Here is a 230,686-nt window from a genome sequence, read left to right as displayed (position 1 = left end):
TCATAACTAAATCTATATCAGGATTGTTTCGACATTTTTCTATAGCTTCAAAACCTGTATCCACTTTTATGATTTCTTTGCTAAAGGGTTTTAAAGCAATCGTTATAAGTAGTTTTGAAATAGCATCGTCTTCGACTATTAATACTTTTAGGTCTGTAATATTGTTTTTTTCTTTTATAACAGCATCTTCATTTTTGAAGTGATTTATTTTTTTGGGTATAAATTCAGTGTCATAAGGAATAGTAAAATAAAAAGTGCTTCCCTTTCCTTCCTCACTTTCGACCCAAATAGTTCCACCAATCATTTCAATATATGCTTTTGAAATGGCTAAGCCTAAACCTGAACCTTCATGACTTCGTGTCGTTGATTCATTTACTTGCCTAAATCTTTCAAAAATTATATTTTGTTGAGTAATAGAAATACCTAATCCAGTGTCTTTTATAAAGAACTCAAGTTTATTTTCCTTTTTCACACAACCAAATTCTATGGAACCTTCATTTGTAAATTTTATAGCATTTTTAATGAGATTGGTGAGAACAGCGTAGAGTTTTTCACGATCTGTTATGACATAGCATTCCTCTGAAGATAATTTCTTTGTAACTAATAGTTGAATTCCCTTTTTTTTGGTTTCAGGCTTGAAGAAGGTATTCAAGTAATCAATTTGTTCATTTACATTAGTTTCTGATAAGGACACTTCGATTTGTCCTGACTCTACTTTTGAGATATTTATGATATCATTTATAATATTGAGCATTCGTTTTCCGCTTTTCTCAATGATAGTAATGTATTCTTGTTGTTCTTTTCCAGTTAGTTTGGGTTCTTTCAATAATTCAGTAAAACCTAAAATTCCATTCATAGGAGTTCTGATTTCATGGCTCATATTGGCAAGGAAAGCCAGTTTTAAACGGTCGCTTTCTTCAGCTTGATTTTTAGCTTTTAATAATTCCTGCTCTGTGTTCTTGCGAGCAGTTATGTCTTCCTTTATTGCGATATAGTGAGTTGATTCACCTTGTGCATTTACAATTGGAGAAATGGAGACAGATTCCCAATATAATTCCCCGTTTTTTTTCATGTTAAGAAATTCGCCGTGCCATTCTTTTCCGTCCACAAGAGTTTGCCATAATTCTTTGTATTCTTCTTGAGTAGTGTGTCCTGATTTTAAAATACGGGTATTTTTGCCTAGGACTTCCTCAAAGGTATAACCAGAAGTTTCGGTAAATTTTGGATTAGTATATTCTATTTCCCCGTTTGTATTGGTTATGACAATTGTTACTGGACTTTGCTCTACAGCTTGTGAAAGTTGACGAATTTTTTCCTGAGTTTGTTTGCGTTCTGTAATATCGTGAATAATCACTTGCACCGCAGCTTTATGTTCGAAAATGGTAGGAATTGCCTTTAATTCAACATCAATAGGATTGCCTTTCAAGTCTATTAATTTTTCTTCGACAAGTACTGAGCCATACTTATGTTCAATTACCTCATTCATTCTTTGAATAACACTTTTTTTTCTATCGGGATGAATAAAATTAAGGACAGGTTTTCCTATGATATCAGACCTTTTTTTTGCTTTCAAAATACGCAAGCCTTCATCATTGATATAAATAATTTTTTCATCGGAATATAGAACAATTCCATTAGGGGAACCTTCTACTAATCCGCGGTATTTTTCCTCACTTTCTAGTAATGCTTGGTTTGTTTCTTTTTGTTCTGTTATATCAAACATCACCCCTCGCAACCAACTTGGTTTACCGTTTTCGGCGACTACTGTTACAATGTCTTTTAACCAGACGTAATTTCCTGCTTTTGCTCTAAAACGATACTTGAAATCATGTCCATTTTTTAGTTTTGTGTGCGAATTATAAATTTTTATAATTTCCTCTCTGTCATCAGGATGAAGATGATCCTCCCAAAATCCTTTTTTATACCAATCCTCAACAGGATATCCCAATAAACGTTCTGCTTCTTGACTCACATAATTGAAAACTAAACTAGTAGCATCAGCTTCCCATACAATTCCTCCTGTTGAGTTTACAAGGTCCTGAAACTTTTCAGAAGCTAACTTCAATTTTTCTTCTACTTCTTTCCGTTTTGTTATGTCATAAATTGAACAAACCAGAAATTTATTTCCTAATTCATTTATATAACGCAACTTCTTAGTAATGATCGTGTGTTTGAAGCCTTTCACTGTAAGTTCTTCTTCTCTAATATCAGGAACTCCAGTTTCAAGTACTGTTCTGTCTATTTGAAGAAAATGTTCTCTTTCGTTTTTAGGAACCTTTTCGACAAGAGTTTTGCCAATTACATTTTTTTCATCAAGACCAAATAATTCAAAAAAGGCGGTATTGGCATATATAATATTATAATTATTATCCTTGAGGAATATTGGGTTTCCAACCAATTCAAAAATAGTTTTAATGCGTTCTTTTTCATCTCTCAATTTTTCTTCCCCTAATTTACGTTCCGTAATATTGCGGGCAAGTAGAATAAAATGTTTGTCTTTTTTAACCTTACCTTTTATTGGAGAAACCGATAGCTCAAACCATAATTTCCCTTTTGGTAAATCGAAAGAATATTGAAGTCCGGTGGACCATCCTTTTTTATTAGCTTCTTCTATTGCTTTAAAACAAATCTTTGCTACATCGGCTGGTAATACATCTTGAAAAAAATTTCCCATAAAAACAGAGGGAGGAACGGCTAATAAATCATCATGATGGGATTGATAATGGTAAATTCTTCCGTCTAAACCTACTTCAAATAATAAGTCAGGAACGGCATCAAGTATCGCCATTAGATTTTCTTGTGCATTACTTATATTTTCTTCGGTTAGTTTGCGGTCAGTAATATCTCTAGTAATATTCATTACCGCAGGTTCTTCCAAATAATTAATAATCATTGATTTAACCTCAACATTTCGATAATTTCCATGCTTGTTTTTGATAATGGTTTCAAAATCAACATTTCCATTATTTTGTAAAGTTTGAAGTAGTTCCATTCTTTTTTTGTCAGACATTTTTTCAATTTCTTTTACACTAATCGATAAAAGTTCTTTTTGAGAAAAACCAAAAAGCGATGATGCAGCGGTATTAGTTATTAAAAATTTACCTGGTTTGTTATTGTTATCTAATCTAAATATTGCAATACTATCTCTGTTTGAATCAAAAAGGGTACGGTACTTTTCTTCGTTTAATTTAGTTTTTTCTTCTGATTCTTTGAGCTGACTTATGTCATGCATTGTTATAAAACAGTGCATTTCATCATCACTAATAATTCCGGAAACATGAACATAAGTAGGGTTATTGGAAGCATTATTCAAGATTACCTCACAATTTTGTTTTGTTTTACTATCAAATAATTGTTCGAGAAATAAATTAAATTTTGGTCTTGTTTCATCGGATATAAAAGCATTAAACTGTCTTTTCAATAAAAGCGAACGTTCCTTACCTAATAGTTCAGCAGTTTTAAAATTCAGTTCTATAATTTTGCCTTCTTTTGATAGAGTGAAATAGCCTGAAGGAGCAAAATCGTATAGATTAGTGTATTTTTCAGCTTCAGCTTCAGCTTTGTTTTTTGCAAAAAGAAGTTCCTCGTTTTGCATTTCGAGTTCTACTTGATGAACATCAAGCTCGTGAATGAGTTTAAGTATCTCAACATCAGAAAGTGAATTTACCGCTGTTTCAGTTTTATTATTTATAATTTCTTCGGCTTTTTGACGTAGAATCGAGGCTGGAGTTGATTTGGCAATATTTTTCATAATACGCTTTTTTTTGAAATAGAATTATCTCTAATTGTAAACCAACGGTTTTAATTAGGATTCTTTTTGTTTTTGAAGAATTTCTTCTGCCAATTTTTTCTCTGTGATATCACGAATAAAGCACTGAATTACTTTGTGATTGTCTACTTTATATTGATTGCTAATAAACTCTACATAAATCTTTTTCCCACTATAGGATTCAAGAGGCAAATTATCGTAACGTATGATTCTTTTTTTTTGCAATTCTGAAAATTTAACTTTGTTAGCAATAATATCTTTAAGAAATCCAATTTCCCAAATTGCCTTTTCAAGAAATTGTTCTTTTGAATAACCCAAAAGTTCAATTAAAAACGGATTTACATCGGTAATTTTTCCAGAATCAGCATCCAATATAAGAATACCGTCTTTTGCTGATTCAAAAAGATGGCGGTAATGTGTTTCTTTGTTTAACCGTAAAGATGTATTGGCTTGCATTAATTCTAATTCTAGCTTTTTAAATTTTGTAATGTTATTAAATGTAAGCACTAATCCGTCTATATGATCATCAATAGTACGATAAGGCATAATTCGGATGTTAAACCATCTTTTGTCAGTAGTTTCGTTTTCAGTTTCTATCGAGGTGAGGTTTTTGATTACTAATTTAGCATTACTTCCTATTTCTGGATATTTTAGTTCAGAAACCAAATCGGTAAATGGTCTTCCAATATCGGAATTTCGTATTTTGAAAATATCGGTAATTGGATCAGTAAATCTACGTATGTTAAGTTCTTTGTCAAGGAAAAGTGTGCCTATTTCAGTGCTGTTAAGTAAATTTTTCATATCGTTGTTGGACCTTGAAAATTCAATAACTTTATTTTGAAGTTCACTGTTTACCGTTTGCAATTCTTCATTGAGACTTTGCATTTCTTCTTTGGATGTGGTAAGTTCTTCATTAGTTGATTGCAATTCCTCATTGGTAGATTGAAGTTCTTCATTTGTAGATTTCAAATCTTCTTGTGAAGTTTGCATTTCTTCCCTAAGAATTTGCAAATCCTCATAACATTGATTGAGTTCTAAATCTTTCTGTTTTGAAGTTAAACTTTGAATGGTTGTTTTTAAATTGAAGACTTTAGATTCATCTAATTCTGGAAGATCATTAAAAACTATTAAAATCATATCTCGAATCGTTTCGGGCTTTTCGATACGCTGAATAGTAACGTTTACAAAACTGATTTTTCCATTTTCTATTTTAACATTTTCAAGTTTCACTGCATCATACGTTTGCAATGCTTTTTGAAAGGCAGCTGGAAATACTATTCGTAATCCTTCACGAAGCATGGCATAAATATTCCAATTTGCTTTTCCTGCTACTGGTTCCAGATATTTCCCTGTACGGCCAGTGATGTAAATTATGTCACCTTTATCGTTGACCAAAACACTTGCAGGAGTAAATTGCTGTAGCAAAATTTGATCAGTAAGAGATTGTATATTTTCAACAGCTTTTAGAGGCAACTTCATTATGGGTTTGGTTTTATTAGTAATTGAAAAAGAACTGGGAAAATCTAGAAGCCTAGTTTCCCTGGGTGATAATGTACGTTTGAATATTTTTAATTTGGCGTCAAGTACTTCGAAACCTTCATTTCCATTTCCTAGAGTTTCAGCAGAGCCAAGGATCATAATTCCACTTGGTTTAAGACTATAGTTAAAAAGTGCCATCAATTTATTTTGCAATTCAGGTTCCATATAAATCAGCATATTGCGACAAATTAGGATATCAAGTTTTGTAAAAGGTGGATCTTTAATCACATTTTGTGGTGCAAAAACGACCATTTCACGGATGGTGGCATTGATTCGATACCCGTCATTGTCTCCAACAAAATATTTGGATATGCGTTGTGGTGATACATCATTTACAATGTTTGGTGAGAAAATACCTTTTCGGGCTTTTTCAATGGCTTCATTGTCAAGATCAGTTGCAAATATTTGTAAACTTATGTTTCGATTGTTTTTAATTTTTGACAATGATTCTTTAAAAATAATAGCTAAAGTGTACGCTTCTTCACCAGTTGAACAACCCGTAATCCAAGCTCTTAAAATAGAGCCACTTGCCAATTTTTCAAGCATTTCGGGAAGAACTTGCTCACCAAATTTTCTCCAAACTTCAGGATCACGGAAAAAGTTGGTAACCCCAATGAGTAATTCTTCAAAAAGTATTTCGGCTTCTTTAGGGTTTTCCTGCATGAATCGTACATAATTTTGAATCTTGACAATCTTATGGACTTCTTTACGTCTTTCGATGCGGCGAAATAAAGTGTTTTTTTTATACATCGAAAAATCATGACCTGTTTGTTCACGAAGTAAAATAATAATTTTATCGATGCTACTTTTGTTTTTCAGGTCTAATTCTAAATCCTTAGATGTATTATGCTTGATTGAAAATTTTAGATATTCTATTAATTTAATAGGTAATTCTTCAACTGGCGCAATGATATCAGGGTTTATCGCTTCGACAGCACTTCTTGGCATGCCATTGAATTTTGCTGTAGATGGTTCTTGAACAAGCACAATTCCATTTTTTTCTTTTATGTTTTTGATTCCTAAACTGCCATCGGAACCCATTCCCGAAAGAATAATTCCAATACTTTTTTCTTGACGGTCATTGGCCATCGAACGGAAGAAAATATCAATTGGCAGACGTATTCCATGGGTTTCTATTGCAGCAAATAAATATAATGTGTCATTTAGAATTGACATACTCTTATTTGGCGGAATGATATAGATACAGTTTGGTTTTACTTTTAAATTATCAGTAACTTGAAACACTTTCATCGATGTCATTCGCTGTAGGAGTTCAGGCATCATCCCTACGTGTTTTGGGTCAAGATGTTGAATTATAATGAATGCCATATCGTTATTTTCAGGCAAATTTGAAAAAAACAATTCCAATGTCTCCAGTCCACCAGCAGAACATCCAATTGCTACAATAGGAAAATCATTACCGTTAAAGTTTTCAGTATTTTGGTTTTCGGAAGGCTTTAAAACAGAACTTTGTTCCATTTTATTTTTATCTGTTTTCATCTTAAAATAATACGCTACTCTTAAATTCAGAGTGTATAATTTACAATTTGAATTTGTTGTTAAAAAAAAGGAATATCCTACTCAAAATTAATTAAAAAACCTCGGATTATTAAAGTTATTAGTGATTAAATATTGTTTTTTATCAAAGAGGTCTGAGTATACTATTCGTTTTTATAAACCATTTTTGAAAAGTGAATCTAAATTTTATTTTTGGATTAAAATCCGACTACTTTTTCGTATTTTTCTATTCCTATTTTTAACATAATCTTTATGCATATTTTGAAATAATCGTACTATAATTCGAAATTTTTCTAGAGCCTTATAAGAATTAATTATAATTTAAATATAATGGAACGTTTTATGATAAAATTATCCTGAAGTAGAATTTATGATACTATTTTTATTATATTTTCTCGGTTGGTTTTGTTAAAATAGTATCTTCTAATCCATCTCCAAGAACTACGGATAATGTTTTTAAATTTTTGGTTCGATCAGCAATTAATTTAATGATGCTTATAAAAGGAATAAATAAAATCATTCCGACAGCGCCCCATAAAATACCACCGATAATTATTACTAAAATGATAACAAGTGTGTTTATTTTTAATCGACCACCTACAGCAAATGGGAATATAATATAAGCTTCGAGTAATTGAACAGTTGAAAAAACGAATATAACACCTATTGGATACCAAATAGAATTAAAAGTTATCCAGGAAATTGTAATTGGTAATAGGGCTGAAATTATAATTCCGATGTAAGGAATAAATGTGAATATGGAAGCAATAAACCCAAATAAAATAGGATGAGGAATACCTATAATTGCAAGACCAATACTATTTAAAATACCCACTACTAGATAAACAATCAGCATTCCCTTTATAAAATTATAATAAGCATGAATAGTTTCGACCAAGATTTCGTGTATGATTTTCTTTTTTTCTGAAGAGAAAATACGATATAAAACATTCACAAGTAATTTTCGGTAATATAGTATTAGTATCGAATATACAGGAATTATGATAAGATAAAAAACGGATTCGGATAAAGAATAGAATGTGGTTTGTAGAAATGAGAAAGCCTGAGAACCAGAATTATCAACTATGTTTTTAACAAAATTCAATTGTTTTTCTGTGCTAAAATTAAATTTTTCGACAATAAAAAAGCTCAATTGATTTATCGTTTCTACTATTTTTATTTTGAATAATCCCCATTCATTTGAAAACTCGATTAATTGAGTTAGAAGTAAAAAAAATAGGGCTCCAAAAAAAAGTATAAGACAAAAAATGGGTAGGAATATGGCAATAATTTTATTCACTCCTTTTTGCTCTAACCATTTGCAAATAGGGTAAAGAATAAAACTTATAAGCATAGAAAAACTTAGAGGTATAAATAGTGTTTTTCCAAAATATAATAAAAGAGAAACTAAAACTGTAAATTGAAGAATTTCAAGAACAGAAAATTTTTTATTTGATTGGGATGATTTATTTGTTTTTGGAACTTGTAACATGATATTTCAAAATTTGTAATTATATATTAAATCTTTTATGTTTTTTATAATATAATTAAAGCCAATTTTCAATACTTATTCCTACTTTTTCACGATAGGATTGTATTAATTAATCTGTATTATGACTCATTTTATTTTCGAAATATTTTAGAATTAAATCACTTAAAAAAGCTATGTTTATCGGTTTTGGTATGTAATCTGTACATCCAGCTTCAATTGCTTTGTCTCTATCGCTTTGCATCCCATTAGCTGTTTGCGCAATTATTATAATATTTTTATTGAACTCTCTTATCTTTTTCGTGGCTTCATAACCGCCCATTTCAGGCATATTGATATCCATCATTACGAGATCGATATCTGGATTATTACGGCAAGCTTCTACGGCCTCAAAACCAGTGCTTACTTTCAATATTTCTTTGCTAAAAGGTTTGACAGCAATTGTAATTAGTAATTTTGATATAGAATCGTCTTCAACAATCAAAACCTTTAGATTTTTAATATTCAATGCAATTTTTTTAGGTATATCAATTCTTTTAGTAATTGTTTTGTGCTTTTGTGCTGAATAAGAGACAAAAGGGATTGTGAAATAAAATGAACTTCCTTTGTTTTCTTCGCTTTCTAACCATATTTTTCCACCAAGTTTTTTTACGTAAGCTTTTGAAATAGCTAATCCTAAACCAGAACCCTCATGAGAACGACTTGTAGTATCATTAGCTTGCCTAAATCTTTCGAATATTATTTTTTGCTGTGATTTTGAAATGCCTAATCCTGTGTCTTTTACGAAAAACTCTAAGTTATTCTCCTTTTTAAAACATCCAAATTCAATTGTGCCTGAATTTGTGAATTTAAGTGCATTTTTGACGAGATTAGTTAATATGGCATAAATTTTTTCAAGATCTGTTTTAATTATAGCCTCATTTAGGGGTAATAATTTTGAGGCAATTAGAGTAATTCCTTTTAAAGTCGCTTCTGGTTTGAAAAAGGTTTGGATGTATAGCATTTGCTCATTTATGTTCGTTTCAGACAGGGATAGTTCAACTTGTCCTGATTCGATTTTTGAGATGTTTATTATATCATTGATGATATTGAGCATACGAACACCACTTTTCTCAATTATTCCAATGTATTCCTGTTGAACCTCTCTATCTAATTGTGTTTCTTTTAAAAGTTCTGTGAATCCCAAAATTCCATTCATTGGAGTTCGAATTTCATGACTCATATTTGCTAGAAAAGCTAATTTTAATCGGTCACTTTCTTCCGCTTTTTCTTTGGCTTTTATTAATTGCTTTTCAACTCGCTTGCGTTCGGTTATGTCTTCTTTTATAGCTATATAATGGGTTATTTTTCCAAATGAATTTATAATTGGTGAAATTGAAGCTGATTCCCAATATAATGTTCCATCTTTTTTCCTGTTGTGAAATTCCCCGAACCATTCATTTCCAGATGAAATGGTTTGCCATAATTGTTTGTATTCATCAGATGAAGTATGATTGGTTTTTATAATTGTAAGATTTTTTCCAAGAATTTCTTCGACTGTATATCCCGTAGTTTCGTAAAATTTTGGATTTGCATATTCAACTTCTCCACTTGTATTTGTAATGATAATTGTAACAGGGCTTTGTTCGACAGCTTGAGAGAGTTGTTTTATTTTTTCTTGTGTATATTTTCGTTCCGATATATCTGAGATAATTCCGACTGTGTTGATGATTTTATTATGCTCATCTTTTATTACTGAAACAGATTCTTCTCCCCAAAAAACGGATTTATCTTTCGTTATATATCTTTTTTCTATTTGATACCTTTCAATTTCCGCATTATAAACCTTATTTCCCCATAATTTTGTTTTCTCAATATCATTTGGATGTGTTATATTTAAATTTGTCAACTTTTTCATTTCTTCGGGTGTATACCCCAGCATTTCTAACCACTTATGATTAAATTCCAAAAAATTTCCTTTAATGTCTGTCAAAACAATTCCTGAATTAGCTAGATTGAAGATGCTTTTTATTTTTTCTTCGCTTTTTCTTAATGAATCTTCGGCTTTTTTTCGTTTTGTAATATCTCTTGCAGTGGCTATCAATACTTCCTTTCCAAAATACTTGCATTTGTCAAAAACAACTTCTGTTGGAAAAATTACCCCGTTTTTGCGTACTGCCCAAAACTCAAATTGTTCTGGATTTCCTGTTTTACATACAGATTTCATTTTCGATTGAATAGCACTTTGATCGTTTAAACTTTGAGCAGCAAAATTTAAAAGAGATTTTCCTATAAGTTCTTTTCTGGAATACTGGTACATTTTTTCGGTTCCTTTATTTACATTTATAAATGTTCCAGATTTGTCTACTATATATATCGCTTCCGAAATAGAATCGAAAATAACTTGGAGATTTTCTTCATTTTCTTTTAAAATATTTTCAGCCATTTTACGATCTGTAATATCTCTGGCAAGTAATATAAAATGTTTATCATCATTATTACTATCATTTATTGGAGACACTGAAAGTTCAAACCATTTTTTGCCGTTGGGCAAATCCAGTGCGTACTGTTTTCCCGTTGACCACCCTTTAACGTTAGTTTCCTGAATGGCTTCCATACAAATTTTAGAGACATCTGCAGGCAATACATCTTGAAATAATTGATCTATAAAAACAGCTGCTGGTACAGCTAATAAATCTGTTCGATGAGAATGATAATGATAGATTCTACCATCAATACCTACTTCAAACAGCAGATCTGGAATGGCATCAAGAATTGTAGAAACGTTATTATAAGCTTTACTAATATTTTGTTCCAACTGCTTGCGATCTGTAATATCTCGAGTGATATTCATAAATGCAGGTTCGTTTTCATAATTGATTAGAAAAGTTTCAACTTCAACGGTTCTAATTTTATCTTTTTTGTTTTTGATAGTAGTTGTAAAAATGATTCTGCCTTTAGTTTGTAAATTAGCAATCATTGATTTACTTTTTTTGTCAGTCAATTCTACTATGTCTCTTATGCTCAATGATAAAAGTTCTTTTTTTGTATATCCAAAAAGGGTTGTAGTTGCAGGATTTGCTTCAATAAAATTGCTAGGGATACTATCAGCATTTATTCTAAAAATTGTAATACTATCTCGGTTTAAATCGAAAAGTGTTTTGCAATTGATGTTGTTAATTTGTGATGAGTCTAATAATAAAACAGAGGGATTTGGTTTCATAAGTAGATATTTATTTTTTTACAGTCAAACCCATTTGCCAAAAGGCAGTTGCAATTACTTCTACTGTTCGTAAGTTTGAGTCGCAAAGTTTATTGTTTTTTATTTCATCGTTTATTATTTGTGTTTCGTATTAGATGATTTTAAATTGCGACCAATTTATGCTTATGCTAACTTAAAAAATATGTTTAAGAGACGTTAATTCTAGATGTCTTCTTCTTTAAATTGAATATCAAAACGAAACTAACGATCAGATATAGGCAAACTTAATAGCATAGAATTTTGTAATTTCATGTTAAATATATTAAAGACGAATTGAATTTGAATTGTAATTATGATTTATACTATTCAGTTATCTCCTTTTTGTAATAAATTCTTATTTTTCCCGAGCGAAATTAAGTAGAGATTTTTGAGCTTGCTTCTGAATTTTTTTTTGAAAAAAACCAGTCCAACCCAAAAGAAAGCCTTTGAATCCTATCGCTTGTTTAGACCATTTCCAGATATCAAAATCGTCATTTTGTTTGATTATTAGTCCATCTTGAAAATGAAATAGTGTCGAAATAGAATTGACAACCTTTCTGTTAGTTTTACTAAAATGATAGGTTGCAATCCAAGAAGCAGCACCTAAATAGTTATCAGCTTTTATATCAAAATAGTCGATTTTTAGTTCCCCCTTGTTTTTGACTATTAGCATTTTCCACATTTGGCAAACATTATTTCCTTTTAATAAACCAAAAATAGGATCACGAAATTTAATATTAGGATGATAACATTCACACATTTGATTGGCATCAGCATTTGCTAAAGCAGTGTAGAATTTAATAATAGTCTTTTCGTTTGCTGTCATTTAAAAAAAAAATTGGAAGTAAAAATAATGATTATTTCGTCAAAATATGTTTTTATTAACTTTATTTATAAAGATTAGTTGATTATTTTAGACTATTGTTTAATTTTCAACAATAAATTAGGATTTGGGCAATTTTCTAAATAATAATCCAAAGTTTTTTTACTGCAAACACCTGGATAATCACTATGGTAAGTGCTAATGTCTTTTATTATTTGAAAATGAAGATGTGGAGAATAACCACCATTTATAGAAGAATCACCTAAAGTACCTATCTTTTGTCCTTTTTTAAAACCAGTTCCAATTTCAATGTTTTCTATACTTTCCATCGAAAGATGTCCATATAGTGTATAAAACACATGGTTTTCGACGCAATGTTCAACTATAATAGTTGGACCATAATTTCCCAAACCGATATTGTTATTAAAACCATAAACTTTTCCATCCAAAGCTGCTAAAACTGGAGTGCCTGCTTTGACCCATAAATCAAGTCCAATATGAATATTCCGCTCATCGCTTTCTTCGTTATTAAAAAGATTCGCCCGTTTGTATAAATTACGTTCCTCAGTGTAACCGCCAAAAGCAACTTTTGCATTTTTTTTATGAAGATGAGCATTAATATAGGATTCAAAATCGTCGGCATTTTTAATGTCTATTGTTGCTAATTCATAACTTGAAACCGATAGATCAATTGGAGTGTAATCTGAATAACAAATGGAACTATCAATTACTATTGATTCTTCAAGTTGTAATAAATAATTTTCTATTGTATTCATAGTTATTTGTTTTATTCGATAGTCATCGATTTTAGCTTGGTTCTGTATATTTCTAATGTAGTGGCTTTAGAAATGAAACCATAATATTTACCATTTTTAAGTACAGGCAAAAAGGTTACTCTCGTTTTTTCAAATTTAGACATTACTTTTTCCATACTATCAGCAGGATAAATAACATCAATTGATGGAGTCATAATTTCTTTAACTAAAGTGTGTTTTACCCTATAATTATTAAATATAATTTCTCTAATATTATTGAAATGAACGATACCAAGTAAATTCAATTCTTTGTCTACAACTGCAAAAATAACTTGATTAGAATGAGAAATTAAATCGACCAATTTTTCTAAAGTATCATTTGGAGAAAGGGTTAAAAAATCAGTTTGAATGATGGAATTGGTGTCTATTGTTGTAAGGATATTGGCGTCTTTGTTACTTGTAAAAGCGAGTCCTTTTTTTGCCAGATGTTTCACATCCAACGAATGTTTTTCAAATCGTTTTGAAATGGCAAAACTTATAGACGTTACAATCATTAAGGGAATCATTAAGTCATACCCTCCTGTAATTTCGGCAATAAGGAAAATTGCAGTTAATGGAGCATGAAATAATCCGCTTAGAATACCAGCCATTCCTACCATCGTAAAATTGCTGATAGGTAAATGTGTAAGTCCGGTTAAATTTAAAAATTTGGCAAAGAAATAACCTACATAAGAACCTAAAAATAGGGAAGGAGCAAAGTTCCCTCCATTACCACCACTTCCCAAGGTAATTCCTGATGCAAAAACCTTAAGCATCATTGTACAGCCAATGAAGGCCAATAATACCCATTGATTGTCTCTATATTGGCTAAATAAAGTATTTTCTAACAGTTGTCCTGGATCACTTTCTGATAATGTTTTGATACTTTCATATCCTTCACCAAAAAGGGAAGGGAAAATAAAGATTATTACAGCTAAAATTGAAGCTCCATACAATGCTTTTTTATAAGGATTCATTCTAAGATGAGCAAAATAATGTTCTACTCTTTGAAAATTTCTAGCATAATAAATAGATATAAACCCAGTTATAATACCCAAAATAATATAGAATGGTATAAAATGAAAATCAAAATTTTGTTGTCTTTTAAATGACAATAAAATAGATTCGTCCAATGTAATTAAAGAAACTAAAGTACCAGCCGCTGCCGAAATCATAATTGGAGTAAATGCCGAAATACTTACATCGACCAATAAAACTTCTATTGCAAATAATACACCTGCGATTGGAGCATTAAAAGCTGCAGCAATACCTGCGGCAACTCCACAACCTATTAAGAGGGTTCTGTCTTTATAACTCAGTTTATACCTTTGTGCATAATTAGAACCAAAAGCAGCTCCGGTAACGACAATAGGACTCTCTAGTCCTGCTGATCCTCCCAATCCTACGGTTAAGGAACTGGTAAGAATTTGAGCATACATTTGTTTTGGAGGGATTATACTTGCTTTTTTCGCAACGGTATATAAAATTTGTGAAGTTCCCTTTTCAATGCTTCCACCTAAAAGCCTTTTGACAACAAAAACGGTTAGCAAAAGACCAAATATTGGTAATATACTATTGATGAAACTTAATTTTAGAATTCCGTTGATATAGGTTGCAAAAGAGAAAACTTTGTGTGCAAATATTTTTAATATTATTGCAGCAAAACCGGAAGTTATACCAATTAAAACACTAGATAAAAAAATAAATTGTTTGGGTGTAAGAATGGATTGAGACCAAGCAATTATATTTTCTAATTTATAAAAATATTTTTTGAACATTTAATTTTATTATGAAAGCGCTAAATTACCATTATTTTTGTTTTTAGCCTATATTTTTTAAAGCTTCTTTTGTACTTAATGGTGTTAAATTAGCATTAATTACAAAGTTTCTTACGGCTGCAGGATTTGTTTTTCCATACTCTCGTAATGCCCAACCAATTGCTTTTTGAATGAAAAATTCGTTTGAATCTTTATGTCTTTCACATACTAATGTAAGGATTTTGAAATTAGTTTTTTGTTTATATCCTAATTGAAAAATGATAGCGCTTCGGTTGAGCCACATATTATCTGAATTTGAAAAGCGTTCAATTACATTTATAGTTTCTAATGGGAATTCTACTAAATATTCTCCTAAAAAGTATTTTGCAATAGTGTCTACGCTATCCCACCAAGAATTCGTAATTAGTATTTTTTCAATAAGCTGAATATCCTCTTTTTTATAATTTCCCTTGAGTTGTTTTATCAAGATTTCAATGGAACAATAATGTAATTCTCGCTTGGATTTCTCATAAAGGTCCAAAGCAATTGCTCTAGGGTTTTTAGTAACTTCTTCTTGGTTTTCTTTCCAAATGGCTTTGAAAATAGTTCTTCTTTCTTCCGTTTTTAAACCAAAAAAAGAAAACTGATTCCTCAAATATTTGACCATAGGTGCAGCATTTTCTGGATTGCTTTTTTCTTGAAAAGCTTTTTCTAATGATCGGATGAAGGGCATAAATTGGTATTTATAAGGTTTTTAATTTCTGAATGGAGTGCGTTTTTAACTCTTTAAAAAAAGTAGTAAATTCATTTTCAAATTCGGAATAGTATAATTTCAATTCTGCAACAGCAAATCGCATATTCGATTCCTGTTTCATTCGTGACTTCATTCGAGCATCCATTTGAGTCAAAATTTCCTCAATACCTTCGATGGTTTGGTAGCTTAACAGCCAATTCTGGGCTATCATATAAGGCATGAATTTTTGAGTTCTTGGAGTTAGTGATTCGTAATTATCTTTTAATGATTGATAAAAGCGATTCGAATAGTCTTCTAATTTTTCGTCTGAATAGCTGCTCCAATTTTTAGCCAAAAAATGGTCGTAAAGTATATCTACGATTATACCTGAAAAATGATGATAATTGGTGTGTAATCTTTTGGTACTTTCCCTGAATATTGGATGCGCATCGGTAAAAGTATCTATTGAACGATGTAAAATAATTCCTTTTTGAATGTCTAAAGGAAATGTATCAAAATGCTTCCCATGAATTCCATCCGCCATAAAATTGCCGATTTTAATCAAATCATTCTCTCCAGAAAGTAATATGTGTGCTAGATAATTCATTAGTATAAAAGTTGGAAAGTGATGGTTTGGCGGGTTTGTTTTTGTAAATTTAGGAAATACTTTGAATAATGGTATTAAGCAATTGTATAAGTTTATTTATCTTTGCTTTCGAAATAAACTTACCCTTCTAAACTTATAAACTTTCTAAAATTAAAATAATGACATTAATAAAATCTATATCAGGAATTCGTGGAACCATTGGCGGAAAAGTAGGGGATAACCTAACTCCAGTTGATGCCGTTAAATTTGCTTCGGCATATGGAACATGGCTTAAAAACAACAATGGTAATGACAACAAGATTTTAAAGGTTGTTGTGGGTCGTGATGCTAGAATTTCGGGGCCAATGATTCATAATTTAGTGGTAAATACTTTGATAGGATTAGGAATCGATGTTGTTGATTTGGGACTTTCAACTACGCCAACTGTTGAAGTAGCAGTTCCATTGGAAAGTGCTGATGGAGGAATTATACTTACAGCATCCCATAATCCAAAACAATGGAATGCATTGAAATTATTGAATGAAAAAGGAGAATTCTTGAATGGTATCGAAGGGGAAAAAATCCTTCAAATCGCTGAAGCCGAAGCTTTCGATTTTTCGGATGTGGATTCTTTAGGCGAAATCATAGAAAATGATGCTTATATGGATATTCATATTGATGAGGTTTTAAATTTGCCTTTGGTAGATATCGAAGCTGTAAAAGCAGCAAAATTTAAAGTGGTTGTTGATGGTGTGAATTCTTCGGGAGGAATTATTATTCCAAAATTATTGGAATTGATGGGTGTTGAAGTAGTGAAATTATACTGTGAACCAAACGGTCATTTTCCTCATAATCCAGAACCATTGAAAGAACATTTGACCGATATTTCGGAATTAGTTGTTAAGGAAAAAGCTGATTTAGGAATTGTAGTTGATCCAGATGTTGATCGTCTGGCATTCGTCTGTGAAGATGGCGAAATGTTTGGCGAAGAATATACTTTAGTAGCTTGTGCTGATTATGTATTGAGTAAAACACCAGGAAATACAGTTTCGAATATGTCGTCTTCTCGTGCATTACGCGATGTAACAAATCAACATAAAGGTAGTTACGAAGCCAGTGCAGTTGGTGAGGTGAACGTAGTGGAATTAATGAAAAAAAATAATGCTATCATAGGTGGAGAAGGAAATGGTGGAATTATCTATCCTGAATTGCATTATGGTCGCGATAGTTTGGTTGGAGTAGCCTTGTTTTTGACCCATTTAGCCAACAAAAAAATGAGTGTGTCCGCTTTGAGAGCTTCCTATCCGGAATATTACATGAGTAAAAACAAAATTGAATTGACGCCGCAAATTGATGTTGACGCGATTCTTGTTGCCATGACGGAGAAGTACAAAAACGAGGATATTACAACGATTGACGGTGTGAAAATTGACTTTTCTGAGGATTGGGTTCACCTTCGAAAATCGAATACTGAACCAATTATCCGAATTTATACCGAGGCAGCTTCACAAGAAAAGGCAGATGCTTTGGCTTTGAGAATTATTGATGAAATTAAAACAGTTGCAGGAATTTAAAACTTACTTTTTTAAGTATAAAATCCTTTCAAATAATATTTTTGAAAGGGTTTCATTTTTTAATAGCTGACTGCTTGGTTATTAAAAATAGCCGGACTTTCCAACTTGAGAAGTTTAGTGAATATTTAGAACCTCGGGTTTATCTTAACACATCAAATACGTTAGAACTTAACATTATACTTAATACCCAAATCAGTTGTAATTGATGTTTAGTTGTTTTTTATTTACTTAACTCTGTTGCCATTTTATAGGCTAATGCAGAGTCGGTAAACGGAGTTAGTGAATCTAATAAAACAGCATAAGTTCCCTTTTCTCTTAGTTCGTTAGCAATTTTTTTAATTAGGGTTAAAGTCGCTTTCATTACACTTGAACCTAGGCTTAAACGGGAGACGCCCATGTCCTGAAGTTCACGAACAGACGGAGGTAACCCTTTACCAATTCCAGGGTTTGAAAGAATATTGATTGGTGCATTAATTTCCTTCACCAGTGTTGAAATGGTTTCTTTTTCCCATACAGGCTGAATAAATATGCAGTCTGCACCAGCTTCCCGATATTTATTGCCACGCTTAATTGATTCAGCTAATTTTTCTCGTGATGACGCTAATGAAGTATAAAAAGAATCAGTCCTTGCATTAATTACTAGATGAAAGCCCATTGAATCGGATAATGCACGAATAGCTGATATTCTTTCACAAAATTCCATCTCATCAATTAATACTGGATTTAGATCAATACTGTCTTCAATGTTTATTCCAACAATTCCTGTCGCAATTATCTTCTTGACTGAATCAATTATTTCATTTAAATTATTTCCATATCCGGCTTCTATGTCCACAGTTACCGGAACTTGTACTCCATTTACGATCCCTGTTATGGCATTAATCATTTCTGATAATTGTATTATTTGGCAGTCGGGATAACCCAAGGATGCAGCAATTCCCATGCTTGTTGTAGCAATTGCTTTGTAGCCACAGGCTTCTATTAATTTCGAACTACCGATGTCCCACGAGTTTAATAGTACTAAAATTTCATTGTCTTGATGAAATTTCAAGAACATTTCAGCTTTTTGTATTTGAATATTTGGAACCATAATCTTGTTTTATATTATGATAGCTAACTTCGTATGAAATTGCTTAAAGAACTGAAGTATTTTCAGTAAGAATTATTGAAGAAATAAAAGTAAAACTGGAAATTAAACGGTTTCATTTTAAGCAAAAATCTTTCAGAAATTATTTTAGAAAATGGTATAATTTATTGATTGATTTTTCATTGACTTTCCGTTTTATTTGTCCGCTTACTGTAAAAATTAGGGCAGTCAATTAATTAAACTGCCCTGACATTTATTTATAAATTTTCTAAATCACAGAATTAAAGCACGCCAGTTCTAATGCCGTTATATTCAAAATGTAGAGGTAAAATTACTGGTTTTGCTGGAATTATACCATTTTGTGCCAAAATAGGCATTAATGTATTTCCAAATTTATTGAATTTATCTTCACTTTCCCATACATCAATTATCTTCATTCCCTTTTCAGAAATAGCCGCTGCATGATGTTCTAAACCAGATGGATTTCCATGACCTTTAACACGAATGTCTTGCCATATCTTGTCAAATTGTTTGGCTGTCATTTCAGGAAAGTCAAATTGTACCATTACTTTTTTCAAGTGTTCCATTTTTTTTGTTTTTTTACTTCTACTCATTTGGCTTTTCGATAACGCCCCGTTTTTAAAGTGGTTTCTGGTCTCCACATTTTAAAAACTTCTTTAACTATTTTTATTAAATAACTGCTGGAATTGTTTTATTAATTGCCACTCATACCATTTATAGGTCGTAAAGGACATTCAAAATAAGTGGATGTTGACATAAAATCATTCAAATCTAAATCTTCTACTGCACAGGCATTTCGGTATTTATCTGGATCAACATCTGGCTTAAGGGAATTCACGTGCCATCTTCCACCATTAAAATCTCTATCACCAGGTTTACTTTCCGATATTGCCCCAATCCCATCTTTAAAATTGGCACCATTATACAGTTCATCAAAATTGCCAGCTGTAGGTTTAAAGCTCGTATTGGTTCCAATGGTCGCATAAACATTGCAATCAGCCCAAATTGCTGGGGTTTTTATTTTTTTTAATGAATTTAGATGATAAGTATCATTACTTGCTGTAATCATCGGATCAGATATATAAGAACAACTTATTATAATCGTACTTAATAGTAAAGGCGAAATAATATAATTTAAACTTTTCATAATCGTAAAATTTTAAAGTTAAACTGTGATTTATTTTATCACCTTAAAGTTAAATAAATTTTTTTAACAAAAAAACGTAAAATACTGATTAACAAGCATTTTTAAGAAAAAATTATCATATTTAGCAAGTTAATTACTGCGATTTCAAACTTAAGCAGCTATGTAAATGATGTATTTTGCCGCTAAAGAATTAAGTACGAATCGAAAGTGGTGACAGGAATTTTAAAAGGCAAGTTTTATTATATAGTAGGTAAAAACATTAAAAATTCAATCTAAAACTCATATTTGGTGTTAAACCGAGTGATTTATTATCTACTTGAATGGCATCATTGGAGTCATTTGGATTGACTTTATAATATCGATTGATTTCATTATCATGATTGGTAGCATTTATTACACCAGCTGTAAATGTAGCTTTAATAGAGGGTGACAACATGAAATTATAATTTAGTGAAGCGTCTAAGCGCATGAAATCATCAAGATTTTCTTTGTTTGGAGTGTCATAATTCACCATTGTATTATTTCCTTTTTGAATCGTTTCTTTGCCTTCGACCGGTTTTGTGTACGGCTGACCATTTCTCCAAATACCACCTACAGCTATTTTAATGTTTTTAAAGATAGTATAATAAAAACCTAAAGATACAGAATGTCTAATGTCAACATTATTGGGAAAGGTTGTGGGGGTAAAAGAATCAAATTCATATTCATTTGTACTGAATGTATAACTTAACCAAACACTATATTTTTGAGCCGTTTTATTGGCTAAAAACTCCAAACCTTTAGCGGTATAACTTCCATTAGCCGAAGTATATTGAAAGCTGTTATAAAAACCCTGATTAGAAGTTGTAATTCCATCAACGATTTTATAAAAACCAGTTGCCTCAATGGTTAGTTTTTTTTCATTGAATTCGACACCAAAAGAACCTTGTTTGCTTGTCGCAATTGGGATATCTTTATCGGTGACTGCAACCCAGCGTCTTTTTTCAACTCCTAAAAAATCATCTTCAAAATCAACTATTTGAGTAGTGGATTGATTTTTGAATTCGCCTTCTAATTTTAAAGCAAATTGATTGGATATTTTTTGCCTAATGTTTATTCTAGGTTCAAAAATGAATTTATCGAATTTTTGAAAATAATTCAAACGTATTCCCGCTCTTAAATAGGTGTTTTTTTTATTGTATTCAACCTCTGAAAATAAGGCGTGATTCAATAAAACGTCCTTTTTAGTACTAGAATACCTTGGATTGCTAACTATAGTTTGGTTTAACATCCCAGTTTCATTGTATTGATAACCAAGCAAGTAATTTAAATTGTCATTTGCTTTGTAATTAGAATTTAATTTCACACCTGTTTCTAGCACTTCGTTGGCTTCCGTTAAAAGCTGGTCTGTTTCGACTCTGTAATCACTAGCATCTATATTGTATTTGCATAAATAAGCGATAAGATGCGTGCTTAATTTTGGAGTCCATTGTCCTTTCCAGTTTCCACCATATCCCATGTTTTTTTGAGATAAATTACTCACTTTGGATTCCGTTTCATTTGAATTTAAAATATGGTGTTCCGAATAATCCAAAGCGTTATTGATGCCAATAATATTAGCTCTAATTTGATGTTTTTCATTGACATCATAAAGCAATTTTGCTGTAAAATCATAAAAATAAAAATCGGAAGAAGTCTCCTTTTGATCACTTTTTGCATTGATTTCGGTATCTTGAAAGCTGCGTTGAAAATATTTGGTGTACGTTGGAGATTGATACAAATCAGTAATCGAACGACGTCCTGAAACATGAAACTCTAATTTTTTTGTTATTGGGATTTCTAAAAAAGCATCCGTACTTATTAAATTAATTCCTGCTCCACCAGAAAAAACATTGGTAACTACATCTTTGGTTTGCATGTTAATTGTACTTGAAACACCATCACTAAATTCTGCACTTGTTCCGTTTTTACTAACAATTACTTTGCTCGTAAGATTGGGGTTATAAGCAGATATTAATCCAAAGAAATGGCCGGAATGATACATTTTGATATTATCCCAAAGCACTAAATTTTGATCGTTAGTTCCGCCCCTAACATTAATATTTGCAATGCTTTCATTACTACTTTCAACACCTGGTAAAGTTTGTATCGATTGTAAAATGTCGGGTTCTATTAGGCCAGGAAGTATGCCAAATCTTTTTGTGTTTAAAACTGTACTTCCATCTAAATATTTTTGCAATCCAGGCGTAAGATATACATTTATCATGACCTGATTCAATTCCTCATTTTTTGTAGAAAGTACTATTTCTTTGCAATTTTTTTGTGTTGAAAATAACGCATTGGCTTCTAATTGTTTGGATTCAAAACCTATAAATGATAGTGTTATTATTGAGTTTAATGGAATATCGGCCAAAGTAAACTTGCCGTTTATATCTGTAATGGTGCTTTTTCCAATATCATTTACTAGTACAGAAGCACCAATTAAAGGCAACTTTTTATCATCAGATAAAACAACTCCACAAACCGCTATTGTTTTGTTAATCACCGAAACAGTAACATAACGATTGTCTAAGGCTTTAAAATTTAAAAGGGTTTTTGAATTGAGGTACGCTATTGTTTGTTGTAATGTAAATGTAGCTTTGGGTTTTTCAATTGTAATATCCGCAACATCTTCTACGGCGTACGAAAATTTTACATTAAATTGTTTTTCAATGGTAAAAATTACTTCAGTTAACGATACTTTTTTAGTTGTATTTTGTCCAAAACAAATACATTCAAAACAAAGTAGCAGAAAAAGGATTCCTTTATTTAACTTCATAGTTGTATAATATCACTGTTTTGCCTTGAATCCTGTAACTTAATTGAAGTGGAATTGTAACTGCTTGAAGCGCTATATCCTTATTTGTATTTGTAAAACTTCCCGTAAATAGTTTGGATGTGTCTACACCATCATCTTTAATATTTAAATCATATTGACGTTCTAGTTCGGCAATAACCTGATCTAGCGGAATCCTATTAAAACTGGATTCTTGTTCGATCCACGAAGGTCTTTTGGAATTGAAATCGTCCACATTTTCGATAGTTCCATTGATAACTCGAAACGTTTTTCCAGGAGGTAATTTAATGGTTTTGTTGCTGTAAGTTACACTTACTAAACCTTCATAACAATGAACTTCAAAATAGTTTTTACGTTCTTTTACGTTAAATTGTGTTCCCAATACTTTTACAATTCCAGAATTGGTGTTTACACTAAACGTTTTGCCTTTCTGTACTTTAAAATAAGCTTCTCCATCTAAAGTTAAATCTCTTTTATCGTCCCATTTTCTTTCGTTGAAGGATAATTTTGAAGTCGCATTTAATATTACTTCTGAATGATCCGGAAGTAGGACTGTTTTTGTTTGCGCTATTTGAGTTTCAAAAGAAGTAGAGGTATTGAAATATATAAAATAAGCTGAGGTTAACAAAACTACAAAAACAGCAGCCATTCTATAGAATGCTTTTACGTTCAAAGTTCTTACTTTTGATTTATTTTTAGATTGATTTTTGGTCTTAAATGCTTCAAAAGTAGCTTGGGCATCTACTTTTGGAGCTTCCAATTGTGATGCGTAATGAGCAATCTTTTCAAGTGTTTTCGAATCTTCGGATTGTTTTAAATCCTCAATTTCTTCGCTTGAAAGCTCGCCATTTAGCCATTTTAATATTTCTTTTTCATTTTTCATTTTATATCTCTATGTTAATAAGACAACTAACTTTTACATTACCCTATTGATAAATTATAAGTTTTCGATCTGGGCTTTTAGTATTTTGAGCGCATCAGACATTCTTTTTTCTACTGTTTTTTGAGAAACATTGAGTAATTCTGCAATTTCTCTGTATTTTTTGCCATCTATTCGATTTAATAAAAACACTTCTCGTTGTACTTCACTTAAAGAAGCAATAACATTTGTGAGTTTTTGTTTGAATTCTTCTTCTTCTAATAAATAGTCAGGACTTTGATTATTGGTATCTAAATTGGGAGACTCTTTTGCATATCGCAACACCACTTTTTGATGTTTTATAGTATTTAGAAATATATTATTGATAGTAGTAAACAAATAGGTTTTTACTTTAGTAAAGTCAATTTTGGAACAGTTCTCCCATATTTTAGTAAATGCATCTTGTACCAAATCTAGTGCAGCATCACTATCACCACATTTGTAATACGCAAAATTAGTTGCTGATTGGACCTGTTTTAGGTAAAAGTTCCTAAAGTGATTTTCGTCGCAAAGTGTATTGTTTTCGTCGCTCATTTAGAATTAATTCGTTTTTTATAAGTTGTAAAAGTAAATTATTTTTGCAAAAAGAACTTAGAATAATAGTATTTGCATTATTTAAAAAATAATTTATTTTTTAATGATCTGGCATTTAATTAATTAAGAAATGAATGGTAAAATTTAAAATATTTTTTTCAAAATGCTATAGGGAAAAAATAAAGCGAGTTGTCTTACTAACAGAAAGGCGTTAAAAACACCGCTAGTAAATATAAAAAAAACATTAAATTTGAAAATCATGAAAAAATTAAAAACGATTACCGGAATTGCATTGATGACTATCTTAGGATTTACATCATGCCAAAGTGAAATTGATAACGTTGAAGGAAATAATCCAAATACCAATTCTGCAAACTCAACAACTACTACTAATCTAAAACGTACTGCGATGTACGATGGTTCATCTGATGATTTTATAGACGGAGCTTCTTGTTCTTCTATTATATTACCAGCTTCCGCTAAAGTAAATGGAGTTCAAGTTTCTCTTTTTTCTCAAATAGATTACCAACAAGTTATTTCTATTTTAGCACTATCTAATAATGATCAAGATACAGTTGTATTACAATTTCCTTTAAGAGTTAAATTAAGTAATTATACTGAGGTTACTGTAAATAGCCAAGCGGAGTATAATGCGATTTTAAATGCATGTACAACTGCTCAAAGTAATAGTCAAAGCGCTATTTCTACATTAGATATTAGCTTCCCAATAACAATATTAACGTATAATGAGAGTTTAGTACAAACAGGAACTGTTGTAATAACATCCAAACAACAATTGTATACGTATATGTCTAATGTAGCTAGTACAGAGTATTATTCTGTGAAGTATCCAATTTCAACTACTATTACAGGAGAATCTAAATCAACAGTTACTAGCGATGCTGAATTGCAATCCACTATTAATGCCTCTCTAGCGGTAAAAGCTAAAATAGAAGCAGCAGCAGAAAACTCGAAAAAATTAGAAACGATTTTAGTTAACGGAAAGTTTAAAGTAGACTCTTATATAAGCGCTGGGGTGAATACAGCAACAAATTACAAAGATTATACAGTAAATTTTGCAAATAATTTATCAGTAACGGCCACAAATATTTTGAGTACAACTGTAAATGGTACTTATAAAGTAAGCTCGGAAGTAGATGTTTTATTAAAACTAAATTTTTCTGGAAATGCAACATTTGTTTTATTAAATAACACCTGGAAAGTAAGCAGTTTTAGCGCAACAACAATATCATTGCAAAGCACTACTAATGCAGCAGTTACATTAGTATTAAAACAAATTTAAATTAAAACTCAATTTAAATTATTTTAAGAACAGTTGCTTTATTGAAGTAGCTGTTCTTTTAAAAAATAAAATTATAATAAAAATAAAAAAAATGAAAAAAGTAATTGTAGTGCTAATAATGGGATTGGTCTTATTTGTATCCTGTTCAAAAGAAGATGCCGTTGATAGTATAAATCCTGTTACTAATAAACAAGTAACTGGAAGTTCATCTAATGATTTATTATCGGAAAAAAAGTTTACCAGCATGATTATAGAAGTCGTTTATGTTCAAGGTTTTGAACCATCGGCAACTGCAATTACTAATTTTGTTTCTTTTCTAAATGCAAGAACGAATAAACCAAATGGAATAACTATTGTAAAAAGAGCCATTCCATCAACTGGGAAAGCAACTTTTACCAACACAGAAATTGCAGCAATTGAAGACGCAAACAGAACCAAATTTAACACTTCAAATCAAATTGCAGTTTGGTTATTTTTTACTGATGGAAAATCATCGAGTGACACCAGTACTTCGGTTGTCTTGGGTACCGCTTATAGAAATACTTCGATGGTTATTTATGAGCAAACGGTTCATGGTTTGAGTGATAGTCCGTTTAAACCAAATAGGAGCGTATTAGAAACTACGATTATTAGCCATGAGTTTGGACATATTTTAGGACTTACCAATTTAGGTGCAGCATTACAAAGTAGTCATGAAGACACTACTCATCCTAAACATTGCAATGTAGAAAGTTGTTTAATGTATTGGTCATCCGAAACTGGCCATGGAATAGGTAATATGGTTTCTGGTGGTTCAGCTCCAAGTCTAGATGCGCAATGTCTTGCTGATCTTCGTGCTAATGGCGGGAAATAATTTATTTAAAAAAAGAAATATGAAAAAAATAAAACTAACAATAGGTTTGCTATTGGGTATAGTATTTGCTATAAATGCTCAAATAACTACGAAACATAAATCGAATGCAGGTATTAAAGGGGGATATAATCTCGCTTCCGTAAGTTTTGATGGTGACGGAGAAACTGAACAGCGTCATAGCTTTCACATTGGGGTTTATGGGGAAGAATTTTTAAATGACAACTTTGCAATTCAACCGGAATTAATGTATTCTCAACAAGGGTATGTAATTACGAATAGTAGTGGAACTGTTACCCAAAAGTTGAATTACATCAATTTACCTTTAATGCTTAAAGCATACCCAACTAAAAATTTGTTTCTTGAAGCAGGTCCGCAAATAGGATTGGCTATTACACATAAAGAAGAATACAAAGGATTGTTTAATAGTTCACAAGAATACAATCCTAATAATTTTGATTGGGGATTAAACTTTGGAGGTGGACTTAAAACAGATTCTGGAATTAGTTTTGGGGTGCGTTATCATCATGGTTTGGGCGATTTATATGATAATAGCAAAGCATACAATAGAGTTTGGCAGTTTTCTATTGGTATTGATTTATAAAATAAAAAACATACAATTTATAAACGTTTCTAATTCAGAAGCGTTTTTTTTTGTCTCAACTTTTGAGTTTGATTATTATTAAAAGTAATCAACTGGAATTTGTTAAAAAAAGAACAATTTAGTATTGTTGTTTTTTTAACCATTAAGATCATTAAGAAAATTAAGGTTTAAAGTAATTCTTAATGAACCTTAATTTTCTTAATTGTTTAATAAAAAATAGTGCTCACAACATATTCTCTTTTCTTTAACCATTTAGAAAATTAAGGTGTAAAGTAGTATTTAAGGAGTTCTAATTTTCTTAATTGTTGAGATAAAATTAATACTCACAACTTATGTTCTCTTCTTTAACCATTAAGATCATTAATAAAAATTAGTGCTCGCAACATTTCTGAAGAATTTTTAAATCTGATTTAATTAATTTTTATTGATATTTTAATTACTAGTCCTGCAAGGTTTTTTTTTTGACCTGTAGGTTTCAAGTAGATTAAAAAACACCTATTTATTTAATAAAGTTCATTGTTATTAGCAGGATAACTACCAAGATTCCCACGAGTCCAGTTACAAAAAAGTAATCGGCAATAGTTTCAAATTTGTATTCGCGTTCTACGCTTTTGGTTCTGATAGAAATAAACGAAAAAATACAGGAACAAGTGAGTAAAACGGCTATAACCGAAGTAAATCCATCAATTACATGTGACTCTATTTTGTTCGAAATATGTAATGAGGTGATTACGAAAAGACAAAACCCCAAAAGATTAGCCGAGGTAGTTAATATATGCGGTGAAGTATTGTTTGCCATTGGACAAATGTAAAATTTATGCAGTTAATTTTTAGAAAGTAATTCTTGTATTTATTTTAAAAAAAAACTTTTGTTTACTGTTAATTCGGCTTTAATAAAAAACGAATTGATTTATAAATAGCACCAATATTTGAGAAAAAATAGGTAGTGCAGTGGTTTAATTGGTGTTTTTAGTAAACTGACCACTGACAACTGACCACTATCTCCTGTGTTTCCATCGATTATGAGTCCATAAATAATATTCTGGAGCTTCATAAATTTGTTCTTCGACTAATTTTAGGAATTTATCTGTAATTTCATAGTTAGGAACTTCTTTGGCGTTTTCGGATAACACTTCAAAAGTACCCTCATAATACCCTCTTTTTATTTTTTTAACTTTCAAAAAAACAACATTCATATTGTATTTTTTGGATAACATTTCTGCACCAGTATGAACAGGAACTTCTATTCCCATAAATTTTTGCCAATGAAATGCTGAAGAAATTCTTGGAGATTGATCACTTGCAAATCCGTAAATAGATAATTTTTTGTTTTTATTATTTTTAAGAATTAACGGAATAGTTTCTTTAGTTGTGATAAGTTTGGCTTTGAATTTTGATCGAATAGAACGGACTAATTTATCAAAATAAGGGTTTTTTAATTGTTTATAGATAGCATACCCTTTGAAATTAACATAAGCATTCATAGAAATAGACCATTCATAGCTTCCATAATGCGCTATCATAAGAGCAATGCTTTTTTCTTGAGCTTCTAATTTTTTATATATTTCTATATTGGTAAAAACAAATCGTTGATTGATTTCTTTTGTTGAAATGGACAATGTTTTAATCATTTCGAGAAACATGTCGCACAAATGATGGAAGGATTTTTTTTCGATTAGTAATCTTTCATCATCAGAAAGATGTGGAAGAGCTAAAGCTAGGTTTTCACGAACGGTCGTTTTGCGATAACCAATTATATAGTAGACTATTAAGTAGGTGAAATCAGAAAAAAAATATAATAATCGAAAAGGCAGCATCGAAATGCACCATAAAAAGGGGTAAGCTATAAGGTATACTAAAAACCGCATTAATTAAATATTTCAACAAATATAATTTAAATATTTATTTCAGGTGTTAGTTTAACCCAGATTCCGTAGTAGATTTCTAATGCGGAATTTGGGTTTAAGGTTGCAATTCTGTTTTAAATGCCATTATTATTAATTAGATTTACACTTCTATAAAAAAAAACACAGAACTATTTATGAGTATTATATTAATTGTAATTGTTGTTGCTACAGTATTATTCAGTTTCAAAGGATTTAATGATGTCTCTTTTTTCAGGAAATACGAATTTCATATTGGAAGTATTCGAGCTGGGGAACAAATTCGTATGTTTTCCTCTGGTTTTTTGCATGCTGATATGGGGCATTTGTTTTTTAATATGTTTACTCTCTATATGTTTGCGCCTGTTGTGGTAAATTATTTTGGAGATTTCTCCTTCTTATTTATTTATATGGTAAGTCTTGTTACAGGGAGTTTATTGACTTTGTTGATGCATAAAAATGATTATAGTTACAGGGCCATTGGAGCATCAGGTGCAGTAATCGGGATTTTGTATTCGGCTATTTTGATAGAACCAAGTATGAACTTGTATTTGTTTTTTATACCAATTCCTATACCAGCCTATTTATTCGGTATTGGCTATTTGTTGTATTCAATTTATGGAATGAAAGCTAAGAATGACAATATAGGTCACACGGCTCATTTTGGAGGAGCAATTGGCGGTTATGTGATTACTTTACTTAAAGAACCATCAATGTTTGCAAACAATACTTATATGGTAGTGCTTTTAGCCATTCCAATTTTGATACTTTTCGCATTGGCGAAAGCTGGAAAACTTTAATTGGCATACCATTTGAGTAGTCATTATGAAATAAACTAAATTAATAAATATGAAAAAAGTACTATTTATGCTTACCGTGATGTTCATGACTATGAGTTATTCACAAGAAATAAAGCAAGTTCCAATGATTACGGTATCTGGTGAAGGAAAAATAAAAGTGGCTCCTGATCAGGTCCTCATTGCAATTTCATTGGAAACGAAGGGTTCAAAAGCGGATGATGTAAAAAGGGAAAATGATAAAAAGATAGATGCTGTTTTAAAATTCATCAAAAAAGCATCCATTGCAAAAGAAGATTTTCAAACACAGCGAATTTCTTTAAATCCCAACTATGATTTTGCAAAAAAGAAATATAATTATATAGCGACACAATCCATTCAAATTTTATTGAAAGATTTGTCGAAATATGATGAACTAATGGAAGGATTAATTAGCGAAGGAATTAACAAAATTGATAATGTTGAATTCAAATCATCCAAAATGGTGCAATTGCAATCCGAAGCAAGAAAACTGGCAATAAAAGACGCCAAGTCAAAAGCAGACGATTTTGTATCGGTATTGAATCAAAAGGTAGGGAAAGCGATACTTATATCGGATAATTCACAATCGTATAATCCGCGACCTGTTCTGTATGCTATGAAATCAATGGCAATGGATGAGTCTGCACCAAGAGAAACTTTGGCAGCTGGCGAAATTGAAATTACGGCAAATGTAAGTGTGAGTTTTATTTTGGAATAGAAGTCGAATTGGCTATAACTAAAAAGTCCTGAAATTTTCAGGACTTTTTTTTGTGAGTATTTTTAAGGAGCCATTCGCTGAAAACTTACGTAAAATAAAAAACACATTTTTAATGAAGCAAGCTTCTTAAAAATGTGTCATTTCATTTTGTGGGGAGAGTAGGATTCGAACCTAATCGGCTGAACCCTTACTTATGCTGCATTTCTATAAATTTATAAACTAATGTGCCACGATGTTGCCATAAGAACTGAATGAATTCTTTTCATAGATTAATCATCTTGTTATCAGTAAATTGACTTGATCTTAATGAACGTAATAATTCCTGTTTAGTGAACAGTCAAATATAGCTAAATTTAGAATAAAATTGTAGTAGTTTAATGAAATTATTTTTGATCTTTTGATTCTTAGCAAGAATATTATTCAATCTTGTGAGGGTATACTTTAACGCAGTAGTAAAGATAATCTTCAAATATTTAAGCACTTTTCGAAATCTAAAGGGGCTATTCAATTACGCAAATATTATTTAAAAAGAAGGTAGCAAATTTATACTCGATTGCAGTTTATAATATCAAGATGATCTTGATATACTTACCTTGATTCCATTACGGTCTCGCGATCACTTGCTAATGCAAGAAATAGGGGTGTTGAATTATTATAAAAAAGGATGATTCTTCAATTATCCAATCCAGTGGAGTGACTGCGGCTTTAATCGAACACCTTATTGCTATTTTAACATTGTTAGGTAGTTGTGTTTTTAGTAGTGTAACTTGTAGATATACATATATTTGTATTTTTTATTTGGTAGATTTTTTTAATTTTAAGTGTTTTTTAGAAGGTTAAATTTCGGCGTAGATTCTTTAATTTTCATTCAAAATCATTTATTGGATAAAACATTAAATGCAATAAAAAAAAATTTAAGAGGTGAGAGGGAATACAGTTGAACACTGAATTGTTTTTTTAAAATTTAGTTTAAGATTATGAGTTCCTGCTAAAGTCAAGTGATTCAATACTGGCTTTATTTTTAATAGTTTCAAAATCATTTAGTTTTTTTAAGTGTCTGTTTACTGATATTTTTCCAAAGTGACGCTGTAAGTGTATCGCGATTTCAGAATTAGACATATAAATAAAGCCATGATTAAAAGGTTACTTAATTTTATTTTAAGAAGTTCTTTTCAAGATCTACCTTTTTTGACTTATTCATTCCTTTGCCGTCTTGATTGTGCAAAGGAATAAATAGTCTACATGAATGTTACTACTGGGTTTCATTTTTAAGATTGTAGTATTTAATCGTTGTTGATGTTCCAGATTCTTAGTATCACTTTTATTTAGTACCACTCACTAGTAAGAAATTGATTTTTGTTGGATTATACCTTATTAATTTGTTTTTTTAGCAATTGTGCATTAACGGCGACAATAACAGTACTTAAGCTCATAAAAACAGCGCCAACCGCAGGACCTAAAACGAATCCAGACGAATACAATACGCCTGCTGCAAGAGGAATGGTTACTACATTATAAGCTGTAGCCCATAGTAGATTTTGAATCATCTTACGGTAGGTTGCTTTACCAAACAAAATTAAATTAGCGATATCTTGTGGGTTACTGTTCACCAAGATAATATCAGCAGTTTCAGCGGCTACATCCGTACCAGAACCTACTGCAATCCCCACATTAGCTTGTGCTAGGGCAGGGGCATCATTGACGCCATCACCTGTCATAGCGACAAACTCTTTCTTGCTTTGTAAATCTTTTACGATCTCTACTTTTTGATGGGGCAAAACTTCAGAAAAATAGCCATCTAAGCCTAGTTTATCACTTACGGATTTAGCAGTGATCTCATTATCTCCTGTAGCCATAAATACTTTAATGTTGTTCTTTTTAAATGTTTTGATGGCTTCAAAGGATTCTGGGCGGATTTCATCTGCTAGAGCGATATAACCAGCCAGTTTTCCATCAATTAATACAAACACCACCGTTTCTGCGGCATCGCTGTAGGCGTCTTCTGGAATCGTTATTTTTTCGTCTTTTAAATAACCTGGACTTACCACTTTTACTCGTTTTCCGTCCACATCTGCTTCCACGCCTTTACCGGTAATAGCATTGAAATTTTCAGGTTTTGGTATCGTTACCTTATTTTCTTTTACTTTTTTAATAATTCCAACGGCTATAGGATGTTCTGAACTTTGTTCTAAAGCACTTGCAAGTCGTAACACTTCATCTGAAGTGTATTTTTCATCAACGGATTCAATACGGGTAACTCCAAAATCTCCCTTGGTCAATGTTCCGGTTTTATCAAATAGGAGTAAGGTTATTTTTCTCGATTCTTCGAATGCCGTCCTGTTGCGAATCAACAAACCATTCTGAGCAGAAACTGCCGTTGAAATAGCCACTACCAAGGGAATGGCTAAGCCTAAAGCATGCGGACAAGCGATAACCATTACGGTAACCATTCTCTCCAAGGCAAAAACAAAGGGAAAACCCAAAATAAGCCATACTGCTAAAGTTGCAAAACCAATAGATAGCGCTATATACGTAAGCCATTTTGCCGCTCTGTCTGAAAGATTTTGCATTTTAGATTTGGTTTTCTGCGCCTCTTCCACCATCTTAATAACCTTACTCAAATAACTGTCCTTTCCCGTATGTACAACTGTCACTTTCAACGAACCATTTCCATTGATGGAACCTCCAATTACCTTGTCATTTAGTTCCTTTTTCACTGGTTTTGACTCGCCCGTAAGCATGGATTCATTTAAATAACTAGATCCCTCTAGAATAACGCCATCTGCCGGTATTTTTTCACCAGGTTTTATTAAAATAACATCGCCTTTCAGTAAATTTTCTAATTTTATATCAACTATTTTATCGCCTTCAACGCGATGCGCATCAGCAGGCATCATACTTACTAATAATTGTAAAGCTTTGGAAGCTCCTAGTACACTTTTCATTTCGATCCAATGCCCCAAGAGCATTATGGCTATTAATGTAGCCAGTTCCCAAAAGAAGTCTACTCCTTTTAAACCAAAAACTGTTGCAGAACTATAAAAATAGGCGACACTTATGGCCATTGCTATCAAGGTCATCATTCCCGGAGCTCCTTTTTTTACTTCTCCTACAAAGCCTTTTAGAAAAGGCCATCCCCCATAAAAATAAACGATGGTTGAAAGAGCAAATAGGATATAAGGATTTCCTGGGAGTAAGTAATGATAACCAAGTAAGTCTTGTATCATTGGAGAAATAATCAAGATCGGGATCGTTAGTACGATTACTAACCAGAAGCGTTTTTTAAAATCGGCTATCATCATTTTATGGTGATCGTGCCCTTCCATTCCCATGGGGATACTACTATGATCCATTTTTGAGTGATCCATCTTAGCATGTTCCTCCTTGGTCATATCCATCTTTGAATGATCCATTTCTTTATTCTCGTGCTCTACGTGATTTTCCATATTTCGGTTTTTTTGTGCTATTTTTATTTGAATATTTAAGGTATAATTTTTTTAAAGGTTGACTTATTAGTAGAACTAGCTTATCGTTATCGTACCTGAATGAGTTTTAAATTATTTATTTAATATTTCATCTTCAGTTTTTGTATCATTTTTTCATTCAAGTTTTCACTGTATACTCCATAGGCATCGACTAATAAACCCTTAATTCCATTTTTAGACGAAATTGCATATAAAATACTGTTGTCGTCTGTACTACTCATTCCTTCAAACCGATAAAATTCATCTACCTCAAAATCTTCTGGATGAATTTCAATGGAAATTGAAGCACATTTAATACAATCCTGATGTAAATTGAAATCGTAGGTATAACCGTTACTTATTAAATCATTAATTGCCTCTGAAAGTGTGTCGTAATTTTTCATTTTTTTATTTATATAGCATTGTGAAGTAACTACCATCATTTTCGATAAACTTTTGATAGGTGAGTAAACCGTTTGAATTTAACTTTTCAGTTAATGAATAATTTAATTGTTTTATTCTTATACCAAAAGCATATGCTTTGATACTTATTTTTGATTTTATACTTAAACTTCGATTATTAATTTCTTTTTTTCTGTCATAGATTTTTATGGTGCTTTTTGAACCAAAAAAATTCATTAAACCCGAATCAAAACTTATGTCTAAATCAACATTCTCTAGCTTTTCGATATTGTACAATTCTTTAAAATTTATTGATTTTGTACTGATTTCGGTTTCTTTTGATTTTGGGTCTGCAAAAGGAAAAACAAATAAGACAATACTAAACTTTTCTGGTTCGCATTTATATGTTGTAGTGTATTTTTCTTTTAGTATTTTATTTTTATCATATAAAGTGGTTGTTACTTTTATTTCATAATAATCCTTTTTTTTAGTGATTTTTCCAGCTTCAAAAAGTTGCTTATTTAGCAAATCACCTTTATCATTATAGTTCTCTCTTACGATAGTTCTACCTTCTATTTGTTCTAAAAACATGTTGTTTTGAGATTTTGCACTTGTGCAAATAAACAATATGAAAAGACATAAATAGGATAGAATGGATTTGGTATTACAATTATATTTGTTTTTTATATTTGACATTTTTCTATACATTATCTAAAATATATTTAACTCTTTCTAAAGGAGGCAAAACAGGCACAAAAACAATTGGAAAACCTAAATCTTTATAAACATCAATTATTAATTGGTGAATAATTTTTTGATCCTCTTTATTTTCTGTTCTGGCATAGTCTTTTGTAAAAGGGAGTCTATCTAAAATAAAAATTTTTTTATAAGAGGTTTCTTTTATTGCCTTTATTAATTTTTCATCATAATCTAATTTCAAAAATTGATAATAGGCTAAAGCATCTGGAATGGCTCTGTCCAAAAAAACAATATCTTTCGCTTTAATTGAAGCTTCTTGTTCGATTTGCATGTCTAGAACTCCTAATTGAAATTTTCTTTTGTTATTTCTAATTTCTTCAACTGAATGTCCTTCATTTCGCATCGTATCGATGTAATGTCGTGCATGTTCTATTGTAGTAATATATCCTTGTTTTTGAAGCAAATCAATTACCGTTGTTTTACCAGTACTAGGGCCGCCAGTGACAACATACCAATTTTTCTGCGTTGAACGATTCATCATATTTACCTCTATTTTATAATTTAACTTCTTCAACACTATATAGCTGAGGTATTTCAGCATCCCAACCATAGGTTTCTTTTATTCCTTTCTGTAGTGCTTCCGCACCTTCTTTCTCCCCATGAACAATAAAAATACGTTCGGGCTTGTTTTTTATTTTACTCATCCAGTCCATAAGTTCTGTATGGTCTGCGTGTGCTGATAGTCCTTCGATTTCAGCTACTTGCATTTTGAAAGGTACCCATTTTCCGTACACTTTTAATTCTTTTTCGCCTTCTAATAATTTTCTTCCACGAGTTCCTTCGGCTTGATACCCTACAAAAAGTAAGGTGTTATCAGGATTTTGAGCTTGCGTCTCCAAATAGTTTAGCATTCTTCCACCTGTGAGCATTCCACTACCTGCGATTACGATTTTTGGTTTATTATCTGTTCGTAATTCCATAGTTTCTCGATAACTGCTTACTACTGTAAAATGAGAACACATTTCATCGCATTCGTTATCTTCTAACTTATGCCAATCTTTTGTGCGATGAAATAGTTCCAATACGTTAGCACCCATAGGACTGTCCATTATCATTTGTACTTTAGGAATTTTATTTTCTTTAAGCAATTTCCAAAGAATAAACATCATCAATTGCGCACGTTCTACAGAAAAACTGGGTACAAATAGACTACCACCTCTTTTTATGGTTTCATTGACCAGTTTTTCAATTTGTGGAATGGCTTCTAGTTCCTCTTGATGAAAACGACCTCCATAAGTAGATTCTATGAAAAGTACATCCGCTTTTTTTGGTTTCAAAGGAGAATACAGCAGTAAATCATTTGTTCTTCCTATATCTCCTGAAAAGACAAAACGTTTTCCGTGCACATCCAGTTCTATAAATGTAGCTCCTAAAATATGCCCATTATATTGAAATCTAGCCCTGATACCATCAAACAATGGAATCCATTGTGATTGTGGAACGCTCTTAAAATGAGGAATTGTTTTTTCCACATCCTTTAAATCGTATAATGGTTCTGCTGGACTATGTTTTGAATAACCTTCTTTATTAGCACGTTCGGCTTCCTGTTCTTGGATTTTAGCACTATCATTAAGTATGATTTTCGCAATATCCAAGGTAGGATTAGTACCATAAATGGGGCCGTTGAAGCCTTGCTTAACCAATCTTGGTAAATACCCTGTATGATCCATGTGACCATGCGTTAGTAGTACTATATCAATATCTGACACGTTGACTGGTGGATATTCCCAATTTTTAAGACGCAGTTCTTTAAGTCCTTGAAAAAGACCACAATCGATTAATATTTTTTTGTCTCCTGTGTCCACTAAATATTTAGAGCCAGTTACCGTTCCTGCAGCTCCTAAAAAGTGAATTTTAATACTTTTATTTTCCATGATTTCTTAGTTTTTAATGTTCGTTACATAATTGCAGAGAGTCATCCAGAATCTTCTTTTGCCGTATTTTATCAATTCCTATTTCTTCCAGTAGATATGAGTTTTCATAAATCTCTTTACACAACACAATGTTTTTATCCAATAATTTTCTTTTTTCCGCTTTTGTCAACGTCGTTAAAGCGGTTAGCGGATGTAGTCCTGATTTGTCTATTCGTTCTTTAAGTCCATTTCCCTTCGGGTAATCCCAACTTGCCAGACCTAAACCTACACAAGTTCCATATTGAATCGCATCAGTTGTGAATCTAGTGTTTGTATAAACCCATCCTTTGTGAAGTTTTGTATTGTGACCTGGTTGTTTTTTCCATTGTTTTTCAACATCCAAAAATCTTGATTGAATGTAAAGAGGAATTTTAACATTGCAAAATCGTCCTTGATCACTGTGGTATTTACATTCTATCATATAATGGTCATTATCCTTTTGCGCTATGACATCTATTTCGTGTTGCACACAATTACCCTCTACAATTACTCCAACTTTTGTTTCATATCCTTCGTGCAATAGTAGTTTTCCTATTAGTTTTTCAAAAGGAAAGCCAGACGGTCCCAATTCCATTAATGCTTTTTTGAGTTTATACCTCGATGCACTTACAGGTGACTTGCCTTTAAGCATTTTAAAAGCCATCTTATAGATTTGCTTGGTAGTGATGCCTTCATATAGCGATGCATTAACTTGCTGGACGATTTGCTTAATAAGTTCTTCATTTGCTTGTGAGCGTTTTAAGGACTTGATCAGTTTTTCAACATCAAATGGGACGATGTCTCCTGAGTGTTTAACTATGTTGATGGTGTTCTTCATTTTTTTAAGTTTTTTACATATTTCTAGTTTTTTAATAACTATAAATATTCCTTTCAATCCTTCTTTTTTAAGTTTTAAAAGACTTACCACAGTATTAGTCTTTCTTAACTATAAACTATGCTACTGTTACCTTATTATCCAGATAAACACTTTGTACTGTATGTAACAAATCAACACCTTCTTTAAAAGGTCGTTGAAATGCTTTTCGACCTAAAATCAAGCCTGAACCACCGGCTCTTTTATTGATTACGGCAGTTGTTACTGCTTCCATCAAATCGGAATCACCCTCGGAACCACCACCTGAATTGATTAATCCAATTTTTCCCATATAGCAATTAGCTACTTGCAGCCTACATAGATCAATGGGGTGTTTAGTAGTCAATGTTTCATACATTTCATCATCATATTTACTAAAACCAATTTCTTTAAATCCGAAATTATTAGTTGGCAACTTTTGTTTGATAATATCTGCCTCAATGGTTACACCTAAATGATTCGCTTGTCCTGTTAAGTCTGCAGAAGCATGATAATCAACATTGCCTTTTTTGAACGAATCATTTCTTAGATAACACCATAAAATAGTGACCATACCTAAATTGTGTGCTTCTTCAAATGCTTCGGCAATTTCTTTGAGTTGTCTGTTACTTTCGGCAGATCCAAAATAAATGGTTGCACCTACAGCTATAGCTCCCATATCCCAAGCAGCTTTTACCCTACCAAATAGTGTTTGGTCATATTTTGTGGGGTAAGTAAGCAGTTCGTTGTGGTTGATTTTGACTATGAATGGTATTTTATGAGCATATTTTCTTGCGTTCAATCCCAAAACCCCAAAAGTGGAAGCTACTGCATTACAGCCTCCTTCTATCGCCAATTTTATAATGTTTTCAGGGTCAAAATAGTCTGGGTTTTTATAAAATGAAAAGGCAGCACTATGCTCAACACCCTGGTCGACAGGAAGGATACTTAAATATCCAGTACCGCCCAGATTTCCGTGGTTGTATAGTTGGGATAAACTCCGAAGTACTTGTGGATTTCTGTTACTATTTGCAAATACTTTATCGAGACTATTTTTACTTGGGGTTTGCATTTGGTCTTTTGTGATCTTTTCACAAACGTAATCCAAATAATAATCTGCTTTATCGCCTAAGATTTCTGATATGTTTTTTCCTGCTTTCATTTTAAAAAGATTTAATGAATTCCTAAACTTTCATTTGTTTTAGCAATGGATTTATCCGCATCCATTTCAATTCCTGTAAGTGCTCTAATGGCATCGATAGTTTCAGGTATGACAATAGCTTGGTTGTCCACCACATAGGCATAGAATAATTCATCGCCCACAACTTTCAGCATATCTTCCCATAGTGCCACTTCATACATATCGCCCCACGGACGTCCCATGTCTAGAAACATTTCCTTAATGGTATTGTTTGAAACTAAACCTTGGTCGTAATGAATTAGTTTGATGCGGCTTGACGTTTTAAAAGCATTCAGCACTTCTTCTTTTGTGGTCTTCTTTTTTAATTTTACATTCCAATAATGCATGTGGCTCAAGGTTTCGGGTACTTTTACTGCAGAAGTAATAACGTTTAAATCAGGGTCAACACTTTGGGCGTCGGGACCTTGGTGGCTCGGTATATCTCTTTCTGGTACCATAGTGTTCATAATACCACCTAAATGACTTTCCCATGGGTCTGTAGCTCTTCTTAAAAGTGTTCCTCTAGCATATTCTAATAATCCAGCATTTTTTAAGGCAGTCAATGTTCTTAAAATAGAAGTGGTGTTGCAAGAAACTACTCTTGTAGCGTTTAAATTTATTGCTGATTTGTAATTGTTTTCGGCACTAAAGGAATGACCAGTAGTTTCGTGTTTTTCACCACCTTGAACTATAAATTTAATACCTATTTCTTTATACATTTTTATATTTTGAGCAGCTATATTTTTCGGGGTACAATCCACTACTAAATCTACCTTCTTTAAAAGTTCTTGCATACTTCCTTTTAATGGAATATTTGCAATTTTCATTTCTTTTTCGGCTTCGGGTGTTGCTGCATAGATATTGTACTCTTTTCTAACAGCGTTTTGAATGCGCCAATCGCTGATAACATCACAGACTCCTACTAGTTTCAAATCGTCTTGTTTATTAATAGCATCAGCCACTCTTTTTCCGATTACTCCGTAGCCTATAACTGCAATATTTTTCATATAATTTTATTTTTAAATTAATTATGTTTTATTAGTTTCCATTCCCATTGGCATGTTCCCATCATCATCTGTGTGTGAAATCATAAAAAAACGTTCTGAGATAAGTATTAATATAATTCCGATTGCAGCGACTATAATTACTAAAGGATCGTTAATGTATTTTACATAAAGGAAAGCTGAAAGAACCACTGCGTCCATAATAATTGCTATTAAGGGTATAATTGGATGGAAATCTACTTCCTTTTTAAGGTGACGAAAAAGGCCCCAATGAATAGCAATATCCATAATAAGATAAAAAATAACTCCAATAGAAGCGATTCTTGTCAAATCGAACAACATAGTCAGTAAAATAGCAAGGGAAACCGTGAATAGGAGTGCGGGGTTTTTGAAGTTACCTATTTTATTTAAGGATGGTACCTGTTTCATATTACTCAACATCTCCAATAGGCGAGAGGCCGAAAATACACTAGCTATTACACCTGAAAAAGTGGCAACGATTGCGATTGCTATGGTAATCCAAGAACCCCATTCCCCGAATATTGGTTTTGCAGCGGCTGCTAATGCATAATCTTTAGCTTTAATTATTTCCGGTATGCTCAATCCTCCTGCAACAGCAAGAGCAAGTGCTACATAAATCAAAGTACAGATAACAATAGAAGAAACAATAGAGCGGCCTAGATTTTTATGGGGGTCTTTAATATCTCCCCCTTGATTTGTAATAGTAGTGAACCCTTTAAAAGCTAGTATTGCCAATGCCAATGCAGCAACAAAGCCAACTCCCTGTGGCAGAGCCTCGGTGTTCTTTGGGATATAATTTCCAGTAATATTTGCAAATCCAGAAACTAATAGACCAGCAATTGCGAGCAATGCAATACCAAGCACTTTTATGACTGCAGTAAAGGTTGCTGTTGTTCCAATGACTTTATTACCTAAAATATTCACGATATATACCGTAACCAAAAGTAGAATGCCAAGAATAGTAGCATAACCAGCAAAACGTTCTGGAAATAATCGAAGTGTATAAGCTGCGAAAGTACCTGCTACCAAACTCTGAGAAACCACCATTGAAACATACATCAGTAAAGAAAACACACCTGTTGTAGTTCCTGGTCCATAGGATTTATTTAAAAATTTAACTACACCACCTGAGGAAGGAAAAGCATTTGAAAACTTTACATAAGAATAGGCACTGAAACCCACGACAACGGCACCTGCTATAAAAACAATTGGAAATAAATCTCCCACCAACTCTGCCATTTGCCCCATAAGGACAAATATTCCCGCACCTATCATTGCACCCGTGCCAAGAGATATTGAACCTACTAGCGAAAGCTTATTGTTTTGGACTGTGGTGTTTTTCATATATAAACTATTTCTTTTTGTGATTTACTATCATGCTTAATGACTTATTAAAAGCTTTAGTAATGTTATAAATCAAACTAATCACGTAGGTGTTAAATTAATTTCCTGATTTTTTATATTAATCTGTGCATTATAGATAACGGCAACGGAAGCACCTATAAGCCAACCTAAAATAAATGTTTGAATAATACCAAAGAATGCTTCTAAAAGCGGTACATCCATTCTTATAATACTGGAAGTATCCAAACCGTGTAAAAGGTTGTTGAAAAACTTGACGCTTCCTTCTTTTCCTACAGTTATCATGACAAGCATACAGCCCAAATAAAGTAGTGTTCCCGTTAATCCGGTTGCAAACCCCATTTTTTTAACATTTAATCGAAACATAATTTTAAGGCTTTTAATTAATTGTTAGCGTCTAAAATCTTTTTTGATTCTTGAAATTCTTCTTTAGATAGTTCACCATTTGCAAAACGCCTTTTCAAAATGTCTAGTGGGCTTTCCTTCTTCGATTTTTGATAGGGTATATCCGCTGGAACAAAGAAAATCCAGACTAAAAAAAACATCCATATAATCCACCATATCAGGTGCATTCCTCCGTAATGTGCGCTATAATCATGCATAATTTTTAGTTTTAAATTAATTTTCAATATTGAATAATATTCTTCTTGTAAGCGTTTTATTTATTATTCATCAGCATTCCATTTTCATTCATTTTCATTCCCTTCTCGTTCATCATTTTCATTGAGGACTGCATACAATCATTGCTCATCATACCATTTTGTTGCATCATTTGCATCATCGAGCCCATCATTTTACCATCCTTCATCATTTCTGACATCATTTGTGTCATCATGGTACTATCTTTCATCATCATTTGCATTCCTTGACCTTGCATCATAGAACCCATCATTTTTTGATTTCCCTGCATCATTTGCATGCCTTGATTGCTACTTTGCATTTTGTCCATGAATTCCGTCATATAATCGTTATTGCCATAAATTTCATTGTAAACTTCATTTCTTGCTTGTGAATTTTCGAGCATGGATTTCGAATCAGTTTTTGGATTACAACTGCTTAATGTTAATAATCCAATAATTAAAATTGCTATTGTTTTCATATTATTTAATTTATTTGTTACTACTTTATTCATCTGTTTCTATTTAAAGTTTTTTGATGATTTTTTCTAACTTAACTGTAATTTCTTCTGCCACTTTATTCAATTTTTCATTTTCCACAGCCTTCATTGATGCCATAGGATTTACCGCGGCTACTTCAATAACTCCAACTTCGATTTCCTGAACTATGACATTGCAGGGTAGCATAACCCCAATTTTATCTTCTGCTTGCAAAGCTTGATATGCATAGGGTGGATTACAAGCTCCAAGTATCTTATACTTTTTAAAGTTTACATCCAGCTTTTCCTTTAAGGTTGCTGTCACATCAATTTCTGTGAGTATTCCAAAACCTTCCTCTTTCAATCCTATAGTAACTTTGTCGATAACCTCTTCAAAAGTCCCCTTGATTGTTTTGTTAAAATAATAGCTCATAAATTTTATTTTTTGAATTTGACATCCGTTTTTTATACCTATTCCTCATTGGACAATTCGCTCTTCGTGAATCGGTTGACTAGAATATCCACAGGATTTTCCATCTTTATGGTATTTTATTTATTTTGTCCTTTGTTTTTAAAAAAGACTAATACAAGTACAACAGGTATTAGTATCCACAGCCACATCATCATATTTTTTTAATTTTAGAAATTATTTTTTATTTAGTTTAATGTTGTAATCTTATACACCTTGACTATATCGAGAAGCAATTGCAACGGATCAAGTAGTTTTTAATTATGTATCGATTACAACATCAACTATCCGTTTTCTATTTATGTTTAATAAGGTTTTAAACCCTATCCACAACAACATCCACCCTTGTTTTTTTGAGTTGATGAAGGTTCTTCTTCACCAATGCTGTAATTACCCGCTTTTGATAAAGCAGCATTTAGTTGATTTAAAGTAACTGAATCCGCTTTTTCAACAATTGCTTCTGGTGGATTCATACTTACCTGCACCGAGCTGACCCCTGTTACTTCTTGCAAAGCTTTTTCTACTGTTTGCTTGCAACTTCCGCAAGACATGCCGTTGATTTTGTATGTTTGTTTCATGATTTTAAATATTTTTATTACTATTGGTGTATGAATTTTGAAATAAAGTATTCCTTAATGGAATTATTTATGGTCGGAATGCTTTTTATCTTTCATGTCCTTGTCTTGTATCTTTTCCATCATCATTTTCATCATATCTGGATTCTTCTGCATCTTTTCCATCATCATTTCCATCATTGCTGGGTTTTCCATCATTTCCCCTTGCATGTCTTTGTTTTCATGCATTTTATGCATCAACATCATTCTTCCTTCTGAACTTTCCATCATTTTATCTAGCATCTTCGTCTGCATTTTTTCTTTCATTTCAGAATTTTCCTCCATCATTTTCGCCATATGTGTTTTCATCTTTTGTTTCATTTCTGGATCTTTCTCCATCATTTTTTTCATGTTTCCAGATTCCATCATTTGCATATGACTATGCATCATTATCTTATTTGCTTCTTCATCTTTATTTGCTAGATCAATAAATTCTTTGAATTGGTTTGGGTTTGAAATTATTTCCTGATATACAGCAGATCGGTTGCCTTGAATACCCATAGTTTCAGAGGCATTAAATGTTGATTTACAGCTAATCATTGAGCCTAGTGTGATGATAATCAGTAGTGTTTTTACAATTTTTTTCATTTTTTCATTTTTTTTTAATATTATTAAATCCTTTCCACTTCATTTTTTTATTTTTTAAATTAATGTCTCAATTTATTTCTGTTATATTATAGCCAGAGAGACTATCGAGTTGCTTTTGTAAATCGGTAACTGAAAGGGGTTCTGTCGTTGTAATTATTGAAGCTCCTTTTGGTTCCATGGAAATCCCATCATTGTCGATTTTTTGTTTGCTTCCAAGGTTCTTTTTACACTTGTGATGCATCCACCACGGCTAATTCCGTTTATTTGAAATTTTTGTAACCTTGATTATAGTTTTTAGATTCTATGCTATGGTATGCAATAAATATTTTCTTATAACTTTTATTCCTTTTAGAATGATTTTTTTGTTATAATGAAAATTTAATTTGCTAATAGTATTGATTAATACTTCTTCTCTGTTTTAATTCAAATTTACGATGAATATCAGGTAACTAAGATGATATTTATCAGGTTTCAAAAATTTGTAGTCAAAAAAATGAGTATTAAAATTGATTGCATCCCAACCATTAGTTACGTATTGTACGCGACCCAAATACTTTTACATAGCTACTTTGTATAATTCGCAATTGGTTCCTTTTATTGGTTTGTCTCCTTTCAAGTAAGAAAAAAAAAGAATAAGACCAATATAAACTGTTTGTCTTACTTTTAATTAATTCTTAATATTTTGTTGTTACCAGTATAATTAAGACAACTGTGTTTTACATTTTGATAAAATTTTGCTATTGATTTCAATAACTGATATGGAATAACCTTTATACACAATACGACACGTTAAAAAAGTAGCCATATATTCTTTTGAAATATTCATAATTTAGCACTTATATGGTTACTACAAACATTTTTGTTACTATGTAAAATTATAAATTTAACAATTGTTTAATTAGTATAATTTTGTGTTATTTTAGTATAATTTACAGATTATCAGATGTATTATACTTTTGATATTTTTATTTTTTTAAAACTAGTAGTAGTTAACCCTGTTACTTTTTTAAACTGCTTACTTAAATGAGCAACGCTACTATAATTTAGTTGATAGGCAATTTCACTCAAGGAATGTTCATTGTATATTAATAATTCTTTGGCTCGTTCTATTTTTTTGAGTAATAAAATAATGCTCAATAGTCATTTCGTTTGCTTCAGTAAGAAGATTGCTTAAATAATGGTAATTCTGGTTTAGTTGATCGCTGATATGGTTAGATAAATTTATTTTCAACACTACTTCAGAATAATGTACCAAATCTATAATTATGATTTTTATTTTTTCAATGGTTTGACTTTTTCTATCATCTATAATTGCTAATCCTAAAGAGTTTAGATTAATATTTAGTTGTTCTCTTACACTGTATATGCAATCTTCTCGAATTGTACTTTCGCCAATTTCAACAGATACAGGAGTAAGTCCAAGTTTTTCAAGCTCGGACTTCACCATTACCTTGCCGCGATTACAAAACATGTTTTTATTATTTTAAATTGCTCATATAAATATCGTGTTGATTCTACTTTATTGTGTTACATAATTCTGGTTAAGCTTTGTATAATTAATCGGGGACATTGACAATAGGTGATTTTGGAGTCAAAAGAATAGAATCTACAGAAGAAAAACACACCAATGAAGAAGTACTAAGACTTGCGAGTGCCCTAGAGTAAAGCTTTGAACACCCAATTGCTGTTCGAGTTATTAAAAAGGTTAAAGAAGGTAATGGTATTACTCCAAAGCCTGAAAATTTTAAAATCATTACAGGAAAAGGAGTAAAGACTGATGTGGAAGACAAAAAAATAAAAGTGGTTAGTCTGGGCTATTTGAGGGATGAAAATATAACTATTTCCCAGGGCGGCTATAGTGACGCCGCTGAAACGGTAGTTTTTGTACTAATTGACGGGCAATTGGCATGATATATTGCTCTTGCGGAGGAAATTCGACCAAAATCTTATGAAGCTATAAAAGTCTTCAAAAAGAATAATATCAAAGTAGTAATTGCTACGGGAGATAATGAGAAAACAACTAAAGCAGTAAGCGATAAATTGGGATTGGACGGTTACTATTCAGAAGTACTCCCACATCAAAAAGTTGAAATTGTAAAAGAACCTCAATCTAAAAAAAAATTGTAGACATGACAGGTGATAGTGTAAATGACGCTACTGCATTGGCACAAGCAAATGTTGGGATTGCTGTTGGTTCCCGTGCTGATGTGGTAGCCGAAACGGCAGATGTTATTTTGGTAAATAGTAACCCTCAGGATATTGCCAATTTTATTTGGAAAAGCGACTTATAGGAAAATGTTTCAAAATTTGGTATGGGCTGCTGGCTATAATTTGGTTGCCAATCCACTAGCATCGGTTCAGGTAAGCGGTCTGTAAGATGGTTTTGGTCTTGAATAGGACCTGTTTTCCCAAGGGAACACAAGGAGCTTTGGAATGGAACGGCACTTTAGTTTGTTGTACCATCGAATTGCCCTGGTTGCAAAACCAAAGGCGAATTTCTTGTATTCCCGAAGGAGAATATGTTTTACAGAAGCGGCTTAGTCCAAAATTCAAATGGCATTTGCATTTACAAAATGTTCCAGGTCGAGATTTTATATTAATCCATCCTGCTAATGATGCTAAAAAAGAACTGGTGGGCTGTATCGCTCCCGTAACCAATCATACCAGAATAGGGAAGGGCAGTGGCTCTCGAATAGCGTTGGAGAAGTTGAAAGCTCTTGTTTATAAAGCTTTGGCAAACAACGAAGGAGTGAAAATAAAGATCCAATCTAATCCTTCGACTCCGCTCAGGATGACCAGGCTTAAATAAAAGCAGATAAATTATGAATGTAGTAGAAAGAACAAAATCGCCCACTCCGAAATTTTTCAGGATGTTGCGAAGTATTGGTTTGGCCTTATTGGCGTTAAGTGGGAGCGTGATTGCGGCACCAGTAGTTTTACCAACCGTTGTTGTAAGTGTTGCAGGTTATTTAGCCGTTGCGGGAGGTGTGCTTTCTGCGGTGAGTCAAATGACAGTTGATGATGATGCGAAAGCGGAAGAGGATCTCTTAAATCGAATGCGAAAATACAATGAAAATTTACCTAGAGATGGAATCAAATAACAGTCTACAAATTGGAACCGCATCTGGAACTTTATTGAGTGTAGTCCCCAACATCGTTTCTGAAGACATTGTAAAAACAGTTATCTTAGCGGTCGTGGGAGCGATTATTAGTTTTATCGTTTCGCTCATTTTAAAAGGATTAACAAAATTTAGAAAGAAATAGTTTAGGTTTGGATTGGTAACCTTTTCCTGAATTTGTTTGAAAGCCTGGTCGCGAGATCAGGCTTTTTTTTATGCATGATTTGTGTTTCTTTTTTAACTACTTAAATATTTTTTTATTTTAATGATTTTAAAACCTGTACCAAAATTCACATAATCCCCCACTTTTTTATTTAATATTTGCTGGGCAAAATCTTTATTTTCAGTCAATGGTGTAACCTCTTCTCCATCTATATTTTGACTTTCTATTCCGATAGAATACCATTTTAAGATCCCACCTTTATTTTCTAATTGGACGATACTATATTTAGAGACTTTTTCGATGTCAATACTCCTTAAGTTTTTTAACTCAACTTCAGAGAGTGTCATATTTGACTCCGAATGAAAATAATCTAATTTATAAATATTATTGTTTTTTGAAATTGTGAGACCGTGTTCTACTTTTAAATGACTTATGTGTCCGTCAACTCCACTTGGTTCTCTACCACTTCTTTTTATTAATTCATCTCTAGTCGCTCCTTTTAATAATTCGTGGTCAATAATACCACAATCTTTTGTGTGCCCAAGCCAACTTTCACCATTAAATAAAGGTTTCTTTTTTTGAAGTAGAAGAGTATTTGTTTGCTTTATGTCTACTTTTTTATCTCGATTAACGGTCATAATATTTATCTGTATTATATTTTAAATTTATTTTTAATTTCTTTAATAAATAAGTTTCTATTTCTCCCAATATTAATATTTGTTAAATAGAAATTCCCACTGCCAATTAGCCAAAATATTTTATCAACTACAAAAGCGCTCACATTATTATCGATAGCTATTTTATCTATAACCTTTAAGGTCTGATAATCCTGTTTTAATATTGATTTTTCATTAGGATCGATCAAATCCAGTTGTTTAAATATTTCTTTTAGATGTATATCGGGCTTTCCATAATTTAAGAAACCGATTTCTTTCAAGAAATCGCAGGCCAAAGGAAAACCAATTCCTGAAATTTCAATACTAATCAACATAGGTAGTGCTGGTTTTGATTTTTCATCATTAGCAAAAAAATTAGCCCAATTATAAAATGCCTCAGCGTTTTTAAATTCGTTTAGAAAATATGCAGAATCAATAACTGACTGACAAAATTGAGGCCAAATACTTCTTGGGGTTCTTCTTATTTGTCCTTTTGGATTTAGTTCTGAAATTATATTATTTAATAACTTTTCAGAGTCATTTTTCTTGAAATTATCAGTGACATGTTTAGGGTTGAACCCAAAAAGGATATTCTCTAATTTTTCTACACCTCCAATTGACCCACCAATAACTTTGGTACTCATTTGTTTGTTTTGTGCAGTTTCGCAAAGTCTTTGAAAAATAGCATTAATATTTTCAGGTTTATTATATTCAGGTTGGAAATGTTTTTGAAGTAGATTTTCTGTAACTCCTTCTTTATCTAAAAGGAAATAATAGGCAAAATTATAAAGTTCTTTATTTGTCATTTAGTTTTTCAGTCTTATATAATCCTTTTATATGTTCAAGATAACAAAATCCAACTTGAATTTTCGTGAAATTAAATCATTTCAATTAAACCAGTATTATTGGCATTAGTCGAGATTATTAATTTCAAATGTACTTATAAAACTTATCTAATGTTTTTATTTTTTACAATAGTTACTTAAAATTACACTTCGCAATTCATTAATAAGAATAATGTCCTTATGGAATTGTTCTTCTTTTTGTTCCAATAACTTCAACGCCTGGATTTGTTTTTTATGCAGCTCGTGTTCTTGTAGCATTTCGTTAACTTTTGACATAAAATGCTTTTTAAAATCAGCAATTCTTAAAAATGGAATTACGGATCCCAATAATGACTGGTGCCAGAATTTTGCTTTCCATAAACTATAAGCTAACCAATACACTGTTCCGGCATCTTCATCGTTTTGAAATAGGATTACAAAGCTATTGGTAAATGGTTCTTTTTGAGGCTTGCCACTGTTCATTCCTTTGTTCAGAATAAAGATTTGGTTTGCTCTGTAAACAGCATTTTTTTGGTGTGTTTTGATGATAAAATTTGGCATAGCGCTTTGGTGTTAAAGATTCGACCTTAATTTTTTTCGCTGATTATATTTTCTTTTGGATGCGAAGAATGATCATTTCGGAAAAGAAAAAAGAGAAAAAAAGAAAGCCGTTATTACAGCAGAAATGACGAACGAAAATGGAGGGAAGAATGACCGACTGGAAGTGAGGAATGAATGCTATTCTTGCTGGATTTTTTTCTTTTTCTTTTCAGAAAAATGCACTATCGTACTTGTTGAAATTTCTTAGGGGTGTTGTTGTATAAACGGCAATTAAACACCCCCAAGCACCGCAAGGAGCAAGAAAAGTGGTGCCCGTTTTCAGGGCAAGGAACTTTTTTTTGCGGATGAGGAGCGCCGTGGCGGGGTTGCGGAAATCGAACAGCCACCATAGACGCGAGAGTTGAGCGAAGGTACGAAGCGAAACGTAGCGGCTATGAGCGTGAAACGGTGGGTAAAAAATAGAAGGCAACCGCCTTTTCGGCGGTGTACCTTGATTTAGGGCAAAGCGACCGAGCCAACTGATAATTGATAGTGGATAATTGATAATTGGAAATGGATGCTTCTAAGATAACGTAAGCGAGGTAAGCGGAGCCAAGCCCGATGGCTGTGCGAAGGAGCAACCGCTGAAAAAACGGAGGGCTGCAGACACAATATGGCTGGAATGCAGTGAAACGTAGCCTGCGGAGTGTAACGAAATGAAGCGGTATTGTGGATGCATAAGCCCGACCGAACGCAGGAAGTGACCGGGTGAAGATGAGGAACGAAACAGCGCAAAAAATATAGCTGCTTATTTTCAAGCTGCTGTATTTTTTTGTGCTGTGAAGTGTCTGAGGAACGGAGGGAAAACTAACTATTAAATCGAAGGGATAAATTGCTTATTTACCAAAATTACTATTATGAAAATGCAAGGTTGACCGACTGGAGCAGCCGAACGGAACAAAGGGAACGACCGCAGAGAGACCGCTTAATTGCTCGTGATGTTTATATTTTGTTTTTTTCTGAATATTTGTAAGTAATGAATTGCAGATTGTATAATTTGTTGAATATATAATATAAAATTCTATTGTTTTTCAATTAAATGATTTCCTAATATCCCTATTAACACCGGTTGTTTTGTGATTTCCACATCTATTTTTTCAATCATTTATTAGCCTCCTTATCATTTCTAAAAATTATAATATCTTCAGTAGTTGGCATACGTATATAAAGTTTTTTTTGATATTCATATAGCCATTCTAAAAAGTTACTATATTCATCTATTTTATTTGAATCAATACTATCTTTAAGTCCTGCTACAAAAATTATAAAATTATCCATCCCTTTTTTTACATATTCATCTAAACTTAAATCTGAGTCAGTCCATTGATTTCTTCCATCAATTAATGAATTCGCTTTGGCAATGATTTTTTCTCTTTCTCTTATGTCTTCAAAAATATTTGCAATAAATTTATGATCAATATTTCTTGCATAGCCCTCTATTGTTGAATTACTGAGGTATAAAAATTGAAATTGATTCTTAATATATCCTTTTGCTACTGTTTTTATATCTTCAAAAAACAATCCAAAATAGAAATAAGGATAATGTATTTCATAAAAGAAATTTAAGAAATTAAGAACTTTATTATAATCATCTTTGTTGTTTTCAATTTGACTAGGAATAATTTTTAACATTATTTTTAATAGTTCACTTTTATTTAAAAATTTAAAAGCATCTATTTTTCTTGAATTTATATGGCTACCAATATTATTTTGTCTATGTAATGATACATCGCTAGGAACTTTTGAATAATGCATACTCAATTCATGCATAAACTGTCCAAATGAATCTTCAAAATTTGTAAATATTGTATCTAATATTTTTTTGTATTCTTCCTCAAAAAGTGTTTCTCCTAAATAAATAAAATCAAGTATTTCAACCTCATCTACAGATCCTATTAACTCTTTTTTTATTAATTTAATTACTTGGCTATATTCATTAATGCTTTTAATATTCTCATGCTTTAACACAAATTTTTTAATATCATTTTTTATTAAATATTCATTTTCATTACCTAATACTCTATCATTAATCAAATTTTCAATTGTAAGATTCTCAAGCGCATTAGTTAATTCTGTGTATGAAAATGATTCATTAAAAACATTATTTCCAAAATAAATTGGGAAATATCTTTTTTGATTAATATTTTTAAAATTGCTATCTATCCCTGTTGGAGGAAACAAACTTTTAATAATAGAATAGATAATAATTTTATCCTGATTTTCGACTTCTGAATTAATTATGAGTTTATCTAAATTTTGTTGTTCAAACTTTAAAGTATCTTGATTACCAAGCCAATAACCAATTCTTTTTGAAGTGAAATTTTTATAAATCCACTTATACCTAAAAAACAATAGTTTTAATAAAAGATATTCATCTAATTCAATATCCTCAAACTTTTTTAATGTTTTGATATTTATAAATAACTCGTTAAAAAACTTTTTAACATCTCTTCTTGATTCAAAGAAAAATGAAGGAATCAGTTGGATTTGTTCTAATTTATCAAAATCAGTTATATTTATTGTATCCTTATTTTGTTCATTCTTATGTGAATTTAAAAATAGTTCTAAATTAATATTACCTAATTCATCATTATTATAAAAAATTCTATTTATAGATTTAGTCAATAAATTTTTATCTTTATCACTATATCCTGAAGACTTCATTATTAATTCAATCAAATAAATAACAAACCCTCTTTGATTCTGTACAGTTAAGCTAATTTCTAAATTAAATATTTTATCTAAATAATGATTGTCGATTTGAGACTGCTTAACCACATATTCTCTATCAAAACCACAAATAAAAACTACATTTTTGAAATCTGCAATATTTCTTAAAATCCTTAGAGTTTCTAGAATTTCGTTCTTATTTAGTCTATCAATATCATCTACAAAGACAATTATTTTTCTATCAACTTTTTCAATAATTTCGTTTATATCATCATAAAACCTCTTTATTGTATTGTCATTAGCATTGAAAACAGATTCGGTAATTGATTTTAAAAAATTAATATATTTATTATCAACTAAAGCCATCATTTGTTTTAAATAATTATCAATAACACTTTCAGAATCTCCAGAATACTTGGATAATTCTGTTTTAAGTTGATTAAAGAAATTATTGATTATTGATTTTTCATCTTGGTGTTGCCAAGCATTAAACCAAAATGTAATAGGTTGAGATTCCTTACTAGGTTCGTTTCTTAGCTTATATTCAACTCGTTTTAAAAAACTTGTTTTACCTAAACCCCAAATTGAATTTACTCCAATAATAAATGAGTTTATTGGCATTAAGTTCTTAACAGCAATAACAACCTCATCGATAACCATCTCGTTATCATTTAAGTTTGTTTCTTCAAACGGAATGTCTTCTAAGAGAAATGAAGGATTAACTATTTCAGGTTTTGTCTTTAAATCATCAAACCATTTAATTAAAATATCATATAGTTTATAATTTGAATAAAATATATTTCTTACTAATAGTATTGAAGACAGAAAAGACATTAATAAAATTATATCTGAATAATATATACTCCACTTCACATTGTAAAAAGAAAACCACAATTGATCATTTTCATTATTTCGAAGAAATAGATATATCGTACAAATTAAAAAAATCAGATAATTATGTTTTTTAGAAATCCTATAATTTTTTATAATAAACCATAAGAACCTAATTACTATTATTAAAATAAGTAATGTGAAAATAAAATAAAAATTATCACTTTTTACTTCTTTATCGGTAATAAAACTATTATTTGATATAAATGATGATATTTTACTTTGAAAAAGAAGAGTAATGATTGAGAAAATTATCCAAGAAGATATGATTGATAAATTGACTTTTATTAGCTCGAATAATATTACGATTTTATTATCTTTAAGACTCATTTACATTATTTTATATATTAATTTTTCAGCGAAAATTCTATAATTGGTATCAAGTACATTTAAAACATTTTCAAACTCTAAACCTTCAATTTGCTCTTTTTTCAAAATTTTATTTAGTACTTCCAACACATCGAAATGAACTAAATCATCATCAAATTCATCCTTAATGTCAACCCATAAATCTTTACTCTCTAAAACTCTACTTTTAAGGAAATTTGTCGCTTTTTCTTCATACTTTTTTAAAATATTTGAACCCAAATCATCAAAAATAGATTCACTACTTTTAATATTAATGATTTGATTTTTAATTTCTTTGTAAGAAACAATATCTCCTAAAACTCTTTCATAGTCTGCTATTTTTGGTAGTTTAATATTCCAAAACTCTAATTCAAGAAAATCTATTATATCATCATTAATTTGATATGTTGGATTAAACCAAAATTCACAATCTTCAATTTCCTTATCTAAATTATAAATCATTAATTCAATAGCACCTTTATTGATTGGTTTTCCATTAAAAAATGGTATGTAAATAGCTTTATCAATATTACTTTCAACATAAACACTTTTAACACTGGTAGGGCTTACATTTATAGTTTTTTGCAAAAACTCTCTCGCTACTATAACCGAGTAGATAAAATCCTCATTACATATCTCACACGTTAAAATTAATGAGTTATTAATTTTACTATCTAGGTAAATATTAAATTGAAAACCTGATTCTTTGGAAATTAATTTTCGTTCTTTATAAAGTCTCTTGTTAATATCATTCTTAACAATAACAAAATTTTGATTTGTTTGATTAATGATTTTTGTGTTTAAATTTCCTTTTTTAAAATTAAATTGATGCCAACAATTAAATAGGATTTCAAGGTTTTTATTTTCTTTTAAATGAATTTGGTCAAGTTTACTTTCATCACAATATTTAGAAAATAGATGCATAAATTCTCTATGATATAAATTACAATTTTTAAGAGCACTTTTTATATTCATAAATGCAGGATTTAGATTGTATTTATCATCATTTTCTGCAAATAATCTTGACTTTTGGACATTAATCACATTACTTGCTACAGTATTAAAAAATCCATTTATTGAATTAATGAAACTATTCGAGTAACCTTTTAATTTTGAATATTTCTCAAGTGAAGTAATATTTTCAGTAACTAAATTATTTTTTGAGTTTGCATCCAACTTATTCGATTTACCTTCATCTGATACATATCCCCATTTATCGGAAATGTTTTTTGGAAAAGGAATGGACTTAATTTCTTGAACTTGAAGTTTTAATTGGTCTAAATCCTCAATAAATTTTACAATATTTTTGTTTTTAAAGTATTCCTCAAATTTTTGAATTAAATTGAAAAGTATCACAATATATTTTTCTCTTTTCTGAACTACTAAATCAACATATTCATTCCAGTTCTCAGGCTTGAATTGATAATTGTACAAATTGCCAATCAATGCATTATTTGTCACTAGAAAAGGAGTTGGTATATTTGATATTGGTATTTCTTTTAATGTTGGGTCATAAGGCATTTCAATTCCAAAAAAATTAAATCCAATACCTTTTGTAGAATAAACTTCTTTATTTGGAAAAGCAAATCGAAGTAAGTCAATTATTTCCATAGATAAACTATTTAGATAATCTCCTTCTTTAATTACTTTTTCATCATATTCAATTGGGTCAAAGAAAAATTTACATTCAATTTTTTTAGTTTCACTAAAAAATAAAATATTGTACTCTTTTCTGATTCGTTCAATAAACTTATTCTTTATTTCAATAACATATAAGCTGTTGTAATTATTCAATTGAAGTCCAAACAATAAAATAGAAAAATCTTTCAATGATAATGGAGTGTTAAGTATTCTTGAGAGTTCTTCTTCGTCAATTATTGTAATAATGTTTAATTTTAATTCGGAAATCCAAAAATTAACTTCTCCTAATGACTTTGTATCATTTAACTTTAAAATGTTTGATTTAATAAATTCAGTGTCTTTGAAACAATCTTTTACATATTCATAAATAATCCTCTTATCTGTAAATTCTTTATGAATTTCCTTAATATGCACCGTTTTTTCTGGGGAGTATAAATTTTCTAAAATTCCAAATATTCCATTCTCTCTTTCATTATTAGCAAAATCAAAAGGAACTAAATATGACCATAAGTCTTTAAATTCTGAATATAATTTAGAAATTGGTTTTATATTTTTAACGAAAATGAAATCATAAACTCCTTTCCATATTAAGGCATTAAAAACTCCGGAATAAGCTGTCCAAGTATTAAATTTAATGCTTTTGAGAGTTTCAATACAAGCCAAAACATTATAACCTTTATGTAAGCTTTCTAATAAATAAATTTGTAAATCTTCCTCATTTATTAAGTTAATTGAATTTGTTATATAATCAAATATATCAATATAGTTTTCGTCACTAAACAGAATCTCACATATAATTTTTGATCTTATTGGATGCAATCCGGTTATATATTCTTTGTCTTCTGAATATTGTAACAGGTATTCTTTTTGAAAATAATCAATGTATAGTTTTGGGGTGTTTATTTTTAGTTTACCAACTAATTTTTTATAACTAATTTTAGAATTAAAAATATCTGCTAAACAAACATATCGTAATATTTCAAGCTCTTCCGTTTTATTAATGGATACTTTTTCTTGTATTCTTCTAATCTGATCCTTTAATCTACTTTCTAAAGAATCTCCTTGATTTATTAAATAAACATATTCCAACAAAAGCCCTCCATTGTTAAACTTAATCCAGGATTCTTCAAAGTCAATAAATTTTAAATCTTCTTTAAATTTTGAGAGACTATCATAAATAACTTTTGCTTCAGCTTTGTCAAAACTTAAATCGATATCATTAAACTTAAATTCAAATCCTAAAGTTGTCTTGTTCCAATCCTCTTGCCTTATTGTTATCAAAAACCTTAAATTCTTTCTGCCATACAGTTCTTTTAAAATTTCATTCCAATAAATATCTTGCGGTTTAATATCTATATATAATAAAATTGGAAAATCTAATCCTCTTGAGAGTGTATCCAAACTATTAATAGTTTGATAAACCTCATTTATATCTTGCGATACTTTTAATTCATACGAAGTGCTATTCGGTGTAAAATCATTAATATATCGGTATGCTAATGTGCTTTTTCCTTGACCTGATGCTCCGTGAACGAAAACAATATTATCAGTTTTATAAGCTTCATTTATTGCTTCTAATTTTTCTTTTCTGTAAACATCTAAATTTGCTAAAATATGTTCAAACTTTGCCGATACTCCATAATAAAATCCCTCTTTATAAATCTCCGGATCATCATTAAGAATTGATCTTGTTGTAAATGGAATAATTGTATTTCCATAACTATTGTTGAATGATAATTGGTCGTTAACGAATTTACCAATACTTTCTAATTTAGTAATTAATCCTTTTGAAAAGATACTTTGTTGTTTTTCTCCAGCAATAAATAACCAGTAAATTAAAAGCTCTAAAGCTATTTTTGAATCGGAAAAAAGACTGAACTTTTTAAGTCTTTCAATTATTTTTCTTTCTAATTCACTCTCATCAACAATTTCAAAAGTAAAATTTTGAATTATTTTATCAATGTCATCTTTTTTTAAACCGCTTTTAGTTAACTTTTTTTGTAGTTTTTCTTTATCAGTTAACTCATCACTAATTTCATTAAACGAAACTAACTTAATAATTGTGTTAGGAGAATGATTTAAAACATTTGATGCTCTTTGGAAAAAAGAAGTTTTTTTAGAAATTAAATCTGAAAATACTAAAGGATTAGATTTGTTCTTAATTTGAATTATTTCAACATAAGAATTATTTGCATCAAGAATATCTAAATCTTCAAACTTTCCTTCAGGTTGGAATATATAGCCATTGTTATAGTCGGAAAGGATTTTGTGTAAAGAATATAAAAATTGCGTACGATAACCTTTTAATGCAAAAATTGCTCCCATAAATGGATATTTAAAATTATTAGATATTTAAAAAATACGCTCAAACAATTGCAAAAGATTTTCTCTGACTACTTCATATTCGGGTAATTTATCAGGTTGAATTTGATGACCTAAACTGTTCTTCCAAGCTCCTTTTAAAGCTTTATCACTTTTTGGATTGATTAATTGATCTACACCAGTGAACTCAATATTTTTGAAATTCATTTTCTTGTAAAAAGCCTCAACAATAACTGTCCAGTTTAAATCAGGGAAATTATTCGATAAGTACCAAATGTCATAATAGTCACGTGGAGCCGTATAAGAACGCTGGATTAAGGCTCTGATTTTTTCGGATAAAACTTCTTCGATTTTATAGCAAGGTATTGAGTTTTCTAATGCTAGTTTGTCAGAATAGGGATGGCTAACTACTTGTTCTGTAACTTCAAAAATCATTTCTTCATAGAGAATTATTTCGATTTTAATTTTTGTCTGCCAGCGGTCTGGAGTTGTAGGCATTATATTTTTGGGATGGTCGGCACCCCAAAATTTAATGATGGCTTCGTAACCTGTTAATCGGTCTTTAAATTGTAATGGTTTTAATGAAACAATATGTGTTTTTACTCCAGTATTGTCTTCAATATGTTTTGTGATAAATTTTAAATGATCTGGAGTAAGTTTAAATTCTTGGAATTTTGATGTGAAATCCAAATCTTCTGAAAATCTATATTCTTCAAACCAACACTTCTTCAAACAAGTCCCACCTTTGAAGATTAATGTTTGCTTTAATTCCGGTTCGTTGAATATTGCTGCTATAAAGTGACCCAACATCCAATCTTTATCAATTACTGATTTAGATACGCCTAGTTGTTCGGAAATGGTTGCTATTTCTTTTTGTAGAATCATTAATATTGTTTGTTACAGATGTCTAAAATTTCTTCGCTGCTTATGTTTAATCTCAACCGCCATTTGTTTATAAACTCGCCTTCTTCTATTCCAAATGGATCAAAGAGATTGTATTTTTCGTTGACCTCTTTTAATGCGAAGTTTATAAATGATTTCATCCCTTTTTTATTTAGTAATTCAGCCAAATATCCCATTCGTTTCGTAATAGCAATGTTTTTAATGGCTTTACAATACGCAATCATTTTCTCATTGTTGAGGTTTGCTTGATTGAATGCCCTGATCAATTCGGCATAACCACCGGAATATTGAGGTAAATCAAAACAGTCAATGATGGTTTTTTCAACATCGGTCATTTGGTAGCTATGGTTTCCAAAGCCTAATTTTTCTACTCCAGTAATTTTTGATTTTGAAATTTGAATAAATTTATATGAAACTCCAAAAACGCTTTTGTCCGATTTCCTTTTTGTAGTTTGAATAAAAATAGAATTTGGAAATTGTTCTGTAAGTCCGTGTTTGTTTAATGCGGACCAATATGCGATTGCAGAATCTACGGTTAATTTGCAGCCAATTACGTTTTCATCTCTAAAGTTGTATCTGCAATATTTGCCTCGTTCTATGCGTGAGAGTAGTTTTTTATGTACTAGATTTTCTAGTATCTCGTTTATGTTTTCAAATTCGCTTGATGCAATAGATTTAATCTCCTCTAAAGTAAAGATGTCTAACTCATTATCATCAAGCATTAGCATAAAATCTATTTGATTTTGTGTTGTGTTTTCTGAAATATAGGTGCTTTTGGCCATTACTAATCGTTTAAGGATAAACCCTAAAAAATGGGGTTTATCTTGTGGTTAAAGGTAATCAAAAGTAATGCTAATTTTTGTATAAATAATGTTGTTGTGGGAATGTCTTTAATTCTTATTTAAATACTTCTTCATAAGCCATCCAGTTTCAATTAAATTATCTTTAGGATTGGTATAACTTACTAAAACCCATTTATGATTTACCTGTAAAATTATTACATCAAAACCTTTTGGGAGAGAGGTTATGAGGATGGTTTTAGTTTTTGGTTTCAACATTACATTTGAAACTCGGTTTGTAGTTCTGCATTCTTTCACTTTTTTGAATTTTAATTCAATTGCTTTTTGGATTCTTCTTTCAGAATTTATTATATCGTTTTTTGTAGCCGGTTCTGATTTTGGTTTTAGAAAATCACTATACTGGTGTAATGCTATTATAGCTAATATAATTTCAAAAAAGCGCCATATATATTTCCCGTACTTCTTATTTTCATTGTAAAAAATAGATATCCTTTCAATTAATTGCTCGAACCTTATACTTTCTTCTTCAGTAAATGCAATATCTGAAGTAAAGCCATTGGTCATTTCAATTACTTGTTCATTTATGTCTTCAAATTCTTCTAATAAATGCCAGTTATTGTTTTGAGAAGCTAATGCAGCAATTTGTCCAGATATCCCACTCATAGCAAATTGAAAGCTATTAATTTGAGCTAAGTATGGTTTTTGACTTTCTAGCAGGGTTGCTGAGAGATCTCTTAAATTTCCGAATAAACTTTCCTGCATTTGACTAATTCCTTTTATAACATCCAATGTTGGCTGCGGAATTTGGAATAATTTAGCATGCATAGCCAATGTTTTTGAAAGTGTATCGAGTCCAGCAATGTTTTTGGGAATAAGGTTTTGTTGTTGTGAAATAGCACTAAAAACAGCATTATTCATTGTCATAGCACTCAATTGATTTTGCCATATCTGATTTGACTGGAACATTTGAGATATCGAATTACCTATACCTATTTGACTATTAATTTTTTGAGTAAAATCTGTACTTTTTATTAAAGCATCTAACGAGTTCATCATAATTTATACTTTTGTAATAAGTTAATTTTTAGTATGATTTTCTTCCTCGTTTAGTGGAAAAAAATACATTTGAAACCAACCATTTAATCTTTTTATACTAATTTGACCAAAATTTTTTAATTCCCAAGTTCTACCTGTCCAATCTTCTTCGATGTTAATTTCGCCTAACTCAAAATAGGATTTTCCATTAATATCTATACCTAATTTATCTACAAATAATTTTAACATTCCTTCAATTTCTTTATGGCTAATTATATACCTCTTTGAAGGACTTTCTTTTCCTAAAACAAATAAAGCATCATTTACCTCAGGATTTGGTATTAGTATTTTATTGAAAAAATTAAAAAAATATTGATTTGTAAAATTTACCCAACCGAAACTTTCTCCGTTTTCATATCTCTGTTCTTGAAAGTTTTCAACTCTTTTCATTTCGTCATTTATACTGCTAAAGTGATCATCAAAACTATTTGCATTTAGAAATGAGTTGTAGTATGTAATAAATTCATTAGGTTTTAATACAATAGTATAAATTCCTAATTTTTGAAAAACAGCTTTTGTTTTATGATAATTTTTATCATCATTAGTGATGTAAAACTCACATCTTGATGCAAATGCGGAATGAGAAGCATCTTCAGTTGTATTATTAAATGTGTTTTTCTCTTTGGCAGTAACTTTTACTTTGTCAGCTTTAAAGCCGTGCATATCTAGTTTGACATATTCATTTGTTATATCATCAAACCATTCTGGGGCATTTTTGCCTTTTTCAAAATATTTATCAGGTTCAAAATTTTCTATTCCTGTTTTCTTGTATGCATTATCAATTACATCAAAAGGGTTCTTATTTTCGTTAAAGTGTCCGCTATTTACTCCAATTTGTTGCACCATATTTCTCAAATCTTTGTAGTCTTCTGTTTCATTCAAATTGTGAAACATTTTACCAAAACTCCTAAAGAAACCATTCATTGTTTTGTCTTCTTTTAGTCCTGGGAACATTTTGTCTAACATTGCAGCACTTTCGGGATTTTCGAAAGCTTCTTTAAAAGCATTATCTAATGGTATTGAAGAAATTAGGTTTTTTAAAGAAGTAACTATTCCGTTCAAAGCATCATCTCCTTCAATTGAATTAAATAGATTATCAATACTAAAATCTTCGAAAAGGGGTGCTTCTCTAATTCTATCATCAAGTAATTCTCCGGGTTCATAATCGCTTAAAACGACTTCTTTTGAGTTGTTTACCAAACACAAATTATCTGTCAAATGTGTTATGTAATCTAAATCCTCTCTAATTATTTTTTGTTCCTGTTCGCTATGGTTTTTAATGCTGGAGAATATATCTCCAATATGAGAGGTTGAGTATAATAATAAGAATTTATCCTTGTTTAATATTATATCATTTAATTCTTGGAAATGATTGTTTTTCATTCCTGACATAACATTCCAATCTAAATAGACTTTAATCATAGTTAACTATTTTCTATTATCCCATTTTACTCACTCTTTATAATTGTTTTCTGGTGTTCGTGAATAAAAATCGATATTATTTTGTTTTAAAATCACGACTGTTCTACGATTTTTATTTCGTCCTCACTCAAACCATATAACTCATACACCATTTTATCAATGGCTTTTTCGGTAGTTTCTATTTGGGATTTTAGGGTTTGTGCTTTGGTTTTGTTTTCTTCAAAAAGATCCAGCCATTCGAACTCGTTTTTTTTCGTGAGGGGAGTTTGTCCAGCTGTTTTAATGGCTTTGTTAAGTTCTGTAATAAATTCAGCAAAGGTTAATTGGTGCCAGTTTTGGAGTTTTTTTGAGAGTTTGTCCAAGGAAAACCTTGAAGAAAAGTATTTTTGAAATTTAGATTCTAACTGTTGTAAAGTGAAAATATAACCAATCATTAAATCAGCCTGATTTTCAAAGTCAATTTCGTTTTTAAAATCAGGAATCGGGATTTGTTCAAAATATTGTGGTTTCACTTCAATATAGCCACCACTACGAACGACGCAGATAGACAATAGAAATTTCCATACCACTTTAGAGTTTAAAATACACAAAAGCATTTTGCTAGAATTTGGCAAAAATACTGCTGGAGCATTTATATATACGCCTTGTGAATCCAAAGCAAATTTGTTTGAATTTTGAAGGTTCGGAAATATAATTTTTGGTTTTTCAAATAAATCGTAATACGCACAATTTCTCAATTCCCACCAAAAATCTCCTTTGTCGAATCGTTTTTTTGCCAAGTTTTCAAAAGGTAAAAGATGATTCATAATTTCAGGGAAATCTTTCTTTAAAATCACCAATGCTTCTTGTTCAGAAATATCTTTTTCATAAGCTGATTTTGTCCATTTACTTTTAAATAGAATTAATTGTTGTTCTGCAGCTGGAACTACCCATTTTTTTATTTCTTTCCCTTCGTAAATAGGTTTTATATGATCTGCAATTTTTTTGTCATTTACTATGAAGGCTTCATTCAGTGCAGTTTTAACACCATAATAACACTTCCCGAATTTATCTCTTATATTAGGAAAACTTGATATTTTCTTTAACAACACAGCTTCGTTAACTGATGAAAAAGACCAAGTATCTTTTGAAAGTGTATGTTGATCTACAATTACATTTTTGTGAAATTCAATATCAATTATTTTTGACTGGCTTGACTTTGGAATTTTTATATATTCAAATTTATTAGTCTTTGATAAAGTATTTTTATTTAGAGTTATTATTACAGGATAAGTAGTTGCTCCTTCAAATATTTGTACTTCTGTAAAATCAATATATTTTTCAAAAGAAATATTTTGTTGAAGATAATTTCTTAAAACACTTCCTGCATTCGTTTTATCAAAAGTATTAGAGATGAATCCCATACTTCCCTTTTTATTTATGATGGAAACACCCAATTCATAGAAATAAGCAAACAAATCACTTGCAGGATGAAACACACTAAAGTTTTTACTAAAATAATCTCTATAATCTCCTAAAAGTTCTGCTCTAACATAAGGCGGATTCCCAATAATCACATCAAAACCTTCTTTAGCAAACACTTCCGGAAATTGTTCCTTCCAGTTGAAAGCTTTGTCACCCGCAACGGCTTTGCTTTCGATAAGGGAATTGCCGCATTTGATGTTGTTGTTCAGGCTGGTGAGTTTTCGTTTGGGTTGGGCAGTACGCAACCACAAAGAGAGTTTTGCAATTTCTATGCTTTCTTCGTTGAGATCGACCCCATAAATATTGTGTTCCAGGATTTGGTTTTCGATATCGGGAAAGACAAAAAAACCTCCAAAAAGTTGTTTGTTAAGTTCGTCTAGGTAAGCATGTTCCTTGATCAAGAAATCTAAGGCTTGGTTCAGGAAAGCTCCTGAACCACAAGCTGGGTCACAAATGGTGAGTTGTAACAACCATTCGCGGTAATCCTTGAGTTGCTGGTCCAGTTTTATAATGGTGGTGGCTTGGCGGTTCTTGCGGCCTTTGGCATATTCCTCGTCAATGATTCCTAGTTCCTGTTTTTTCTCGGTACAGAGTTTTCCTATGGTGTTGTCGACTATGTATTTGGTAATGTATTTTGGGGTATAGAAAACACCGTCTTTCTTGCGTTTGGTTTTTTGTTTGTCGAAATCAGTTCCTTCAATTTCGGCATTGACACTTTCGATTTCATTCAAGGAATGTTCGAAAATGTGCCCTAAAATATTCACATCTACCTGACTTTCGAAATCATAAGTAGAAAGTTTTAAGGTATGACGGTAGAGTAGGTCATTGTCTATGATAATTGCATCGAGAATCGCATCGGGTTGAAAAAGTCCGCCATTGTAGGCAAAGATTTCTTCTTTCTTGTCGGTGCCTTTTCGACCCGTATCGAGATAGCCAAAGTATTGTTTGTAGCGGTCGTAAAGCGGGACTTCTACATCCAAATCAGCCAAGGCTTTCCATTCTTTTAAAACGGTATTGATGGAATTTGGAGCCAGCAGTCCACGGTCTTCGGCAAAGAGAATAAACAGAAAACGGTCAATCAGTTTTTGTGATTTTTGGAAAAGAATCAGTTTAGTAGTCTTTTCGGGTAAATCATTAAGTAAGATGTTAGATCGGTTTTGCTTGACTAAATCCCGGTACAATTCGCGTTTGAACACCGAATAATCGCCATAGAATTTTTTGGTAATGTTTTCTTCTTCCACCACCGAAGCTTCTTTTATGCTGAGTGGTTTGTTGGCCAAGATATTTTCTTTGGCCAGACAGAGGTAGAAGATTTCAAATTCGGCGTGGGTTAGCGTAAATAAGTTGAATTCCTCATAATCTACCGCATTGTTGATGTAGAACCTCAACTTTTCGAAATTGGAGGTAATGACATAGATACAGCCCGTTTGGTTGGCTTTGTAATCAAAGGCTTGTTGACGGATGCTTTCGAGGTCTTTGGTATTGGTTCCCTTAAGTTCAATAACTCCTAGGGCGTTTCCGTCTTTGAGGATGGCACCATCGACTTTTTTGGCTCCTTTTATATTTTTAAGTTCTGTAGTTAAATTAAATGATGGAGCCGGATTTAGCGTATATCCTAAAATATCAACAAAAAGTTCCCGTAAAAAACCCTCTTGGAATTGTTCTTCCTTACTGTTTCGAATGTTTTCTTGAATTACAGCGTTGTGAAAATACTTGGTGTATTTTTTATAGGCTTTCTGGACTAGAGCAGTATCTTGTTGACTCAAGTATTTTTTGAGTACTGAGGGCTGAAATAATGACATTGGTAACACTTTTATTAGATTACCAATGTAAGAATTTATTTTAGGATAAAGTAGGACGTCTGGAATGAGTTCTTAACAGAGTTATGCTATGCGTTTATTCAAAAAAAGGATGCTTGTATTTTCAACAAACATCTTTTTTGAACTAAATAACTAATTTAAACTTACTACTTGGTTAACTTCAACTCATCATTCAATCGCAATGCTAAGTTATCCCAATTGAATACATTTATGCTTATGCTCCATTAATTATATTTTTTTGAACCCACAAAATTGAAAGTTCTGAACCGTATCAAAAGGTGTAGTATGATTTTCTGTAAAACATTTAACAGCTTCAAAACTTTCGCTAAAAGTATGCTTCATTGAATTTTCAGAGTACTGCTTTATTTCTAGTCCGCTACATTTTAATGGTCCCTTTTCTGAAAAAGTTCCTAATAGAAAGTTCCCTTCTTTATTGACTGCATTTTCTATTATGGTTTTATATTTATCAATACTCACTTCACTTGTTAAAAAATGAAAAACGGCTCTATCGTGCCAAAAATCAAATTTCACTTCTGGTTTAAACTCTGTTATGTCTGCAACAATCCAATGAACTAAATCAGCTTTATCTCCCAAACGCTGTTTTGCTCTTTCTAACGCAAATTCTGAAATATCCAAAACCCAAATATTTTGAAATCCTTTTTCTAATAAGACGTCTACTAAATTACTATCTCCTCCGCCAATATCAATAATATTAGCCGTTTTTGATAGGTTTAAATTTTCTAAATAAGTCATAGCTGTTTTTGGATATTTTTGTGTCCAGCTTACTTCATTTGGATTTTTAGTTGCAAAAACATTTTCCCAATGTGATTTATTATTTTCCATATTTTAATTTTTACTTAAGATCTTTATTCTTCCACATTCTTTATTTTTATCAAAAGTGCGTAAACGCCTTTTATTACAACACTTGCCTCGGCTAAAACAATGAAATTGGTGTCACTTTTATTAGATTACCAATGTAGGAATTTATTTCAGGAAATAGTAGGAGGTCTGAATGATTTCTCAACAGATTCATTAGCAAGTGTTTCTTACGAGAAAAGGATGCTCGTATTTTCAACAAACATCCTTTTTTGAATTGAATAACTAACTTTAAAACTTCATCCTCTGAATTCTAACGGCATTCAAAATCGCCAGTAAAGCCACTCCAACATCAGCAAAAACGGCTTCCCACATAGTAGCTAAACCGCCAGCGCCAAGAACAAGAACAATTGCTTTTACTGCAAATGCTAAACCAATATTTTGATACACAATTTGTTTGGTCTTTTTACCAATATTTATTGCTGTAAAAATCTTAGTAGGCTGGTCGTTTTGAATTACAATGTCGGCAGTTTCGATGGTGGCATCACTTCCTAAACCACCCATTGCAATTCCGGCATCGGCAAGGGCGACCACTGGCGCATCATTTACCCCATCGCCAACAAAAGCAATGTGTAGATGTTCTTTTTTGAGTGCTTCTACCTTCTGAACTTTGTGCTCAGGTAATAAATCCCCGAAAGCCTGGTCAATGTTTAGTTCTTTGGCAACAGCATCAACAACTGCTTGTTTATCACCTGAAAGCATTACTGTCTTGACGTTTATTTTGTGTAAACTTTCTATAGCTTCTTTCGCATCTTCCTTAATTTCATCGGCAATCAAAAAGTAGCCGGCATATTTTTGATTGATGGCAATGACGATAATCGTAAAAGGGGTATTATCGATTCCGGCATCATAACTGATATTGAATTTTTTCATCAGTTTTACATTTCCTGCCAAGATTTCATAACCATCCACTTTTCCTTTTAGTCCGTGTCCTGCAATTTCTTCTACATCAGTTACTTTTACCTTTTTTTCTGAGCCTTTTGCATATTCTATAATAGCCGTTCCAACGGGATGTGTTGATTTGGTTTCGAGTGCTGCTGTATATTTTACTATATCGGCTTCAGGAATACCTACAGCAACTACTTTTTGAACTTTAAAAACGCCTTTGGTCAATGTTCCTGTTTTGTCCATAACGACTACTTTAATAGTTGCCATTATATCAAGAAAATTAGACCCTTTGAATAAAATTCCATTTTTGCTTGCTGCTCCAATACCACCGAAATAGCCTAATGGAATGGAAATAACCAACGCACAAGGACAGGAGATAACTAAGAAAATTAATGCCCTGTATAACCAATCGTTGAAATTATAGTTTTCGACAAATAGCATTGGGAGTAAACAAATTCCTATTGCCAATACTACGACTATTGGAGTATATATTTTGGCGAATTTTCTAATGAATAATTCGGTTGGTGCTTTTTTAGCCGTTGCATCCTGAACCATTTGTAATATTTTGGACAATTTGCTGTCTGTGTATGCTGTAGTAACTTCCACTAATACAACGGTATTAAGATTAATCATACCTGCAAGTACAATTTCACCTTTTTGTTTGGTATCCGGTTTACTTTCTCCTGTTAAAGCTGCTGTATTTAATGAAGCATTGTCTGAAAGTAATTTTCCGTCTAAAGCTAATTTTTCACCAGGTCTTAATTGGATAATTTCTCCAATAGTAATTTCTGACGCTTTTTTAGAAACGGCATTTTCTCCCTCCATTACTGTTGCTGTATCGGGTCTTTGATCTAACAGCGATTTGATGTTCTTTTTAGCTCTTTGAACTGCCAATGTTTGAAAAATTTCGCCAATAGCATAAAATAACATTACTGCAACACCTTCTGCATATTCGCCAATGGCAAAAGCTCCAATGGTAGCAATACCCATTAGAAAAAACTCTGAAAATATTTCTCCTTTCCGGATACTTTCATACGCTTCTTTTAGTACTGGGTAACCTACTAATAAGTAGGCTATTAAGTACCAGGATAAGCTTACATAACCAGTAAACCAAGTTGCTGTAAAATAGTTGTCTAAACCAATTGCAACAATTAAAAATATAAAACTTATTATAGCTGGCAAGAACATTTGAAATGTAGTGCGGTCGTCTCCTGAATGGTCGTGTCCATCATCATCAGCATGTTCAGATTTATAGTCAACGGTGCAACATCCTGCTTGGTTATCGGTTATTCTATTTATTTTTTCTTCTAATGTGCAGCAAAGCTGTTTGCCGTTTGCATCATATTTGTGGTGGTGTTGTGATTCAGTATTTTTCATATGTTTTATTTTAAATAATAAGTATTAGTATTTTTAGGAGGTTCAATAGCTTTATTGCTAATAATTTCTGAAATGTTATTTTCTATCACCTCGCATAGCGTAGTCATTGGTATATCTGTAGGTTGATTTTCAAAGGGGTCTTGCATAATAATTGCTGTTTGTTCTACTGCAATTAATAATAACGGAATAATTATAGTTAAGAAAATTTCGAGAACAGGATAATTATCATCCAAGCCAAATGGTAATATAGATGCAAGAACATATATAAGAAAGTGAATTAGTAGACTGTATGATTTTGGAAAAACTGTATTTTTAATTCGTTCACATTTTCCCATTGCATCATTTAATCTTGAAATTGTCGTGTCAATCTGTACTTGCTTATTATCATTTAAGTTAAATTTTGTTGCTAGTGAAGCTAACTGTTCACAATGTACGTTTAGTAATTTTGCAGGGATGTTATTAGCTTTTATTTTATTCTTTTCTAAATATAAAGAAACAATTGTTGAAAATTGTTTTTTTCGTAGGCTATCTGATAAGGCATAACACCATATAATTTGTCTTTCAGCAAAGTCTATAAGTTCTTTATCGCTATCAGTATTTGGTAGAAATTGTTTTATTTGTCTGATGAGAGTTCTTGAATCGTTGACGATTTCACCCCATATTTTTCTTGCCTCCCACCAGCGATCATAAGATTGTGCAGTTCGAAATGCTAACAATAAAGATACAATTGTTCCTGTAATAGCTGTTATTGGTAACGGAATTGATATTTTTTTAAGAAATGTGTTATGATCTATAGTCCCAACAATAATTGCATATATTATTATGATTAAAATATCAAACCACATATATTTTAAAAAATATAAAATCGAATTATAATTATTTTTAACAAGCATACTATTTATTATTGTGTTTATAATTTTTTATGTAGTAAATAGATTTTTAATTTAATATTTTTAAAAAAAATTAAAAATCTTCATCTGAATTTATAATCCATTCTTTTGCTTTTTCTCTGTCAGGCAAGTCAAAATACATCACTGTTGCTTTTGTAAATGGTTTCATAATTGAACGCATACAGTTTTCCCATTTTTTTGTACCTACTAAAGCAATTTTTTCTATATCTGTAGTATGTTTAAAATTCATTTTTCCATAATTAAATTCTAGTATACCGTCTTCCCAAAAGCCAGTTGAATTAGAAATAGAACCATCATCCATTTCAAAGTACCATCGAACTTTTTCTCCAGTACCTATTATATTATGAATGAATGGGTGTATTTTTTCATAATCTCTAAGGCCTAATAAATCATTAGCTCTTGTAGCTATGATATTTTTACCTGTAAAATCTAAAAGTTGTAGCATAATTAATATTTTTAAAGTTTATAGAAATTATTTTACTATGAATTCATTAGTTATTTAATTTCTCTTATTAGTTGTTGTAAATCTTAATCAAAAACATTGATTTTTTCTAGTATTCAAATTTCATTTTTTCCTTTTAACAGGTCATAATTTATTGAGAGCTAATTACTAGTATGAGTATATTCTTTTTTTTAAATGAATTTATAGTTTAAGCATTAGTAGAAGTAGAGTTTTAAGGTGAAATAATAGTTATGTTTAATTATCGTCATTTTCTTTTACGTACTCATGTACCATTTTTTGCTTCCATTTTAAATACCATTTTTGGTGATGTAATGAAAGTAAAAAATATAAGGCTAATGATGCGACTATAGCAATTATGAACATATTTAATCCCACTGCAACACCTACTGCTGAAGTGCACCAAATTGTAGCAGCAGTTGTTAACCCATGAGATGTTCCTACACTGTTGTTACGATAAATAATTCCCGCACCAAGAAAACCAATACCTGTAATAATATTTGCTATTACTCTTAAAGTCTCTCCTTGATTGTTGACTAAGTGTGCTGCGATAGCTGTAAATAAAGTTGCTCCAATACAAACGGCTGCATAAGTCCTAATTCCAGCATCCCGACCGTGTTTTTCTCTATCAAAACCTATGAAAGCACCTAAAAAAAAGGAAATGATAAGTTTTGAAACTATAATTAATTCCGCATTTATATCCATTATTAATTTATATAAATTAAGTGTTTTTAAAAAGTAGATTATTATAGGCTATAATTTTTTAATGGTTTTCGTCTAAGTCTATTACCGTTATTTTCCCAAAAAGACCTGCCCAATGTAAAGTACTAAATAATATTTTTTAAAATTAAAGTGTTAAATAATCCTGTAATCTCTATTTTTTAGGGTAGAGATCACAGGAGTTAATACATATAAAAATTTTTTATTCTTCTTCTCCTTTATTTGTCAATTTTGCATTTACAAAGAATGCACCTTTGATTACAATTTTTGCATTAGCAGGAATATCTTTTACTAATGTTATTGCAGTGTATCCCATATTAGAAACGCCTTTTGCAACTTCAATTTTTTCAAAATTGACATTTTCAGGTTCTTTTACCTTACTTTTTGCTATGTTTTCGTTTTTTACTTTAGCACCTTCGGGTTTTTCCTTTTCTGCCTGTTTGTTGATAACAACAAAAATATAGTCTTTGCCATCTGTGCTCACAATAGCCTCGTTTGGAATAGCAGTTGTTGTAACATCATTTAAACTTACAATGGCGGTTATATTCATCCCGTCTATTAATCCTGATTTATTGCCTTGAACAGTGGCGTGAATTGGTATACTTTTGCTTTCATTCTCGAATGCTGCACCTATTGAATATACTTTAGCATTATAATCTTCTCCCGAATTATTAGTTATTCTAAAATGGATTATTTGTCCTATTTTTATCAATGGCAAATCTTTTTCGAATATGTTTAAATCTAAATGTAATTGAGAATTATCTACAATTTCGGCAAGAGGTGAAGAAACATCAACATAGCTTCCAATATTAGAATACACATTACTGATAGTGCCACTAATAGGGCTTGTAACCGACAATGCCGAACGCAAATTACTATTATTTAAACTATTAGGATTGATACCCATTAATTGGATTTGTTGTTGTAACGAAGCTCTGCGAGTTCGCATTGATTTTAGTTCTGCATTAGCACTCTGGTAATTTTTTAATGCTCCTGCATTTCCTTCGTTTAGCTCTTTTTGTCTTGCTACTTCTTGTTCAGAAAATATTATTTTACTGGTAGTACTTAAATACTCTTCCTGCAATTGTATGAATTGTGGATTAGCAATTGTAGCTATTACTTGTCCTTTCTTTACAAAATCGCCCAATTGTACATTTATAGTTTTTATAACGCCACCATACAACGAAGTTACATTGGCTTTATAATTATTAGGAACACGTAATGCGCCATTGACTTTGAGAGTTGCCGATAATTGCTTTTGTTCAATATTTCCATATTGTATATCTACTGTTTTTATCTGTTCGACTGATAGTGAAGCAATTGTAGATTCAGCTTCTTTGCTTTCAACTTTTGGATTTTCAATGTTTTCTGTTTTTTCCTTATTGCCGCAAGCAATTAAAGTAGTGAAAAATGCCATAAGTAGTAAACTATAAGCAAATGGCAACAAGTAATTCTTATGTTTTATTTTAAAAGTTTTCATTTTTTATTTTTATTTGTTTGTAAAATAATTGTATTCTATAATCGCTTGATTGTACGCATTTAAATTGTCTAAATAATTTTTTCGAATTTCAATAGCTTGGCTTAAATACAAAGAGAGGTCTGAATAACTAATTTCTCCTGCTTGATAGGATTGGTTAGCTGCTTTAATAATTTCTTCTGCTTGATGTAATCCCGAAGTTTCGTAAAATTGCAAACCCGAAATGCTTTTTTCGACTTCAGTCTGGTGTTGCATTAAAGAAGATTTTAGTATTTGCGTTTGATATTGCAACTTTTGTTCTTGTACTTCTTTTTCGGTTTTAGCCGCTCTTATTTTATTTCTATTGGCGCCACTTCCAAATATTGGGAATGAAGTTGAAAATGAAAAACCAGTATATGGATCTTCAACACCATATAATTTTTGTGAAAAAACACGACCAGAAAACTCTGGCAAGCGATTACTTTTTTGGATTGCGATTTCACTATTGGCAATAGCTACATTTTGCTGTAATAAAAGAAGATTCGGATGGTTTTCTGATGTACTTTGTAAACTATATTCTAATTTTTCTAAAGAGTTATCCAGTGGTAAAATTATTTCGGAATTATTCAACAATTGCATCAATACTTGTTGCTGTACCAGCATTTCTTTTTTAAGTTGAGTGATATTTGTTTCAATTTCCTTTAGTTTTACATTAGCCGAAATTTTTTCGATACCGGCACTTTCTCCAGTTTTTACTTTTAAGACAGTTGTTTTTAACAAACCAATATAAATAGTGTCTAATCGTTGATACAAAGCTGTCTTGTCCTGTAAATACCATAATTGATAGTATACAGAACGGATATTCTTTTTCAGTTCTGTATTTATTGCATCTTTATTTATTTCAAAATATTTAGTTTGCTCTTTGTAATAATTTTTCTTGGATTGATTTACTTGCGGCATATAGAAACTTTGTTGCAAGCCAATTTTCCAAACACCTGTTTTATCAGAAGGACGCAAATCTTCATTTTCTACAAAAATGCCTGTTTTAGGAAATTCCTTGTTTCCTTTTATCAATAGCTGATTTTTTGAGATTTGGGACTGATTGATATTGTATTGTAAATTTTCCTTTAAACCTAGATTCAAAACTTCATCAATGGATTTTCGTGATTGTGCTTGACCACTAGTAAATGAAAGAAACAATCCAATAACTAAAATAGTTACAATTGATTTCACTTTTGGTTTTCTTTTTAAATTCATTTTTGTATTGAATATAATATAAAGTAAAGGCAATACAAATAAGGTTAAAAACGTAGCTGAAAGCAATCCTCCAATTACGACAGTTGCTAATGGTTTTTGTACTTCGGCACCTGCACTGTGCGATAATGCCATTGGTAAAAAACCTAATGAAGCCACAGTAGCTGTCATTAATACCGGTCGCAATCTTATTTTTGTCCCTTCGATAACGCGTTTTATAACATCATCCCAACCTTCTTTTTCGAGTTGGTTGAATGTGCCTACCAGTACAATTCCGTTTAATACTGCTACTCCAAATAAAGCGATAAAACCAATCCCTGCAGAAATACTAAAAGGCATTCCACGAAGAAGTAAAGCAAATACGCCCCCTATAGCACTCATAGGGATTGCAGAAAATATCAAACTTGCTTGTTTCATAGAATTGAATGTAAAATACAAGAGCATAAAGATTAACAGTAACGATATTGGTACGGCAATCAATAGACGATTGGTTGCTTTTTGTAAATTTTCAAATGTTCCACCATAAGTAAAATAATAACCTGAAGGTAATTTTACATCTTTCGCTAATTTGGCTTGAATTTCTTGTACCACACTTTGCACATCTCTGTCTTGTACATTAAAGCCAACAACAATTCTGCGCTTTCCTGCTTCTCTGCTTATTTGTGCAGGGCCTAGTTTAAAGTCTACTTTCGCAACTTGCGATAAGGGAATTTGGTTTCCAGTTGATATTGGTATTAATAGATTATTCACATCATCGATGCTTCTTCTTGAGGTACTATCTAATCGCACTACCAAATCAAATTTTCGTTCATCTTCGTATACAACCCCTGCTGCTTTTCCTGCAAAAGCCGTACTTACAATACTGTTAATGTCTTCAATGTTTAAACCATAATTTGCAATACGTAATCGGTCATATTCAATGTTTATTTGTGGTAATCCGGCCACTTGTTCTACTTGTGGAGAAGAAACTCCTTTTATATTTGTTATTACACTTTCTACTTTTTTTGCATATACGGACAGACTATCCAAGTTTTCTCCAAATATTTTTATGGCAACATCTTGTTTGATTCCCGTCATTAATTCATTGAAACGCATTTGAATAGGTTGGCTTTTTTCAATAAAAACCCCTGGAATCACGCTTAATTTTTCTTCAATAGCATCACCCAATTCATCATAGGACCTACCTGATTTCCATTCGTCTTGCGGTTTCAGAATTATCATCATATCAGTCGCTCCGGGCGGCATTGGATCTGTAGGTACTTCTCCAGCGCCAGTTTTACCAACTACAATTTTTACTTCATCGAATTGTTTTACAATTCTTGCGCCTTGCATCGAGGTTTCAATACTTTGGGATAAAGAAGTTTCGATCGGCATTTTAAATTCAAAAGCATAATCTCCTTCAGCTAATGTGGGAATAAATTCACCTCCCATTTTGCTAAAAATAAAAAATGTAACCAATAATAAAGCGACAGTAATACCAACGACTTTGTATTTTATAGCAATCACTTTTTCTAAAAGTGGTTTATATTTGCTATATAAAAAATCCATCATTTTATCAGAAAACGTCTTTTTATGACTGATGTGTTTCGGTAAAAACAAGGCACTCATCATAGGAATGTAGGTTAATGAAAGTATCATTGCGCCTATAATTGCAAAGGAAACCGTTTTTGCCATTGGCCCAAACATCTTTCCTTCGATACCTACTAAAGATAGGATAGGAAAGTATACGATCATAATGATAATTTGACCAAAGGCAGCACTACTCATCATTTTTTTAGCACTGTTTTCAACCGCAACATCCATTTGTATTTGAGTGAGTTTCGTTTTGCTTTTATTGTGTTCCAGAAAATACAAAGAGGCTTCCACAATAATTACGGCACCATCTACAATTAAACCAAAATCAATTGCCCCCAAACTCATTAAGTTAGCACTTACTCCAAAAACTTTCATCAAACCCAATGCAAATAACATCGATAGTGGTATTGCAGAAGCTACGATAAGCCCAGCTCGTAAATTCCCAAGGAATAATACCAAAACGAAAATTACAATTAATGCTCCTTCAACTAGGTTCTTTTCTACTGTAGAAATGGCACGGTTTACAAATGTACTTCTATCTATAAATGGTTCAACGATTACATCATCAGGTAATGATTTTTGTATTATGATCATTTTGTCTTTAATCCTTTGTACCACTTCATTACTATTAGCTCCTTTAAGCATCATAACAATACCACCAACTGCATCTACTTTTCCGTTATAGGTCATAGCTCCATATCGTACTGCACTACCAAATTGTACATCGGCAACATCTTTTATGAAAATAGGAACACCAGTTGGGTTGCTTTTTACAACAATATTTTTAACGTCTTCTAGGGAAGTGGCTAAACCTACACCACGAATAAAATAGGCAGTTGGTTTTTTGTCAATGTAAGCTCCACCCGTATTTTGATTGTTTTTTTCTAAAGCTGTAAAAATTTCGGGAATCGTTACACCCATTGCTCTTAAGCGGTTAGGGTTAACGCCAACTTCATATTGTTTTAGTTTACCACCAAAACTATTTATTTCGGCAATTCCGGGTGTGCCGTTTAGTTGTCTCGCTACTATCCAGTCCTGCATCGTACGCAAGTCCATAGCAGAGTATTTCTTCTCACTACCTTTTTTTGGATGTAAAATGTATTGATACACTTCGCCAAGCCCAGTACTTACCGGACCTAATTCTGGGGTTCCGATGCCCTGAGGTATTTGGCTAATGGCTTCCTTAAGTCGTTCACTAATGAGTTGTCGTGCAAAATAAATATTGACATCATCATCAAAAACGACTGTGATTACCGATAAACCAAAGCGGGAAATACTTCTGGTTTCTTCTAAATCAGGAAGATTTGCAATACTTTGTTCTATTGGAAACGTTACTAACTGTTCTACTTCTTGTCCTGCCAAAGTAGGGCAAAGCGTAATGATTTGTACCTGATTGTTTGTAATATCTGGTACTGCATCGATGGGCAATTTGGATGCACTCCAAACTCCCCAAATAATGAGAAATAAAGTCATCAAACCAATGATGAATTTATTATTTATACTAAAATGGATGATTTTGTCTAACACTATTGTAAAGGATTAATGTTTAATATTGATTTATAAATCACAGCATTTGAATCTATCAAATACGGTAAAGTAATTAATGAAAAAGACTAGTTTGATTAATGTACAAGTCATTAATCGCTATTCATTTAATCATTAATAAAAAAAAAATTAAGCATTAATTTGTGGCGGTTGCCAAATACTTCCGAAGAAATTGGAAGTGAAAATTGATTTGTATTCTGGTACTTTTTTGTCAATTATTGTTTTGACAGAAAAGAGATTATATACATAAATTGAATTGTAATCGAAGCCTTGGCAACCACAGCAGCTACAAATGCATAAAGGTGAGCAAGCATCTTTATCTTGATGTTGTGTTGAATTATGAATTGCTGTAATTTTTTCAAACGAACCAACTTGTTCCTTGTCTGCACAAGGCATACAGGAAAGTAATAGAATAATTATTGATAATATGGCGTTTGTAAATTTCAAGACTGTAAAAATAAGATTTTTATTTTTATGATTGTTAATTATTTGAAATGATTTTTATAATAATGCCAAACCCTTGTTGCTATTCCCAATAGTAAAATAAAGCAAATGATAGTTATTATTATGACGCGAATAACGGTGTATGCTGTTATTGGTTTTTTGGATTTAGTTTTGGGTTGAGGTTTTGGTTTGTTCTGTTTTTTAGTTTTTTGTTTTACCATTAAAAAATAAATAAAATTAATTTAAAATAAAGAAGAATTGGTCATCAAGTCTATTAGAATTGTCTTCTTTTATTAATCAAAAAAAAATTAAGCATTAATTTGTGGCGGTTGCCAAATTCTTCCGAAGAAATTGGAAGTAAGAAGTGATTTGTATTCGGGTGTTTTTTTGTCAATTGTATTTTTGACAGAAATGAAATTATAATTGTAGATGGTATTGTAAGCGAAACCTTGACAACCACAGCAGCTACAAATGCACAAAGGAGAACAAGCATCTTTATCTTGGTGTTGATTTGATTGATTACTGATTGTGACTTTATTGTACGAAACCACTGTTTCCGCATCTGCACAAGGCATACAGGAAAGTATTAGAAGAATAATTGAAACTATGGTGTTTATCGATTTCACAGATGTAAAAGTAATAATAAAATTTACAGAATTTTAAATTTAGAAATCTTTTAATTTATTTTTATGTATTTATAAATTTTTATTTAGATTTGTCTAAAATTTAATTTTCCCAAATGAAAAATTCCTTTCTAATTACTATATTACTATCAAGTGTCGCTTTTACATCTTGCGAGACTAATTATACTGAAATTCCTGCTGATGATACCGTTTTAGACGGAACCGTAGAAGGACTTTCTCATGAAGAGTCTGCTCGATTTTTAAGAGGGGACGAAGCCTTTAGTAAGGTATTTACTAGAGGGACAGGACTTGGGCCAACTTATGTTTCAACAAGTTGTGTCAGTTGTCATACTGGTGATGGTAAAGGACATCCTTCTACCATACTTACCCGTTTCGGGCAAATAGATGAAACAGGAAACCTATTCCTGAACCAAGGTGGCCCACAATTACAAAACAGATCGTTACCTGGATATTTTCCTGAACAAGTTCCATTTGGCGCTACATTTACAAAATTTACAGCCCCAGCAACTACTGGTTTAGGTTTTTTAGAGGCGCTTTCAGATGCTGATATCTTAGCAATGGCAGATCCAAATGATATGGATGGCGATGGAATATCAGGTGTTCCAAACTGGATTGACATTCCTGATTTTGTAATCCCATCATCAAATGCTATTTCTCAAAATGGAAAATACATTGGTCGATATGGTAAAAAAGCAGCAGCCCATAGTTTATTGCATCAAACGGCAAATGCTTACAATCAGGATATGGGAATAACATCTATCTTCAGACCTATTGATACGTATAGCCATCTGGAAATTGATCCTGAAGTTGCCACCAGTACCGTAAACGATGTTGTGTTTTACTTACGCACCTTAAAAGCGCCTATTCAACGCAATCAAAACGATGCGGTTGTGAATCAAGGAGCAGCAATTTTCAACCAAATTAATTGTACTGGTTGTCATAAAACGGAATTAAAAACAGGAAACTCACCAATTGCCGCGCTTTCTTACAAAACATTTGCTCCCTATACCGATTTATTATTACACGATATGGGAAGTGGATTAGATGATAATTATACCGAAGGAAATGCTAAAACCTATGAATGGAAAACACCAGCCTTGTGGGGACTTGGGCTTTCAGGGAATTCACAAGGAGGAAATTTTTTTCTAATGCATGACGGAAGAGCCAGAAGTGTAGAAGAAGCCATTTTAATGCATGGTGGAGAAGCGACTGCCAGTAAAATAAACTATCAAAATCTAACACAATCCGATAAAGCAGCCTTGCTGAAATTTATGAAATCTTTATAATCATGAACAGAAAAGAATTTTTAAAAACTTGTGGTTTCGGTTGTTTAGCCGGACTCACGTCTCTTACTGTTTTGCAAAGCTGTAGTTCATCCCAAGTTTTGGCAAAAGAGATAAGCGGTTCCGATATTTTAGTTCCAATAACTGATTTTGTGATAAAAAAAAATGGGACAATAGAATATAAAAAATACATAATCATTCAGAACGAGCAACTGAAATTCCCCATTTGTGTTTACCGATTTGACGCAAGTAATTATAGCGCCTTGTTTATGGAATGTTCTCATCAAGGAGCCGAATTACAAGTTTTTGGAGATAAATTACAATGTTCTGCCCACGGAAGTGAATTTAGTAATAAAGGAACCGTGGAAAACGGACCCGCAGATAGAAATTTAAGAAATTTTCCAATTACCATAGCTAACAATACCCTTAAAATATCATTAAAATGAAATTAAAATTCCTCTATATACTCGCACTTTTGTTTTCTTTAAATTCCTATTCCCAAATTGATACCAGTTTACTAAAAAGAACACCGAAAGACAGTACAAAACAGGCGTTGAATATGGATGCTGTTTACAATCGTCCTTTTTTAAATATTGGAAAAACACCCATAGCTGTTGGAGGTTATATGGAAGCCAATTGGCAACGTCTTTCCACAGATGGTGTTTCCGAAGGACATCAATTTCAAGCCAGACGATTAACCATATTTATGTCATCGGCAATCAGCAAACGCGTGAAATTTTTAAGCGAAATCGAATTTGAAGATGGTGGAAAAGAAATTGCCATAGAATTCGCCTCTGTCGATGTTGAACTTCATCCCTTGGTTAATTTTAGAGGAGGAATAATCATGAACCCTATTGGGGCTTTTAATCAGAATCATGATGGTCCAAAATGGGAATTTAGCGACAGACCCATTTCAGCAACACAAATGTTACCGAGTACTTTTAGCAATGTCGGGGCTGGGCTTTTTGGAAAAAAATACTCGAACAATTGGATGATTGGATATGAGGCCTATTTTTCAGGAAACTTCGACAATTCGATCATTGAAAATGAGGAAAACAAAACCTTCCTTCCTGCTGCCAAAAATAACGCGGAACGTTTTGAAGAAATAAATAGTGGTTTGCCTTTATTTACAGGGAAAATTGCTGTTCGAAACAGTAAAATTGGAGAATTGGGATTGTCTTATATGGGAGGAGTTTATAATAAATACCAAGATGACGGAGTGATTATAGACACCAAACGACGTGTTGATGTTTTTGCCATAGACTTTAACACTACTTTGCCAAAAGTAAAAACATTTATAACAGGGGAATGGGCATGGATTAAAGTAGATGTTCCAGAAACATACGGTCAACAATTTGGAAACAAGCAATGTGGTGGCTTTATGGATGTAGTTCAACCAATCCTTAAAAGCACCATTTTAGGATGGGAAAATGCAGTATTAAATATTGCATGTCGCATGGAGTATGTGGACTGGAACGTAGGGACTTTTAAAGAGACTGGAGGGAATATTAGAGAAGATATTTGGAGTGTAATGCCTGCGGTAAGTTTCCGTCCGTCCTCACAAACTGTGTTTAGACTAAATTACCGCTTTCAGAAGCAAACCGATATTTTAGGAAATCCGCCTGCAAGTACTGCTGGATTTAACATTGGGATTTCTACTTATTTTTAATTGTGTTGTCCAGTATAAATTTATGGTTATTTTGATGAAAACCGTCTGAATTGAGTATAATCATTACAGTTTTAACGAATATGTTAATTCAACAAAAAAGTAAACTAAAAGCCGCGTTCGTGGCTTTTTTATTTGGAACTATTTAGCATGTATCAATATGAAATTCACTAAACACCCATTTAAAACAAAAATAGAGTAGTGCAAACTAATCTTTTGACTTTTAAACATTGTATTTCTTTAAATTTTCATTTTTTGCATTCCGACTACGTTTAAAATTACTACTAAAGCCTGATTAGTAAAAGAAGTAACACGGGAGGCAGTCCGAAAAAAAAAAGCGCATTTTATTTTGTGAATAGTATTGGAACATATTTCCATTTGCGACACCGTATTTAAGAAATATTGTTTTTCATATCTTCAAATTGTTCTTTTGTGATTTCACCACTTGCGTATCTCCTTTTAAAATTTCTATAGGTGATTCATTGATTTACTTTGGTTTTTTTGAGAAATATGTTATATACATATGTATAAATAAAAAGGATGTTTGCTTTTTAAAACAAACATCCCTTATGGATCAAAGAATTAGATTTTAAATATTTTGTCGTCTCATAATGTACTTTAACGTTTTTTATTCTTCCACATTTTTCATTTTCATCAAAAGTGCGTAAGCCCCTTTTATCACAACAGTTGCCTCATTCAAATCATCAGAAACAATTTCTGTAAATCCGTTTTCTGCATTTCCTGTTGTTACTTCTTTCATTTCAAATTGCTTGTTGGCTTTGGCAACAAAAACATAATTTTTGTTTTCATAACTTACTATAGCATCCGATGGTAAAACATTAGATTGCTGGCTTTTAACTTCAATTACTGCATTCATATACATACCAGGCAATAAAGATTTATCAGAATTGGTAAAGTTGCAGTTTATTATAGTACTTCGATCTTCTGAAAAATCTTTACCAATTAAAACGATTTTACATGGGTATTTTTTCTCTGGATTGGTATTGGTATAAGCTAATACCGATTGACCAATAGCCAGTTTATTGATGTCTTTTTCGAAAACAGTTAATGCTAAATGTATATCTGAAGGATTTACAATTTCAAATAAAATATCGCTTGGATTTACATATTTTCCTGTGTTTACATTTACTTTTGATACATAACCGCTTATAGGTGAATATATATTAATACTTTTTGAAATATTTTTTGTAGATAGACTATTTGGATTAATTCCTGCGAATTTTAATTTTTCACCATACGATTGTACCATTACAGATAGTGAATTGTATTCAGCTTGTGCTTGTTGATAAACTTTATCACTACTGGCTTTGCTTTGATTAAGATCTTTTTGACGTTCAAATTCAGCTTTAGCATATCCGATTTTTGCTTTGGCCAAAAGATAATCTTCTTGCAGTTGGATATATTGTTGGTCCTCCACCACACACAAAACTTGTCCTTTGGTTACATACATTCCTTCTAACAATTTGGTACTTTTTAAATAACCGCCCATTGGTACACTTATAGACACTAAATTTTGTGGTGGAACTTCTGTTTTTCCGTTCAGTTTTAATATTGCAGAAATTTCCTTTTGCTCGATTTTACCGGTTTGAATCGCTGCATTTTTTATTTGTGCATCGGTTAGTGTTGTTGTGTTTGCGATAGTGGGTGTCGCATCCGCTTCGCTTTCTGATTTTTTATTCCCACAGGAAGAAAGCAATACTATTGCAATTATTGTGATTATTGAATTTTTAGTCATGATTTTTATATTTTGATATTGCTTTGGCTGTTCACTAAAGCTCGGGTTGTGAATATTCGATTTCATTTTATTTATTTTGATATTAAGAAACGGTTTGCTGTTTAAATTTTATTGATAATCATTTATGCATCAATCTTAATGCGAAGGAGTTTTATAGAGTTAATAAAGACTAAAGTGTCGGGGAGCAAATGAATAGCTGCTGCCTCAATTGGTCCAATTATTTTAAGTAAGACAAGGGTAATTCCAATGACATGAACAACACCCACCCCCACAAAAATATTTTCGCGAATGGTGCGATAGGCTCTTTTACTGATAGCGCGTGCCTTGGCAATTTTCTCTAATTTATCCTGCATTAGAACGATATCGGCTGCTTCCATTGCAGTTTCTGTACCCATTGCACCCATTGCGATACCAATATTTGCTTGGACTAAAGCAGGTGCATCGTTAATTCCATCCCCCACCATTGCTACTTTGGAACCGTCTTTTTGCAATTCTTTTATGATATTGATTTTATCTTCGGGTAATAAATTGGCTCTGTAATCTGTAATTCCTATTTGATTGGAAACATACTTTGCAGTTTCGGGATTGTCACCTGTAAGCATTACAATGTTTTTTATGCCGCTTTTTCTTAAGCCTTGAATCATTTCTTTTGCACCTTCACGAATGGCATCTGAGATATAAAAAATACCTGCCAGTTTATTTTCGATTGAAAGGTAAATAACAGTATCCGTTACATTTTCAGAAGAATTAAATAATGGAGTTTTATTTTCCTCCATAAAAAGTTTATTTCCTAATAAAATAGACTTGCCCTCAACTTTTGCAGAAACCCCTCGTCCTTTTATCACCTCAAAATTTTCTGGTTCTCCATAGGTAAGTTTTAATTTATCTGCGTAACTTAAGATTGCTTTTGCTAATGGATGGCTGGAACGTCTATCAACTGTAGCAGCAAATTGAACTAAATTTTGCTCATTATAATTAGGGTCTATTATTTCAACTTTATTCACGATAGGACTTCCAATTGTCAATGTTCCAGTCTTGTCAAAAACGATAGTAGTAACTTTTGCAAGCTCCTCTAAAAACAAACCTCCTTTTATCAAAATTCCTTCTCTGGCAGCACGTGCAATGGCCGCGATGGTAACCAATGGTGTTGCTAAACCTAATTCAGCAGGAGAGGTAAAAATCAGCAATGCAATAACCAGTTTAACATCACGGGTGAAAAAGTAAACTGTACCAACAAAAATAAATACTACAGGAATAAGCCAGGAAGCCACTTTGTCTGTAAATTTTTCAATAGGTGCCTGTTGACTTTCTGCATCCTCTACCAATGAAATGATTCGTGAAAAAACAGTATCTACACCTGCTTTTGTCATTTCAATATCCAGAGCCCCTAATTCCAGTATTGTTCCGGCAAAGGCATCACTACCGACTGTTTTTTCTTGTGGAACACTTTCGCCTGTTATTGGTGCCTGATTAACAGAACCTGAACCGGAAATTACTTTACCATCCACAGGAATTTTTTCTCCAGCTTTCACCAGAATAACATCTCCGATTTTCAAATCAGTTATTTGCACTATGGATTCCTGATTGTCTTTTTTTACTATTGCCGTTTTGGGAACGGAACCTATCAACTCTTTAATCGACGATCTTGCTTTTTCGGTACTGGCACTTGCAATATACTCGGCAATAAGAATAATCATAAGTACGACAGCACCTGCCAAATATTCTTTACCGAGAACAGAAATAATTACCGCTATGGTTATAAATAATTCGGTACCTATTTTAAGTTGTTTTATTATATCCAATGCAGCTGTTTTTACTAAGGAGTAGAGCCCAAAAGCCATTGCAATAATTAATATTGGTAGTTGAATAAAGTCGAGATAAAAGAATAAACTCGCAAGACCAACGGTTATGATCCGTACAATTTCCCAAAGAAACTGACGTGAAAAGAAGGTTTTTGTGTAATTCATGGTTATTCAGTTTTAGTTAATGAATTAAGTTCAATAATGCTATTGTTTAACTTTCTAACGACTTCAATATAATTACTCTGAATTTGGGTATTTTGATTGATTAGCATTACCCATTCTAAATAATTAATGTCACCATTGTTGAATTTATCGTTGGCAGCTTTGGTTACTATATCAACACTTTTCAACGCTTTGGTTTCGTAATAATCAATGGTAGTTTTGTTTTTTTGATATTCTTGCAATACATTGTGATATTGGTTTTGCAGTTTCAATTTTTCAAAGCCCATATTATTTTCAGCGATTTGGGTTTTGGTTTCCAATGCTTTTTTCCTATTGTTGATTGATGAATTGAATAAAGGAAGTGCTACGCCAAATTGTCCGTAAACACCATTGTTGTTTTCCTGAAAAGAGGTATTGGTTTTGAAAGTCTGCCAATACAAACCACCAATTAGTTCCGGCATTTTCTTGGATTTCTCTAAAGCAATTTCGGCTTTATTGATATTTACTTCTTGTTCCTTTAGTTTTATGCTTGGCTGATTTTCAATTGCATTCTCATCGAGTTTTTCGTCGAAAGTCATTTTGAACTTATCCCACACTGGCATAAAATCTTTATCGTCATTCAATAGATATTTGAATTGTGTTTGGCGTATTTTATAATCGCTTTGCAATTCTTGTAACTGTATTTTTATTTGTCCTGATTGGTTTTCGGCTGTTACTTTTTCTAAAATATTACTTTCTCCTTTGTCAAAACGCAGGACTGATTTTCTTAAAAAATCCGAATAGATACTATCACTTTTCAGTAATATCTGTTCTTTTTCTTTGAGATAAACCATTTCATAAAATACGGTTGTAACTTGCTTGGTCAATTCTTTTCTTTGTAAAGCTTCGTTCCATTCGCCAGTTTTGGACTCTTCTATTAAAAGCTGTTTTTGCCTAGAGTAAACCGTTGGAAATTTAATGCTTTGTGAAATTCCAATTTTAATATCATTCACAATGCTATTAAACTGTCCATATTCGCTAATAATACCTGTGTTTGGAATGTCATATCCTGTCTTGGTCAGTTTTTGTAAATATTCAGAATTTAATTTTTGGTTTTTAACCTTTAGATTATTTTGCAATGCGGTTTCAATTGCTTTATCTATTGAAATTTTTTCTTGCGCATTTGTATTTTGAAAAGAGAAAAATATTCCCAACACGATGATTGTTGTAATTGATTTTATCTTTTTTGATTTTAATTTAATTCCTTTTTCGAACATAATGTATAAAATTGGTAAAACAAATAAAGTTAAGAAAGTAGCTACAATCAATCCACCAATAACAACCGTTGCTAATGGTTTTTGCACTTCTGCACCGGAACCATTGCTTAATGCCATTGGTAAAAATCCTAACGACGCTACAAGTGCCGTCATTAAAACGGGTCGCAAACGTATTCTTGTTCCTTGAAGCACAATTGCTTTTAAATCGGTTTCGCCTGATTTTTTTATGCGGTTGAATTCGGCTATAAGAACCAAACCATTCAAAACAGCCACACCAAATAAAGCAATAAATCCAACTCCTGCGCTGATGCTAAAAGGCATTCCACGCATTGCTAGAAAGAATATTCCACCAATCATTGATAACGGAATAGCCGAATAAATTAATAGTCCCTGCCTTACTGATTTGAAAGCAAAATACAATAAGATAAAAATTAGTATTAGAGATATTGGAACTGCAATTAACAATCGTTGCTTTGCTGCATTTAAGTTTTCAAAAGCACCACCATAGGTTGGATAATAACCTGCTGGGAACTTGATTTGAGTATTTACCTTGTTTTGTAATTCGGTTACAATGCTTTGCACATCGCGACCACGAACATTAAAACCAACTACAATTCTACGTTTGGCATCTTCACGTTGAATTTGATTTGGACCTTCGGTAATTTCTACTTTTGCCAATTGAGATAGAGGAATTTGCATCCCGTTTGGCGCTGGAATTAATAAATTTTGAACATCTGCCAAGTCTTTTCTATTTTCTCCTGCTAAACGAACAACTAAATCAAATCGTTTTTCATCTTCATAAATCAATCCAGCACTTTGTCCTGCAAAGGCGGTATTCACTATTTTATTAATGTCTTCGATATTCAAATTGTATTGTGCAATTGCAGGACGATTATAGTCGATGACAATTTGTGGCATTCCAGTAACTGTTTCTACGTATAGGTCAGAAGTGCCTTCAACGGTATTTACAATCTTTCCTAATTTGTTGGCGTATAAAGCCAAAGTGTCTAAATTTTCACCAAAAATTTTACACACTACATCTTGTCTAGCTCCTGTCATTAGTTCGTTGAAACGCATTTGTACCGGATATTGAAATCCATAAGAAACACCTGGAACAGCTTCGAGTTCCTTTGCCATTTTTGCTGATAATTCATCGAATGTTGATGCTGATGTCCATTCTGATTTGTCTTTTAGAATAACCATCATATCACTGGCATCAATAGGCATTGGGTCTGTTGGCACTTCGGAACTTCCGGTTTTACCAACCACTTTTTGTACTTCCGGAAACTTTTCTAATAATATTTTTGCCCCTTGCGAAATCGCGGTCATAGATGTTTGCAAATTACTTCCTGGCAAAACCCTTGTTTCTACTGCAAAATCTCCCTCTTCAAGTGATGGCATAAATTCTCCACCCATAAATGAAAGTGTAACGATCGCTAGAACAAATAATGCTAATGTAGTTCCGATTATAACCCTTGGAATGGCTAATGCTTTTTCTAAAAGTGGCTGATAGAAATTTTCTAATTTTGCCATCATTTTATCTGAGAAGTTTTGCTTGTGTGTTATTTTTTTATTCAAAAACAAAGCTGTCATCATAGGAATATAAGTCAATGACAAAACAAAAGCACCAAACAAAGCAAAGGCAATTGTTTGTGCCATTGGTAAAAACATTTTTCCTTCAATACCACGTAATGTAAAAATTGGAATGTAAACAATCAAAATAATTAGTTCTCCAAAAACGGCAACATTTCGCATTCTTACAGAAGTTTCTAAAACTGTTTTATCCATTTCGTGTTGAGAAACCTCTCCTTTTTTTCGACCGTGCAAACTAAACAAACAGGCTTCAACAATAATTACGGCACCATCTACAATAAGCCCGAAATCTAAAGCTCCTAAACTCATTAAATTTCCGCTTACGCCAAATAAATTCATTAGTATTACTGCAAATAACATTGCCAATGGTATAACCGAAGCTACTATTAAACCAGCTCGTACATTTCCTAAAAAAAAGATTAATACTAAAAGTACGATTAATGCCCCCTCAATTAGGTTTTTGCCAACTGTAGAAATAGAATTATTTACCATTTTTGTACGGTCTAAAAATGGTTCAACAATTACACCTTCCGGTAAGGTCTTTCTAATTTGTTCAATTCTTTCTTTAATGTCTTTGATAACAATATTGCTATTCGCGCCTTTTAACATCATTACCACTGCACCCGAAACTTCGCCTTCTCCGTTGTAAGTCATTGCTCCGTAACGAATAGCATTACCAATGCGAACATCTGCAACATCACGAATAAATAAGGGACTGCCACTATTGGTGTTTTTAATAGATATGTCTTTTATGTTTTCGATTGTATTGATTAACCCTTCACTTCTAATGTATAAAACGGTTGGTCCTTTTTCAATATAGGCACCTCCAGTATTTTCATTGTTTTTTTCTAAAGCATTAAAAACATCCGCAATCGTAATATTGTAAGACTGCAATTTATTAGGATCAATGGCGATTTCATATTGTTTTAATTTCCCGCCAAAACTGCTTACTTCTGCAACACCTTCAACGCTTAATAATTGACGGCGAACGATCCAATCTTGTATAGTTCTTAACTCGGTTACATCGTATTTTTTCTCATAACCAGGTTTTGGCCTTACTACATATTGATAAATTTCTCCCAAACCAGTTGTTACCGGTGCTAAAGTTGGAGAACCAATACCTTTTGGTATCAGTTCTTTGACAGCACTTAATCTTTCGGTTACTTGTTGACGTGCCCAATACACATCGGTTGCATCATTAAAAACAATGGTTACCACTGATAAACCAAAACGAGAGAAACTACGAATTTCTTTCAGTCCTGGAATATTACTGTTGGCTTGCTCGATTGGAAATGTTATCAACCGTTCAATATCGGTTGCTCCCAATGATGGTGCAGAAGTGATAACTTGAACCTGATTGTCTGTAATATCGGGAACGGCATCAATGGGTAATTTGGTGAATTGGAAAATACCGTACCCAATAAGCACAAGTGTAAACAACCCAACAATGAGCTTATTTTTTATAGAAAATTCTATTATTTTATTCAGCATAATTTTTTATATTATTGAATATTCAATAGTTACATTGAATATTGTCCGTTTAATTTTAGAGTAACAGTAATGGCTGTATTTTCATTATTTTTGAAAAACCAACCATGCTTTCCTTCAAAAGGAGCATAAAAGGTTCCTACCATATTATTGGAATAGGCAAGGGTGTAGCTTTCAAAATAGACATCATTAACTGCCTTTTCTTGTTTTACCTCCCCATGAAAATCTAAATAAACGGTTCCTTTGTCTGTAGTCCATTCGTACTTCATTTTGCCGTATTTCAGCATATAAATTTTATATTCAATTCCTTTTCCTGCTGGAACAATAACCTCGACGGTGTCTTCTCTTTCTGCGTATTGTTTTTCTGGAGCTGGATTATCTGCCTCGACAGGTCTTTTTACGTCAGGTCCAGAACCCGCTTTTTCCATTTTTATTAATGGAAATGTTTCTTGTGTTGTTTGTCCCAGTTGATTTTCTCCTGCATTTTCTGGAACATACAATTTACTGAATCCGAACAATTTACCCGTTCCTATTGGGTCTATTCCATATTCGGCAGGTAAAACTGCACTAACTAAAATGATTATTCCTAAAACCAAAGCAAATAAGACCGCTTTGATAATTTCTTTTTTTTCTACTATTTGATGATTTATTTCTGACATTGTTTAATTTTTTTTTAAGATGTAAAATAACCTGTTAATTGATACCCTAGTAGGACAAATCCAGCAGCAATAAGCATGGTGTTTGTGAATGTTGAAAATTTCATAAAACTTGGGTGCCTACGCCATATTGTAATGAGAATCAATACAAAAGTAAGTGCGATAAACTGACCTATTTCTACACCAATGTTAAAACCAAGTAGATTCGTAAACAATCCTTCTTTTTCAAATTTGAAATCTTGTAACTTACTCGCAAGCCCAAAACCGTGGAATAATCCGAAAATCAAAACAGCTGCTTTTGTATTGGGTTGTCTACCGAAAAATCTCTTAAAACCACCTAGATTGTCAAACCCCTTATAAATTATTGATAGAGCGATGATGGCATCAATTAAAAAGGAGTTAATGGATATGCCACTCATAACACCCAACAATAAGGTTGTGCTATGACCAATTGTAAAAAAGCTCACATACAACAACACTTCTTTAGGGCGGTATAAGAAAAAGATAACACCAACTAAAAAAAGTAAATGATCGTAACCGGTAAGCATATGTTTAGCACCAATGTAAAGAAATGGACCAAAAGCTACGCCATCATTTCCTGTTAAAAAAGTTTGGGTACTTTCATCAACTCCGTGGGCAAAAACATTTCCGATGCACATAAAAAGTAGTAAGGCAAGGAATATTATTTTTTTTGAATTCATAATTTTATTTTTCTTTTAAAACCACTTCTCTTCTAAAATTTTCGGAAGAGAAGTGGCTTATTAAATTAATTTAATGGGTGTGGCCATGTGCGGCATCAACTTTATCGGGTTCCACTATATTAATACTGTCCATGCTAACTTGATTAATACTATCTGTGTTTTCTTGAACTTGTTTAGTAGTTTCATTAGTCTGAATTTCTGTGCTTTCAGTTTCGTTTTTTGCTTTTTGGTTACAAGAAGTTAACATTCCGATTGCGATAGTCGCTACTATTAAAAAATTTTTCATAATTGTAATTTAAATTGAGTTTATTAAAGAGTAATAAAATTGAATTAATGTTGGTGTCCGTGATTAATATCATGTTCAGAGACTTGGTTGTTTCTAAATCTGGAAGTAATTGTTTTTCCTTTTACATTTACTGAAATGGTACAATAGGTATATATGTTTGCTTTAGGAACTTCTACAAACAAAGCATTATTTATGTCTAATGAAATTGGGTTTGTCGCTTTTGTTTTATTGAAAAATTCGAATACTACGGTTCCAGAAACGCCTTTGTTTGAGACTGTTTTTCCTTTGGTATCTAATACATAGAAACTACAGTTGTTTTCTCTTTCGACCATTTCGATTTTGTAGTTCCCTACATTCTGTATGACGCCGTTATGTGGTCCTTTGGATTGATTTACGTTTACTTGTGCATTAGAAATTGTTGTTCCTACAACAAGCAAGAATATGCCAATTGCAATTGATTTTATTTTTTTCATTACAGATGTTTTAGAGTTAAAAAATAGCGATAGCATTACAGTACAGCACTAAAAACGTTATGAGTGTTTTGTGAAGTCTAAAAGGATTTTAGTTATAGTGTAACATAAAAATCTTAAAGGTCTAGGTCCGTGATGTGTTGTAATGGAATTGATACAAGATATCGTTTGCTATAGTTAAATAGCAAAACGTATTTTAAAATAAGCAATCAGAAATATTTAAAATATAACTAATTACGATTTAAAATAAAATGAATTAACTCAATTTAGGTGGGAGCCAGATAGAGGCAAAAACACTGGAAATGTAAAAATCCTGACTGAAAGGTACAGTACGGTTTAGGGAAATAATGTTAAGCTTGCGAAAAGAAAACGCTGTTTGGCTTTCAAAAGCAAGAATTGTATTCACATTTGTATTGATTGTTTTGAAAGGTAAATTCTGATGATTGTCATGTTTGTCTGTGTCAGAATGTTGCTTATCGTTATTGTAATGAAAATCAATAAAATCAGCAAATGAAATATCAAGATCATCGTCATGATGCTCTGTAAAGTGTTGTATTAAGGTGGGTATTTTCAATAATTGCCCTATTTCTGTGTTGGCACACAAAAAGATAAAAAGGAATGATATGGCAATTGATTTTTTCAAGATTGTAAAAGTAATAAATTTTATTGACTACCAATACTTTGAAAACTAAATATTAAGTAAATCTTAATTTTCCGTAAATGCTATACAAAATTTGATAATGGTTCATCAATTTTATTGACTTTTAGATTGTAATGTTGTATTTAATCCAAAGGACAGATTTATTATGTTTTTCACTCTAACTCATTTAAAATTAATTCAAATATGGTTTTATTAAAATTGTAACAGGAAATTGGCACCTCCGCATAATTTGACTTTCAGCTTTATAAACATAGGTGAAATAGGGGATCTAGGGTCAATGAAATTTCTAATTTATGGAAATAGAAAATTTATAAATTCCGAGGACATATTTAAATAAATCGTAAATTTATATTGAAATAGAAAAGAATATTTATAAAATACTTAAGTATAATGATTTGTGTGTTATTTAAGTGTTTTTTAGTGATTAAAAATATTGAGTATTTATATTGGTGTAATCTAAAAAAAACATTCAATAACTATGAAAAAATCAAAACATCATGGTGCATTCTTCGGACACACTCTGCATAAACTCTATCGAACTATAAAAACAGAACTTGCAATCATTATCTTAATGATGTATGTACTGCTGATGCTTACTTCCTGCCGGAATTCAGAAAAAAAAGAGAAACCAGTTGAACAGAACTACCCTCAACAAAAAGAAGAAGAAAATCACAATCCTGAACATAGCGAGCATTCACAACGAATGAATGAAACTCGTGAATGGTTAAAACAAGAATTAGGCGAAAAATATGATCAGAACCTATCTCTTGGTACAGCGAAACTGCTAGCACAAGGGAAAGAGATATTCATAAAATATTGTTCCAGTTGTCACGGTCGTGGCGGTAAAGGGGATGGTCCAGGAGCAGCGACATTACAACCAAAGCCAGCCGATTTTACTAACCCTAAACATTCGTCCTATTATTCAAATCAAGGAAGAATATACCTCATAAAAAAAGGAGTCAAGGGAACTGCAATGCCAGCATGGGAAAACATTTTGAGCGAAGAACAAATCCTTTCGGTTTATGTTTATATAAATTCTCTTAAAAATTCAGGTGAAATGATGGAACACCAAGGGCAGAATCATTAAAAAAATGAAAGAAAAAAATATAAATAATTCAAATTAAGAAAAAGAAGTACAAGCAGACCTATATTATATTAAATATAAAATCATGGCAAAAAAATTAAAAATAGTATGGGTATTCACTAATATTGTATTACTACTATGGAGCTTTTCAGCTAAGGCACAGCAAAGATATCAAACGAGGGAAGGAAGTATTGAAGTTATAGGTTCGCACAGAGATTCCATTATAATAGCCAATAGCAATCATCTGTTTGTTTTAATCAATTATGAAAATGCTGAAATCGAACTAATGTTTAGTCCAGCTATTCTACACACTTCAACAGATTCATTGAATGTGAAGCTTATCAACTCAAACATTGGGCAGGTATTACTGAAAGGACAACTAAACATTCCTTACGTGGAGACATTACAACATCCAGATCACAAACTAAATTTTGGAGCTGAATTGTATTTGAATGGAAAGACGAAAAGAGTATTTGTAAACGGATTGCTTATACATATTGCAAGTAACGAAACGATCTCCTGTTTACTTACACTCAACTTTAAATTGAGATTAAGTGATTTTGGTATCATTTTACCCAAAGGATGGAACAACGAAATAACGATACAAATTTTTCAGACCGTACTTAAAAAATCTAACTAATTAAATCCATAAAAAAAAATAATTAATACTTAGAAAATGGCCCATTAAAAAAGAGAAAACATGAAAACAGATAAAAATTTTTACGGCTATTTAATTAGCTTTCTTTTCGTCGCTATGGCCGGATGCGGGGTTTATACGAAAATCACTTCTAATTATGATCGCAGTATTGATTTTACGAAATACAAAACCTTTGCTTGGCTACCGGATAAAGATACAGTTGGTGGCGAATATAATAACCAGATTATTCGCAACAATGCACGTAACTATTTTAGTCATTGTATGGGAGAGAGGGGATACAAGATAAGTATTGACACACCAGATGTTTTTCTGGAATTGGTTATCACTGCCGTTAAAAAGGAAAAAACAGTCAGTACTCCTTCTTCTACCTATCCTTTGGGTTGGTATTATCATAACCCCTATTATTACCATTATCCCGGCAATCACTATTACCTCCATCACTATAATTACAATTATACCACTTATGTTACCCAAAAGGTAGAATATACTGAAGGGGCAATCACACTGAATGTAATTGACCGGAAACTGAATAAACTTGTATGGACAGGAACCGCTAAAGGTGATTTATATGACCCTTCTTATATTGGGGATAATCTACATCCTGCAGTGTATGATATTCTTGAAAATTATCCCATAAAACCTCTTAATGGACACAGACGTCCGAAAAAAAAGATGTAAACTACATGGACTAAATAAAATGTAAAAAAGTTCAATTCATTAGATTTTACTGGAAATGAATTAAATAATAGGCCAAGAAAAAGACATGGATATAAAAACACCTACAAATCTTTTTGACGATACAATATACTTACAATAAGGGAACTTACATTAAATCGTTTTAACTACCAATAAGTTCAATAATTCGGCACAACAAAATGGATATGCGTTTGTCTCTTGTTACGTTTTTTATTTACGAACAATTTCTACAGAACATTTTGCATGTAAAGCAACTGAATGCGAAACAGAACCTAAAAAAAAACGCTCAATTGCTCCGTAACCATGTGAGCCAACTACTATCAAATCTGCTTTAAATTTATCGGCTTCATCAAGTATTACGCTTTTTGGTGAACCTGAAACTACTTTTGTTGTTACTAACAGATTTGGATTTTTATTTTCAAGAATTTCGACTGCACTTTTTGTATTATTTTCTGCATTTTGAAATGCGTTTTCATCAAATTGTGCATAGTATTCGTGGGAGACGCCCATTGGTTCTAATGTGTTTACAATGGCTGTAATTTCATAAACAGCAAGAATGCATACTTCAGTTTTGGGCGGAAAAGGTCTGTTGGCAATTTCATTAATTGCTGTTTTACTATATTTTGAACCGTCGGTTGCCAGTAGAATTTTCATTCTTTTTTCTCGACTAAATTCATTCCGCATTTGGGACATTTTCCGGATTTATCCGAAGTAACTTCTGGATGCATTGGGCAGATGTACGTTTTTTGAGTTTCCATTTTTTTTAATATTTGGTATGAAGTAATTTTTACAATATAAATGTACTATAAATAATTTATCAAAATGTTACATTATCCTTAATAATAGTTGTATAATTAACACGTTGTTAAATATTTAGGTAAAGAAAGATGCTTATATTTTACTATAAGCATCTTCAGCATTAACCTTAAATAAAAAATTTTAGTAATTAAAAGTAGCTCCTAATCCCATTCCCATATCACTATCATAATGAGTTGTTATTCCAAAGTTTCTTTTAACAATGTATCTCAAACCTGCCATATATTCTTTGTCGGTATTCCACATTAAACTCATTCGTAGTCTTTTAGAAACTGGAATATCTTTACGCTCAAATTGTAATCTAAAATTTCCATCGGTGAATACTTCCACCTGAGCCATTATTAGCATTGGCAAAGTATAATTGACCCCCGCACTAAAAACAGCCCTGTTGTCTTTGGTATTGGTTTGGCCGAATAGATTATGTTCCTGATTGTCTATTCCCATTTTTCTGTACCTCCAATCAAAACCAATGAAAGGCATTAGCCATTGCATTTTACCAATATATCGTCCTATGTGTGTTTCGGTTTCGTAACCGTGCATATCATTGTATCCTAATCTCCATTCTGTTCCAATACTCCAACGTGTACTTTGATACATCGCTTCTCCATCGTTTCCGTTTGTTGCAAAATCATTTTCTGCCATAAAATGAAATTTTCTATCGTCAGCAAATAATTTTCGTTGTGCCAGTTTCGGGTTAGGAATTTCGGGATTTGGTTCTTGATTTTCATAGGAAAAGACTCTCCCCATACCACTCATCATATGATACAAAATATGACAATGAAAGAACCAATCACCTTCTACATTTGCATTAAATTCAAATACATCGGTTTCCATTGGCATTATATCCACAACATTTTTTAGAGGAGCGTAATCTTCTTGACCATTTAATAGTCTAAAATCGTGACCGTGCAAGTGCATTGGGTGTCGCATCATAGAATTGTTATGAATTGTGATGCGAACATTTTCGCCTTTTTTAATTAATATTTTATCCGCTTCGGAAACTACTTTGTTGTCTAAACTCCAAACATAGCGGTTCATATTTCCTGTCAATTCAAATTTTAATTCTCTTACTGGAGCATCTTTAGGAAGTATAGTTTTAGTTGGCGATTTTAACATTGCATAATTTAAGGTAGTAATATCCGAAAGCGCATTACTATTATAATCGGCTTCTGTCATTTTCATATCCTGCATTTTTTTATCGTCTTTCTTTTTTTGTTCTCCGGTAATTTCAGGGTACATTACCACATTCATATCCATTTGATTGTAGGACATACTCATACCCATATCATCTAAATCGCCATTCATTTTCATCATTCCGTTCATCATTTTCATTCCTTCAAAATATTTAAGTTTGGGAAGCGGTTTGATAAGTTGTTTGATACCATCCCCAATAAAATAAGAAGCTGAATACAATCTATCTTCAGTGGTGGCTAAAAATTCAAAAGCAGTTTTATCGGCAGGAATAGTAACGACAACATCGTAAGTTTCAGAAACACCAATAATTAATCGATCTACTTCTACAGGTTCTACATCGTTACCGTCATTTGCAACTACCGTTATTTTCCCACCGGCATAAGTAAGCCAAAAATAGGAAGAAGCCCCACCATTAGATATGCGTAAACGTACTTTATCACCTGCTTTTAAAGGTTTTTCATCAATACTTTTCACATCCGTACTTTGCTTACCATTCATAAGGATTTTGTCGTAAAACACATCGCTTACATCCATTGCATTCATCCTTTTCCATTCATTTTTTAGTTTAACACCTAAATAACCTTGCTTTATGGCTTCTGCATAACTTTGGGTTGTTCCTTTTTTAATGGCTGGATAATCGTTTGCGTTGTGCAACATTCGATGTACGTTTTCGGGTTTTATATCGGTCCATTCACTTAGTACTATTGGTATAGTTGGCAAATCGTCAATACCGCTTCTAAAAGTTGGGTCTTCAGCTCTTTTATTCATTACAAAATTACCGTACATTCCAATTTGCTCTTGCAAACCAGTGTGGCTGTGGTACCAATGCGTTCCGTGCTGAATAATAGGGAAGGTGTATAGATGAGTGGTATGCGCTTTGATCGGCATTTGTGTAAGATTGGGAACACCATCATAACGGTTGGGTAGAAATAATCCGTGCCAATGCAGAGAAGTTTCTTCATCCAGTTCGTTGTGTACATAAATTTCTGCAATGTCTCCTTCTGTAAAAGTAAGTGTAGGCATCGGTATTTGTCCGTTTACAGCAATTGCTCTTTTAGATTTTCCTGTGAAGTTTACGATCGTATCTCGCACATATAAATCGTAACGCACTGTTCTTGGCGGTGTGTTGTTTTCAATTTTAGTTACGGTCTCTATAGTTGCTTTTGGCATATCCATATTGCTCATATTATGATTTTGATGCGCATCAGTAGTATCCGTTTTCATATTGTCCCTATTGTCCTTCTTTTTAGAAGTCTCCTTCATGGGCATTTGCATTTCATCCTGCTTTTTAACTGCCGATTTCTTAACCGCTTTCATTTTTTCCTTAATCAATGTCATTCCACATTTAGGACATTTCCCTGGCTTGTCAGCGTGAATTTCGGGGTGCATCACGCAGGTGTATGTTACTGACTGTGTCTTCTCAGTATTTTCTTTTTTCTTCATATTCATCCCCTTCATATCTTGCGCTTGCGCAAAGGAGTAGATACAGAGAATGAATGCTACTACTATTATTCTTTTCATTTTTTTTGATTTTTAATTGGTTTATGAATTCTTAGGGTTTTATTTATCTAGTTCTTTACGTTTTGCTTTAATCAACATAATTTCAGCTTTTTAGCTGATAATACTAATTTTTATTAATTTTTTTATTTCGAGGTCGACTACCGATGTCTTTTTACCATTAACTGCGATACTGTGTGTTAAGTTTCCATAATTTTTCGATTTAAAAGTTATTTAGATTATATTATTTTTCATGATTTAGTTGTTTGTTCTAAATTTATATAATGAGGCGTATTTATTTTAGAATAGGTTATAGTGACTTCTTTCTGTATCTATGAACTATTAGATAAAAACAAAAACTACTTTTTTGTTTTTGCCTTACTATTTTCTATTTGTTGATTTATATTTTTGAATATTTTGCATCCTAGTTATTTTTGCTTTTAAATATTTAAGTTAAATATTTTTTAGGATTATCTTCGTTTCGCATAAACACGTAAAAATAGAATCCTGACAGTCCTATAAATAGATTCCACAAACTATGTGGTTGAAAATAACTGTTAGGGTTACACATAAAAGTGTGTTTATCTAACTTTAACCAAACAAGAGCTACGATAGTGCAAATAATACTTGAGACCAAGTAATTGACGTTTTCTTTCTTGGGATTTTTTAAAAGTATTGTAATAGCAAATGCAAAAAACATCAAAATACATACAAAACTGACTATATGTTCTTTGCCTTTTGGAACAAAAAAGGATAATAAAAGACAGACAATAAGATAAACGGAATAGATGGCAATAATTACACTCTTTTTTGAGATATATGACAGTTTCGGATTATTAGTAAGCAGCCATAGGTAGGATAGATAAATTAGAGGAAAAAGCGAAAAAAAATATACAGCCGAGAAATCAATTTTAAAAGCAAAATTCGTAAGTGAAGAATGATAGAAGGTACATGCTAAAAAAACATACAGAAGAATGAAGGCAAAAAATATTTTATGAATCAGATTTTCTTTGTTTTGTTTTTCAGCGCTACTATTCTTTAATTCCTTCTGACTTTCTTTTAAAATAATAATTGCCACGATCAAATAGATTATTCCACTAAATGTATTAACAGGTTGGCGCACCACTTTTTTCATTTCTGTTTTTTCGCAAAAAAGTTCAATTATCTTATGATCTACTGGTAAATCTTTCCAGTAATGCAGAAGAGATAGATCATGATTAAGCCACCATATTGCTAAAGCAAAAAGTAAGGTTATAAAAAACAATAGAGCAACAGTCCCTTTACCGATGTAGATATCAGGACATATAATGTGCTTTTTTTTGGAGTAGTATTTTATAATTTTTTTAATCATTCTCCTGTCGCTTTATGAGTCTAATCTAAGTTATGGTATTATTTTCTTGATGAATTATGACTCATCATGATTTTCCATTGCCCATTCATTTTCTTTAAAACACTTGTGCCAATTCCTTTGCGTTTTAACTCTTTATCGTCTTTTGCCACTACAATTGTATAATTGTACGTTTCGGTTGAAAACGCATACTCGCCACTCACGGTAACAGCAACTTTATAATCGCTGAAAGTGAACGATTTGAACGCTTTCATTTCGGGTGCAAGGTGATGTTCTAAATAGTGAGCATAGCTGCCTTCATTGCCGCCTGATTCATATATTTTTGAATCGGAAGTAAATAATTTTTCAGTACCAGTAACATCTAATTTCTCAATAGCAGTATTGTACTGTTTTAGCACCGCTTTTACAGCCTCTGTGTCCTTGTCTTGGGCAAACATACTTGCCGATGACACTACTAATAAAAGAACTTTTACGAACAATTTTTTTGATGATTTCATTTCTATTAATTTTAAATTATTATTTTTTTATTTTCTTCCAAATTTTTCTAATGGTAGGAGAGGAGATGTACCAAAGTAAAAAACCACTTAAAACGGTTATTAATCCTAACAATGAAAAAACTCTTAATACAATATTATTCATATTGTCTCGCCCTTCGTAGTCCATGGTATGGGTCATCCATAAAAAATCAAACCATCTCCAATCACGATGTCTTATTGTTTGTAGTTTGCCATCATTTACTGAAATATACACTTTCAAATTATTTGGCTCTTGATAGGATATAACATAAGCAGGTAACAATCTCTCTCTGTATTCATGATGTTTCCCAACTTCTGTAATAAGTTGTATTTCTTTTACTTTTAGATTCGAAACAATATTTTTAGCTGCAATTGAAACCGCTTCTTCTTTTGAAACACCATTTTTGACTTCCCCTGTCCTGGCGTTATAAAGCAGTTTTTGATTCACCCAATAAAAAGGTTGTTTATCAATATCTCTCAATTCGATAGATTGAATAGTTGTCGAAGGTTTAAGGTCTGAAGGACTTATTAAACCTGAAAACGATTCTGCAACTATTCCTTTTTTATGAAATTGTTCTCCATGAATATGATCTATGTTGGTCCAACTAAAATACAAACCACTTATGGTCCACATTAAAAATTGAAGTCCTAAAAATATTCCTAAATAGCGATGGGATTTTCTAATCCATTTTGCTTTTTTACCTTTAATCATTAGCTCTTCTTATTTTTTAAATTGATTTTGCTATTTTTTCCATTATGGAATAGTCTGAACCAAATTTGCAAATCGCGTCACATTGACTTCGCAATTCTGAAAACAAAATGTACTTGATGTTTATTTTTGAATTCTTAATCACGGGTCTGTTCAGTTGTTGTATCACATCTTTTTCGCGACTATCCGGAATGATGATATAAAATACTTCTTCACCATTGGAAATACTAAAATATAGATCAGAAAGGCGTAAAATACCGGAGTAAATACTGGTGCTTTTTTCAACTTCAAAAGCTCCAATGATTTTGTTTGTTCCTTTTTGAAACCAAAGAACATCTATTAATTTTATTGTGTTTTGAGTGTCTTTATCCGTTGGTAATTCTGGGAATTTACTAATTGATATAAACGAAAAACTTTGACTATTAAACGCTTTACCTTTATCATTACTAGCTGGTGTAACATCATAACCCAATGAAACTCCAATTTTTAATAAATGGTATTGCATTTCATTATGAAGATTTTCAGCCAATTTTTCTTCCTGAATTTCTTTTTGTCGTTTTAAGATGTTTTTTTCAAACTTTGTACGTTCGTCTTCACTTAAATATTCATCGTTACCAATAAGCATTTTTTGGGTGCCAATTTCAAAACATAAGCCTGCAATTGCACCTAAATCGTTTGATAGTTCCGCTTTGTGTTTGCTGTTGGTTTCTAATATTGTTTCTCTAATTTTCAGGTATTCTGTCCAACTGCCTAATTTTTTTTTGTCTTTGAATAAGAAATTAAATCCATTGAGAATCGCTGTATTGAATGGGGGAAACCAAGTGGGATGCAAAAAATATATAATACTCGCTACCGCGGGACCTAACCCTTTTATTTTTAATTCATCTAGTTTTACTATTTCTTTGACAACTTGCTCTTCGGTTTTGGCGTTGATACAATTTTCTAGAAATTGCCCAAAAGCGATTTTATTGTTTTGGTTTTCGTAAATATCAGGAATTCGCAATTTTGGTTTCCAATAAAAAGGATGTGCTACACCTACAAATATTTGTTTTTGTTCAGCGATGCAACTCAATACAAATTCTAAACTACTGCCTTTAAAATCGTTTGGAAAAGTTTTGTTTTTAATATCATCAATTACTTGTAAAATACCTCGACGAATAGTTCGGAATGCTTTTAATCGCTGATCATTATCGACAAACCAAGTATTGTAAACGCTTTCCGTATCGGTTTTGTATTGTTGGATAATTTGAGTGAAGTTGCTCATTGATGATGTTATTGTTTAATATTTTAGTATTTAATAATTATTTAGTTTGTTTATCAAAGTTTATATTTTGCCTACCATTTAGAAGATAAATGCCATTAACTTATTAATGGAGTTATCTTTATTCGATTATACAGGCTGTTTATAATTAAATCAATTTTTTTTTTAAAATTTATTGTGCCTAACAAGGGAAGGGCTAGGACTAGTCATTAATATTTTACCCTTCCCTAACTAGGACTTTTCTAATACCATAAATGGGGGATTTTTTACAAATTGCGAATCAATAATGAAAACCTTATGATCCCTTTTATGAATTAGATAACTTGTTCCTCCACTATAAAAGAGCTGGCTTAATTGTTGATTTCCTTTTGAACTTTTCCACATTTAAGCATTTTGCTACCATAATATGGATTTTTTACTTCGTTACTTGTACTTAACCATGCACTACCCTTATCGTACATTGGGCAAAACTGCTGGTACAACTTATTTTTAGTTCCAGTAATGGCAACCATATCAGTAATATCAGTGCTTAAGGTCTTAAAGTGCTCACGTTGATGTGCAATAGGACTTTTTGAAATGTGTTCGGCATTTTCTACAGCATCTTCTATAATATCGACTAGCTCCTTTTGCTGTTCTTTATTGTAGCTGGTCACATCAAAAGCCTTTAAAGAGACCATTAGTTTACTTCCAGCCTGTGCCGCTTTTTTTGAATCATCGCCTACCAATGCATCTTTCAGTATAAAATAATCAGCTAGAACTGCTTCTGCTTTAGTGTTATTCATCTTATCCATTTTCATAGTGCTATGATCCATTTTCATGTTTCCATGGTCGTGGTTCATTTTTTCTTTTTCCTGTGCATTTGCAAAAGAAACCATTAACAATACCATTGTTGCAATACTCATTTTTAAATTTTTCATTTTTTTTAATATTAAATTATTGTTTATAAATTATCTTTTAATTCTGTCAACCACGTAATGACTTCCTTTTTTTCTTCTTCTGAAAAACTTGCGTTTTTATGGATTAATGTGTAAGAACTTAACGGCATATTATCATCTTTGATCTGACTTATAATTGATTTTAATTTGCTCTTTTTTCTTCTATCTGAATAATCTGCCCATTCGCTAAAATTCAATTCTTCTTTTCCGTTTTTAATATGTTTTGCCATAAACCACGCTCCAGGTTGAATTTTACTATACCAAGGATAATGGGTATTGTTGCTATGGCAGTCATAACAGCTTACTTGTAATTTTTCACTGATTTTTTTTGGCACTGTATTGACCAACATAAAATCTGTTTTGGGAACATATTCACTTCGATTGCTTACTGTGGGAATAAACTGAATTCCCACGAACGCAACCAGTAAAACTATTACTATTACTTTTACGATTTTCATTTAATTAATTTGTTTTTTCACAGAACCACAAGTCAACATTTTGCTTCCATAAAAAGGGTTTTTAATCTCTTTAGTTTCGCTCAACCAACTTACTTTTTTCATAGGACAGTAATCTTGATAAAGAGTTTTATCTGTTCCTAATAAAGTTATTAAATCAGAAATATCTGCACTCAAACCTTCAAAATGTTCTCTTTGATGGTCGATAGGGCTTTTTACAATATGCTCAGCTTGTTCTTTAGCACTTTCGACGATTTCCATGTATTCTTTATGCTGTGCTTCATCAAGTTTTGTCATATCAAAATTTGAAAATGCTGCAAGTAGCGCTGTTCCACCTTTCGCGGCATTGTCTTTATTGTCTGCAACTAATCCATTTTTAATTTGCAAATAGCCATCTATAATAGCAGAAGTTGCCGCATTTTTTTTAGAGGACGCTGTTATTTCTCTAGTCTTCATCGAAGCGTCCTTGTCGTGAGCATGTTCATCGTTGCCTTCTGCATGATGATGTTCTTCACTTTCATTATTCATTTCCATTTGGTTTCCATCTGAAGACATTTCTGAATGATGCCCGTCCTCATTATCATGCTCTTTTTTTGAATCTTTACATGATGCAACAGTTAGGGTTACAAATACTATTGCTAAAAGTCCCATTGACAATTTTAATTTTCTCATTTTGTTTGTTTTTAGTGATTATTATTATTATTTAAAGTTTTTTAATTACATTTTTAAGTTTAGGGGTTATTTCATCCGCATTTTCCATCATTTGATAGTTGTCAACTGCCAGCATAGAAACCATCGTGCTAACAGCTGCCAATTCTATAATTATGAGATTAATCTATTGAAAGATAACGAGTTTACATCCTGATTTTAATTATTAAAACCTTACGGAAAGTCCACCTCCAGCTCCATAGCGGTTATCGTAGCTACCCATAAGTGAAATATTTCTGGATAGAAAATATTCAGCTCCTGCACTCCATACAGTTTCCGAAGTCAAATCTTTTCCCACGGGCAAATTATTTACGATCCCTAAATCTAATTGATACTCATAATAGCCAAAAATAGATAGTTTTGGAAATATCATTATACTTCTCCCTAACGCAATTCTTGGTCTTAACTCATTATCTACACGTACATCAAGATTAAATAAATAGGGTGTTAAATAACGTATCCCAACCACTGCAGTAGTTTTAAATTGGTCTAAACTATTGCGTGTTTTATTTTCAATGTTAACACCTCCAAAAACACGTAAGTAATCGTGTAAATAACGTTCGTAGGTAAACTCTGATTCTAAATTTTTGTTCCAACCATATTCTAAAGACGCATTAAATTGATTTCTGATATTAGATGTCATTAAATTAAAACCCGTTGTATGTGAAGCTGCATCTACCAATCCCCATGAATACCATTTATCTGTTTCTGCAATAATTTTAGAAGCCGGAAATTCATTCATTCTTGGATCTCTTGGGGTATCATAGGATACTACTCTTGCCATACCTCCCATCATATGATATAAAATGTGACAATGAAAAAACCAGTCGCCATATTCATCCCCATTATTCCCGTAAAATTCTATAGTAACCTTTTGCATTGGCGGTACATTTACCGTGTGTTTTAACGGGGAATAATCTCCGTTTTTATTGATAACCCTAAAGAAATGACCGTGTAAATGCATAGGGTGGTGCATCATAGTAAGATTATTAAAGGTAACCCGTGTTACTTCCTTACTATTTATTTTAATTTTATCAGCTTCAGATAAAGGCACTCCATTCATACTCCAGATGTAGCGATTCATATTTCCTGTAAGATTCAACAGTACTTCTTTTACAGGAATATTTTTGTCATAGTTAGTTTTCTTTAAAGATTTCAAATAGTCGTAATTATACTCGGAAAACAAATCCATTCCCTCCATATTGTCTGTTTTCGTTGTATCCTCTTGCTCATTCATCTGCATACCTTTCATAGCATCACCATTGTTCATTTCCATTCCTTTCATTTTGGAATGATCCATTTTCATCTCATTCATTTTATCAGTTGCCATAGCCTTTTTTGGTTTACTCATATCCATTCCAGACATTTTATCCATTTGCATTCCATATTCCTCCTTCATCTTAAAGCGTTCGTCTTTTTTGGGCTGAAATTTTAAAGCATGAGCGCCCATTTTCATATCCATTTTTGCCATTTTTTGCATCATCCCAATCTTATCTGGCCTTGGAATCGTCATTGCAGGTAGCACTTTTCCATTCCCAATAAATGCAGATGCAGTTCCCGAACCATCTTGAGCTGTGATTTTGAATTCTATTTTCCCATCTTCTGGAACAGTTATAATAAAATCGTATGTTTCAGCAATCCCGATAAAAGTCTTATTCTTTTTAACAGGCACTACATCAAGACCATCAGCAGAAACCAATAGTGGTTCTTCTCCTCCGAAAGTCATCCAAAACGACGTGGATGCACCTCCATTAATCATTCTTAATCGTACTTTCTCACCAGCTTTAAATTCTGGATATTCCACGCTTTCTTCGCCATTAACTAAGAAAGCGGGATAATATACATCTGCTATGTCGGCACCGCCCATCCGTTGTCTCCAAAAGTTTAACTGCGCTCCAAATGCGCCACGTGCAATAACCTGATTTAATGGTGTAGCGGTTCCTTTTTTGATACTATACCATTCATTACCTCGTTTTAAATTGCGAAGCACATTCATTGGTTTTTCGTTGGTCCAATCTGATAATATCAACACCAATTCCTTATCATATTTTAAGGTTTGTTCTTTTGGCTTAATAACAATTGAACCAAAAACTCCACTTTGTTCTTGCAACATGGTATGTGAATGATACCAATATGTCCCAGACTGCTTAATAGGAAATTCATATTTAAGTGTATGTCCAGGTTCTACTGGTGGTGTTGTTAGATAGGGAACGCCATCGTAGAAATTGGGTAATAACAAACCATGCCAATGCACAGAAGTTTCTTCGCTCATTTCATTTTTCACGTAAATGACGGCATATTCCCCTTCTGTAAATTCTAAAGTTGGTCCAGGGATTGTACCATTTACAGTCATCCCTTTGATTTCTTTTCCTGCTTTGTTTACTATTTCTTCCTTAATGGTTAAAGTGTATTCGTGTACAGGCAAATTATTAACATTTCCCTCCATGGACTGTCCAAATATCGAACTCAGGGGTATTATCAATAAGATTATTAAATATTTTAAGTTTTTCATTTTTCTATTTATTATAGTTACTATTTATTTTATGATTTCTGCCTTTACTTCTCCACATTTTAACATGGAAGCGCCAAAATAGGGGTTTGCTACTTTATTTTCTTTACTTAACCAATTTGCTCCTTTATCACTGTTTGCCATGGGGCAAAATTGTATATAGGAACTTTCTTTTAGAGGACTAAAAGATTTTGTCATGGCTATCATTACATTGGAAATGGGGATAAATGATTTTCGCATTTCTTTTATATCTTTGATATGGGCAGCATGTAAGGTATTTTTTTTCAATTCTGTATGGTACTTCATCCAGATTTTATGCGCATCACCTTTAAAGAGATTCATGTTTATTTTACTCAATGAATTTTCAAATTTGGCTATTGTCTTTTGTGCTCCGCTAAAATTATCCTTAGTTAACGCATCTTTCAACTCAAAATAATCTTCATACAAAGGCTGTAAGCTCGTTTTTGCATCTGAGCTAATAGTAGTTTTAGTAGTTTGTAAAGCCGTAGGTTTTTCATCTGGCACTGCGGCTTGGTCGCCACCATGATTGTGAGCGGTACTCGCTTTACCACCTTCGAGGTTCATCATACTAGGCTTACCTGCTAATTGAGCAGCAGCATCGATATTGAAAGTACCATTAGCGACAACTTCTTCACCAGCTTCTAATCCCTCCTCTATGAGATAATCATTGCCTAATAATGGGCCTAGAGTGACTTGTCTTAACTTGAAAGAAACTCCTTTTTCTGATTCGTTTTTAACGTATACTATGGATCGTTTACCAGTCCACATTACAGCCGATTTAGGAACGCTTAAAGAAGATTTGTTTGTAGCGACTCTCGAACTAATTGTTCCTGAGACAAACATTTCTGGTTTTAATTTTAAATTAGAATTTCTTACCTCCACTCTTGCTGTGGCAATGCGCGTACTAGGATTAATAAATGGGTCAATAAAAGAAATTGTACCAGAGAAAGATTCCCCTGGAAAAGAGGCAATAGTATAGTTCACTTGATCTCCTTTTTTAATCCAAGGAATGTCTGATTCATAAATTTCAAAAAGAACCCACACCGTAGATAAGTCAGCTACGTCATATAAGGTTTGTCCTCGTTGCACATAATCCCCAAGCTCCACATTTTTCTTTACAACATATCCTGAAACGTCAGCGGTGATGGGAAATTTATCTTGCGCTTTTCCTGAAGAAAGCACATTTTTTATCGTTGTTTCAGAAACTTTCCAATTTCTAAGCTTTTGCTTTACAGCTTCAAACAACTGTGGTTGTAGGTCTCTTATGCTATAGGCCTCTATAAGTTCTTGCTGAGCAGTAGCTAGTTCAGGGGAGTATACATAAGCAACGACCTGTCCTTTTTTTACATATTCGCCAGTAAATGTCACTAGAATTTTCTCAATTCTTCCTGGAATATGTGACGATTGACTGTACACGCCTTTTTCATTTACTTCTACTTTTCCATTAAGTGTGATTTCTTTTATTCCATCTGAATTTCCCACTTTATAAGTTGATACTCCAGCGATAATCATTGCTGATTCAGACATACTGATAGCGTCTGGATCAATATCACTATTGTCAGATGTTTCAAGCGGAATTAAATCCATACCACATATTGGGCAGGCTCCAGGTTCGTTTTGTCTTATTTGTGGGTGCATCGAACAGGTCCAAATTTGATCTTTCGTTATCGTTTCTTCCGAAGTTTTTTGTTCTTCTTTGGCGCTTCCGCCAAATAGAAGTGCACCTAATAACAACCCTAAAAGTAAAGTTGCTGCGAGTGCTATTTTTGTTTTTTTATCAAATGTCATAATTAAAATTGTTTTGCGGTTAGATAATCCAATTCAGCCAATTTTATATAAAAAGCGCTAGTACTTGCAAGCTCTAATTTTTTATATTTCAATAATTCTTGCTGCATGCGTAGTACTTCTTCAAAGTCTTTATTAGCATTGCTGTAATACGAAAATAATAAGTTCAAACTTTTCGACAATGTAACAACTTGATTACTATAGAGCTGTAATAACTCTTTTTCTTTTTCTAATTCAAAAATGAGTTTGTAGTAGGTACCATTTAATTTATTTTCTACTGCTTCTTTTTGAAACGAATAACTTTCTTGCATTAACTTAGCTTCTGAAGTTGCAGCTGTATATTTTTTTCTAAAAATAGGCAGACTCAAAGTGACCATTGGCATAATAACATCTTTACCAGAGTCGGGAAAATTATTCATTCCTTTATCTACAAGAACATAATCTAATCCAACGCCTAGTTTTGGCAAACCTTGTTTTATAGCTACCTCTACAGCAGCATTTGAAGCTTGCTTTTTTAATTCAAGTTCTATCAACAAAGGGTTTTGTGAAATGGAATCTTTGCGATATTGAAGTGGCAGTTCTACGATTTCAATTCCTTTGGAAACAATAACTTTCTCGTTATACTTCCTATTTAGAAGGCTGTTGAACCAAGAGGTCAATGCGGGTTCTTTTTTGTCTAAAATAGATATGTTAGTTTGAGCTTCTTTAATCATTAAGTCCACTCTTAATATGTCTACTAAATTTCCTTGCCCATTTTCTAATTTTGCTAAGGCAATCTTTTTATACGATTCCAATATTTGGATGTTTTCTCGTTCAATTAGCATTAAATTCTGCAATTCGTACAAAGGGTAATAAACAGTTGCCACTTGAGAAAACAATTGGTTTTTAGTATTTAAAAAAGCTTGATACTTACTGTCGGCAAGTAGAGCAGCAACATTTTTTTGTGCTTTTAAAGTACCAAACCAAGGAAACATTTGAGTCAATGAAAACTTCATGTTTTGGGGTCCCACTCGGGTTTCAACTGGTGAAATAAAATAACCCAGTGAGAAATTAGGATCGGGCAACGAACTCACTTGCGGTAACTTTTGCAAAGAAGCTTCAAAATCCTTGTATTTTGCTTTTAGCTCGGGGTTGTTTTCAGCGGCTACTCCGTAATAGTCTGTCAGCGATTGCGCGCTTAAATCGCAAACGGCAAACAATAGAGTCATTAATACTATTTTACGCATTTTGTTTGTTTTTATTTTTAATAACTGTTTCTCTCCAATAAGCTTGTAATACGGGTACAATAAACATGGTCATAATCTGAATTGTCATTCCTCCAAAAGTTGGAATGGCCATTGGAATCATAATATCAGACCCTTTTCCGGTAGATGTTAATACGGGTAATAGCGCTATAATTGCTACTGCAGCAGTCATCACAGCAGGACGTACACGCTTTTTACCCGCTTCTACAACCGCTTCTCTAACTGCAGTTACCGTTTGCGGATTTTTTTCTTCGAAAACTTGGTGAATATAAGTCCCCATAATCACCCCGTCATCAGTAGCGATTCCAAAGAGTGCTATAAATCCAACCCATACCGCAACACTTAAGTTAATAGGGTGCACCTGAAATAAATCCCGCATGTTCACATCTGCGACTGAAAAATTTAAAAACCAATCTTGGCCGTAGAGCCATAGCAAGATAAAACCACCAGCAAAGGCCACAAATACCCCCGAAAAGTGAATCGAAGAGGCAATAATAGTTTTAAACTGAAAGTAAAGCAGTAGAAAGATAATCACCAGACAGATAGGAATTACAATTGATAATCTTTTCATTGCTCTAACTTGATTTTCGTAACTTCCGGAGAATTTAAAATTCACACCTTGCGGTACTTTAAGTTCCCCCGAATCAATTTTAGCTTTTATCGCTTTTTGAGCATCATTCACCACGTCTACCTCAGCATAACTATCATTTTTGTCAAACAACACAAAACCAACTAAAAAAGTGTCCTCACTTTTAATGGCTTGTGGCCCTTTAGTATATTCAAATTTAACTAATTGCCCCAAAGGAATTTGGGCGCCAGTAGGAGTTGCTACTAAAATTTTAGCCAAAGCCTCGGGACTGTCTCTTAATTCTCTTGGATAACGAACGCGAATTGGGTAGCGCTCTCTACCTTCAACAGTAGAAGAGATTTTCATCCCCCCAATGGCTGTTTCAATCGTTTGCTGAATGTCTTCAACATTTAATCCAAATCTTGATATTTTTTCTCTATCGATATTTAAATGAAGGTATGGTTTCCCGACAATTCTATCGGCAAAAACGGCTTCTTTTTTAACGGAAGGAACTTCCTTAAGAATTGCTTCTAATTCTAAACCAAACTCTTCTATGGTTTGCAAATCAGGACCAAATACTTTGATACCCATAGGTGCTCTCATTCCGGTTTGGAGCATCACAAGTCGCGTTTCAATAGGCTGTAATTTTGGAGCCGAGGTCACTCCGGGAATTTTAGAAACTTTAATAATTTCGTCCCATATATCATCGGGTGATTTTATTTTGTCTCTCCAATTTCGATAAAATTCTCCGTTATCGTCTTCAATCAAGTTTTTGATGGTTATTCCTTGTTTCAAAGCATCAGCATGTGAAAGGCTATCGTTAGATTTTGTAATAAAACGATCTTTTCTATCGACTTTAAAGCGCATTCGATGCCCCTTTTCGTTTAGAATGTATTCCGGTTTATAGTTGATGATGTTCTCGTACATGGAGATAGGAGCAGGGTCTAAAGCACTTTCAACGCGTCCCAGCTTTCCTACAGCCATTTCGACTTCAGGAATGTGATTCAACATCATATCCAGCTGACCTATTACTTTTCGATTTTGCTCTACGCCCGAGTGTGGCATTGAAGTAGGCATTAATAAATAGCTACCCTCGTTGAGTGAAGGCATAAACTCAGAACCAATACCTGGAAAAGTATGAGAAGGAGCAGACCAAACTTTAGAATTTCTAATGTCCCAACCCACTTTTTCAAATCCGTTTGCTATAAATCCAAAAGTCGAATTGAATCCAACCCACACCATAAGACCAAATAGTAGTGTAACCAAGGGCAATAACATGAATTTGCCTTTATTTTCTAAACACCATATTAATACCGGCTCATAAAAACGAACGATACTTAATAAGGAGGATAGGATAATCCCCAGAAGAACTATAACGAAAAGATAGTTTCCAATAACGCTAATTTGTGGTCCCAAAGGCATCCACTCCTCAGTAAGAAAAAAAGAAACTATGAATAACACCAATACCAAATTGAAATGTTTAGTGTAGGCTTGGAATTTTTCTGGAATTTTGTGATTAAATAAATCATACAATCCCATTATACATAAGGCTAAGGGGAGTGCCATTTTAAAATAAATACTCAATAGAATTCCAGCAGCAATAAATACATAACCCCAAAAACGTTTTACTCTTTTTTTATCATAATTGATACCAAAGATGAGATGTGCTAGGGCAGGCAAAACAATTACACCGAGAATAAAAGCTCCTAATAAAGCGAATGTCTTGGTAAATGCTAAAGGCCTAAATAATTTACCTTCGGCTGATTCCATGGCAAATACAGGAATGAAACTAACTATAGTCGTTGCTAATGCAGTAGTAATTGCCGAGGCTACTTCAATTGTAGCATTATAAATTACTGTTAATAGTTTTTGACCTTTGGCGCCTTCGTTTTCTGGCATTTCTAAATGCCGAATAATATTTTCGATAAAGATAACCCCAACATCCACCATGACCCCAATAGCGATAGCGATTCCTGAAAGCGCGACAACATTAGCATCTACTCCTGAATAGCGCATTACAATAAAGGTCATCAATACTCCAACAGGTAATAAACTAGAAATAATTAAGGACGCTCGAAGATTAAATAATAAAATTAAAACCACAATAATACTGATTAGTATCTCATGTGAAAGTGCGGTCTCTAATGTGCCTATCGTTTCATGAATTAATTGTGTACGATCATAAAAAGGGATAATTGTCAATTGACTTTCCACACCGTTAGCTAAAGTTTTTTTAGGTAAACCAGAAGCAATCTCGCTAATTTTTGATTTCACTCCGTTAATCACTTCCAACGGATTAGAACCATATCTGGCGATAACCACACCTCCTACAGCTTCAGCACCTCCTTTATCTAAAGCTCCACGTCGCGTTTCTGGTCCTAGGGATACAACTCCTATATCTTTTATTCGAATAGGCACATTGTTGTTTACGGCTACAACTGCCAATTCAATGTCTTCAATATTTTTTATGTAGCCGAGGCCTCTTACCAGATATTCTGCTTGATTAATTTCGATGGTTTTAGCCCCCACATCTTTATTCGACTTTTGTACGGCAGTCATAACCTTAGCTAGAGGGATGTTAAACGCTTTTAGAGCATCGGGGTTTACATCAATTTGGTATTCTTGAACAAATCCTCCTATAGAAGCTACTTCTGAAACTCCCTTAACAGCATTTAATCCATATTTAATATAGAAATCCTGAGCTGTTCTTATTTCGTGTAAATCCCAACCACCAGTAGGATTTCCGTCTTTATCTCGTCCTTCCACTGTATACCAATATACTTGTCCCAATGCAGTTGCATCAGGGCCTAATGACGGTTTAACGTTTTCAGGAAGCAAGCTATTAGGTATGGAACTTAATTTTTCGAGAATTCTGGAGCGTGACCAATAAAATTCTATATCATCGTCAAAAATGATATAAATACTCGAAAAACCTAAAATTGAGTTACTTCTAATTGACTTTACACCTGGAATTCCCAGCATGTAGGTGGTTAAAGGATAGGATATTTGATCTTCTATATCTTGTGGAGATCTTCCGGGCCACTGTGTGAAAACAATTTGTTGGTTTTCTCCAATGTCGGGAATGGCATCCACAGACACCGGGCTTGAAGGTAAGAAAGGAATCTTCCAGTCGAAAGGAGCGGTTGCCATTCCCCAAAATATTATTACAAGAAGAATAAGTCCTGTGACTAATTTGTTTTCAAGAAAATATTTTATAGTTTTATTTAACATGTATTTTTAATTTATTTCTTCTTAATTGGAACTTATTTTTGATTACTATAATTAAAGTATATTTAATCAGCAATCAAATTAGATAATAATGTTCCAAAGGAAGAGTAAAGAATTTAGTAGTATTAAGATCTTGTGGCAATTATAAATAAAATGTAATCCTTTATTATTTTTCACTACATTTTATAACAGATCCATTACAAATCCAACTTTTCTTCTTCCTTATTAGGAGAACGATTATTATATTTATAATTCTTCTTTGATGACACCACATTTTGGCATTTTACTTCCCAAGTATGGATTTTTGATTTCTTTGATTTCACTTATCCAAATTGCGCCCTTCCCATCATCTGCCATTGGACAAAAATCTTGATATAGTTTTTGACCTGCTCCAAAAGTTTTTATCAAATCATTCATATCTTTACTCAACATGACAAAATGCTCTCTTTGGTGTTCAATTTTTCCAGAATTATTTCCAATGTGTTCCGCATGTTCTTTAGCATCCTCGGCTATATCCAAATATCCAGCTTTTAATGTTGCATCTATTGAATTGGAATTTACTTTATTGAAAGTTGCGTATAACACATTTCCAGCATCTGCAGCTCCTCTTGTATCGTCTTTCGTTAATGCATTTTTTAAAGTTAAATAATTACTGATAAGTTCTTTGATCGAAAAAGTACTTTGAGTAGCGGTTGCTATGACGTCTCCAGATTTAGTTTCGTTGTGCTGGTTTCCTTCTTGGTGTTCATTTGTTGATTCAGTTTGAGTTACAGGCTCAGTCACTTCCGAATTAGTTGCCCCTTCTTTGTTTTTTTGGTTACAAGAAACCATTACGAATGCCATTGCTATGGCTGAAAGAGTTATATTTTTCATTTTTTTAAATTTTAGTTTTGAAATGTTTTGAGCATTATTTAATTGTTTCCACTGTTTTACCACAACTTAGCATCATGGAACCATAATATGGATTCTTGACTACATTGTCTTTGCTTAGCCAATAAGCATCTTGCATAGGGCAATATTGATAATATGTAGGAGTTTCACTTTTTGAAACTTTCATTAATTCATAGGTATTTTGGGTAACTGATTTAAATAGATCTCTTTGACGTTTAATGTCCTGTGTTTCTGAAATAATTTTAATGTCATTAGTGAGTTCTTTTATCATTTTCATCCAAACCATGTGTTCTTCCATTTTTAAGTCCTCCATATTCAAAGTACTAATAGCTGTTAGCAGGTCTTTAGCTTTCATTGAAGCCATTTCAGCATCTGTTTTAACTAAGGCATCTTTTAATAAAAAATAATTGTCAAAAACAGGTTTTAAAGGACTTGCTGTTTTTTGTTTCTTATCAGTAATATCAGAATGTATATCGTGTTCGCTATGATTGGGCATAGTTTCCATATCTGTTTTTACAGCAGTTTTTAATTCTCGATCATATAGACAACAGTCGGAAAGTTTATTATATGCATCTTCTGGAGCTAGAAATTTTGCATTATCATAACCGGCCAATGCGATGCGTTTAAGGATTTCTTCTTCATTGGTTTTTTTAGCATCATAAGTAATCGTAGCCATTTTGGTGTCCTTATTCCAGTCTACTGAAGCTAATTTTTTAAGGTTTCCCGCTTTTTCTATGGAGGCTTTGCAAATGTCACAGTTACCGAATATTTTTACCGTTGCTGTTTTTGCATTTTTAATTTGCGCGTTGGAGACTACTACTGATAACAATAGAACTATTGTTATCACTGTTTTCTTTAGTGAATTCATTATGTAAATAATTTAATTTGAAAATAGCAGAAAACAATCAACAAATAGAATTTGAACTATTTGTTTAATAATTGCAATTAGCCGAAAAAGTAAATGATTTTAAAGCAGTGCTTGCTTTGAATTTGACATAGTTTTGGCTGTCAAAAAAGTAATTTAGCTTATTTTAGGTATAAGCCATATAGAAGAATATCCATCAGACGTAAAAGTTTCTGATTGATAAAATTTTTGTTTTTTAGTAGAAAAATTAAAACTATTATTTTTAATTTCTGATTGTATATAGGAAAAAATTCCAATGTTAACGACTGGAGTACTACATAATGCTTGTCCGCATTTTCCATTACATCCGTCGTGATTTTTACTTTTTGAATGGGACTCACAACAATCTTTCTTATCCATTCCAGAAGATATCTCTTTAGTGCAAGAGTGTTTTTTAGAATTACCTCCACAGGCAAAAGTAGGCGTTGGCATCAAAAAAATGCCAAGTATTACTAATACTAAAAGGTGGATTGTTTTCATATAAAAATATAGGTAATCAAAAGTAAAAAATATATATTTAAAACAGCATAAAAGTTTTGTTAATTTTTTTAATTAGGGGATTTAGTTTTCGAATATGTATTAAACAGAGCTTTATTGTAAATGACTATTTAAAAATATGGCTTTCGGATATTACTTATATACAAACCAAGGAAGGATTTGTATATCTGACGATTATTATGGACTTGTACGATTGAAAAATTATAGGCTGGAGTTTAAGTGATGAAATAAATACAAACGAAATCAGGTTTCGAACTTAAAATACGATGGTTAAAAGCCGAAATATTTAATAAAGCTTAATTTTTTACTTTGAAAGAGGTGTCCAATATGCGAGAAAAAAGTCTGTAAATGTTCTTGATTATTAGTATAATAAACCCGCAATATGAGCCGTAGAGGGAATTGTTAGGACAATGCTGCAGCAAAAAGCATCTTTAAATCCTTGAAAACTGACTCGAACGATAGCGAACTGGCGAAGCAATTGATTTATGGAAATAAACTAATTTCTAAAGAACAAATGAAACTGGAAACCTTAGAATATATTGAAGTTTGGTACAACAGAAAAAGAAGGTATTCTACTTTGAATTATCCAACTAATGAAGAATTTAATAATCAAAGTGACCAAATTTTCTTAACCAATTTAGAACAGTTGCATGACTTTGAATACCGTATTATTTTCGGGCTTGAGTAACGGATGTAAAACTTTTTTCGATTTAATTAACAATCTGAGGCTTTAGCGACATACTATAATCTCGCTGATTTCGCTTTACATAATTTGTTTTTTTTTCCATAACGATTGTTTTGTGTATCGTTATTTCAGGACGAGACAAAATCTCTTTGTTTTTTTGTGTATACACTAAACTAAGGTTGAGTTTTATTCTCCAAACCTAAAAAGCCTTTTTCATAATACTTTACGGTTTTCCGTGAATACATTAATATTTATTTCTTGTCTATAAAAACGTCTTTAATATCCATATCAAGAGCTTCACAGATTTTCAAAAGAGTAAAGAAGTGAAAGTCTTCTTTGCCATTTTCTATATCGCTAATCTTTGCTCTATCGAGTTTTGAGTCTTTATCAGCTAACTGTTGTTGAGTTAATCCTTTTTCTTTTCTCTTATTACGTATTGAATTTCCTATCTTTTTGTATATCTCGATAAAATTTTCTTGCATTTTTTAAAAAATATTTTGTGGTTTTATTGCCACATTAAAAAATAATATTATATTTGTTATAGCGAATTGATAATGAGACTTTAATAGTCATAATTCAAACGATGTTTTCTCGACTCAAAACGACCAATTTTACCTTCGAGAGTATCGTGAAGTCGCTCCATGTCAAAAAGTTTCTTACTTTTGCATACGGCATGCGAGCGGTTCTCACGTAAGCTTTAGGTGGTAACTTTTAAATCGAAAGATTTAGAAGACGGGTTTGGTCGCCCATGAGTCTAAAGTGTGAAACCGCTCCTTGCTTTTTTCTGCAAGTACCCTTCATACCAAGAAAGACATCGTTCCATAAACCTATAAATTATGAGAACGATTTTTTTATTTGCCAGCACGACCAAACCACCCTAACTACCTGCTAAAACAGGCTACCTTTTGTTGTCCCAAAACTGAAATAAACATGGTGTTGGGATAGGGAAACATTGAGAAGTACTCTTATCAAAGAAACTTCCGTAATCAGGATTTTAATACTGATGTGTTTACCCCTGTCTTAACACGTAAAATGGGAAATTATGAAAAATAATTCCATATATATACACTCAAATATTAAAATGCTTTTGACACCTAGATTTAAGCTTTTCCTCTTTAAACTCGCACTTTAAAAGTATTGTCTTTATTTCTATTTTCCAAATGTTTTTTTAAAACTTTTAGAGCTTTTTTCAGCAAGGGCAGCAAAAGGTTTTTTTAAACCTAAAATCCATAAATCATCATTCCCAATTAGGAAATCAACTTTTCTTAACCGGACTGGAATACTTATGCCAACAACGAACCATAAACAACAAACTATTAAACTATTAAAAAAACACCTGCACCGAAAGGTCCATTGAATAATCGCCTAGTTAATTTATTTTGAATTTGTTAGTAAAAGGTGCAGGCTTGTTTTTTGATGGTGAATTAAGAACAAAGGAAATAGATTCACTTATTTGAAATAACTCATAACCTAAAAACCAAAACCTATGACCCAAAACCCATTTTATAACCCCCATAAATTAATAAGATGAAATACTACAGACAAATTCAAGCTGTATTAATAGTGGCATTAATAGTACTGATATGCCTTTGGCTTTATGGCTGCAACAGTTGTACTTAGTGAAGAAAAAAGAGCAAAGAATATAGATGCCGCAGGCGTTTTTATTATTTTATTTTAAATGCAGTACAAAGAACAAAATATAAACCCAATTAAAATCCTACCTATGAATTAAAAGCACTAAAAAAAAAAGGCCCTCTAACTCGTCGGCAAACTTGACTAGAGGACCATCGCTAACAAAACTAACGTTTCACTTAACTATACCAATATTATGAAAAATTTTTCATTCTACAAGGGGCGGTCGGCTTTTTGGTACCTGATAATTATCGGGTTCACACTAAGCGGCACTCCTGCCTTAGCGAATAAGCTCCCGAGGCAAATGCAGTCTCCACACCAACAAAACCAAATAAACGGTACTGTCACTGATGGTACAAATCCTTTAACCGGTGTGACAATTTCCATAAAAGGAAAAAGAAACAGTACCGTTAGCTCTGACTTCAACGGGCAATATATTCTTTCGGCTACTGCTACAGATACTTTATTGGTCTCCTTTATAGGATTCAAAACAGCAATAGTTCCCATAAGCGGGCGAAAAATAGTCAACGTCCAATTGCAGGAAGACATCACCAGCTTACAAGAAGTTCGTGTCAATGCGGGCTATTATACTGTCAAGGAAAGTGAACGCACCGGAAGTATTGCTAAAATTTCTTCTAAGGACATAGAAAAACAACCCGTCACTAATATACTTGCAGCGATGCAGGGACGAATGGCTGGGGTTAGTATCACACAGGAAACGGGCGTTCCAGGTGGAGGTTTCAATATTAATATTCGCGGCGTAAATAGCCTCAGAACCGATGGCAATGCGCCGTTATACATCATTGATGGTGTTCCATATTCGTCTGATCCCATAAGCTACAGACAAACTTCGACGACAATTCCAGGAGAAAGCAATCCACTCAACAGTATTAATCCCAGTGATATCGAAAACCTAGAAATATTAAAGGATGCGGATGCAACCGCGATTTATGGCTCTCGTGGCGCTAACGGCGTGGTGTTAATCACAACCAAAAAAGGAAAAGCAGGTGTAACTTCTTTTACAATTAATACCTCCCACGCAACTGGCACGGTAACCCGAATGCTTGACATGATGAATACCCAACAGTATCTAAAAATGCGTAGACAGGCCTTTGCAAATGATGGGATTACGACTTATCCCTCTAATGCTTATGATGTGAACGGAAGATGGGACCAAAACCGGTATACTGATTGGCAAAAAGAATTGACAGGAGGTACGGCTGATATTTTAAGCATGCAGGGAACCGTCAGTGGAGGATCTGAACAGACTCGGTTTTTACTTAGCGGGAATTACAGGACAGAGTCTACCGTATTTCCTGGTGACTTTTTATACAAAAAAGGTGGCGCACATCTTTCTTTAGACCATAAATCCGAAAGTAATAAATTTCGCATCAGTTTTTCAGGAGGATATACAGCCCAGAAAAATGATTTGCCTTGGACTGACCTGACTTTATTATCGAGAAATCTTGCTCCTAACGCTCCAGCTCTATATGATGCTCAAGGAAACCTTAATTGGGAGAATAGTACTTGGCAAAATCCGTTAAGTAATCTGGAAGGTAAAAACAGATCAGAAACCTATGATCTGGTTGCTAGTACACTAATGACATTTCAACTGGCAAAAGGAATAGAATTTAAATCAAGTTTTGGTTTCACAGATCTTAGTAGCGATGCAAGTCGCACCGCACCGTCAACCATGTATAATCCTGCATACAACTATGGCAGTGAATATTCATCAATATTCAAGAATACTCTGGGGAGGCAGTCATGGATAGTAGAACCACAGCTAAATTGGCATAGTGCTTTCGGTCGCTCAGAAATAGACGTTTTGCTTGGCAGTACTTTCCAGAATCAGCAAACAAAAACACGAATTGAGGAAGCGTCAGGATTCACAAGCAACAGCCTGATTTATGACCTTACCTCAGCATCGTATTTATCAGTCGAAAGCGATGAAATGCTGGTCTATAAATATCAAGCATTTTATGGCAGATTCAATTATACATTTAGCAATAAATACATTCTTAACTTAACAGGACGAAGGGATGGTTCGAGCCGCTTTGGTCCTGGAAAACAGTTTGCAAATTTTGGTGCAATAGGCGCAGCATGGCTGTTTTACAGAGAAAAATGGATTGAAAACAATGTTAGTTTTCTAAGCTTTGGAAAATTACGAGGTAGCTATGGTACAACTGGCAACGATCAAATAGGCGATTACCAATTTTTAGATACCTATTCTTCTTCAGGTTATGAATATCAGGGTGTACATGGATTGCAACCACTACGCCTTTATAATCCAAATTTTGGTTGGGAAACCAACAAGAAACTCGAAGCGGCATTTGAACTGGGTTTTTTAAAGGATCGCGTTATGTTGACTACTGCTTGGTACCAAAACCGTTCCTCAAATCAGTTAGTGGGATTGCCACTGCCAGGGACTACAGGATTTACAACCATCCAATCCAACTTAGATGCTACGGTACAAAACAATGGACTTGAAATCACACTGCGCACGATTAACATTCAAAAGCCAAATTTTAATTGGACCACAAGTTTTAACCTTTCGGTAGCCAAAAATAAGTTGTTATCTTTTCCCGGTCTGGAAGGATCACCTTATAAAAATGATTACGTGATTGGTCAGCCCATCACAATAAGAAAGTTGTTCCATTCCACTGGAATCAACCCGCAAACAGGTATTTATGAATTTGCTGATATAAATGGAGATGGTCAAATATCCTACGCAGATGACAGAGAGACCGTTCGCAACTTCAGTCCAAAATACTTTGGTGGATTGCATAATCAATTCACGTACAAAGGCTGGCAACTGGATTTCCTGTTTCAGTTTGTAAAGCAGCTCAATTTTAACTTTGCTAGCACACAAGGATATGCTGGAACATTCCGCAACCAGCCTGCAGAAATTGTAAACAGTTGGACACAACCGGGAGATAATGCACAATATCAAATTTATACCTCAGGTGTAAATCAGGAGGCAATGCAGGCGAGCGAATATTATGCCGAAAGTGATGCAGCAGTAAGCGATGCCTCATATATCCGTCTTAAAAACATTTCACTTTCTTATGATCTGCCTCAGGAGTGGCTCAAAATTATGCACTGCAAAATTTCACTGCAGGCACAGAATATATTTACCATAACATCCTATAAAGGAGCAGATCCTGAATTTAGGGAAGCAGGGTTCCTGCCTCCATTAAGAATAGTATCAGCAGGATTTCAGTTTACATTTTAATTAAAAAATAGTATTATGAACCAAGAAATATACATTTTCGTAAAGAGAAACAAAACTATGTTATTCTCAGCTTGGCTTGTTGCATTGTGCGGCATCCTATTTAGCTGTGATAGCTTCGTGGATACAGACCAACCCAATTCGCAACTAACCTCTAGTGCGGTATTTGAGAGCAAAGCCACTGCTGAGGCTGCAATGACCGATATTTATGCACAAATAAGGGAAAATGGCATAATAACGGGCAAGCTTTCCGGCATTGGTAATCTGATGGGGAACTATAGTGATGAACTAATAGCATATGAAACTGGATCCTATTCGTCTGAGCCATTTTATAATAATTCAATACTGGCATCAAATGCTCTTATTTCTTCAATGTGGAACTCGGCTTACAATCAAATATATGCCGCAAATGCAGTAATTAATGGTGTAGATAATTCTATTGCCCTCGCAGTAGCAGACAAGAGCCAATTGAAGGGTGAGGCACTTTTTGTACGTGCGCTAAATCATTTCTATCTCGTCAATATTTTTGGTGATGTCCCTTATGTTGCAACTACTGACTATAAAGCAAATAGCGTGGCAACCCGGATGACAACAATTGAGGTGTACAATAAAGTCATAGCCGACCTGAAAGTAGCAATTGACTTGTTACCCCAAGATTATGTAAGTGCAAACAGGGTGCGTCCAAACAAAGCTACCGCACAGGCTTTACTGGCTCGTGTATATTTGTATACTGGTGCTTGGTCAGAGGCTTCTAATATGGCTTCTGCAGTTCTTAACAATGAATCGCTTTATGTTTGGGATGAAAACCTCGATAATATTTTCCTGAAGGAAAGCACCACAACCATCTGGCAATTGGCGCCTGCCTACGAAGGGCACAATACTGAAGAAGGTATGGTGTTTATTTTTTCCTCAGGACCGCCGCCAACTGTCGCACTTACTAATGAGTTAATGTCATCTTTTACAGCTGGAGATCTGCGGAAAAGCCATTGGACACTAGCAGTGACAGACGGTACCGATACTTGGTATCATGCATTCAAATATAAAGAGAAGACAGATACCGGAGCAACAACCGAATACTCCATAATTTTTCGCCTTGCGGAACAATACTTGATTCGCGCCGAGGCACGGGCGCAACAAGGAGACTTGATTGGCGCAAAAGAAGACTTGAATAAGATTAGACACACTGCGGGGCTAACTGATACCTCTGCTGATAACGCAAGTGACATCGTAGATGCAATAATTAAAGAGAGAAGGCTGGAATTTTTCACCGAACACGGACAGCGTTTTTTCGACCTAAAACGCACTGGCAAACTTGATGCAGTAATTGGCAATAAACTGGGCTGGAACAGTAGTGATTCTCTTTGGCCGCTTCCGCAATCGGAACTTCAGGTAAATCCATACCTCAAACCTCAAAATCCAGGCTATTAAATGAATCAGATACAAAATAGTTTGTTGCTGCAACACATAAAGTTCTGCAACAAGCACTTAGCGATACGGCAGAAGTTACCGCCTAAATTGGCTTTATACGTGTTTTTTTGGTTGGTTTGCTATCCGGTATTCGGACAGGTTCAGCCAAAAGCACCGGTAACCGAGGCAGATTACCACCTCTGGGGAACATTATATTTTGATAAAATTTCAGACCTTGGAAATTGGGTAAGCTATCGAATGGATTACGACGAGCACCCGGATACACTGTTCGTGAAAAATGCTGCTGCCACGACAACCCACAAATTTCCGGAGAGTACCACTGGAACTTTTAATAAAGAATCACAGTTTGCCTGTTTGGTTCCTGGAAAAGGACTTGAGTTACTCAATATGGAAACGGCTTCAAGAAAATTTATTCCGAGTGTAACGTCCTTTTTATTTACTACAAATGGTAAGTTTCTGATAACACAAAACAGGGCTGCTTCCGTAAATTGGGTTTGCATAAGGGATACCAATGGTAAAATACTTGACAGTATTATTGGTGTTAGTAGTTATAAATTAAATCCTGCAGGCGATACTATGCTGTGTTCAGTAACGGAGGGTAACAACAATAGCATTGTTCAGATAACGATGCGCAATTTAATAGCAAAAAAGATTATTGTTCAGGACAAAGCTGGCACATTTACAAACATGGTCTGGCAGAACAGTGGGCAAAGCTTTGCTTTCCTGCAACACTTAGGGGATGCTGTTTCTGGCAATGAAAGAAATACCGTTTTTTATTACAGATTGAAAGAGCAAAAAATGTATCATTTTGAGCCAGAAAGAATAAACAACTTTCCTGATGACCTTCGCATAGCTAACGGATATGAAAGCAGACTTACTATTTCTGATGATGGTAGCAAGATCTTTTTTGGCTTGATAAAAAAAATACCGACAGCAGAATATGCAGATAATGAAGTGCAAATTTGGAATGGCAATGACAAGCGTCTTTATCCACAAAGAAAAGAATACCGCGATTGGGAAATCATTGCCAAACTTGCCGCTTGGTGGCCACGTGAAAACAGTTTTATTCAAATTGCCAGTGATGATAAACCATTTGTTGTTTTAGATGGGAAGCAGGAATACGCCATAACCTTTAATCCGACGGATCGGGAACTACAATACAAGCTGTATCCGAATACAAATTTTTTCCTAACAGAACTTAAATCAGGTAAAACTAGGTTGTGGCTTGAAAACCAATCTACAGATATGAATAATTTGAGCATTTCTCCAGATGGCAAATATGCTGCCTATTTCACGAAAGGAAACTGGTGGATTTACAGTTTTTCAGCTGGTACTTACACGAACGTCACAAAAAAAATGAACCTAGCACTATTAAGTGAAGAAAACGGGGAACCAACCTCCTTTGGTGTTGAAGGATGGGGTCTTGATGGACAGACTATAGTATTACGTGATCAGTATGATCTATGGGAAATTACAACCAATGGATCTTCTTGTCAACGAATTACTTTTGGCATGGAAAAAGGGATTAGTTATAGAGTTAAAAGACCTGGAATCGATTTAAGTCGTAAAAGCAATTTTGATGGGTTTACAGGTTTAGCAATTGATGTTAACAATTTGCTTCTGGAGGCAACAGCTAAAGAAGATAATGGATATTTTATATTAGATCGAAAAAAAGGAATGTATCCCATAGCTTGGGGGACAGGCTTTATTTCAAATTTGGCCAAAGCCGAGGGTAATCATGTCTATATTTATCAGGAAGAAGATTTTGACCGACCTCCATCGTTAAAAATAAAAAATAGTAAAAATGATAAAGTAAATATCCTGATACAGAGTAATTATCAACATAAAAATTATCTCTGGGGAAAAGCGGAAGCTATTCACTATAGAAATTCAAAAGGCATAAAGTTAAATGGAGTTTTGTTCTATCCCGCGGCATATAATCCAGAAAAAAAATATCCGATGGTAGTACATATATATGAAAAACTATTTGACAGACTACATCGTTATTTTAATCCATCACAATTCAATATGGAAGGATTCAATATTGCGAATCTGACGGCCAAAGGCTACTTTGTATTGCTTCCGGATATTGAATACGAAATGGGAAATCCAGGTCTATCTGCAGCGGATTGTACTATAGCCGCAACGAAAGAAGTAATCAGAAGAGGATTAGTAAATTCTGATAAGATTGGACTGACAGGACATTCCTTTGGAGGTTATGAAACCAATTTTATTATTACCCAAACTGACCTTTTTGCAGCGGCAGTATCGGGTGCTGGAATATCTGATCTTAGGAGTCATTATCTTTCAATTGGCTGGCCTTTAGGTTCGGCCGAAATCTGGCGCTATGAAAGCCAGCAGCTCCGTATGAATAAATCACTTTTTGAGGATAAGGATGGTTATGACCGAAACTCACCTGTGGCACATGCAGATAGAGTAAATACGCCCTTACTATTGTGGAGCGGTGAAGAAGACAGACAAATACATTATTATCAAAGCATTGCTTTTTATCTTGCATTACAAAGATGCTTCAAGAAAGAAATTATGTTAGTATACCCAAGTGACCGCCATGTAATTTACGATAGATCACATCAAAAGGATCTTACACGTCGTATCGAGGAGTGGTTTGATTACTATCTAAAGGATAAATCAGAAGCAAAATGGATCGTAAATGGCACAAAATAAAACAACAATGCAGGCCGTTTTTAAGCCTGCATTGTTTTTAAAAAAGTTTCAAAAAGAACAACTAATTTTTGTGGTAGAGCTCTTTTGTGCAGTTCGCACCTACTTTTTCAAAAGCCTGTACACCTGAAAGAGTACAAATAGTACTGCCGACATTGTTACACATTCTTAGTTCTGTACATGGCGCATTTGGAGAAACACGATTCCATCCCTGTATTGCAACAGTAGCGTTTTTTGTACTATTGGCTCCATTTGTGCTTACTGCACCAGCCGAGGCAAGCATAAAAGCTGCTACGGGCATAATTACTTTTACTAAATTTTTCATGATATTAAATATTAAAATTAAAAATATGATCTACTCTTTTTTACAGGTTTTCGATCTAATCCCTGCTACCGGCCGGTATTTCATTTTAAATTATTATGTACTTTCATTTCTTCTTTTATCTCCTTTTGAAGGCTATAACTTACAATCGCATTCCCAATCAATGCGAAAAGGTGTGTATCAGTAACTATAAAACTACTCATTCGTTTACCGTCGTTATTGTAAATATAGAAGCTCATAAGATAATCTTGACTTTCAATACTATATACATCAATAATACTTGCCTGTTTCCACATTTCTAAAGACTCATAACGACCGGGTAAAACGGAATTCACAAATAGTAAATTGTTATGAACACTGCTAGTTCGGTTAACGGTAAAAGGTGGAATAGAGAATTTTTTCTCTTTCCGCTTTTTAACCCATGCAATTTTAAGTCTGGCTTTTGATGTTGTGTCTATAGTGTTTCCCCGATAGGACAGGTTTAATCGATTGTCTGTGACAATAAATTGATTTCTGTAATAATACAGATATACAAATTTCTTCAGTTCTCTGCTGTACTGCATTGTACCATCAGTATCGAATACGCCATCGATTTGTTTCTGTAGTAACTCTGAATGATATTTCACAACGGTTTCGCCATCAAAACTAATTGTACCAAGAATATTTTCACCATTCTGATTACTAATCTTTCTAAATGCAACTACATTCGAATCTACCAATTCAGCAATAGAAAAATGAGTTGTCCCATACATTTTCAATGTTGCTTTCCAGTCGACTATTTTACCTTTGAAAATGCATGGTACAGTCCCATCAAGAACATAAAAATTTGGAGGAAAAACTCTGACTTGAACTGCGTTGAATTTTATTTTGTTATCATCAATAAATATGTAATGTATCTTTTTGTTTTGCAGTATCGTATCTAGTGACACTACCTGTGCAGGTGCTGTACTATTGCCTAGATATATTTTTCCGTCGCCTTCACCTGCAAAATAATAAGAATTGTACTTTAGGTCTACTTGATATGCTTTTCTAACAGAAACGGGAGGGAATCGTCTGACAAAATTATTACGATGGTGAACAATATCTTCTGAAATGATGAAAAGTAGGGTCATAAATCCGACACAAATAATGCTAAGTATCAAAAGTGTTGTAGAAATAAAGCATCTTCTGGATTTTCGTCCCACCATGCTATAACCTGGTGAAATAAAAAGGGCTATAACAGCTATTGCGATAAAGAAAATGTTGAACACCAAATGTTCTTTCCATCCTAGCTTTTCAAGAATTCCTCCACAGGAACAAGGAACAAATGAACTGTAATTCAGAACAATAAAGATATAGGCAGTAAACAGTACCATGAGACTGAAAGCCGCATATAGTGCTACAATCCGAAAACGAGGAATAACAATAAAAATCGAAATAAGCAGTTCAATGACCGGAACGCCCCATGAAACCCATCCTGCAAAAGCACTCAGCAGAGGGGATTGTCCCAGCTGTACTTGAAAGTTTTCAAAATCTAGTAGTTTACTTACTGCTGCATAAACAAACAATAAAACATACAGCAGGCAGATGCTATTGAGAAGAATACTTTGGATGGTGGCACGTAATTTCATATCGCTAAACTTTAAATTTAATCCGATATAAAATTCCGAAAAAGAAAGAAAAAAGCGTTATCAATTTGGGAGCTTGAGTTATCCAAAAAGGAGTTTTTTAAATAACGGAGCGTTTCGCAGATTTTTTCGCTAATACCTCTTTCCTTCACATCCTAGAAATTAATACCGAGGGAAGTCGAAGGGCAAAACTCATAGCCGATAATAACCCAAACCCTTAACCTAAAACAGACAGCTCAAACCCCCACATCCCACAAAGCAGAACTCACTATCCATAATAAAACACCCGAAAGCCTTCTCTTAATGTCCATTGGGGTATAGCCGAATCGTTTTTTAAAAGCTCTTGAAAAATTAGGATAGATCGGAAATCCAGCCATGAAAGCAATACTTTTTAGAGGTATGGTCGTTTGTTGGATCAAAAGATGAGCTCTTTTTAGCCGTTCAGTAGCATAAAATTGGTAAATACTCGTTTTAAATAAATGTTTAAATCCAGATTTCAGTTTATTGTCATTGGTTCCAAAAATCCTCGAAAGTTCTTTCATGGAAGGCAACGGTGAATCCAAATGCACTAAAATGTAATCATAAACATGTTGCATCAATTGTACATCAGAATAGCTACTGAGTCCTCCATGCAAATCGGGATCATCAGCGGAAACTAAAGTTTCAGCAGCTATAGGATCGGCAATAACAGTAATAACGGAACTAACTAAAATAGAGGTGTCGTGTATCAGTCGTGAAATAGTGCAAAAGCAAGGGACAAGCAATTGCTCTTGGCTAATATAAATGAGCTGTTCGGTATTATTGTAGGTAGTATCCTGAAGTAATGCTGCTGTAACACGATTCCATATCGGCAAGGATTTCTGCGAAAGTATAGTACTGAAAGGTTTATTATGGAGAGCATCAGGCGAAAATCCTAACACCTTGGGAACAGTGGAAATATAGTCTCGGATAACAAAATCAGCATCCAGAACAAAAGTAATTTGAACAAGATGGGTATGGGTATAATGAGGATTCACAAAGCCTGAGTGAAAAACAGATTCCTTCATTTCTTCTGCAACCATATTAATGAGCATAACTAGTGCCTCCAATTCATCGTCTTGCTCGGTACGCTGAATTCGATTTGTAAAATTACCTGCCGCCATTTCAAGGAGCATCTGATACATATTTTGAATTCGCTGTTGATTGATTTCCTGTTGCATAATAGTTGGGGCTTTAAATAAAATAGTCTAGAAAAAAGTTAATTAGAATATTAAATATAGGGTTCCAAAAAAGCCAAAGCAGCCGTCTCATCCGTAAATAGTTTTGTTGGGACACTTGGTTTGCAGATTTTAAGATAGTAAGAAGTCAAAATTAAAGAAATGCTCTGATGAACTACCAGACTTACTGCTTTGGTTAAAATAGAACCAGATTGAGACAAATAATCCCTAGCGGCCTTATCTGAATCCACTAAACCTCTTATGTCACAAAAAACAGGGTACGCTTTTTCATTTTGCACCATAACTCGATCGGCTACAATACGCTGGGCAGAAGCCAAATCGATAACAACATTAGGTTTATATTCAACAAACAGAATGTCGTCACGAATCCAGAATTTGGCATACTCATTCTCATGATGATTATATCTCATTTTACAATGATTTTACAATAAAACGACACAATTTAGTAAAAAAAATAGTAGAAAATTATAAAAGCTAAAGTAAAATAGCGCAATTAAAACTAACTGACTATAAAAATTATCATTTCGGGAGTATTAGTTATCATATAAGGATTTTTTTACAAGTAAATGTCGGCGATTAAATTTTTATTTGGAATTTTATTCAATAAACAATCTCGAACACACTCTAAAATTTCATGAAATTTTGGACAGGAACAATTTAAAATTAAAAAAATGGCAAAAATTAAACACAACAACTTCATTGATACGGTCGATGAAGTACTATCGGGAGCTAAAAAAGAAGGAGTGCTCCATCTTTATGCTGAAGATCAAAAATTGAATGGGCGAACATTACAAATAAAAGGCCAAAAAATGTTTCATTTTGGTACTACTGGTTACCTGGGGCTCGAACAAGACATCCGATTAAAAGAAGCTGCAATAGCAGCCATACACAATTATGGTACACAATTTCCACTTTCTAAGTCATATATTTCGCATCCATTATATAGTGAACTGGAAAGTAAAATAGAACAAATGTATGGTATTCCGCCTATTATTACCAAAAACAGTACGCTGGGGCATTTAGCTATTATTCCAACGCTCATTAGAGATGAAGATGCTGTAATATTAGATCATCAAGTACACTGGAGTGTCCAAAATGCCTGCCAACTTTTAAAACTGCGAGGAATTCCGGTAGAAATGATCAGACACAGCAATTTGGATATGTTGGAAGATAAAATCAAACAACTAACATCCAAATGCAAGAAAATCTGGTATATGGCTGATGGTGTATACTCTATGTTTGGGGATTACGTACCCATCCCAGAATTATTGGCATTAACTCAAAAATATACACAACTAAACCTTTATTTTGATGATGTTCATGGAATGAGTTGGAAAGGCAAAAACGGAACCGGTTTTATTTTTGACGCTATTAAAGAATTACCTGAAAATTGTATTGTGGTAAGCACACTTAGTAAAACCTTTGGAGCTAGTGGTGCTACAGTATTTTGCAAGAATCAAAAATTGAGAGACAAAATTAAAAATTTTGGTGGACCGCTTACTTTTTCTGCTCAACTGGAACCGGCCTCTGTAGCAGCTGCAATTGCCTCTGCAAACATACATTTATCTCCTGAAATAGAGTTAAAACAAAAAGACTTGGCGGATAAAATTACCTACTTCAACCAATTGCTGTCGAAAGGAAACCTTCCAATAATCTCAAAAAATGATTCGCCGGTTTTCTTTTTGGGCATGGGCACACCTGCAACCGCTTATAACTTTGTGAAACGTTTATTCAAGGAAGGTTTTTTTCTGAATTTGGGAATTTATCCTGCTGTACCTATCAAGAATACTGGGATTAGAATTACGCTATCCAGTCATAATCAACAACAGGACATTACAGCTTTGTCCGAAGCAATGGAATATCATTTTTCTAAAGCTTTGGAAGAAACAAATAATAGCGAAAACAAAATCAGACAGGCTTTTGGAATTGACAGTAAAAAAGCTGAAAAGATTTCAGATTCAAAAGATCAGGAGCTTTTTATCGAAGAAAAAAATACCATTCAGAATATTATGAAATCGGAATGGAACCAGTATATGGGAAAGCAAAACATTTTCGATTGGGAAGGACTTGTTTATTTAGAGAATACATTCAGCCGGCACCTAGACCCAACAAACCAATGGGATTTTTACTATTATACGATTAAAGACAACAAAGGAAACATAGTATTAATGACCTTTTTTACCTACGGTCTTTGGAAAGACGACATGCTGGCTACAGAATCTGTTTCCATTCATTTGGAAGAAATAAGAAAGACTAATCCTTTATACCTCACCTCAAAAGTATTGAGTATGGGGTCTTTATTTACAGAAGGAAAACATTGTTTCATCAATCAAGAACATCCTTTAGCCGAAAAAGCATTAAAACTATTATTGGATAAGCTGGAAGAAAAATACAATACCTTAAATGCAGATATGCTAGTTTTAAGAGATTTTGGAAAAGATAACATCTACAATAAAACAATAGTAGACCAAGGGTATTTCAAAATAGACATGCCTGAATCTTGTGTAATTGAAAACCAAGTTTGGCATTCATACGAAGAGTTTACAAAAACATTATCTATTCGTTCCCGTAAACATTTCGATAAAGAGATAGAACCTTACGAGAAGTGCTATAACGTTGTGATAAAAGATAAATTAAGCAAATCAGAAATAGCAAGAGCATATCAACTCTACAACAATGTAAAAGACAATAATTACGCTATCAATACATTCCGATATACACAAGAAATTTTCGAAAGCATGAATGACAGTCCCAACTGGGAATTTATAATATTAGCCTTGAAAGCAGAGCCCGAAAATCTATTCGATGGAGTTATGTTTTGCTACAAAAACAGCAATCACACCTATGTGCCAGAATTAATAGGTATGGATTATAAATGGGCTAAAGAATACCAACTTTACAGACAATTGTTATTTCAAACTATAAAAAGAGCCAATGAACTAGAGTTTCAAAAAATAGACTTTGGAGTATCAGCCTCCTTTGAAAAAAGAAAATTAGGAGCCCAAATAATTCCAAAAGTGGCTTATGTTCAAGCAAGAGACAATTACACAATGGAACTTATGAATACTTTGCAAAATGAATACAAATCAATTGTAAAAGGATGAAAGCATATCGACAAGCAATATTAAAAAAATATTTAAAAGAGGAAGTCTCAAAACTAAAACAAGTCTTTTAGAGTTGAATATTTGAGATAGTCTCCGTTAGAAGACCGAGAAAAAAATGAAAAAAGAGGCTTTTTCACGAGTTGTGAGACAGCCACAATGCTGTCTGACATGAAATTATTGAAGCAAATGAAGTGACACTCGGAAAGATATGTAGCGGAATAACATTATGAACAAAACATTAACGAACTTAAAAGATAGGACATAAATGTATTACTTATTCACTTTAATATTGTCAGTATGATGCAGTCCACTTATAAAGATGCTCTCTACAGTATACTGAAAAAAGAACAGGAAATAAGTTTGGAATCAGTGCATGTAATAGACGAATCCTACCGTATGACTAAATTTCTTCAGGATTTATTATCAGGTATGAAAAACCATGTTTTGGAGCATCATTTTACAGATGAAAATGAAGAAATTGAATTCTTTAGAATCATAAAACCGCAAATACTGGGTAAGTTAATCTATTACAACAAGATGTACAGAATAGAAACCTCTTGTCCAGTGAGTACAGGAAAAATGTATTATAAATATTTTTCCAGTGAATTACAGCAGCTAAAGCAGGAATATAAGGAACATATTTGCAATTCCGATTTTTACCGGTATTATCGTTCTGGACGAACTGACAGGGACCACGATTTTTTTAAATTGGGGAAGATAAATCTTAATACGGGCCTTAACAGTTTTATCTTTGAAGTTGATACCCAATTTTCTACTTATTATGATTACAAAGTTTCCCGTATTATAGCGGATGAACTGCTTTATAATTATCTGATTATCAAAATAAATCCTGTAGACAAGCCGGGGATGGCTTTACAGAATGCCGAATCCACCAAAGATGTTTTCTGGACAGAATCCAAAAATGCAGTGATAGAATTGATTTATGCCCTTTACGCATCTGGAGCAATTTCTAATGGTAAGGTCGGAATCCGTAAAATCAGTTTAATTTTTCAGCTATTATTTCGTGTTCAATTGGGAGATATTCATCATGCATTTCATCGGATGAAAGACCGTGCAGGTAATCGCACTTTATTTTTAGACCAACTCAAATCTTCTTTAGAGCAGTATATGGATAAAGATTTATAAATAATTATAATCTTACCTCATTTAAAAGCAGTGTTTCAAAAATACTGCTTTTTTTATAATAGCTACCCATATATACCCATTGGTAAAGCTCGCTCTGCATAAAACTTCTCGTGTAAAAGAATAACGTAATCATCTGAAAAACAATCAACTATATGTTTTTTAGAAATTCAAAAATCTTCTTTTCAATTGGCTAACCTTGGCAAAACATAGTACAAATGTTTTCCAACTTTGTATAAATTATTAAAACATATCTATATGAATATCGATAGAATGGAATTTCTAAGTTGGATGGAACGTATCATGGACCGATTTGATTTAATGAATGATCAAATGAATGATGTCCAAAAAAGTAGAAACAATATTGATGGAGAAGAATTGCTAGATAATCAAGACGTCCTTCAAATGTTAAAAATCAGTAATAGGTCTTTACAGCGGTATAGATCTTCAGGTAAACTGGCTTACTATACAATTAGTGGCAAAATCTATTATAAATTGTCGGATGTTCATCAATTTATACGTGATAGTTTTAACGCACCCTTTGTAAGATGTAAAGACAAAATAGGACAAGTCAAGCCAGTTGAAGTCATTATTTGATTGGAAGGTTCTTGTCCCATTATTTTCGGGTAATGAAATTTTAAATACTGTTGTAATGAACGAACAACCTATTGATAGACCAGAATTTTCAGAACAATTTTCGGATGTCTTACTAGTACTTGATACAAAAAATAAGAAAATTGAAGTAGATAAGGATATTGGAAAAGATAAAGAACGGGAAACGGTAGCACTTAAAAATAAGGATGAAAATCAGTTTATGCGTATAGACAAACACGGAGATTTGTTTACTAATTTTTTTACCAATTTCTACCATCAATTTAAAGATCCTACCCATTTTCCCTTTTTAAGCTTTTCATCACAGCAAGCAATTGCTGTAGCTAATGAAATAATAAAAGCGATTAAAAATCTTAGCAAAGATGTAGAAAAAATAGCAGCCAAAAATGAAATAAAAATAAATTATAAACAAGAAAATAAGAATACTATGGAAACAACAAAATTGACAACGGAAACGGAAAACCGTTACAAAGTAGAACAAATCGATTGGAAATCAATGTCTAATCTCGGATTAACTAAAGAACGACTTGAAAAAATGAATGTCCTAGAACCTTTGCTCAAAGGCTACAAAACAAATGAATTAGTTCCTGTTACTCTTGATTTAGGGACTTCAATCACTAAAATGGATGCTAGGCTTTCGCTGCAAGCAAAAGAAGATGGGCAAGTAGTATTGGCAATTCACGGAATTCGAAAAGAACCCCAACTGCATTTTAAATTCTTTGGTCATGAATTTACAAAGGAAGACAAAGATAATTTGCTGAAAAATGGAAATATGGGGAGAGTGGTTGACTTGACAAATCCCAAAACAGGAGAAACAATTCCATCAATTATAAGTATCGACAAGTTAACAAATGAACTTATTGCACTTCGAACAACCCTCATTAAAATTCCAGAAGAAATCAAAGGCATTAAGCTTGATGATCAACAAAAAAATAGTTTGTCAGAAGGTAAACCTTTGTATCTAGAAGGTATGATTTCCAAAAAAGGAGAACCATTTAATGCTTCAGTACAGTTTAATGCAGATAAGCGATATGTTGAGTTTTTATTCGATAGAGGAAATAGCAACAAGCAAGCAGAAAAGCAAGATATTGAAGCTCCAAAAGCTTTTCGAGGGAAAGAATTGGATACTGCGCAATTTGAAAAATTCAAAGAAGGACAAACGGTTTATGTAAGCGGATTGGTTGATATGAAAGGCAAAGAATACCAAGGTTACATCACATTCGATAAAGATACAGGAAAAACAGATTTTTCTTTTGACAATCCCAATAAACTAAAAGAGAAAGCACAACCAAAAGAGGAAAGTAAAACACAGGTTGCTGTCAATTCAGAAGGTAAAACCAACGAGTCGACTAAAAATAGTAAAGAGCCTTTGAAAAGTAAGCAGAATAGCCCTGAAACTGAAAAGCAACAAGAACTACAAGAGAAACCCAAAGTAGCTGCTAAATCTAAAGGTCGAAAAATGTAATTACGCTAAAGACTTGTTCAGATGAAAGTAGTAATTGCAGAAAAACCAAGTGTTGCTCGGGAGATTGCTCTCTTGTTAGGAGCTACAGAAAAGAAAGAAGGTTACTTGATGGGAAATGGATATCAGGTAACCTGGGCGTTCGGGCATTTAGTTACTTTAGCTATGCCGGAAGATTACGGAATTAGTGGGTTTCAAAGAGAGGCTTTGCCTATACTACCTAATCCATTCTTATTGACAGTACGAAAAATGAAAAAAGACAAGATTTATATTCGTGATCTTGGGGCATTGAAACAACTAAATACTATTAATCAACTATTTAAAAACTGCGATAGTATCATTGTGGCTACCGATGCAGGACGAGAAGGCGAGCTTATTTTTCGGTACATCTATGAATATTTAAACTGCTCTAAACCTTTCGAACGATTGTGGATTAGTTCATTAACTGAAAAGGCAATTCTTAAAGGATTCGAGAATCTAAAATCAGGAAAAGACTTTGATAGTTTGCATGAGGCTGGAGTAGGAAGGAGCCGTGCTGATTGGTTAGTAGGGATTAATGCTTCGCAAGCACTAACTGTTACGAGTGGTAGTGGTGTTTTTTCATTGGGTCGGGTTCAAACTCCAACATTAGCATTAATTTGTAAACGGTTTTTAGAAAACCAGTCATTTACAATTGAACAATATTGGCAAATTGAATTGGAGCATAACAAAGAATACATTGATTTTAAAAGTCTTTCTACACTTAAATGGGATGAAGGTAAAAAGGCTGAGCATGTTCTGAAAACGGTGCGTAAGCATGGAGGGGCTTTAGTAATAGACACAGAAACCAAAACTGTTAATGAGCAACCACCATTATTATTTGATCTTACCGCATTACAGAAGGAAGCTAACACAAGGTTAAGTCTAACGGCTGAGGAAACGCTCAATATTGCTCAAAGTCTTTATGAGAAGAAATTCATTAGTTACCCACGTACTGGGAGTAAATATATTCCTGAAGACATGTGGGAAGAAATCGCTAAGTTGATAAGGATAATAGAAGAGGTTGAGAAATTCAAAGCTATAGTTGCTAAAATGAGATTAAACCGTTTGAATAAACGGATAGTCAACGATTTAAAAGTGACCGATCATCATGGTATATTGATAACAGATAAAATACCATCCGCTTTATCCGCCAAGGAAAAAGCAATTTACGAAATGATTGCCAATCGATTATTAGAGTCAGTTTCTCCGGTTTGTACTAAAGAAATAACGAACATTGTACTACAGGTGGCACACTATGATTTTGGATTAAAAGGAATCAAAATTATAGATGCCGGTTGGAGAGTTATCAAAGGTGATTTTAGCGATGAAGAAAAAGATCCAATTCAAGAGTTACCAGATCTAAAAATTGGTGATGAAGTAAAGATCAAGACAGCAAAAATAGTAGCAAAGAAAACTAAACCACCAATTATTTATACGGAAGCAAGCTTGTTATCAGCTATGGAAAACGCAGGGAATCAGATTGAAAACGAGCAGGAGCGTAAAATAATACAAGGTGTAGGAATTGGCACCCCAGCTACTAGAGCAGCCATTATTGAAACACTCTTTAAGAGGGAATATGTAAAACGCGATAAGAAATTACTACTGCCGACAGAAAAAGGATTAAAGGTCTATGAATTGGTAAAAGACAAAAATATTGCTAATGTAGAATTGACTGCAAACTGGGAACTAGCTTTGCAAAAAATAGAGAATAATGAATCTAATTTAGCAACCTTCCAGAAAGAAATAGAATCTTTTACAAGGTCTTTAACTCAAGAAATACTTGATTTAGCAATAGAAGTAGAACGACAACCGGAACTTATTTGTCCAAAATGTAAGGTCCAAAAATTGATTCTTCGAGACAAGTTGATAAAGTGCAGGGACGAAAAATGTAATTGGGTTCAGTTCCGAAATATATGCGGCATGCAACTCAGCCTTGTAGATTTGGAAGAATTAATAACTAAAGGAAAGACCAGTCTCATAAAAGGAATGACAAGTAAATCAGGAAAGAAATTCGATGCTTTTATCGCTATGGATGAAGGAGGAGAGACCTCTTTTATATTTCCCCAAAAGAAGAAAAGGAAATAAATAGGTTGATTGATTTGTACTTGTTTTAGTAAAAAGTAACTATCAAGGAATCAGTAACGCTCGCAGAAAAGATAAATCTAATAAATTTGAGTACCAACTCAAATTATTAAAAGAAAGGCTATAAGTAGGATAGGGCTGGAATGCAGTGGAGCGTAGGCACGGAGCGTAAAGTAATGAAGCTTTATCCTGCTTATATAAGCCTGACCGAACGCAAGGAATGAACGTGTGGAGCTGAGGAACGGAACAGCCTAAAAAAAACAGTTGCTTATTTTTAAGTTGCTGTTTTTTTTATGGGCTGCGAAGTGGCTGCGAAGGGTAGGTATGCCGAAAAACAGTTTTTCGTTTACACCTTAATCATGAAGGTATACCGACTGGAGCAGCCGAACGAAGCAAAGAGAATGACTGGAGTGAGACTGATTGATTTGTTATAAGTAGAGGTATAGTAAAAATTAAACTACTATTTAAAATGTCCTAGAATTAATGCCAAATTTTTTGATAAAGGAAGTTTACCACCAAAAATTATATGTTTATTATACTTCCCATATAATACTTAATGCTAAGTGTTTATGAGCAATACAATGTTCTTTAAATTTTCTATGAACATCATAATCTTTTACATAATTGAACCAATCAATTGGCCAAACATCTTCTGTATTTTTTGGAAGTCTTGCTTTTTGAAAATATTCACCCATTACAGAATTCTCAGGAATTTTATCATTATACAGTAAATATTTGAAAGGGAAATCATCGCTGCTCCATTTCCATTTTATTTCTCCATTTCCTCCAAAAACAATCATAAGCGGATGGTTTCCAATATCTGCAAAACGGATTGCCGTTGCTGTGATACTTGTTTGAAAATGTTCTGATAAAGATTTGATCATTGAAAATTCGAATTTTTTTCGCTGAATATATTTTTTAAATCTTTCTTCGGGCATTAATAAACATGAAGCAAAATAATCAGCTTCTCTTTCTATTTTAAAATGTGTGTTTTCATTGTTTTTGGATGGATGAGGAGTTAGAAGTCCTATTTTTAGACCAATCCTATGATTATCTATGAAATAATGCCCTAGTTCATGCGCTATTGTAAAACGAGACCTAGGTGTGTTTGGTCTATTTCCTTTAACAATATTTACGTGGATAAAAAACTGAGAATTATCATAAATTGTCATGCCATCAAAACTATCTCCGTATGAGTCGTAAAATAAATCTAGTTCTTCTTCAGCAAGAATTTTATCTAAAGGGGTAATTATTTCAGAAAATTCTAAAGCTATTGATTCAGCTAAATGTTTAATACCTAAAAGTGAACTATTCTTGATCATCTGATTTTTTTCGATGCTTTCCATACATTTTATCAATAACATCCTGTGATAAACCCTTACTGCCTTTTCTAGCTGCCATCTTTAATTCATTTATTTCATTTGGATTATTATCATTTGAAAGTTGAATTACTGATTTTTTAGTTAATTGATTTTTTATAATAGAAGCCACATCAATTGTTGCGTCTTTTAGTTTAAAATCAAAATCTTCATATAGTTTTTCAAATAAATCTAGTTGCTGCTCATTGATAGGACATATAAAGCCAGTTGAACCTAGATAATAATCTAGAGTTTCTAAATCGAAAATTTGTTTTTTATTATCTGCCATTTCTTTGCTTTATATAATTGTCGACATGAAGATTAGCATCTCTTTTATATAATCTTATTGTACTTTGAGTTAGTTCAAGTATATCTTGCAATTTTTTACTGATACTTCTCGGAATGTTTTTACCAGGTACTTCGTATGCTTTATATGTTAGATAAATAATTTTTTGTTTTTCACTTAGACCAACAAAAGCACTATTTAAAATTTCTAGCTTAATTTTCAGATTCTTTTTGTGTTCTATATTATCACTCTGAGATTTTATATTAACAAGCCCATCTAAATCAGTAATTATTGAGAGATCTTCGTCGACTGTAGGATCTGCGCAAGTGTTTTGTTCACCATATTTCACAAGTTGTGTATACATTATCGGGTACAGCCATAATAATATAGCTTTACTAACATCTTTACTTTTAGCTTTTTTTAAGTTAAAACTTGGGTATTTCCATACACGGGCAAAAGCACAATGCGCTATTTCCAAAGCGACTACAGCACTATAACCAAATTTCGAAGAATATATTTCAGCTTTTTGAATCACTTTTTTCTCAAAGCGACGGCAAAATTCAATAAAAGCATATTCTGCTTCTTCTGGATATTCTGATTTAAAGGAAACATAATCCAGTAGTTCAGAACTACAAATTTTATCAAAATCTATCCTACTATTTAATTCAGTTTCCATCTATATACCTAAAAGCGTTAGTAACGGTTTTGGTATATGAGTGAGGCTTTACTCATATACTTCTCAAATATATGATTTGAAGTTTGATATTTAACATAACAAAAAAATATTTTTTAAAAAAATGAAAGAAAAATTAGAACAAATAAAATTCATTATTGGTCGTTTCGACACCTATATTGAAAGTACCCAAACAAAAAGCAATCTTTACCTTGCTCTCAATACTGCTATACTTGCAGGTATTATTACAATTGCAGCTTCAACCAAACCAGAAGATGTTACGCATTTTGCACTTATTATCATGGCAATTATTGCTCTATTAGCCGTTTTAAGTATAACTATAACATTAATTGCAATCACTCCATACCTTAAAAGTGCTTCGGAAAAAAGTGCTTCAGTTATTTTTTTTCAAGATGTCACCAATTACACCTTCAAAGAGTATGCAAAAAAGATCAATGCTATATCGGATAAAAAATTACTATTAGACCTTACATGTCAAGCATACAGTTTGGCGGGAGGACTAAAAGCAAAATATCAAAAACTTTATTATGCTGGAAGAATCATTATTGTCGAATTTATCTTCCTGTTTATCTACTTAGTAACATTAATAACAAAATTTATATAATTATGAATACATTTTCAGAATACCAAAGCATCATTGAAAAAGCTCTTAACAGAAATGAACGCTATAAGAACTTAAATGAATCACGAGCCTATGCAACATTTTCGAATGATGGATCTCTCGGGAAATATACTATTAGTGACTATATGAGTAATAGATCACAATTATCTCTTTCGACTGATCTGGTTGGAATTGCAAATAAGATGGGAGTTATTCCCTTTGATAATCAAATTATTGGTCACCATCCGCATTTTAATCATTTAAAGGGGACAACAGATACAGAGAAACATTATATCATTTCTGCTTTCATTGATATTAAAGGATCAACAAATCTTTTCAAAAAGTACGACGAAGAGACGAATATGATAATCACTAATACTATTCAATTAGCGGCGATAAATGTCTGCCAGCTTTTTGGAGGATTTATACAAAGGATTCAGGGAGATGGTTTGTTTGTGTATTTTGGAGGGAAAAATATTGATAAAACTAAATCAACACAGCACTGTCTTACCGCTTTAAGTTTATTCAGTTATTTTGTTAAAAATGATTTGAAAAGAGTTTTTGAGCAACATGGTATAGAAAGAATATTTACGAAAATTGGAATTGATTTTGGTGATGATGATAAAGTATTGTGGGGAGTAGCTGGTAAAGAAAATACTAGTGAAATTGCTACCTATAGTTTGCATACTAGTTTAGCTGCCAAAATGCAAGCATTTGCTGGAAGTAACGAAATTGTTGTTGGTCAATATATAAAAGATAAAGCAAATTTTGACACACTGTTTTATACTGTAGTGGAGGCTAAAAGGTATATTTTTTCAGATCAAGATAATGCATTTTATTATACACAATACGTGTTTGATTGGCTTAAATATCTAAAGTCTTCGCAACATATTGCAACATCTGTTACAGGAGAAATCACTATTAAGCCTCAATTAGTAACTATCCCAAGTATAGCTTCATTAAAAGAAGTTGTGGGTAAAAACAGGCCCTATGCAAAAGTTAATTTTAGATAAAGATATACATGAAGTTTTGGAAATATTCCCGAAACTTAAGTTGTTTGAAAAAGAGAAAAAGAAAATATTAAGTGGTGAAATTGACATTTTTGATGCTGCGGATAATTACTTGGACAGCTTTACTATTAATGTAGCCATTCCAAGGAATTATCCGTACGGATTTCCATTGTTGTTTGAAACCAGTAATAAGTTTGAGCATATCCCTGACCGGCACATTGACGAAGATGGAAGTTGTTGTGTTTGCTCCTTACAAGAATCTGATTTAATTAGTCAAAAAGGTATTTCTATTAAAGCGTTTTTTTTAAAATTTGTTATTCCCTATTTAGCCAATCAATTGTATTTTGATAGAGAGAATGAATGGGTAAATGGAGATTATGAGCATGGAGCAGAAGGAATTTTGCAGTTCTATGATGAACTCTTTAAACTAAAGGATATTGTAGGAGTAATTAACTTATTATCTTTTTTTAATACTACAAAAATGAATAGGAATGACAATTGTTTTTGTGGCAAAAAAGAAAAACTGAAACGATGCCATATACAAACCTATACTATTATTAAAAATTTGTCAAAAAAAAGAATTGAATATGATATACTGGCATTAAAATGGCTGCTAAGAAACTAATTAAAATAAAGGAAGTCGAGAAATTGTAATTTATTATTTATTTTCAAAAGAAAAATGAAATAGAAATTAGTGGCGTTTATTTAAGTGTTTTTACTTAGATAATCAGGCTAAATGATCAATTTTTTTTAGTTTAACATATCGTTATCAAGTAGATTTGATATATCTAACTAAAGTTTATAGATTCAATTAAGTTTTTTTCAAATAAACAAATATTAGGTATGTCATTATTTGCAGGTATAAAAAACAGCTACTATAACTTATAATATTCCTATTTCAAAAAACAAAAATTGTATTAAGATTTTCTTTTAGGAGGTTTTAGTGAAGGCGTGTTACCTGGTGTGTCTTTATTATCACGTTGACGTTTATCAGGTTGTCCAGTAGATTTCGCTATTCTTTTTGGTCCAGTTTTAAGTGCCATGTTTCTGTTTTTTAAAACGTTGTTAATCAAAGTTAAAAAAAAAGTTTTACTTTCAACTTAGTAATATTAAAAATATTTTTTTCAAAGAAATAATCTTAGGTTCAAAACAAATATCTAGGATGAATTACTGCTTAAGATTTAAAGCCTTTTCCATCATTTCCAACTCTGCTCTAGCAATTCCTATTTCGGTGGCTATTGTTTTCCAGTTGCTTGTAACTTGTATGACTTCTCGAATTATGTTTTCCATTTGTAAACCATTCAATCTAAAGTACTCTCCAACACTTTTAGCCAATTCAAAATCCAGTGCATTGTTGTCCATATCAATATTAAGAGCCAAACCATCTTTGTCTATCGATGGGTTAAGGTCGTAAGCAGGGGAGAGTATCCAACCTTCTTTGGTTAAAATAAATCCATGGTTACGCAAATGGTCATCGGTGTTAGAAATGGCTATATTAAAAACGATTCTGCGCCATAGTTGGTGTAAATTTTCTTCTACGTTCGCACCTTGATTACTGATGAATTCGGCAATATCTAAATAACTTGCGGGATTGTCTCTTATAGTATCTTCATTGTTGCCTGTCATAGTCATAGCCGAAGCAAAATGAATTCTTTCACCGTTCTCCCTGTCAAAGCGTTTGGTAAAGAAAGTATTGTGGTTGCCCATGATTTTTTCTATTCGACAGGATGCCATGTTGATTCCGGCACTGATAGCCAATTTATAGGCCAGAAACTCCCAAGCTGCTTTGTCTACAGTATCTGTTTTGGAGGGGAATTTAGCAATCCAAAGACTTTTATCGTTGTCTAAAATATTGGCTTTGGGTCTAGCGCCACCCAATGAAGATCCAGGTGCCATAAGAACCGATAGCCATTTATTGACCTCGTCATTATCTTTGTCATTTTCGAAATTCGCTGCTGCATTTTGAAGTTCTCTGATGGAAGACCAGGGCGGGCTAGAAGCGTTTTTATTGTTATCTAAGAAATCTCCATTCGGGTCGGTTTTAAATCGTAATGCTCCCATACGACTTTCATCATATACACCTAATAGAAAATCAATATCATAGAGTGTTTTTGGCTTTTCGTTCTTTTCTCTAGCAACTTGCGCTTCTCGACGTTTCATTAAGGTACGTCCCCAAGTATCAGGCATGCTATCTAAAAAAATGCCGAAATTTTCTTTTTGGTTCGGGTATTGTGGACCACCATATAATTGAATGTCTGGATCCAAAAGGAATTTTTGTTCTGTTTTGAGCCAGTTTCTATCGTATTCAAAACTAAATGCTTTTTTACCTTTGGCTTGTTGTGCAGATAAGATACCAATTAGTTTAGGTTCCTGCATTTCTTGCCAATGGGCGTAAACGTAGATGTCGGTTTTACTTTGTGACATGTTGTGTGTTTTGAATAAGAGATCAGTTTAATTTGTTTCTATCAAGGGACTACGTTAATAAGTCAAGGTCTTGAAGTTTTCTACCTAGCTCGTCGTCAGCAGCTATTTTTAAAAAATCGTCTTGCAAACCTAGTACTCTCAGAACATTAAAATAGGCACCTATTGCCACACTAGAATTTCCTTTTTCTATTTGGTATAAAGTAGTTCTAGCAATATCGGCTCTTTCAGCAATTTGTATTGCAGTGAGTTTTCTTCTTTTTCGAGCCAATTTAATATTCTCACCCATTTGCTCTAAAAGGAGTTGATGTTTAGGGAATAAGACTTGCTTTTTTGCACTCATTTTTATAAATGTTCATTAATATGAACAAAAATAGCAAATATGTACATAATAACAAACATTGAATAAGAGTTTCTTCTATTTAGGGTCATTTATTTTACCCCTCTTGCACTAAATGTTGCAAATCAGGATCGTTTTTAATGCGTTCCAATTCACTTTCTATGATAAGAACAATATTACGCTTAATCTGTTTGTAATTAGCCTCAATTTCGACTTTCATATTATCTTCGCCATGTTCATCAACGAAAGGTAAAATAACGGGTATCTTTTTATATGCTTTGGTTTCGGAAGCTACTTTTTCATTGTCTACCACAATTTCAGAATGGAAAATTTTCTGTTCTATGCGTTCGTCAAAATTATCTGAAACTGCTCCTACAAACACACCTTGCGTAAGCGTGGAGATTTTTGATGCTGGTATCAAGCTGTCTAGCTGTGTAGATATTGAGGTTGATTTATCATTTCGGTTGATGGTTAAACTTTGGCGTTTCTGTAACACTTTACCAAATCGTTCGGATAAGCTTTTGGCCGTTTCTCCCACAACCTGACCACTAAAGATGTTGCCCACCGTATTTTGGATAACTTTACTTTCCTTGTCACCGTAATCACGTGTCAATTGTGAATAATCTTGAAATCCCAAACATACCGCTACTTGATTACTTCTAGCTGTGGCAATTAAATTATCTAATCCTCTAAAGTAGATCGTTGGCAACTCATCAATTATCACCGAACTTTTTAATTTTCCTTTCTTGTTGATTAGTTTTATAATTCTAGAATTGTACAAACCCAAGGCAGCAGAGTAAATATTTTGTCGATCGGGATTGTTTCCCACGCAAAGAATTTTAGGTTCATCTGGATTATTGATGTCCAACGAAAAGTCATCTCCAGTCATTACCCAATAGAGTTGAGGCGAAATCATTCGAGACAACGGAATTTTTGCGGAAGCAATTTGTCCTTGCAATTGATCTTGTGCGCCACCTTGCCAAGCATCCATAAACGGAGATAAATAGTTCTCGAGATCAGGGTAGGAAGTAAGGATGGTGAAAACATCAACATATTTTTTGTTGAGCAATTCAATGGCATGTGGAAATGTACAATATTTTCCATTGTCATAAATCTTTAGAAACCAGATTATCGCGGCTAGTAATATAATGGGAGATTCCACAAAGAAATCGCCTTGTTTTTGTATCCAACTGCGGTTAAGATTCAACATAATGGTATAGGCAGATTCATAAGCATCTGAGATGTCTGTCATAAAATCAGGATTGATGGGATTGCAACGATGACTTCTGCTAGGATCGTCAAAGTTGATGATATAGAATTTTGGCTTAACGGTATACTTGTCTGAATGTTTTAGTAAATGATTGTAAGCAATGGTGGAAAGATCATCGAATTTAAAATCATAGATGTACATCGAAAATCCTTTTTCGATATGCTGCTTGATATAGTTGTTTATAATGGCGTAACTTTTCCCAGATCCAGGTGTGCCTAAAACGATGGAAGCTCGAAAAGGATTTACCACATTAATCCAACCTTCGTTCCATTTGCCTTTGTAATAAAATTTGGTTGGCAGATTAACGGAATATTCATTTTGCATCAATTTGGTTTCTTGCATGAAACTTTCATTTTCATTATTAAAAACATCGCTCATAAGATTGGTACGCAGTAGTCGACTGATCCAAACTCCAGCCATCATTAACGAAATATAGCCCGCTGAAGTAGTGAATATGTATAAAGAAATCGCTGTACCAGCAGACAACTTCAGCAAAGGTGTGTTGAGAAAGAAAAGTATAAATCCAACGATTACCGCACTAGCTATTTTAGACCAACTAATTTTTTCGTTTTTGACTCCTTTTGTTCCCAAACAACTTAATGCTAACAATACCAAAGCAAAAATCTTGGTGAATAAGGTGTGAGAGAATAGGCTTGCAGTACGTTGGAAATTACCCAGTATCTTATTAATTACTTGTAACGTCCAGCCCTTTTCTAAGAAAAAACTATAACAAAACCAGTAAAAGTGCATGAGTACTAGAAGGATACTTACAGCGCGCATGAAAGCCATTATTTTGGCGAGTCCTCTTAAATCGTCTTCTCCTTGCATAATTGAAAATTTAAAAATGTAACGAGCGAAAGTAGATCGAACATAAAAGAACCTAAGTCAATTGGCTTCCGTTGGCATTAAGTGGCGGTGGTTGTCTCGTTAAACTATTTCTTGCCTCGTTGGTTGTTGCGTTTTGTCTTTTTCCTTATTTGATTAGCAAATACTTGTTCTTCATAATCTTCACCTTGAGTAATTGGTAATAAAGCTCCAAGGCTCTCTATAAGACCAAAGTCAGGTGTAGAATTACTCAAATGATTTCTATTAAGAAAATCAAAAAGTGCATGTGGTTTTTCTGTTTCTGGTTTGGATTCATTTTTACTAGCTGTGGATGAAATTGTTTTTTTATTCTGTATCTCATTTTGAACTTTCTGTGTCCCTTCATATTTCCATAAATCATTAAAAACGTTAGCAGATAAATTTTTACTTAATTGGGATCCATTCCAAACAATGCGCGATTCATGGTCAATAAAAGTCATTCCGTATATACGACCTTGATCATTTCTTCGGACAATTGTATTAACTCCTTGATCGACTAGTTGTTTTTTAAAATCGATTTCATTATTCGTGGTATGCATGGCAATTTCTACTGAATTTTTCAGGATTTCTTTAGCAGGTGCTGTTTTCATCTTCTCTTTCGATTGTTCGAAATGCTTTTGCAAACTTTCCATACCAGCCTGTTTTCCAAAAAGAGAGGATTTGAACGGATTCGTTACCTTTTCTCCTTTTTCATTCAGAGCAAAATAAACAAGACCTTGCTTAGACTGACCGTGTAATTCACCCGTTATTTGCTCAGCAGTAATATTAAAAAGAGAAAGTAGTGCATTATAAGCTCCTAAACTTTGATATTGATAATACTTTGGCAGATGTCGAATTACAGATGCTATTTGACTTTTCACATTGGCTTCTTTGTAGTCAACAGGTTTAAAAATTACATCTTTTGAATTTTGATTTTTTTCAGTTGCAGGGAGTAATTGATATTTTTGTTCCAATGCACGGCAGGCATTCATAGAACGTAATTTTTCATAGGAATCAGATAACTTTTTTCCGTAACGATCAACACAGGTCGAAACGATATGAATGTGAGTTCGTTCAATATCGGTATGCTTAAAAACAACATAAGGCTGGTCCCCATAGCCCATAAGTTCCATATAGTCTTGTGCGATTTTTTTAAAGTCTTCATCGCTTACACTATCTTTTGGGTTTGGGTTGAGAGAAATATGCAAAACAGGTTTTTCTGTTCGCTTGTTTGCCATTAAATACGGTTCAAACGAAGGATATAATTGGTTAACAGTAAACTCTCCATTGACTGTTTCTCTTATTCTGTGAGTCGCTAATATTGATCCATTTTCTTGATCAACTTTAAGTTGATTATAAGAAAGCGCACCAATTATATTTGCTCCACGACCAATTTTTGCTATCATTTTTCTTCTTTTTTTAGATGTCTTACTTCAAACTCTTCTGTTAATTGCGTTATGGCACGACATAATTGAGCCAACTCGATCGTTTGTTTTTCCAATTTAAAGAGATAGGCTGCGGCTTTCTTTTCAGAAAAATTGCGGTACAATATCTTGACAATTTGATTGTAATTAACGCCAACAGAACGAAACTGACCGTATAAAGTGGTTAAGCGCATGTAATAATCCATTGCTGCTAGATCTACTTTTACCGTTTTTATTTGCTTTTCGAATAAGAGAGAAGTGATAAATAGCGCTTTATTATGCGCTCCCGAAGCTTCAAAAAGAGAAAGGAATTTAGCATTTTCCTGGTCCGTTAATCGAAAAACATAACGGTGGATGCTAGGATCCTTTTTAGGATTCCTACCGCCTTTGTGTTGCTTTTTGTCTTGTTGATTCTCCATTGTGATTCCAATTTTAATTTTTAGAAAACCCCGACTTCGGAGGGAGTTTTAAGCCCCTGCAAGGGCAAGTTGTTTTGAGGCACGGAATTCATTTCGAGTGCCTCAAAACACAACTTGCTCTGTTCTGGTGAACAGATAATCCGTCCGCCTGACGGCGGAACAGATTTAATAAAGCAGGGAAAAACGGCTTTAAGCCGTTCCAGTTCTTATTCAAATATAGATTTAGGACTTTCATATTCTAGCTTATTTACTTCTCTAACAAAGTAAATGATTGATTTTTAGAATGGAGTAGTAGTAAGTGTTGCCAAACTTTGCCATTGAACGCCAATGAGTTCATAGTTCTGAGATGGTTTTGAGTTACCAGCTTTCTTTGTTTCAAAGTTGTAAATAGATATTTAAAAACAATTCTATATCCAATTTCAAACACAAATACCAAGGTTTAGGAGTAAGCAAGTATTTAGTAAAATAGTAAAGTATAAAACGATACAGTTTTACAACTATGCAACTATAAAAGCATAAAAGCAGTAAAATAAATGAGCGTACATATTACCGATAAACAAGACATGGTTGTTGGAAATTGTATGAATCTACAATTGTAGATAAGTACATACTTAAAGCAAATAAATAGGGCAAAAACTTGTAAAGAAATACAAGGAGGCATGCAGCAGTACAGCAAAGCAATTTAGTAAATAGATAATTTTAAAATTATAAGTAATGGAAACAATAAAAAAAACTTTAAAAATTAGTTTCTCTACCCAAAAGGGTGGAGTAGGGAAATCTACAATGACAACTTTGTTAGCTAGCGTGCTTCATTATCGATTGGGATATAATGTGTTGGTTTTGGACTGTGATTTTCCGCAGCATAGTCTCGGCAATATGAGAGACAGAGATCTTAAAACGGTGATGCAAAATGAGTATCATAAGAGAGCCGCTATGAAGCAGTTTCAGTCGATTGATAAAAAAGCATTTCCTGTCATTCGTTGTAAGGCCGAGAATGCGCTAGAAAAAGCGTCAGAATATATAGATCAATCCAATAATGATTGGAATATTATTTTGTTTGATCTTCCAGGAACTGCCAACACCAAGGGAGTTTTGACCACATTAAAAGCAATGGACTTCATCTTTTCTCCCATTACTGCCGATCGTTTGGTAGTTGAAAGCACTTTAGGCTTTGCCAAAGCATTTTTGCAACTTCCAGAAACAGATGGAGGCAACAAGAACTTAAAATTTTGGTTGTTTTGGAATCAAGTGGATAGGAGGGAAAAGACTAGTTTGTATAAGGCCTATCAAAGTGTAATAGAAGAATTGGGTCTTTCTATAATGGAGTCAAGAATAATGGATAGTAAGCGTTTCCGTAAGGAAACGGATGATACTAGTAATTATATCTTTAGATCTAGCCTGCTTCCTGCTGAGCTTAGTTTGATGAAGATAACTAAGCTTGATCTTTTTGTAAATGAATTTCTCAAAATCATAAACACTTAAATCCTTTCTTGTATGGAATCTGATAAAAAGCATAAGGGGTTTCAAAAACCTGTTGTAGATGAGGATTACCTCATGAATATTATGAGTGGGGACGAAGCGGTTAACAATGATAAAAAAACAAGCCAAAGTGTCGAAGCTACCGAAAATAAGCCCAAAGAGAAAATTCGTGTAAGCGCTTCAAAGAAACGGAATTATGATGAAGTATTTCTCATTAACAGATATCCGTCTGGTCGTAGTGGTAAAGTGGTGTACATAAGACCTGAATACCACGAACGACTCCTTCGAATTGTTCAATTAACAAGGGAAGAGAAAACAACATTGTATTCTTATATCGATAATATTTTAGAACAGCATTTCAATGATTTTGGAACCGAAATTCAGGATTTTTTTAATGAGAGAAACAAGCCGATTTTTTAATTAATGTATAACACTAAATAGCATGGAAACTGTAATTGTAATTTGTTTACTCATCATCATTTTCCTTTTGGCAAAGGATAAAATTGTCATAGAAAAACACCATAAGCAACAGCCAAGGCAAGAGAAAGTCAATTCTAGTCTACCTGATATCATGGGGCAGCCTAAGCCTCAAAGAAGCCTTTCTGTGCCAAAGAAGTCCTATGACAGTCAAGAGCCCAAAGAGGTTCGTTATAATGATAATTTTGATATAGAAATCGACGAAGATAAAGTCGAATTACAAATTCCACAAGAAGAGCTGGATGAAGTTTTTGGAAATGTACCTGATTTTAAGAATGAGGAGGAGGAATGGAATAGTTATGGAATATCCGATGACGATAATGGTTTTGCCCAAGGGGTTACCTTCGAAGAATTAAGCACTGTAAAAACGTTGTTAAAAAAAGAGAAAATGAGACCCTCTCAAAAGGAAACAGCAACAGTCCTACTCCAGAAAATACAAGGAACCGAATTATTCGACCTATTGGAAAATTCTATCGAAGATGCTTCTCAAAAAATAGCCAAGCTATTAGACGGTACACTTTCTTCAAAGACGGATTCTGGTTCTTCTTTTTTGCACAAAAATGAATTGGAAGATTTTGATATTGGGGAGTTTGTGTGAATTCCCAGTGTTTTTAGAATCTCAAATTATCATTTTATTTATACAACGTCAAATTTTAAGTATTTCTCTATTCCATAAACTACTTCAAAATTATACTCTGCATAAATGTTACTATTCTCATTCTTGAAAATACTTCTCAGGGTTTCATTATCATAAGTGAAATGAAATTTATATTTAGAATTTGTTGAACGCTTTTTATTTCTTAAAATTCTTGCAATACATTCTTTAGAAGGTAAGTAATGTTTGTTTTCACCATTAACACTAAACAAATAATTCTCACATTTAATTAGGTCATAAAGAGCATCATTGTTATTTCCCTTGCTTCCATGGTGTGTTACTTTGACCCACTCACATTCTAATTTATTTGTACTATTAAATCCTATTTTGTTTAATGATTTTATTACATCACTTGGATGGGAATCTGCTAACCACAAAATTTTTTTATGATTAAATTCGGTTAGAATTGAAATGCTACTTCCATTTTCAACAGAAACATCTTCTTTCCATTTATCCAAAACAAAATCATTAATAAGAGTTTTGTAGTCGTTTTGTTTTGTTGTAACTGCTTCACTAATTTTTTCGTCTTCCTCTCTTTCAAATGATTTTGGGCTGTCTAACGGATATTTTAATCTTAATTTATCTAATTTTTGGGAAGAAGGAGACAAGATTGTTATGTTTAACCCATACAATTCAAATGGCTTTAATGAGCTTGTAATGTCTATGTTTAACAATTTATTGTTGGATTTTAAGTACTCATATAATAGATCTCCCTGACCAATACTGGCAAATTCACTTGCACTCTTTGTTGAGGTTTTGAAAACATAACTTCTAGGCGGATTATAAAAATATTGATTTACCATATCTTTATATTCACCATCATTAATTGTATCGATATACTTTATTATCCCCCCAATATGATCATCGTGAATATGTGATATTATCCAAAGGTCAATTCGTTCTCCTTTATTTATAATTTCTTGAATTTCTATTTCTAATGCATAACGAAAGGTTCTCTCATAACCTGCGTCAATAAAAACATTATGATATTTATTATCATTGCCAAGAAATCTTATTCTTGCAGCATCACCACATTCAGCTTGATAAAATTTAATTTCCATAATAAAAGCTAGTCTTCTTTAAAAGAATTAATTTGACCTTCAATATTACCATTTTCAAGATAATAAACACCGCTTAACTGCTTGATAAAATTATTATATCTACTTGATTTATAAGACATTTTTTCACCAAGTACAGTCCAAATTATATCTAAATTATTTGAATCTAGAAAATTCATAAGGTCTTTACTTTTTATCATTAAACCTTCAAAATTTTTGTTTGTTACAATTACCTCATTTGAATCATTTTTTAATTGTCCGTCTATTGGTGCAAATTGTAAATTCATACCTTCAAATATTGTAATACATGGCAAATCATAACTAAACTGTGCACCTGACTTATCATCACTCATATTACTAACAGCATTTGTAGATGCAATTATAACTTTAAAATTAGTATCTCTAATTGTTTCCCATTTTTTCTGTTTGTTACTATCAAAATAAGCTGGAGACCAAAATTTTTCTCTATTTATCAATGTACTGTGATCTCCACTTTCAGGCATCCAATTACCCCAAAAGTTTTGATTAACAAGCCAATTTAGTATTTTCTTCTTGTCTTTTTTATTGATTAAATAAGCTTGAATTTTATAAAATATCTCTTTACGTTGAACTTCATATTTATCTTCGCCAATTGGTTTCGGTTCATTCCAAGAAACAAATTTTTTCAAAAAAAGCCAACTTTCATTGTTTTCTTCATCCTTTTTTTCAAGAATATCTTTGACTATTGGCAAATCGTCTAGTTTATCAATCCATTCAGAATTAGTTTGATTCCAATATTTATAATCTAAATCTTCCCACCATTCTTTCTTTTCATTTAAAATTCCCAAATCATCTTTTTCTTCATTTTCCTCTGGGTTTTTTAAAGAAAAAGCAGGATCTATATCTCGAATATACATTTGCCAAGGACCTTTGAAAAATTCATATTTTTTTTGATTACTCCAAATATTTTTTTTGATTTTATAATTATCAGAAATCATTGCTAAAATTTCAAAAAAAGCGATTCTTTGATATTTTTTTCCAATCCTTTCAATTTTATTTTCACGCCTTGAATTATAATTTGTAACTGAATCATCATATTGTCCGTGTAGTTTTGAATTATAACCAATTTTAAATGTTCTATCTATAATCCAATATTTGAAAGAGGTAATATTAGATTTATTTAATTGCCAATCATTAAATTTGTATTTAGTTTCTAAAAAAGGAATTACTTTTTCCGATAAAAACAGTTTTTCGTTAGAATCAAAAATATCATCAATAAAATTCAACGTTTTATCTAAAAATTCATCAATACTTTTTAATTGAGATTTGTGTTTATCCTCTCCATATTTATATATGAAAAGAGACTTATTTTTACTAAACGAAGCCTTTATTTTTAAAATTTCAATTATTGTTCGTAAAAACTTCTTTTTACTATTATTTAATGATTTATAAAATGAATTATATTCTATTTCAAACGTAAAACTTGTTGGGGCAAAATCATCTAAAGAACCATTAATATGTTTACTGAAATCCCCAAAACTAGTGACAGAATGATAAATTCTATTATTCATTAATCTATAATCATTTTTAGATTTAGGGTCATCATATGGAAAGTTATATTTTAACACTTCTTCTTTTGAAGGTAGTCTGATAGGCAACTTACTATTATATGGAGGTCTTATTAAATCTATATCTACTTTTAGTTTTGGATTTTTATATAAAGCATATTCTATCGTATTTCTTGCATAATCTCGCAATAAAATATGATTTGGTGGTGTTCCTTTTTTGAAGATATAATTATAAACTACCAAAGCAATTTTGTTGATAGAATCGATATTTTCAGTCCTTAATACACAACCATAGGTAATAGCATATAATCTCTCTAATATGTATAAATCATCAATGTTTTTAAATGATTTTAAAATTGATACTAGAGCATCTGGTTGCTGCTCTAAAAGATTAACCATTGCTTTTGTCGTTTGATCACGTAATTTAATATTGGTAGAGGATAAAACCCAAGTTAGTGTTTGAGCTGTTAATCTAGTTGTTTCAAAATCTAACTTGTTAGAAATATCTGGTGTCCAAGCCCAATCAATTAAGCGACGAATGGGATAACCATTTTCATTGTCATCATAACTACTAAAATATCGTAAATGCTGCTGCCAAAAGCTATCTCTTTGTGGCATTTTATAACTCTTCAATATTCTAAACAATCGGTCACTATTAAATGGGTGACCTATGATAGTTGATAATTCAATCAATTTATAAAAATAATCATCTTCTGAAATTCTAAAATACGCTCCTCTGAACCAATTTATAAGTTTATCATTGTTGATGCTTTCAATCTTTCTCCAATTTAAACTATCTAATAAAAATCTATTTAATTCCCCAATAACGTGTTGTTTGTAAAATTTATCTTCCTCACATTCAAAATACCAATCGAAAACCTCAAAAATTTCAAGATTGAACTTCTCGGGTAATAAAATTGAAAATGCTTCAAGAATACCATCATTATACCAATATCCGTTTCTATCGGCTATTAATTTACCAAATTCATTTTCTTTTTTAAATGCTTCTAAAACTGCTGATTGATTATTGAATTTATTTAATAATTCTTCAGCAATATAAAAATCTCCAAATCGTTGGTATGCAAAATATATTACCTCTTCTTGCTGATTTGTTTTGTAGTTTGTTTGTGGATTTGTTATAAAAATACTTTCTTCAATTAAATCATTTAATAAAAGTTTGTGGTCTGGAAATTCTGTTTTTAGCAATCGTCTAACATCTTTGAGTAGCAAAGAGTTATTTTCATTATTGTATTTTGCAAATGCTACTTTGTGAATTGCGTCTAAAACAACATTACAATATTTATACTCATCGCGTTTGTTTTGAAACTTACGATTTATTGAATCAATATAAATTTGAAAAATACTACTTACTCCTTGGAAACCCTGCGGAAATGTTTTTTCGGGTGTGTCTTTAATTGTATCACAGATTAATTGCAAAAACAACGGTTTTGTAAATTCAGGTGCTAATATTGGAAAGTTAGGTTGTTTTAGTCCGTGAAATTCGCAGAATAATTTAAGAGCTGCATATTCATTGCCTTTAAATCCTTCGTGAGTTTTAAAAGTTATCTTAGAATCTTTTCTAACATTCTCCGGAATTACAAAATCTAAATAGGTTGTTCTAATTGTTAGAACTAAACCAATAAAAGGATAGTTGGTAAATTCATTGATAAAACTTGCAATTCTAGAATTCCATAAATCCGCACCTGCTCCTTCATTGATTGCATCAACTAAAAACAAAACCCTTGAGCCAACTTGTTTCCCTATATTATTTAAAGTTGCTAGTAATTGTTTATTTGTACAGTTGACGGATAAATTGGATTTAATATTTTCCCAAATATCTTTAGAACTATTAAATTGTTGTCCAAGTAATAAGAGAGTCGGTAACCCCCTTTTTATTCTAGTCTTTGCGATATCTCCCAATAAATGTGATTTCCCATTTCCAGCATCTCCTTTAATTATTAAGTAAGGATTATTGGCAAGATTAACATGTACCTTATTTGAAATATCATTAATAAAATCATTATTAGATTGTTTTATTTCTCTTAATCTGCTTGTTTCTTGTTCATAAGGAGTTCGATAAGTGTGATCTTGTTTAATATTTTTATTTTTTTCTTCTTCCTCCCTTCTCAATTTATAGACTTCTTGAGATTTATCGTCAATACAATCATTGAGTTTTTCTAAACTTTCCAACAGCCATTTTACATCAATATTTTGGATAATTGAATTTTCTAACGTTTTAATCCAATTAATAGCTTTCTGTTTGACACTATCATATTCTTTCTCAATTTTATCAAGATGAATATTATCATTTAATTGTCTATAGCCTTTTTCTACTATCCAATTATCAACGATATTTAAAAATCTTTTGAAGAAATAATCATCTTTAGCAATATCGTTGAAAATTTTTGCAATTGGTAATTGAAAATTTAAATCTTCATTAAATCTAGGCCCTAAATCTTTTATAGAATTCAGAATATGCTTAGTAAAGAACTCTGATGTTAATCCGTAGTTGCCAAAATATCCAAAAGTTATACTTGGTAGATATTGTTTATATAACAATTCGTTAATTATTTCAATATATTGGCAATAGATAACTTTCCCTTTTTCTTCAGGTCTGAATCTAGTGAAAATCCCATATAGATAAATTTCGTCTTCAGCTATTATATAAATTGGACTCCCAGAAAAGCCCTCAATTGAATATTTTGAATAGTCTTCATGTAGTTGTAATTGAAATTGATTATCTATACCGTGCACCCAAGTTGGGTATAAAGTTGCAAGTTCTTTTCCATAAGTAGCGTTTGGAAACCCTTTAGTTATGAAATTACTATAATTGCTTCTTTCTTTTACAGGTGAAATTTTTGGAATTATACCAATAATATTTTCAACTTCTTTTTTATCTAAAATTAAAACAGCGACATCTTTAGTTATATCGGTAAATAATAATTCTCTACTTACTTGTACTTTGATAGTCTCATATTCTGTAGAATCTGATTTTAGAATGTCTATGCAGATTTCGATTCTTTGGTCTTTGAATGCATCTCCATCTGCGAAGAGACAATGAGAAGCTGTAAGGACGTAAATTTTGTCTTTAAAGTTGTCTTGATAATATAATACTCCACTTCCAATATAGATATTTCTTGAAGATTCTTTAAGCCTTACTGTAATTTTTGTAGTTATTTTATCCAAAGATGTTTCTAACATAAGTTTATAATTATGAGCAATAGTTAAAGCTTGTGGATTGTCATTTTAATTTATTCTATCTTCTTCATCAACATTTAAAAACGTTCTTTTCTAATTATTAGTCTTTCATCACGCTGTATTGCATATTGCAACTTAAAATATCATAATATTGATTACCCAAATTTAGTGATTTTTACTATCACAAACTAAGTTGTCAAGTCTTCTTCTGCCAAACAACTCCACTTAACGACAACATATTAAACAGCAACTGTTTCCATCTGATATTTGTTTCTAAATCCTACAAAGTGTCGGATCGAAAAACAATTTAATTTTTTCAAATCATGGGAAATCAAGTTAAAAAAGTAGTGTTGGTAGTGGCTGTACTATCAACAATTAGTGCAGTTTCACAAGGAAACGGAACAGCAGGAATCACAGAAGCGACACAAATGGTCACCTCTTATTTTGATCCCGCTACTCAGCTTATTTATGCTATTGGTGCAGTTGTGGGCCTCATTGGTGGGGTGAAGGTGTATAACAAGTTTAGTAGCGGTGATCCAGATACAAGCAAGACAGCGGCGAGTTGGTTTGGAGCTTGTATCTTTTTAATTGTAGCGGCAACTGTTTTACGTTCTTTCTTCCTATAATTTTTTGCTTTATGAATACGTATAATATTAATAAAGGTATTGGAAGAACGGTGGAGTTCAAAGGACTGAAAGCGCAGTACCTGTTCATCTTCGCAGGTGGTTTGCTCGGGATGCTTATCCTGATAATGATCTTGTACATGACTGGCGTGAATTCTTATCTGTGTCTATTTATAGGAATCGGTGGGGGATCGCTACTCGTATGGCAAACTTTTTCATTGAACAAAAAGTACGGCGAACATGGTTTGATGAAAGTGGGAGCGAACAAAAGACATCCACGATATATTATCTGTCGTAAGCCTGTACATCGCTATTTTCAGTTGAATTCCAAAATGCATCAGCCATGAGAAATAAATCAAAAGCGACTACGCTGGAAAGTAAGTTTCCGTTGCTAGCAGTAGAAAATAATTGTATTATCTCCAAGGATGCTGATATCACCGCTTGTTTTCGAGTACAGCTACCAGAGCTTTTCACAGTTGCCTCTGCGGAATATGAAGCCATTCATTCGGCATGGCACAAGGCAATCAAAACTTTGCCTGATTATACGGTGGTGCACAAACAGGATTGGTACATTAAGGAAAATTATGCTCCTGATATAGCCAAAGAAGATTTGAGTTTTTTGGCAAAATCCTATCAACAACATTTTAATGAGCGTCCGTTTCTGAATCATTATTGTTATCTGTTCTTAACAAAAACGTCCAAAGAGCGTATGCGTATGCAGAGTAATTTTTCTTCGCTTTGCAAAGGTGTGCTGATTCCAAAAGAACTAAGAGATAAAGAGATCCTTTCTCGCTTTATGGAATCGGTGGCACAATTTGAGCGAATTGTGAACGATTCCGATTTTATAAAATTGGAACGATTAAGCGAGGATGATATCGTTGGAACAACTAGCAAACAAGGATTATTGGAACAATACCTGAGTCTTTCAAGAGAGGAGGGAACACCATTGCAGGATATTGCTTTAGGCGGAGAAGAAGTTCGCATTGGAAACAAAAGGCTTTGTTTGCACACCTTGTCCGATACCGATGATTTGCCTAGTTCAGTAGCAGCAGAAACCCGTTATGAGAAATTGTCCACCGATAAAAGTGATTGTTTGTTGTCTTTTGCTGCGCCAGTTGGATTGTTGTTAAGCTGCAATCACATCTACAACCAGTATCTATTTTTAGACAACAGCGAAGACAACCTGCGCAAGTTCGAAAAATCAGCAAGAAACATGCATTCCTTGGCTCGTTATAGCCGAGCCAATCAAATCAATAAGGAATGGATCGAACGCTATTTGAATGAAGCACATTCTTTTGGACATGCTTCCATTCGAGCGCACTTCAATGTAATGGCATGGTCCGATAATCCATTGGAATTAAAACAATTGAAGAACGACACAGGTAGTGCTTTGGCACTGATGGAATGTAAACCAAGGCACAACACTACAGATGTGGCGACGCTTTATTGGGCAGGAATGCCAGGTAATGCAGGAGACTTTCCTAGTGAAGAAAGCTTTTACACTTTTATTGCACCTGCGCTTTGTTTTTTCACTGAAGAAACCAATTATAAAAGTTCACCCTCTCCTTTTGGAATCAAAATGGCTGACCGACTGACGGGGAAACCCATTCATTTGGATATTTCTGATTTGCCCATGAAGCGTGGTATTATCACCAACAGGAATAAATTCATATTAGGACCATCTGGTTCTGGAAAGTCCTTCTTTACCAATCACATGGTCAGACAATATTACGAACAAGGCGCTCATGTGCTGTTGGTGGATACGGGAAATTCGTATCAAGGATTGTGTGAATTAATCAAAGGAAAAACCAAAGGAGAAGATGGCGTTTATTTCACCTATACCGAAGACAATCCGATTGCCTTTAATCCTTTCTACACCGATGATGGCGTTTTCGATATTGAAAAAAGAGAAAGCGTTAAAACTTTAATCTTAACCTTATGGAAAAGGGATGATGAGCCACCAACACGGTCCGAAGAAGTGGCACTTTCGAATGCTGTGAGCGGTTACATCGAACGAATCAAGCAGACTGATGAATTTCCTTCTTTCAATGGGTTTTATGAATTTGTACAAGGAGATTATAGACAAGTCTTAGAAGATAAAAAGGTACGGGAAAAAGACTTTGATATTGCCAACTTCTTAAATGTATTAGAACCTTATTACAAAGGAGGTGAGTACGATTATCTATTGAATTCCGAAAAGCAACTGGATTTACTTTCTAAACGATTTATTGTTTTCGAAATAGATGCGATCAAGGATCATAAAATCCTTTTTCCAATTGTGACTATCATCATTATGGAGGTTTTTATCAATAAGATGCGTCGTTTGAAAGGAGTTCGAAAACTAATCCTGATTGAAGAAGCTTGGAAAGCTATTGCAAAAGAAGGGATGGCCGAGTACATCAAATACCTTTTTAAAACGGTTCGAAAGTTTTTTGGTGAAGCTATTGTTGTAACCCAAGAAGTTGATGATATCATTCAATCACCTATTGTAAAGGAAAGTATTATCAATAATTCGGATTGTAAAATACTGCTGGATCAAAGGAAGTACATGAACAAATTTGACGATATCCAAGCCATGCTTGGTTTAACTGAAAAAGAAAAAGCACAGGTACTTTCCATCAACATGAACAATGATCCTAAGCGACTGTACAAAGAAGTTTGGATTGGGTTAGGAGGAACGCATTCGGCAGTATATGCTACAGAAGTTAGTTTCGAGGAATATTTAGCCTATACCACAGAAGAAACAGAAAAGTTGGAAGTCATGCAACTGGCAAGTCAATTAGATGGAAATGTAGAACAGGCTATCAAGAGAATTGCCCTTGAGAAAAGGGAAAAAGAAAACAATTAGTAAAAATTTTAAAAACAAATAGTAATGAAAAATCTAAAAATTATGGTATGCATGGTGATTTTACTCGCTTTCATGCCGAATGCTAAAGCACAGTGGGTGGTAACAGATCCTACAAATTTGGCTCAAGGAATAGTCAATTCTGCCAGACAGATTATACAGACTTCGACCACAGCGACCAACATGATTAACAACTTTAAAGAAGTTCAAAAAGTGTATAATCAAGGAAAAGAATATTACGATAAACTTAAGGCAGTAAACAATTTGGTGAAAGATGCTCGAAAAGTGCAACAGACTGTGTTGCTTGTTGGCGATGTTTCTGAAATGTATGTAAATAATTTTGGAAAAATGTTGAACGATCCCAATTTCAACGAACAAGAACTAACAGCCATTGCGAATGGGTATTCCATACTGTTAAACGAAAGCACAGAACTTTTGAAAGAGTTAAAACAAATTGTAAACTCTTCCAGCTTGTCACTCAATGACAAAGAACGAATGGACATTATTGACCAAGTGTATCAGAAAGTAAAAGAGTACCACAATTTGGTTCGTTATTTTACGAATAAAAATATTTCAGTTAGTTATCTGCGTGCCAAGAAAGCCAATAACAGTCAAAGAGTACTGAATCTTTACGGAACGGCTAACCAGAAATACTGGTAATCATGGAATTTACTAATCTTCATGAAGTACTACGTTCGCTCTATGACGAGATGATGCCTTTATCAGCAGATATGGCAACGGTTGCTAAAGGCTTGGCTGGATTGGGTGCCTTGTTTTATGTTGCATTAAAAGTCTGGCAAGCGCTGAGTAGTGCCGAACCGATAGACGTCTTCCCGTTACTTAGACCTTTTGCTTTGGGTATCTGTATTACATTTTTTCCAACAATTGTATTGGGAACACTTAACGGTGTATTGAGTCCAGTGGTTCAAGGAACGCACAGCATCTTAGAAAGTCAAGTATTAGATTTGAATGCTTTACAACAGCAGAAAGACCTATTGGAGAGAGAAGCGATGCTTCGTAATCCTGAGACAGCCTATTTAGCATCGGATGAAGAATTTGATAAAAAGTTAGACGAACTCGGATGGACACCTACAGATTTGGTAACCATGTCAAGCATGTACGCGGAAAGGCAGATCTACAGTCTAAAGAAAATGTTTCGAGATGGATTTCGTGAATTTATTGAAGTCCTTTTTCAAGCGGCTGCACTAGTCATAGATACGATAAGAACCTTCTTCTTAATAGTGCTTTCAATATTGGGTCCTTTAGCATTTGCGATTTCAGTCTGGGATGGATTTCAGTCAACTTTAACGCAATGGCTGACTCGGTATATTAGTGTGTATCTCTGGTTACCTGTTTCAGATCTTTTTAGCGCGATGTTATCCAAGATCCAATCCTTAATACTCCAAAAGGACATCGACAGTTTATCCGATCCCAATTTTATCCCCGATTCATCGAGTACTGTTTACATCATATTTATGATTATTGGCATCATAGGGTATTTTACCATTCCTACGGTTACTGGATGGATTATTCAGGCTGGTGGCGCAGGAAACTTTGTTCGCAATATAAATCAAACCACTACTAAAACTGGGAATATAGTAGGGGCTGGTACAGGGTCTGTTGCTGGAAATATAGGCGGTAGATTAATGAAATAACAATTTAAATAAAAGTAAAATGGAATTTAAAACTTTAAGAAATATCGAAAATAGTTTCAGTCAAATTAGGCTTTACGCTTTTGTATTTGCAGTACTGTGTGTTGGTATATCGGGTTATGCTGTTTGGGAATCTTACCGATTCGCTGAATTGCAACGTCAGAAGGTCTATGTATTAGACAACGGAAAATCGCTAATGTTGGCTCTTGCTCAGGATGCTTCGATCAATCGACCTGTAGAAGCTCGTGAGCATGTTCGCCGGTTTCACGAGCTTTTCTTTACACTAGCTCCAGATAAAAATGCCATTGACAATAACATGAAAAGAGCATTCAATCTTGCTGATAAAAGTGCTTTTGATTATTACAAAGACTTAGCAGAAAAAGGATATTACAATAGGATCATTTCAGGAAATGTCCAACAACGACTTGAAGTGGATAGTGTGGTATGTGATTTTGAAACCTATCCTTATGCTGTGAAAACGTACTCTAAGCAGTTCATCATTCGATCCAGTAATGTAACAAAAAGGAATCTTGTCACTTCTTGCTACCTGGTGAATTCCGTTCGTTCTGATAACAATCCACAAGGATTCAATATAGAGAAGTTTACGGTTTTAGAAAATAAGGATCTAGAAATTATAGAACGCTAAAAATTGTAACGATGAAGGAGATTCGAACAAATATTAAGCTATGGATCAATGAAGTTGAGGCGAAATGGAGGATGCTTCCATTGCAGAAGCAGTATACATGCATCATAGTTTGTTTTACCGCCTATCTGATAATCAGCATAGTTGGTATTCTTATCAGTTTGTTTTAATTCCTGTAGTGAGCAATCGCTAGAGGGATCATTAGTCCTAATTATAAAAAAGAAAAAACATGAAAGAAAATGAAAACAAGAAAAATGCGGTCTATGTTACAGATGGCAGTATAAATACATCTCCTGATGAGCTGGCAGTGTGTAACGAGAGTAAAGCCGAAAAAATTAAAAAGCCAATCATCTTTGGATTGATGGCGATAGTATTTTTTGGCTGTATGTATTTGATTTTTAAACCAGCAGAAAATATAAAAAATATTGAGATTCTAGGACTTAACGACTCTGTTCCTCAGCCTACAACTATTGGTTTAGAAAATGACAAACAAAAAGCCTACGAACAAGAATTATTAGAACAGAAAAATCAAGAAAAACAAAATGCCCTGACATCGCTATCGGATTACTGGAACGAAGGGAGTGCAGCAGAATCGTTGCAAGATGTTCCTGAAAAAGAAAGTAATAGTAATGCCTCTTTAAATAGTTATCGCAATGCACAAAACACATTGGGCAGCTTTTACAATAATGATAATTCTGAAACGCAGGAATTACGTCAACAACTAGAAGAGCTAAAAAAAGAACTGGCAAAAAAGGAAGAACCACCAACTAATGTTGTTGAGAATCAATTGGAGTTAATGGAGAAATCCTATCAGATGGCGGCTAAATATTTACCGATCAATTCAGGTTTGCCTGAAAGCAAGTCAATTGTTCCTACTTCACTACCAAAAGAAGTCTTTGTTTCGATAATTCCAGAAAGACACAATGTAGTTTCTAACCTTAAGCAAAGCGTTGAGGAGCATCTCATAGTAGCGGTTAGCAATAGTACATTCACCAGTGCTGATCAGCAACATCAAACAAAGAATAGTATTCGTGCTGTTGTTCAAGAAACACAACTCGTCTCCGAAGAAACCAGTGTTAGCCTACGTTTATTGGAACCCGCAAGGATACAGAACAAAACGATCCCAATCGGAACTGTAGTAACTGCAAATTCGAAGTTTCAGCAAGGTAGGCTACAACTGAAGATTAGTTCTATTGAGTTGGAGGGAAATATTCTCCCCATTGAGCTCACTATCTATGGTTTGGACGGACAACAAGGATTGGCAGTGCCTTATTCTCCAGAACGTACTGCTATGACCGACATGGCAGCCAATATGGGACAAACTTCTGGCAGTAGTGTCATGTTGTCCACTTCTGCTGGACAACAGATCGCAGGGGATTTAAGCCGAGGATTAGTACAAGGTGTATCAAATTATTTCTCAAAAAAAATTAAGACTCCAAAAGTTACCCTAAAAGCAGGACTGCAAGTGCTGCTAGTATCAAAAAAATAATTGTTCAAAAAATAAATGGTATAAAATGAAAACAGCTGTAAAAAATACATTGATGATCCTGATTTTAATGTTAGGATGCACATCAATTACGCACGGGCAAAATGCCCTATGCTTGAGTCACAAGGAGAACTTAAGTGTAATAGAACCATACGATATAGAAGTAACATTCGATAAAACTACGCATCTATTATTTCCCTCAGGTATTCGCTACGTAGATTTAGGTAGTACTAATTTGGTTGCCAGTAAGGCTGAGGATGCTGGTAATGTTTTGCGAGTTAAGGCTTCTGTTCGCGATTTTGAAGAAGAAACCAATTTTTCAGTAATTACGGAAGACGGATCTTTCTATAGCTTTAATGTCTCCTACAATTCATGTCCTAGGGTTACAAATTACAGTTTAACTAAAACTGTTATGAGTGATCGTGGATGGAGCTCAAAACCAATTTTGTTTAAAGAACTTGGTACGAATTCGCCCAACATGGTCGACGAATTAATGGAGGAGATTTATAAGCAAGACAAGCACTTTATAAAACAAATTGGCACCAGAAAATTTGGAATAGAATTTTTATTAAAAGGTATTTATATTAACGATGACAAATTTTATTTTCATACACAAATTAAGAATTCAAGTTTCGTTTCATTCCCAATTGATTTCGTCAATTTTAAAGTGGTAGATAAAAAGAAAGCGAAACGCACGGTTGTACAGGAAGTAACTAAAAATCCAATAAGAGTCTATAGCGCTATTGATGAGGTAGAAGGAAAAACGGTTTCCAGAAATGTTTTTGTTTTGGATCAATTTACGATCGCTGATGACAAAGTACTTCGCATAGAACTCCATGAAAAAAATGGTAGTCGATTGCAAGTTTTGGAGATTAAAAACAGCCACTTACTTAAATCCAAGTTAGTTAAGAAGCCACATACAGAGGAAGATTTACAGTAGTGATTAAAATTAAATAGCAAGTGATAGCTTTACTGAATGAAGTAAAGCAATCACATTGTTTTTTGGCATCTAAAATAATTATCGTAACTATCTTTAAATGAGTAACTTATTTTTATTTTGTTGTTTTTTTTTTGTAAATTTATTACGTGAAATTTATAAATATTTGATTATGAATCCTGCATTGTTTTTAGGTATAATTGCTCTACTTATAGGTGTAAGCCTTCGATATTGGATCAACAGACGAAAGTTTTACAGACGAGTCCGATGGGAATAGAGGGATTTTCGAGTTACGAAAAATCAGTAGTAATAACATTCTTTGAAAGAGTGACCAAATGGATTTCCATCGGATTTATTATTTTTGGACTACTTATGTTATGGAGTTATTCAAGAAAGAAGTCAAGCGAAAAGAAACTAACTCAAATCAAAGTTGAAAATGTGAAATAATGTAGCGGCATTCTTTTGCTTCTTTTCTTTTGACGCTGTTGTGGAAAGAAAAGAAGGCGGAAATAAGTAATAGGATGAAGAATATCCTATCATTTAACTCGAACCTTTTCAGGAAAAATAGAAGGGAGCGCTGCGTACTGATTACTTTTTTCTGAAGTGGTTCAACTAGTTTCTTCAAAAAGACTTTCCCGACCAATTGGAAGGGAAGGTCTTTTTGAAGTTCAAGATTTCAATATATGTATTCCGTAAAACAAAAAAACGATACTAATAAAAATAGACGGCCACTATCAAAGTGGGCCGTCTATAGTTTTTAAAAGGATTATTAATTAAAGCAATTCATACCAAGTTTTTGAAAATTAGTACAGATTTCAAAAGCTTTTTGAGATTTTAATTGTGCAGTACCTCCCATAATAATGGATTGTAATTTGGCTTCGCTATCCTTATAGCTACGAACATTTTGGTAGTAGCCTGTTACAGCGTTGTAAGCTCCAAACAAAGTTCCTTTTGTCGTGTTCATCTGTTGTGAGTCGCTCGTCATAGCATAGGCAAAAGCATCTTCAACCGTGTTCTTAAAAACTGTGGATATTTCGTCCTCATTTCCAGCCTTTAGATGTTGTAAGGTTTCTTTGTTAGGGCATAGTGCGAATTGTATCATTTTTTTAACCTCATGATCGTGCACTTTCACTTTTGCCCAATTATTAAAAATGTCCTCTAATTGATTACTAAATTCGTTTGCTAATCCCATTACTTTGTGTGCATTTTCCAAACGTTGTTTTGCTCCCGAAGTATGGCGTATGCGTACTACATTACTCATATTACGAAGTGATGCGTTTAGTGTATTTTGGCACACTATTCTAACGGGTGTAAAAGCTGCCGTAATGCTTCCGCTACCATCGTGTGAAGTAGTAAGGAAAATATATTTTTCTGTAACATCATCACCATTGCCCACACGAATATAGTCCGGTAATTTAGCCGTAATAAAAATACGTTCTCCATTTCCTAAAGCGCCTGCAGTCTCGTATAAAATCCCATCTGTACCACCTACAATAGCATCAAAAAAACTAAATGCTTCACGATTTTGTACAATGTGATAATCTTTACCGACTACACCCAAAACAACATTATTATCGGTACGGATTGTGGCAAAATAATTGGGTACGTTGACCTCATTGTTTATTATCGCTAAATTGTCTTTAGGATCAATTATGTTTGATGCCTTGGTATAAAGAGGACTTTTTGTAACTTCATAATCAAGTCCTGCGTGGTTAATTGCTTGCGCGCTTGTTGGATAGTCTGTTACTATTTGACCCAAACCGTGCCAAGCTTTTTCTTGTACGCTAAAAAAGGAATAACGTCCTGTTCTTTCGTTGAAATTTAAATTGTGTGCCATGATATTAAAATTTTAAAAGTTAAAAAAATGATTAAGTATTTAGTGTTAAAATGGTAGGTCATCTGCAGGCTCCTCTATGATGATCTTTTTGTTTTCTTGTTTTACGACGGCCTGTGCCTGTTCTATTTTTTTACTACCTCCATGTAATTTAATAGTCGAGGAGTGAAAATTTAAACTAGATCTTAGTTCTCCGTTAGTAGCAGTCCAGGCTCTTGTACTCACTCTTCCTGTTAGCTCTACTAAAGCCCCTTTAAGGAGTATTTTGGCAACATTTGGACTTATCCAGTAGGAGCAATCAAAATAGCTAGTTTGCTCTATGCGTTCGCCTTGCTTATTTCGGTAACTATCATTAATAGCTACTGAAAAATTTACCACTTTTTTCTCCTGCGGTGTTGTGTATACTTCCGCATCCCTTGTTAATCTTCCGATGATGTTCATGATTTTTAATTTTTAGATTTATTGTTTAAATTAATTTATTCGGTAATGAGAGGAGGTGCTGTTTTGTTTCACTCTAATTCCAGTATAAATAGTATAAAATTTCATTGTTGACATTTTTTTTATTCGTCCAAAGAGCCGGAGTATGCTATGTTTCGTTTCGAGAGCATAAAAGGTTAGTGTTTAGCAAAAACAAGGTTTTATCAAATAAATACAACCCGCATGGGTGGAGATTTTTTGATAAACCCGTAGGGCTTGACCTTTTTTTTGCGTTAAAAACACTAGAATACCTTTGCTCTTGAAATGGGACAATTTAGCATACTGGTTTTTGAATAGTAATAGACTGGAAGCAAGGTTGTAAAGAAGATTATTTGGGGTTATAAAGAAAAAAGTGACTCTTCAAACAAATACTGTGTAATGTTATCAATCCACAATTTCTCCAATATAATGCTATGGCTATATAAGCCATGTAAAAGGATCTTGAAAATTATGGGTAGGTAGCGGCTTAAATTTTCAAGATTCTTTTATTTATTATCCGACTAAGCTCTTTTATGCTGGAGCAGAGCGGAAGTATAAATGTGCTTTGAGGATTGGAGTTAAGTTGAAATTGAGCGAAGTATAGATTTGACTGTTCTAAAAGTTAATTTTGAAAAAGGGATATTAGAATAGTACTATAAGGTTATGTGAACTGCCATTAGAGGACAAATAACACCATTGATAATCAGATATATAAACGACTTGTTTTATTTGCATACTTTAGAGTAAAAGAAGTAGCACTAGACTATTTGCTGAATTGCACTTTGTAAAATTGAATAGCTTTCTGTTTTAAAAAACTGTAAGTAAAATAAAGAGCTAATTCAAATTAAAAGGGAGAGATGTATTGTTTAAATTTTTAATAAAAGGAGATTATGAATGACATGATAACAAAAGAAGATTTGAGGCAGTTTGGTTTGGAGTTATTAGGTAATATTGGTACTTTAATGACACAGACGAAGGAAGTCCAAGGTGAAATAGTAGACCAAGAATGGATAAAAAGCAAGCAAGTAAGAACATTAATGAATATGTCCCCAGGATCTGTTCAAAATTTAAGAGTGACCCAAAAGATACGATTTAAAAAAATACTCGGCTCGTACTACTATAATAAAGTTGATCTACTAAAACTTTTTACAGATGAAAGATGCAAATAAAAGTAATAAGGATAGTTTGATGAATTTATTATTGATTTATATGGAAGATCCTCGATTAAACGTTTGGCATTTCGCGCTATTACTTGCTATACTTAGTTTGGGTTATAAGCAAGGACAAATGCAAAATATTAAAGTGAGTCGAAGTAAAATCATGGCACTTTCGCATATTAATACAATACCAACCTATCATAAGTATTTTAAAGAATTACAGAATTTAGGATACATCGAATATTTTCCTTCCTACCATCCCGGTGTTAAAAGTGAAGTCTATCTGAAAGACAAAAAGGTTGCTCCATGATGGTAGCAACCTTTTTGCGTTTTGAATTAATATGTTACAGTTGTCTTTAAGTTTTAGATAATAAACAGTATTTGCTGCGATTTCAAGATAAGTGATACTTCTGCTTAATTTTTTTTATCTCCTTCTCTAATCTGGTGAGGATGGCTAGATCTGACTCACACATTACTGGATCCGTTTTATTTATCCGTTTATTAAGCAATGCCATTTCCCGTCCAACTGTAACTTGCTCTGTAATAGCATAGGCTTCTGTCTGCTTCACAGAGGAATGTCCAAGCATTTCCTTCACTACATTTATCGGTACATTGTTTTGTAACGTAACAGTGCTTCCAAATGTTCTACGAGCCATATGCGTATTAAGAGTAAACGGAAAAGCACATAGGATCGCAATCTCCTTTAGGTATTCGTTCATCTTTTGATTTGAAGCAACAGGCAAAACAGTGCCGCGTTGCAAACAAAGAGGATGTTCTTTATATTTTTCAATTATTTGAAGTGCTTGTGGTAAGAGCGGGACATTAGTTGAGGAGCCTGTTTTTTGTCTTTCAGACATTATCCATGCTTGTTTGTCGACCCCCACTTTAATATCAGTTTTTTTTAATTGATATACATCGATATAAGCTAATCCCGTGTAGCATTGAAAGACGAACACATCTCTTACTACATTAAGTCGCTCAGTGCTGAAATAATGCCGTTCTAACTCATATAATTCCTGAGTAGATAGGGGTTTTTTAATGATTTTCGATTTTTTACCTTTAAAGTTCTTAAATGGATCTTTCAAGATGACTTCGTTATCTATAGCACGTATAACTATCTTTTTAAAGTTAGCGATATATTTAAGGGTTGTATTATTACTGCAATTGCGCACAGACCGTAAGTAAAATTCAAAGTCTTTTATAAATGCGAGATTCAAATCAGAAAATTCGAGATCTTCTGTATTAAATTTAAGTCGAATAAAGGCTCTTAAATGATTAATAGTGATAGTGAAACGATCTAGAGTTCCTTTTGCGTATCCTTTACCCAGTAGAGCCGTCATTTCATCATTATGTTTTTGGAACTCTTCAAGTACTTTTGCTCTTGCAGCATTTTTCCCTAAAATATAATCCATAACTTTCTGAGAAGTAATAAGCTTTCCGCTATACATGTTCTCGGTTTTGTATTCATTGATTTTAAGAGTAAGAGACTCTAAGAAAAAATTAATAGATTTCGCATCTTCTTTAGTTCCGATTGCTCTTTCTAATTTTTGATCCCAACGTGAGATATCCCATTTACGTTTCGTAGATGTTTCTTTAGGTATCCCATCTACGGTAATTCTAAGATAAATGGTTCTAATTTTACTTTCATTGCGGGGGATTTTCAAAAAGAAAACCAGCCCAAAACTGCTTTCTAACATAATTCAACTTTTAGGGTTAATAAATGTAGAATTATAACTTCAAAAAATCAAGTCGTTAAGCACGTTAACCCCTGTATCTATTAGGTTTAGCTGGTATTCTGTGGCACATTTTTAAAAAATGCAAATGTGCCACGATTCTGCCATAGAAACTTTGATCATTATTATAAATTTTGACAAAGTGCAGAAAATGAAAAAAGCCTGCAAATCGTTGGATTTGCAGGCTTAACACGTTTTTTGTGGACTTTTGAAAAGATTGAAAAACTTTAATTTATCTATCTTAATCCCTTTTCGTGGGGAGAGCAGGATTCGAACCTGCGAAGTTCACACAGCAGATTTACAGTCTGCCCTCGTTGGCCGCTTGAGTATCTCCCCGGATACCGTTGCTGAGCATATAATTGTGCTTAGCGGTTGCAAATATAGAAACTGTTTTGATGTTTCCAAATAAAAAACAGACTTAATTTTTGTATTATTTTTAATGTATTGGTATTGAATAAAATAAAAAAATCTCCACAAGGGAGATTTTTCTATTTTTATAAGAATTTCAATTTATTTGGATAAAAGTTCTTTAATTTTAGCTTTAAGTTCTTCACCTCTTAAATCTCTTGCAACGATATTACCTGAAGCGTCAAGGATAAAAGTGGCAGGAATGGATTGTACACCATACTGAGCTGCGATAGGCTCTTCCCAAAACTTTAAATGCGAAACATGAATCCAAGTTAATTTATCTTTTGCAATGGCTTCTTTCCATTTTGCTGCATCTTTATCTAAAGATACGCCAACAATATTCAATCCTTTTGAATGGAACTCATTATATATGGCTACAACATTTGGATTTTCGACTCTACAAGGTCCGCACCAAGAAGCCCAAAAGTCTACTATTGTTACTTTTCCTAAATTTTCTTTTAAAGAAATAATTTTTCCTTCAGGATTAGGAGCAGTAAAATCTGCTCTTCACTTAGCACCAGCAGGTGCAGCAGGTAATGGAGCACCAGCAGAAGGAGCTGTAGGATTTTTTAATTCTTTAATCTTTGTTTCGATGGCTTTACCTGGTTTAGAAGTTTTTAAAGACTCATCTAAACTAGCATATAGTTTTTCTATTTTAGTCAATTCAACAGAAGGGTCATTTACCATTCCTTGTATAATTAAGGCGCTAATGAATGATTTAGGATGTGTTTCAGTGTAAGTAGCATATTTGTTTTTTGATTCTACTTGTACTTTTTGTTGAATCTCACCAAATTCTTTCATTAACTTATTGATTACTGCTGTGTCTTTATTTTGCTGAGCAGTATTCATTAATGCAGTGTTTTTTGTTTGAAAATCGATTAAACCTTTTTGAACTTTAAGCAATTCTTCGTTAAATTTAACGAATTCGTCATTATTATAAGTTCCAGAAAGTTTTGATTTATTAATACTGTCTTTGTTTATTTCGATAACAATATCGCCATTTTCTAGGATAAAAGGAAATTTGCCATTAGCTCCTTCTAATTGTAACATATGAAAAGAGGGTTCAGTAGTTTTACCTTTAATTTCAAATTTACCATTTAAAACTTTTACAGTATCTACTGCAACTAAGCCCATTCCGCTAGCGTCTTGAGTTTCCATTATGATGGTTTTACCATCTTCAACTCCTTTTGCAGTTCCTGAAATGGTATATTTGTCTTTACTACATGAAATTAAAAATACTGTAGCAGAAAGCAATAAAATTATTTTTTTCATTGTTAATTAGTTAAATGATTTAAGTCAGCAAAAGTATTTAAATTTATAAAACAACAATAATTTTTTGACTTAAATTTTTGTTATTATTTTTTAGATAAAAAGACAGGGAAATTTGACAAAAAGACAATTCCGTTTAAAGATTAATCTGTTCGAAAATATGGGTGTTTTTTAAAAGAGGGATTCTTTTAAAAAATTAAATTAAATTGTAGGATTGAATTCTGATTCACATCTATTGATGCAATATTCGGCATGTTCGATTTCGTTTTCGGTTATCCTAATATCCATATTTACGGTTCTTAATGCTTTATTTAAAGAAGCACTAGCAGGTTTAGCAATTAATTTAAAATTAATTTCTGCCTTTTGAATTATTAATATATCTAGGGTTTCATTCGCCTTTTTATATTGTAATTTGTATAGGTTGCAAGGATTATCCATGTTTTATATTTATAACTTTATAAGTTTGGCTAACTTACTAAAATTAAATAGAATAGTCAATAGGTTAATGCGATTTTTTTTACAAAAAATATACACTGTATTTTTAAGATTTTTACAAAAAAAAACACTCATACGTGAGTGTTTTTTGTGGCATTATAAAATAAATCTAGTCTTGGTTGGTCGTTTTTCTCCAAGTAAAAGAATTTAATATATGTCTTTTTGCAAATCGACCAGGAGAATCAGCGTTTACCATTTTTACATACGTAGCTTTAGGAACACTAATGTATTCATAAACGCTTCCGTTAGAAAAATTAATAATTAATCTGCCTTCAACAAATTTATAATCTGAAATTGTTGATGTAGCAATTGTTTCAGTATATTCTGGTAAGTTTATTTTAGTAGTTTCAGGATTGATGCTTACTAAAAAGTGATAGGCTTCAATAATTTTTTTACTGTTTTCTTCTGCAGCTTTCAAACCAGCTTCATCTCCTTGAAATTTATCAGGATGTGATTCTTTCATCGCATTGCGATAAATGGTTTTTAAATCTTTTAATTCTGCAGTTTTGTCTACATTTAATAACTTTCGGTATTCAACTATTTTTTTCATAAATATTGTAACTACTTGTCTTTTAATATGGAAACAATATGATTTGCTTTCAAAATAGACAATTTTTTGCAAAGGTACACTTTTTTTTAATTTTTTAGTTTAAGACAAAAAAAAAATCAAAAAAATGACTGTTTTTTTTGATTTTTAGACTAATTTTTGTTGAATAAGACTTATTATTGTTGTGGCTTATTGTTGGCCTTATCAAAATTCTTAGATTTTTTAGGGTATTTATTGTAACTGATATCACTAGGATTTTCGATAACAGACTTTATGGTAATCATGTCACCAATAGTGTGTTTGGCTTGTACCATTTTATAATCTAAAAGGTATTCGCCACAAAAAAAATTGTTCTTGTCGTCTTTTTCGATTATCCCCGTATATACTCCTTTTTGTAACATTTTATCTTCTGATGCTTTTGTCATGATCTATTTTTTATAAAATTCTGCTTTGCAAAGTTAATCAAAATAGTATTTGATTGTGTAATTCTTCTCATTCTGATTACCTTTGTTAGATGGAAAAAGTATTTCGACCAAGTCCTAAATCATTCAAAAATACATTTTGTATATTCAATGAAGTATTTTTAGATAAAATTGAAGGTTTGCAAATACAATATGATAGTAAATCGGGTAGTAAGTATTATTATACAAAGGAGGGAATGTTTCGGTTATCGAATCATTGGGGACGATTAGCGAATAGTAAATGGAGGTTAGAACCAATGGAGCAAGATAGCTTCGAAACTGGCAATGAGTCCAAATTTAAATTAGGTTTTGCTTCTTGGAATGAATTTTATCCTGATAATGCGGAAGAAGAATTGTATTATTTAGAAGCTAATTATAGTACGAATACTGTCAATTATCAACATAAAAACAATCCCAAATATGATAAGAAAGCCATTCTAAGAACCAGTTTTGAAACTACTAAAAAAATCAAACAAATCAGGAATTTGTTTAATTTAACTTCTTGGGCTAAGTATTTTGAATACGATGATTTGGATGAGTTGCGAAGAGAAATAATAAATCAATTAATTTATACCAATAAAACATTGGAAGAAATAAAAAGAGAACTATAATGGGAAGGAATAACGATCGAAATATTAAGAAACACAACGACAAGCTTCATAAAGCTCAAGATAAAGTAAAACAATCAGCGATGGACCGAAAAGAAAAATTGAAACAAATCGCCAAAAAATTCAATGAAAGTAAAGATTCAGATAAAGAATAAACGCAGACATTATGGAAAACAGTAAATTTATTGAACTTAAAAAAGGGGTTCAGGAGATAATCGATTTAATTGCAGAAAAAAAAGCAACAGATGCCAATAATAAATTAGTTGAAGTGAGTGAAGAATTAGATGAATTACTTGACTTCTTGGAAGAAGATGAAGATCTAGTAGAAATAAGTCGTTATCAAGTTTTGCTAAATCAGTTGCATCAGCGAATTATAGCTCTTAATGGAAATATTTAATTTTTTGTTTTTGAAGTAAATAATATGATAAATGCAATTTGCCACTGCGGACTGAATAAAAGATTTCAGGATTGCTGTGAACCCATTATTAAAGGCGATCAAAAAGCAACGACTGCCGAAGCTTTGATGCGATCACGCTATACTGCTTATGTTACTCATAATGCCGATTATTTACTTGCAACTACTCATTCATCACAAAGGAAATTCCATTCAAGAGATGAAATTTTAAATTGGGCTATTAGTAATCAATGGCAACAACTGGATGTTATTAATGCGACTGAAACTACTGTAGAATTTAAAGCGTATTATAGGGACAGCCAAAACCTAAAACACATTCACCATGAATTTTCAAAATTTATATTCGAAAATGGGAATTGGTTTTATGTTGATGGAGTGATTTATTAATTCATTTAAAATGTTGAGAATTTTCTATATTATATATTTTAAGACACTATCCTAAAAAGTGTTAAGTATTTATATATGGGTTTTGATTTTTTATTAAAAATTTTAATCCTATTGTTATGTAAAAATATGTCTATATTTTTTTTTCTTTTATTAAAGTCTTAAGTTTTTATACTAAAAGTCAGACTACCTTTGTTTTTTTTTGATTTTTATATTTTCTCTTGAATATTTTTCTTACTATTGAAAAAAAACATGGTATTAGCATTCTTCAATTTCTATAATTTCTGTCTTTTTTACTGTTTACCAGTTTATTAAAGAAATATTTATCCTAAAATTTAGTAAAAAGGTATTTTCTTATAAGTGAAGGTATTCATCTTAAAATCTTATAAATAACCTAATTTTTTTTAATTTTTGATTATTTTATGCCACTTTTGATGGGAATATGAATTATTGTTCCATATTTTAGCAATCGATTACACTCGTGATTAATGAAATAATATTGCTGTTTAACAGATGAAAGTTGAATAAATTAAAAAAAGACTTTATAAAAATAAATCAAGTATTAATTAAAAAAAGTGAGCCTATTGAACAATTGAAAATAAATCATTTAAACCAAAAAGCAATTAAATTTAATTTGACACTATGTTATAAAACATAGATTTTTTTAACCAATAAATAACCAACTAACTAAAAAAAAAATGAAAGTAAAATATTATTTATTTTTCCTGGGAATACTATTTTGGATGCCTACTTACGGGCAACAAGTATTAAAAATAAAAGGAACAGTTACTGATTCAGCAGGTCCAATACCGGGGGTTTCCGTTCTTGTTAAAGGCACTAACAATGGTACATCCACTGATTTAGATGGTAATTATACAATTAGCGCTAAATCGACTGATGTTTTGCTGTTTAGTTTTATAGGGTATAAAACAGTTGAAAAAGCTATAGGAGGAAAGACAAGTATTAATGTAACGATGTCTGTACAAAGTAATGAATTAGAAGAAATTGTAGTTATAGGATATGGAACTTCAAAAAGAAAAGATCTTACAGGATCTGTTGCTTCTGTTTCTAGTGAAGAAATCAATAGAGCGCCTGTTGCAAATGCAGCACAAGCGCTACAAGGAAAATTACCAGGGGTAAGCGTAGTTGCTCAAGACGGTAGACCTGGTGCAAATATCTCAATCCGAGTAAGAGGTGGAGGATCCATATCTCAAAGTAACGAACCTCTTTATATTGTGGATGGTTTTCCAGTTAGTTCAATAAGCAATATTCCAGGAAGTCAAATTCAAAGTATAGACGTTTTAAAAGATGCTTCTTCTACCGCAATTTATGGTGCAAGAGGAGCAAATGGGGTAATCATGGTTACAACTAAAAGTGGTAAAAGCGGTAAAACAAAAGTAACTTATGATGGTTATACTCAATTTAACGCCCCAACAGGATACTTACCTGTAATGAAGGGATATGATTACATTAAATACAACTGGGCTTATGCACAAGCAATAGGTGACGGATATGCAAATGCATGGGAACAACTATGGTTAATAGGGAATGAATTTAAAGGAAGTAACACTGAAGGTATTGAACACTATAAAAACGTAGCTAGTGAAGACTTTAGTAAAAAAGTATATAAAAGTTCCTTCTCACACAATCACAATTTCAATATTTCTAGTGGAAACGAGAAAACAAAATATATTTTTTCTGTAAATCACCTAGATCAAGATGGTATGAAATTAAACACTTCATATAAGAGATCAAATGCTTCTTTTAAACTAGATCAAAAATTGGGTGATAAAATTACATTCTCACTAAACACTAGATACAGCCAAGAAGAAACCAAAGGAAACGAAGGAACAAGTTCAGGAAGTGGTTCTCTTTTGACTTCAGCTTATTGGTTTCGACCAATAGCTAAAAATGATGTATTAGGTGTATCAGACGTTACTGTAAATACGCAATTAGGGGATTATGAAAACATACTTAATGATAACTTCAATCCAGTTAATCGTATAAATGATTATACAGACGCTAACTTATCCCGATCAATTGTTGCTAACACTTCTTTCAGTTGGGAAATAATAAAAGGACTTACTGCTAAAACAGATCTTGGACTAAATGCTGGATGGGGAAGAAGAAAAATATGGCAAGGAGCAATATATAAAGCTTATGTTGACAAACAAGGTAATAAAACTTTCGGAGGAGATGCTTCTATTAATGCTTCACAAGGATGGAATTATCGTTTGTCAAATACTTTGAACTATCAAGTACAAGGTTTAGGGGATAAACATCAATTAACTATTTTAGGAGGGATGGAAGTCGCTGATTCAGGTTCTGAAAGTACTTATGTATTTGGGAAACAATATCCTGTTTCATTTGATTCAGATCGTGCTTTTGCTAATATTGATTCTTATGATCATTCAAACGCTATAAATGGTGGTTTTAGTTCTAATACGGGCACTCCTAATAGACTAAATTCTTATTTTGGACGAGCTAATTATAGCTTTAAAGATAAATATTTATTTACAGCAACATTCCGTGCTGATGGTTCTTCAAGGTTTGCACCATTGAACCGTTGGGGATATTTTCCTGCTGGTGCATTTGCATGGCGTCTTTCTGATGAAAACTTCATGAAAAATGTAAATTGGGTAAGCAGCCTAAAAATGCGTGCTTCTTATGGTGCTGTTGGTAGTGATGGAATCAATGCAGGACTTTGGAAAATGAATTGGGCATCTGGAGGATTAACTGGATTTTCTTTAAATGAAGTACAACAATTATCTTATGTTCCTGCTTCAACGCTTAATAATCCAAATTTAAAATGGGAAACAACTATAACTAGAAATATTGGACTTGATTTTGGTTTGTTCAATAACAAATTAAAAGGTACAATAGATGTTTACAAAAATTCCGTTAAGGACTTACTTCTATTAAGACCAATTCCTCCTATTAGTGGTTTTTCATATATGTATGATAATGTTGGAGCTACAAGTAATAAAGGTATAGAGCTATCATTAGGTGGAGATATAATTAAAACTAAAGACTTTAATTTATATGGAAGTTTTAATATCAGTGCTAACAGAGGAAATGTCGATAAATTAGGAGAGGGAATAAATCCAGCTTATAGTTCTGCTTGGGGTGGTATAAATAATACACCTGCATCTGGAGACTATATTTTTAAAGTAGGTCAACCTGTAGGTTTAGTTCGTGGATGGATTTACGAAGGATGGTATACTACAAAGGATTTTAATTATGATGCAACAGGAGCAGGTATTTATACTTTAAAAACTGGAGTTCCTGACATTGCAGGAGGATATCTTTCAACTGTTTACGGATCAAATGGTCATAAACCTGGTTCTCAAACAGCATATCCAGGAGTACCAAAATACAAAGATCTTAACGGTGATGGTATAATAAATGATGAAGATTTAGGAGTAATTGGAAATATGAATCCTAAACATACGGGTGGTTTTAATTTTAATGGTAATTATAAAAATTTTGATTTTGCTTTAGATTTTAATTATAGTTATGGGAATGATGTTTATAATGCTAACCATCTAAATGCTTACCAAGGAGGCAAAGAAGCTGGTTTGTACAGAAACAGACTACAAGAGCTAGCAGGCGCATATAAAATATATGATGTAATAAATGGACAAATTACATCAGTTGTAGCGCCAGCCGAATTAGATGCACTTAATGCTAATGCTACCACATATTTGCCTTATGCAGAAAAAACAATGACTTCTTCTTATGCCATCGAAGATGGATCTTTTTTAAGATTAAATACATTTACTATTGGATATTCACTTCCTGAAAGAGTAATAAATAATATGGGGATGAGTCGTTTCCGCGTTTATGGTTCAGTTTACAATGTATTTACCATAACAGGATACAATGGTCTTGATCCAGAAGTTAATCCAGATCCTTCTAGAAATGGTAGCTATCCAACCCCTGGACTAGACTATGGTTCTTATCCTCGTGCACGTTCTTTTACGTTCGGAGTTAATGTTGAATTTTAATTTTTAATCAATTTAAATTATGAAAAAGTTATTATATTTCATGCTGTCTCTATTTATTCTATTGAATACGGCATGTACAAAAGATTTTTTGGAGGTACAATCTCCATCTCAAGTAGATGAAGACTTTGTCTTTTCATCACCAAGTGAAGCTTATAAAGCTTTAGTAGGTAATTATGATATCTGGAGATTAGCTGATTCAGGGTTGTTTTATGATACCGAAATAGTAGGTTCTGATTCTGAATGTCACCCTGAGTTATATAGTTCTCAAACACGTCATATACCAGAAGGTCTATTTGCTACAGAATTAAGTATTAACGAAAGCAATCCAAAATCTTTTTTCGAAAATGCATACAAAATAATAAGTCGATCTAATATTATGATTGAATCTATTGAAAGGAAGCAAGAATATAAAGACGCTGTAACCTCGGGTACAATTTCGGAGTGGACACAACTTTATGGAGAAGCTGTGATCTTTCGCGCCAATACATATCAATATCTGATAAAATATTTTGGTGATGTCCCTTATTTTGATGTTCCTGTTAGAAATTTATCTCAACTAGAAACAACAAAATTAACATCTCGTGATGAAATCTATGACAAAGAAATTGCGGCACTGAAAAAAGTAGAGCCGTTAATGAATCGCTTGGGTCAAGGAGGTTTAACAGCAGAACGTTTTACCCGTTCTTACGCACAAGGTTTAATTGGTAAAATGGCCTTGGATGCAGGTGGATGGCAAACACGCCGAACTGATTTTGACTATGGTGCAGTTACCTTCGAACAAAAAGGAACTGTAAAGTGGAATGCTAAATACGTTAGACGTACAGATTACAAAACGTACATTACTATTGCTAAAGAATATTTGCAAAAACTTGTAGACAACTCAGGAACTGCATACTTAATAACTTCTGATAATAGAGCTGCTAATTTCAGCAATCCTTTTCAACGTCACTTTCAATACATAATGGATTTACAGGTAAGTCCAGAATCTATATTTGAAACTGGTACAACAAGAGCAGTTGGAACTTCTGAATTTCCTTATGCTTTCGGAAGACCTTCTGGCGGAGGTGGTTCAAATGCATTTCCATGTAAATCCTATGGACAAAGCCGTTTATATGCTTCATTTTATTATGGAGAATATGACCCAAAAGACATTCGACGTGATGTTACTGTTGCCGTTACAGCAAATTCTGGAGCAGCAAGTGAAAAATTAATTGATTTTTCTCCTGGAAGTCGTGAAAAGGGAGGGTTAGCTAACAATAAATTAGACGAAAGCCGTATGGCAAGTCCTTACACAATAGCTCAACGTTCATCTGGTTGTAATTGGGTACAAATGCGTTTAGGTGATGTTATTTTAAAATTGTCATACGCATATGCACTTTTAGGTGATGATGCTAATGCAAAATCATATTTGACTAAAGTACGTAGTCGGGCATTTGTTTCAGCAGATCAAGCTACAAAAGTTACCAGTTATGTTAATTCGCTATCAGGGCAAACCCTAATCGATGGAATATTAGAAGAACGTAAATTAGAATTAGCTGGAGAAGGTCATACTCGTTGGGATATGATTACTTCAGGAACAATGCCTGATAGAATTAAGAAACTTCGTGATACACAAATTGCAATGGCTAATGGTTTAAAAGTTAATGGGTATTATACTTTCCCAAAAACAGGAATGACTATATCTAGTTATATTTGGACAAAAGCAGTAAATATGTCATCATTTGGAATCCCAACCATGTTAACAGGAAATGCAAATGTAGATGAATCTAATCCTAATTACCCAGTTTTAACACCAGGATGGAGAGGAAATTGTGATAAATGGACTGGTACCACTTATAATGCTGGAAATGGATACACTTCACTTACAGGAAACCGTAATATTGCGATTAAAGGGTTATACCGTTATATTGATCCAGCAGGAGCTGAAGCAATTACGCTTCAAGCTGCAGGATATGTAAAAACTAAATGGGGCCAAAACATAGTTGATAATGCAGGTCAGTATACTTCAGATGTTTTTAAAGGGTATCAAGATGATTATTATGCAGCTGGTTACCCTCCACGTTATGTGAGAGCATTAACTTATGAAACTATTTCACAATCTAAAGGTAACATTACTCAAGGTTATGGTCATGCCTCAGAATAAATAATAATTCAAAAATGATTAAAAACGCCTCATAACTATTTTGTGTTGAGGTGTTTTTTATTATATTCATTTTTGAAAACGGAAAGAGTTTGCACAAGAAATTTAAGAAAATGATTCGTTTAACTAACATTAAAGTCCTTGAAATAAGTAAAAAACAGGCGTGATTTATATGATATAACTAGGCAAATCTCTTTTTAGGGTTCTTACATAATTATATAAATAAAGCCGAAACAATTTGTTTCGGCTTTTACATTCAAGTGAGTTAAATTATTATTTTGCTTCTAATAAGGCTAGGCTATAATAAGCAATTTCTGATATAATTTTACCTTTATCGTTGAAATCATCAATATATAAAACAGGTAAATCTATAGCTTTTTTATCCAATTTTCTAATTAATCTATAGGTCCACCAAGATTGCACTACTCTAGTATCTCCTAATTCATAATGCAAATAATCAGGATATCCATTAATGTCAACACCAGTTATTTCAAAATTATCTAATAATTTTTTATCGTTAGCTTTTTGTTCTGTCAATGATATGCTTTTTCCAATTGGCGAATTGATGTCACTAAATCTTGCCTCATCATCATAAAAACTGTACGCTTTGTCAAAATCTTTATTTACAAAGGCATATATCATTTTTCTAACATCATTAATGTATTCGTGATGATTGTAAATTTCACCATTTTTTCTATCTGAGAAACTTTGCCCAATTTCATCACCTATTTTACTGGTTGAATAGTCAATAATGGTTTTGATTTTATTGTTTTTATCTACAGTATACAAGCGATGTACTGGCATATCAATGTTTACTCCAGTTTTATTGTGAACTCCTTTTACATCTTCCCAAGTTTGCACCCAAACTAATTCTTTATTATTGGGGTCATTATATTCTAAGGCATCAGGATAGGCTCCTTTTGTTCTAGAAATACTTAAATAATCCAAATTGTCTTTCCAAAACTTGACATCTTTTAAAAACGACTCTTTGTCTTTTCCTTTATCATTTTTATTAATGCTTGTCCCACTGTATAACTTAAAATCATCAGCTAAATAGCTGGCAACTTTGTCTGTGTCTCCACTTACAAAAGCTTGGGTCATTGCTTCTACTGCTGTAATTGCAGGATGCTCAATATAAATAGTTCCATTCGTTTTCTTTTGTGCAAACGTGATCCAAATGGACATAAACAATACAATTGAAATAACTTTTCTCATAATTAAATTATTTTTGGTTTATAATAGTTTAAATTTAGTGAAATAATTGATTGTCAGGTATATAAACAATATTTTTTTATTAAGGCCAAACTATTAATTCTAGAATAAAATTTTATAATTTTAGGATTAATTGTTTTGATTGCAAGTGTTCCCTTATTTTAATCTTTTTTGAGTTGGAATTTGAGTTGATTTTAATGGGGAAATATTGGTTTATCTGAACCGAAACATATTTAACTATAAATTAGTATATGTTTGGCTTTTCTTCTTTTCAAAATAATGTAATTTTAAAAAATATGAAAGACACTATCAAAAAAGGATTTTATTTCAAGACCTACGAAGCACCATTCCAGTCTCCGTTTGATAAACTCTTTGCGATTTTCAAGGAATTAATCACGCACACTTCTGGTGATTTTGATGAAGCAATCGACTGGTTAAGGGAATTGGACAAGGAATATAAACTCACAGATGAACACTATACAATAGATGATTTTATTGAGGATTTAAAGAAAAAAGGATATATCCGAGACGAACTCAAAGACGATGGAACTTCAGGAACAAGTATTACTGCCAAAACAGAAAGAGCCATTCGACAACAAGCTTTGGATACTATTTTTGGAAATTTAAAACGTTCTGGAAGTGGGAATCACAAGACCAAACATACTGGAAATGGAGATGAACATACAGGAGAATTTCGGGAATTTCATTTTGGAGATGGATTAGAACGAATTTCTTTGACCGAAAGTTTACGAAATGCCCAAATCAATAATGGTGTTGATGATTTTATGCTTACCGAAAATGATTTGGTCGTCGAAGATACCCAACACAAATCTCAAATGAGTACTGTTTTAATGATTGACATTAGTCACAGTATGATTCTCTATGGCGAAGACAGAATCACTCCTGCCAAAAAGGTGGCAATGGCATTGGCCGAATTAATCACCACACGTTATCCTAAAGATAGTTTGGATATTCTTGTTTTTGGAAATGATGCTTGGCCCATTGCGATTCGCGATTTACCGTATTTGAAAGTCGGTCCTTTTCATACCAACACTGTTGCAGGTTTGCAACTGGCCATGGATATGTTGCGTAGAAAACGAAATACCAACAAGCAAATATTTATGATTACGGATGGAAAACCGAGTTGCGTTCGCGAAAAAGACGGTTCTTATTATATGAACAGCAATGGCCTTGATGAATATATTGTAGATAAATGTTACAACGAAGCCCAACAAGCCAGAAAATTACACATTCCTATAACCACTTTTATGATTGCTAAAGATCCTTATTTGCAACAATTTGTAAATCGGTTTACCGAAGCCAATCAAGGGAAAGCCTTTTATACAGGATTAAAAGGACTGGGTGAAATGATTTTTGAAGATTATGAAACCAATAGAAAGAAACGGATTAAATAAAAGTTTTCAGTTATCAGTCTAGAATAGTGGCAATGTCAATGTCAATAGCAATATCAAAAATCAATAGCAATATCAAAATTATTTACTAAAAAGAAATCAATGAACAACATAAACACACTGGGCGAATTAATCCAATCTGGATATCAAAGTAAAAGTATTAAAGACGAATTGCGTCAAAATTTGCGTGAAAAAATCAAAACAGGAAAACCTATTTTTGAAGGCGTTCATGGATTCGAAAATACTGTCATTCCAGAATTAGAACGTGCTATTTTATCCCGACACAATATTAATTTATTGGGGCTTCGAGGTCAAGCCAAAACGAGATTGGCGCGAAAAATGATTGAATTGTTAGACGAATATATTCCGTTTGTCACAGGTTCAGAAATTAATGATGATCCTTTGAAGCCAATTTCCCGTTTTGCCAAAGACGTAATTGCTGCCAATGGAGACGAAACTCCCATTTCATGGTTGCACAGAAGCGAACGGTTTTTCGAAAAATTGGCCACACCTGATGTTACCGTTGCCGATTTAATTGGCGATGTTGATCCAATAAAAGCAGCTAATTTAAAACTATCGTATGCAGATGATCGCGTGATTCATTTTGGAATGATTCCAAGAGCCAATCGCTGCATATTTGTGATCAACGAATTACCCGATTTGCAAGCCAGAATTCAAGTAGCATTATTCAATATTTTACAGGAAGGTGATATTCAAATTCGAGGATTCAAGTTGCGAATGCCGCTTGACATGCAATTTGTTTTCACCGCAAATCCAGAAGATTATACCAATCGAGGTAGTATTGTAACGCCTTTAAAAGACAGAATTGGTTCTCAAATCCTAACACATTACCCAGAAACCATCAAAATTGCCAGAATTATTACAGAGCAAGAAGCAAACCTTGATGAAGTGCAAAGTGATTTGGTTTATGTTCCTTCATTAGCTAGGGATTTATTGGAACAAATTAGTTTTGAAGCGCGTGAGAGTGAATTTGTAGATAATAAAAGTGGCGTTTCTGCAAGACTAAGTATTACTGCTCTTGAAAATTTATTGAGCACTGCTGAACGTCGAGCACTGAAATCAGGCGTTGACAAAACAAGCGTACGTTTGTCAGACTTTATGGGGATAATTCCATCTATTACCGGAAAAGTTGAATTAGTTTATGAAGGGGAGCAGGAGGGAGCTGCAATTGTGGCGCAACATTTAATGGGTGATGCCATTCGTACTTTCTTTCCAGGGTACTTTCCTAAAATTGAAAAACTCGAAAAACAAGAGGAGAAAACCCCTTATTCTGATACGATAGAATGGTTTTTTGCCGAAAGCGGTTTCGAATTATTAGATGATTGTTCAGATGAGGATTATAAGACAATTCTTGACAGTATTGCTCCATTGGACATTTTGATCAAAAAATACCAGCCACAATCAGAAGAAGAGGATCGTTATTTTATGAAAGAATTTATTCTTTGGGGTTTAGTAGAGTTTAAAAAATTAAGTAAAGACCGTATGACTGAAGGATATCAGTTTAAAGATTTATACGGTAGTTATATAAGTAAATTGTAAAATTAAGAAAGGTTTAGATGTATTTCTAGACCTTTTTTTTTCTTTAAATTGTTTGTTTATGAGCAATCAATTCATTTAGTTTTGAATGTGACTCGATCCATTTATTGAGGTTTGAAAAATAAATTTCTCGGTATTTTGCTATAATGTTTTGGTGTTTGAATTGAAAGTTATCATTCATTTCATAATTCCAGTTATTGTCCCTAAAAATGGTTTCAAAATTGAAAACGTTACCTACTAACATTTTGTAATCAGAAACTAAATCGTTATGAAGATTAGAATTCAATAAGGCTTTAATTTCATTATTATAAAAAGCCATAGCAGTTTCATTTATTGCCAAACCTTTTTCTATCCAATGTTGGTCTAAAGCTTCCTCTTCGTATTTGAAAAAATCGGTAATGAGTTTATCTGAAAACCAATCGGGGAGTTTAACGTTTGGTTGTATACTATTTGTAAATCCATTCGAATCATACTGTAATTGCGAATTGGGAATCATAGAAGAATTATATAAATACCATTCAGAATCCATGATTAAATAGATCAATTTTCGGGTTTTTAATTTGGCCAACCAGGTTCTGTATCGAACGGGGCTTTTAGGAAATAATCCGGGATCAATAACCATTTTTCGCACTTTTGTGCCAATACGTACTTGGATAATGGGAGCGACATGATACCCCCAATCTATTTTTCCAGTTGGTGAAATGTTTTTTTTATCTGTAAATGAAATTAATTTGGTGCTATAAGTAGAATAAACAATTGGAGCAAATGCCCAAATTTTGGCGCATTGATAGCCTTTCGATTCTAAAAATGTACGGATATAATGTGAAATATTATGGCAATTGGCTTGTTGATATCCAAACGGAAGACCAGTTTGGATAATTTCTGCAAATAATAGATTTGCTGTTGTTAAATCAATTACAGAAGCTTTTCTAGGTTTTAAAAGGGGATGTTTTTTGATGATTGTATTTTTAAAATAAATTAATATGACATTTTGCCAACGTACTCAGTTTAGGATAATTGAAGGTTTACTTTCTGTTATTAGTGGCAAAGTTATGGAAAGTATTTACAGTCAATTTACAATAAAATGAATAATTGTTATAAAATTACTAGATAACTGTTATTTTTTTTACTACTAAATTTAAACTAAACTAATGGAATCACATCGACTTCAACTTTTACTTTATGATCGCCAGAACTAAAAATAATTCCTTTCATTGGAGATACATCAGCAAAATCTCTTCCGTAAGCGGTAATGATATGGCGTTGTTGCGGAATCATATTGTTTGTGGGGTCAAATTCACACCATCCCATTTCTGGAATATAAACTGAAATCCACGCGTGAGAAGCATCAGAACCTTCTAATTTTACTTTTCCTTTTGGAGGTAAAGTTTCGATGTAACCGCTCACATATCGTGCTGGAATTCCAACACTTCGCAAACTAGCAATAGCCAAATGTGAAAAATCTTGGCAAACTCCTTTACGTTCTTTAAGCACTGTTTTTAAAGGTGTATTGACATTTGTCGAACCAGATTTGAATTTAAATTCGGTGAATATTTTTTGGATTAAATCTAAAATTCCTTCAAAAAGAGGCTTACTTGGAATCAAACATGTTTCGGCAAAAGCCACTATTTCATCATCCCAACTAATAAATTGACTAGGTAATTGATACAATAAAACTTGCACTTTGAGCGCATGATCGGTTTGGAATCGTTGCCTTGCTTCTTCACAAGTAATAGTGTTAAAAAGCTGAACGTTATTGATTAATACTTCAATTTCGCTAGTAACCGTAACTTTTAGTGATTTATGAGATTCATGCAGTGAAAAATAATGTTGGATATTTCCAAAATAATCCGTTCTGCTATAAATTTTGGAAGGTTTAGGCTCAATCACTAATTTAAAATTTTTGCAAATTTGTTTAGATGAATTCAGTGGTTGCAAGCACAAAATACTTTGATAATTATGCACCTCATTTGCATAGGTATACTGTGTTTTATGTTTTAGTTTATATTTCATCTGTATCACTATTTTCGAGGGTTTCTACATCAGAATATTGCATTACAGAATGATTAAAATACAAGCTTGATAAATGGTTTGAAACTTTACAAATAAGTTCAAAAACTTTTGATAATGTTTCGTCTAATTCAGATCGAAATTGAGTTGCATCATCCGCTTGAATCAAAATATCGGCATCAATTAGTTTAACCAAAGTACTGGCTTCCAAAGCTGATTTTTCAGCAATACTCAATCGATGTGGATCGTTTGTTTTTGGCAATTTAGCGAGATAATTGGTTAGGGTATCTAATAAAAAGGCAAGAGTATAAGGAAGGTTTTTTTCTAAAAACACCATATTGATTACCGCTTTTAGACTCAAATGTGATTTGTAAATGTGTCGATATTGTGATAATAAATGATGGTTTTCTAGGATTGCTTCCATTAGTAAAGCTTCTTCTTCCTCATTTTTTTTATAATTGAAAGTAGAACGAAAAACATTCAACAATGATAAAATTCGCTCCACATTTTTGCCCGTTTCTAATAAGTAAAAACCATTGTCTCTCGGTAAGGTTTCGAATATATTTCCATAGAATGAAAATAATCGAATATGCAATTTATCCAAGGCATGGTTTACATGATTGATGTTATTGGTATTTGTCTTTTTGAGCGTAAAAAGACTGTCTTCTACTAAATTGATAATGCGTCTAGTATCATGATTCCATTTTTCACTAACTTGATTAATTGTGTTGAGCAAAGATTGAAGATTATACACCACTGAGCCTGCTTTTCCAGGATCATTAATCAAGAGCAATAATTCAGCAATAGGATTTTCGAAAATTGCTTCGTTGTCAAATTGTTCATCGTCCTCATCACCAACAAAACCTGGATAGGTTTGGGTAAGATGGGTGAGTGATTTTAATAATACGATCAAAAATTCAGGTTGTTTATCTCCGTTTTTGGAGACATTTTCGTTGAGTCGATTCAGAATTATTTTCAAAAAGCTACGCAGGGCCATTGTTCTCTCACACAATCGACCTACCCAAAATAAATTTTCGGCATTTCTACTGGTCAATGAATTGTTGAGTTGATTGTTGGTGTTTTTTCGCTCTGTTTGTTTATCTAGAAAGGTATTTGGGGTATCAGTTATTATCCAAGTGTCTTTTGAAATACCACCAAATTGGTTCGAAATTTCAAATTTTCCTTTCACAACTGAACTTCTCGTCAAACCGCCATTCATTACTTTATAATCGTCCCCATCGGCAATTAGAAAGGCACGAAATGCAGCATATCTTGGCTCAATAGTTCCATTAATAAAAGAGGGTGTAGTAGATAAACTTACTTCTTCTTGAGCTACAAAATCTTTAGGATTTTTTAGAATAAGACTCTTTAAATCTTCCAGTTGTTCTTCATTTAATAATCGTCCGTATATGGATCTAAAACTTTGTTTTCTATTGGTCTTTTTTATAATCAATTTAGGTAAATTCTCTAAAACAAAGTTTAGCTCTTTGGTTTGACCACACCACCAAGTTGCAATAGAATTTAATAATAATGGTTCGTTGAGTAGAAATTTTGAGGCATTTTGCATAAAAGCCATTAAACCATAATTCTCTAAAACTCCGGTTCCAGGAGGATTTATTACACTAACATTTCCTAAACGAATCACTTGTAATAAACCCGGAATTCCTAATAAAGATTCCCTTCTTAATTCTAGCGGGTCGCACCATACATCATCAAGCCGTTTGATTATGACATCAATTCTTTCGAGTTGATCAATAGATTTTAGCCAGACATATCCATCTCTAACCAATAAATCGCTTCCTTGCACAAGAGTATAACCTAAATAGGAAGAAAGGTAAACGTGTTCAAAATAAGTTTCGTTTCCAGGGCCAGGAGTTAAGAAAACGACATTCGGATTTTCATTCGAATTATTTCCCAATGAGTCAACAGTTTCTTGTAATTGACTAAAATAGGGAGAAAGTCTTTTTCTGTATGTTTTTTTATTGAGTTCTGGAAAAACCTTACTCATCACAATTCTATTTTCAAGAGCATATCCTGCACCAGAGGGAGATTGAGTTCTATTATCCAAGAACCACATTTTTCCATCAGGACCACGAGCTAAATCTACAGCATAATTAATTAATTGCTTGTTGAGTTTTTGTCTAATATCAAAGCATGGCAATAAAAAACCTGAATTATCAAAAACTAATTCGGCAGGAATAATTGCGTTTTTTATCAATAATTGCGGGCCATAAAGGTCTTTTAAAATCAAATCTAATAATCGAGCTCTTTGTTTGAGTCCTTTTTCGATGGTTTCCCACTCTGATTCATGGATTAAAAACGGAATTGGATCTAATTTCCAAGCGCGATCGGATTCTTTATTGGAGTCATAAACGTTGTAGGTAACTCCATTTTCCTTTAATTTTTTTATTATTTCATGATTACGTAATTCTAATTCTTCAATTCCCATTGATTCTAAAGTATCAAAAAGTCCTTGCCAATACGGCTTAACTTGTCCGTTTTGGTCGATTACTTCGTCGTAGGAGTTAATTTTTTCTTTATAGGCGTTGAGTAGGCTCAATGAAATATCTTGAATCATTTGTAAAATTTGAACGATTTATATTTTATAGTCTTGCAAAATACTAGTTTTAAATGGTAACAACAATTGTATTGTATAAAATATATTATCTAATTCGCAAACGTGTTTTAGTTGCCACAGATTTTAAAAAAAAATCTTAAATCAAATTCAATTTTAATAGTTTTAAATCTGTGGCTAAAAACAATTATTTTTTTGCAACCCAATATTGCCTTAAATCAAGTGTATTCGGATATTCTGGATTTATCAATTCAATTGGTGTATCTGGTTTAAGGTTTGTTTTATTCTGAGCAACAAATCTGGAAACAGTGGGTGTATTAATCACTGGTTCACTTTGTTCAGATGTACTGGATGGAGTATGACCAAAATCCCAAAAACGACTTATTTTTCTCGATTCGGCTTCGTAGCTATTTACAGGGTAAGTTTCAAAACTTCGTCCTCCAGGGTGCGAAACAAAATAGGTGCAACCACCAATAGATTTATTATTCCATGTGTCTACTATATCAAAAACCAAAGGAACATCGACTCCAATATTAGGATGCAATGCCGATGGCGGATTCCATGCTTTATATCTAATTCCTGCAACATATTCGCCTTTGGTTCCAGTGCTTCTTAACGGAATTCTACAGCCTTTGCACAATAAAATATGACGTTCAGGAATAAATCCTGAGACCTTTACTTGCAATCGTTCTAATGAGGAATCAACAAAACGAGCCGTTCCATTACTAGAAAGTTCTTCCCCTAAAACGTGCCAAGGTTCTATTCCTAATCGAATTTCCAATTGAATATTATCGACTGTTATGCCTCCATGATGAGGGAAACGGAATTCGAAAAAGGGGTCAAACCAGGAGATATCAAAATCATAACCAGCTTCTTTTAAATCATTGACTACATCAATCATATCCAAATAAGCAAAGTGGGGCAACAAGAATTTATCGTGCAATTCGGTTCCCCAACGGACTAATTTTTTTTCATATGGATTTTTCCAAAACTTAGCCACCAAAGAACGAACTAATAGGTTTTGAACCAAGTTCATGTGCTTGTGTGGGGGCATATCAAAAGCACGTAATTCTAAAATTCCCAAACGTCCAGTAGGAGAATCTGGCGAATATAATTTATCAATACAAAATTCGGTTCTATGAGTGTTTCCAGTAATATCGGTTAGTAAATTTCTAAAAATTCGATCCACCATCCAAAAAGGAATGTCTTTGTCTTTCGGAATTTGTTCAAATGCAATTTCCATTTCATACAAACGCTCGTCCCGACCTTCATCTATACGAGGAGCTTGACTCGTAGGGCCAATAAAAGGGCCTGCAAAAAGGTAGCTTAAAACGGGATGATGTTGCCAATAAGTAATCAAACTTCGCAATAAATCGGGTCTTCTCAACAAAGGGCTGTCTTCTGGTTTTGCTGCGCCTAGGGTTACGTGATTTCCTCCACCAGTTCCAGTATGACGGCCATCGACCATGAATTTGTCGGTTCCTAAACGAGAAAGGAAAGCTTCTTCATACAAAGCTGTGGTATTGTCAACTATTTCTTGCCACGATTTGGCAGGATGTACATTGACTTCAATAACACCAGGATCTGGAGTTACCATCATTTTTTCGATACGATAATCGGTTTCAGGTTGATAGCCTTCAATTCGAATGGGAATTTGCAATTTTTCAGCAGTCATTTCTACTGAAGCAATCAAATCCAAATATGTCTCTAAATAATCTGTTGGAGGCAAAAATACATAAATAATTCCGTCACGTTCTTCAACACACATGGCAGTTGAAAAGGTTTCTACTTCAAATAATAAAGCTTCTTTTTCTTCCTTTGATTTTGAAGTTTCAGCTGCTTTATACGATGCTGAAACACTTCCGTAGCGTTCGTCCAAAGATTGATGGTAATCACCTAATGCAGGTAATTCTTCAAATAAACTCCTAGATACAGGTTGTTCTCTTTTGTTTTTAGACACTTTTGGTAAAGATTCTAACGGTAATCGTAAGCCAATAGGGGAGTTACCAGGAATCAAATAACATTGTCCTCTTCGGAATTCCCATACACAACTCACCCAATTTTGGGTTTCATGTATCCATTTTAGTGGTAATACAAAACCCGAGGGATTATTCAATCCTTTTTCTAATAATTTGGCCAAGGTATGACGCTGAACCGAATCTTTTAGATTTACAGCAAGTGGATCTAGATTTACCGGTAATTTTCCTTCTTCAAGTGCCCAATAAATAGGGTCTTCATAAGTAGGATTGATATTTTTAGTGTCAATGCCCAAGTATTTAGTCAATTCAATAGCAAAACGTTCGGCATCATGAAAAGTATGTTTTTCACCATCTTCTTTGGCAATTAAAGCATCGTTTTTCCAAAGAGGTAGTCCGTCTTTTCTCCAGTAAAGTGCATATTGCCAGCGCGGAAACAATTCGCCTGGATACCATTTTCCTTGACCAAAATGAAGTAATCCTCCGTGTGCAAAACGTGTTTTCAATCGAAGTGCCAAATCATAAGCGAGTTTTCGTTTCAATGGACCATCGGCGGTAGAATTCCATTCCGGAGATTCAAAATCGTCAATAGAAACAAAGGTTGGTTCGCCACCCATAGTTAATCGAACATCACCTTCAATCAAATCTTTTTCGACATCGTTGCCCACCTTCATAATATTTTCCCATTGTTGTTCGGTGTAGGGTTTTGTCACTCTTGGATCTTCGTGAATACGTGTTACGGTATTATCAAATTCGAATTCCACTTGGCAAACCTCAGTAGCGCCTGAGACTGGAGCGGCACTTTCATAATCAGGGGTACAACATAGTGGAATATGACCTTCGCCAGCAAAAAGACCCGAAGTAGGATCTAGTCCAATCCAACCTGCACCAGGTAAATAAACTTCGACCCAAGCATGCAAATCGGTGAAATCATTTTCGGGACCTGATGGACCATCCAGTGATTTTATATCGGAAGTTAATTGAACTAAATAACCTGATACAAAACGAGTTGCCAATCCTATGCTACGTAAAGTCTGAACTAATAGCCATGCAAAATCACGGCATGAACCACTTTGTATTTCTAGGGTTTCTTCACTAGTTTGGACACCAACTTCAAGTCGGATATTGTAATTTAAAGTTTGAAATACCAACTGATTGGCGAACACCAAAAAATCTACCGTGATTAAATCTTTTTTCTGAGCCAATTGTGCTACAAAAGCATCAAATTTTTCTCCTTTTTCTTTTACTTCAAGATAAGGCGATAGTTCTTTTTGCAATTTATTGTCATATTGAAACGGGAAATTTTCTGCATATTCCTCTATAAAAAAGTCAAAAGGATTAATGACTTCTAATTTAGCAATAACCTCGACTTCCACGCGTAATTCGGTGGTTTTTTCGTTGAAAACAACTCTTGCCTGATAGTTCCCAAAGGGATCTTGTTGCCAATTGATAAAATGATTTTCGGGAAAGATTTTAAAAGTATATCCTTCAATTGAGGTTCTGGAATGAGCTGCCGGCCTAAGTCTAAAAATATGAGGAAAAAGTTTTACGCTTCGATCAAATTTGTAGGCTGTTTTGTGTGAAATGGCTATTTTTAAAGACATAGGTGAGTGCTATTTACGAAGGGTTTATTATATATACAAATATTGTAAAAAAATCACCATTATTTCGTTTTATATAATAATAATGCAGGTGTTTTGTTTTAAAATATCTTTGATTTGATAAATTTAAGCTCGGATATTACGAATAATATAAAGTGGATTTAAATTTAGTCGGATTAGGAGTTATTTTTTGAAGCTTTAAAACGTTTTTTTTAGCCAAGATTTACTATATAAATTCGCAATCGTTTGAGTTAAATATGTTCATAGATCTTTAGATTGCAGAAATTTTTGGATATTGGGTTTGCCGTTACTACTCTGTTTTGGTAATGCTCTAGGATAGTTTATTAATAATAGTATAATGATAAAATATGCCAAATATTTTAAAAAAAAGATAGAAGATATTTCATTTGTTGTGGTTGAAAATAGGTTGTTAATACCTTAATGTATTTTCTCTAACTCTAATTTCAATTGATTTGATTCTTTTTTTAGTATTTCTATTTCAATTAAATAGGAATTTATTTCATTTTTCAATACATCTATTTGCTCCTGTTTTTCATCAGCAGTTCTAAACAATTTGAAACCCGAAACAGTATCTAATTTTGCTTTTGCATTTTCTAAATTTTCATTATTTATCGAAAGTAAATTTTGAATTACAATTAGTCGATTGTTAACCGTTTGTTTTTTTTCATTAAGGACTCTTTCTGTTTCTAATCTTTCTTGTTCGGCAAGGGCAACTTTTTGTTCATTAATTTGTTTTTGTTGGATAACATATTGATTATTTTCGATTTCAGTCTTATGATTTCGTTTTTCTAATAATCGATCTCTTTTCTCTTGATAAGAATTAAAAACAACGGTAGCAATAAGTAAAATAAGGAATGTGAGAACGAAAAAAAAGGTGTTTTTCGATAATCCTAAAATTGTAACTTCTTTAACTTTTTTTACCTTTTTAGGATTTGAAGTTATTTTCGAAAAGGTATCAATAGGCGGTGGTGTTACAATAAAAACACTTTTTAGTTCTTCTATTTCTTCAGCGTATTTCCAGTTTTCTAAACCTTCAAACCAAACAGGAGTTTTTTTTGTAATTCTTTTGATTTTTATTTCTTCTAAATCAAAGGGACCACTATTTTCAGTCCCAATATGTAAATAGTATTTTTTCATAAATTAATACAAAATATATAAATGATTGTGCTTAATACTTAACGGTTTTTTATTCTTGAAATTATGATAAATGATAAATTCTGTTTTGACTTATTACTTCAAAAGACAGAAATTTGTAAACCAACTTTTACTAGGTTTCACAGATTTATAAGCTCAATTTGGGTACAAATTTAATCAAAATAACACGAAATAAAACATACAAATATAGCACTTTTAAAGACGACTATTTTTGAACTTATGAAAGGAACCAAAAGTACAATTTTACTAAATGTTAGTTATAAAATTATAAAACCCTTTCAAATATCAACTATTTTTATGGTCGAAGGACTTAAAAATCTCGGTGAGAGAATAGTTGAAAATGGAAATTGGCAAAGAGCTAAACTATCTTAAATGGTTTATGTTAAAAAACATATTTTGACATGATAATTTTGCCCTCATAAAAACTTTTGATTAAATTCTTGGACAAACCTATAGTTGCATTTATTGTATTATAAATAGATTCGAAATGGGGAGATATGTTTTTTATTTTATAAAAACAGGGTGGTACAGGACAGTGTTCTTTATAATTAATCTCATATTGTAAACTCAAATAAGTCAAAATAATGATATAGAATTTAATAATAATTTTTGTTCTTTATTGAATTTTAACTGCTTTTTTGTTTGTAATAAAAATGATTATTAAAAAATAGAATAGGATATAATATTCTGGTAATTATATGTTTAAGGATAAATATTGTACGAAAAATTAAATTAATAAACACAAAATGAATTTTAATGCCCTGAGCAAAATAGTTATAGCTTTTTTTATGATGTGTGCTACGTTTTCAGTAAATGCTGCTGAAATATGGGTTTCTATCAAAGGTAATGATGGCAATTCAGGAACTAAAGAAAGTCCTTTTGCAACGGTACATATGGCATTAAGAGAAGCTAGAGAGCTACGTCGTTTGAAAGATCCCTCCATTAAAAATGGTATTCATATTATAGTAATGAACGGGACGTATAATTTAAATCAACCTTTATTTGTAAGGCCCGAAGATTCCGGAACTCCTGAAAGTCCTACTACTATCGAAGCCGATGCTAATGCAAAACCAATTTTGAGCGGTGGATTGGATATAAAAAATTGGAAAAAAACTACAACTGCTATAAACGGTCTGAAACAAGGAATTGTGTGGGTAGCTGATGCTCCAAAAATAGCTGATGAAATTATCAATTACCGTCAATTATGGGTGAATGGTATGAAAGCCGTAAGAGCAAAAAGTACAGCAGGAAATCTCATGGACCGCATCCTTTCTTGGGATAAGGAAACAGAAAGCTGTTGGATTCCATATAAAGATAAATCGGTAAAGTTCGAACAAGGCATGGAAATGTTCATCATCCAATGGTGGGCTATTGCCAATTTGCGAATTAAAAATATAGAAGTTAAAAAAGACAGTGCTAGAGTATCATTCGAACAACCAGAAAGCCGCATTCAAAGTGAACATCCTTGGCCAGCACCTTGGATTTCAAAAAATAATGGAAACTCAGCATTTTATTTAAACAACGGAATTTCGATGCTGAATGAAGCAGGGGAATGGTATTTGGATAAAAAAAATGCTAAGATTTATTACATTCCAAGAGTGGGAGAAAATTTGGCTACAGCCAAAGTAACCGTGCCAGTTTTAGAAAATCTAGTAAAAGTAGAAGGAACTTTAGATTCGCCTGTACATCATTTTCAATTCAAAGGCATTTCTTTTGAATATAGTAATTGGCTGCGTCCTTCTCAACAAGGACATGTGCCGTTGCAAGCGGGTATGTATTTGTTGGATGCCTATAAATTGAAAGAGCCGGGCACACCCAATCAAGCCAGTTTAGAAAACCAAGCATGGGTAGGAAGGCCCAGAGCTGCTGTAGAAGTAAATTATGCTAATAATCTAGTATTTGAAGGTTGTCGATTTGAACATATGTCTTCTACAGGTTTGGACCTGAATAAAGGAACGAACCACAACACCGTTCAAGGAAATCTATTTAAAGATATTGGCGGAAACGGAATCAGCCTTGGTGTTTTCTCGGAAGAAGCTTTTGAAGCACATTTGCCTTATAGCGTGAAAGACGAAAGAGTCGTTTGTTCGGATGAATTAATTGCGGATAATTTAATTACTAATGTTGCCAATGAGGATTGGGGATGCCTAGGTATTGCGGCTGGTTTTGTGAAAAATTTGACTATTGAGCACAACGAAATCTCGGATGCGGCTTATAGCGGAATTTCAATGGGTTGGGGTTGGACACACACGGAAAATGTGATGCAAAACAATGCAATTTTGGCGAATAAAATCCATCATTACGCCAAACATTTGCACGATGTAGCAGGAGTTTACACGCTTTCGTCCCAACCAAATAGTAGGATTGAAGAAAACTACATTGACAAAGTGTATTATAGTCCGTATGCACACGATCCGTTTTTATGGTTGTATTTGTATACTGATGAAGGAACCCAGCATTTTACCGTAAAAAATAACTGGATTCCGATTCAGAAAACGCTAAAAAACAACAATGGTCCTGAAGGGAATATTTGGCAAGACAACAATCAGTTTGTAAGTACAAGTATTAAGGATAATGCTGGTATTCGAGCACCGTATGCTAGCTTGAAAAAAGCGGTGGTTATTGATGCGACATGGGGTTTACAAGAAATGCCACAGTCGGTTGCGATAGAATTAGTAGGTAAAGATTTCGATATCCAAAAAATTAAATCAACTATAAAAGGCTTCCGAATTGTTGGCGAAGAACTCTATCAATGGGAAAAGCATTTGGTGATTTATGGTTTGATGAATCAGCCAGAGCGGGTGAAGAGAAAATTGGCTTTGGCATTTCCAGCCTTGGAAATTAAAATCTACGAAAAACCAATTTACAATTTTCAAAATTTCGAGAGATGCAGAGCTTCAAAACCCGCTTCGGAATGGGATAATATTGTGTTGACAGCCAACTTGGTTGAAGATCCTAAAATGCAACAAGAATACCTAGATTATCACACGACTCAATTTGAAAAATGGCCGGAAATCGCTAAAGGTTTCTGTAATGCCGACTTTCAGCAATTGCAAGTTTTTAAAAACGGAAGACAATTAATGTTGATTATCAGTATTCCAAAAGGAGAAAATTTAGATAAATTAAATCCAAAAACTACCGAAAATAATCCACGTGTAGACGATTGGAACGCCTTAATGAAAAAATACCAAACTGGAATCGAAGGAACAAAACCCGGAGAAACTTGGATGTTTTTGAAGAAAATATAGATTTTAGAATGCTGATTAACGATTCTTGATTGCAGATGTAAAAATTCTAAAATCAAGAATCGTTAATCAAATATCATTAATCAAAAAATTAAATAAATAATAATCTAACTAATGTTAAAAATAGCTATTCTAGGTCTTGGAGAAGGACGCAGTACCATGTCGGCCGCTTTAAAAAGTTCCAAATTGGAATTGGTAAAAGTATGTGACAGAAATGAGGACTTGTGCAAACAAAGAGCCCAAGAATTTGATTTTCATTCGTATACCACTAATTATAATGAACTTTTAGAAGATAGCGCAATCGATATCATTGCCATTTATACACCTGATCATTTGCACGCAGAACATGTGAAACAAGCATTATTACACGGAAAACATGTAGTATGTACCAAGCCCTTTATTGATGATCTTTCAGATGCCTCCGCCTTATTGGAGCTCAGTGAAAAGACGGGAAAGAAAGTTTTTATTGGTCAAAGTTCACGTTTTTTTGAACCGGCTAAAAGACAAAGAGCTGATTTTGAAGCAGGATTAATAGGCGATTTAATTACTATTGAATCCCATTATCATGCAGATCACCGTTGGTTTTTAGAAAAAGAGTGGTCGTTAAAACAATCTTTTAAATGGTTGTACGGAGGATTAAGTCATCCAGTGGATTTTATTCGTTGGTATTTGCCCAACATAGAAGAAGTAATGGGCTATGGAATGATTAGCAGTAATGGTTCAGTAGCAGGATTGAAAAACGAAGATACCATGCATTTTATCTTCAAAGCAACTGATGGAAGAATTGCCCGTGTAAGCGGTGTGTATACTTCGCCAACGCAACCAGCGCAACGAGATAGCGGTATGAGTGTGATTTTGAGAGCAACTGAAGGAGCAAGTCAAGCGGATTATCACGAATTGCGTTATGCGGTTACCACCAAAGATGGTGAAGAAAAAGTAGTGACTTGGGGTGATGCTGCATTGAAACATTTTTTCCGTTTTGAAGGGCAGAGCCATCATGCAGGAGAATACCAAAACTATTTAGAATATTTTGCGGATAGTATCGAACAAGGTTTCACTGCTTATCCAGACATGAAAGAAGGTATTGGAACTGTTGCCCTATTGCAAGCAATGGACAGAAGTTTAGCTACTGGAATGCCAGTAAAAATTGCAGCAATAGTAGAAGAGTTTAACCTTTCATCAATAAGTAATTAAAAATGCGTCAAATCAGTAGTTTTTTAGAACCAGTCGATTACATTATTATTGTGGGTTATTTGTTGGTATTGGTAGCATTTGGTTATTATATTTCATTTGTGAAAAATAAAAAATCAGATGAAAACCTGTTTTTAGCGGGGAATACCTTGGGCTGGACCAGTATTGGATTAAATATGTGGGGAACAAATGTTGGACCATCCATGCTGATTGCTTCTGCCAGTGTGGGTTTTACTTCGGGGATTGTTGCGGGTAATTTTGCTTGGTACGCCTTTGTCTTTATTCTGCTTTTGGCGGTAGTTTTTTCGCCAAGATATATGGGAGCCAAAGTGCTCACGCTTCCAGAATTTATGGGAAAGCGTTTTGGTGATTCGACTCGAAATATATTAGCTTGGTATACTTTAATTACGATTTTAATTTCTTGGTTATCCTTGACTTTATTTGCTGGAGGAGTTTTGGTACAACAATTGTTGGATTTGCCGATGTATCTTTCGGTGATAATGATGGTGATTTTATCCGGATTTTTTGCTGCAGCAGGAGGATTGAAAGCCATTGCTTATACCAATGTTTTTCAGATGCTCTTACTAATTGCGGTTTCATTATTATTGGTTGTAATGGGAGTGGAAAAAGCGGGAGGTTTAGAAGCGATTTATGCGCAAACTCCGGGTTCGTATTGGAATTTATTACTTCCGGCTGATGATAAAAATTATCCTTGGATTGCTATAGTATTGGGATATCCGATTATGGGTGTTTGGTTTTGGTGTACGGATCAATCGATGGTACAATCGGTTTTGGGAGCCAAAAATTTAAAAGAAGGACAATTGGGAGCTAACTTTATTGGTTGGTTAAAAATATTGGATGTGCCATTGTTCATCTTGCCAGGAATTGTTTGTTATGTGCTTTTTCCACATTTAAAAAATCCCGACGAAGCTTATATGACAATGGTTACGCAACTTTTTCCAGCAGGATTAAGAGGTTTGATTATTGTAGTTCTGATTGCAGCTTTAATTAGTACGATTGGTTCGGCTTTGAATTCTTTGAGTACGGTTTTTACAATGGATATTTATGTGAAAAAATACAATCCCGAAGCATCACAAAAAACGATTGTAAAAACAGGAAGATTAGTGGTATTCTTCGGTTCTTTATTATCCATTTTCATCACTTTGGGAATTGATAGCATTAAAGGTTTGAACCTTTTTGACATTTTCCAATCGGTTTTAGGATTTATAGCTCCGCCAATGTCTGTGGTATTTTTGTTTGGCGTACTTTGGAATAAAACCACCACCAAAGCGGCTAATTGGACACTTACTTTAGGAACTTTTATCAGTATAGGAATAGGAGTTTTATACTTATGGGTTTTTCCAAATGAAGTTTATCAATGGCCACATTTCTTGCTATTATCCTTTTATATTTTCGTCGGACTTTCGGTAATGGCATATTTGATTACCATTTTTGACAAAGCAGGACAAAAAGATCATCAAACACTTTTGCGAATCAATCCGGAAGCAAAACCAGATAAACAAGTGAAAATATTATGGGTTTTGCTTTGCTTGGTTATGGTCGCTCTTTACCTTATATTTAACGGACATTAAAATAGAATTGAATATGAAAAAAACAATTTTTTCAGTAAAAAATATATGGCTTATTGCTTTTGCAATTGGTTTTTTATTTCAAGGTTTTTCAAGCTTTGCACAAACACAATCAAAGGAAAGTAAAGCCACTTGGATTTGGTATCCGGGAGATTTTGAAGTTTGGTTAAGCAATAAAATCCAAGTAAGACGTACAGAACGGGAAGCTGTATTTCCACCGCTTTGGCAATATTACAGTCCTTATGCCTTGGTAACTTTCCAAACTGAAGTCGATATTCCAGAACTAGACGAGATAAAAATCTACTCAGAAGGCACTTTTCAATTACTTTTAGACGGTGTGCAGGTTTACGGGCAACCAAAATCAATAAAAATTCCTGCCGGGAAACACAAAATTTCATTTAAAGTATATAATCAAGAGGTGTTGCCAGCTATTTATATTGCTGGTAAATATGTTAAATCTGATGCGTCTTGGAAGGTGACCAATGAAGATAAACTTTGGATTGATGAAACTGGAAAAGCACAACAATCAGGCACACCATGGGTACCTGTTGGTTCTTGGAATTTTGATTCACCAGAGAGTAAACCTTCCGGGTTTAAACTAACAACCATACCTTGGAACGCAAAAAAAACAGAAAAAATAGGAGCTGGTCAGTTGGTGGATTTTGGCAAAGAAACGTTTGGTTACATTAAAATTCACGGTTTAAAAGGAAAAGGAAAAGTAGCACTTTATTATGGTGAATCTCGCGAGGAAGCGCTGGATACCGCCAAATGCGAAACATTAGATCATTTATCTTTTGATGGAAACCAACCTGAAACCTACACGCATAATGGATCCAAAGCATTCCGATATGTTCGAGTACAAGCAGATCCAACGGTAAAATATGATTCTATTTCGATGCTTTATGAATATTTACCATTAGACTATCGTGGGGCTTTCAAATCATCGGACCAAGAATTGAATAAAATTTGGGATGTGTCAGCTTACACGATGCAATTAACAACTCGCGAATTTTTTGTAGACGGGATTAAACGCGACCGTTGGGTTTGGTCTGGCGATGCTTATCAAAGTTATTTAATGAATTATTATTTATTCTTTGATTCGGCTTCCGTAGAACGAACGCTGTTGGCGCTGCGTGGAAAAGAACCGGTGACGGCTCACGTTAATATCATAATGGATTATTCGCTGTATTGGTTTGTGGGTGTTTACGATTACTATTTACACACGGGAGATACAAAATTTATCAAAACTTTTTATCCACGAATGAAATCCTTGATGGAATTCTGTTTAGAAAGGAGAAACAAAAACGGATTCTTGGAACCATTAGAAGGCGATTGGGTTTTTATTGATTGGGCAGACGGATTACCAAAAAAGGGAGAGGTTAGTTTTGAGCAAATGCTATTAGCGAGAAGTTTAGAAGCTATGGCAGTTAGTGCTGAAATTGCTGGTGAAAAAGAAGACCAAAAACAGTATCAAAAATTAGCTGCTGATTTAAAAACAAAACTATTCGATGTGTTTTGGGATAAAAAAGAAAACGTGATGAAGCATCAGCGTATAGACGGTAAAATGCAAGATATTGTAACTAGATACGCTAATATGTTCGGTATATTTTTCAATTATTTTAATGAAGAACAGAAACAAAGTATAAAAAAGAAGGTGTTGCTCAATGATAAAATTCTTCAAATCACAACACCCTATATGCGTTTTTATGAGTTGGAAGCCTTGTGTGCTATGGGCGAGCAAAATTATGTTTTGAAAGAAATGAAAGACTATTGGGGAGGAATGTTAAAAGAAGGTGCAACTTCTTTCTGGGAAGAATACAACCCAAATAAAAAAGGAACAGAACATTTAGCGATGTACGGACGCCCTTACGGAAAAAGTCTTTGCCACGCCTGGGGTTCCAGCCCAATTTATTTGCTGGGGAAATATTATTTAGGCGTAAAACCTTTAAAACCAGGTTATTCCGAATACGAAATCAAACCGAATTTAGGCGGTTTGGAATGGATGGAAGGAAAAGTGCCAACTCCAAAAGGAGAAATAAGCGTATATTGTAGCAAGACAGCAATAAAAATAAAAGCCGCCGAAGGCGAAGGAAAATTGATTTTCGAAAGTCAATCAAAACCAAAAACCAACTCGGGAACAATTACGGAATTGTCTAAAAATAAATACCAATTGACGGTTCAACCCAATGTGGAGTACCAAATAAGTTATAAAGTAGTTAAATAATGATTCAAAAAAGTAAACATATTTATTGTCTGTTCCTGATTTTTCTAGGCTTTTCAGTTTTGGCTCAAAATTCCAGTTGGCAAGCCGCTCCTTTTGAAGTTGTAAATCCGAATTACAAAACTTTCAAAACGACTCAATATGCACACGTTTTTTCGGGAAGCAAACACAATATTGTTCGATTGGCTCCCGAATTGCAAGGATTAACAGGAGTTGAACTTCCATTAGAAAGTTTAAAAAACGGAATAAATTTGCCATTAAAACTAAAATTCAAAGAACCAGTTCAAGTGCTTATTGGAATTTTTCAAGAAAAAGATAATGCAACTTACCGCCAATTAAACAATGCCAAATTGCTTCTCGAAAATGGCGTAACCATAACAGGGTTGCCTCCGGTAAATGTGTATGCAGTTTCTTTTTCGAAAGGAACGCATTTCATCAATCCAGAAGGAAAAGGTTTGTTTGTGGTTTTGGGTGTAATCAAAAACAATCAAAAACTCCTTTCCCGTAATGCAGAATTCCCAGATGGAAAATTATGGAATCCTACTTTTATCGTGGAAGGATTCTCGGATGAAAAACCGCTTTTCGAAATTATCGGCGGCGAAAATAAACCCGTAATTGACGAAGGGTTTTCTGGAACAGAAGGAATTCAAGGTGGTTTTGAAGGAGGACGAGTGGTAAAAGTTGGCGATGTTTATCATATGTTTCCAACCGAAAGAGCAGGAGAAGCAGGAATAGAAATGTATTACGACCGTGTAAAAACCAAAATCGGTCACTGGACAAGCAAGGATGCCATTCATTGGAAAAGAGAATCCACGATTTTGCAGGCAAGCGGAACATATGCAATTACCGAAGATGACAATCCGATGAACGATCGTCGTGCTGCGATTTGGTCGTATATGCCTGTTTTCAGTGAAAAAGAAAACAAATGGTACGGCTATTATTTGGCTTACACCGTTCACAAAGAAATTCAACCCAATCATTCTTTTGGAAGAATTTGGCGTTGTGAGTCAACTGTAGAAGGAATTGCAGGAATTGCAGGTCCATATAAAGATACTGGTATAATTATTGAACCGGGATTGGACTCCGAATCTTGGGAAGGGCGTCAAGGCGTGGCTTCTTTTTTTCCGTATAAAGTCGGCGATAAATACCTTGGATTTTACAGCGGAGCCTTTCCATTCCAATCTTGGGCAGATTACCCAAAGAAATCTGGTAAAGGCTGGTTTGTTGGTTTGGCCGAATCGAATAGTTTGGAAGGCCCTTGGTCACGAATAAAAGATGGCAGCAATCCAATCAAGTCGATGCATCCATTTTTTGTGGAAAATCCAATTGTCAGCCAACTTCCAAACGGAATGTACATCGCTGTTTTTGATGGAGGCCCAGACGGTTGGGGACATCATTTGCCCAATATGATGGCGTATTCGTTGTCCAAAGATGGAAAAAATTGGTCTGAAGCACATTATTTGCCAATAGAAACCAAAGTCAATAAATGGTGGGATATTATGCGAACGCCTCTTTGTTTGATTCCAGAAGGGAACGATGTTTACACAATTGTTTATAATGCAATCGATTTGAAAAAAAGATTTCACCCTACAGGAATGGTCAAAGTAAAATTGAACAGAGACGTAATGGAATCTCGATTGAAAGAATTGGAATAAAAAATAGAACACAAATTTAAGCAGATTTTAAATCTTTGTCAAAGTTCAAAACTTTGACAAAGTTGTCAAGAAAAAAGATCCGCGAAGATCAGTTTTATCCGTGTCATCTGCGTCCCATTGAAAATTGAAATAAGGATAAATTCAAAAATTGAAAAATATCAATAAAACTAAAACAAAACGAATGAAAAAATTAAAACTAGTATTTACTTTATCTATTGTTTTAACACAATTGTCTTTTAACTCAGTTCTTAATAATCATTCAGAAATGACCAATCAAAAAGCATCTAATAAAATGGTTGCAGATATTCCTGCAAATTATCATTTACAGGAATTAAATGTTATAAATTATGGAAAAGAAGAATTTAAACAAAACGTAGTTTTTAAATACAATGAAGACAATACAATTAAAGAACGTATTATTAAAAGTGAGTCATTTACAATCATAGAATCGTACGAATACAAAAATGGTTTTATCTCAAAAATTCATTTTGATAATTCCGATCCAAAATTAAGTGCAATTACACTAATAGATTATAAAGGTGATGAAATTTCATCAATTAGAATTTTACGTAAAAGTGTTACAAATTCAGATGTTTATGAGGAGTCACCTTGCATTGCAGAACTTACACATTTTACAAATAAAATAGAAAAAATATCATCTTGTAAAGACGGAAGATTGCCTACTGTAAAGGCTACAATTGTTTTAAATAACAATGGCAATTTTTTATATAAAACTTCTGATAAATCTGTTTTTCCCAATAAAACTTATGATGATAAAATAAACCCAAATAATTTAGTTTACCCAAAATATTTACTTGGATATTATGAAGTTAGTTCAGGAAATGTTTTAACTGAAGGAATAGATATTAATTATGAATATAAATATAATTCTTTTGGACTGCCAATAGAAATGAAAAAAATGAAGGCTAATGTATTAATTGAAAAAACCGAATTCATTTATAAATAGGTTTGTAAATTAACAATTTGAATAGTAAGTCAAAACCACAAAATGAAAAATAGAATACAATATCTCGTTTTTGGAATCGCAACTTTGTTAATCGCCAGTTGCGCCACCAAATTCAAGAAAAGAGAAATCAACGATGCTGTAATGCAGGAGATTTACAACGAAATCAAAACGCCTTATAAATATGGGTTAGTGATGGTGCCAACGGACAACTCCTATAAAATGGATTGCCCTTCTGTATTTCGAAAAGACGGAAAATGGTTTATGACTTACTTGATTTATGGAGGTAGAGGTTACGAAACTTGGTTGGCTGAAAGCGATGATTTATTGCATTGGAAACATTTGGGAAAAGTAATGTCTTTTTCTGAAACCCCCAACGAAAAAGATTTTTCTACCGATGAAATAAAAAAGGGGGTTCTTGATAACCAAAATTTAAATAAAACTTCGAAAAAAAATGAATTACATTGGGATGTCAATCAAAAAGCAGGATATATTTCATTGCAAGATCCAACTTGGGGTGGAAGTTATGAATGGGAAAAGTATGATAATAAATATTGGATGAGTTATTTTGGTGGAGATAGCAAAGGTTATGAAGCCGGAGTGTTGTCAATCGGGATGGCGTATACCAAAGATTCGCCAACCAAAGCGCACGAATTCGAACGTTTAGACAAGCCTGTTTTATCTCCAAAAGATAAAGATGTGCGTTGGTGGGACAACAGTACTATGTATAAAAACACAGTGATTCGAGATAAAGAGAAGTCGACAGGACATGATTTCATTATGTATTACAATGCCCGTGGCGACAGCTTAAATCCAGCTAAAGGAGCAGAGCGCATTGCTATGGCAGTGTCGAACGATATGATACATTGGGAACGTTATGGCAACAAACCTTTAATCAATCATCATAGAGGAATTTCCGGAGATGCCTATATTCAGCGCATTAATGATACTTGGGTAATGTTCTATTTTGGCGCTTTTTGGACAGGTTGGGATCAAGGTGCATTTAACCGTTTTGCAGTATCGAACGATTTAATTCATTGGAACGATTGGAAAGGCGACAATTTAATTGAATCTTCTGAGCCTTATGATAATATGTTTGCTCATAAATCTTTTGTGGTAAAACATGATGGCGTTGTCTATCATTTTTATTGCGCGGTGAATAAAGGAGAGCAAAGAGGAATTGCAGTTGCTACCTCAAAAGATTTAGGAAAAAGCGACATGAATTTTGTAGCACCACCAGAAAAGAAGAAGTAAGTATTAAGGCATAAGTATCAAGTATTAAGTTTTGAAATTGAGTAAAAATAGTATTATGATTAATTTAAGTAAGTTGAATTTTATACAAAAGTGTTTGAAATCTTTAATGTTTTCAAAATCATTCCGTATTCCGGCTTTTATCTTACTACTTACTACTTTTACCTTACTACTTCCCTTAACAGCGCAAGCCCAATTGGTTACGGGCGAACCTGCTGGAATACCAAAAATCCCACAGAAATACACTGATAATCCTTGGGAGAATCCTTTGGTTACGAGTATCAACAGAGAGCCCGCAAGAGCAACTGCTTATTCGTATGCTACAGTTGCTGATGCTTTAGAAGGAAATCGCTCCAAAAGCAGAATTAAAATGTTGAATGGCGAATGGAATTTTAAATTTGCTAAAAACCTTCAAGAAGCGCCTCAAGATTTTTACAAAAGTGAAATGAAAGCTTGGGATAAAATCGAAGTTCCTTCCAATTGGGAAATGAAAGGTTACGGAATGGCCATTTATAAAAGTGCGGTTTATTCCTTTAGACCGGTTAATCCTCCATTTGTTCCCCACGACGATAATCCCGTTGGTTCGTACCAACGCAAATTTTCCGTTCCAGAGAATTGGGATGGAATGACCGTAAGTCTTCATTTTGGTGGAGTCAGTTCGGCTTTCCAAGTTTGGATTAATGGTGATTTTGTGGGTTACGGACAAGACAGTTTCAATTCATCTGAATTTAATATCACACCTTACCTCAAAAAAGGAGATAATATTTTATCCGTTCGAGTAATGCGATATAGTGATGGTTCCTATTTAGAAGACCAAGATCACTGGCGTTTGAGCGGAATTCAGCGCGAAGTGTATATCATGGCGGAACCAAAATTACGTATTGCCGATTTCTTTTACCAAACCAAATTAGACAAAAAATACCAAGATGCGGTCTTTCAATTGCGTCCCCGTTTAGACAATTTAACGGGTGATACCATTAAAAATCAAACTTTTGAAGTACAATTATACGATGCTCAAAATAAACCTCTATTCGAAAAAGCCTTAAGCAGAAAAGCTATTGATATTATTAGTGAAGTTTCGCCAAGATTGGATAAAGTGCGATTTGGATTTTTCCAAGAAACGATTAAAAGCCCATTGAAATGGAGTTCTGAATCTCCAAATTTATACACTTTGGTAATGACCCTAAAAAATCCTGATGGAACTATTAGCGAAGTAAAAAGCTGTAAATTGGGTTTTCGTTCTATCGAATTTTCGAAAGAAAACAGCAAAATGCTCATCAACGGAAAGGAGACTTATGTTTACGGAGTCAATCATCACGGGCATCATCCCATTCGTGGCGAAGCCGTTAATCACCAAGATTTAGAAGATGACGTAAAATTGATGAAGAAATTCAACTTCAATTTTGTTCGAACCAGTCATTTTCCAGATGATCCTTATTTCTATGATTTATGTGATAAATACGGTTTAATGGTCATGGACGAAGCCAATTTAGAAACGCATGGATTGGGTGGTTTTTTAAGCAATGATCCCCAATGGACACACGCTTATTTGGAACGAATGACCCGAATGGTAGAGCGCGATAAAAATCATGCATCAATTGTGATGTGGAGTTTGGGTAACGAATCTGGAAAAGGTCCAAATCACGCTGCAATGGCGGGATGGACGCATGATTACGACATTACACGTCCAATACATTATGAACCAGCACAAGGAAATCCGAGATTAGATGGCTATATCGATCCATTAGATCCTAAATATCCGAGAACGGTTGATCATGCGCATCGATTTGAAAATCCACAAGACGAACCTTATGTTGATATGGTAAGTCGTTTTTATCCGGGCGTTTTTACACCTAAATTTCTAGTAGATCAAAAGACGGATACTAGACCTATTATTTTTGTTGAATATGCCCATTCAATGGGGAATTCTACAGGAAATTTAAAAGAATTATGGGATGAATTCCGTTCCACTCCAAGAGTTATTGGTGGTTGTATTTGGGATTTAAAAGACCAAGGATTGCTTAAAAAAGACACAAAAACAGGCCAAGAATATTTTGGTTATGGAGGTGATTTTGGAGAAAAAAAACACGATGGAAATTTCAATATTAACGGTATTGCTTCCTCAGATGGAAGACCGAAAGCCGCCATGTTTGAAAACAAATGGATTTATCAACCTGCGGCAACTACTATAGAAAGTAATTCTAAATTAAAAATACACAATCGTCAAGCAGCTAATTCTTTGGCAGCTTTTATTCCGGTTTTGAAGTTTTTAGAAAATGGAACAATCATTAAAAAAATTCAATTGAAACCTTTTCAATTACAAGCTGGTGAAACGACTGTTTTTGACATCAAATCCTATTTGCCAAAGATGAAAAAGGATGCTGAGTATTTCGTTACTATTGAATTCCAGCTTTCAAAAGACGAATTTTGGGCTACTAAAGGGTTTGCCGTAGCAACCGATCAATTTTTGTTACAAGCGAAAAATGCGCCAACAGAAATTGCCACAAATTCTAAAGAAAAAATAATTGTTTCTGAAACGGATCGAGAATTTAAAATCAATGGAAAAGCATATACTATCGTAATTGATAAAAAAAATGGTGCTTTGACTTCGTATAAATTCAACAACGAAGAACAAGTTTTTGCTCCTTTGTTGCCCCATTTTACCAGACCCTTAACAGATAATGATCGAAAAGGTTGGAAGCCAAATAAAGTGTTGAAACAATGGTATTCTACTATTCCAAAGTTGGTCGCCGTTAAAAAAGAAGAGGTAAATGGTTCAATTAAAATCAGTAGTGAATATGAAGTTATTAAAGATAGTGCACAGGTAAAAGTGATGTACACGATTCAACCTAGTGGAATTATAGAAGTAAATTATAGTTTAAAAGCTTCAAATAAATTGCCAAACATTCCAAAAATCGGAATGCAAATGGGCATTCAAAAAGATTTTGAACAAATTTCGTGGTACGGAAAAGGAGAATTAGAAAATTACATTGATCGTAGTTTTGGATTTACTGTGGGGCGATATTCATTGCCAATAAATCAATTTGACGAACCGTATGTAAAACCACAAGAGAACGGAAATCGAACCGAAGTACGGTGGATGGCATTAACGAATCCGTCTAAAAACAAAGGTTTGTTGGTGGTTCAAGATGAAAAACCATTGAGCATGAGTGCTTGGCCGTACACTCAAGAAAATTTGGACAAAGCCAAGCATACTATTGATTTAATAAACCCTGGATACATCACCTTGAATATCGATTTGATACAGATGGGAGTGGGAGGAAATGACAGTTGGTCGCCAGTGGCAGCGCCTTTAGAAAAATATCAAATTCCTTCGGGAGATTATAATTATAGTTTTTATCTGATTCCTTTTGCGGAAGCTAAAAATGGATTAGAAACGAATTTGAAAAAGTTTAAAAAATAACAACGCTAACCCTGTCAGAGTTCAAAACTCTGACAGGGTTGAATAAATAATAAAATGTTTCAAAAAAAACACCTCTTTCTTCTTTTATTTCTTGTGGGAATCCTTTCCGCACAGGAAACCTATAAGAAAGAAACAACCACTTTCCAGCCTACAATCGAATCATCTAGACCTTGGGTATATTGGTATTGGATGAAAAGTGCGTATTCTAAAGTAGGTATAACAGCCGATTTGGAAGCGATGAAACAAGCCGGAATTGGAGGTGCTTTTTTGATGACTATTAAAGGCCCGGATAATCCACCATTAATCGATCCTCCAGTGTTACAGTTGAGTCCAGAATTTTGGGATTTGGTACATTGGGCATTTACAGAAGCAGATAGATTGGGCGTGAAAATCGCTTTTCATCCTGCTGATGGTTTTGCCGTTGCAGGGGGTCCTTGGATTACCCCCGAAATGTCGATGCAAAAAGTAGTTTGGGCGGATACAATTGTAAATGGGAATAGCATTAAAACCTTGAAATTAGAAGTTCCAAAACATTACAAAGACTATTATAAAGACATTGCGACTTTTGCCATTCCGATAAAGGAAAACTTTACTACATCCGATAAAAATCATCCAAAAATCACTTCTACTTTAGCGAATTTTGATGCTTCATTTTTGAGTAATGGTAAAAAAGAAGGCGAATTTAAATTATACGAAAAAGGATGGGTGGAATATGAGTTCGATAAACCTTTTTTGTGTAAATCCATTCAAATCGAAACCAAAGGAAATAACTATCAAGCACATCGTTTAATTGTTGAAGTTAGTGATGATGGCATGAATTTTAAAAGCTTGGGCCGATTAACAACGCCACGTCAAGGATGGCAAGATACAGATGCCTTTTATACCCACAGCATTGTCCCAACAAAAGCAAAATATTTCCGGTTTATATATGATCCCGAAGGAACAGAACCCGGCGCAGAAGATTTGGATCCAGCCAAATGGAATCAAGGCTTGAAAGTGGCTAAAATCTATTTATCGAATGAAGCGCTGATTGATAACTACCAAGGAAAATCGGGAGCAATTTGGCGTTTGAGTCCACAAACTTCTGCTGAAAAAATTTCTAATAGTGATTGCGTTGAATCTTCAAAAATGATAAATGTTTCTGAATTTGTTGATAAAAATGGCGTTCTGAATTGGAAAGAACCTTCTGCAGGAAATTGGCGAATTATTCGTTTTGGACACACGTCAACGGGTCATGAAAATGCAACTGGTGGAGCAGGAAAAGGATTAGAAGTTGATAAATTTAATACCGAAGCGATTCGTTTTCAGTTAGACCATTGGTTTGGAGAAATGTTACGAATAGCAGGTCCTGAATTGGCTTCGAAGGTGGTGAAAATTCTGCATATGGATAGCTGGGAATGTGGTAGCCAAAACTGGTCTTCTGTTTTTAGAGATGAATTCAAAAATCGTAGAGGCTATGATATCGTTGATTATTTACCAGTCATGGCGGGAATTCCGATTGATAATATAGAAACTTCTGAAAAGGTTTTATATGATGTTCGAAAAACAATTTCAGAACTAGTTGCGGATAACTTTTTTGGAACTTTGGCAGATATTGCTAAAAAGGCTAATGTAAAATTCAGTTCTGAAAATGTTGCTCCAACGATGATGAGCGATGGCTTGTTGCATTTTAAATATGTGGATTATCCAAGTGGTGAATTTTGGCTTAAAAGTCCTACTCATGATAAACCAAACGATATGTTGGACGCCATTTCAGGTGGACATATTTATGGGAAAGATATTATACAGGCAGAAGCTTTTACCGAATTAAGAATGGATTGGGACGAACATCCGGGGAATCTAAAAACTTTGGCCGATAGAAATTACGCCTTGGGAATCAACCGATTTTTCTATCATGTTTTTGTACATAATCCATGGATTGATAGAAAACCAGGTATGACTTTGGATGGTATTGGAACTTTTTTTCAACGCGATCAAACGTGGTGGAAACCAGGAAAAGCCTTTTTTGATTATTGCCAAAGAGTACAATTTCAGTTGCAAAAAGGAAAACCAGTAACGGATTTGGCGGTTTTTATTGGAGAAGATTTGCCGTCACGGTCGGTACTTCCAGATCGATTATTGCCCTTTATTCCAAATGTTTTTGGTGAAGCACGTATTGAATCTGAAAAAGCACGTTTGGCCAATGAAGGACAACCTTCCGCAAGAATGCCTAAAGAAGTGAAATATTCAAAAAACAGCACCGATTTATCCGAATGGATTAATGCTATGAATGGTTATCAGTATGATTCTTTTAACTCGGATGTGTTTCTGAATACCGCTAAGGTTGTCAACGGAAAAGTAGTTTTCGCTGATGGAACTTCTTATGGTGCGTTACTATTTCCGGGAAGTCATAAAATGGCACCAAATAAAATGATTTCATTGGCTGTAGCCAAAAAAATCTTGGACTTAGTAAAAGAAGGAGCGACTGTATTTATTGATGAAAATCCAACTATTCAACCGGGAATTCATTCGAAAGAAGATGAAAAAGAATGGCGAAAAGTAGTGAATGAAATTTGGAATATTTCCAATGAAAATTCAAGGAATATTGGAAAAGGAAGACTGATAAAATTACCTTATTTGGGAACTGATTTTAACGAGATTGGAATTCAACAAGATGTGTTTTTTCCAAAATTAAACAGAGCTGATTCAGAAAAGATAGCTTGGACACATCGCAAATCAGAAACGGAGGATATTTATTTTATTTCGAATCAAAAAGAAGGAAAAAGACAATTCGAAGCTTCGTTTAGAGTGATTGGAAAAACACCAGAATGGTACAACCCTGTGACCGACAAAACTTCGGCTTTACCCAATTGGAAAGAAGAAAACGGGCGTACGATTGTTCCTGTTTCGTTGGTAGAAAACGAATCGGGTTTTGTGATTTTTAAAGAGAAATCGAAAGCTGTAGCAAAAGAGAATCAAAATCCATCATTTGAAATTGCGCAAACTTTAGATGAAAATTGGGAATTGCAATTCGATCCAGCTTTTCACGGCCCAAAAGAGCCGATAAAAATCGACAGATTATTTGATTGGAGCACTTCTGAAAATGATAGTATAAAATATTATTCGGGTACGGCAAGCTACACGAAGGAATTCAAATGGAAAGGAAAACGTAAAGATAAAATCTTGTTGAACTTAGGGACAATTGCTAATCTAGCTGAGGTTAGTATCAACGGAAAAGACTGTGGAACCCTTTGGACATTTCCGTATCAATTGGATATTTCGGATGCTCTTAAAAAAGGAAAAAATACAATTAGAATAAAAATCACGAACACTTGGGCAAACCGCTTAATGGGTGACGAAAAGTTACCAAAAGAAGAACGGTTGACTTGGACAACGGCTCCTTTTAGATTGGAAGGAAATCCATTACTGAAAGCGGGATTGTTGGGTCCAGTAACAATTATTAAAGAAAAAAAAGAAAAAAAATGAAAAGATTAAAATACATTATTGCCATTGTAATGATTCTAGGAATGACTCAAGCCAATGCAAAAATCAAATTACCCGCTTTGTTTTCGGATGATATGATGTTGCAACAACAATCGAATGCGCCCATTTGGGGTTGGGCTGATAAAAATGATAAACTCACGATTACTACTTCTTGGGATTCGAAAAAGTATGAGGTAAAAGCTAATAATGAGGGAAAATGGAACTTAAATGTAAAAACACCTGCAGCAGGAGGACCTTTTACCATCGAAGTAAAACAAGCAAATGAAACTATTGTCATTAAAAACGTATTGATAGGTGAAGTTTGGCTGTGTTCAGGACAATCGAACATGGAAATGCCGTTAAGTGGTTTTCAAGGACAACCTGTCAAAAATGGAAACGAAGTTATTGTACGTTCCACGAATGCAAACATTCGATTAATCACGGTTCCGAGAGCGACTGTTATAGAAACCAAAGATGATTTTGAAGGTAAATGGGAAATGGCTTCACCCAAATCGACTTCAAATTTTAGCGCAACCGCTTGGTATTTTGGATCACTTTTGCAAGAAGTTTTAAACGTTCCTGTTGGTTTAATTCATGTTTCTTATGGGGGTTCGAGTATGGAAGCTTGGATGAATCAGGAAATGTTGCAAGATTTTACGAGTGCTAAAATTCCAACTACGAAAGAAGACATTGCTAAAGATCCTAATCGCGTGCCAACGACTTTATTTAATGGTATGTTGTCACCTATTATTGGTTACGGAATCAAAGGTTGTATTTGGTATCAAGGCGAATCGAATTATGAAAGAGCTTCGGAATATTCAGCTTTAATGCAAAAAATGGTAAGCAGTTGGAGGGGGTTGTGGAAGCAAGGTGATTTTCCTTTTTATTATGCACAAATTGCTCCTTTCAATTATGCACAATTTCATCCAAAAGACAATTTAGAGAAATACAATTCGGCTTATTTGAGAGAAGCACAATTGAAAGCATCGACTCGAATTCCCAATTCTGGAATAGCTGTTTTAATGGATATCGGCGAAGAAAATAGCATCCATCCTACAGATAAAGAAAAAGGAGGTAACCGATTGGCTTTTCAAGCTTTAGCAAAAACCTACGGAATAGAAGGCTTTGAATATGATAGTCCAGTCTTTAAAGGCATGGAAGTTGATGGTAGCTCGGTGACTGTTTCCTTTGATAATGTTTCGAACGGAATTACAGCTTACGATAAGGAAGTAACCGGTTTTGAATTGGCAGGAGCTGACAAAGTATTCTATCCTGCTAAAGCCGTGGTTCGTAGGAAATCAGTGGTTTTGACTTCGGATAAAGTGGCTAAACCAGTTGCGGTTCGCTATTTGTTTAAGGATTTTGCAAAAGCCGAATTGTTTAGTGGTGGCGGTTTGCCCGTTTCGTCTTTTAGAACGGATGAGTGGTAATATAGATTTCCTGCAAGGTTTTTTTAACCTTGTAGGTATGTATTAAAAGATATTGGACACAATTTTGTCATTCCGTAGGAATCTCCGTAACGTGAATAATTAACGTAAGATTCCTACGGAATGACAAACGAGACTTAAAAATTAAATGAAAAAAATAACAGTTTTCTTTTTTCTAATTAGTACGTTTTTAATGAAAGCGCAAATTCCTGTGCTCGATAATTACAACCCAATTTGGAATACACAAAGTAACAATTCATCAGAATCAATGCCTCTGGGTGGTGGCGATATTGGTGCGAATGTGTGGGTAGAAAAAGGCGATTTGTATTTCTATTTTTCTCGTTCTGGAACTTTCGATGAACACAATACTTTACTTAAATTAGGAAGAATAAAAGTGAGTTTGACACCAAATCCGTTTCAAGATAATAATGGCTTTAATCAGGAATTAGTATTGAAAGATGGTTACATTACAATCGCTCAAAATAACACTAAAATCAAATTATGGGTCGATGTTTTCAAACCTGTAATTCATCTAGATTTGGAAAGCAAAACCCCATTAAAAATGACTGCTTCTTACGAAAGTTGGCGTTATAAAAATAGAGATTCCAAAGGGAAAGCGAATAACGCTAATTCCTATAAATGGGCTCCTCAAGGCGAAATTGTGACATTCCAAGATTCAATTGCATTTGAAAATAACGGAGTCAAATTTTATCATAGAAATCGCGAACAAACGGTTTTTGATGTGGTTGTCAAACAACAAAAAATGGAATCGGTAAAAGACCAAATGATGAATCCTTTGGCAAACCTCACTTTCGGTGGATTTATGATGGGAGATAATTTGAAACCAGACGGAACATATTTGGAAAGCTATCAAAATACCGATTTTAAAGGTTTCCGACTTTCAAGTCGTAAACCTATGAAAAAGCAATCTTTAGAGCTTCATTTATATACCAATCAATCTAGTATTAAAGAGTGGAATTCCGGGCTGAAAAATCAGGTTTCGAATTATAAAAAGCAATCCAAAAAAGCAGAGAAAAAGACTCAAATTTGGTGGAATGATTTCTGGAATCGGAGTTTTATTTATACACAAAAGAACCATTCAACAGCCAAAGATTCGGTCTATCAAATTGGACAGAATTATCAATTGTTTCGCTATATGTTAGGATGTAATGCTTATGGAAAATACCCAACAAAATTCAACGGTGGATTATTTACTGTCGACCCTGTTTTTACCAATCCTGATTTGAATTTTACACCCGATTTTAGGAATTGGGGAGGTGGAACGATGACAGCTCAAAACCAAAGGTTGGTTTATTTTCCAATGGTGAAAAGTGGTGATTTTGATATGATGAAATCGCAAATCGACTATTATTTGAGTTTGCAAAAAAATGCCGAATTGCGTTCTCAAGTCTATTGGAAACACGGCGGAGCAGCTTTTACAGAGCAATTGGAAAATTTTGGTTTGCCCAATCCAGCGGAATACGAGTGGAAACGCCCTGCCGATTATGATCCCGGAATGGAATTCAACGCTTGGTTGGAATACGAATGGGACACGGTGTTTGAGTTTTGCCAAATGATGTTGCAACAGAAAGAATATGCGAATGAAAACATTGAAAAATACAATTCGTTTATTATTAGTTGTCTTCGGTTTTTTGACGAACATTATAACTTTTTAGCCAAACAAAGAGGTCGAAAAGCATTGGATGGAAACGGGCATTTAATTCTCTATCCCGGTTCTGGTGCGGAAACTTATAAAATGGCGTATAATGCCAATAGCACCATATCTGCTTTGACGGTAATTTCCGAAAAGCTTTTAAACCTTTCTGAAAAAGAATTGTCCAAAGAAGAAATAGATTATTTGAAAGGATTTCAAACCAGAATTCCTCCTTTGAATTACCGTGTAATCGATAACAATAAAACATTGGCTCCAGCCAAATCTTGGGAACGCATCAATAATACCGAAGTGCCACAATTGTATTCGGTTTATCCTTGGGGAATTCACGGTATTGGAAAACCTGATTTGCAAACGGCTATAAATACTTGGAAATACGATACCGATGCGATAAAATTCAGAAGTCATGTAGGGTGGAAACAAGACAATATTTTTGCAGCTCGATCGGGTTTAACTAATGAAGCAGCCAAATACAATTTATTAAAAATGGCCAATTCTGAACGAAGATTTCCAGCCTTTTGGGGACCAGGATTTGATTGGGTTCCAGACCACAATTGGGGAGGAAGTGGAATGATTGGAATGCAGGAAATGCTATTACAAGAAGCCAATGGGAAAATATATCTTTTTCCGGCATGGCCAGTAGCTTGGAATGTGCATTTTAAATTGCATGCAACACATAATACGACAGTAGAAGCAGAACTTGTTAATGGTGAATTGAAAGTTTTACAAGTAATTCCTGAAGAAAGAAAAAAGGATATAATTAATCTGCTGAATAAATCAGTAGAAGATAAAATAAATTTGAATTAAAATAGTATGATGAAGAGAGTAGTAAGTTGTTTGGTAGTATCCACCTTGTTTGCACTAAGTGGCCAAGCACAAACCGTAAAAAACGAATCAAACAAGCAAATTGTAAAAGTCGATTTTGATTTTGCTGGAAGAAGACTTGATGAAGTACATGATTCTAATTATGAATCGTGGGTAATAAAGGAACAAAAAGAATCCGAAAAATCATTTAATGGACTAACTATGAAATTAAAGGGAAACTTTAATTCCAATTGGTATAAACTTGGCATGAGCGCTCCTTTTTACAGTAGGTTAGGAAGCGATGGATTGGTTACCAACGAAAATTTAGAGTTCACTATCACTGGATTAAAAGAGGGAACACATACGCTGTTAACCTATCATAATGCCTTTGATGTAATTAGAGAAAAGACTTTTTCTCCAATAAAAATTTATGTAAATGGAAAATTAGTGGAGACCATTAATGCGAGTCAAAGAGCCAGTGACCGAATTGATGTAGCAATGGCTTATCTTACTTTCGCAGTAGACAAGTCTGAGCAAACTAAAATCCGTTTTGAGATTGATGCCAACTCAAATCCAACTATTGTAAATCAAATTGTAATAAATGGGTTCGAGATAGATACTCCTAATTTAATGAATCAAGCGCGTTCGCCTTTTCCTAAAAGTGGCGATGAACATGTTGAAGTAGATAAGAAATTAGAGTTAACATGGGATGCTTCAAAAAATGCTGTAGCGCATCAAGTGTATTATGGTGAAAATGAAAAAGAGGTGGCTGCAGCCAATGAAAATTCTACGGCGTACAAAGGGAAATTGACACAAAACAAATACGCTGTTTCCAATTTATATAGCGGTTCGACTTATTATTGGAGAGTAGATGCCATTGACAATAAAGGAACAGTGACTCCAGGGAATATTTGGTCTTTTAGACCAGCACAGTTGGCTTTCATTGGTGCCGAAGGATATGGTCGGTATGCAATAGGAGGTCGTGGCGGAAAAGTTCTTGAAGTGACTAATTTAAATGATGATGGACCGGGAAGTTTACGTGATGCAGTGGACCAAGAAATTGGACCAAAAACCATTGTTTTTAATGTGTCAGGAAAAATTGAACTCAAATCGAGGTTGGTTATCAATCAACCTAATATCACTGTTGCAGGTCAAACGGCACCGGGAGAGGGAATTACGATTAGTAGAGCGCCGATTGGATTGACAGGTAACGACGGAATTGTTCGGTTTTTGAAAGTGAGAATTGGTGGCGGAACTACTTATGACGGAATGGGATTGACAGGTGCCAACTTCAGTATTATTGATCACTGTTCCATCAGTTGGACAATAGACGAATCTTTCAGTTCACGTGGCGCCCATCATATTAGTTTACAACGTACTTTAATTTCAGAAGCGTTGAATGTAGCGGGTCATGATAAATACCCAGCAGGACAGATGCATGGGTATGCAGCTACTATTGGAGGTGATATTGGAAGTTTTCATCACAATTTATTAGCACACAACGAAGGGAGAAACTGGAGTATGGGTGGCGGTCTAAATGGCGATGGTTATTATTCAGGACGTTTGGATATTCGAAATAATGTGGTGTACAATTGGGGACACCGTTCCACAGATGGTGGTGCTAGTGAAGTGAATTTTGTAAATAATTATTACAAACCGGGCGCTGCTACTAGAATATTTTTTGCATTAAATGCACAAATAGAAGGCGTAGGTAAAGGGAAACAACAATACTATTTTGTTGGTAACGTAATGCCAGGTTATTTTGATGAAAAAAATCAAGAGAAAGGAAGAACTTTCAAGATAACTAATAATGCTGTTGTCGATTATGACATCTATTTAAATAAACCTTTTTTCGAATCGAAAGTGACGACTCAAACGGCTAAAGGAGCATATAAAAATGTACTTTCGGATGTAGGAGCTAATCAACCGTTTCTTGATAAACACGACGTTAGAATGATTGATGAAACTCTAAAAGGAACTTATAGTTATAAAGGTAGTAAAAGCGGTTTGCCGGGACTCATAGATAATGAGCAAGATGCTGGGGGATGGCCAGAATTTAAAAACGAAAAACGATCTGCAGACTGGGATACGGATCATGATGGATTGCCGAATTGGTGGGAAACTGCAAAAGGCTTAAATCCAAATTCAAAATCAGGAGATTTTTCAGAGGCTAATTTAGATTCAGACAAAGATGGATTTACCCAATTGGATGACTATTTAGGATGGATGGCAGAACCTCATTATTTTATTAATTCAGGCGATACATTAGAATTGAATGCATTAGATTTTTTCAAAGGATATGAGAAAAAACCAGTCTATACTTTTTCGGATGAAACGAATGGTTCACTTACGTTAAAAGGAAATAAAGTCCAATTCAATTCAGACAAAAAAGGATTTGCAACTTTTACACTTACAGTAAAAGATGCTGATGGTGATTCAATGAGCCGTATTATAAACGTGTTTGTAAAATAATAAAGATTATTTATCCCTGTCAGGGTTTTGAACCCTGACAGGGATTCAAATTAATAAGATTTAATATAAAAATATCAAAATGAAAAAACAGTTCATACTATTGTCTACGATACTTTTTTCTACTGTTTTTGTTGCGCAAAACAAAGGATTAGTTGCAAATACGAACAGCCCCTATTCTAAATTACAAAGTGTGAATTTGCAGGATGTAAAATGGACGAATGGTTTTTGGAAAGAACAGTATGATGTAGAAACAAAAAACACTTTACCATACATGTGGAATTTGTATCACAATGATTCCATTACGCACGCTACTAAAAATTTTGAAATTGCGGCTGGAATGATGAAAGGGAAATTCAGCGGACCTTCTTTTCAAGATGGCGATTTTTATAAAGTTTTCGAAGCCATGGCTGCAACTTATGCTGTAACCAAGGATGAAAAACTGAACAAACAAATGGATGAAGCCATTGCATTATTTGCCAAAGCGCAACGAAAAGATGGTTACTTGCATACTCCTGTTCTTATTGATGAACGTTGGGGAACATTAGGACCGGAAGAAGTAAAAAAACAATTGGGCTTCGAGAAATACAACATGGGACATTTGATGACGGCGGCTTGCATTCATTATCGTGCTACGGGAAAAACGAATTTCTTAACTATTGCCAAAGGAGTTGCTGATTTCTTGTATGATTTTTATAAAAAAGCATCACCTGATTTGGCTCGTAATGCCATTTGCCCTTCGCATTATATGGGAATTGTCGAAATGTATCGTACCACAAAAGATCCTCGTTATCTGGAATTAGCTAATAATTTGATTGATATTAGAGGAACCACCAATGATGGAACTGATGACAACCAAGACAGAATTCCATTTAGAAAACAGACTACAGCAATGGGTCACGCTGTAAGAGCCAATTATTTGTATGCAGGAGTTGCCGATTTGTATGCTGAAACCGGAGAGAAAAAATTATTAGATAATTTAGAATCTATTTGGAATGATGTGGCGTATCGCAAAATGTACATCACAGGAGCTTGTGGCGCTTTGTATGATGGAGTGTCACCAGATGGTACTTCGTATAATCCAAATGATGTTCAAAAAATCCACCAAGCTTATGGGAGGCCTTTTCAATTGCCTAATGCAACAGCTCATACTGAAACCTGTGCTAATATTGGAAATGTGTTATGGAATTGGAGAATGTTGCAACTAACTGCAGATGCCAAATATGCTGATATAGTTGAGTTGGCCTTGTATAATAGTGTGCTTTCAGGAATTAACTTAGAAGGCGATAAATTTTGTTATAACAATCCGCTGAATGTTTCTAACGATTTGCCTTTTCACCAAAGATGGGGCAATGAACGTGAAGGGTATATTACCTTTTCAAATTGTTGCGCACCTAATGTGACTAGAACGATTGCTGAGGTGAGTAACTACGCTTATAGTTTTTCAAAAGAAGGAGTTTATGTAAATTTGTATGGAAGCAATAACTTGAATTCTACTACCGAAGCTGGAGAGAAAATCGAAGTAGAACAGCAAACGAATTATCCTTGGGATGGGAAAATTAATTTGAAAGTAGTAAAAGCTCCAAAAAATGATTATTCCTTTTTCTTGCGCATTCCAGGCTGGAGCCAAGGAGCTGATGTTAGCATTAACGGAAAGAAAGTACCAACTGCAATAGTTTCGGGTTCTTACCTTCAACTGAATCAAAAATGGAAAAAAGGAGATGTAATTGAATTGAATATTCCAATGCCAGTTGAGTTAATGCAAGCCAATCCGTTAGTAGAAGAAGCAAAAAATCAAGTGGCAGTAAAACGCGGACCTCTAGTATATTGTTTAGAATCTAATAAATTGCCTGCCAATATTAGTGTGAATGATGTTGTGTTGAATGTTAATTCTAAGTTTTCAACCAATTTTATACAAATCGATAACAGAAACATTTTGAGTATTGATGCGAATGCTGCAGTCAATCAAGATACATCTTGGGACAAAAAATTATACAAGCCATTTTCGACAAACAATACAAAAGAATATACGATCAAATTTATTCCTTATTTTGCTTGGGGAAATCAGGGTAAAGGGGAAATGACTGTTTGGATGTCACACTAAAGATGTCCTAAATAAAAAATGATGTTTTGATTCTTTCTTCCTAGGAAATATTAATTTTTTCTGGAAGTTTTGTCTCGATTTCCCGTTATCTAAAATATCTAGAAGAAAAGTAGGTATGCTACTCTTTTTTTATGTTTTCTTTTAATTTAGATTACATTATTTTTATTGCTTCTTAGTAATAATAAAATTTTCATTTCCAGTGGATTATGATATTAAGGATAGGGTCAATTTTGTTTTTTTAATCTCTTTATATATAATAATGTTCTCTTTTTATTTTTATTGATATCACTTTTTTATTCGAATATTATTATCATAAATATATTTTTCAGGACAGTACAGGATGGTAGGGCTGTTTGAAAAGCATAAATTTGAAATTATAATAAATAGTATTTTTCAATTTTAACAATTCAACCTGGATTGTTAAATAGAGAAAGATGTTTGTTATTTTATTTACAATTAATAACCAAACCAAATTAAAATTTTATGAAACAAACATTTAAAAAGAGATGCGTTTTTCTTTTGTTTGCGCTGATGAGTATACTAGGGTATGCTCAAACTTCTGACGGTCAAATATTAGTAACAGGTACAGTAGAAGATAATTCTGGAGTACCTTTACCAGGTGTAAACGTAACTGAAAAGTCATCTAAGAACACCGTCGTTACTGATTTCAATGGAAAATATGTAATCAGATTAAAAACAGGAGCTACATTAGTTTTTTCTTATATAGGAATGAAAAAAAGAGAAGTACCTGTAGGAGGAAAGACTTCAATGAATATTGTTTTAGAGGATGATGCGAATCAATTGGAACAAGTTGTCGTTGTTGGTTATGGTACTCAAAAGAGAGAACGTCTTACTGGAGCTATTGTAACAATAGATCCTGAAAAAATTCAAGATTTGCCAGTGTCTAATTTAGCGGAGGCATTAAGAGGTCAAATCCCTGGTTTATCAGTTGGTGGATTCGGAACTAGACGTCCTGGGGAATCGGCATCATTAGAAATTCGTCAAAACTTTAGTTTTTCTAAAGATGGAGGTTCAAGTATTCCATTAATTGTAATTGATGACATGGTTCAAGTTGATCCAATAAATGGAAAACCAACATTAGATGCATTTAATCGTCTTGATCCATCTGAAATTGAAAGTATTACCGTTTTAAAAGATGGTTCTGCAGCGATATATGGTTCTCGTGCATCTCAAGGTGCGATTGTTGTAAAAACAAAAAGAGGAAAAGCAGGAGTAACAAAGTTTTCGTATTATAGTCAATTTGCTATAAATGATGCAGTGAGTCATGCTAAAACGACAAGCGCTTATGAAGATGGTATTTATAACAATAGAATACAGGAAGCATTTGGTGACAATCCAGCTACAAGTAGTAAATTTTATTCTCCTCAAGAATTAGAGGAAATGAAAACATTAAATTATGATTGGTTAAAAAAAGCATGGAAACCAGCTGAACAGCAAAAACACTCCCTTACTGTAAGTGGAGGTAATGATAAGGCTACTTACTTTGCTGGTGTAACTTATTTTACACAAGGGGCTAATCTTGGCGATCAAGATTACAAAAAATGGAATTTCAGAACTGGAGTGAATGCAAAAGTAACCAATGATTTAGATTTGTCTGTTTCTGTTTCTGGAAATTCAGGAGATATCGAAAAGTCTTTTACAAAATCGAGTAGTAGTATTAGAAATGGATTTGCCAGTGCGTCAACTAATGCAGAACAGGCTGATTACGGATTTTTGCTACATATGCCAAGATATGTTCCAATTACCACAATGGTAAATGGTAAAGAGTATTATATGTCACCTTTTCATCGTACAGACCGAAATTTAGGAGGTAATCAGGACACCAATTCTTCTATAGCGGGATGGAACTATTTTGCACTTCAAAATAGTGGTTCAAAGCAAATTGATTCTGATTTCTCCTACAATGTCAATGCATCTTTAAGTTATAAAGTGCCTTTTGTTAAAGGGTTGTCTCTAAGAGGAGCCTACGCTAGAAGTCAGAGTTCTTCTTATACAGAGCAAGTAGCATTGCCGTTTACATTAGCAAGAATCACAAATTTTACTAGTGCAGGTCATCACCTTGCCAGTGAAGCCATGGATTCAAATTACAATATAAAAGATAATACAAAACAATCTAGAGTTGTTTATGATAATTCTGGTAGTAAAAGTGTTCAAGCCAACTTTTTTGTTAATTATTCAAGATCTTTTGGAGATCATGATATTGATGCCATGTTTTCTGTTGAGCGATCTGAATCAAATTTTGATTTTGTTCGCTTGTATTATGAAAACCCAGGAAAAGATTATTTGGGGACTTATGCAACTGCAGGGACTTTAACAACAAATTCCTATAATCAAAAAGGGGAATCAGGTACTCTTTCACGATTGGGACGTTTGAATTATAGTTATAAAGACAGGTACTTAGTACAATTCATTTTCAGACAAGATGCTTCTACAAAATTTGCTCCTGAAAACTATTGGGGCAGTTTTCCAGGACTTCAACTGGGTTGGATCGCATCTAAAGAGGAGTGGTTTCAAAAAGCCTTACCGGCAGTTGATTTCTTAAAATTCCGTTATTCTATTGGTAAAACAGGTAATGATAACATCAATCCGTGGAGATGGGTAAACTATTATGATGTGATTACTGATAAAGGAGCGCAATTTGGTAGTGCTGGAGGAACTCTAGGAAGTGCTTTAGCGCCAAGAGTAAATCCTAATAGAAATGTAGGTTGGGATACGCATATTAAAAACAATTATGGTATTGATTTTAATGTTCTAAATAATAGATTACAAGTATCTGCTGATTATTATTTTGATAGAGGAACTAAAATGTTAGTTACTTCTGCTGGTCAAGTTGATGTGCCGATTTCAGTAGGTGGTGGTTATGCAGAAGAAAACATTGCTGCTGTTGATTCTTGGGGTACAGAGTTTTCTGTTAAATGGAGTGATAGAATTAAAGAAAATTTTAGTTACAACGTAGGGATTAACTTTGGGTTGTTTGCTGGAAATGAGGTTAAAGCTTATCCTGATGGACCATTACAACATCCATCATATAATGATACAAGAACAGGATCTACAACTATTACTCCGTCATGGGGATTCAAAACATGGAATGAAACCTCTACAGGAGATGGTATTTTACGTACGGATGCAGATGTTCAGAACTACTGGAATTATTTAACTGCAAATGCTGCAGCTTCAGGAGTTGCAGGAGCAGTGCCAAACTTTTTAGGACAAACCAATATTTCTGGAGTCAAAAAAGGAATGTTAGCGTATCAAGATATAGCTGGAGCATTTAATGCTACAAATGGTACTCAATCAGGAGCTGATGGTAGAATTGATAAAAATTTAGACTATGCAGCCATAGGTAAAAGCATAAGATCTTATGGGTTTACTACTAATTTAGGAATGAAATACCAATCTGTTTTTTTAAGAACTCAAATAGGTACTTCTTGGGGAGGATCTCGTAGTATAGATGTTGTTGATCAATATACTAGTACTAATGATGCTTTTTGGAGTCGTGAATCTTTTTGGACAGACATGTATGGTTTTGATAATTTAAATGGTAAGTACCCTAATCTTGCACACAGAGATAATTTATCGCCTCCATCTGATTTTTGGCAAATAAACACATTTCGTTGTAATGTTAGAAACTTAACAGTTGGTTTTGATTTTCCACAGGAATTCTTATCTCAATTAAAAATATCAAAAGCAAGTTTAGGAGTAACGGGTAATAATCTTTGGGATCTTTATAACCCTTTTCCAGATAAGTATCGTAATATGTATGATAATTCCCTTTCTGGATATCCTACTCTTAGATCTTGGACGGTTAATTTAAACATCTCATTCTAATTTAAATAAAACGCTAATTATGAAAACAAAGATTAATATATATATAACTTTAGCACTTTTGTTAGTTTTAGGTGCTTCTTGTAGTGACGACTTCTTACAAGAAAAGAAAAACTATGGTCTGTATGACGAAACCTTTTGGCAAAATCCACAACGTGTAGATTGGTATATCAATAAATTATACTATAATTATTTTGTGGGTTATACCAATCCAACGCAAACCGTTGTAGGAGTTTATAATTCTGATCAATTTAGATTGACAGAAGAAATTGGAGGAACTCAAAATTTGATCAATCCAAATATTAGTTATACAAATGCTACAGATGTTCCAACAGGTTATTATGGAACGAAATTAGAAAATAAAGTAAAAAACGAGCCTTATCATAGAATTAGAGATTGTAACACGCTATTAGAAGATATTGATAGCAAAGGATCTACTCTTGATCAAGTGTATCGCAATCGTGCCAAAGGACAAATGTATTATTTACGTGCTATTCAGTATTTTGATTTAATGCGTACTTATGGTGGTGTGCCAATTGTAACAACAGTTGAAGCAGCAAGTTCAACGGATATATCAACGCAACTTCCTAGAGCCAGCGTTACTGAAGTAGTAGCACAAATTGTAAAAGATTTGGATATGGCTGCAAGTTTGTTACCAGGACAATGGGATGCGCCAAATTATGGTCGTTTTACTAGAGGAGCTGCTTTAGCTCAAAAATCACGTGTATTGTTAACGTATGCAAGCCCACTTTTTAATAAAAACTGGGATACTTCAAATGATCGTTGGGATGCCGCTTTAGCAGCTGGATTAGCTGCCGAAACGCAATTAACGGCAGATGGATTCGGATTATTTGGTAGTACAGCCAAAGATTGGCAAAGTATGTTTTTAGTGGATAATGCTTTTTGTAAAGAAGCAATTACAGTACAGTTTTTAGGAGCTGGTTTTGGTAATACTATTGTCAATAACGGATGGGAGAAAAGTCTTCGTTTAGTTAGTCAAGGTGGTGGAGGAGCACTTAAAGCTCCAAAAGAAATGATTGATTTATTTCCGATGGCAGATGGTTCAAAACCTACAGCTTTAAATAACTATGATCCATTTCTTTTCTTTAAAGGTCGTGATCCTAGATTTTATAGAACATTTGCTTTTACAGGAGCTAAATGGAGTTACAAAGAAAATGCAGCTTCTACAGTTTGGTCTTACCGTTGGAACAGTGCTCCAAATACAGGAACTTCAAGGTATAGCGATAATAACCAAGAAACAAGTCCCGTATTTGTACGTAAAATGTCAAACCCTGCAGCTAGTAATGCAGCTTATGAGTACTCAGGTACTGATATTTTTGAGTTCCGCTATGCTGAGTTGTTGTTGAATATTGCGGAATGTTATGCTGCAAAAGGAGATATACCAAATACGATTGCTTATATTGGAAAAGTTAGAAACCGTGTTGGAATTCCAGCTGCAAATAATTATGGATTAGGTTCTTTAGCAGATAAATATGCAGCAATAAATGCCGCTATTTATGAGCGAAGAATTGAATTAGCCTATGAAGGAAAACGTTTTTGGGATGTACAACGTTGGATGCTTTACAGTGACGAAGCTGTTGCAGGAACAACTAATAATACGTGTCAGAAACTAGGATTAACTCCTATTAATGGTACACAACGTACAGGATTTTATTTAAGATATAAAGTATCAAATAGTACTACTATAGACCCTTTAGCTGTACAACGTGCTTCTATTTCTGTAGATCCTGATGCAAGTAATTTTGCTGCTCAAGTACTGGCTTTGTCGAATTTATATACTACTAATTTTGAAATTGAATCTTTGGATACAGCTATGGATAATGTTAATGGTACTGCTGTTAAAATCAAATTCAGACCTAATTATTATATTATGGGATTGAATACTGGAGTTTTAAATCAAAATACTTGGTTGAAACAAACAGTTGGATGGAAAGATGCTGCTGGAGGTGAGGGAACATACAATTATCAAGAGTAGATTTATTTTTGATAATACAATAATTAGAGTTTTTTAAATTCTAAAAAATGAATACCTATAAGAATTATTAACTTCTTCACCTGTATTGTAACTATACAGGTGATTTAGTTATACAATGCCACAAAAATTAAAAAATTTATGAAAAATTCGATTTTATTACTTTCGGCCGTATGCCTTTTTGCAACATCCAAGTCTTTTGCACAGTACCCGAAAATAAGTGCTGAAGTTCAAGCAGAATCAAAAGCTATTATGGATGAAGCAAGCAGACTTTCTGATGAAGCATGGCAAAAGGCAAGTGTAATTATTGAACAAGAAGAGAAACAGGGAAAGCCTTATATCCCTTGGGCATCTAGACCTAATGATTTACCACAAGCAGAAATACCTGCTTTTCCAGGAGCTGAAGGAGGAGGTATGTTTACTTATGGAGGTCGAGGTGGAAATGTTTATACCGTTACTAGTTTAGAAGATAGAGGACCTGGTACTTTGCGTGAAGCATGTGAAAAAGGAGGAGCAAGAATTATTGTTTTTAATGTTTCTGGAATCATAAGATTAAAAAGTCAGTTGAGCATACGTGCTCCATATGTTACTATTGCAGGACAAACGGCTCCTGGAGACGGTATATGTATTGCAGGCGAATCATTTTGGATCGATACCCACGATGTTATTATTCGTCATATGCGTTTTCGTAGAGGCGAAACTTTTGTAGGTCGTAGAGATGATGCAATTGGTGGTAATCCGGTTGGAAATATAATGATAGATCATGTATCTGCAACTTGGGGATTAGATGAAAACATGTCCATGTACAGACATATGTATAGTCCGGGTGCAAATTATCCTGACGAAAAGAAGCCTACTGTTAATATTACCATTCAAAACAGTTTATTCGGAGAAGCTTTAGATACTTACAATCATGCATTTGGTAGTACTTTAGGAGGTGAAAATTGTGCTTTCATTAGGAATATGTGGGCAAACAATGCAGGTAGAAACCCATCTATTGGGTGGAATGGAATTTTCAATTTTGTTAACAATGTTATTTTTAATTGGTATAATAGATCAACTGATGGAGGGGATTATACAGCCAATTATAATATTATAAATAATTATTATAAGCCAGGACCGGTAACTAATTTAACTGAGCCTATTAGCTATAGAATTTTGAAACCAGAGTCAGGAAGAAGCAAATTGCCTTATATGGTATTTGGAAGAGCTTTTGTTGACGGAAATGTGATTAATAATAACGCAAAAGTGAGTAAAGATAACTGGGACGGTGGTGTTCAAATCGAAAATAAAAAAGGCGAATTGATGACTTATGACGAAGCAAAACCATTTTTTGACAAAATGAAGAGCAACAAACCATTTCCAATGCCTTGGTTTAATAAAATTATGACTGCTCAAGATTCGTACGATTTTGTGCTTAAAAATGTGGGAGCAACTTTACCAATAAGAGATAAGGTTGACGAAAGAATTGTAAGAACTGTAAAAACAGGTGTTCCTGAATATGCCAAAGGTTTAGAGTCAAAAACATTTTATCAGTTTGAACACAGACGTTTGCCTGCCGATTCTTATAAAATGGGTATCATAACCGATATTTCTCAAGTAGGTGGTTATCCAGAATATAAAGGAAAACCTTATTTAGATTCTGATAATGATGGTATGCCGGATAAATGGGAGAAAAAATATGGTTTAAATCCTAAAGATCCTACTGATGCCAAATTGGATTTAAACAGCGATGGATATTCTAATATTGAAGAATATATTAATGGTGTCGATCCAACTAAGAAAGTAGATTGGAAAGACTTAAGTAACAATCATGAAACACTAATTAATCCTTTAATGAATTAATTTTAATTCCTCTTTTTTTTAAAAGCATTCTTATTTCAAGATTTATATATGGAATAAGAATGCTTTTTTAAAAAATATAAAATAACTAAAAACAACTCACATGTCAATAAAGAAATTAAGTTTAAGCTTATTGCTGTTCGTGTTTGCACTATGCAAAATAAGTGCACAACAATATATTGATCCCGAATATATAAAAGTAACCAATGAGCGTGCAGCAAAAATTGTGGCTGAATTAAAATTATCGGATTCCGAAAAAGAGAATGCAGTTACTAATATTATCGCACAACAATATAGAGATTTAAGTCAAATTCAGGATGAAAGGGATCTTAAAATTGAAGAAGTAAAAAGTGGTACTTTATCAAAGGAAAAGAAAAATAAAAAAATTGATAAATTAAAAACTAAAGCAGATAGATCAATTGGTAAATTACATAAATCGTATCTTAAAAAATTAGGATCACAATTAAATGATGAAAAGATAACAGCAGTAAAGGACGGAATGACATATGGTGTTGTAGAAATAACGTATACTGGATATCAAGATATGTTGCCTAACTTAACTCCAGCCCAAAAAAAATACATTTATGATAACTTGGTTGAAGCCAGAGAACTTGCTATGGATGGTGGAACTTCCAAAGAAAAGCACGCTTGGTTTGGTAAATACAAAGGGAGAATCAATAATTATTTATCGGCTCAAGGTTATGATTTAAATAAAGAAAGTACGGATTGGCATAAACGTTTAGAAGAACGTGAAAAGAATAAATCGAAAGAATAAATTCCTTTAAAACAAACGAATAACCATAAACTTATCAAATTATTGTTATGAAAAATATTTTTCAAAAATCAATTTCCAAGACTTCTTTTATGATTCTGGCTGCCTGTACTTTTTTTTCGTCAGCTTATGCCCAATATCCAGTAATACCAGATGAACTGCAGGCCAAAACTGATGCTGTTTTAGCAAAAGAAGAAGTACGTTTGGCTAAAATCTGGTCCGATAATGAAGCCATTATAAATGCAGAAGCCAAACAAGGAAAACCTTATTTGCCTTGGGCTGCTTACCCTAAAGATCTTGTTCAAGTCGCTATTCCGGCATTTCCTGGAGCTGAAGGTGGAGGTGCTTTTACCCAAGGTGGTCGAGGTGGGAAAATATATGTCGTGACTAGTTTGGAAGATAGTGGAAGAGGAAGTTTTAGAGAAGCTTGTGAAGCTGTAGGAGCTAGAACTATCGTTTTTAATGTTTCGGGTATTATTCGATTAAAAAACCGTATCAGCATGCGAGCACCTTATGTTACTATTGCTGGACAAACAGCACCTGGTGACGGCATTTGTATCGCAGGAGAAACCTTGTGTATAGATACTCACGATGTGATCATAAGACACATGCGTTTCCGTAGAGGAGCAACCGATGTGACTCGAAGGGATGATGCTTTGGGTGGAAACCCAATCGGTAATATTATGATAGATCACTGCTCGGTAAGTTGGGGGCTGGATGAAAATATATCTATGTACAGACACCAATTTCAACCAAATGACAAATCAAAATTAGAAAAATTACCAACGGTAAATATTACTATTCAAAATACCATTTCATCTGAAGGTTTAGATACCTACAATCATTCTTTCGGAAGTACAATAGGAGGATTAAATAGTACTTTTATGCGTAATTTATGGGCCGATAATATTTCCAGAAGTGCTTCTATAGGGATGTTCGGAGATTTTAATTTTGTAAATAATGTTATATTCAATTGGTGGAACCGTTCTTTAGATGGAGGTGATTACCGATCTATGTTTAATGTCATCAATAATTATTACAAACCAGGACCAATTACTCCAGATGACAAACCCATTCGTTATAGAATCCTAAAACCAGAATCAGGGTATATGGTACCAAAAACCTTTGGTAGAGCATATGTTAACGGAAATTATATTGACGGAGTACCTGAAGTTACAGCAGACAATTGGAATGGTGGCGTACAAATTGAAGACCTTTCTTTTGAAGAAAGTAAAAAATATTTTGATTATATCAAACAATCTAAACCCTTCACGATGCCAAATATCACCATTATGAAGGCTGAAGAAGCTTATGAATTTGTGTTGAATAATGTAGGGGCAACTTTACCTATGCGAGATGCCGTGGATGAACGCATTATCAAACAAGTACGTACCGGAAAAATCGATGTAAAAGATGGTTTAGAAAACACTATTGGAAAAGAATTTATTAAAAGAAGATTGCCTGCAGATTCGTACAAAAAAGGAATTATAACCAATCCAAATCAAGTGGGTGGTTATCCTGAATATAAAGGGAAAGCCTATAAAGATTCAGATAATGATGGTATTTCAGATGCTTGGGAGAAAAAATATGGTTTAAATCCTAATGACGCTTCGGATGCTAATAAAGATTTGAATGGTGACGGTTATACTAATATTGAAAAATATATTAACGGTATTGACCCCACTAAAAAAGTTGATTGGACAAAAATGGATAACAATACAGATACATTGGCCAAATCTAAAGGATTATTGCAATAATGATTTCTATCAAAATTAAATTAACTTGTTAAAAACCACTTTAACGTGAATTTAAATGCACACAAAAATAGAATAATTACAAAACAGGATTTACTATTTATGTCCTGTTTTGTTTTGTTTTTTTGCTTCAAAAATAGTTTTGCACAAACTGCATTTCCAGATATTATAAAAAACAAAAACGGTACAATTTCTTGTACAGCTGATAGCAAAGGAAACCAAATTCCTGATTTTTCGTATGCGGGATATAGGGCTTCTGAGATAGCCATTCCAAATGTGGAGAATAAAATATTTGTTCCAAAACAAGATAGTGATGCTACTCAAAAGATACAAGCTGCTATTGATTATGTAAGTAGCCTTAAACCAAATAAATCAGGTTTTAGAGGTGCGGTATTATTAGACAATGGAACTTTTAAATTAAATGGAACTTTATACATCAAAACAACGGGAGTTGTATTAAGAGGAAGCGGAAATTCGGAAAACGGAACCCTACTTTTAGGAACAGGTATCAAACGGGAATCGGTGATTCGAGTTGTAGGAATTAATGATATTAAATACGGAGAGACTTTTGAATTAAACACTTCATACAGTCCACTAGGGACACAGAAAATTCAATTAAAAAATGCTTCAAAATTAAAAACTTCTGACGAAATTGTTATTACAAAACCTTTAACCGATA

General features: G+C 33.2%; 176 protein-coding genes, 1 tRNA gene and 3 pseudogenes (2 of these 180 only partly in view). 71 read left to right on the top strand and 109 right to left on the bottom strand.

Features of this window, described 5'->3' with window-relative positions; translation table 11 throughout:
- From E0F76_RS07650 to E0F76_RS07610, 9 genes are all read right to left on the bottom strand, one after another.
- A protein-coding gene (locus E0F76_RS07650; RefSeq protein WP_132003745.1) for a PAS domain S-box protein crosses the window boundary here: on the bottom strand, positions 1 to 3,751 show its 5' portion. The gene continues 209 nt to the left of window position 1, outside the view; the window shows 3,751 of its 3,960 coding nt (coding positions 1-3,751); the start codon lies at positions 3,749 to 3,751; its stop codon lies beyond the left edge, outside the window.
- A 54-nt stretch (positions 3,752 to 3,805) separates the two neighbouring features.
- The gene (locus E0F76_RS07645; RefSeq protein WP_132003742.1) at positions 3,806 to 6,808 is read right to left on the bottom strand and encodes a chemotaxis protein CheB; all 3,003 of its coding nucleotides are present in this window, start codon (positions 6,806 to 6,808) and stop codon (positions 3,806 to 3,808) included.
- A gap of 403 nt (positions 6,809 to 7,211) precedes the next feature.
- Positions 7,212 to 8,318 (bottom strand): AI-2E family transporter, encoded by a 1,107-nt coding sequence (locus E0F76_RS07640; RefSeq protein WP_132003740.1) that lies wholly within the window; start codon positions 8,316 to 8,318, stop codon positions 7,212 to 7,214.
- A 109-nt stretch (positions 8,319 to 8,427) separates the two neighbouring features.
- A complete protein-coding gene (locus tag E0F76_RS07635) occupies positions 8,428 to 11,517 on the bottom strand; it encodes a PAS domain S-box protein (RefSeq protein WP_132003737.1) in 3,090 nt (1,029 codons plus the stop codon).
- 373 nt (positions 11,518 to 11,890) lie between these two features.
- Positions 11,891 to 12,361, bottom strand: a complete 471-nt coding sequence (locus tag E0F76_RS07630) for a nuclear transport factor 2 family protein (RefSeq protein WP_132003734.1) — start codon at positions 12,359 to 12,361, stop codon at positions 11,891 to 11,893.
- 92 nt (positions 12,362 to 12,453) lie between these two features.
- Positions 12,454 to 13,134 carry a peptidoglycan DD-metalloendopeptidase family protein gene (locus tag E0F76_RS07625; protein ID WP_132003731.1) on the bottom strand — a complete coding sequence of 227 codons (681 nt, stop codon included), beginning with the start codon at positions 13,132 to 13,134 and terminating at the stop codon, positions 12,454 to 12,456.
- A gap of 11 nt (positions 13,135 to 13,145) precedes the next feature.
- Positions 13,146 to 14,930, bottom strand: coding sequence for a chloride channel protein (locus E0F76_RS07620; protein ID WP_132003728.1), 1,785 nt, complete (start codon positions 14,928 to 14,930; stop codon positions 13,146 to 13,148).
- Between the two features lie 43 nt (positions 14,931 to 14,973).
- On the bottom strand, positions 14,974 to 15,642 hold the full coding sequence (locus E0F76_RS07615; protein WP_132003725.1) for a DNA alkylation repair protein: 669 nt from the start codon (positions 15,640 to 15,642) through the stop codon (positions 14,974 to 14,976).
- Positions 15,643 to 15,652: 10 nt separating this feature from the next.
- Positions 15,653 to 16,249, bottom strand: coding sequence for an acyl carrier protein phosphodiesterase (locus E0F76_RS07610; RefSeq protein WP_132003722.1), 597 nt, complete (start codon positions 16,247 to 16,249; stop codon positions 15,653 to 15,655).
- 158 nt (positions 16,250 to 16,407) lie between these two features.
- Here E0F76_RS07610 and glmM point away from each other — a divergent pair, with 158 nt between their 5' ends.
- A complete protein-coding gene (gene glmM / locus E0F76_RS07605) occupies positions 16,408 to 17,802 on the top strand; it encodes a phosphoglucosamine mutase (RefSeq protein WP_132003719.1) in 1,395 nt (464 codons plus the stop codon).
- Positions 17,803 to 18,022: 220 nt separating this feature from the next.
- On the opposite strand, the gene E0F76_RS07600 is transcribed toward glmM, so the two are convergent.
- The 6 genes from E0F76_RS07600 to E0F76_RS07575 form a co-directional block, all read right to left on the bottom strand.
- On the bottom strand, positions 18,023 to 18,892 hold the full coding sequence (locus E0F76_RS07600; RefSeq protein ID WP_132003716.1) for an isocitrate lyase/PEP mutase family protein: 870 nt from the start codon (positions 18,890 to 18,892) through the stop codon (positions 18,023 to 18,025).
- A gap of 278 nt (positions 18,893 to 19,170) precedes the next feature.
- Positions 19,171 to 19,476: a hypothetical protein gene (locus E0F76_RS07595; protein ID WP_132003713.1), complete on the bottom strand. Its 306-nt coding sequence runs from the start codon at positions 19,474 to 19,476 to the stop codon at positions 19,171 to 19,173.
- A gap of 128 nt (positions 19,477 to 19,604) precedes the next feature.
- Complete coding sequence (locus E0F76_RS07590) at positions 19,605 to 20,057, bottom strand: hypothetical protein (protein WP_132003710.1); 453 nt, start codon at positions 20,055 to 20,057, stop codon at positions 19,605 to 19,607.
- Positions 20,058 to 20,316: 259 nt separating this feature from the next.
- Positions 20,317 to 22,854: a TonB-dependent receptor plug domain-containing protein gene (locus E0F76_RS07585; RefSeq protein ID WP_132003708.1), complete on the bottom strand. Its 2,538-nt coding sequence runs from the start codon at positions 22,852 to 22,854 to the stop codon at positions 20,317 to 20,319.
- Complete coding sequence (locus tag E0F76_RS07580; RefSeq protein WP_132003705.1) at positions 22,841 to 23,755, bottom strand: FecR family protein; 915 nt, start codon at positions 23,753 to 23,755, stop codon at positions 22,841 to 22,843. The genes E0F76_RS07585 and E0F76_RS07580 overlap by 14 nt, the downstream gene beginning before the upstream one ends.
- A gap of 54 nt (positions 23,756 to 23,809) precedes the next feature.
- Entirely contained in the window at positions 23,810 to 24,325 is a 516-nt protein-coding gene (locus tag E0F76_RS07575) for an RNA polymerase sigma factor (protein ID WP_132003702.1), read from the bottom strand.
- A 259-nt stretch (positions 24,326 to 24,584) separates the two neighbouring features.
- Between E0F76_RS07575 and E0F76_RS07570 the strand changes: the two genes are divergently transcribed.
- From E0F76_RS07570 to E0F76_RS07560, 3 genes are all read left to right on the top strand, one after another.
- Complete coding sequence (locus tag E0F76_RS07570; RefSeq protein ID WP_132003699.1) at positions 24,585 to 25,628, top strand: hypothetical protein; 1,044 nt, start codon at positions 24,585 to 24,587, stop codon at positions 25,626 to 25,628.
- 91 nt (positions 25,629 to 25,719) lie between these two features.
- Positions 25,720 to 26,481, top strand: coding sequence for a membrane metalloprotease (locus tag E0F76_RS07565; RefSeq protein ID WP_132003696.1), 762 nt, complete (start codon positions 25,720 to 25,722; stop codon positions 26,479 to 26,481).
- A 19-nt stretch (positions 26,482 to 26,500) separates the two neighbouring features.
- A complete protein-coding gene (locus E0F76_RS07560; RefSeq protein ID WP_181954034.1) occupies positions 26,501 to 27,082 on the top strand; it encodes a porin family protein in 582 nt (193 codons plus the stop codon).
- A 499-nt stretch (positions 27,083 to 27,581) separates the two neighbouring features.
- On the opposite strand, the gene E0F76_RS07555 is transcribed toward E0F76_RS07560, so the two are convergent.
- A complete protein-coding gene (locus E0F76_RS07555; protein WP_132003690.1) occupies positions 27,582 to 27,881 on the bottom strand; it encodes a hypothetical protein in 300 nt (99 codons plus the stop codon).
- Positions 27,882 to 28,080: 199 nt separating this feature from the next.
- Positions 28,081 to 28,950, bottom strand: coding sequence for a lysophospholipid acyltransferase family protein (locus E0F76_RS07550; protein ID WP_132003687.1), 870 nt, complete (start codon positions 28,948 to 28,950; stop codon positions 28,081 to 28,083).
- 173 nt (positions 28,951 to 29,123) lie between these two features.
- Here E0F76_RS07550 and E0F76_RS07545 point away from each other — a divergent pair, with 173 nt between their 5' ends.
- Positions 29,124 to 29,765, top strand: a complete 642-nt coding sequence (locus tag E0F76_RS07545) for a rhomboid family intramembrane serine protease (protein ID WP_132003684.1) — start codon at positions 29,124 to 29,126, stop codon at positions 29,763 to 29,765.
- 49 nt (positions 29,766 to 29,814) lie between these two features.
- The gene (locus E0F76_RS07540; RefSeq protein WP_132003681.1) at positions 29,815 to 30,501 is read left to right on the top strand and encodes an SIMPL domain-containing protein; all 687 of its coding nucleotides are present in this window, start codon (positions 29,815 to 29,817) and stop codon (positions 30,499 to 30,501) included.
- Positions 30,502 to 31,865: 1,364 nt separating this feature from the next.
- Here the strand turns inward: E0F76_RS07540 and E0F76_RS07535 are convergent.
- The 16 genes and pseudogenes from E0F76_RS07535 to E0F76_RS07450 form a co-directional block, all read right to left on the bottom strand.
- Complete coding sequence (locus tag E0F76_RS07535) at positions 31,866 to 33,947, bottom strand: copper-translocating P-type ATPase (RefSeq protein WP_132003678.1); 2,082 nt, start codon at positions 33,945 to 33,947, stop codon at positions 31,866 to 31,868.
- Positions 33,948 to 34,066: 119 nt separating this feature from the next.
- Positions 34,067 to 34,369: a phosphoribosylpyrophosphate synthetase gene (locus E0F76_RS07530; protein ID WP_132003675.1), complete on the bottom strand. Its 303-nt coding sequence runs from the start codon at positions 34,367 to 34,369 to the stop codon at positions 34,067 to 34,069.
- A gap of 4 nt (positions 34,370 to 34,373) precedes the next feature.
- Positions 34,374 to 34,958, bottom strand: a complete 585-nt coding sequence (locus E0F76_RS07525; protein WP_132003672.1) for a hypothetical protein — start codon at positions 34,956 to 34,958, stop codon at positions 34,374 to 34,376.
- Between the two features lie 109 nt (positions 34,959 to 35,067).
- Positions 35,068 to 35,607 (bottom strand): AAA family ATPase, encoded by a 540-nt coding sequence (locus E0F76_RS07520; RefSeq protein ID WP_132003669.1) that lies wholly within the window; start codon positions 35,605 to 35,607, stop codon positions 35,068 to 35,070.
- Between the two features lie 13 nt (positions 35,608 to 35,620).
- A complete protein-coding gene (locus E0F76_RS07515; RefSeq protein WP_132003666.1) occupies positions 35,621 to 37,000 on the bottom strand; it encodes an MBL fold metallo-hydrolase RNA specificity domain-containing protein in 1,380 nt (459 codons plus the stop codon).
- A gap of 13 nt (positions 37,001 to 37,013) precedes the next feature.
- Positions 37,014 to 37,856, bottom strand: a complete 843-nt coding sequence (locus E0F76_RS07510) for an ATP cone domain-containing protein (RefSeq protein WP_132004019.1) — start codon at positions 37,854 to 37,856, stop codon at positions 37,014 to 37,016.
- Positions 37,857 to 37,971: 115 nt separating this feature from the next.
- Entirely contained in the window at positions 37,972 to 39,033 is a 1,062-nt protein-coding gene (locus E0F76_RS07505) for a class I fructose-bisphosphate aldolase (protein WP_132003663.1), read from the bottom strand.
- Between the two features lie 11 nt (positions 39,034 to 39,044).
- Positions 39,045 to 40,058, bottom strand: coding sequence for a type II glyceraldehyde-3-phosphate dehydrogenase (locus tag E0F76_RS07500; protein WP_132003660.1), 1,014 nt, complete (start codon positions 40,056 to 40,058; stop codon positions 39,045 to 39,047).
- A gap of 21 nt (positions 40,059 to 40,079) precedes the next feature.
- Entirely contained in the window at positions 40,080 to 41,420 is a 1,341-nt protein-coding gene (locus E0F76_RS07495) for an APC family permease (RefSeq protein WP_132003657.1), read from the bottom strand.
- 81 nt (positions 41,421 to 41,501) lie between these two features.
- Positions 41,502 to 41,804 carry a DUF5676 family membrane protein gene (locus E0F76_RS07490; protein ID WP_132003654.1) on the bottom strand — a complete coding sequence of 101 codons (303 nt, stop codon included), beginning with the start codon at positions 41,802 to 41,804 and terminating at the stop codon, positions 41,502 to 41,504.
- 17 nt (positions 41,805 to 41,821) lie between these two features.
- Positions 41,822 to 42,040 carry an SHOCT domain-containing protein gene (locus E0F76_RS07485; protein WP_132003651.1) on the bottom strand — a complete coding sequence of 73 codons (219 nt, stop codon included), beginning with the start codon at positions 42,038 to 42,040 and terminating at the stop codon, positions 41,822 to 41,824.
- 56 nt (positions 42,041 to 42,096) lie between these two features.
- Positions 42,097 to 42,570 (bottom strand): hypothetical protein, encoded by a 474-nt coding sequence (locus tag E0F76_RS07480; RefSeq protein WP_246022004.1) that lies wholly within the window; start codon positions 42,568 to 42,570, stop codon positions 42,097 to 42,099.
- A 10-nt stretch (positions 42,571 to 42,580) separates the two neighbouring features.
- Complete coding sequence (locus tag E0F76_RS07475) at positions 42,581 to 42,967, bottom strand: DUF302 domain-containing protein (RefSeq protein ID WP_132003648.1); 387 nt, start codon at positions 42,965 to 42,967, stop codon at positions 42,581 to 42,583.
- Positions 42,968 to 43,326: 359 nt separating this feature from the next.
- Entirely contained in the window at positions 43,327 to 43,581 is a 255-nt protein-coding gene (locus E0F76_RS07465) for a heavy-metal-associated domain-containing protein (protein ID WP_132003645.1), read from the bottom strand.
- A 63-nt stretch (positions 43,582 to 43,644) separates the two neighbouring features.
- On the bottom strand, positions 43,645 to 44,157 hold the full coding sequence (locus tag E0F76_RS07460; RefSeq protein ID WP_246022003.1) for a hypothetical protein: 513 nt from the start codon (positions 44,155 to 44,157) through the stop codon (positions 43,645 to 43,647).
- Between the two features lie 996 nt (positions 44,158 to 45,153).
- Positions 45,154 to 45,676, bottom strand: a pseudogene (locus E0F76_RS07450) (helix-turn-helix domain-containing protein).
- 443 nt (positions 45,677 to 46,119) lie between these two features.
- Between E0F76_RS07450 and E0F76_RS19595 the strand changes: the two are divergent.
- From E0F76_RS19595 to E0F76_RS19275, 5 genes are all read left to right on the top strand, one after another.
- Positions 46,120 to 46,332, top strand: coding sequence for an HAD family hydrolase (locus tag E0F76_RS19595; RefSeq protein WP_281275273.1), 213 nt, complete (start codon positions 46,120 to 46,122; stop codon positions 46,330 to 46,332).
- 2 nt (positions 46,333 to 46,334) lie between these two features.
- Positions 46,335 to 46,496, top strand: a complete 162-nt coding sequence (locus tag E0F76_RS19590) for an HAD hydrolase family protein (protein WP_246022002.1) — start codon at positions 46,335 to 46,337, stop codon at positions 46,494 to 46,496.
- An 86-nt stretch (positions 46,497 to 46,582) separates the two neighbouring features.
- A complete protein-coding gene (locus E0F76_RS07440; RefSeq protein ID WP_132003639.1) occupies positions 46,583 to 47,014 on the top strand; it encodes a DUF5675 family protein in 432 nt (143 codons plus the stop codon).
- Between the two features lie 13 nt (positions 47,015 to 47,027).
- Entirely contained in the window at positions 47,028 to 47,306 is a 279-nt protein-coding gene (locus tag E0F76_RS07435) for a hypothetical protein (RefSeq protein WP_132003636.1), read from the top strand.
- Positions 47,293 to 47,469 (top strand): hypothetical protein, encoded by a 177-nt coding sequence (locus E0F76_RS19275; protein WP_165932660.1) that lies wholly within the window; start codon positions 47,293 to 47,295, stop codon positions 47,467 to 47,469. The genes E0F76_RS07435 and E0F76_RS19275 overlap by 14 nt, the downstream gene beginning before the upstream one ends.
- A gap of 92 nt (positions 47,470 to 47,561) precedes the next feature.
- Here E0F76_RS19275 and E0F76_RS07430 read toward each other — a convergent pair whose 3' ends face one another.
- From E0F76_RS07430 to E0F76_RS07420, 3 genes are all read right to left on the bottom strand, one after another.
- Positions 47,562 to 48,125, bottom strand: coding sequence for a hypothetical protein (locus tag E0F76_RS07430; protein ID WP_132003633.1), 564 nt, complete (start codon positions 48,123 to 48,125; stop codon positions 47,562 to 47,564).
- 14 nt (positions 48,126 to 48,139) lie between these two features.
- A complete protein-coding gene (locus E0F76_RS07425) occupies positions 48,140 to 48,949 on the bottom strand; it encodes a hypothetical protein (RefSeq protein WP_132003630.1) in 810 nt (269 codons plus the stop codon).
- A gap of 156 nt (positions 48,950 to 49,105) precedes the next feature.
- Positions 49,106 to 49,528: a DUF6943 family protein gene (locus E0F76_RS07420; RefSeq protein WP_132003627.1), complete on the bottom strand. Its 423-nt coding sequence runs from the start codon at positions 49,526 to 49,528 to the stop codon at positions 49,106 to 49,108.
- 55 nt (positions 49,529 to 49,583) lie between these two features.
- Between E0F76_RS07420 and E0F76_RS19270 the strand changes: the two genes are divergently transcribed.
- Positions 49,584 to 49,775, top strand: coding sequence for a hypothetical protein (locus E0F76_RS19270; protein ID WP_165932659.1), 192 nt, complete (start codon positions 49,584 to 49,586; stop codon positions 49,773 to 49,775).
- A gap of 893 nt (positions 49,776 to 50,668) precedes the next feature.
- Here E0F76_RS19270 and E0F76_RS07415 read toward each other — a convergent pair.
- The 16 genes from E0F76_RS07415 to E0F76_RS07340 all read right to left on the bottom strand — a co-directional run bounded on the left by E0F76_RS07415 (position 50,669) and on the right by E0F76_RS07340 (position 77,075).
- Positions 50,669 to 53,458, bottom strand: a complete 2,790-nt coding sequence (locus E0F76_RS07415) for a KAP family P-loop NTPase fold protein (RefSeq protein ID WP_132003624.1) — start codon at positions 53,456 to 53,458, stop codon at positions 50,669 to 50,671.
- Positions 53,459 to 57,442, bottom strand: a complete 3,984-nt coding sequence (locus E0F76_RS07410; RefSeq protein ID WP_132003621.1) for a hypothetical protein — start codon at positions 57,440 to 57,442, stop codon at positions 53,459 to 53,461.
- 27 nt (positions 57,443 to 57,469) lie between these two features.
- Positions 57,470 to 58,324 (bottom strand): nucleotidyl transferase AbiEii/AbiGii toxin family protein, encoded by an 855-nt coding sequence (locus tag E0F76_RS07405; RefSeq protein WP_132003618.1) that lies wholly within the window; start codon positions 58,322 to 58,324, stop codon positions 57,470 to 57,472.
- A complete protein-coding gene (locus tag E0F76_RS07400; RefSeq protein ID WP_132003615.1) occupies positions 58,324 to 59,124 on the bottom strand; it encodes a type IV toxin-antitoxin system AbiEi family antitoxin domain-containing protein in 801 nt (266 codons plus the stop codon). Before E0F76_RS07400 ends, E0F76_RS07405 begins: the two co-directional genes overlap by 1 nt.
- A gap of 108 nt (positions 59,125 to 59,232) precedes the next feature.
- The gene (locus E0F76_RS07395; protein WP_132003612.1) at positions 59,233 to 60,198 is read right to left on the bottom strand and encodes a hypothetical protein; all 966 of its coding nucleotides are present in this window, start codon (positions 60,196 to 60,198) and stop codon (positions 59,233 to 59,235) included.
- Positions 60,199 to 60,219: 21 nt separating this feature from the next.
- The gene (locus tag E0F76_RS07390) at positions 60,220 to 61,659 is read right to left on the bottom strand and encodes a hypothetical protein (RefSeq protein ID WP_132003609.1); all 1,440 of its coding nucleotides are present in this window, start codon (positions 61,657 to 61,659) and stop codon (positions 60,220 to 60,222) included.
- 92 nt (positions 61,660 to 61,751) lie between these two features.
- A complete protein-coding gene (locus E0F76_RS07385; RefSeq protein ID WP_132003606.1) occupies positions 61,752 to 64,925 on the bottom strand; it encodes an Eco57I restriction-modification methylase domain-containing protein in 3,174 nt (1,057 codons plus the stop codon).
- 246 nt (positions 64,926 to 65,171) lie between these two features.
- Positions 65,172 to 65,786: a class I SAM-dependent methyltransferase gene (locus tag E0F76_RS07380; protein WP_132003603.1), complete on the bottom strand. Its 615-nt coding sequence runs from the start codon at positions 65,784 to 65,786 to the stop codon at positions 65,172 to 65,174.
- Positions 65,787 to 66,050: 264 nt separating this feature from the next.
- Positions 66,051 to 68,084 (bottom strand): heavy metal translocating P-type ATPase, encoded by a 2,034-nt coding sequence (locus tag E0F76_RS07375; RefSeq protein WP_132003600.1) that lies wholly within the window; start codon positions 68,082 to 68,084, stop codon positions 66,051 to 66,053.
- A 5-nt stretch (positions 68,085 to 68,089) separates the two neighbouring features.
- Positions 68,090 to 68,977, bottom strand: a complete 888-nt coding sequence (locus E0F76_RS07370) for a bestrophin family protein (protein ID WP_132003597.1) — start codon at positions 68,975 to 68,977, stop codon at positions 68,090 to 68,092.
- Positions 68,978 to 69,047: 70 nt separating this feature from the next.
- On the bottom strand, positions 69,048 to 69,440 hold the full coding sequence (locus tag E0F76_RS07365) for a SpoIIAA family protein (RefSeq protein WP_132003594.1): 393 nt from the start codon (positions 69,438 to 69,440) through the stop codon (positions 69,048 to 69,050).
- A 252-nt stretch (positions 69,441 to 69,692) separates the two neighbouring features.
- Complete coding sequence (locus tag E0F76_RS07360; RefSeq protein WP_132003591.1) at positions 69,693 to 70,160, bottom strand: MgtC/SapB family protein; 468 nt, start codon at positions 70,158 to 70,160, stop codon at positions 69,693 to 69,695.
- Between the two features lie 217 nt (positions 70,161 to 70,377).
- Positions 70,378 to 71,655, bottom strand: coding sequence for an efflux RND transporter periplasmic adaptor subunit (locus tag E0F76_RS07355; protein ID WP_132003588.1), 1,278 nt, complete (start codon positions 71,653 to 71,655; stop codon positions 70,378 to 70,380).
- A 9-nt stretch (positions 71,656 to 71,664) separates the two neighbouring features.
- The gene (locus E0F76_RS07350; protein ID WP_132003585.1) at positions 71,665 to 75,987 is read right to left on the bottom strand and encodes a CusA/CzcA family heavy metal efflux RND transporter; all 4,323 of its coding nucleotides are present in this window, start codon (positions 75,985 to 75,987) and stop codon (positions 71,665 to 71,667) included.
- A 147-nt stretch (positions 75,988 to 76,134) separates the two neighbouring features.
- Positions 76,135 to 76,452, bottom strand: a complete 318-nt coding sequence (locus E0F76_RS07345; RefSeq protein ID WP_132003582.1) for a DUF6660 family protein — start codon at positions 76,450 to 76,452, stop codon at positions 76,135 to 76,137.
- 305 nt (positions 76,453 to 76,757) lie between these two features.
- On the bottom strand, positions 76,758 to 77,075 hold the full coding sequence (locus tag E0F76_RS07340) for a DUF6660 family protein (protein WP_342773065.1): 318 nt from the start codon (positions 77,073 to 77,075) through the stop codon (positions 76,758 to 76,760).
- Between the two features lie 113 nt (positions 77,076 to 77,188).
- On the opposite strand from E0F76_RS07340, the gene E0F76_RS07335 reads away from it, so the two are divergent.
- From E0F76_RS07335 to E0F76_RS07325, 3 genes are read left to right on the top strand one after another with little or no spacing between them, the layout of a single operon-like run.
- Positions 77,189 to 78,379 carry a di-heme oxidoredictase family protein gene (locus tag E0F76_RS07335; RefSeq protein WP_132003576.1) on the top strand — a complete coding sequence of 397 codons (1,191 nt, stop codon included), beginning with the start codon at positions 77,189 to 77,191 and terminating at the stop codon, positions 78,377 to 78,379.
- Positions 78,380 to 78,381: 2 nt separating this feature from the next.
- Positions 78,382 to 78,822: a QcrA and Rieske domain-containing protein gene (locus E0F76_RS07330; protein ID WP_132003573.1), complete on the top strand. Its 441-nt coding sequence runs from the start codon at positions 78,382 to 78,384 to the stop codon at positions 78,820 to 78,822.
- The gene (locus tag E0F76_RS07325) at positions 78,819 to 80,045 is read left to right on the top strand and encodes a hypothetical protein (protein ID WP_132003570.1); all 1,227 of its coding nucleotides are present in this window, start codon (positions 78,819 to 78,821) and stop codon (positions 80,043 to 80,045) included. Before E0F76_RS07330 ends, E0F76_RS07325 begins: the two co-directional genes overlap by 4 nt.
- Before the next feature lie 389 nt (positions 80,046 to 80,434).
- Here E0F76_RS07325 and E0F76_RS20005 read toward each other — a convergent pair whose 3' ends face one another.
- From E0F76_RS20005 to E0F76_RS07280, 9 genes are all read right to left on the bottom strand, one after another.
- Positions 80,435 to 80,521: an SHOCT domain-containing protein gene (locus tag E0F76_RS20005; RefSeq protein WP_132004013.1), complete on the bottom strand. Its 87-nt coding sequence runs from the start codon at positions 80,519 to 80,521 to the stop codon at positions 80,435 to 80,437.
- Positions 80,522 to 80,670: 149 nt separating this feature from the next.
- Positions 80,671 to 81,798: an efflux RND transporter periplasmic adaptor subunit gene (locus E0F76_RS07315; protein WP_132003567.1), complete on the bottom strand. Its 1,128-nt coding sequence runs from the start codon at positions 81,796 to 81,798 to the stop codon at positions 80,671 to 80,673.
- Positions 81,799 to 81,920: 122 nt separating this feature from the next.
- Positions 81,921 to 83,765 carry a heavy metal translocating P-type ATPase gene (locus E0F76_RS07310; protein ID WP_132003564.1) on the bottom strand — a complete coding sequence of 615 codons (1,845 nt, stop codon included), beginning with the start codon at positions 83,763 to 83,765 and terminating at the stop codon, positions 81,921 to 81,923.
- Positions 83,766 to 83,767: 2 nt separating this feature from the next.
- Positions 83,768 to 88,102 (bottom strand): CusA/CzcA family heavy metal efflux RND transporter, encoded by a 4,335-nt coding sequence (locus E0F76_RS07305; RefSeq protein WP_132003561.1) that lies wholly within the window; start codon positions 88,100 to 88,102, stop codon positions 83,768 to 83,770.
- Between the two features lie 29 nt (positions 88,103 to 88,131).
- The gene (locus E0F76_RS07300; protein WP_132003558.1) at positions 88,132 to 88,758 is read right to left on the bottom strand and encodes a hypothetical protein; all 627 of its coding nucleotides are present in this window, start codon (positions 88,756 to 88,758) and stop codon (positions 88,132 to 88,134) included.
- A gap of 14 nt (positions 88,759 to 88,772) precedes the next feature.
- A complete protein-coding gene (locus E0F76_RS07295) occupies positions 88,773 to 89,456 on the bottom strand; it encodes a HupE/UreJ family protein (RefSeq protein WP_132003555.1) in 684 nt (227 codons plus the stop codon).
- Between the two features lie 70 nt (positions 89,457 to 89,526).
- Positions 89,527 to 89,742 (bottom strand): hypothetical protein, encoded by a 216-nt coding sequence (locus tag E0F76_RS07290; protein ID WP_132003552.1) that lies wholly within the window; start codon positions 89,740 to 89,742, stop codon positions 89,527 to 89,529.
- A 44-nt stretch (positions 89,743 to 89,786) separates the two neighbouring features.
- Positions 89,787 to 90,215 carry a hypothetical protein gene (locus E0F76_RS07285; RefSeq protein ID WP_132003549.1) on the bottom strand — a complete coding sequence of 143 codons (429 nt, stop codon included), beginning with the start codon at positions 90,213 to 90,215 and terminating at the stop codon, positions 89,787 to 89,789.
- 253 nt (positions 90,216 to 90,468) lie between these two features.
- Positions 90,469 to 90,786, bottom strand: a complete 318-nt coding sequence (locus E0F76_RS07280; protein ID WP_246022001.1) for a hypothetical protein — start codon at positions 90,784 to 90,786, stop codon at positions 90,469 to 90,471.
- Between the two features lie 658 nt (positions 90,787 to 91,444).
- On the opposite strand from E0F76_RS07280, the gene E0F76_RS07275 reads away from it, so the two are divergent.
- The 3 genes from E0F76_RS07275 (at position 91,445) to E0F76_RS07265 (ending at position 93,293) form a co-directional block, all read left to right on the top strand.
- Positions 91,445 to 91,960 (top strand): c-type cytochrome, encoded by a 516-nt coding sequence (locus E0F76_RS07275; RefSeq protein ID WP_165932658.1) that lies wholly within the window; start codon positions 91,445 to 91,447, stop codon positions 91,958 to 91,960.
- A gap of 82 nt (positions 91,961 to 92,042) precedes the next feature.
- Positions 92,043 to 92,597, top strand: a complete 555-nt coding sequence (locus tag E0F76_RS07270; RefSeq protein WP_132003543.1) for a hypothetical protein — start codon at positions 92,043 to 92,045, stop codon at positions 92,595 to 92,597.
- Between the two features lie 114 nt (positions 92,598 to 92,711).
- A complete protein-coding gene (locus E0F76_RS07265; protein ID WP_165932657.1) occupies positions 92,712 to 93,293 on the top strand; it encodes a DUF4136 domain-containing protein in 582 nt (193 codons plus the stop codon).
- A 228-nt stretch (positions 93,294 to 93,521) separates the two neighbouring features.
- Here E0F76_RS07265 and E0F76_RS07260 read toward each other — a convergent pair whose 3' ends face one another.
- The 17 genes from E0F76_RS07260 to E0F76_RS07185 all read right to left on the bottom strand — a co-directional run bounded on the left by E0F76_RS07260 (position 93,522) and on the right by E0F76_RS07185 (position 114,379).
- Positions 93,522 to 93,965: a universal stress protein gene (locus E0F76_RS07260; RefSeq protein WP_132003537.1), complete on the bottom strand. Its 444-nt coding sequence runs from the start codon at positions 93,963 to 93,965 to the stop codon at positions 93,522 to 93,524.
- A complete protein-coding gene (locus tag E0F76_RS19470) occupies positions 93,962 to 94,069 on the bottom strand; it encodes a heavy metal-binding domain-containing protein (RefSeq protein ID WP_220398907.1) in 108 nt (35 codons plus the stop codon). Before E0F76_RS19470 ends, E0F76_RS07260 begins: the two co-directional genes overlap by 4 nt.
- A gap of 181 nt (positions 94,070 to 94,250) precedes the next feature.
- Positions 94,251 to 96,842 (bottom strand): multicopper oxidase domain-containing protein, encoded by a 2,592-nt coding sequence (locus tag E0F76_RS07255; RefSeq protein ID WP_132003534.1) that lies wholly within the window; start codon positions 96,840 to 96,842, stop codon positions 94,251 to 94,253.
- 424 nt (positions 96,843 to 97,266) lie between these two features.
- Positions 97,267 to 98,169, bottom strand: a complete 903-nt coding sequence (locus tag E0F76_RS07250) for a hypothetical protein (RefSeq protein WP_132003531.1) — start codon at positions 98,167 to 98,169, stop codon at positions 97,267 to 97,269.
- Positions 98,170 to 98,207: 38 nt separating this feature from the next.
- Positions 98,208 to 98,663 carry a YybH family protein gene (locus tag E0F76_RS07245; RefSeq protein ID WP_132003528.1) on the bottom strand — a complete coding sequence of 152 codons (456 nt, stop codon included), beginning with the start codon at positions 98,661 to 98,663 and terminating at the stop codon, positions 98,208 to 98,210.
- A gap of 19 nt (positions 98,664 to 98,682) precedes the next feature.
- Positions 98,683 to 99,393 carry a PepSY domain-containing protein gene (locus E0F76_RS07240; RefSeq protein ID WP_132003525.1) on the bottom strand — a complete coding sequence of 237 codons (711 nt, stop codon included), beginning with the start codon at positions 99,391 to 99,393 and terminating at the stop codon, positions 98,683 to 98,685.
- A gap of 16 nt (positions 99,394 to 99,409) precedes the next feature.
- Positions 99,410 to 100,654 (bottom strand): hypothetical protein, encoded by a 1,245-nt coding sequence (locus E0F76_RS07235; protein WP_132003522.1) that lies wholly within the window; start codon positions 100,652 to 100,654, stop codon positions 99,410 to 99,412.
- Positions 100,655 to 101,001: 347 nt separating this feature from the next.
- Positions 101,002 to 101,568, bottom strand: coding sequence for a DUF3347 domain-containing protein (locus E0F76_RS07230; RefSeq protein ID WP_132003519.1), 567 nt, complete (start codon positions 101,566 to 101,568; stop codon positions 101,002 to 101,004).
- Positions 101,569 to 101,591: 23 nt separating this feature from the next.
- Positions 101,592 to 102,044, bottom strand: a complete 453-nt coding sequence (locus E0F76_RS07225) for a heme-binding domain-containing protein (protein ID WP_132003516.1) — start codon at positions 102,042 to 102,044, stop codon at positions 101,592 to 101,594.
- The gene (locus E0F76_RS07220; RefSeq protein ID WP_132003513.1) at positions 102,045 to 102,713 is read right to left on the bottom strand and encodes a DUF3347 domain-containing protein; all 669 of its coding nucleotides are present in this window, start codon (positions 102,711 to 102,713) and stop codon (positions 102,045 to 102,047) included.
- A 202-nt stretch (positions 102,714 to 102,915) separates the two neighbouring features.
- A complete protein-coding gene (locus E0F76_RS07215; RefSeq protein ID WP_132003510.1) occupies positions 102,916 to 105,261 on the bottom strand; it encodes a multicopper oxidase domain-containing protein in 2,346 nt (781 codons plus the stop codon).
- Positions 105,262 to 105,285: 24 nt separating this feature from the next.
- Entirely contained in the window at positions 105,286 to 107,067 is a 1,782-nt protein-coding gene (locus tag E0F76_RS07210; RefSeq protein ID WP_132003507.1) for an efflux RND transporter periplasmic adaptor subunit, read from the bottom strand.
- 2 nt (positions 107,068 to 107,069) lie between these two features.
- Positions 107,070 to 108,290 (bottom strand): TolC family protein, encoded by a 1,221-nt coding sequence (locus E0F76_RS07205; RefSeq protein ID WP_132003504.1) that lies wholly within the window; start codon positions 108,288 to 108,290, stop codon positions 107,070 to 107,072.
- Positions 108,283 to 112,107, bottom strand: a complete 3,825-nt coding sequence (locus tag E0F76_RS07200) for an efflux RND transporter permease subunit (RefSeq protein WP_132003501.1) — start codon at positions 112,105 to 112,107, stop codon at positions 108,283 to 108,285. The genes E0F76_RS07205 and E0F76_RS07200 overlap by 8 nt, the downstream gene beginning before the upstream one ends.
- A 243-nt stretch (positions 112,108 to 112,350) precedes the next feature.
- A complete protein-coding gene (locus tag E0F76_RS07195; RefSeq protein ID WP_132003498.1) occupies positions 112,351 to 112,977 on the bottom strand; it encodes a DUF3347 domain-containing protein in 627 nt (208 codons plus the stop codon).
- 34 nt (positions 112,978 to 113,011) lie between these two features.
- Entirely contained in the window at positions 113,012 to 113,863 is an 852-nt protein-coding gene (locus E0F76_RS07190; RefSeq protein ID WP_132003496.1) for a DUF3347 domain-containing protein, read from the bottom strand.
- 153 nt (positions 113,864 to 114,016) lie between these two features.
- Positions 114,017 to 114,379 carry a hypothetical protein gene (locus tag E0F76_RS07185; RefSeq protein ID WP_132003493.1) on the bottom strand — a complete coding sequence of 121 codons (363 nt, stop codon included), beginning with the start codon at positions 114,377 to 114,379 and terminating at the stop codon, positions 114,017 to 114,019.
- A 457-nt stretch (positions 114,380 to 114,836) separates the two neighbouring features.
- Here E0F76_RS07185 and E0F76_RS07180 point away from each other — a divergent pair, with 457 nt between their 5' ends.
- Entirely contained in the window at positions 114,837 to 115,085 is a 249-nt protein-coding gene (locus tag E0F76_RS07180) for an IS3 family transposase (protein ID WP_165932656.1), read from the top strand.
- 248 nt (positions 115,086 to 115,333) lie between these two features.
- Here the strand turns inward: E0F76_RS07180 and E0F76_RS07175 are convergent, their stop codons facing one another.
- Positions 115,334 to 115,564, bottom strand: coding sequence for a helix-turn-helix transcriptional regulator (locus E0F76_RS07175; protein ID WP_007139600.1), 231 nt, complete (start codon positions 115,562 to 115,564; stop codon positions 115,334 to 115,336).
- A 1,346-nt stretch (positions 115,565 to 116,910) separates the two neighbouring features.
- On the opposite strand from E0F76_RS07175, the gene E0F76_RS07170 reads away from it, so the two are divergent.
- Genes E0F76_RS07170 through E0F76_RS07160 form a run of 3 tightly spaced genes read left to right on the top strand, consistent with a single transcriptional unit; the run spans position 116,911 to position 124,056 of the window.
- Positions 116,911 to 119,946 (top strand): SusC/RagA family TonB-linked outer membrane protein, encoded by a 3,036-nt coding sequence (locus E0F76_RS07170; protein ID WP_165932655.1) that lies wholly within the window; start codon positions 116,911 to 116,913, stop codon positions 119,944 to 119,946.
- A gap of 15 nt (positions 119,947 to 119,961) precedes the next feature.
- Positions 119,962 to 121,371 (top strand): RagB/SusD family nutrient uptake outer membrane protein, encoded by a 1,410-nt coding sequence (locus E0F76_RS07165; RefSeq protein WP_132003484.1) that lies wholly within the window; start codon positions 119,962 to 119,964, stop codon positions 121,369 to 121,371.
- Positions 121,372 to 124,056 carry an alpha/beta hydrolase family protein gene (locus E0F76_RS07160; protein WP_132003482.1) on the top strand — a complete coding sequence of 895 codons (2,685 nt, stop codon included), beginning with the start codon at positions 121,372 to 121,374 and terminating at the stop codon, positions 124,054 to 124,056.
- A gap of 61 nt (positions 124,057 to 124,117) precedes the next feature.
- Here E0F76_RS07160 and E0F76_RS07155 read toward each other — a convergent pair whose 3' ends face one another.
- From E0F76_RS07155 to E0F76_RS07140, 4 genes are all read right to left on the bottom strand, one after another.
- Complete coding sequence (locus E0F76_RS07155) at positions 124,118 to 124,378, bottom strand: DUF6520 family protein (protein WP_007139595.1); 261 nt, start codon at positions 124,376 to 124,378, stop codon at positions 124,118 to 124,120.
- An 80-nt stretch (positions 124,379 to 124,458) separates the two neighbouring features.
- Positions 124,459 to 125,985 (bottom strand): MauE/DoxX family redox-associated membrane protein, encoded by a 1,527-nt coding sequence (locus E0F76_RS07150; protein ID WP_132003479.1) that lies wholly within the window; start codon positions 125,983 to 125,985, stop codon positions 124,459 to 124,461.
- 233 nt (positions 125,986 to 126,218) lie between these two features.
- A complete protein-coding gene (locus E0F76_RS07145) occupies positions 126,219 to 127,136 on the bottom strand; it encodes a helix-turn-helix domain-containing protein (RefSeq protein WP_165932654.1) in 918 nt (305 codons plus the stop codon).
- A gap of 95 nt (positions 127,137 to 127,231) precedes the next feature.
- Positions 127,232 to 127,609 (bottom strand): DUF7793 family protein, encoded by a 378-nt coding sequence (locus E0F76_RS07140; RefSeq protein ID WP_132003473.1) that lies wholly within the window; start codon positions 127,607 to 127,609, stop codon positions 127,232 to 127,234.
- Positions 127,610 to 127,870: 261 nt separating this feature from the next.
- Between E0F76_RS07140 and E0F76_RS07135 the strand changes: the two genes are divergently transcribed.
- The 5 genes from E0F76_RS07135 (at position 127,871) to E0F76_RS07115 (ending at position 135,626) form a co-directional block, all read left to right on the top strand.
- A complete protein-coding gene (locus tag E0F76_RS07135; protein WP_132003470.1) occupies positions 127,871 to 130,303 on the top strand; it encodes an aminotransferase class I/II-fold pyridoxal phosphate-dependent enzyme in 2,433 nt (810 codons plus the stop codon).
- 300 nt (positions 130,304 to 130,603) lie between these two features.
- Entirely contained in the window at positions 130,604 to 131,449 is an 846-nt protein-coding gene (locus E0F76_RS07130; RefSeq protein ID WP_040474085.1) for an RteC domain-containing protein, read from the top strand.
- Between the two features lie 255 nt (positions 131,450 to 131,704).
- Complete coding sequence (locus tag E0F76_RS07125; protein ID WP_132003467.1) at positions 131,705 to 132,043, top strand: helix-turn-helix domain-containing protein; 339 nt, start codon at positions 131,705 to 131,707, stop codon at positions 132,041 to 132,043.
- A 55-nt stretch (positions 132,044 to 132,098) separates the two neighbouring features.
- Positions 132,099 to 133,523 (top strand): DUF3945 domain-containing protein, encoded by a 1,425-nt coding sequence (locus tag E0F76_RS07120; RefSeq protein ID WP_132003464.1) that lies wholly within the window; start codon positions 132,099 to 132,101, stop codon positions 133,521 to 133,523.
- A gap of 21 nt (positions 133,524 to 133,544) precedes the next feature.
- Positions 133,545 to 135,626 (top strand): type IA DNA topoisomerase, encoded by a 2,082-nt coding sequence (locus E0F76_RS07115; RefSeq protein ID WP_132003461.1) that lies wholly within the window; start codon positions 133,545 to 133,547, stop codon positions 135,624 to 135,626.
- A gap of 530 nt (positions 135,627 to 136,156) precedes the next feature.
- On the opposite strand, the gene E0F76_RS07110 is transcribed toward E0F76_RS07115, so the two are convergent.
- Genes E0F76_RS07110 through E0F76_RS07100 form a run of 3 tightly spaced genes read right to left on the bottom strand, consistent with a single transcriptional unit; the run spans position 136,157 to position 137,943 of the window.
- Positions 136,157 to 136,969: an ImmA/IrrE family metallo-endopeptidase gene (locus E0F76_RS07110; protein ID WP_132003458.1), complete on the bottom strand. Its 813-nt coding sequence runs from the start codon at positions 136,967 to 136,969 to the stop codon at positions 136,157 to 136,159.
- Positions 136,932 to 137,270: a hypothetical protein gene (locus tag E0F76_RS07105; protein WP_132003455.1), complete on the bottom strand. Its 339-nt coding sequence runs from the start codon at positions 137,268 to 137,270 to the stop codon at positions 136,932 to 136,934. Before E0F76_RS07105 ends, E0F76_RS07110 begins: the two co-directional genes overlap by 38 nt.
- Positions 137,260 to 137,943, bottom strand: a complete 684-nt coding sequence (locus E0F76_RS07100) for an RNA polymerase subunit sigma (RefSeq protein WP_132003452.1) — start codon at positions 137,941 to 137,943, stop codon at positions 137,260 to 137,262. The genes E0F76_RS07105 and E0F76_RS07100 overlap by 11 nt, the downstream gene beginning before the upstream one ends.
- Before the next feature lie 121 nt (positions 137,944 to 138,064).
- On the opposite strand from E0F76_RS07100, the gene E0F76_RS19265 reads away from it, so the two are divergent.
- The 3 genes from E0F76_RS19265 to E0F76_RS07090 are packed head-to-tail and all read left to right on the top strand — an operon-like array spanning position 138,065 to position 140,197.
- A complete protein-coding gene (locus tag E0F76_RS19265; protein ID WP_165932653.1) occupies positions 138,065 to 138,565 on the top strand; it encodes a Pycsar system effector family protein in 501 nt (166 codons plus the stop codon).
- 2 nt (positions 138,566 to 138,567) lie between these two features.
- Complete coding sequence (locus tag E0F76_RS07095; RefSeq protein WP_165932652.1) at positions 138,568 to 139,575, top strand: adenylate/guanylate cyclase domain-containing protein; 1,008 nt, start codon at positions 138,568 to 138,570, stop codon at positions 139,573 to 139,575.
- Positions 139,553 to 140,197, top strand: a complete 645-nt coding sequence (locus E0F76_RS07090) for a hypothetical protein (protein ID WP_132003446.1) — start codon at positions 139,553 to 139,555, stop codon at positions 140,195 to 140,197. The genes E0F76_RS07095 and E0F76_RS07090 overlap by 23 nt, the downstream gene beginning before the upstream one ends.
- Positions 140,198 to 140,489: 292 nt before the next feature.
- Here E0F76_RS07090 and E0F76_RS19840 read toward each other — a convergent pair whose 3' ends face one another.
- The 6 genes from E0F76_RS19840 to mobA form a co-directional block, all read right to left on the bottom strand.
- Positions 140,490 to 140,615: a hypothetical protein gene (locus E0F76_RS19840; protein WP_007139579.1), complete on the bottom strand. Its 126-nt coding sequence runs from the start codon at positions 140,613 to 140,615 to the stop codon at positions 140,490 to 140,492.
- A gap of 124 nt (positions 140,616 to 140,739) precedes the next feature.
- The gene (locus E0F76_RS07085) at positions 140,740 to 141,996 is read right to left on the bottom strand and encodes a type II toxin-antitoxin system HipA family toxin (RefSeq protein ID WP_132003443.1); all 1,257 of its coding nucleotides are present in this window, start codon (positions 141,994 to 141,996) and stop codon (positions 140,740 to 140,742) included.
- 49 nt (positions 141,997 to 142,045) lie between these two features.
- Complete coding sequence (locus E0F76_RS07080; protein ID WP_132003440.1) at positions 142,046 to 142,336, bottom strand: helix-turn-helix domain-containing protein; 291 nt, start codon at positions 142,334 to 142,336, stop codon at positions 142,046 to 142,048.
- A 94-nt stretch (positions 142,337 to 142,430) separates the two neighbouring features.
- The gene (mobC, locus tag E0F76_RS07075; RefSeq protein ID WP_132003437.1) at positions 142,431 to 144,431 is read right to left on the bottom strand and encodes a conjugal transfer protein MobC; all 2,001 of its coding nucleotides are present in this window, start codon (positions 144,429 to 144,431) and stop codon (positions 142,431 to 142,433) included.
- Positions 144,432 to 144,535: 104 nt separating this feature from the next.
- Positions 144,536 to 145,852: a conjugal transfer protein MobB gene (gene mobB, locus E0F76_RS07070; protein WP_132003434.1), complete on the bottom strand. Its 1,317-nt coding sequence runs from the start codon at positions 145,850 to 145,852 to the stop codon at positions 144,536 to 144,538.
- The gene (gene mobA, locus E0F76_RS07065) at positions 145,849 to 146,289 is read right to left on the bottom strand and encodes a conjugal transfer protein MobA (RefSeq protein WP_132003431.1); all 441 of its coding nucleotides are present in this window, start codon (positions 146,287 to 146,289) and stop codon (positions 145,849 to 145,851) included. The genes mobB and mobA overlap by 4 nt, the downstream gene beginning before the upstream one ends.
- Before the next feature lie 714 nt (positions 146,290 to 147,003).
- Between mobA and E0F76_RS07060 the strand changes: the two genes are divergently transcribed.
- The 3 genes from E0F76_RS07060 to E0F76_RS07050 are packed head-to-tail and all read left to right on the top strand — an operon-like array spanning position 147,004 to position 148,843.
- Complete coding sequence (locus E0F76_RS07060) at positions 147,004 to 147,771, top strand: ParA family protein (RefSeq protein ID WP_132003429.1); 768 nt, start codon at positions 147,004 to 147,006, stop codon at positions 147,769 to 147,771.
- Positions 147,772 to 147,783: 12 nt separating this feature from the next.
- Positions 147,784 to 148,188, top strand: a complete 405-nt coding sequence (locus E0F76_RS07055) for a DUF3408 domain-containing protein (protein ID WP_132003426.1) — start codon at positions 147,784 to 147,786, stop codon at positions 148,186 to 148,188.
- A 22-nt stretch (positions 148,189 to 148,210) separates the two neighbouring features.
- Positions 148,211 to 148,843 (top strand): conjugal transfer protein TraD, encoded by a 633-nt coding sequence (locus tag E0F76_RS07050; protein ID WP_132003423.1) that lies wholly within the window; start codon positions 148,211 to 148,213, stop codon positions 148,841 to 148,843.
- A gap of 38 nt (positions 148,844 to 148,881) precedes the next feature.
- Here E0F76_RS07050 and E0F76_RS07045 read toward each other — a convergent pair whose 3' ends face one another.
- Positions 148,882 to 149,961: an MBL fold metallo-hydrolase gene (locus tag E0F76_RS07045; protein WP_132003420.1), complete on the bottom strand. Its 1,080-nt coding sequence runs from the start codon at positions 149,959 to 149,961 to the stop codon at positions 148,882 to 148,884.
- A gap of 8 nt (positions 149,962 to 149,969) precedes the next feature.
- On the bottom strand, positions 149,970 to 154,706 hold the full coding sequence (avs2, locus tag E0F76_RS07040; RefSeq protein ID WP_132003417.1) for an AVAST type 2 anti-phage system protein Avs2: 4,737 nt from the start codon (positions 154,704 to 154,706) through the stop codon (positions 149,970 to 149,972).
- A 320-nt stretch (positions 154,707 to 155,026) separates the two neighbouring features.
- Between avs2 and E0F76_RS07035 the strand changes: the two genes are divergently transcribed.
- The 9 genes from E0F76_RS07035 to E0F76_RS06995 all read left to right on the top strand — a co-directional run bounded on the left by E0F76_RS07035 (position 155,027) and on the right by E0F76_RS06995 (position 163,336).
- Positions 155,027 to 155,329, top strand: coding sequence for a DUF4134 domain-containing protein (locus E0F76_RS07035; protein ID WP_132003414.1), 303 nt, complete (start codon positions 155,027 to 155,029; stop codon positions 155,327 to 155,329).
- A gap of 11 nt (positions 155,330 to 155,340) precedes the next feature.
- Positions 155,341 to 155,673, top strand: coding sequence for a DUF4133 domain-containing protein (locus tag E0F76_RS07030; protein ID WP_132003411.1), 333 nt, complete (start codon positions 155,341 to 155,343; stop codon positions 155,671 to 155,673).
- Entirely contained in the window at positions 155,670 to 158,174 is a 2,505-nt protein-coding gene (locus E0F76_RS07025; RefSeq protein WP_132003408.1) for a TraG family conjugative transposon ATPase, read from the top strand. The genes E0F76_RS07030 and E0F76_RS07025 overlap by 4 nt, the downstream gene beginning before the upstream one ends.
- 24 nt (positions 158,175 to 158,198) lie before the next feature.
- On the top strand, positions 158,199 to 158,831 hold the full coding sequence (locus E0F76_RS07020; RefSeq protein WP_132003405.1) for a DUF4141 domain-containing protein: 633 nt from the start codon (positions 158,199 to 158,201) through the stop codon (positions 158,829 to 158,831).
- A gap of 2 nt (positions 158,832 to 158,833) precedes the next feature.
- Positions 158,834 to 159,826, top strand: coding sequence for a conjugative transposon protein TraJ (traJ, locus tag E0F76_RS07015; protein WP_132003402.1), 993 nt, complete (start codon positions 158,834 to 158,836; stop codon positions 159,824 to 159,826).
- A 19-nt stretch (positions 159,827 to 159,845) separates the two neighbouring features.
- Positions 159,846 to 160,469: a conjugative transposon protein TraK gene (gene traK, locus E0F76_RS07010; RefSeq protein ID WP_132003399.1), complete on the top strand. Its 624-nt coding sequence runs from the start codon at positions 159,846 to 159,848 to the stop codon at positions 160,467 to 160,469.
- Between the two features lie 226 nt (positions 160,470 to 160,695).
- Positions 160,696 to 161,955 (top strand): conjugative transposon protein TraM, encoded by a 1,260-nt coding sequence (traM, locus tag E0F76_RS07005; RefSeq protein ID WP_132003396.1) that lies wholly within the window; start codon positions 160,696 to 160,698, stop codon positions 161,953 to 161,955.
- A 25-nt stretch (positions 161,956 to 161,980) separates the two neighbouring features.
- Positions 161,981 to 162,892 (top strand): conjugative transposon protein TraN, encoded by a 912-nt coding sequence (gene traN, locus E0F76_RS07000; protein ID WP_132003393.1) that lies wholly within the window; start codon positions 161,981 to 161,983, stop codon positions 162,890 to 162,892.
- Between the two features lie 264 nt (positions 162,893 to 163,156).
- On the top strand, positions 163,157 to 163,336 hold the full coding sequence (locus E0F76_RS06995; RefSeq protein ID WP_342773063.1) for a hypothetical protein: 180 nt from the start codon (positions 163,157 to 163,159) through the stop codon (positions 163,334 to 163,336).
- Positions 163,337 to 163,658: 322 nt separating this feature from the next.
- On the opposite strand, the gene E0F76_RS06990 is transcribed toward E0F76_RS06995, so the two are convergent.
- Both E0F76_RS06990 and E0F76_RS06985 read right to left on the bottom strand, forming a co-directional pair.
- Entirely contained in the window at positions 163,659 to 164,726 is a 1,068-nt protein-coding gene (locus E0F76_RS06990; RefSeq protein WP_132003390.1) for a DUF932 domain-containing protein, read from the bottom strand.
- A 45-nt stretch (positions 164,727 to 164,771) separates the two neighbouring features.
- The gene (locus tag E0F76_RS06985; protein ID WP_132003387.1) at positions 164,772 to 165,164 is read right to left on the bottom strand and encodes a single-stranded DNA-binding protein; all 393 of its coding nucleotides are present in this window, start codon (positions 165,162 to 165,164) and stop codon (positions 164,772 to 164,774) included.
- 905 nt (positions 165,165 to 166,069) lie between these two features.
- Between E0F76_RS06985 and E0F76_RS06980 the strand changes: the two genes are divergently transcribed.
- Together E0F76_RS06980 and E0F76_RS06975 are read left to right on the top strand one after the other, a co-directional pair.
- Complete coding sequence (locus tag E0F76_RS06980) at positions 166,070 to 166,348, top strand: DNA-binding protein (RefSeq protein WP_132003384.1); 279 nt, start codon at positions 166,070 to 166,072, stop codon at positions 166,346 to 166,348.
- Complete coding sequence (locus E0F76_RS06975) at positions 166,332 to 166,646, top strand: hypothetical protein (protein WP_246022000.1); 315 nt, start codon at positions 166,332 to 166,334, stop codon at positions 166,644 to 166,646. The genes E0F76_RS06980 and E0F76_RS06975 overlap by 17 nt, the downstream gene beginning before the upstream one ends.
- Before the next feature lie 82 nt (positions 166,647 to 166,728).
- Here the strand turns inward: E0F76_RS06975 and E0F76_RS06970 are convergent, their stop codons facing one another.
- The 7 genes and pseudogenes from E0F76_RS06970 to E0F76_RS06940 all read right to left on the bottom strand — a co-directional run bounded on the left by E0F76_RS06970 (position 166,729) and on the right by E0F76_RS06940 (position 171,213).
- Positions 166,729 to 168,033 carry a site-specific integrase gene (locus E0F76_RS06970; RefSeq protein WP_132003381.1) on the bottom strand — a complete coding sequence of 435 codons (1,305 nt, stop codon included), beginning with the start codon at positions 168,031 to 168,033 and terminating at the stop codon, positions 166,729 to 166,731.
- Between the two features lie 291 nt (positions 168,034 to 168,324).
- A tRNA-Tyr gene (locus E0F76_RS06965) sits at positions 168,325 to 168,405 on the bottom strand.
- A gap of 174 nt (positions 168,406 to 168,579) precedes the next feature.
- Positions 168,580 to 168,966, bottom strand: a pseudogene (locus tag E0F76_RS06960) (TlpA family protein disulfide reductase); the annotation flags it as partial.
- 18 nt (positions 168,967 to 168,984) lie between these two features.
- Positions 168,985 to 169,749, bottom strand: coding sequence for a DUF4369 domain-containing protein (locus E0F76_RS06955; protein ID WP_132003375.1), 765 nt, complete (start codon positions 169,747 to 169,749; stop codon positions 168,985 to 168,987).
- A gap of 198 nt (positions 169,750 to 169,947) precedes the next feature.
- Positions 169,948 to 170,184: a hypothetical protein gene (locus E0F76_RS06950; RefSeq protein WP_132003372.1), complete on the bottom strand. Its 237-nt coding sequence runs from the start codon at positions 170,182 to 170,184 to the stop codon at positions 169,948 to 169,950.
- A gap of 166 nt (positions 170,185 to 170,350) precedes the next feature.
- The gene (locus tag E0F76_RS06945; RefSeq protein ID WP_132003369.1) at positions 170,351 to 170,791 is read right to left on the bottom strand and encodes a KTSC domain-containing protein; all 441 of its coding nucleotides are present in this window, start codon (positions 170,789 to 170,791) and stop codon (positions 170,351 to 170,353) included.
- A gap of 173 nt (positions 170,792 to 170,964) precedes the next feature.
- A complete protein-coding gene (locus E0F76_RS06940; protein WP_132003366.1) occupies positions 170,965 to 171,213 on the bottom strand; it encodes a hypothetical protein in 249 nt (82 codons plus the stop codon).
- An 89-nt stretch (positions 171,214 to 171,302) separates the two neighbouring features.
- Between E0F76_RS06940 and E0F76_RS06935 the strand changes: the two genes are divergently transcribed.
- The 6 genes and pseudogenes from E0F76_RS06935 to E0F76_RS06915 form a co-directional block, all read left to right on the top strand.
- The gene (locus tag E0F76_RS06935; RefSeq protein ID WP_132003363.1) at positions 171,303 to 171,860 is read left to right on the top strand and encodes a hypothetical protein; all 558 of its coding nucleotides are present in this window, start codon (positions 171,303 to 171,305) and stop codon (positions 171,858 to 171,860) included.
- Positions 171,860 to 172,012 (top strand): hypothetical protein, encoded by a 153-nt coding sequence (locus E0F76_RS19260; protein WP_165932651.1) that lies wholly within the window; start codon positions 171,860 to 171,862, stop codon positions 172,010 to 172,012. The genes E0F76_RS06935 and E0F76_RS19260 overlap by 1 nt, the downstream gene beginning before the upstream one ends.
- An 11-nt stretch (positions 172,013 to 172,023) precedes the next feature.
- Positions 172,024 to 172,254, top strand: coding sequence for a hypothetical protein (locus tag E0F76_RS06930; RefSeq protein ID WP_132003360.1), 231 nt, complete (start codon positions 172,024 to 172,026; stop codon positions 172,252 to 172,254).
- 24 nt (positions 172,255 to 172,278) lie between these two features.
- Positions 172,279 to 172,659 (top strand): YchJ family protein, encoded by a 381-nt coding sequence (locus E0F76_RS06925; RefSeq protein WP_132003357.1) that lies wholly within the window; start codon positions 172,279 to 172,281, stop codon positions 172,657 to 172,659.
- A 695-nt stretch (positions 172,660 to 173,354) separates the two neighbouring features.
- A complete protein-coding gene (locus tag E0F76_RS06920; protein WP_220398906.1) occupies positions 173,355 to 176,663 on the top strand; it encodes a SusC/RagA family TonB-linked outer membrane protein in 3,309 nt (1,102 codons plus the stop codon).
- 19 nt (positions 176,664 to 176,682) lie between these two features.
- Positions 176,683 to 178,290 (top strand): annotated as a pseudogene (locus E0F76_RS06915) (RagB/SusD family nutrient uptake outer membrane protein); the annotation flags it as partial.
- Between the two features lie 786 nt (positions 178,291 to 179,076).
- Here E0F76_RS06915 and E0F76_RS06910 read toward each other — a convergent pair.
- A complete protein-coding gene (locus E0F76_RS06910; protein WP_132003353.1) occupies positions 179,077 to 180,018 on the bottom strand; it encodes a nuclear transport factor 2 family protein in 942 nt (313 codons plus the stop codon).
- A gap of 293 nt (positions 180,019 to 180,311) precedes the next feature.
- Here E0F76_RS06910 and E0F76_RS06905 point away from each other — a divergent pair, with 293 nt between their 5' ends.
- Positions 180,312 to 181,430, top strand: a complete 1,119-nt coding sequence (locus tag E0F76_RS06905) for a vWA domain-containing protein (RefSeq protein ID WP_132003351.1) — start codon at positions 180,312 to 180,314, stop codon at positions 181,428 to 181,430.
- Between the two features lie 99 nt (positions 181,431 to 181,529).
- Positions 181,530 to 182,987, top strand: a complete 1,458-nt coding sequence (locus E0F76_RS06900; protein ID WP_132003349.1) for a magnesium chelatase — start codon at positions 181,530 to 181,532, stop codon at positions 182,985 to 182,987.
- Between the two features lie 43 nt (positions 182,988 to 183,030).
- On the opposite strand, the gene E0F76_RS06895 is transcribed toward E0F76_RS06900, so the two are convergent.
- The 5 genes from E0F76_RS06895 to E0F76_RS06875 form a co-directional block, all read right to left on the bottom strand.
- Positions 183,031 to 183,861 (bottom strand): protein-glutamine glutaminase family protein, encoded by an 831-nt coding sequence (locus E0F76_RS06895; protein WP_246022010.1) that lies wholly within the window; start codon positions 183,859 to 183,861, stop codon positions 183,031 to 183,033.
- Between the two features lie 266 nt (positions 183,862 to 184,127).
- Positions 184,128 to 184,997, bottom strand: coding sequence for a transglutaminase family protein (locus tag E0F76_RS06890; protein WP_132003345.1), 870 nt, complete (start codon positions 184,995 to 184,997; stop codon positions 184,128 to 184,130).
- On the bottom strand, positions 184,987 to 187,572 hold the full coding sequence (locus E0F76_RS06885; protein ID WP_132003343.1) for a circularly permuted type 2 ATP-grasp protein: 2,586 nt from the start codon (positions 187,570 to 187,572) through the stop codon (positions 184,987 to 184,989). Before E0F76_RS06885 ends, E0F76_RS06890 begins: the two co-directional genes overlap by 11 nt.
- Before the next feature lie 184 nt (positions 187,573 to 187,756).
- Complete coding sequence (locus E0F76_RS06880; protein WP_132003341.1) at positions 187,757 to 191,149, bottom strand: transglutaminase family protein; 3,393 nt, start codon at positions 191,147 to 191,149, stop codon at positions 187,757 to 187,759.
- 435 nt (positions 191,150 to 191,584) lie between these two features.
- Complete coding sequence (locus E0F76_RS06875; RefSeq protein WP_132003339.1) at positions 191,585 to 192,304, bottom strand: GYF domain-containing protein; 720 nt, start codon at positions 192,302 to 192,304, stop codon at positions 191,585 to 191,587.
- Between the two features lie 764 nt (positions 192,305 to 193,068).
- On the opposite strand from E0F76_RS06875, the gene E0F76_RS06870 reads away from it, so the two are divergent.
- The 19 genes from E0F76_RS06870 to E0F76_RS06780 form a co-directional block, all read left to right on the top strand.
- Complete coding sequence (locus E0F76_RS06870) at positions 193,069 to 195,570, top strand: L-rhamnose mutarotase (RefSeq protein WP_132003337.1); 2,502 nt, start codon at positions 193,069 to 193,071, stop codon at positions 195,568 to 195,570.
- Between the two features lie 111 nt (positions 195,571 to 195,681).
- Positions 195,682 to 196,761, top strand: a complete 1,080-nt coding sequence (locus tag E0F76_RS06865) for a Gfo/Idh/MocA family protein (protein ID WP_132003335.1) — start codon at positions 195,682 to 195,684, stop codon at positions 196,759 to 196,761.
- A 2-nt stretch (positions 196,762 to 196,763) separates the two neighbouring features.
- Positions 196,764 to 198,350 (top strand): sodium:solute symporter family transporter, encoded by a 1,587-nt coding sequence (locus E0F76_RS06860; RefSeq protein WP_132003332.1) that lies wholly within the window; start codon positions 196,764 to 196,766, stop codon positions 198,348 to 198,350.
- Between the two features lie 13 nt (positions 198,351 to 198,363).
- The gene (locus E0F76_RS06855) at positions 198,364 to 200,571 is read left to right on the top strand and encodes an alpha-L-rhamnosidase-related protein (RefSeq protein WP_132003329.1); all 2,208 of its coding nucleotides are present in this window, start codon (positions 198,364 to 198,366) and stop codon (positions 200,569 to 200,571) included.
- A complete protein-coding gene (locus E0F76_RS06850) occupies positions 200,571 to 202,223 on the top strand; it encodes a glycoside hydrolase family protein (protein WP_132003305.1) in 1,653 nt (550 codons plus the stop codon). Before E0F76_RS06855 ends, E0F76_RS06850 begins: the two co-directional genes overlap by 1 nt.
- Positions 202,224 to 202,404: 181 nt before the next feature.
- Complete coding sequence (locus tag E0F76_RS06845) at positions 202,405 to 203,190, top strand: hypothetical protein (RefSeq protein WP_132003302.1); 786 nt, start codon at positions 202,405 to 202,407, stop codon at positions 203,188 to 203,190.
- Between the two features lie 42 nt (positions 203,191 to 203,232).
- Entirely contained in the window at positions 203,233 to 204,441 is a 1,209-nt protein-coding gene (locus tag E0F76_RS06840; protein WP_132003299.1) for a glycoside hydrolase family protein, read from the top strand.
- Positions 204,442 to 204,547: 106 nt separating this feature from the next.
- Positions 204,548 to 207,862 (top strand): glycoside hydrolase family 2 TIM barrel-domain containing protein, encoded by a 3,315-nt coding sequence (locus tag E0F76_RS06835; protein WP_132003296.1) that lies wholly within the window; start codon positions 204,548 to 204,550, stop codon positions 207,860 to 207,862.
- Positions 207,863 to 207,916: 54 nt separating this feature from the next.
- Positions 207,917 to 211,327, top strand: coding sequence for a glycosyl hydrolase (locus E0F76_RS06830; RefSeq protein WP_132003293.1), 3,411 nt, complete (start codon positions 207,917 to 207,919; stop codon positions 211,325 to 211,327).
- Positions 211,324 to 212,754: a sialate O-acetylesterase gene (locus tag E0F76_RS06825; RefSeq protein ID WP_132003290.1), complete on the top strand. Its 1,431-nt coding sequence runs from the start codon at positions 211,324 to 211,326 to the stop codon at positions 212,752 to 212,754. The genes E0F76_RS06830 and E0F76_RS06825 overlap by 4 nt, the downstream gene beginning before the upstream one ends.
- A gap of 145 nt (positions 212,755 to 212,899) precedes the next feature.
- Positions 212,900 to 215,230 (top strand): DUF5703 domain-containing protein, encoded by a 2,331-nt coding sequence (locus tag E0F76_RS06820; RefSeq protein ID WP_132003287.1) that lies wholly within the window; start codon positions 212,900 to 212,902, stop codon positions 215,228 to 215,230.
- 6 nt (positions 215,231 to 215,236) lie between these two features.
- Entirely contained in the window at positions 215,237 to 217,699 is a 2,463-nt protein-coding gene (locus tag E0F76_RS06815) for a T9SS C-terminal target domain-containing protein (RefSeq protein ID WP_132003284.1), read from the top strand.
- Between the two features lie 79 nt (positions 217,700 to 217,778).
- The gene (locus tag E0F76_RS06810) at positions 217,779 to 219,800 is read left to right on the top strand and encodes an aceric acid hydrolase (protein WP_132003281.1); all 2,022 of its coding nucleotides are present in this window, start codon (positions 217,779 to 217,781) and stop codon (positions 219,798 to 219,800) included.
- A 483-nt stretch (positions 219,801 to 220,283) separates the two neighbouring features.
- Positions 220,284 to 223,649: a SusC/RagA family TonB-linked outer membrane protein gene (locus E0F76_RS06805; protein ID WP_132003278.1), complete on the top strand. Its 3,366-nt coding sequence runs from the start codon at positions 220,284 to 220,286 to the stop codon at positions 223,647 to 223,649.
- Between the two features lie 19 nt (positions 223,650 to 223,668).
- Positions 223,669 to 225,642 (top strand): RagB/SusD family nutrient uptake outer membrane protein, encoded by a 1,974-nt coding sequence (locus tag E0F76_RS06800; RefSeq protein ID WP_132003275.1) that lies wholly within the window; start codon positions 223,669 to 223,671, stop codon positions 225,640 to 225,642.
- A 138-nt stretch (positions 225,643 to 225,780) separates the two neighbouring features.
- Positions 225,781 to 227,484, top strand: a complete 1,704-nt coding sequence (locus tag E0F76_RS06795) for a polysaccharide lyase (protein WP_132003271.1) — start codon at positions 225,781 to 225,783, stop codon at positions 227,482 to 227,484.
- 100 nt (positions 227,485 to 227,584) lie between these two features.
- Positions 227,585 to 228,256, top strand: a complete 672-nt coding sequence (locus E0F76_RS06790) for a DUF3826 domain-containing protein (protein ID WP_132003269.1) — start codon at positions 227,585 to 227,587, stop codon at positions 228,254 to 228,256.
- A gap of 47 nt (positions 228,257 to 228,303) precedes the next feature.
- The gene (locus E0F76_RS06785) at positions 228,304 to 230,010 is read left to right on the top strand and encodes a polysaccharide lyase (RefSeq protein WP_132003266.1); all 1,707 of its coding nucleotides are present in this window, start codon (positions 228,304 to 228,306) and stop codon (positions 230,008 to 230,010) included.
- Positions 230,011 to 230,055: 45 nt separating this feature from the next.
- Positions 230,056 to 230,686, top strand: the 5' portion of a protein-coding gene (locus E0F76_RS06780; RefSeq protein ID WP_246021999.1) for a DUF6298 domain-containing protein. It continues 2,531 nt past the right edge of the window; only the first 631 of its 3,162 coding nucleotides appear in the window; it begins with the start codon at positions 230,056 to 230,058; its stop codon lies beyond the right edge, outside the window.

Origin of the sequence: Flavobacterium cellulosilyticum (genome assembly GCF_004349355.1) — a bacterium.
Taxonomy (GTDB): Bacteria; Bacteroidota; Bacteroidia; order Flavobacteriales; family Flavobacteriaceae; genus Flavobacterium; species Flavobacterium cellulosilyticum.
The sequence above is the reverse complement of the archived record's forward strand: the minus strand, read 5'-3'. Positions and strand labels throughout refer to the sequence as shown.

Excerpts from the sequence above, each read along its gene's own strand:
- E0F76_RS07645 (WP_132003742.1), bottom strand. The coding sequence starts at position 6,808 with ATGAAAACAGATAAAAATAAAATGGAACAAAGTTCTGTTTTAAAGCCT.
- E0F76_RS07640 (WP_132003740.1), bottom strand. The coding sequence starts at position 8,318 with ATGTTACAAGTTCCAAAAACAAATAAATCATCCCAATCAAATAAAAAA.
- E0F76_RS07635 (WP_132003737.1), bottom strand. The coding sequence starts at position 11,517 with ATGAAACCAAATCCCTCTGTTTTATTATTAGACTCATCACAAATTAAC.
- E0F76_RS07630 (WP_132003734.1), bottom strand. The coding sequence starts at position 12,361 with ATGACAGCAAACGAAAAGACTATTATTAAATTCTACACTGCTTTAGCA.
- E0F76_RS07625 (WP_132003731.1), bottom strand. The coding sequence starts at position 13,134 with ATGAATACAATAGAAAATTATTTATTACAACTTGAAGAATCAATAGTA.
- E0F76_RS07620 (WP_132003728.1), bottom strand. The coding sequence starts at position 14,930 with ATGTTCAAAAAATATTTTTATAAATTAGAAAATATAATTGCTTGGTCT.
- E0F76_RS07615 (WP_132003725.1), bottom strand. The coding sequence starts at position 15,642 with ATGCCCTTCATCCGATCATTAGAAAAAGCTTTTCAAGAAAAAAGCAAT.
- E0F76_RS07610 (WP_132003722.1), bottom strand. The coding sequence starts at position 16,249 with ATGAATTATCTAGCACACATATTACTTTCTGGAGAGAATGATTTGATT.
- glmM (WP_132003719.1), top strand. The coding sequence starts at position 16,408 with ATGACATTAATAAAATCTATATCAGGAATTCGTGGAACCATTGGCGGA.
- E0F76_RS07600 (WP_132003716.1), bottom strand. The coding sequence starts at position 18,892 with ATGGTTCCAAATATTCAAATACAAAAAGCTGAAATGTTCTTGAAATTT.
- E0F76_RS07595 (WP_132003713.1), bottom strand. The coding sequence starts at position 19,476 with ATGGAACACTTGAAAAAAGTAATGGTACAATTTGACTTTCCTGAAATG.
- E0F76_RS07590 (WP_132003710.1), bottom strand. The coding sequence starts at position 20,057 with ATGAAAAGTTTAAATTATATTATTTCGCCTTTACTATTAAGTACGATT.
- E0F76_RS07585 (WP_132003708.1), bottom strand. The coding sequence starts at position 22,854 with ATGAAGTTAAATAAAGGAATCCTTTTTCTGCTACTTTGTTTTGAATGT.
- E0F76_RS07580 (WP_132003705.1), bottom strand. The coding sequence starts at position 23,755 with ATGAAAAATGAAAAAGAAATATTAAAATGGCTAAATGGCGAGCTTTCA.
- E0F76_RS07575 (WP_132003702.1), bottom strand. The coding sequence starts at position 24,325 with ATGAGCGACGAAAACAATACACTTTGCGACGAAAATCACTTTAGGAAC.
- E0F76_RS07570 (WP_132003699.1), top strand. The coding sequence starts at position 24,585 with ATGAAAAAATTAAAAACGATTACCGGAATTGCATTGATGACTATCTTA.
- E0F76_RS07565 (WP_132003696.1), top strand. The coding sequence starts at position 25,720 with ATGAAAAAAGTAATTGTAGTGCTAATAATGGGATTGGTCTTATTTGTA.
- E0F76_RS07560 (WP_181954034.1), top strand. The coding sequence starts at position 26,501 with ATGAAAAAAATAAAACTAACAATAGGTTTGCTATTGGGTATAGTATTT.
- E0F76_RS07555 (WP_132003690.1), bottom strand. The coding sequence starts at position 27,881 with ATGGCAAACAATACTTCACCGCATATATTAACTACCTCGGCTAATCTT.
- E0F76_RS07550 (WP_132003687.1), bottom strand. The coding sequence starts at position 28,950 with ATGCGGTTTTTAGTATACCTTATAGCTTACCCCTTTTTATGGTGCATT.
- E0F76_RS07545 (WP_132003684.1), top strand. The coding sequence starts at position 29,124 with ATGAGTATTATATTAATTGTAATTGTTGTTGCTACAGTATTATTCAGT.
- E0F76_RS07540 (WP_132003681.1), top strand. The coding sequence starts at position 29,815 with ATGAAAAAAGTACTATTTATGCTTACCGTGATGTTCATGACTATGAGT.
- E0F76_RS07535 (WP_132003678.1), bottom strand. The coding sequence starts at position 33,947 with ATGGAAAATCACGTAGAGCACGAGAATAAAGAAATGGATCATTCAAAG.
- E0F76_RS07530 (WP_132003675.1), bottom strand. The coding sequence starts at position 34,369 with ATGAAAAATTACGACACACTTTCAGAGGCAATTAATGATTTAATAAGT.
- E0F76_RS07525 (WP_132003672.1), bottom strand. The coding sequence starts at position 34,958 with ATGTTTTTAGAACAAATAGAAGGTAGAACTATCGTAAGAGAGAACTAT.
- E0F76_RS07520 (WP_132003669.1), bottom strand. The coding sequence starts at position 35,607 with ATGATGAATCGTTCAACGCAGAAAAATTGGTATGTTGTCACTGGCGGC.
- E0F76_RS07515 (WP_132003666.1), bottom strand. The coding sequence starts at position 37,000 with ATGGAAAATAAAAGTATTAAAATTCACTTTTTAGGAGCTGCAGGAACG.
- E0F76_RS07510 (WP_132004019.1), bottom strand. The coding sequence starts at position 37,856 with ATGAAGAACACCATCAACATAGTTAAACACTCAGGAGACATCGTCCCA.
- E0F76_RS07505 (WP_132003663.1), bottom strand. The coding sequence starts at position 39,033 with ATGAAAGCAGGAAAAAACATATCAGAAATCTTAGGCGATAAAGCAGAT.
- E0F76_RS07500 (WP_132003660.1), bottom strand. The coding sequence starts at position 40,058 with ATGAAAAATATTGCAGTTATAGGCTACGGAGTAATCGGAAAAAGAGTG.
- E0F76_RS07495 (WP_132003657.1), bottom strand. The coding sequence starts at position 41,420 with ATGAAAAACACCACAGTCCAAAACAATAAGCTTTCGCTAGTAGGTTCA.
- E0F76_RS07490 (WP_132003654.1), bottom strand. The coding sequence starts at position 41,804 with ATGTTTCGATTAAATGTTAAAAAAATGGGGTTTGCAACCGGATTAACG.
- E0F76_RS07485 (WP_132003651.1), bottom strand. The coding sequence starts at position 42,040 with ATGCATGATTATAGCGCACATTACGGAGGAATGCACCTGATATGGTGG.
- E0F76_RS07480 (WP_246022004.1), bottom strand. The coding sequence starts at position 42,570 with ATGAATAAAGTAGTAACAAATAAATTAAATAATATGAAAACAATAGCA.
- E0F76_RS07475 (WP_132003648.1), bottom strand. The coding sequence starts at position 42,967 with ATGAGCTATTATTTTAACAAAACAATCAAGGGGACTTTTGAAGAGGTT.
- E0F76_RS07465 (WP_132003645.1), bottom strand. The coding sequence starts at position 43,581 with ATGAAACAAACATACAAAATCAACGGCATGTCTTGCGGAAGTTGCAAG.
- E0F76_RS07460 (WP_246022003.1), bottom strand. The coding sequence starts at position 44,157 with ATGATTAGCTGTAAATCAACATTTAATGCCTCTGAAACTATGGGTATT.
- E0F76_RS19590 (WP_246022002.1), top strand. The coding sequence starts at position 46,335 with ATGACAGGTGATAGTGTAAATGACGCTACTGCATTGGCACAAGCAAAT.
- E0F76_RS07440 (WP_132003639.1), top strand. The coding sequence starts at position 46,583 with ATGGTTTTGGTCTTGAATAGGACCTGTTTTCCCAAGGGAACACAAGGA.
- E0F76_RS07435 (WP_132003636.1), top strand. The coding sequence starts at position 47,028 with ATGAATGTAGTAGAAAGAACAAAATCGCCCACTCCGAAATTTTTCAGG.
- E0F76_RS19275 (WP_165932660.1), top strand. The coding sequence starts at position 47,293 with ATGGAATCAAATAACAGTCTACAAATTGGAACCGCATCTGGAACTTTA.
- E0F76_RS07430 (WP_132003633.1), bottom strand. The coding sequence starts at position 48,125 with ATGACCGTTAATCGAGATAAAAAAGTAGACATAAAGCAAACAAATACT.
- E0F76_RS07425 (WP_132003630.1), bottom strand. The coding sequence starts at position 48,949 with ATGACAAATAAAGAACTTTATAATTTTGCCTATTATTTCCTTTTAGAT.
- E0F76_RS07420 (WP_132003627.1), bottom strand. The coding sequence starts at position 49,528 with ATGCCAAATTTTATCATCAAAACACACCAAAAAAATGCTGTTTACAGA.
- E0F76_RS07415 (WP_132003624.1), bottom strand. The coding sequence starts at position 53,458 with ATGAGTCTTAAAGATAATAAAATCGTAATATTATTCGAGCTAATAAAA.
- E0F76_RS07410 (WP_132003621.1), bottom strand. The coding sequence starts at position 57,442 with ATGGGAGCAATTTTTGCATTAAAAGGTTATCGTACGCAATTTTTATAT.
- E0F76_RS07405 (WP_132003618.1), bottom strand. The coding sequence starts at position 58,324 with ATGATTCTACAAAAAGAAATAGCAACCATTTCCGAACAACTAGGCGTA.
- E0F76_RS07400 (WP_132003615.1), bottom strand. The coding sequence starts at position 59,124 with ATGGCCAAAAGCACCTATATTTCAGAAAACACAACACAAAATCAAATA.
- E0F76_RS07395 (WP_132003612.1), bottom strand. The coding sequence starts at position 60,198 with ATGATGAACTCGTTAGATGCTTTAATAAAAAGTACAGATTTTACTCAA.
- E0F76_RS07390 (WP_132003609.1), bottom strand. The coding sequence starts at position 61,659 with ATGATTAAAGTCTATTTAGATTGGAATGTTATGTCAGGAATGAAAAAC.
- E0F76_RS07385 (WP_132003606.1), bottom strand. The coding sequence starts at position 64,925 with ATGTCATTATTTCAGCCCTCAGTACTCAAAAAATACTTGAGTCAACAA.
- E0F76_RS07380 (WP_132003603.1), bottom strand. The coding sequence starts at position 65,786 with ATGGAAAATAATAAATCACATTGGGAAAATGTTTTTGCAACTAAAAAT.
- E0F76_RS07375 (WP_132003600.1), bottom strand. The coding sequence starts at position 68,084 with ATGAAAAATACTGAATCACAACACCACCACAAATATGATGCAAACGGC.
- E0F76_RS07370 (WP_132003597.1), bottom strand. The coding sequence starts at position 68,977 with ATGCTTGTTAAAAATAATTATAATTCGATTTTATATTTTTTAAAATAT.
- E0F76_RS07365 (WP_132003594.1), bottom strand. The coding sequence starts at position 69,440 with ATGCTACAACTTTTAGATTTTACAGGTAAAAATATCATAGCTACAAGA.
- E0F76_RS07360 (WP_132003591.1), bottom strand. The coding sequence starts at position 70,160 with ATGGATATAAATGCGGAATTAATTATAGTTTCAAAACTTATCATTTCC.
- E0F76_RS07355 (WP_132003588.1), bottom strand. The coding sequence starts at position 71,655 with ATGAAAACTTTTAAAATAAAACATAAGAATTACTTGTTGCCATTTGCT.
- E0F76_RS07335 (WP_132003576.1), top strand. The coding sequence starts at position 77,189 with ATGAAAAATTCCTTTCTAATTACTATATTACTATCAAGTGTCGCTTTT.
- E0F76_RS07330 (WP_132003573.1), top strand. The coding sequence starts at position 78,382 with ATGAACAGAAAAGAATTTTTAAAAACTTGTGGTTTCGGTTGTTTAGCC.
- E0F76_RS07325 (WP_132003570.1), top strand. The coding sequence starts at position 78,819 with ATGAAATTAAAATTCCTCTATATACTCGCACTTTTGTTTTCTTTAAAT.
- E0F76_RS07315 (WP_132003567.1), bottom strand. The coding sequence starts at position 81,798 with ATGACTAAAAATTCAATAATCACAATAATTGCAATAGTATTGCTTTCT.
- E0F76_RS07310 (WP_132003564.1), bottom strand. The coding sequence starts at position 83,765 with ATGAATTACACAAAAACCTTCTTTTCACGTCAGTTTCTTTGGGAAATT.
- E0F76_RS07305 (WP_132003561.1), bottom strand. The coding sequence starts at position 88,102 with ATGCTGAATAAAATAATAGAATTTTCTATAAAAAATAAGCTCATTGTT.
- E0F76_RS07300 (WP_132003558.1), bottom strand. The coding sequence starts at position 88,758 with ATGTCAGAAATAAATCATCAAATAGTAGAAAAAAAAGAAATTATCAAA.
- E0F76_RS07295 (WP_132003555.1), bottom strand. The coding sequence starts at position 89,456 with ATGAATTCAAAAAAAATAATATTCCTTGCCTTACTACTTTTTATGTGC.
- E0F76_RS07290 (WP_132003552.1), bottom strand. The coding sequence starts at position 89,742 with ATGAAAAATTTTTTAATAGTAGCGACTATCGCAATCGGAATGTTAACT.
- E0F76_RS07285 (WP_132003549.1), bottom strand. The coding sequence starts at position 90,215 with ATGAAAAAAATAAAATCAATTGCAATTGGCATATTCTTGCTTGTTGTA.
- E0F76_RS07275 (WP_165932658.1), top strand. The coding sequence starts at position 91,445 with ATGATGTATGTACTGCTGATGCTTACTTCCTGCCGGAATTCAGAAAAA.
- E0F76_RS07270 (WP_132003543.1), top strand. The coding sequence starts at position 92,043 with ATGGCAAAAAAATTAAAAATAGTATGGGTATTCACTAATATTGTATTA.
- E0F76_RS07265 (WP_165932657.1), top strand. The coding sequence starts at position 92,712 with ATGGCCGGATGCGGGGTTTATACGAAAATCACTTCTAATTATGATCGC.
- E0F76_RS07260 (WP_132003537.1), bottom strand. The coding sequence starts at position 93,965 with ATGAAAATTCTACTGGCAACCGACGGTTCAAAATATAGTAAAACAGCA.
- E0F76_RS19470 (WP_220398907.1), bottom strand. The coding sequence starts at position 94,069 with ATGGAAACTCAAAAAACGTACATCTGCCCAATGCATCCAGAAGTTACT.
- E0F76_RS07255 (WP_132003534.1), bottom strand. The coding sequence starts at position 96,842 with ATGAAAAGAATAATAGTAGTAGCATTCATTCTCTGTATCTACTCCTTT.
- E0F76_RS07250 (WP_132003531.1), bottom strand. The coding sequence starts at position 98,169 with ATGATTAAAAAAATTATAAAATACTACTCCAAAAAAAAGCACATTATA.
- E0F76_RS07245 (WP_132003528.1), bottom strand. The coding sequence starts at position 98,663 with ATGAAATCATCAAAAAAATTGTTCGTAAAAGTTCTTTTATTAGTAGTG.
- E0F76_RS07240 (WP_132003525.1), bottom strand. The coding sequence starts at position 99,393 with ATGATTAAAGGTAAAAAAGCAAAATGGATTAGAAAATCCCATCGCTAT.
- E0F76_RS07235 (WP_132003522.1), bottom strand. The coding sequence starts at position 100,654 with ATGAGCAACTTCACTCAAATTATCCAACAATACAAAACCGATACGGAA.
- E0F76_RS07230 (WP_132003519.1), bottom strand. The coding sequence starts at position 101,568 with ATGAAAAATTTAAAAATGAGTATTGCAACAATGGTATTGTTAATGGTT.
- E0F76_RS07225 (WP_132003516.1), bottom strand. The coding sequence starts at position 102,044 with ATGAAAATCGTAAAAGTAATAGTAATAGTTTTACTGGTTGCGTTCGTG.
- E0F76_RS07220 (WP_132003513.1), bottom strand. The coding sequence starts at position 102,713 with ATGAGAAAATTAAAATTGTCAATGGGACTTTTAGCAATAGTATTTGTA.
- E0F76_RS07215 (WP_132003510.1), bottom strand. The coding sequence starts at position 105,261 with ATGAAAAACTTAAAATATTTAATAATCTTATTGATAATACCCCTGAGT.
- E0F76_RS07210 (WP_132003507.1), bottom strand. The coding sequence starts at position 107,067 with ATGACATTTGATAAAAAAACAAAAATAGCACTCGCAGCAACTTTACTT.
- E0F76_RS07205 (WP_132003504.1), bottom strand. The coding sequence starts at position 108,290 with ATGCGTAAAATAGTATTAATGACTCTATTGTTTGCCGTTTGCGATTTA.
- E0F76_RS07200 (WP_132003501.1), bottom strand. The coding sequence starts at position 112,107 with ATGTTAAATAAAACTATAAAATATTTTCTTGAAAACAAATTAGTCACA.
- E0F76_RS07195 (WP_132003498.1), bottom strand. The coding sequence starts at position 112,977 with ATGAAAAATATAACTCTTTCAGCCATAGCAATGGCATTCGTAATGGTT.
- E0F76_RS07190 (WP_132003496.1), bottom strand. The coding sequence starts at position 113,863 with ATGAATTCACTAAAGAAAACAGTGATAACAATAGTTCTATTGTTATCA.
- E0F76_RS07185 (WP_132003493.1), bottom strand. The coding sequence starts at position 114,379 with ATGAAAACAATCCACCTTTTAGTATTAGTAATACTTGGCATTTTTTTG.
- E0F76_RS07175 (WP_007139600.1), bottom strand. The coding sequence starts at position 115,564 with ATGCAAGAAAATTTTATCGAGATATACAAAAAGATAGGAAATTCAATA.
- E0F76_RS07170 (WP_165932655.1), top strand. The coding sequence starts at position 116,911 with ATGAAAAATTTTTCATTCTACAAGGGGCGGTCGGCTTTTTGGTACCTG.
- E0F76_RS07165 (WP_132003484.1), top strand. The coding sequence starts at position 119,962 with ATGAACCAAGAAATATACATTTTCGTAAAGAGAAACAAAACTATGTTA.
- E0F76_RS07160 (WP_132003482.1), top strand. The coding sequence starts at position 121,372 with ATGAATCAGATACAAAATAGTTTGTTGCTGCAACACATAAAGTTCTGC.
- E0F76_RS07155 (WP_007139595.1), bottom strand. The coding sequence starts at position 124,378 with ATGAAAAATTTAGTAAAAGTAATTATGCCCGTAGCAGCTTTTATGCTT.
- E0F76_RS07150 (WP_132003479.1), bottom strand. The coding sequence starts at position 125,985 with ATGAAATTACGTGCCACCATCCAAAGTATTCTTCTCAATAGCATCTGC.
- E0F76_RS07145 (WP_165932654.1), bottom strand. The coding sequence starts at position 127,136 with ATGCTCCTTGAAATGGCGGCAGGTAATTTTACAAATCGAATTCAGCGT.
- E0F76_RS07140 (WP_132003473.1), bottom strand. The coding sequence starts at position 127,609 with ATGAGATATAATCATCATGAGAATGAGTATGCCAAATTCTGGATTCGT.
- E0F76_RS07135 (WP_132003470.1), top strand. The coding sequence starts at position 127,871 with ATGGCAAAAATTAAACACAACAACTTCATTGATACGGTCGATGAAGTA.
- E0F76_RS07130 (WP_040474085.1), top strand. The coding sequence starts at position 130,604 with ATGCAGTCCACTTATAAAGATGCTCTCTACAGTATACTGAAAAAAGAA.
- E0F76_RS07125 (WP_132003467.1), top strand. The coding sequence starts at position 131,705 with ATGAATATCGATAGAATGGAATTTCTAAGTTGGATGGAACGTATCATG.
- E0F76_RS07120 (WP_132003464.1), top strand. The coding sequence starts at position 132,099 with ATGAACGAACAACCTATTGATAGACCAGAATTTTCAGAACAATTTTCG.
- E0F76_RS07115 (WP_132003461.1), top strand. The coding sequence starts at position 133,545 with ATGAAAGTAGTAATTGCAGAAAAACCAAGTGTTGCTCGGGAGATTGCT.
- E0F76_RS07110 (WP_132003458.1), bottom strand. The coding sequence starts at position 136,969 with ATGGAAAGCATCGAAAAAAATCAGATGATCAAGAATAGTTCACTTTTA.
- E0F76_RS07105 (WP_132003455.1), bottom strand. The coding sequence starts at position 137,270 with ATGGCAGATAATAAAAAACAAATTTTCGATTTAGAAACTCTAGATTAT.
- E0F76_RS07100 (WP_132003452.1), bottom strand. The coding sequence starts at position 137,943 with ATGGAAACTGAATTAAATAGTAGGATAGATTTTGATAAAATTTGTAGT.
- E0F76_RS19265 (WP_165932653.1), top strand. The coding sequence starts at position 138,065 with ATGAAAGAAAAATTAGAACAAATAAAATTCATTATTGGTCGTTTCGAC.
- E0F76_RS07095 (WP_165932652.1), top strand. The coding sequence starts at position 138,568 with ATGAATACATTTTCAGAATACCAAAGCATCATTGAAAAAGCTCTTAAC.
- E0F76_RS07090 (WP_132003446.1), top strand. The coding sequence starts at position 139,553 with ATGCAAAAGTTAATTTTAGATAAAGATATACATGAAGTTTTGGAAATA.
- E0F76_RS19840 (WP_007139579.1), bottom strand. The coding sequence starts at position 140,615 with ATGGCACTTAAAACTGGACCAAAAAGAATAGCGAAATCTACTGGACAA.
- E0F76_RS07085 (WP_132003443.1), bottom strand. The coding sequence starts at position 141,996 with ATGTCACAAAGTAAAACCGACATCTACGTTTACGCCCATTGGCAAGAA.
- E0F76_RS07080 (WP_132003440.1), bottom strand. The coding sequence starts at position 142,336 with ATGAGTGCAAAAAAGCAAGTCTTATTCCCTAAACATCAACTCCTTTTA.
- mobC (WP_132003437.1), bottom strand. The coding sequence starts at position 144,431 with ATGCAAGGAGAAGACGATTTAAGAGGACTCGCCAAAATAATGGCTTTC.
- mobB (WP_132003434.1), bottom strand. The coding sequence starts at position 145,852 with ATGATAGCAAAAATTGGTCGTGGAGCAAATATAATTGGTGCGCTTTCT.
- mobA (WP_132003431.1), bottom strand. The coding sequence starts at position 146,289 with ATGGAGAATCAACAAGACAAAAAGCAACACAAAGGCGGTAGGAATCCT.
- E0F76_RS07060 (WP_132003429.1), top strand. The coding sequence starts at position 147,004 with ATGGAAACAATAAAAAAAACTTTAAAAATTAGTTTCTCTACCCAAAAG.
- E0F76_RS07055 (WP_132003426.1), top strand. The coding sequence starts at position 147,784 with ATGGAATCTGATAAAAAGCATAAGGGGTTTCAAAAACCTGTTGTAGAT.
- E0F76_RS07050 (WP_132003423.1), top strand. The coding sequence starts at position 148,211 with ATGGAAACTGTAATTGTAATTTGTTTACTCATCATCATTTTCCTTTTG.
- E0F76_RS07045 (WP_132003420.1), bottom strand. The coding sequence starts at position 149,961 with ATGGAAATTAAATTTTATCAAGCTGAATGTGGTGATGCTGCAAGAATA.
- avs2 (WP_132003417.1), bottom strand. The coding sequence starts at position 154,706 with ATGTTAGAAACATCTTTGGATAAAATAACTACAAAAATTACAGTAAGG.
- E0F76_RS07035 (WP_132003414.1), top strand. The coding sequence starts at position 155,027 with ATGGGAAATCAAGTTAAAAAAGTAGTGTTGGTAGTGGCTGTACTATCA.
- E0F76_RS07030 (WP_132003411.1), top strand. The coding sequence starts at position 155,341 with ATGAATACGTATAATATTAATAAAGGTATTGGAAGAACGGTGGAGTTC.
- E0F76_RS07025 (WP_132003408.1), top strand. The coding sequence starts at position 155,670 with ATGAGAAATAAATCAAAAGCGACTACGCTGGAAAGTAAGTTTCCGTTG.
- E0F76_RS07020 (WP_132003405.1), top strand. The coding sequence starts at position 158,199 with ATGAAAAATCTAAAAATTATGGTATGCATGGTGATTTTACTCGCTTTC.
- traJ (WP_132003402.1), top strand. The coding sequence starts at position 158,834 with ATGGAATTTACTAATCTTCATGAAGTACTACGTTCGCTCTATGACGAG.
- traK (WP_132003399.1), top strand. The coding sequence starts at position 159,846 with ATGGAATTTAAAACTTTAAGAAATATCGAAAATAGTTTCAGTCAAATT.
- traM (WP_132003396.1), top strand. The coding sequence starts at position 160,696 with ATGAAAGAAAATGAAAACAAGAAAAATGCGGTCTATGTTACAGATGGC.
- traN (WP_132003393.1), top strand. The coding sequence starts at position 161,981 with ATGAAAACAGCTGTAAAAAATACATTGATGATCCTGATTTTAATGTTA.
- E0F76_RS06995 (WP_342773063.1), top strand. The coding sequence starts at position 163,157 with ATGGGAATAGAGGGATTTTCGAGTTACGAAAAATCAGTAGTAATAACA.
- E0F76_RS06990 (WP_132003390.1), bottom strand. The coding sequence starts at position 164,726 with ATGGCACACAATTTAAATTTCAACGAAAGAACAGGACGTTATTCCTTT.
- E0F76_RS06985 (WP_132003387.1), bottom strand. The coding sequence starts at position 165,164 with ATGAACATCATCGGAAGATTAACAAGGGATGCGGAAGTATACACAACA.
- E0F76_RS06980 (WP_132003384.1), top strand. The coding sequence starts at position 166,070 with ATGAATGACATGATAACAAAAGAAGATTTGAGGCAGTTTGGTTTGGAG.
- E0F76_RS06975 (WP_246022000.1), top strand. The coding sequence starts at position 166,332 with ATGAAAGATGCAAATAAAAGTAATAAGGATAGTTTGATGAATTTATTA.
- E0F76_RS06970 (WP_132003381.1), bottom strand. The coding sequence starts at position 168,033 with ATGTTAGAAAGCAGTTTTGGGCTGGTTTTCTTTTTGAAAATCCCCCGC.
- E0F76_RS06955 (WP_132003375.1), bottom strand. The coding sequence starts at position 169,749 with ATGAAAAAAATAATTTTATTGCTTTCTGCTACAGTATTTTTAATTTCA.
- E0F76_RS06950 (WP_132003372.1), bottom strand. The coding sequence starts at position 170,184 with ATGGATAATCCTTGCAACCTATACAAATTACAATATAAAAAGGCGAAT.
- E0F76_RS06945 (WP_132003369.1), bottom strand. The coding sequence starts at position 170,791 with ATGAAAAAAATAGTTGAATACCGAAAGTTATTAAATGTAGACAAAACT.
- E0F76_RS06940 (WP_132003366.1), bottom strand. The coding sequence starts at position 171,213 with ATGACAAAAGCATCAGAAGATAAAATGTTACAAAAAGGAGTATATACG.
- E0F76_RS06935 (WP_132003363.1), top strand. The coding sequence starts at position 171,303 with ATGGAAAAAGTATTTCGACCAAGTCCTAAATCATTCAAAAATACATTT.
- E0F76_RS19260 (WP_165932651.1), top strand. The coding sequence starts at position 171,860 with ATGGGAAGGAATAACGATCGAAATATTAAGAAACACAACGACAAGCTT.
- E0F76_RS06930 (WP_132003360.1), top strand. The coding sequence starts at position 172,024 with ATGGAAAACAGTAAATTTATTGAACTTAAAAAAGGGGTTCAGGAGATA.
- E0F76_RS06925 (WP_132003357.1), top strand. The coding sequence starts at position 172,279 with ATGATAAATGCAATTTGCCACTGCGGACTGAATAAAAGATTTCAGGAT.
- E0F76_RS06920 (WP_220398906.1), top strand. The coding sequence starts at position 173,355 with ATGAAAGTAAAATATTATTTATTTTTCCTGGGAATACTATTTTGGATG.
- E0F76_RS06910 (WP_132003353.1), bottom strand. The coding sequence starts at position 180,018 with ATGAGAAAAGTTATTTCAATTGTATTGTTTATGTCCATTTGGATCACG.
- E0F76_RS06905 (WP_132003351.1), top strand. The coding sequence starts at position 180,312 with ATGAAAGACACTATCAAAAAAGGATTTTATTTCAAGACCTACGAAGCA.
- E0F76_RS06900 (WP_132003349.1), top strand. The coding sequence starts at position 181,530 with ATGAACAACATAAACACACTGGGCGAATTAATCCAATCTGGATATCAA.
- E0F76_RS06890 (WP_132003345.1), bottom strand. The coding sequence starts at position 184,997 with ATGAAATATAAACTAAAACATAAAACACAGTATACCTATGCAAATGAG.
- E0F76_RS06885 (WP_132003343.1), bottom strand. The coding sequence starts at position 187,572 with ATGATTCAAGATATTTCATTGAGCCTACTCAACGCCTATAAAGAAAAA.
- E0F76_RS06880 (WP_132003341.1), bottom strand. The coding sequence starts at position 191,149 with ATGTCTTTAAAAATAGCCATTTCACACAAAACAGCCTACAAATTTGAT.
- E0F76_RS06875 (WP_132003339.1), bottom strand. The coding sequence starts at position 192,304 with ATGAAAAAATACTATTTACATATTGGGACTGAAAATAGTGGTCCCTTT.
- E0F76_RS06870 (WP_132003337.1), top strand. The coding sequence starts at position 193,069 with ATGAATTTTAATGCCCTGAGCAAAATAGTTATAGCTTTTTTTATGATG.
- E0F76_RS06865 (WP_132003335.1), top strand. The coding sequence starts at position 195,682 with ATGTTAAAAATAGCTATTCTAGGTCTTGGAGAAGGACGCAGTACCATG.
- E0F76_RS06860 (WP_132003332.1), top strand. The coding sequence starts at position 196,764 with ATGCGTCAAATCAGTAGTTTTTTAGAACCAGTCGATTACATTATTATT.
- E0F76_RS06855 (WP_132003329.1), top strand. The coding sequence starts at position 198,364 with ATGAAAAAAACAATTTTTTCAGTAAAAAATATATGGCTTATTGCTTTT.
- E0F76_RS06850 (WP_132003305.1), top strand. The coding sequence starts at position 200,571 with ATGATTCAAAAAAGTAAACATATTTATTGTCTGTTCCTGATTTTTCTA.
- E0F76_RS06845 (WP_132003302.1), top strand. The coding sequence starts at position 202,405 with ATGAAAAAATTAAAACTAGTATTTACTTTATCTATTGTTTTAACACAA.
- E0F76_RS06840 (WP_132003299.1), top strand. The coding sequence starts at position 203,233 with ATGAAAAATAGAATACAATATCTCGTTTTTGGAATCGCAACTTTGTTA.
- E0F76_RS06835 (WP_132003296.1), top strand. The coding sequence starts at position 204,548 with ATGTTTTCAAAATCATTCCGTATTCCGGCTTTTATCTTACTACTTACT.
- E0F76_RS06830 (WP_132003293.1), top strand. The coding sequence starts at position 207,917 with ATGTTTCAAAAAAAACACCTCTTTCTTCTTTTATTTCTTGTGGGAATC.
- E0F76_RS06825 (WP_132003290.1), top strand. The coding sequence starts at position 211,324 with ATGAAAAGATTAAAATACATTATTGCCATTGTAATGATTCTAGGAATG.
- E0F76_RS06820 (WP_132003287.1), top strand. The coding sequence starts at position 212,900 with ATGAAAAAAATAACAGTTTTCTTTTTTCTAATTAGTACGTTTTTAATG.
- E0F76_RS06815 (WP_132003284.1), top strand. The coding sequence starts at position 215,237 with ATGATGAAGAGAGTAGTAAGTTGTTTGGTAGTATCCACCTTGTTTGCA.
- E0F76_RS06810 (WP_132003281.1), top strand. The coding sequence starts at position 217,779 with ATGAAAAAACAGTTCATACTATTGTCTACGATACTTTTTTCTACTGTT.
- E0F76_RS06805 (WP_132003278.1), top strand. The coding sequence starts at position 220,284 with ATGAAACAAACATTTAAAAAGAGATGCGTTTTTCTTTTGTTTGCGCTG.
- E0F76_RS06800 (WP_132003275.1), top strand. The coding sequence starts at position 223,669 with ATGAAAACAAAGATTAATATATATATAACTTTAGCACTTTTGTTAGTT.
- E0F76_RS06795 (WP_132003271.1), top strand. The coding sequence starts at position 225,781 with ATGAAAAATTCGATTTTATTACTTTCGGCCGTATGCCTTTTTGCAACA.
- E0F76_RS06790 (WP_132003269.1), top strand. The coding sequence starts at position 227,585 with ATGTCAATAAAGAAATTAAGTTTAAGCTTATTGCTGTTCGTGTTTGCA.
- E0F76_RS06785 (WP_132003266.1), top strand. The coding sequence starts at position 228,304 with ATGAAAAATATTTTTCAAAAATCAATTTCCAAGACTTCTTTTATGATT.